The organism is Mucilaginibacter sp. L3T2-6 (genome assembly GCF_030519355.1).
GTDB lineage: Bacteria > Bacteroidota > Bacteroidia > Sphingobacteriales > Sphingobacteriaceae > Mucilaginibacter.
In genome coordinates, this window is the sequence record NZ_JAUMKC010000002.1 from 1 (window position 1) to 230,686 (window position 230,686).

Genomic DNA, 230,686 nt, shown 5'->3' on the forward strand with positions numbered 1-230,686 from the left:
ACAGTTACAACAACAATAATTATATTTTTGAATTAATAAGTCTATAAAACACCAGTCCTAATTAAGGGAGGGTTACAGATTACGATGAGCTGACGGAGGTTTGGGAAGCATCAGTTAGGGCCACGCATCATTTTGTAACCGAAGAAGATATTTTATATTTCAGAACGCTGGTCAGTAGTTATTTTGATGCTGTAGACCTTTATCTCATAAGGGACGGTGATAAAATAACAGGCTTTTTAGGTGTTGCCGATTACGAGGTGCAGATGCTGTTCCTACATCCCGGTTTCCGCGGTAAGGGGCTGGGTAAATTGCTGATGCAGTATGCCATAGCAGAGCATCAGGTAAAAAAGGTTGAAGTAAACGAACAAAACCACCAGGCTTTAGGCTTTTACCAGCACCTTGGATTTAAGGTTGTGGCAAGGCGCGATACCGATTACAGCGGTAGACCGTATCCGATCCTGACGATGGTGCTTGATTAACCCGGCCGCTGATTGCAATTAAAAAGGCCCGTGAAATAAACCACGGACCTTTAAGGCGTTGTTTAAATAGTGAAAATTTTATTTCTTAAATAAACCTGCTTTCAGGTTCTGGCCAAAAGAACCTTCTTTCAGCTGCAGGTAATTCCTCTTTGCCTGGTTCTTTTCAATCTCAATTTTACCGTTTACCTGAATGTTGTCTGTTCTCAGGAAACTGTTACCAGCCGGGCCGTTAATGCCGCCCGTATCGCTGCCATATTCAGTTAAATTGGTATTGCCCGTAAATATGCAGTCGTGGGCCGAATAATGATGCCGGCTTTTGTCGCTTATCCAGGCTGTGTGGCTATCGGCTATTATATTGTGATGGAATTCAAAATCGTCAGCTGTATTCCCCGTTGTCCAAACACCGCTGTAATTGCCGTTATATACCAGGCAATAACGCATTGCATTACGATAGCTGGTTCCGCCCTCTGCATCCCAAAACACAACTGAGTTTTGACAATTAAAGAAAACGCAATGATCTACTACCAAACCATGACCATTCGCTATCACGGCAACACGTATAGCTGATATATCGGCATTCCCGGAAAACAAACATTGCGTTACCACCAGGTCATCCAGGGTTTTACCGTCGCGCCATATGGGATAATATCGGCGGTTATGTTTGCCGTCTATATAATAATAGGCAGGGCTTCCGATAAATCTCAGACCCTCAATGGTGACATGGCTGGTTTCTATTTGCAGCCCTTTTGATTCGTCGCCGTCTTTGGGCGTTTTTATTCCCTGGATAACCGACGCTATAATCGGCATATCTTGCGGGCTCCAATCCGGATCATCCGGCATTATCTCTGCTTTAATAACCAGGCGGCTCTCCAAGCTATATTTGTTATTGGTAAAGAGCACGGTCTCTGTCAGCGGATATACGCCACCTGCGAGTATTACGGTATCCGCACCTTTCGTATAGCTTGAATTTACACGCCTGCCTGCTTCTGCAATTGTTTTTAAAGGCTGTGCCTGCGTACCGGGGTTCGCATCATTACCGGCTTGTGCGTTGATATGAAATTGCCCGGCTAACGATATCAAAGGAGATACTGCTGCAAGCAGGAAAAGAATTGTTTTTTTCACGGCTAAATTTTTCAGCGAAATTAATTGCGGGTTCACACAAGAAATGGTCGTTTTAAAAACAAAGCGGTCGTTTACAGGCTATCACGGTATTGTTGTGCCGTTGAACCGGTAAGCTTTTTAAAAAAACGGTTGAAATTGGATGGGTCTGAAAAATTAAACTCGTAAGCTATCTCTTTTACCGACCTGTCGGCCCGGAGCTGTTTCTTTATTTCGGAGACCAGCTTGTTGTGTATCATTTGCTGGCAGGTTAGCCCGCTATATTGCCGGCAAATTTTATTGAGTTGAACTGGGCTGATCTTTAGCTTTTGGGTGTAATCCGTTATGCGGTGGTGACTCATAAATTCGTTCTCGACAAGTGACCGGAACCTAAAGAACACCGGGTGTATATATGTATCGCTTTGTAAATGGTGGCAGTGTGTATAATAACGGTTAAGCACTACAAGTAACTGGTATAAAATAGCCCTTACCATGTGCCCGCTGTCGTTTTGTAAATGACGGAACTCTTTTTCAACGCCTTGTACAAGTTTCAGAACTTCAGTAAAAGCCGGCGCATCCATTTTTATACCGGTTGGCCGCGTATACTGGTGAAAGTACTGGAAACGATAGAGCAATAATTCGTCTTTAAAAAAAAGATTAAGGAAGTCCTTTTCAAAAAACAATACGTACCCCTCAACAGGCCCGGTTGCATTCCACCGCCTAACCTGTCCCGGTGAAGTAAATATAACCGTTCCGGGTTCAATGGTTATCGCAGTTTCGTCGAGATAAAAAAAGCCTTTGCCCTGCTCAATAAAAGCGATGTCGTAAAAACTTAATTGATGAGGGGTGTCGTCTCTTATAAAATTCGGCAACGATTCGATGCGGCCAATATCCAGCAGCAGTTCCATGCCATATTTACGAGAGAGAAAATGGTAGTTTTGAGTCTCCTGCTCAGTCGCCTCTTTTAAAGGATTTTTTTTGGAACGGCTGGATGGCATATATATCGGCTTAAATGGAGAATAAAATTACAAATTTCATATGCGGGAACCGGCAGCCATTCTTACTCTTTTACATACAATGGATAATCTAATTTCGCTTCCCTGCTTTTTCCTAAGTCTATCTCTGTTGTAAAAAACTTCCGGCCGGCATTAGTATTACCTGAAAGCGCTCCATCCATCGGCTGCGCGATAAAGCCATTGCCGCCCCATTGAAAGTTATTGGCGCCGATACCGGATTTATTTGAGCTGAGACAATAAGCGCCGGAAATAACGGCCAGCGTTTGCCCGCACCGCACCCACTGTGAAACTGAACCTGCGCCGGTCGCCCGCGGACAGACAAGAAGATCAACCCCCTGCTTGCCGTATTGCCGGGCGTATTGGGTAAACCACATCTCGGTACAAAGCAGTGCGCCAATTTTAAAACCGTCCAGCTGTAAGGGTTCAAACGGCTTGTCTTCTTCGGCATCATACCAGGTTGCTTCCCAAAAGTGCGGCTCTTCGGGGAAATAGCATTTGGTGTGCAATTTGGTATGTCCAACGCCTTTTTGATAAACAAATGCCGTATTGTAGCACTTGGCGCTCGCAACAACCGGCCGGGTATAAACAATATATCTGGCGCTTAGCTCATTCAGCCGGCCGATCCATTGTTCGTGCTTCTTTACGCTTCGGATTTTTGCAGCATCGTTAACCGCTTTTTCCGACGCGATCCATTGACAAAACGGAAGTTCGGGCAGCAAAAGCAAATCGGGTTGATGGGTATTCAGGTGGGTTTTCAAATCCGCCCAGTCGCCTGTAAAATCCTGCTCGTTATCGCTGAGCTCGCACACGGTTAGTTTCATGTTGTTGTGTTTATTGAATCAGAAATACGAGTCAAGAACCAGCATAAGGGGAATATCAGCAATTTGTAAGATCGGTACAACCACAAGTACATCTGCTTCATTCCCGACCCTCTATCGAATTATTAGCTGCTCCATATAACCGCCGATCTGGTTTCGTCGGTCTACCAAAAGCATTTCAAGTATCCAATGGCGGTCATTGCCCTGCGGGTCTTTCAGGAACATTTCCTGGTGATTATCGGGGTGGATATCCAATCCCAGGTTCCCCGGCCCCAATTGCTCGTGAGGGTAGGGGCCTACAATATGCCCGCCTATTTCTCCGCCATACTCATAGCCATATTGCCGGGCCAGGTTACACAGGTAGCTAAAAAACTGCGCCCCGGTAAGGCTGGTCTGTTGGTTATACCAGGCATTGGCTTCTTCCCACGCCGCTTCTGATGCAGCTTTTACTACATGTTTGTTAGGGTCATCGCCTATGATGTAGGTCCGGGCGTAGTCCGCTTCATATCCGTCGAATACAGGGCCGAAGTCTAAAATCACAATGTCGTCGTCTTTGATAATTACATCCGGTGGCTCGGCGCTGTACGGGCACATAGTGTTCACGCCTGCGCGAACAATTTTTTTGTGCCAGAAAGTTTGTATGCCAAACACGTCATGTGCTACCTTAACTACCTCATCATTCAGTTGCTTTTCTGTTTTGCCGGGGACAATGAGCCCGCCGTCATACACCGTATGGAACAGTTCTGCGGCCTTCTGCTCAGCCGCCAATAATTTTTGCCTGGTATCGTTCATAAATTTAGGTTTTTAATATCGGTTTAATGTTGTAACTGCGGGTTTAAATGCAAACTGCAGGCGAGCTCTTTGATCTTATCTAACAGCAGTTGCAGGTTTTCAATTGTTGTGAACGGATTCATGATAGAAGTGCGAAGGTAAAACTGGCCTTTAACCGATGTACTTACAATATAAAATTTACCCTCTGCGATAAGCTGTTGTAAAACTTGCTTGTTTATTGCGGTGGTCAACTCTCCGCAGCGGTATCTAAAACAAACGATATTAGCCTGCGGTTCGCTGGCTAACTCGAAGCCGTCACGGTTTTTGACCAGGGATGCAAATTCTCTGGCAAGGCCGAAAAGACAATCGATGTTTTGCCGGTACAACTCATCGCCGTAGTGCCGCATAATGGCGTAGGTATGCAAAATGGTGGCGGGTTTTGTACATTCAAACGTGTACTTGCCGCTGTTGAACCATTCGTATTCCTGCTCATCCTGGTACAGGTACAGCGCTTCCTGCGAGAAAGTGTGTGCTGAATGGCGTTGATGTTTAAACAATACGGCGGTGGATAGCGATGGAGCCATCATCATCTTATGAAAATCGAGAACGATTGAATCGGCATTATCTGCCCCGTTTAGCAGATGTTTGTGTTTATCCGAAAAGATGGCAGGCGCGCCATGTGCGCCGTCTATATGAAACCATATTTGGTGCTGTTGGGCAAAATCAGCAATAGCTTGCAGATCATCAAAAGCTCCGGTTGAGGTAGAGCAGGAGCAGCCAATTATGCAGAATATCTTTAACCCGGCAGCAACTGCATTTTGATAGCAGATTTCCAAAGCCTCTGTCCGCATCTGGAATTTTTCGTTAACAGGTACCTTAATGATACCGTTTTTGCCGAGCCCCATAATGCGGGCTGCGCGGTCGATAGAGAAATGGGCCTCTGCGGACACCATGATGGCTAACTTTTCGCTGTCGTTTGCGCCATCTTCCCACACGTTAGATACCGAGGCGCGGGCAGCAAGCAAGGCAGTAAGGTTACCCAATGTACCGCCGGATGTAACAATGCCTGAGGCATCATCGCCCAAACCAAATTTCGAGGTGAGGTGCGAGATAACAATTTTTTCGATGGCATTACCGGCCATCCCCATCTCGTAAACTGCCATGCCGTTGTTCATATAGCTCATTACCGCCGCGGTTAACACAGTAAGCGGCAACGGAACCGAAACCTGGTGCGCCAGATAGCCGGGATTATGCAGGTTAACCGAATTATTGATAACGTTTTTAAAAAGCGTGTCGGGCGATTCAATAAAGGGTTTATTAAAATCGTCTTTCCAGTAGTCCAACTGGCGTTCGGGCGATTTATGGTTGATAGCATCACACCCTTCTATCTCGTGCGATTGACCCAACTGACCGGCTAATAAATCAATTATCCTATGCCCGCTGTTGCGGAAATCGGTGGCATCGTAGGCCCTTTTTAACAAATCCTCCATTTATGTTTATTGGTTTACCCGGCAAAGAAAACGCATATAACTAATAATAAAAAATACTTAATTTGCATGTATTTATAACAAAATATACATAAATGGATATTCAAACGCTGAAAAACTTTATCAGGCTGGCCGATACGCTGCATTTTACAAGGGCCTCGGAGCAGGTATTTATGGCGCAGCCCGCATTGAGCAGGCAGATAAAGCAACTGGAGCAGTCCATAGGCGCGGAATTATTTAAAAGAAACAAACGCAATGTGTCGCTTACAAAAGCTGGTCTTTATTTTAAGCAGGCTGCCCAGCAAACCATCGAGCAGTTGAATTACGCCATCAACCGCACTAAGCAAATACATAATGGCGAGGCCGGCGAGATAAAAATCGGCTATACGCACTCAGTGGTACAAACCATTTTGCCGGGCATAATAAAAGAAATTCATACGCGGTTTCCAGCGGTGAAAACCATACTCCGTGAGATGAACAATACAGACCAATACAACGACCTGGCCGAACAAAAACTCGATATCGGCTTTGTTACCAACCCAATAGTGCCCGAAAACCTTAAAAGCAGTATTTTTTTTGAGGATGTTTTCGTAGTGGTGCTGCCTGAAAACCATTACCTGTTGCAACCCGGCGCATGGAACTTTGCGGCCCTGGCTAACGAGACATTTATCCTGCCCCACCATATCGACGGCAGCGATTATGTACATACGGTCGAGTCGATTTGCTTTGATGCAGGTTTCCTGCCTAACGTGGTACATCATACTGCGTCGGTGAATTCCGCATTCAAATTGGTAGAGGCCGGTCTGGGCGTTACTATAGAACCTAAACGATCCTTATCAGGCCAAAACCTGGCGATAAAATATGTGGAACTGGATAAGATACCTCAAAAAGCGCTGTCAGCCATTTTATGGAATGAGAATACGGAAATTGAGCTAAACCCTGTTTTACAACTGGTAAAAAAGGCGATCAATTTATAATATTTTATTTTCTGCGGAAGCCGTTGTAAAAACAGCCTTCATTTTATTTAAACCAGTCTTTTGTTGATAATTTCAATACACTTAGTGTTTATTTAACACGTGTAAAGTATCGTCAATAATTAAACATTTTCCGCTTTATTTTGTCATTTAGCTATTAATTAGGTTAAATTCGCCGACCGATTATATCTAAAAATCTATGTATATTATACACTAAGCCTATGGAGAATTTTATGACTTTGGGCCAGTTTATTATTGAAAAACAAGCTGATTTCCCCTACGCAAAAGGCGAACTGTCTCGCCTGCTGCGTGATATTGGCATAGCAGCCAAAATTGTTAACCGTGAAGTAAATAAGGCCGGACTGATGGATATTTTAGGCAATGCCGGTAACACCAACGTACAGGGCGAAAGCCAGCAAAAATTGGATGTGTATGCCAATGAGCAATTTATATCAGCCCTTAAAAGCGGTGGCGAATGCTGCATTGTTGCCTCTGAAGAAAATGAAGATATCATCCGCCTGGACACGGATGTTTCAAAAAATGCTAAATACATCGTGGCAATCGACCCGCTTGATGGTTCTTCCAATATCGATGTAAACGTTCCTGTAGGCACGATATTTTCAATTTACCGGCGGCGCTCTGTTGAGGGCCGGGCAACATTGGATGATGTTTTGCAGAATGGCACCCAGCAGGTTGCAGCGGGTTATGTAATTTACGGGTCGTCAACCATGCTGGTTTACACTACAGGCAAAGGCGTAAACGGCTTTACACTCGATCCTTCGATAGGCGAATTCTGCCTGTCGCACCCACAGATGCAAATACCGCAGAGCGGGCTTATTTATTCAATAAACGAGGGCAATTATGTGCATTTTCCGCAAGGGGTGAAGCGTTACATTAAATATTGCCAGGTAGAGGACAAAGCAACAAACCGTCCGTATTCTTCGCGATACATAGGGTCTATGGTGGCAGATATACATCGTAATTTAATTAAAGGTGGTATATTTATTTATCCGGTAACAGCCTCGGCGCCTAATGGTAAGCTGCGGTTGGTGTATGAGTGTAACCCAATGGCCTTTTTGGTCGAGCAGGCGGGAGGGAGAGCTACCAACGGCGCTACCCGCATACTGGATATAGATGTGAAGGAACTCCACCAGCGATCACCCATATTTATCGGGTCGGAGCAAATGGTGAGGCAAGCCGAAAGCTTTATGGCAGAAGAACTTGCTGCTGAGATTAAGGAGAAGGAAGCTGTAAATACTTTTTAAGAGATCAGTCCACTGCAATTAGTTTATGGCAAGCATTCATCCATTTCGCGCAATAAGACCAAATTCCATTTACGCAGACCACCTGGTGTTTACCACCATGCAGGCAGAGTCTGTAGCCGGCGACCTGAATAAAAGCGGGTCTTTGCCACCCCTGAAAACTTTGCTCGAGACAGCGGCGAGACAACGGCCGGAAACGCCGGAGTCGCAGGCCGAAGCTTTCGAAGAAATTAACCAGACACTGCAAAACCTGCTTGGTAAAAACAGGTTGTGGCAGGAGGAGAAGGCCGGTATTTATGTGTACGAGATCGCTTATAAAACTTACAGGCAAACCGGTATCTGGGCGATGACCGATTTGGCAGACTACACGAATGGTGATATTAAAACGCATGAGCTAACCTTTGATGACAATGTGCGCCGTCAAAAAAACTACCGGGAGCACGTAGGCCTGGAGGGTAATCCGGTTTTACTTACCTACGAGCCAAGTGTTGCCATCAACCGGATCATCGCCGAATCGCGCGAAAAGTACAAGAAAGCCAGCCTGGGCAATCGCGAAGGTTTTCACAGGGTTTGGAAGATCGAGGACGGCCGGGTAATACGGAAATTAGTTGATATATTTAAAAATATAGGTTCGGTGTATGTGGCTGACGGCCATCACCGTTTAAAATCTGCCGGCATACTGGCGGAAGAACAGCGTGCTGCCGGCCTGCCCGTCTATGATAAAATTTCAACACTTTATATGGCCAGCGACCAGTTGCGCATGGAAGAATATGACCGTGTTATTAAGCCTGAAGCAACAATCGATAAAGACTTCTTAATGGACACCGTGCTTGAGAATTTTTATGCCGACAGGATAAGGGGCAATAAACCGGTTGAGCCTATTGAACAGGGACAGATCGGTATGTACGCTTTCGGGCGGTGGTTCAATCTAATACCGAGGGAGAAACCGCGGGGGACGCTTGCGGAGCGCCTCGATGTTTCTATCCTTCAAAAGCAAATATTGGCGCCTGTTTTTGGGATCACTAACCCGGGAACGGACGTGCGGTTAAAATGTATAGGCGGCAGCAAAGCTATCGAGGAAATACAAATAATGCTTGAATCCAATCCCGGATATTTTGCGTTTACGCTTTGCCCGATGACGGTTGAGCAATTGCTTGACGTTGCCGATGCCAGTGAGATACTGCCACCAAAATCAACCTGGATAACGCCCAAGGTGCCTTATGGTATTTTGATGTATAACCACCGCTACCCCGTTATTTAACCCGGTGTGCACCCCGTCTTTTTCTTGCCTTGAAACCGTTATTTAACCCGTTGAAATAAAAAATATTTCCCGTAAGTTTAACCAATTTTAATTTGATACGTTAAACGAAATAAAATCCACATTATCGGTAATATTTTTACCGCATATTAATTGTTAACTAAACCTTATTGTCTTGCATCCTGATAGCGACGAAACAGCATTGTTAAGAAAAAGCGTTGATGAACAACTTTTTCGTTTATTGGTGGCCAACATAAAAGATTATGCCATATTCATGACGGATCCTAACGGTTACATCATGAGCTGGAACCAGGGCGCCGCCAATATTAAGGGTTATGCAGAGGATGAGATAACCGGTAAGCATTTTTCTGTTTTTTATACAAATAGCGATAACGAAAGGAACGAGCCCCGGAATAATTTAAATATGGCGTTAAAGCATGGTTCCTATGAGACCGAGGGCTGGCGGGTGCGTAAGGATGGCTCCTCATTCTGGGCTAACGTAGTGTTCACAACCCTGTATAATGACACTGGTCACCTCATCGGCTTTGCTAAAATTACGCGTGATATAACAGAGCGTAAACAAAAGGAAGACGAAAAACAGCTTTTAAATACTGAACTGGAGCGCCGCGTTACTGAAAACACGAAGAAAATTATTACCAACGAGCTTAAATTCAGGAAATTGATTGAGAATAGTTATGAAGGTATAACGCTTTTTGACAAGGACCTGAACGTTACCTACCGCAGTCCCTCATCACAGGGAATAACAGGATATAGCGATGTCGCCAGGAGCGATTGCGAGATTTTGGATCTTGTTCACCCGGCTGATAAGAAGCTGGTAAGGCAGTTATTCCGCGAACTGCTTAACCTGCCTGCCGTGCCAAAAATGTTAACATTTCGCACCCGCCATCAAAAAGGTCATTATATATGGATAGAGTGCATTTTTACCAATATGCTGGCTGATAAGAGTATTGCATCCATCGTGTGTAATTTTCGTGACGTAACCGGCCGCAAACATGCCGAGGAAGAAATAAGGAAAAAGACTGCACAGGTAGAAAATATCCTGGAAAGCATTTCTGATGGGTTCATCGCCCTGGATAAAAGCTTCCGGTATGTTTATGCCAATAAAAAAACCGGCGAAATGCTGGGCTGCGATCCCGAGTCGCTTATTGGTTGCAGGGTATGGGATGTATTCCCTGATGCTGTGGATTCTGCAACATACAATGCTTTTAATAAAGCCTTTGAAACTCAGGAATACGTCTGTCATGAAGATTATTATGAACCTTTGAATCTTTGGCAGGAGAACCATATTTACCCATCCCCTTCAGGCTTGTCGGTTTTCATCAGAAATATTACCGAAAAGAAGATTGCCGGGATAGAACGTGAAAAAATAACTGCTGATCTTGTGCGGCGTAACAGAGACCTGGAGCAGTTTACCTATATCGTATCGCATAACCTGCGGTCGCCGGTGGCGAATATAAAGGGGCTTTCGGATTTGCTTAGCTATTCGGAGCCGGGCGACGATGACACCCAAACTAAAATAGCGTTGGCGAGTTCCATCAGCAAGCTTGATAATATTATTTTCGACTTAAACCAGATACTCCAAACCGGGAAGCAGGGTAATGATAAATACGAATCAGTTTCATTGCCGGTATTGATAAAGGAAATTACTGCGGAGCTGCAAACAATGATCCGAAACAACAATGCAGCCATTAATTACGATTTTGATGCCGTAAATGAAGTTTATACGCTTAAGGGGTTTTTATACAGCATATTCCATAATTTGGTGGTAAACAGCATTAAGTATCGCCGGTTGGAGGTTGACCCTGTTATCGACGTCAGAACTGCCTGTGAAAAGGACAAAATCATCATCACATTTGCCGACAATGGCAAGGGAATCGATCTCGCCCGCCATGATAAATTATTGTTCGGCCTTTACAAACGTTTTGACTATAGTGTAGACGGCAAAGGAATGGGTTTGTTTATGGTAAAAATGCAGATAGAAAGCCTGGGCGGTACTATAAATGTTGAAAGTGAACTGGATAAAGGGACGGTATTTATAATCGAATTGCCGGTGGCTGCAGGTAAAGAGTGATAAAAACACTTGCCGGGGGGCTGTAACAGTAATTAGCTTTCGGGGCTTCCTGTGGATTGTTCCCGGAGCCCGTCGGAATCTAAGTTGCCGGGCTTCATAAACGAATACCCGACAAAACACCCATGGTGTGAAAGCGATACCGGTATCGGAAAATCTGCAGCGGCACTTAATAGAACCGGGCAGCCGTTATTATTTTTTTCAACCCTGAAATTATTACCACACTCTTTTTTTATCCGCTCCAATAAAAATGATCGTACTCCGGCAGATTGGGCCTCACTGTCATCACTGCCGATTTTTTTAACGCCCCATAAGAGGTTATTAAAATCATCGCCGGAATTTGCAACGGTGTGGATAAGTTCACTATACAGAACCGAACAAGCATGGAGGGTGTTATCCGCAAATTTTATGGTCGATTGGATATGGCTGATCTCCTTAAAACCTTTACCCTCGTGAATAGGGTAGTTAAAAGGGGATAGCGAACAATTATGAGGCAAACGCAGGTTCACAACTTCAAATTTTACCGGGGTAAAAAGCAGGCGGGGTTCGCTGCGCTGCAGGAATTTGTAGGCCGACTCCTTTACCGACCATAACAACCATACGAAAATTTCAAAAGGGATTCGGGCTAAACTAAACTTGTTATACAGGGGGATTTCTGCTTCAGAAAGTATTTTGGAGTAAAATTTATATTGATTTGTGCGGGTAATGTCAATTGCAGCTAATGAAACAACATCATTACCCGCGCTTATCATGCTTTTTCATTCATTTTTTCGCTGATCACGTCGATACAGGTACCAACGTTTACCATTTTATCAGCTGAATCATAGTCGATTTCTATATCGTATTTAGCTTCAGCATCTATAATAATATCAACCAAATTAGCTGAATTGATTTTTAAATCTTTGATGAGGTCGGTTTGTTCGTCAATATTGGCCAGCTGATCTTTGTTGACCGTATAAGGCGATATAACCTTTTTTAACTCATTCAGAATTTCCGTTCTTGTCATTTTAATTGTTGTATTTACTAAGTATCAGGCAAGAGTTAACGTCGCCGAAGCCAAAGTTCGCTTTAGCTACAATGTTAACTTCTTTTTTTAACATTTCTACAGGTAGTTTATCTAAACTTACCAGGTTTAATATTTCAGGATTCGGGTCATCCAGGTTTATATTAGGATGCACAAATCCGTGTTCAATCTGCAATATCGATGCCACAGTTTCGATAGAACCTGCTGCACTTAACGCATGGCCTATCATTGACTTTAGCGAATTGGTTAGAGGAAAATCCCCGCCTTTACGGCCTAGCGCCTGGCACCAGTTCTGTATCTCCTGTTTATCGGCATTGGTGGCGGTTAAATGCCCGCTTATCAGATCTATCTCGTCGCCGGTGATACCCGCCATATTCATCGATTCTGTTACACAGCGGATTACCCCGGCTGAATTTGCTGCCGTCATGGTACCGCCCTGGCGTTGCCCGCCTGAATTGGTATTTCCGCCTAAAATTTCGGCATAAACACGTGCACCGCGTTCGAGGGCGAAATCCAGTTCCTCTAAAATCAAAGCGCCTGCACCAGAGCCTGGTACAAAACCGCCTGCAGTACTGCTCAGCGGCCTCGATGCCTTTTCCGGCTCATCATTGAACTTGCGCGACAATACCCGCATAGAGTCGAACGAACCGTAAACGTAGGTATCCACATGTTCAGCGCTGCCAACCAGCATGCGTTGCGCATAACCATCTTTTATGGCTTCGTAGCCCATCAAAATGGCCTGCGTTCCCGTTGCGCATGCTGCGGAATTGGTGATGACCTTGTTGCCCAGGCCTAACCTCCCTGATATGTAAGAGGTAACCCCGCTGTTCATGGCCTGCTCAACCACGCGCGACCCAAGTTTCCTGGCTTCCTTGTTATCAACTTTTGCTATCACATTTTTCATGGCTTCGGTATCAGCAATGCTGTTTCCGAATACACAGCCGGTTTCCCAGCGGGGCTGATCTGTGTCGTAGGGCATGCCCGAATCAGCCCAGGCATCCAGCGCGGCGGCTAAACCGTAACCGATGTTGGTGCCTTTGAGCCCATGAAAGGTTACTTCCGAGATATAATTTTTCAGGCTTTCCCATTCGAAAGCAGGCATACCGGCAACCTGGCAACTGAAATTCAGTTCGCGGTAATGCGGTATAAACCTGATGCCGGATATACCGTTTTGTATGGCATTCAAAAAAGCCGGGATGCCAATGCCGTTCGGCGCAACTACGCCCATCCCGGTAACTACAACCCGTTTTTTCATTTTTTTAGTTCGATATGTTTGATGATGCCCGAAAACATTCCCCGTGCTACTACCTCTTGTTCACTGTCAAGCATCTCGACATAACATTTCAGCTTGCCGAAACGAAAATATTGTTTTTTGGAAACCACTGTAACTTTCTGCCCCGGCAATACCATCTTAAAAAAAGAGACCTCGGTTGAAGTAAGCAGCGGATACAAGTCAGTATCGTCATCAAAATTCAAGTCGCTTTCTTTCAGCATTAAAAATATTCCCATCACAACCAAGCCTATTTGCGCCATAATTTCGGTGATAATAACGCCGGGTGTTACCGGGTTGCCTGCAAAATGATCTTCATAAAAAAACGAATCCTGTTTCAGGGTGTATTCCCCCCGCACCTCGTTTTCACTCAGCAACGAAATATTATCAACAAAACGAAAAGACGATTTATATGGTAAATGGTTTAATATGTGGTTGTTCATGTATCTGCAAAAATAAGTTACCGGCAGTGCTCGCCGCCATCAACGTGTATTAATGCGCCGTTTATCCAAAAGGCGTCATTCGTACACAGCAGGTAGATAACACCGGCAACGTCATCTGGTTTTGTCATTCTTCCCAAAGGATTTCTTTTGGCGCCCATTTTCAATAACTTATCGCTTCCCGGGATCATTTTTAACGATGGCGTTTCAGTTACGCCAGCTTGTATAATATTGGTCTTCAGGCCGTAAGGAGCAAATTCCACAGCCATATATTTGGCCAAGCTTTCAAGAGAGGATTTGGCAATGGAGACTGCCGCATAGCCATCCCAGTATTTGTGCGCACCCTCGCTGGTAAGGCCGATAATGCGGCTATCTGCACTTAATAACCCGGCATCCAGCAGTTCTCTCGTCCAATCTAATAAGCTGGTCGACATAGCGTAGGTGGTAAGTTTTATGTCATCGACAGATAATGTGCTGTGGTCGTTCCCGTCATCCTGTACGATCAATGGCTTTAAATTCCCCCGGGCAATGCTGTGCAGCAGGAGTTTTACATTCCCTTTTCCGGAAATCGTGGCAAAATCCTTTATGAAAGACGCTCTCGATTCACCATCAAGTGCATTGATATTGTAAGTAAGAATTTGGGTTGATGTCGCTTCGGCAATTTGCGCAAGATTTTGTTTAAGGGCTTTCTCCGATGATTTGTTTTCGCGGTAGATAACAGCTATGTTCATGCCGTGCGCGGCAAGCTTTTGCGCGGCCGCGTAGCCGAATCCGCTCGATCCGCCTAAAATAACCGCCCATAAGCCTTTAAATTGTAGATGTTTATCCATTAAGCTCCATTAAACCTTTACAATTTTGCCCGGTCTTTATTTTAAAAGTGCGGGCTCCCCCTTAAAATTGCAGCCCCAAAGTACGTGAAAATACATTAAATATACTGTATTTGTAACAGATAATATAACAATTGGTGCATTATGCTGTTTAAGGCGGTAACCTTGCAATTGAGTTTGCCGGACGCGAATATTTAATTATGTTTGATAGCTATGAAAATCATGAATAAAGGGCGGATACTGCTCGTTTTCCTGTTAATTGCCGGCTTTGCTAAAGCTACCAGGGCGCAGCAGTTTGAAAAATCAATTTTTTACAAGGTGATGGACACCGGTGACCTGGCCGCCATTGATGCCCAGATTGATATTGTAAAAGCATCTTCACAAAAATATAAAGATGGTTATGAAGGTGCTTTACTGATGCGCAAGGCAGATAAACTGGCTGTTCCTTTACAAAAACTTAAGTATTTTAAACAAGGCCGCATTAAGTTCGAAACAGCTTTAATGGCCGACCCCGATAACACCGAATATCATTTTTTACGGCTGGCTATACAGGAGCACGCCCCTAAAATCGTAAAATATCACAGCGATATCGAAAAGGATAAAGCGATTGTGAAAAAGAATTTCAAAGACCAGCCGCAATCGGTGCAACATGCCATTTTAGACTATTGCAAAAACTCAAAAGTGCTGCACGCCGAAGATTTTCAATAGTGACGGCAGATATTTCTAACTTAGCGCCGCAAATGAACAAAAAGGTACTGGCCATTTATTACACGCAATCAGGGCAGATGGGTGAGATCGTTGACACGTTTACCTCGCCGCTGGTTGACGCCGGTTTCGATGTTGAAAAAGTGCTGATCAAGCTGGTCTCAGGCTATGAATTCCCCTGGACGGGAAAGCGCTTTTTTTCCGTAATGCCTTCGTGTGTATTGGGCATTCCTGAACCCCTGCAGCCGCTGGAACTCAAAGAACAAAAATACGACCTGGTGATCATCGGTTACCAGCCCTGGTTTCTATCGCCAAGTATTCCGGCAAATTCACTTTTGCACGACGAAGGTTTCAGGGATGTTATAAAAGACACGCCGGTGATAACCATCAGTGCCGGGCGCAATATGTGGATTAACTCTTACGTTCGTGTACGTAATATGCTTAAAGAGGCGGGCGCGCGATTGGTTGGTAATGTGGCTTTGCTGGATAAACATCCAAACCCTATAAGTTTCGTCACCATTTTTTACTGGATGCTAACCGGTAAAAAAGACCGTTATTTAAATATATTCCCGAGGCCGGGCGTGTCGGAGCAGGATATTGCTGCGACCGTTGAATATGGCAGGACGGTGGCGCGGCACTTGCAAAACAATGATTGGGGCACGCTGCAGGATGAATTGATAGAACAAAAAGCCGTCGAGATAAACTACAAGCTTATGTTTATAGAAGCCCGGGCCAAACCGATTTTTATGGCATGGGCAAAAATTATTGCTAAGCGTAAAAACCGTACGCCGTGGCTGTCGGCGTTTAAATATTATCTTTTTGTCGCTTTATTTTTAGGTGCGCCGGTTTTACTAACGCTCGACGCAATATTTTTAAAACCTTTTTCGGCAAAACGCATTAATCGTAATAAATTAAAATACTTACAGGTAATCAATTAACATCACGCTAAACATGTCTGATACAAAAGTTTATATCAACCGCACCTCTCATTACTTTCCAAATGAGCCCGTTTCGAACGACGAGATGGAGCAATATCTGGGGTACATTGATAATAAGCCATCGAAATCAAAAAAGATAGTTCTTCGCAACAATGGCATCACCAACAGGTACTATGCACTCAACAAAGAACACAAATCAACCCATACAAATGCCCAGATGACCGCGGAAGCCATCAGGGCGTTATTCGACAATGATCCCGCTGAGCTGACAAGCGTGGAACTGCTGTCATGCGGTACTTCGTCACCTGACCAGATGATGCCGAGCCATGGCGTAATGACCCACGGCTGGATACCCGAGATAGGAGGGATAGAGGTAGTTTCGCCTGCCGGAGTTTGCTGTGCGGGCATGCATGCACTTAAGTTTGCTTACTTAGCCATTAAATCAGGCGAGGTGCATAAAGCTGTCGCAACCGGTTCAGAGCGTTTCTCGGGCCTTCTCGTGTCAGAGGTATTTGAAGAGGAAGCGCAAAAACTGAAGGAGATGGAAGAAAACCCTTACATCGCTTTCCAGAAAGACTTTTTGCGCTGGATGCTGAGTGATGGCGCGTCTGCTTTTTTAATGACCGACAAACCGAACGAAGATGGCCTGTCATTACGCGTTGAATGGATAGAAGGAGTAAGCTACGCCAACGAGATGGATACCTGCATGTACATGGGTGGCGAAAAACAGCCGGACGGCTCCCTGAAAGGCTTTATGGACTACACGCCGGAGGAGATAATGAACAAGTCGATCTTCAGTGTAAAGCAGGATATCAGCTTGCTGAGCGACAATATTGTTCCGCTCGGCGGGAAAAAAATTAAAGAGATATTCGAGAAGAAAGGCCTCGGCGTGAATGATATCGACTACTTTTTACCGCACATCAGCAGTAATTTCTTCAAGAGCAAGATTTATGATATGATAGAGATATATGGCGGCGGCATCCCTTACGAAAAATGGTTTATCAACCTGTACACCGTGGGCAACGTGGGCGCTGCATCTATCTATCTGATGATTGACGAGCTGTTTAAAAGCGGCCGCCTGAAAAAGGGTGAAAAAATACTTTGTCTGGTGCCTGAGAGTGCCCGGTTTTCGTATATGTATGCCATGCTTACGGTTGTTTAATTGAACTTAACCGATGAAGAAGGACGAAGTGCCACAGGATTTGAGTTCGCTTGGTAAGATAACCAAAGAAGTTTGTTATGCCACCGATAGCGACGGTAAATACACCACAACCTTAAGCAGCGGCTGGGATGTGAAAATCACCGCACTTGATACCGCATGGGACGATATTGCCAAACGTATAGCAGCGGCAAAGCAACAGGTGCTGGAAGGCAAGGCAAGCCCGGTTTTATTCTTCATGGAATACCGCCTGATGGACATTGGTATCTTAGCGGGGTACACCGGCTTTTGGCAGTGGCAGGTAAAAAGGCATTTAAAGCCAGAAGTTTTTAGAACGTTATCTAACAATAAACTACAAAAATACGCCGGGGCGTTTAATATCACAGTGGAAGACCTTAAAACCATGACTGTGCATGAGGATTGATTTTGAACATCGTCAGGCTGCACATTGCGAATCGGGCGTTACCAGGAACTTATTATATGCTGCATCAGGCGGCAAAATAACCGAGCCACTGGCCTTCGGCATTGGGGCCGGGCTGTTTTTTGCGTATATTCCTTTTATTAAAGTAAATAAAGGCCCGGCGATAGCTTTTCGTACTTTTCCGGGGTATATATTTAAGCGTACGTGCAAGTCGCTGAATATACCGGTCATCAGCAAAAAATTCAGCTCAAAAGAAAAAGCACAGGCTTACCTGGATGCGAGACTGGAAGAGGGAACACCTGTGGGCTGCCAGGTAGGGGTATATTACCTGCCGTATTTCCCCCGGGAATACCGTTTCCATTTTAATGCCCACAACCTGGTAGTGTACGGCAGGGAAGATGATACTTATCTGGTAAGTGACCCCATCATGGAAGGCACGAACACCATGAGCAGCTACGAGTTGGAGCGGGTGCGTTTTGCTAAAGGCGCATTGGCCCCTAACGGGCACATCTATTATCCGAAACAAAACGTACAGATAACCGACGACCGGCTGCGTGAGGCTATTAAAGGCGGCATCAAAAAGAATGTTTTTAACATGCTGTACATACCCGGCAGCTTCGCCGGGGTGAGCGGCATCAGGACTACCGGCGAAAAAATAAAAAAATGGCGCGATAAGCTTGGGCTTGAAAAAGCCGGCCTGTACCTGGCGCAAATGGTGCGCATGCAGGAAGAGATCGGCACCGGTGGCGGCGGCTTTCGCTATATTTACGCTGCATTTTTACAGGAAGCGGATGTTTACCTGCCGGGCAACCAATTAACCCGGATATCAGGTATATTTACTAAGGCCGGCGATATGTGGCGCACGGCAGCAGTCCACGCGGCCGGCATTTATAAAGGCCGTATCGGCAGCCAGGACGATTTTAATGTGATGGGCGATTACCTGCTGGAAATTGCCGCACTGGAAAAAGCAGCTTTTGAAACATTAAAGAAAATTAAATGGCAGTAAGCGTTCCGTTAGCGGTAGACGTTGAGGATATGAGTTTCCGGTACCCCGGCAACGACGTGGTGGCTTTCTCGCACTTTAACCTGCAGATACCTAAAGGCGGGCGCTTTGGTTTGTTTGGCCCTAATGGCGCCGGTAAAACTACCCTGATGAGCCTGATGACCGGTTTACTCACCCCGGCAGAGGGCAGTATAAAGATATTAGGCCAGGATGCGCAATCTAAAAGCGTTCGGAAGCTATTTGGCTTTGTGCCGCAGGATTTTTCTTTCTATCATGAGCTATCTCCCGTTGAAAACCTGCATTTTTTTGGGGCCTGGGCGGGATTGAGTAAAATCAAAATCAGGCAGCGTGCAGATGAACTGCTTGAAATATTAGGTCTTACTGATGTACGGGACAAACCGGTAAACAAATTTTCGGGCGGAATGAAGCGCAGGGTTAACCTGGCTATCGGTGTGATCCATGAGCCCGGACTGCTGTTCCTGGATGAGCCTACCGTAGGGGTGGATGTGCAAACGCGACATGCCATAATCAACTATTTAATGAATATTAATGAGGCCGGCACAACGCTGGTGTATACCTCGCACCAGTTAAGCGAAGCTGAAGGCCTTTGCCAGCAGGTCGCCCTGATGGAAACCGGCAAAATTTGTGCACAAGGCGATTTGGATATTTTGTTCAAAGAACACAACTCGGCAAGTCTGGAAGAACTGTTTTTAGATTTAACCGGAAAAGATTACCGCGACTGATGCAAAAGCTTTGGGCCACCATAATAAAAGATATTAAAATCCTGCTGCGCGATGGAGTCGGGCTGTTGCTGATGTTTGTAATGCCGATTATCCTGGTGATAGTAGTAACCAATATACAAAACAGCACTTTCCAGGCGGTTAATAAAAACAGGCTGCCCTTGCTTGTTTGCAATAGGGATACAGGTGAATCAAGCAAACAGCTTATTGAAGCCATCGATAAACTGGGATTGCTAAAAGTCTCCTTGTTATCAAAAAACGCAACCCGTGCCCAAATAGGAGACGCCATGAAGGATAAAGATGCCCAGCTGGCAATACTTATCCCGGCAAGTTTTTCGGCCAATACAAAGGCAAAGGCAAAAAATGCATCAAACAAAGCGTTAAAAAGCTTCGGCTTGCAGGGCGACTCCGTTAAGAACGTTGTTATAAAAGCAGAATCGCTTACACTTTATTTTAACCCGGTAATACAAGAGTCGTTACGCTTTTCGGTACAGGGGGCCTTGCAGAGCGCGTTGCAATTGGTCGAGAGCCGCCAAACCCTCCGTACCTTATATTTCGCCATAAACGAGAAACAGCTTTCCGCAAGTCTCGAAAACGAGATGCTGAGTAATCAAACCAGATTGAACGCTGTCCCTGTGTTAAAAGATGGCAGCAGAGCCGTCCCCAACGCTTCCCAGCACAACGTACCGGCATGGACAATATTTGCCATGTTTTTTGTTATTATGTCGCTCAGCGGCAGCGTAGTGCGCGAAAAAGTAAACGGTAGTTTTATCAGGTTGAAAACACTGCCTACCAATTATATGGTTGGTTTACTATCCAAGCAGATTACCTACCTGGTGGTTACTTTGGTGCAGGCGGCAGTAATATTTTCAATTGGAATCTGGCTATTCCCGATTATCGGCATACCGGCCCTTAATTTGCCATCCGATTTGACAGCATTATTTTTTGTGACGCTGGTAACCGGCTGGTGTGCGGTAACATATTCCATTGCTGTGGGTGTTTTTGCGCAGACGCAGGAGCAGGCTAACGGGTTCGGGGCTGTTTCCATCGTTATACTTTCGGCCGTCGGCGGCCTGATGGTGCCCAGCTTTGCCATGCAGGGCGCTATCAAAACAACTTCCGCTTTATCGCCGTTACATTGGTCGCTGGAGGCCTATTACGACCTTTTTCTGCGCGGCGGAAATTTAAGCGATGTTGTCGCAAACATTATACCCTTACTTGTTATTACGCTAATACTTCAGCTTGTTATTTTTTTAGGGCTGAAACGAAAGAATTTAATATAATTGCCTCATGGAGACAACCGAACTGAAAGAGCAGCTGAAGCGCCAGATTATACAATTTTTAAACTTAACAGACCTTACCCCAGCCGATATTAAAGACGATGAACCGCTGTTTGGCGATGGCCTGGGTTTGGATTCTATTGATTCCCTGGAATTAATCGTGTTGATGAAAAAAGAATACGGCATCGATATCCGCGACCCCCGCGAAGGCCGCAAAGTATTAGTAGATGTGGCAACGATGGCAGAGTATATACAAGCGCATTCTGCGAAGTAACACCGGGTTGATAAAAGGATCGTGAGTACGGGGAACGAAGCAACTTCTGCACATGGCACGTCAATTGTCTATCATATTTTGTGGTGACGCTAATCCTGAATTTGGGTCGCCACTAAATAAAGTTTCATCATCATTCCGCCCAGAGATTGTTTCGTTTCCCGCAATGTCGGGGGACTATTAGACGTGGTTAAAGGTTCCCTGAAACTTAAAGCAAACCCTGTCTCCTTCGCTCAATTTGGCGGTTACAGCCATCGCGCCATCGCCAAGCTTATAGCTGATCTCCAAATAAACTGTATGGCTTGCCCCGGGTTCTATCATCCCGGCAAACTTTAAATTATCACCTTTTTTTAGCTGAACCTTATACCCGAGCGTATCAATTAATACATCTTTCACCACTTGCAGCATGCAGGCCCCCGGAATAACCGGTTGTCCCGGAAAATGTCCTTCGAAGATCTGGCTGTCAGCATTTATAGATAATACGGCTTTGATAACGTTATCGGTATGTTCAATACTTTCAACCTTAAAAATTTGTTCGCTTGCTGTCATAAGAGCGGGACTAAACAGCCGAAACCAGCATCAGTGAATAATATTTATTTTGGTAATGATTGAGCAGCAGGACTTTTTTGGGTGCATTGATTTTTACATCATCCTCAAGAATCGCGTCAGGCACTATGCCTTTTTTTACAATATTAGCAGCCAGCCAGAGAGAAAATACTGAAGCCACTGAATATTCACCCGAAAGATGTTTGTAATTGGCAGTAACATTGTTTTTGAACAAGGACGCGTTCAGCCAGGCATAAATCTCGTCATTTTTAATATCGCCGTTTTTTCCTGTGATCACCAGGTCGATATCCTTAACTGTAAGCGAATGTTTTTGCAGGAAAGCGGTGATGCGTCTTTCAATGTCCTGGTTATCTGTTGGCTTGTAAAAGGTAGTTAGCCCGGTTAGTTCGGCCAGGTTATCGGGCGATTCTTTATCGGTCAGCAGGAAAAAACCTGCGCCTTCGCCACCAATCGTCCCCTTTTCGGGTGTGGCAAACAACGACAGGTTGGAAACCGGTTTGCGCCTGTAAAAGCCCAGGCGGGTAAGGACGGTAAAACTTGTGTCGACCATCTCCTCGGTACCGCCTACCAATATGTTATCGGCCTCCTGCTCCTGGAGCAGCATCACTGCATCAAAAAGCGCGCTCTCAAACGAAATCCCCTTATGTACAAAAGTGCTGTTATAGGCGTGGCATTTCAGCATCAGGGCAACCTGTGCCGCAACGGTGTTGTGGGTTGATTGAATGAATGCAGTAGGCGGGAGCAATTCTTCCTCTTGCTCGATAATACGCGTTAAGAAAGTGACCGTATCTTCCATACACCCGAATGCAGTGCCGGTGATAATGGCGCCTGGCATTTCAACGTCCCCATTGTTCAGGCATTCTTTTGCAGCAGCTACGCCCATTTTAATCACATGGCTCATGCGCCGTATTTGCTTGGGGTCGATGAACTCTTTGTAATCAGGTTCAATGGCAGGCAGGCGCGTAGAGTTATACTCAACAATGTCTGTAAGGATGTCTCCCGTACCAAAGGTTCTTTGAGCGGAGATGCAGGCCGATGAGCGTATGTAAACTTTCATATCAGACTGCTGAAAATATTAATGATGTGCAATTACCGCCGAAGCCAAAGGAATTAGACATTACGTGTTTAATGTGCTTTCCTTTTTGAAATTTGGTCTCAGGTTCAAATGGCACTTCGTGCATTTGAGTTTTAAAGCGCAGGTTCGGATAAATAATGCCATGCTTTATAGCCAGCACGGAAAATACCGCCTCTACGCCGCCACTGGCTCCAAGCGTATGCCCGGTAAATGATTTGGTAGAGCTCATCGGCGGAAAATCCGGCTGAAAAAGACGTTTTACAGCTGTGCCTTCGGCGCTGTCGTTATTGGGCGTACCGGTGCCATGCAGGTTAATATAATCTATATCCGATGGTTTTAGACCACTTTTTTTTAATGCCTTTTTCATGGCGAGATATGAGCCTGTACCATCGGGTGATGATGCTGTTTGATGATAGGCATCGTTGCTGTTATTATATCCGCTTAGTTTGCAGTAAACAGGTTTTTTAAGTGTTTTCGCTACCTGTTCAGACACCAAGACTACATAACCCGCGCCTTCTCCAAGATTAAGGCCTTCCCGGTGCTCGTCAAACGGTTTGCACAGGTCTTTGTCCAAAATCATCAGCGTATTGAAGCCGTTCAGGGTAAATTTAGTCAGTGCGTCAGCCCCGCCTGCCACCACTACATCCAATATATCATTTTTGATGAGCCTGGCCCCGTAAAATATCGCGTTGGCAGACGATGAGCAGGCTGTACTGATAGTGGTCATAAAATCGCTGATACCCAGTTGGTCAGCTACAATTTCGGTCATGCTGCCGCACTCATGGTCAAATACGTTTCTAAGCTTGCCTTTGCTGTTATCTGCTAAAAAATCTACAAAAAACTCCTCGCTCTTATCCATTCCGCCAACGGTGTTTGCAGATACAAAGCCGGTGCGTAATTCATTAAAACCAGGTATGCCGGCGTCCGCGACGGCCTCTTTTGCAGACACAAGGCTAAGCAACGCCGTGCGGCTGTTATGAGTTGAAAGGCCGGTTCGGGCTATCAATTCCTCATCGGTTAGCTTAACCTCGGCAACCGGCCGGTCATGCTGGTGGATACTGTCAAACAGCGTTATGTCAGCCATGCCGGCCTCCCCGCGCTCAAATGCAGCAAGGTGTCCGGCAACATTTGTTCCGATACCCGAAATAACACCTACTCCCGCTATGTAAACTGACTGCTCCATTAACCTAAAATCCTATCCAAATTATCTGCCGAAAATACTACAGATTCTTTACTTTTTTTCTTTTCAACCAAAAACAAACCAGCTTTATAATCCTGCTCCAAAACATCCGCCCAGCCGCAAATACAGGCCTGCAGAATATCGTTATCCAGCAAATAAATAACTTGCTGCGCTACAAAACCAGCATCAAATGTTTCTTGTATAAAAAAGGCATGTTCTCCTTTAAAATTATGCCTGATACAAATTTCGCCGATAACGATGTTTGGTAAGGTATATACGAAAACGGCCGGACTCGGGACTTCCTTAATTGTACCCGTATATTTAATATCATTGTCCAGGCTCGAATTGGCATTAGCTATTATCATGCCCAATCCCTCCGGCTGGTAGGCTGGCTTGTCCAAACTGCCTTCGAGCAATACTTCCGCAGTCAGCCAGCCCAGTTTGCTTAAATTATCCATTTTATAAAATTTAGGATAATTAAACTGAAAATGCTGATAAACCGACAACAAAAAGCCGGCAACATCCGCACCGGGATTCTCAAACAGCTTCACGCCGTTTTTAACCACAGTATTGTTGCTGATGACGCAGGAGGATGTTATGTGTTTTTCTGTTGTCAATACCCTCTTAACTTATTACTTAATAAACTTTGTCATTGCGAGCGAGGAACGAGCGCGGCAACCTCATCGTTATGTATTGTAGAGGATGTTTAGCGACCGTTGCTTCATAACTCGCAATCGCAAATTTGCTAATCTTATTTTACTACCACTATTGCCCCGTTACATCCCCCAAACCCCGAAGCCGTTTTTAAAAAATTAGTTGCTGCGATGGGCGTAAGCTCTGCACAAACATTTACTTCACTGCTTACCCCCAATTCGTTAAACCCCGGTGTCGGTATCATCAATCCTTCTTTTAGCGACTGCATAGAAACCACCGCTTCAATCAACCCGGCTGCACCTAATGTATGCCCGTAATAACCTTTTAAGCTATTTAACGGTGTTGATTGCAAACCGGCCAGCCGGACGGCGTTGGCCTCCATCTCATCATTGTATGGAGTTGCTGTACCATGGGCTGATATAAAATCAATATCTCCCGGAATTAATCCAGCATTCTGAATAGCTTTTTTTATCGCATACGATAACTCTTCCCCTGTACGTGAGGGCCCTGAAATATGGTTGGCATCGTTGCTTATTGAGCCCCCTTTAACCTTTAATTGCCCTTTAAATTTTTTATTGACCGACAAGACCACCGTTGCTGCGCCTTCACCTAAATTTAGGCCGTCGCGCGATGCTTCAAACGGCCTGCAAACTGACGGACTAAGCGCCTGGAAGGATTGAAAGCCCGATACAACAAATCTTGAAATCACATCCGCCCCGCAAACAACCGCATTTTCATATTGCCCTGTATGCAACAAACGTGTGCCGGTAATTATCGCCATAACACCCGATATACAAGCGTTGGATACAACTATGGGTGGAATCTGGAAACCGAAATAATCAGCGACTAATTTGGCAGATGTGGTCATTGATACCCGTTTGTACAAATCCGGGCCGTTCTTCCCGGTCTCCAGTAAACTTATATTTCCTTTTGTGCTGGAAATAATTAATGCGGTATTCTTAGTTATGTCAATATCGCTATTTTGTATCGCATCACTTATAGATGCAATAAGCAGCTGCTCAAATTTGGTGTAAACGGTAAGGTTAAATTGCTTTTTATCCTCAAATAATGATGAATAGACTGGGGTTTCGGATAGATTAACATCGTTATGCAATTTCACCGATGAAACTCCGTTTTTAAGCTGCAAAAAGTTCTCCTCTGTGGTTTTGCCAAGCGGTGAATATATATTATCTGCAACTATAAAAACATCTGACCTCATCGTTCTGCTCAAATTTCCGCCATGTTTTTATTGCCCAACAAACACCTTCATCTCACACCTGGCGAGCAAAACGTCGTTCCGCCAAACCTGGCCTGTAAGCATGGTAACGTTAAAAACCTGGTTATCTATCGTTATTTCTGTAGTAATTTCATCCTCAGCAACCGGCAAACTGAAAACCTCAAAATCCTTAATCGCACCGATATAGCCGGTCTCAACAGGTCGGTTTTCCTTTTGCGCCATATAGCCCGCGCGCAGGGCCGCAGTTTGCGCTATATTTTCCATCAATCCCGCTTCCTGAAGTATGCCGTCCTTTACAAAAACATTATCCGGGCTTATTACAAAGCTGCTGCGTGTAACCGTCTCATCAGCATACAGCAATCTTCCCACCATTACAAAGGGTTGCTTTTGGGGGATTAACGGAATAATATCATCAATTGGCTGCATATCAGGTGTATAATCCGCCGTTAATGGATAGCACCTGTCCGGTAATGTAAGCAGCTTCTGGCGATGCAAAAAATGCAACTGCAGCAGCCACTTCCCCGGGCTGACCGAAACGCCGCGCAGGTATCAGCATTTTTAATTCTTTTTCATCAAGCCCTTCTGTCATATCGGTTTTAATAAAACCGGGTGCAAGTGCGTTAACCGTAATCCCTTGCCGGGCTATTTCCTGCGCTAATGCCTTGGTAGCGCCGATGACGCCCGCCTTGGCGGCCGAATAATTTGTCTGACCCGCAAGGCCTTTTATGCCGGAAAGTGATACGATATTGATGATCCGGCCGTATTTGCGCGTCATCATGCCATTTAAAACCACGCGCGTAACATAAAAGAAACTATCCAGGTTGGTCTTTAACACATTGTCCCATTGCTCATCGGCCATCCACGCCAGCAAGCTGTCGTCGCGGATGCCCGCATTGTTTACCAGCACCTCGATGTATTTATCCGGGTTGGCTTCTATCCAACGTTCCAAAGCTTGTTTTAGCGCTTCTTTGTCAGAAATATCAAACTGCAGCAGCTCGCCGGTACCGCCGTTTTCAACTATTTGCGCAAGCGTCTTACTGGCTTCTTCGGTATTACTTCTGTAGTTTATCAGCACGTAATAACCCTGTGCAGCAAGCTTCAGGCAGATTGCCCTGCCGATTCCCCTTGAGCCGCCGGTCACCAATGCGCATTTCATTTGTTAAAAGTGGTTATATGGTCAGCACTTTCCAAAAAATCCTTGATGCGGGCCAAATCTTTATATTTAGGCGCATCTTCTACAAATTTCGGGAATATCTGTCTGACCTTGTCGTAAACCGAACGCGAAGCCGATGATAATTTGTCTTTGCATTCCAGGTAATCAATCGCTTGTAAAATGGTCATCAGGTGGATGCCCAATACCTCGAATGAGTTATCAATAACCCGTTTGGTCATCAGCGCTGCATTACAGCCCATGCTCACAATATCCTGGTTGTCGTTGTTGTTCGGAATGCTGTGGACGTACATCGGGAACGACAATGTCTGGTTCTCAGCCGTGGTGGATGTTGCAGTAAACTGCATGCCCTGCATACCAAAGTTAAATCCAAGCACACCAAGGTTTACAAACGGCGGCAGTTTTTGGTTCAGCTTGGCATTCAGCAGGTAATTTAATTGCCGCTCGGCCAGCATAGAAACACGCGTCATAGCGATTTTTAGCTTATCCATTTCCAGCGACACATAGTCGCCGTGGAAGTTACCGCCGTGAAAAATATTATGATTTTCGTGGTCGATAACCGGGTTATCATTAACCGAATTAAGTTCGTTAACCACCGTGTTTTCTACCTGTGCAATAGTGTCATAAATGGGCCCCAGTATCTGGGTTACGCAGCGCAGGGAGTAGTATTCCTGCACTTTGTCCTCAAATACTTCCTGGTCAAGGTTATCGGGATTATACAAGTGTTCTGAGCGGTCGCGAATCAGCTTGCTGTCCTTCAGGATATCGCGCATCATGGCGGCAACGGTATTCTGACCGCCGTGCCGTTTCACTACGTTCAGCTCGTGAGAGTAGTGGTCGTCATAAGCTTCTACTATCTCATTGATCATCGCGGAAAATAATACCGACCAGTTCAGCAACTTCTTTGCCTGGATGATATTGATCATACCTATCCCGGTCATAGCCGAAGTTCCGTTCAAAATAGCCAGCCCTTCGCGGATATGGATGGAAAGCGGCTTGATACCCAGTTTATTGAACACATCTATGGTTGGCTGTACTTCGCCCTGGTAAATTACTTCCCCTTCGCCAATTAGAACCAGTCCCAGGTGGGCTAATTGCACCAGGTCGCCGCTGGCGCCTACGCCGCCGTGTTCATATACGCAGGGGGCAACGTCTTTGTTGATCAGTTCCTTCAGCAGCTCAACCGTTTCAGCGTGAACACCGCTGTAGCCCTGCATAAAGCTGTTCAGGCGGGCAATCATCAGCGCTTTGGATAGTTGTGCTGTCATCAGCTTTCCGCTGCCGGATGAATGGCTTCTGATCAGGTTATATTGCAGTTGCAGCACATTTTCCTCGTTTACCTTATATTGTGCCATCGGCCCGAAGCCCGTATTGATGCCATAAATAAGTTTATTGGAAGAAAATTGCTTAAGAAATTCAAAGTTGGTGTTGATTTTTTGCAAGGCCGCTTCGTCCAGTGCAACCTCTTTATTTTTAAATATCAGTTCAGAAAAATCATTCAGAGTAAGCGGACTATGTCCAACAGCTATCATGGGCGAAAATTATATGTTCTATCAGTGTAGTAATAAACCGCTAAAGTATAAAATATATGTAAAACGGTTTAATTAAACTGCAATAACGGCGGGAATGTTTTAGGTAATTGTAAGTAAAATTATCCTGTAAAAGAGATCAAGCCTCTTCCTTACACAAAATGCAGATGGGCAAAACCGGCTTGGCCCGTAACAAAAATGGCCTCCAAAACGGGCAAAACCCGTTTAGCCCATAATTAAAAAAGGGGTAAAAACAGGCAAAGCCCATTTAGCCCGTAACGAAAATGGCCCTTTTAACGGGCTAAAACCATTATGCCCGTTCAGTCTGAAAACTTCGTTTTTGTACTGATTTCAAAGAATATGGTCGAATTTGAATGATTTTTAGCACTTGAAACCGATAAAAAACTTTTGAAAACTTGCGGCAGTGCTTTCTGCGGGGGGCAGCCCTGTCTTACATTCATACTGCACCGGCGTCGTTGGTCGGAATTTGCAATCCTCGACCCAATTTTTGTGGATTTGTAATCCACGAAAATTAATACTTGTGTACGGGGATTACAAATCCCCGGTATTTACAGCCTAGGATTATAAATCCGACTAACTGAAGGTACCACTTCAGCGGGTTCACGAGGAAGATCCGGTTTGATAAAAGCAACAAGGCGGGCTCTTCAAATTTACGAAATCTTTATGATCAAAGTGCTGACAACATTTTGACAGCAGTAAATAAAGCTCAAATCAATCATGTCATTTTGACGAGGAACGAGAAGAGCGTCGTTGGCCGGGATTTGCAATCCGTCGTTGGTCGGGATTTTCAATCCTCGACCCCGATTTTTGTCCGTCGTTGGTCGGGATTTGCAATCCTCGACCCCAATTTTTGTGGATTTGCAATCCCCGAAAATCAAATACTCGTGTACGAGGATTACAAATCCCCGGTATTTACAGCCCAGGATTATAAATCCGGACTAACGAATACTCTATCCTCTCTTATCAATAAACTTTATTGCCTTCCTGCTGGCCTCGTTAAATTGTATCTTCTGTATCTCTTCCGGACCGATATATTTTACATGCGGACTAACCCTTAGCTTAGCCTGCAAATAAGCCCTGATGCGGTGGTCGCATTCTTCAGTAAAGGCAGCCGGTACGAGGTAAAGCGAAACTTCATCCATGCCGATATCGTTAGAAGATACCTCGATCACAAAATCCAGGATCTCCTCCATCTCATTCAATAAATCAAATAAGGCGGGCGGGTAAAGTGTCGTCCCCTTGAATTTTATCATCTGCTTTTTGCGCCCCATAACTGACGAAAGGCGCAGGCTGGTACGTCCGCAGGCGCAGGGCTCCTCAAAATAGCAGCAAATGTCGCCGGTTTTATAACGCAGTAAGGGCATGCCTTCAACACCCAGCGTGGTAATCGTCACTTCGCCTGGCGTACCCGGCTCAACTTGCTGGTTGTTTTCATCCAGCAACTCAACAATAACCAAATCGGGCTGGTAGTGTCCGCCGTTGCCTTCTCCGCATTCGGTAAATGCGGTCTGCATCTCGGTTGAGGCATAGGTGGAATAAAGCTTAATGTCCCAGCTTTCAGTAATTTTTCTGCCAAGTATATTCAGCGAAAAATCGTTGTTGCGGATATTTTCGCCGATACAAATTGCTTTTTTTACAGATGTGCTATTGATATCGATACCTGTGTCCTGCGCATATTTTATCAGTTTTAAAATAAAAGAGGGCACGGCAACTATGGCCGTAGGCTTTAAGCGCTGTATAGTTTCCCATTGAAGTGAGGGAACTCCGGGCCCCAGCCGGATGATGCCGGCGCCAATTTTACGGATGCCAAGATAATAGGCAATGCCGGCCATAAATTGCCTGTCCAGCGTCAGCATCAATTGGTATGTATCCGCAGGTGAGCCATCGGCACATAAAAATGAACTGTATTCGTTATATGCCAACCGGTTAAGGTCGTTTTCAGTCAGGGCGATTGTAACCGGCCTGCCGAGCGTGCCTGATGTAGACGTATATTCAACTACTTTCTCCCGTGGTACGCACAAAAAATCATCATTCCGCTGCTGCAGGTCGTCCTTGATTGTTGGCGGGATAAGGGCCAGGTCGGCAACCGTTTTAATAGCGGTAATATCAATATCGTGCTTCTTGAAATGTTCCCGGTAAAAAGGGGAATGCTGATTAAGATAGGCTAACAGGTTATGCAGTTTTTGTTCCTGCATTAATGTTATTTCGTGTGGCTGCTGATGTATAATTTCGTTAGTAGCTGACATTTACAATTTATTACCGGATGATTGAACCCGGACAAGCCAATAATGTTTTACTGCCTGGTGTTCAATTTTACTGCATCAAATCTAGCAAAAATAGGGCTATTTACGCGTTCGGGTTGAGTAAGGCTTATCGTCAACACGCGCCGGCCAGGCTCAATTTGTTTGTTTTGCGGTACAAACATCTGCAAGCGCCAATTGTAACGTATATCAGCATGATGATTAAAAAGCTACTGTTAACCGCCGGAATATTTTTTATAACACTTAGTGTTAAAGCCCAGCCGGTCAGGTATAAAAACATGGTATTCGAATATATAAAAACCACGATCGATTTAAGTTACGATGCTGCCGACCCTGCCGGTAAAAACAAAGCCCGCCGCTTTGATTTATATCAACCCGCAGGCGATACAGCGCTTAGCCGCCCGTTAATAATCTGGATGCATGGCGGAGGCTTTAAATTTGGCTCAAAGGATGATAAAAGCAATCAAATCTGGGGCAGATTCTTTGCACAGCGCGGTTATGTAGTTGCAACCATTAACTATACGCTAAGCAGGAAATTGCCATTTCTACACTTCGACGAACTGAAGCGCAGTTGTTATAACGGTGTTTTGGACGCAAAGCGGGCTATCGGATTTTTTAAACAGCACAGTCATGCGTATCATATCGACCCATCAAAAATTATATTGGCCGGTAACTCGGCAGGAGGGATGATAGCTTTACAGGCAGCATTCAGCACTAATGCGGAGCTTGCCAGGTTCGCGGGTGTTGCCGATGAATATCCGGACGATCAACAACTGCTTAAAGTAGCCGGTGTTATTAATTTCTGGGGCGCGATATTTAACCTGGACTGGCTGAAAAATTGTCTGCAGCTTCCTTTGGTGAGTGTATACGGCAGCACCGACAGCATTGTAGCGCCCACTCATAAAGGCCCGCCGCTTTACGGCGCAGCAGACATTTTTAAAATGGCTACAGCGCTCGGCATACCCAATGACGTTAAAGTTTTTGAGGGGTATTCGCATGAGTTGCATAAACGTTTTAACCCGGTATTTTCCGGCGGAAAAGATACGCAGGCCCGATGGCTGGAAGCTGCACAGTTTGCAGCTGATTTCTTGTATAAGCAGGTTATAAAGTAAAGCTTCAAAACATATTGCTATATTTAACGTTGTGAAACAAACAATAAACCACTAACCCGTTACCAATGAAATATTTAAAGATTTTGGTTTTAGCTGCGGTATTTATTATGTGTATGCAGTTCGCACATGCAAAACCGCTTACGGCGATAGTTCCGCCGGCATACCTGCAGGTACGCAGACCGCCGCCACCGCCGCCGCGCCCCCCACTACCCTGGAAAAGGCATCATCGCCGCGTAAGACATCACCGGGCAAAAATTCATATTCGTTTGCCCAAGCCGCCGCCGCATCCGCCCGGCCCGCTTCCGCCGCCTCCGCCGCATCCATAAAGGTATAAAGCCCTTCAGCAACACTGAGGGGCTTTTACTTGTAATAATGAAGTGTTTTTATATATGATATTGCTTCAACTGTTGGGTAATGATTTGAATCTATTTTTTCAGCATAAATTTCAGCACATTGCCCGGCCGCAGCTGATCGCCCTCGTTCGAAATGTAGAGATTACCGTCCCTGTCAAACGCGATACCTTCAGGTTGCCCAAATATTGCCGGATCCAGCCGGTACACTGTTTTTACATCCCAGTTTGAACCCGCAATCACCAACAATTTATTCACCGATGAAAGAATATACCACTCGCCCGTTTTTGGATTTTTTGCCAGGGCCGACGGATGGAACGCTATTTTCTTTGCACCCAATAATTGTTCAATTTTTTTTACGTCGATAGTGTTTTGGCCCGCATCGGAAAGCGTGCCGTCGGCCGCCAGTTTAAGGGTAAATATTGTAGTGGTTTTGCTCGTTTTTTCGATGCTGCAATGTTTGCAAAGGGCGTAAATCGAACCGTCATTATCGCCATACAACCCCTCATATTCACCGCCAGGGAGCAAATCCTTTTGCTTGACGGCGTCCACCTCTGAATTTTTGAGCCCAGTCAGCGGAAATGTGTACAATTTACCATCGCTGCGCAGCATAACCACCTGTTGGTTGCTGATGGCTACGTCTTCATAATCGCCATGGCCGGCAAATCGTATCGTTTTAAGGTTATTACTGCCGGGTTTAAAATAGAACAACACGCCCTCCTCGTCTTGTTCAGCATATAGCACATTCGGGTCTCCCTGGTTAAAAGCGATACCCGATATTTCGGTCAGTGCGTCGGGCATATTGTATTTAACCGGCTTGTTCAAATCGTAACCGGCAGGTGAGGGGCTTTTTCTTTTTTGCTGACCGGTGCAGTGGATACAAAAAAGGCAGATACATGATATAATATAAAGGTATATCGGCTTAAACAGATTTTTCATATCAGATATACCTTTAATATTGCAGTTTTGTTTATTGCAGATGTAAACAGGCTTACCGGGTGACACAGATGTCTGTCGTTTTCAGCTTTAATCAAACACCTGCGTCATCAGTATCATCCGTTAATATCTGCGATCTATTTTTGCATCACCATCACGCCATTCAAAAGCAGGGTGCTGCCGCCATCGGCTTCAATGTTATAAACATGCTGAACGCCGCCGGCGTGTTCTGTTTTACTTAACACGGTGTAAGTTTCATACTTGCCGTTCTGCTCATTCAAACATAAAACCTGCTCGCCAATATTAATCTCGCCTATTTTTAGCCTTCCCTGTTGGGTAAGCATGGGGTGATTAGGCGTAGCTTTAAGCACCTTGGCATCAAGGCTGACGTTTAATCCGGCATCGCTGTTCTTTTCTTTGGCCGATACCAGTACAAGCTCAGTTACTGCATAGTTCTTAGCGGTATGTACAGCAAGCTCTTTCACTTTTATTACTGATGGTTTGTTGGTAACCGGGTCAACCGTAATCACCTCGTCGCCGCTTTTAACATCTTTAATCATTTTTTTAGCGCCATTGGCCATAGTTACCTCGTCGTCGCCGGTAAAGCAGATGTCGTTACCATAGGTAGCCGCTTCTTCCTTCATGTCTTTACCGTTGTTCAGCAATTTATATTGCTGAAAAGCCATTTCTTTTGACAGCACATAAGAAAGCTTCAGGATGAAATTTTTCTCCGCTTTATTAATGTCATCAATATCCTGGAAATATTTTGCCCAAACCCTGGCATCTGCCGTAAAGTCGGGCACAAGGCACTGGTATCGTTTGCCAGTCTCGTTGGTATAAAATACCATCAAACCAATTTCTTGCAGCCCTTCTTTGGCTATCAGCTTGTACAGGTCTACGCGCTTTTTTAAGCCATCCGCGCCGGTAATAAAGTACGGTTTACGGTTCTCGTACCGGTCGAGCACGTATTTGTTGTCAAACTTCACATAAGTATCGTTATCCAGGTTGGCGATTGAGTAGGTAAGCGCCTTATCGTACTCCTCCATGGTCAACGGGCGTGGATTCGTGGAGGTTTGCCCCTGTACGGATAAGGCTGTTATAAATATTGCTAATGTTATGAATAGTTTACGCATAATGGTAGGTTGTATTAAACATCCATATAGCGATGGGTTTTAGCCCATCGCTATGGTTGCAATAATAATCGCTTTTGTTTTTTTATGATAATTCTTTAAATGCCGCGGCGAAAGCCTCCATCTCATCCATACGGCCAATACTTACGCGGCACCAATCAGCCCCATTCAGTTTCCAGTTACGTACGCCGACGCCGCGCTTAAACATCTCGTTCACAAATTTATTGCCCTCCATCTTCAGCGGGAACATCACAAAGTTGGCGGATGAAGGGATATAGTCATACCCTTCCTTTTTCAGGGTAGCATACAAATGCTCGCGCGAAGCGATGGTTTTCTGTAAGGCATCCTTCATGTAGTCGGTTTCCTGGTATGCGGCAATTGCTGCTGCCATAGTAGTTGCCGACAAGTTGAAGGCGCCAGGCGTATAAATGGATAACATTTTGATAGTTTTGGGTTGAGCCACTATATACCCGCAGCGCAGACCGGCAAAGCCATACAGTTTGGAAAAAGTACGAGCGACAATAATATTCTGACCGGCTTTGATGCAGCCAATACAAGTTGTGCCCTGCGGATCGGGCAGGTAATCTATATAGGCTTCGTCAACAAAAACCATCGTCTTTTTGGATACACGCTCGCAAAAATCTTTCAGCTTTTGGGTGTCTACAACGGTTGCCGTTGGGTTGTTAGGGTTGCAGATGTACACCAGGCCGGTATTATCGTCAACCTTAGCTTCCATTGCATCCAGGTCGAGCTTATAATCTTTGGTTAGGGGCACCTTTATCCAGTTGCCGCCATGCTCTTTGGCTGCCGATGGCAGGTCTTCGTAAGAAGGGTCGCCGGTAATAATATTTTTACCGCCTTTACTGAAATGCATGGCGGCAGCATGCAGCAACGGTGTTGAACCGGAGTTAAGCATAATGTTGGTCTGGCTGATGCCCTCGTATTTAGCTATTTTACCTGCCAGAACCCCCATCTGCATAAAAGCATACTGATAACTGGTATCCAGCGAGTCGGTTATAGCCTTTTTTGCCGCTGCCGATGGCCCAAATGGGTTTTCGTTGGCCAGCAAACGTGCCTTCATTGCAGGCGGGGCTTGCAGCAGTACCGTTTCGTCGGTGGCAGGTTTAGGGTTAATCCCCTGTTTTTTAATTACCGGCATCGCAGCCAGCTTATTGAGAGTTCCGGATGCAAGGGCCAGTCCCCCGGCCATCAATGCACTGGATTTGATCCAGTTCCGTCGGTTTAATGAATTTGCCATGATAGTGAATTTTTTATGAGTATGTGTAGCCAGTTTCTATTTATCAGTTTTGGCCGGATATTGAATTCTTTGATCGGTTAAGCGCCCGTGTACAGCAGCAACCACACTCCTTGCCGACTCAAAAGCTCCCGCCATCCAGGCATTCAGATAGGTAAGGTGTTCACCGCAAAAATAAACCTGCTTGTCAGGCTTCAGTAACACCGGGTATTGTGTTTTGCGCGTTTCGTTAGTATAAACTGCCCATCCGCCTAAATTATACTGAGTTTTGTGCCAGCTAACCGAAAATGAGTTTTCAAATTCGGTATCGTATTGCGGATGTATCAGCCGGCCCTTTTGCAGCGCCAGCTTCTCGCGGCCGGCATAGCTTAACTCGCCAACTTTTTGGGCTTTCTCGTTAAAATTGTAATAACCCAGCAGGATGCCTTTTTTGCCAAGGTAATCGTACGATGGGTAAAATATCTGCGTCAGCTCGTTGTTGGTATGGGTGATGCCGCCATAAATATGCTCATCTTCCTCCCAAAACCTTCTTTTAAATTGTAAGCCGATTTTACCTGTTTGCATATAGCTGATGTAGTCGATAGCCCGGCTCACATCGCCCGAAAAGTTATTACTAACATTACTCAATACCGGCAAAGGCAGTGTGCAAATACAAATATCGCCTTGTATGGCATGCTCGCCCTGTGCGTCTTTGTAGGTAACTTTTACCCCGTTGTCTATATTTACAATGTTGGTTACCTCGGCGCCCAGCCTTAAGCTTTGAGCCACCTTCTTCTGCAATGCAAATGCTATCTGATCCATGCCGCCAATGGCCTGGAACATGGTCATCTGCAGCTCATAGGTGTACTCTGCCACGTTATAAAAATCGGGGTCCATTAAGCCTGATTGTATCATATCGGCCAGCTTATGCGGATTGGCAATCTTGCCGGGCCGGTCGCCTGCTCCCGGCGACTCGATATAACCACGCCTTGCCGATGCTTTATATAACTTGTCCGGGTCGAGCCCGCCTTCAGCCATCAGGTATTCAATAACTTTTTCCGAATCTTCTTTAGTTAAGCCGGTATCCAGCGTCCCGTGGTCAATGCTTTTGGCCAGCAGTTCAGCCATGTATCCGCGTGTGTCGTTGTGTATTTCACGCACACGGATTTTTTTGTTGGATAATGCACCTTTACCTTCAGCGAAATAATAAGTGCTTTCGTTAACATTATTATATACCTGCAGCGGTATACCAAGTTCTTTGCAATAGTGTAGGGTAAGCTGATGATTGTGCGGTATACGGGATGGCCCGGCATTAAAATATTGGCCGTCGTCAAAATGGGCAGTTAAAGTAGCTTTGCCGGTTTCAGTATTAGTGCTTCCCTTTCGCACGCTCCAGCACCGGCCTCCGGCGCGGTTACGCGCTTCGAGTATGGTGCAGTTGTAACCGAGCTTATTCAGTTCGTAGGCGCAGGTCATTCCTGCAAGGCCGCCGCCTAAAATGATGATCTTTTTGCCGTTGCCTCTGCCCTTAAGATCAAAGGCATGTGCGGGGGCGGCTTTCAGCATCCCAAGCGCCAGCATGGCAGGGTATGCCCCTCCGGCCAGCATGGCCCCCTTACTTAAAAAACTACGGCGGGTTATCGTTTCCAATTTAATAGTGATAAAAATATGGTCGTTGTTACTGGTTTAAATTTATGGTATTTTTAATATATAGTCAATTTGGTTGGGATATTTTTCATACCGTGAGTTGTTATTTATCCTTTTGTAAATAAATATTATGGAAATGAGATAATATTTGGTGATTGTGGGTTAGAATTTTGCTGTTCGTGTAAAAGTGTGTTTTGTACTTTTATACAACAAATAATTAACCATCCTGACTTCCAGCTTTTATGGCGACTATTTATTCAAAATTTAAAGGGCGTAAAACGAGTGCCGCACTACTTACTGCGGCCGTTTATTTTATACTGACCTGTACAGCCTTCGGGCAAAAGTCCGGTCAAAAATGGCATTTCGGTATCTCAGCCGACCCTGCTGCTAAAAAAGCGCACGTAACACTGGAACTAAGCGGCAAACTGCCGGATACAGTCGTATTCAAAATGCCGGTTTGGACTACCGGCTATTACCAGTTTATGAACTTTGGTAAAAATGTATCTGATTTTATTGCCACAGATGAAAGTGGGAATGAGCTCGGGTTTAAGCATACTGACCAAAATACATGGAAGGTGGCAGCAAATCACAAAGCGGTAAAGCTTAAGTATGATGTTGAGTGTACCCGGAATTTTGTTGGGGGCAACTATATCGATACAGCGCATGCTTATTTTTCTCCGGCCGGTTTATTTATGTACCAGGATAAAAATATCATACAGCCGGTTTCGATCACCGTAAACAAATATCCGGGCTGGACAAGGATAGCCGCCGGTCTTGACGTTGCCGGCAGCGACTCGACACAATATACAGCGCCCGATTTTGATGTGCTGTATGATGCGCCTATTCTGATGGGCAAGCTGGAAAAATTGCCCGGCTTTACTGTAAAAGGCATCCCGCATGATTTTATTGGTTACAAAATGGCAATTGCTGATAAGCAGGGCTTTATGGACGACATTAAAAAAATTGTAGAAAATGGTTCAGCTATAATTGGCGAAATACCTTACAAGCATTACGTGTTTTTGGGGCTTGGCCCCGGGGGCGGTGGTATTGAGCACCTTACTTCGGCTTCTGTTGCTTTTACAGGTAATGGGCTTGACAAGCAGGCGGGAAAAATGAGGCTGTACAGCTTCCTGGCCCACGAGTATTTCCACACCTATAACGTAAAGCGCATCCGGCCGATTGAGCTTGGTCCGTTTGACTATGAGCACGGCAGCAAAACCGAAATGCTCTGGGTGTCTGAAGGGTTTACGGTTTATTATGAATACATGATCATACGCCGCGCAGGGCTTACCAATGCGCAGGAACTGATCGGCCAGTTACGTGGCAACCTGCTCAATTACGAGAAAAAACCAGGTCATTTGTTTCAGTCGGCAACGCAGGCCAGTTTGGAGACCTGGAGCGACGGCCCGAATGGCAGGGTAGCTGATGAATTTAACAAAACCATATCTTATTATGACAAAGGCCCTGTGCTCGGCCTGATGCTTGATCTTAAAATACGCCACGAAACCCAAAACAAGGAAAGCCTGGACGACGTGATGCGTACACTATATTACACCTATTTCAAAAAACTGAAACGCGGCTTTACCCCGCAGGAGTTTAGAAAAGTATGCGAGGAAACGGCAGGTGTTAAGTTAGATGAGCTGTTTGAATACGCCTCGACTGTAAAAGAGATTAATTATCATCCATATTTTGCTTATGCAGGCCTTGATATAGATGATGCCTGGAAGAAACTGCCCGGCGCATGGAGCGGCATTACCGCCAAAACACAGAAAGATTCGTTGTTTATCACCGCGGTTGAATACGATTCACCGGCCTGGAAAAGCGGCATCAGGGTAAGAAATAAAATTATCAGTATCGACGGACAGCCTGCAACACTTGCCGCATTGCAGGCGCTGTCAACAACAAAAAAAGACGGAGATGCAGTGGAACTTGAGGTTGAACAAAAAGGCAACCTTAAGAAAGTAAAGGTCATCTTTGGTACCGAAAACTCACGCAGTTTTGAAATTAAGCAAATGCCCGGTCCGGATGCTTTACAAACAGCTATTTATAAAAGCGTTTTTGACCCTAAATAAAGCAACCGGCCTGTCATTGATCCCGCCGGCAAACTCATACCAGCGGGATTATTTTGTAGCTAAGAAGCTGTCTAAAGATATAAATATACCGGTTTAGCCCCACCCAAACCCTCCCCGGAAGGGAGGGCTTAAAATATCACCAAGCTAAAGCCTCCCCAACCGTGGGAGATTTAGAGGGGGCTAATGCCCTGTAATAATTATTGGCAACCGTTTTGAGGCAGTTTCTAAGGGAATCTTGCCAACCGGTCATTTTGTAACGTTTTCAGTCTTATCAAACTTATATTCGCAATTTATTGGTTAACTAACGAAATATCGCCAAAAAGATATCAAACGTTTATTCTTAAATGTTTGATAATCAGTTTCTTGTAAATGGGGCAAAATTATTGTCTTTCATAGTCGTCATTTAATTAATTAATCGTTCAAATTATTCAACTATGGAAGATCTGGTATATTTTATCACGAGGGCGGTAATTTTCATATGCATATCACTTATCGGTTATGTCATCGCCGTACCCGAAAAGAAAGTGACAGACGAATCGGATACCTGGTAATGATAAATATTCGGTGTAAAGCTTATTTTTGGCGGTTATCATAAATAACCAGCCGGATTTCTTTATTTTGGTGTCAGTTACTTTCGATTGAATATCTGCCTTACTTATGTTGTTAATTTCAAAAAATACCGGTAGTAGCAAGCTTATCATTAAGCAAATGCTGGTTATTTTATTTATTGCTGCCTGTTCATCCGTATTTGCGCAAACCAGGGTTGGTTCTGATAGCATAAAGGTAGCGGTTGAACCTGCTTACGACAGCGTAGGCCACTTTCACCGGGTATTGCTTGGCGAGAGCTACCGTAAGTTATGGGCCGAACCGGTAACACTTAAAATATTTAGGCTGAATAAAGAAAAAGGCGGGTTGAAAATTGAACAGAGAGGCGGCGGAATGCAGACAAAGTCGCTGCGTCTGAAAGATCCAAACGGGCAGGAATGGGTGTTGCGTACTATCCAGAAATATCCTGAAAAGGTATTGCCCCCAAATCTGAGGAAGACCATAGCCAAAGATATCATACAAGACCAGATATCAGCCGAACATCCTTTCTCGGCATTGGTCGTGCCGCCGCTGGCGCAGGCGCTCGGTATACCACATGCGCACCCGCAAATAGTTTACGTGCCCGACGATCCTGCCTTTGGGAAATACCGGAAAGATTTTGCGAACCAGGTTTTTCTTTTCGAGGAGCGGGAGCCGCTTGATGCCGATAAAACGGATAATACCGAAAAGGTAGAAAAAAAGATACAGGAAGACAATGATACCCACGCTAATCAGGCCCTTTTTTTAAGAGCGCGCCTGCTTGATTTTCTGCTGGGCGACTGGGACCGCCACGAAGACCAGTGGCGCTGGGAGAAAAAGACGGACAGCCTGGGCGGAACAGTTTATGAACCCGTTCCGCGCGACAGAGACCAGGTGTTTTATGGCACATCAGGTGTTTTGCCATGGCTGGTATCAAGGCATTTATTGATGTCGAAGTTTCAGAGTTTCCAGGACCATATCCGTTCTATAAACCGGTGGAATTTAAACGGCCGGAATGTTGACCGGTATTTTTTAAATAGCCTGAGTGAGCAGGACTGGGAAATGCAGATAAAATATGTGCAAGGCAAGTTAACCGACCAGCTTATAACTGAAGCCATGAAGAAAATGCCGCCAAACATCTACCGTTTGTGCGGCCGGGAACTCACGCGGAAATTGATAGGCCGGCGCAATATATTAATGCAGCAGGCAATAAAATATTACCGCTTTATATCGCAGATAGTCGAGATCCCGGGATCAGATAAAAAAGAGCAATTTGACCTCAGTTATGCAAACGATGGCAGGATAACGCTGCAGATCAATAAAATTAAAAAAGACGGCGGGCTCGACCAGGTACTTTATAACCGTACGTTCGACCCGGGGATAACGAATGAAATAAGGCTTTATGGCCTCGCAGGGGAAGATAAATTTATTGTGCATGGCAGTGCTCATTCGACTATCACTGTGCGTATGATTGGCGGTGATGATGAGGATATCTTCGCATTTGATAAGGACGTTGACAGCAAAAACAACCGTTACATATACGACCGGAAAGACCAGAAAAATAGCCTGCCGCTCAATTCGCAGGCGCATTTTCGTTTATCTGCCGATACCGGTGTAAATAAGTTTGATAAAAAGGACTTTAAATATAATTTCCTGCAGCCGCTGGTACTGGGTAGCTATAACAGCGATTATGGCGTGCAACTGATGACAGACTTCATCTACCAAAAGCAAGGCTTCAGGAAGGATCCTTATGCCTTTAGGCAGAGTTTATTGGTCAATTACGGTTTTGGCGCCAGTTCGCTGCTGCTGAATTACACCGGCGAGTTTAAACAGGTATTTGGTAAGAGCGACTTGCTGGTTAATATCTTATCCAAAGGACCAAATTACCAGAGCTACTTTTTCGGCCTCGGCAATAACACGCAATATATAAATGAGGGTAGCTATAAGCGGACATACTATCGCAACGTTTATAATTTTTTAAATGCGGACGTGCGGATCCGGCATGTGTATAATGATTGGACGGTAAGCGGAGGGGTGGTTGCCCAGTATTATAATGGTGATAAGGAGAGCAATAATAACCGTTTCCTGAATGATTATGCCGCATCGCATCCTGATGAAAAAGTTTTCGCTACCGGGGCAAACGTTGGGCTGGTTGCCGGTCTTAGTCTCGACAGCCGCAGCAAAGGTATTATCCCGCATGACGGTATCTTGTGGAATACAACGTTAACCGGCTTAAAGAGTCTTAATTCCAACTCACATACGTATGGCCAGGTAGTTACCGATTTTACATTTTTTGTAAACCCCGACCGGGATTCAGTATTTATTGTCAGTAACCGCACCGGCGGTGGTACAACTATAGGCAATGCGTCATTTTATCAGCAACTGCAGTTAGGCGGTATCAACAGCCTGCGCGGATTTTATACCGGAAGGTTTACCGGCAAAAGTATGGTTTATAATAACCTTGAGCTGCGCCTTAAACTTTTTGATTATACGTCCTACATCGTTCCCGGAACGCTCGGTTTGGTTGCATTTAACGATGTTGGCAGGGTATGGTCGCCGGGCGAATCGTCAAATCAGTGGCATGATGGCTATGGCGGTGGATTTTACCTCATCCCGGCACAACTGATATTGGTGCAGGCTGTTGTAGGCTTTTCAAATGAAGGCGCTTACCCATATATCTCGGCCGGGTTTAAGTTTTAGAAAACAGACGGATACTACGTATGCTGACAATAAAACTATTTCTATAGTTTTATTTTAATAATGCTTACCTTTAAAATTATAAACCCAGCCCTCATGAAAGCTATCCTTTGTTTCATCGTTATTACTTTCAGTTTTTCTGGTTCGTCTGCAGCAATTGCGCAATCGCTGGGTAAGCCTGTAGTTGCCCCTCAAACTGCGCTGAAAAACATGGCTGCATTTATGAACTATTATAATGCTCATTTATATCTTTCAGAGGATTTTACCGCTTACGATACTAAGGGGCATACCATCAGTAAAGGCGAACTTTTAAAGGCGACCGCCACCGGCGACTACCTCCCGCTGCAGCTTGCTGCAAAAAGTAATAAGCTTTCATACATGCTCTATAAGTTGGGCAAAGATACCGATGATGATGTGCGGCGTATGCTTAAGCAAACGGGTCTCACCTTTTATGGCTGCTACCAAATGGAAGGTAAACCGTTCCCGGCTTTTCACTATGTAGATTTAAACGGTAATATCTACACATCAGAAAATACCAAGGGGAAAATTATAGTATTAAAGGCGTGGTTTATTTCGTGTAAGCCCTGTGTGGCGGAAATGCCTGAACTGAATAAGCTTACGGAACAGTACAAAAACCGGAAAGATATAGTGTTCATCAGCATCGCCTGGGATTCAAAAAAAGCATTGGAGGCATTTGAAAAACGTATTGGCTTTAAATATGCCATAGTTCCTGTTAAAGCATCATATATCGAAAAAGATTTACATGGAACAGGCTACCCGATTCATTGGGTTATCAATAAAAAAGGTAATGTAGTAAAAATGACTTATGATGCGGCTGAAATGATTCAGGTACTGCGGAAGGAGGCTGCATGACCTTAATGGTTCATAAAAGTCAAGGACTAATTAGCCGGGATTAGTGCTCCACCCCAACCATGCTCAATTGCTTATACAAACCCTCGTAATCAAAGGTTTTTTCAATCGGCTCATTCTGGTTATGTAATACGCCAATGCGTAATGCCTTCAGGCCCGAAATACCCTGCAGGTCTTCCACGTCAAATTCTTCAATCTTCGACGCAAGGATACCACTGTCCTGCAACAGGTTCACGTATTTCATATACTCCTGCAGTTCTTCAGCTTTGGAGAAGATGATGGTGATCTTATTCTGTTGGGTAATGCGCTCCTTTGTACCTTTTATACAGGCCTTGTCAATTCGCTTCTTGATCACCTCGTAACGGATATTATAAGCGCCGTCGATATCAAAATGCTTTTCATCCATACGGAAACGTATGGAAATAGGCGTGCTGAATACCAGGATCAGCGAGGTAACGCCGAGCTTGTTCGGTAGCGTTTTCTTAAGGCGGTACTCTTCAATTTCCATCTCGCACAATACCAGTAATTGCCAGAAACGCAGGCGCTCCAGGTGAGTTGTATCAAACTCGTGCTGCGGCGTAATGGAGTTGCCGATATACAGGTTATGTTCAACGCCGTCAGTTTTAAAACGCTCGTAATAGTGCGGCAGGTAGGCCTGAATTTCGGTTTGGCGGTTATCCAGAACAGAGGTTAGTTTTTCGTTGATCAATGCCAGCGTGGTTTCATAATTATGCCGGTGGGTATAAAAATCGCCGGTCATTTTATCGGTATGCTTAAAATAGTCGTCAACCAGCGCGCAGGTTTCTTTGCTAAAATATTTATTCTCCCGCAATACAGGGTGAACATTTATTTCAAGATAAGTCTGAATATGCTGCTCTGTATCGGCTTTAACGCCGGTTGCCAGCTCATTAGCAAAATCATGCAGGTCGAGTAATTTCTGTTCCGCATTCTTTATGCTGTTGGTTTGCTGCATGTGCTCCATAAGTTCAATAAGCTTTCCCACCTGGGCGCTTAAATCTTTGGTGACACTGTCATTGCGTGTTACTGATGAGTCCTTTATGTCTATTTGACCATATAAAGGGTAAACATCATGAAATATAATCTCTTTGGGTGTGTAATCTTTACCTGCGTTATGGCTGTAAATATATTTCAGGGCTTCGTCCCTAAACCGCCAGTTAACGCTGGGATGCAGCGAAGTATAATTTTTTTGTATAACCGCCTGTATCCGGTTTTGCAGTTCTGTAACCTTCCGGCTGATGGTATCTGCAATAAATGGCATTACAATTTCCAGCTTCCGGGCGTTTACACTGTTAAGCTCGCGGTCGCGGTACGATACCAGTTCCAGCAGCCCCAAAAGGCTATCGTTTTTTACAACAGGTGCAAGTATGAAGCTCCGGATATCTTTGGCTTCAAAATGCTTTAATAATTTGCTATCCGGATTTAAAGTAACAAATTCAGATACTTTCGATACGATAATTGCGGAGCGCTTCCTGAGCAGGCTGTTATATGAATCTGGTTTCAGTTCCTGCCTGCAATCACATTCTGAGCGGCTATCCAGGATAAAGCTCTTGATTTTTTGACCAAGCGATATATTGGTAAACTTATCGTTTTCAGCGTCAAAAGCTGTAAAGCCTATTTCAAGATCGGGTATTTTAAAAATTGAGCGGAAAATTTCCTCCAGGTTTTCCTGTAACTCTAAAGGATTGGCGTGACCCAGGAGATTGCTCTTCAGACTCGAAACTGCATTCTCAACCGTAGCATCAATCAATGTCATTATTCCAAAGCCCTTCAATATCCAGCTATTGGGCGGAAACTTTTCTTTCCATAACTCCAGGTTATCATAGTTATCTATTAAAAGGTCTATGTCTTCCCGGGTAAGCATTTTTGACTTTGGGGTGGGCAGTATCTCTAAAAAGTCAGCGTTGTATAAAATACGGTAGTGCCTTATAATCCCCTTAGCATCCGGAATGTCGTAAAATAAAGGCTTGCCGAAATCAAGGTGGGTGCCATAAAAAACATTCAGGATAATGCTGCAGCTCATTATATAAAACTGGTGCTCATCAAAATCCCGGATATTAAATTCAAAAGAGGTGCCTGCGGCATTTAATATGTTTTGGAAACGCCGGGTATAGTTGAAAGTAAGGCCAAGGTAGGGAATGCTGACAGCCTTTATTTCATTTAATGTGAGTGCAGCCGGGAATATATCTGCCAGCAGACCGGCTATTACAGCTTCGTTATCCGCTATTTGCGAAATACTCTGAATGCCGTCCCTTAACTCCGGAAAAGGTTTTATTTCTTCAAGCAGTTGCCGGGCCTTTTCGCTGTCAGGTCCCGCATTTTTTATTGCAACGTCTTCCAGCCGCTGTATTATTTTATGAAAACAGAGGTTTATCTGGAATGGATTGTCAGAAAATTGCGGAAACAGCATAAGCGAAAGTTATTGATGCAAATTTACCATATGTTTTGCCTTTTAACTAGTTACGTAAAAGAGATGACGCACGAATGAGTCCAAAATTACATTAAAGATACCTTTTGTTTATAATAATTTAACGAACAGGCAATTAGTTTTATTTTTTAGCATTTACCGGCTTGCTGTACCTGCAGATAATTCGCCTAAACAAATCACTTTGTTAACAGTTATATAACGATTGTCAGTACAGGGTTTTATTAGATTTTAATAAGTATTGATAATATAGCCTGGAGTGTTTTTGCCGATAGATTCCTTATTTTTACCGTTGCAAAGCAAAATGGCAATTATAATCAACCACAAAACAAGCTAATTTGCATTAATCTTTCGGCATAACTATGAATTATCAGCATTTACTGGAGCAGGGACAAGAGTATGTATTAAGTTTCTACAAAAGCCACGATACATCGAGCCTGCTGTACCATAACCGCGAACATACCGAAGACGTTGCCGGGGCGGTTATCAAAATTGCCAATCATTACCAGCTTGCCGACGATGATTTTTTTGTAGTGATGGCCGCGGCCTGGTTTCATGACCTTGGATACATGGTGGATGTAAAGGTGCATGAGGAAAAAGGAGCAGAACTGGCTATGGCATTTTTTGGGGAGAAGCAGCTTGATAAAAAACATCTGGATGCCATTAAAAGCTGTATTATGGCCACCAGGATGCCGCAAATGCCCGCTAACCTTTTAGAGCAGATTATTTGCGACGCCGACCTGTTTCACTTGGGCACCGGCGATTTTAAAGAAAAAGACAAGTTGCTTTTTAAGGAGGTACGGCTGCTGCACAATGCAGATATCAGCAAAGCGCATTGGCTTGAAAAATCAATAGCATTTGTTGAAAACCATACTTACCACACCGATTATTGCCGCTTATTACTAAATGACGGTAAGCAGCAAAATATTAAGTATTTAAAAAAACGGCTGGAAAAAGAGCAAAAGAAGAGTGAGAAAGAAAAAAATAAGGAAGATAAGGCTTTGGCACATCCATCTGGCGATATAAAGTACGGGGCGACGATAATTGAGGAATATCATGCACCCAAGACTGAAGAATCGAAATCAGAAAAAAAGAAAAAGGAGAAGGAAAAGCCTGAGAAGGGCATTGAAACAATGTTCAGGATCAGTTCCAGCAATCATCAGCGCCTGAGCGATATGGCTGATAATAAGGCGCATATAATGATAACGGTTAATTCCATTATTCTTTCGGCAATTATCAGCTTGCTGCTTCGCCGGTTAAGCGAATATGGCTACCTGGTTTGGCCCACCTTTATTTTACTTGCCGTTAGCCTGCTGGCCATGACGTTTTCTATCCTTTCGACACGCCCGTCAATCCCCGCCGGTAATTTTACCCGCGAGGATGTAGATAACAAAAAGGTAAACCTGCTTTTTTTTGGGAATTTTTACAAATCTGCCCTCGATGACTATAATTATGGTATGCAAAAGATGATGGAGGACAGGGACTTTTTATATGGTAGCCTCATCCGCGATGTATACGCGCAGGGCGTGGTGCTTGGCCGCAAATACCGGTTACTGCGTATCGCATACAACATATTCATGTTCGGGCTTATTGGGTCTGTAATTGCCTTTGCAATCGCTTCTGCATTTTTTGGCAGTGTGCCAACAGAAATACCTGCTAAATAATGGAGGAAAGGCGTTTTTTTAACCGCGATTTAAGCTGGCTTACATTTAATGAACGTGTGATGGAGGAAGCGGCCAATAGCGCCGTACCGCTGTTGGAGCGCATTAAATTTCTGAGTATCTTTTCTTCAAACCTTGATGAATTTTATCGTGTGCGGATGCCGGTGTTGCGTGCGCTCCAAAAAATCGGTGAAAAAGACAGTAACGAAATAAATGCTTACGAACGCCGGGGTATTTTAGATACCGCCAAAAGTATGATCATTGCCCAGCAGGAACGCTTTGGGCAAATATTGAGGGAGCAGTTAATCCCGGCGCTGGATACTGAAAACGTCGTGTTGCTTTATCACCGGCCTTTCCCGGATGGGATCACAAAAGCTGCGGAAGGTTATTTCCTGTCCGAAATACTGGCCTTTATGCAGCCGGTTATGCTGGACGGCGAGCATTTCTTTTTCCCCGAAAATAATAAGCTGTACTTTGTTGTCGATTTAATTGAGGCCGACGGTAGCCCGCAGGTTGCGCTCCTTAATATACCATCAGATGAGTTGCCCCGCTTTTTTACGGTAAAGGATAATGACCGGACATACATCGCTTTCCTGGATGATATTATCCGGATTAATCTTGACAAGATATTCCCGGCCGTCGAAATAAAGGGCTGCTACAGCATAAAAATAACACGCGATGCCGAGCTCGACCTGGCTGATGAATACTCCGGCGATTTATCTGATGAAATAGAGAAGCAGCTAAAGAAACGCGACTTCGGCCTGGCGACACGTTTTTTGTACGATGCAGAGATACCTTTGCGGATGCTGCAAGTGCTAACACAGGAACTTTGTCTTCAAAATGCCAGCGCTACGCAAGGAGGCAAATATCATAATTTAAAGGATTTTTTTTCCCTGCCCGTTAACGATGTCAGGCTGCAATACAATGAGTGGAAGCCATCAGTCCGTGATGACTTTTTTGATAAGGGGCGCGATATGATCATTCATACGCCGTATCAGAGCTACAACTCCGTATTGCGCTTTTTTAATGAGGCGGCGATTAACCCCAACGTAGAGGAGATCTATATTACGCTTTACCGCGTGGCCAGCGATTCGCGGATTGTAAATGCATTAATAAGCGCTGCCAGGAATGGTAAATATGTGCAGGTAATGGTTGAACTGAAAGCCCGGTTTGATGAAGCCAATAATTTAAAATGGGCGAAAAAGATGAAGGAGGCGGGGATAAAGATCGTCTACAGTGTTAGGCAGCTAAAGGTACATGCCAAAATAGCTATTGTAAAAACCAGGCAAGGCGACAGGATGGCGTACGCAGGGCTGTTGGCAACAGGTAATTTTAATGAATCGACTGCAAAATTCTATACCGACCATATTTTATTCACCACTAACAGAGGCTTGCTGCGCGAAATGGAGCTGGTTTTCATGTTCCTGGGCAAACGCGAAAAGCCGTCGGAAAAAAGGCGCCTGGAGTTTAAACATTTGCTTGTAGCTCAGTTTAATTTGCAGTCTAAGTTTATTGAACTGATTGACCGGGAGATTGAAAATGCAACAGCAGGCAAGCCCGCCGGTATGATAATAAAAGTAAATAACCTGGAGGAGCGTGTACTGATCAATAAATTGTATGAAGCCTCACAAGCGGGAGTGAAAACCGATTTGATTGTACGAAGTATATGCTGTCTCATTCCCGGCGTAAAGGGCATGAGTGAAAATATAACCATAAGGCGCATTGTTGACCGCTACCTGGAGCACGGGCGGGTCTTTGTCTTCAATAATGGCGGTAATCCGGAAGTATTCCTCGGTTCCTCTGATTGGATGAACCGGAATATTTATCACCGCATCGAGGTTTGTTTTCCGGTGTACGATGAGACGATAAAAAAGGAGATTATAGATATGATCAACATCCAGCTGGCCGATAATGTGCAGGCAGTTATATTGGATGAAAACTTGAGAAACCTTCCGGTAACCCACGCCAGGCCCGCTGTGCAGGCACAATTGGAAATATACAAGTTATTGGCCGCGGCGCTTCCCGAATAAAGTCTGAACAAGCTGTTCTTTATTCGCAAAATGAAGTTTTTGGAGTTAGCTTAAATCACGGTGCTGCTCTTCCTGCCGAAAAATATTTCAATTGTATAATATCATTGGGTACTTGCTTACTATTCCATGCGGAGTGAATGGTTAAGGCTGCGCCAACAGCCGAAGCCTGGGCCATCGAAGCCGCGAAGACCTCGAGATCGCTAAATTCAGCTGCCAGCAGGTTCATAAACACATTGTTTTTGCTGAAGCCACCGTCTACAAATATTCTTTTTACCGGCGTATTTTTTAGAACCAATTGTGTAGAAGCAGCCTGCAGATTCACTAAATCGAGCACTAACTGGTGGTAGGCCTCCGTATCATTTTTAAAGCCCGCCAAATCCCTGGTCGCAAAAACAGATTCTTTTTGAAAATTATCTTCATAACGTGCCTGCGTTTGACTCTTTTTAATTTTTTTAACGACGTCCGGATTGTAGTTGATGTTACGAAACCTTATGGCGTCTACATCAAAATGTTCGGCGATTCGTTTTACCTGCTGCTCATATTCATTTCCCGAAAATAACCGGGATGCTTTAACCGGCTGTCCTTTATATTGCAAAAAGCTCAGGCAGTCTTTCTTTAGTTCATCCAGTGTTAAACTATGATGGTTGAAGGGATTAAGGCTGATGCACCAGGTGCCGGTAGAAATCAGTACAAACGGCTCGTTGAAATTTACCAGGTAGGGGATAAGGGCAGCAGAGCTGTCATGCAGGCCACAGCCTATTTTATAACTTGTACCGGGAAATAGCGGCGGCGACACTTTATTGGCAGGCACAATTGGCGGCAGTTTAAGAGCTACGCCTTCGCGTTGTATCCATTCGTGGTACCGGTTGTGTTCAAAATCCCACATGGCGGTGTGGCAGCCGATGCTGGTCAGATCTGAATAATATACACCGGTAAGCAAAAAGCTTAAGTATTGCGGCAAATGCAATGCGTACTTCACCCGGCTGAATATTTCAGGCTGTTCAATTTTCAAGCGGTACAACTGCAGTCCCGAATTTAAACTCCCCAACACAGGCGATGCGGTTTGCAGGCTAAAGCTCTCTTCCCCGCCGTATTTATTGTAAAACTTTTCGCTAAGCTCAACGGGATAGGGTTTTAAGTAGTTATATAACGGTGCTGCCGGCTTGCCGTCTTCACCCGCATATACAAAGCTGGCCCCGTATGATGAGAAATTGACGGCCTTGATATTGAACTCCTTAAGCCGGAAAACCTCACTCAGTGAATCGAATACCGACAAGCGCAGGCTCTCCAGGTTTTCGCAGGGAAAACCATCTTCATCAACCGTTTCGATAAAACGCGCAGACTTTTCGAAAACTATCTGGTAGTTCTCATCAAATAAAAAAAGCTTCTTGTTGGTTTTACCAACGTCAAATACAACTATTACCGGTCTGGCACTCATAAAACTTACGAAAATTTCATTATCTGTTTGTACAATATCCGTAGAACGATATCGTAGATTAAGATTATTTTTTTCCCTTCGCTGCGCGTAAAGAGGGCGAGCTGCAGTTTCCCTTAACTTAACATTTTTCTACGGCGCATTTCATTATCTACAACCCCGTCGCTACCGTCTTTGATCCCCGCTCCTTAATCAAATTTTCTCTCACCTTCAGCTGCCTGTAAACATTTATTGGATTCAGCGCGCCGCCACTCCGCAGACTTGCCTCTGCAACCAGCGGACGAACATCCGTACGGTATGCCTGCTGCAATATTTCCTGTGCCAGGGTAACATCATTTTCCTGTTGCGCCGCTTTTAAGGCTTTGCGGTCTACAATTAAAGCCTGCGCATAAGCCAGCTTTATGGCCTGGACGGATTGCAGCAGATCTTCAATCGGATCTTTTACATTATGCGAGGCATCGATCATCCAGCCAATATCGGTAGCATGTGTCATACCGCGTGCATCCATCCCTTCAACCAGCTCATTAAATATAAGGAACAACTGGTATGGGTTTATACTGCCGACCGTCAGGTCGTCATCGCCATATTTTGAATCATTAAAATGGAAACCGGCCAGCTTGCCTTCCATCAGCAATAACGAAACGATTTGCTCAATATTGGTATTGGGCAGATGGTGGCCAAGGTCCACAAGTGTTGAAGCTTTGCTGCCGAGCTTATTGGCTAGCAGCAGCGACTGTCCCCAGTCGCCGATAGTAGTAGAGTAAAAATTCGGCTCGAAGGGTTTATATTCTATCCACATTTTCCAATCATCAGGCAACGCGGCGTAAATTTCCTGCAGGCTTTCGAGTGTGTTTTGAAACGCCTGCCTGAAGTTAAGCTGGCCGGGGAAATTAGAACCATCCGATAACCAAACTGATAAAGCCTTTGAATTCAGCTGAACACCATATTTAATCACTTCAATATTATGTTCGATGGCCTGCTTGCGTACAGCCTTATCCACATGATGCAGCGAACCGAATTTATAGCTAAGTTTTTGATTGGGCTGGTCCTGAAAGGTATTAGAGTTTACGGCATCAAAGTGCAGTCCCTTTTGCGCCGCCAATGCTTTTATTGACGCCGCATTTTCCGGAATATCCCAGGGGATATGGAGCGAAATAGAATTGCCCGATCTATTCAGCGCCTGTATAACCCCCACATCTTCAATTTTTTCCTCTAAGCTACGCGGTTCGCCCCCGCCGGAAAACCTGCCAAACCGTGTACCGCCTGTTCCAAGCGCCCAACTTGGGATAGCCACGTTAAAAGCTTGCAGATTGTTCATCACCTTATCAAATGCTGGTATATCAGGTGCTAAAAAATGAAGTTTACGTTGGTGAGCGGCGAGTTCAGGTTGATTGAGCTCGTCAATTCTATGTTGTTCAACGTTCATAATAAAAGTCTCTTGGTTTACGAGCCTAATATAGGGATTTGCGGAATTTGAACTATCCCTTACTGTTTCTGTAGTTGGTGGGGAATTGAAATGAGGCTATCGGGGAATTTAGTTGGGGATAAATAACCGCGGCGATATTTGCAGAGTACAGCGAACGCCCGTAACAAATGATGTTGATAACAATTGAGTTATAAACAATTTTACAGTTATCAGTAACGAATTATTTATTTAAAAGAAAATAATTTTCTCGTAAATTATATTATTAGCTAATTGAGAAGTATTTCCACTAGTTGTAGTGCTGCCATCTGTTAGGTCAGTATTAAATCAGGATAAACATGGTATGATTATGGCATCTTGCTTTTCAATTACAGACCGGTTGTAAAGTTGTTCGTCTTTTTGATTTGATAAATAAAATGAGCGGGGCGGGATTGGTTTTATGGTAACACTTTATTACGATTACTTATGAGTACAAGATTCAGGGCTTTGTATTTGCTGATTGCATTTTTAGGTTTAGGCCTGCTGGGCTACCTGGCGGTAACCACTTACCCCTACATTAATTTCGGGCATATCTTGCTGGCAACGAGCGGCGATATGGTGTTTTTTTACCTTGCGTACAAAACATACCCGGCATAATTTCTACACTTTCCGGCCTACTAATCTTACTGCCGGAGTGTACAAATTGCGATAAAGATATTATCAGCATATTTCATTAATCAACTTTAATCTCTCACAATGGCATAGCTTAACCGGTATGCCATTTATGTTTTTAGGCAGGCGCCTGAGGGGCTTATAATGCCGCCATTGCTTTGACGCTTTTGCAAGGCCGCTGCCTGGGTCAAAATCACTTTTTTAATAATTTTTAGTCCCCAATTACTTAGCTCAGGCCAGCTATAATGCTACTTTTAACAAATTTTAACATTTAACCTTAACATTTTTGTCGCAAAAAATTCCGTATCTGTTTAAGTTTGCCTACCAAAATTAAAAATCATTTAATGGAAGATATAAATAGTAACAATGGGCATTCTTCTGTGGATGCAGTAACAGGCAGTTCGTTATACTCGGTTGACATGAGGGCACTGAACGAGATGATCCAAAAGGAAAGCGCTTTTATCGATATCCTGAAAATGGAGTTGGATAAGGTGATTGTGGGGCAGAAATATATGGTTGACCGTTTGTTAATAGGTTTGCTGGCAGATGGTCATATACTATTGGAAGGCGTGCCGGGGTTAGCTAAAACACTCGCCATTAATACTTTGTCGAAAGCGATACAGGCAGATTTTAGCCGTATCCAATTTACGCCCGACCTGTTGCCTGCGGATTTATTAGGCACCATGATCTACAACCAGAAGAAGGAAGAGTTTATTGTACGTAAAGGCCCTCTGTTCTCTAACTTTATATTGGCGGATGAGATTAACCGCGCCCCGGCAAAGGTCCAGAGCGCATTGCTCGAAGCCATGCAGGAGCGCCAGGTTACCATTGGCGACAATACTTTCCAGCTTCCCAGCCCTTTCCTGGTTTTGGCGACACAAAATCCGATAGAGCAGGAGGGAACCTATCCGCTGCCCGAAGCGCAGGTAGACCGTTTTATGCTGAAGGTGGTTATCGGTTATCCAAATAAGGAAGAAGAAAAACGCATCATTCGCTCTAACATCGCCCCGCAGGGAATGACCAAACCGAACCCGGTTATCAAGCCTGAAGACATCATCCGGGCACGCAAAGCGGTGAAGGACGTATATATGGACGAAAAGATCGAGCAATATATCGTCGACATTGTTTTCGCAACACGTTATCCTGAGCAATATAAACTGGCTAATTATAAAAACCTCATCGGTTTCGGCGCATCGCCAAGGGCCAGTATCAACCTGGCGCTGGCTGCAAAGGCTTATGCGTTTATAAAACGCAGAGGCTACGTGATTCCCGAAGACGTCCGGGCGATCAGCCACGATGTGTTGCGCCACAGGATAGGTCTCACCTACGAAGCCGAAGCCGAAAACATGACCTCAGAAAATATTATTACAGGTATTTTAAATGCGGTAGAAGTACCGTAGGGAATAAGTTGGCAGTTGTCAGCAGACAATCTGCAGCCGTAGCATAAATTTTTGACTGTTACAATTTAAAGAATTAATTTTCAAAGTCTCTCCTTTAGGGGAGATATAGAGGGACATATGGCTAAAGACACCAAAGAGCTGTTAAAGAAAGTCCGGAAGATTGAGATAAAGACCCGGGGGCTGAGCAATCACCTATTTTCGGGCGAATATCACTCTGCTTTCAAGGGGCGCGGTATGGCCTTTAGCGAGGTGCGCGAATATCAGCTGGGTGACGAGATCCGCACTATTGACTGGAATGTTACCGCGCGCTTCAATCACCCTTACGTAAAGGTGTTTGACGAGGAGCGCGAGTTGACCGTTATGCTGCTGATGGATGTGAGCGGCTCGGGAAATTTCGGCACACAGTCGCAATTGAAGCAGGAACTGGCTACAGAGCTTTGTGCGGTGCTGGCGTTTTCGGCGATACAGAATAATGATAAAGTAGGGGTGATATTTTTTAGCGATAAGATCGAAAAATTCATTCCGCCCAAAAAAGGCAGGAGCCATATCCTGATGATTATCCGCGAACTGATTGATTTTACGCCGGATAATAAAGGCACAGATGTCGCCGGCGCACTGAAATATTTTACAAGCGTTATCAAAAAGAAATGCACTGCATTCATCATTTCTGATTTTATGAGCCCGGCTTTTGAAAATGAACTTAAAATCGCAAACAAGAAGCATGATATCATCGCGCTGCGCCTTTACGATAAGCACGAGGAGGAGTTCCCCGACCTTGGCCTTATCCCTGTAAAGGACGAAGAGACTGGTATGGTTACCTGGGTAAATACCAGCGATAAAAGCATTCGCAATGCCTTTAAAGCGAACGCTATAAACCGTAATGCAGCATTGAAAGATGTGTTTAGCCGCACGGGGGTGGATACCGGGGATATCGGCACACATCAGTCCTATGTTAAACCTTTAATGACATTATTTAAAAAACGGGGAAAGAAGAGATAATGAAGAGTAATCGTTTTTATAATTTCCTGGTTTTTATACTTCTGCTAAGCGGATCCACTATCAATGCATCCGCCCAAAATATAACCGCCGATGCCAAACTGGACAGCCTGACCATCCGCATAGGCGACCAAACCAAGCTGCGCCTGATTGTTCATCAGCCCGCTAAGGAAAAAGTTAACTTCCCGAACCTGGCCGATACCATCAGCGGCAAGGTGCCGATTGTGAGCAGCCGGATGGATACCATTGTTGAAAAGGACAATAAAGGCCGGATCACAGTAATAAAAAGTTATACAATTACTTCGTTCGACCAGGGAACTTATACTATACCATCTTATAATATTGGCTCATCAGCGGGCGTGCTTACTACGCCTCAATTAACGCTGATGGTACAAACCGTAAAAGTAGATACCACCAAGGCAATTTACGACATCAAACAACCCATAGCGGTTAGTTATACTTTTTTTGACTGGTTAAAGGATCACAAATGGTGGATATTGCTTGGGCTGGTTGTTATCGGAGGTGGCATTTACCTGTACCTTTATTTAAAGAAACGGCCCAAAGCGACAGATGAGGTTAAAGTAATTGAACCAGCCGTGCCGGCACATGTTATAGCCCTCACCAAACTACAGCAATTGCGCGAACGCAAGCTTTGGCAGCAAGAAGCCGTAAAGGAATACTACAGTGAGCTAACTGACATTTTGCGCGAGTATCTGGAAAGACGCTACGACATAAAAACCCATGAGCGGACTACTGAGGAAATTATCGCGTCGTTAAAACACATGGCTATCTCCAACGAGTACCGGATTAAGCTGAATGAGGTTTTAACATTGGCAGATCTGGTGAAGTTTGCCAAAGCTAAACCACTGCCGGTCGATAATGAGCTGAGCATGGAAAACGCCATTGCCTTTGTGCATAAAACGCAGGAGACGGCGCAATTGCAGCCGCAGGCGGCGGAAGGAGGTGCGGAGCATGTTTAAAGGAATTGAATTTGCGCACCCGGGTTTTTTCTGGCTGTTTGTACTCATCCCGGTGATTGCCGGCTGGTACATCTGGCGCGAAAGAAAGCTGTATGGTTATTTGTCGCTATCGGCGGTAAAAGGGTTTGCCGTACCGAAAAAAAGTTTGTTGCCGGTGTTTCGCCATTCGGGTATTGTATTACGCTGCCTGGCGTTGTCTGCATTAATAGTCGCCATTGCCCGCCCGCAATCGTCGTTAAGCTGGCAGAATAGCACGACCGAAGGTATCGATATTGTAATTGCCTCGGATATATCGGGCAGTATGCTGGCCGAGGATTTTACGCCCAACCGTATGGAGGCGGGTAAGAATATCGCTATAGACTTTATAAAGAACCGTCCCAATGACCGTATTGGCCTGGTGATTTTCAGCGGCGAAAGCTTTACACAGTGCCCGCTTACCATTGACCATGATGTTTTGATCAATCTGTTTAAAGACATTAAAAATGGCATGATCGACGATGGTACCGCTATAGGCATGGGTTTGGCTACTGCCGTTAACCGTTTGAAGGAGAGCGATGCCAAGAGTAAAGTAATTATATTACTTACCGACGGCTCAAACAACACCGGCTCCATACCGCCGATAACCGCTGCCGAGATAGCCAAACAGTTTGGCATCAGGGTTTACACCGTGGGTTTGGGAACACGCGGAATGGCGCCATATCCGGTTCAAACACCGATGGGCATACAATATCAGCGGGTCCCGGTAGATGTTGATGAAGGTACGCTGACTAAAATTGCTGAAACCACCGGCGGGAAGTACTTTCGGGCTACCAACAACCAAACGCTGAAAAATATTTACGAGCAGATAGACAAACTGGAAAAAGCTAAAATTGATGTAACCCAGTATCATAAAAAAACGGAATTGTTTTTCCCGTTTGCATTGATTGCCCTGGGATTTTTATTACTGGAATTTGTATTGAAAAATACAGTGTTTAAGGGGGCTTTAACATAATATGCTACGTTTTGCACATACAGAATATTTATGGGGATTGCTTTTAATCCCGGCGTTCATCCTGCTCTTTATCGTAGTAAGCAGATGGAAGACAAAGGCTGTAAAGTCGCTTGGAGACAGGGGCGTAGTGAACCAGATGATACCGGATGTATCGTTTTCGCGTCCCTGGCTTAAGTTTATCTTATTTACTATTGCGTTTGGGTTGCTTGTTATCGGCGCTGCTGACCCGCAACTTGGATCGCGCATGGAGGAGGAAAAACGCAAAAGTGCCGACTTAATGATACTGCTTGACGTATCGAACAGTATGCTTTCGCAGGATTTAGCGCCAAACCGTTTGGAAAGCGCCAAGCGTGCGTTGGCCCAGCTGATCGATAACCTGCATGGCGACCGTATTGGCCTGATAGTTTTTGCCGGTGATGCTTACGTGCAGATGCCCGTAACCACAGATTATTCGGCGGCTAAGCTGTTTTTAAATACCATCAACACCAATATGGTGCCTACACAAGGTACGGCAATCGGCGCGGCGATAGATTTGGGCATAAAGTCGTTTGATTTTAAGAATGGCACCGGCAAGGCTATGATCATTATTACAGATGGTGAAAACCACGAGGACGATGCCGTTGCCGCAGCTAAAGATGCCGCAGATAAAGATGTCAGCGTGCATGTGATCGGTGTTGGTTCGCCGGGTGGGGCGCCCATTCCAATTTATCAAAACGGAAAACAAGTTGGCTTTCACACAGATAGCGCCGGCCACACCATCATGAGTAAGCTGGACGAGAACATGGGTAAGGAAATTGCCGCAGCCGGCAACGGCGCTTATGTGCGTGCCACCAATGCCAACAGCGGGCTGGGCATTGTAATGTCGCAGATAGATAAGATCCAGCGTAAAACCGTTGACACCAAAAGCTTTAAGGACTTTGAGGACAGGTTCCAGTTTCTACTCGCAATAGCATTTTTACTGCTGGTGATAGAGTTTTTTATATCGAACCGCAAGAGCCAGCGTTTAAGTAATTTGAAATTATTTGAGGTGAAGAAGATATGAGGCAGCTGATTATTTGCTTATTATTTTTGATACAGGCTTCGTTGCTGATGGCGCAGGAGGATAAAAACCTGGTGCATAAAGGCAACCAGCTTTATGAGCAAAAAAAATATACCGAAGCCGAGGCGAAATACCGTAAGGCGGCCCGACTGAATAAAAACTCGCCGGGCAGTTTTAACCTCGGCGATGCGCTATATAAGCAAAAGAAATTTGAAGAAGCCGGGCAGCAGTTTAACCAGCTGGCAACTTCGGGCGATAAAAAAATGGCGGCGCAGGCTTACCATAACCTGGGTAATTCGTACCTGGAAAACAAAAAACTGGAGGAGAGTATAGAAGCTTATAAAAAGGCTTTACTAAACAACCCGAAAGATGACCAGACCCGCTATAACCTTGCATATGCCCAGGAAAAGCTGAAAGAGCAGCAAAAGCAGAACAAGGACAACAAAAACAATAAGGATAAAAAGAACAATAAAGACGATAAGAAGGATAACAAGGACGACAAGAAGAACGACAAAAACAAGGATAACAAGAACCAGGATAAAAACCAGGACAAGAAGGACGATAAAAAAGATCAGAACAAAAACGGACAGGACAAAAAGGACAATAAAGACCAACAACAACAGCCAAACAAAATATCAAAAGAAGATGCCCAACGTATGCTCGACGCTCTGAACAATGACGAAAAGCAGACCCAGGATAAACTAAAAAATAAGAAACTAAAAGGTGCAAGAATGCACATAGAGAAGGATTGGTAGGTGTTGGTTGGAAAAGTTGTAAGCGTTGCAGTGATTTTAAAGGTTAGGCTCCAATCTGTCACTTCTGCAACTTCTGCAACTACTATAACCTCTGCAACTAAAAATAATGAAACCCAAGTACTCCATATTGATTTTATTACTGTTTTGGACAGGCGCCCTGCTGGCCCAGGAGGTGAAGTTTACTGCCCAGGCAAGCAAAACCACGGTAGGTACAGGCGAACAGTTCCAGGTTGACTTTACGGTGAATGGCAATGCAAGCGATTTTAATCCGCCGGCATTCAGCGCCTTTCAGGTATTGTCCGGACCTAACCAGTCGACCAGCATGGAGTCGATTAATGGCAATACAACCGTTACGGCCTCTCTAAGTTATATTTTAATGGCGGTGAAGGAGGGCGAGTTTACAATAGGCCCTGCTACCTGTGTGGTAAATGGGAAAAAATATACCACCGGCAGCCTGAAAATTAAGGTGGTTAAGGGAAGACCGGTGCCCCAGGGCGCTGCTCAGCAAGCTGGAAGCGAGGGGACAATCGAGACGGCATCGGGTGATATCGCCAAAAATATATTCTTAAAAGCGGTGGTTGATAAGACAGATGTTTACCAGGGTCAGCAACTCACTGTAAACTTCAGACTGTACACCCGCATTGGCATTGATGACAGCCGGGTAGATAAGGTGCCTGATTTAACCGGGTTTTGGAATGAGGATATTAACAAGCCCCAGCAGCAACAGCAGGTGCAGTGGAAGGTGGAGACCTACAAGGGCCAGAAATATAATACTGCCGACATCAAGCAGACCATCCTGTTTCCCGAACACAGTGGTAACATTACTATCGATCCCTTCCAGATGACCTTTTTGGTGCGGCAGCCGGTGCAATCGCGCGATATCATGGACCAGTTTTTCGGCGGCTCATTTAAGCAGGTAAAGTATGTGGCTAAGAGCACCCCTGTCGTTATTCATGTAAAACCCTTGCCGGAAACAGGCAAGCCGGACAGCTTTACCGGTGCGGTAGGCACTTTCAACATAGAAACATCTGTAGACAGAAAAGAACTTAAGGCTAACGAGACCTTGAATTATAAGGTGAGGATTACGGGTGCAGGGAATATCAAATTATTGAATACAATTAACGTGAATTTTCCGGCTGATTTTGAGAAATACGACCCCAAAATTACCGATTCCACCACCGAAAGGCTGAGTGGCGTTTCGGGCAGCCGCTTTTATAATTACCTGCTGATACCGCGCCACGAAGGGGAATACACCATCGATCCGGTAAAATTCTCCTACTTTAATCCGGCTACTAACCGGTATTATACAGTTGCATCCAAAGCATTCAAAATTAAGGTGAATAAAGGTGTAGCTGAAAGTAACGTTACTGCGCTTGCAGGCGAGAATAAGCAGGATATTAAAATGCTGGATAAGGATATCCGTTATATAAAAACTAATGACACGGGTCTTGCTAAAAACGGCGACGGTTTTTTTGGTTCTATACCGTTTTACCTGCTGCTGTTACTGGGGCCGGTTGCATGTATTGCAGCGTTTAATTACCGCAACCGGATGATGAAGTTTAATAGCGATATCGTAGCCGTAAAAAATAGGCGTGCAAGTAGAATAGCCGCCAAACACATGGCCAACGCGCAAAAACAGTTACAGGCTAATAACACTGCCTTATTTTACGAAGACGTGTTTAAAGGAATGTATGGCTATTTAAGCGATAAGCTGAACATCCCCTATGCCAACCTTAACAGGGAGAACATCGCCACAACATTAAATGCAAGGTTGCCAGATGAAGTCCTGGTAAACCGGGTGTTGGAAACGCTGGACCTATGCGAGATGGCCCGTTTTGCACCGGTAACGCATATTACCAAAGAGGAAGTGTTTGAAAAGGCTAAAGGGATCATCAGCGATATTGAAAATAAAATTTAATACGATGAAGAGGATATTGTACATATTATTGGCTGTTGTTATCCCTTCGCTGTCATTCGGCGCCGACCAGGTACAGGCGCTTTTTGCTGCTGGTAATGCCAGCTATAATAAAGGGCAGTACAAGGAAGCACTGGACAGCTATAAAAAAGTTGTTGATGAAGGCTATGAATCTGCATCATTGTATTTTAACATGGGCAATGCCAGCTATAAAAACGGCGACATACCTTCGGCCTTGCTTTATTACGGCAAGGCGCACAAGCTTTCGCCCGGCGATGAGGATATCAATTTCAATATCAAATACGTCAATCTTAAAACCACAGATAAAATAGACGAGGCCCCTGAGTTTTTTATCACCAGGTGGTGGCGCGATTTTATCCTGGCAATATCAGCAAATGCGCTGGGTTGGATCAGCGTTCTGTTGGTGCTGGGCGGTTCAGGCTTGCTGATTTGGTATTTCTTTACTACGTCGGTTTCTATAAAGAAAACATCCTTCTATGCAGCGATGTCATCCTTCATCCTTGGATTAATTGCCATATTTATGGCTGGTATGCAAGTGAGTTATTTTAGTAATCACCGGGAGGCCATAGTTTTCAGCAGTACGGTTAATGTCAACAGCGGCCCGGTTGAAAAGGCCAAAACCTTGTTTGTTATCCACGAAGGCACCAGGCTTGATATTTTGGATGAGAGCAACGACTGGATTAAAATAAAGCTTGCCAATGGTAGCGAGGGTTGGGTAAAGGCAACCGATGTGAAGGAGATATAGAAAAATAGCATTTCTATGGCAGGGCGTATTCTATACGCCCACGAGGGTCGCCATTTATGGTAAGTAATCGCTTTGTTAAGGCGTATGCAACGCACCTTAGCACCCGTTTCCACCCGGCGCTTTAATAAGCAGCCAGGATAATAACGTTTACCTTTTACCTTTAACCTTAAACCTTTCGCCTTTTACCTTTCAGCTTTCACCTCCATTTACTTATTTTAGCCCCTTAATGGAAGAAAAAAATAATAAGAAAACCATCTGGGCATGGTGCATGTTCGATTGGGCTAATCAATCTTATAATATGGTGATCATCTCCACCATATTTCCCGCCTATTTTGTTGCAATAACCGCTAACCCCAAAAACGGGAATATGGTTAACTTTTTCGGGCATCAGTATGTAAATACCGTATTATCAACCTATATTCTCGCATTTTCGTACCTGGTTGTGGTGGCATTATTGCCGATATTAACTTCGATCGCCGATTACCGCGGGGCCAAGAAGTCATATCTTCAGTTATTTACATGGATGGGTAGCCTGGCCTGCGCCGGTTTGTTTTTTTTACAGCAGGGAAAACCACTGGAAACGCCTTTAATATGCTATGCGTTGGCGTCGATAGGCTATTGCGGAGGATTTGTGTTTTATAACTCCTACCTGCCGCAGATCGCCACGGTCGACCAGCAGGATGCAGTAAGCGCAAAAGGTTTTATATATGGCTTTATCGGCAGTGTTGTAGTGCAGGTGCTTTGCCTTATTCCCATTGAATTCCCGAAAACATTTGGAGTGACGGATGATATGGCTGCACGCATTTCTTTTCTGATTGTATTTATCTGGTGGATAGGATTTGCTATAATTCCCTTCCTGAAATTACCCAAGGGTGTTCCGAACGCCGGCTCGCATAATTACAACGTTTTTACCGGCGGGTTTAAAGAGCTGGCGAAAGTATTCAATAAAGTAAGGCAAATGCCGTTATTAAAACGATTTTTAGGGGCCTTTTTCTTTTATTCGGTAGGCGTGCAAACCATTATGCTGGTGGCCGCCAACTTTGCCGCTAAGGAGCTGCATATGAATGATGATTCGCTGATCCCCATTATCCTGGTAATACAATTACTGGCCGTAGTTGGCGCTTTGATCACCTCTAAATCATCGGAAAAATATGGTAACGTTAAAACGCTGATAGGCCTGGTGGCGATTTGGACGGTGATATGCTGCTGCGTGTATTTCGTAACAACGGTTAAGCAGTTTTATGTCGCCGCCGTTGTCGTAGGTCTGGTGATGGGTGGTGTACAGTCGCTGTCACGTTCTACTTATTCCAAATACCTGCCGCCAAATATCCCGGATACCGCTTCTTTTTTCAGCTTTTACGATGTGACGGAAAAGCTATCGATAGTTGTCGGCCTGTTTGCCTTTGCATTTGTTGAGGCGCAGACCCATGAGATGCGCAACTCAGCGCTGACGCTGGATTGCTTCTTTGCACTTGGCTTGTTTTTGCTGATTGTATTGTTGCTGGCAGAAAAGAAAAGGCCAATGGCTGACATAGAAGTGCCGGTGTGAGAAAGTAATTTGCCTGAATAAAACTAAGTTTGAATAGAGCCCATGGAACAAACCGCATCATACTGGATAAATCAACTTCAATTGCAGCCTCATCCCGAGGGCGGATTTTATAAGGAAGTTTTCCGGTCGGAAACTGAAGTGATGCGGCCACCCTCGCTGCTTACAAAAAGAGCTTGTACTTCCATCTACTATCTTTTGGAAGGTGAAGATTTCTCGGGGTTTCATCGTATCGCTTCAGACGAGATCTGGTATTTTCATAAAGGCGCGCCGCTGCATATCCATGTAATTGATGAAAACGAAGAGCATTTAACGCTTGAACTTTCTGACGAATCAACTGGCAACCTGTCGGTGGTAGTTAGGGCAGGACTATGGTTTGCTGCCGAAATTCCTTCAAAAAGTAGCTTTACCCTGGTAAGCTGCGCAGTGGCGCCCGGTTTTGAATTCACCGAATTTGAAATGGCGGTGAAGGAACAACTGACAGTGCTTTATCCGCAGCACGCTGATCTTTTCGCCAAATTGACCCGACAAGACCCTATGAAATAACATATTAATTTTTTAGCTTTAATTATTGCTTCCCTGTAAGCAATCAGCCCCTTTCACGACAAAATCTCCGGAAATTATAAATCACATAAACCAAAACTATGAAAAGAGTATCATTATTGCTGACCATGCTGGCAATGTTTGCCTGCACAGCCCTTCGTGCACAATTTACACCGTCGCAGCTTGTTGATGAGTTTACCCGTGCAAAAACCTACACTAAAGCTTATTTGGACGCTATGCCCGAAGACGGCTATGCATTAAAACCCACACCTGAAATGCGCACTTTTGCCCAGCAAATGCTGCACCTGGCGGATGGAGGCTACTTTTTAACCGGCATTGCTACAGGAAAACCAAGCCCGATGGGTAAAGATTATTCGGCTGAAAAGACCGTGGCTCAAACTAAGGAAGCTACAACCAAAGCTGTGATGGATAGCTACGATTATGTGATTGCTACGCTGAAAGCCATGTCGCCTGAACAACTACAGGAAAAAGTTAAATTCGATAAATATGAATTGAGCAGGTTTGAAATGTTTGGAAAAGCATTTGAGCACCAAACACACCACCGGGGGCAAACCACCGTTTATATCCGCCTGAAAGGGTTGACCCCGCCGAATGAGATGTTATTTTAAAATCTTGAATTTTTAGAAGACTTCTTAGTTTCTATAAAAGTGTACACTCTTCTATACACTGCGCACAGCACAATAAACAGCGCTTTTACCCTAAAAACGCGCTTTAAATCATTTAAAGCGTGTTTTTTTATAATTATGAAGCGCTTAAACGGTATTTGCATGACTTTACTGTGACTATGGCACAATGTTGGCAATATGGCAAACAACTAAAAAACAGAAACTATGAAAACTTCAGCTAAAACCACCGTAATACTTAAATCAATCGACCTTGAATTAAAAGCATTATTGCAACAGGATTTAGAACGTTTTAAAGCCCAGCACAGTAAACAGGCTGCCATCAAACAGGCTGCCTGATCATCATACATCCATCTACCTATGCGAAAAGAGTTCCTGCGGAGCTCTTTCTTCGTTTATAGCCAGCACATATTCGGGGAACTTACGTTGATAATTTTTGCTAATTTAGTTCAACCTTAACAGCAATTATTTTGAAAAATATACTCCTTCCCGTAATGCTTGCCATTGGAAATATGGCTATGGCGCAAACAAAACTGGTGGCCGTACAACAATACCGCGACTCAGTGGTTGTTTTTAATCTTGATAATAATATCAAAATTGCTCAGGCGGGAATCCCATTTAAATCCCACGAAATTACCTACGACCCGGCTACTAAAAAATGTTTTATAAGCAATTTCGGTTTGGAGGACTATGACCTGAAGATCGGCAAGACTGGTAACACCGTAACTACCTTCGACCCGTTTAAAGGAAAGGTTACCGGGTATATTTATACAGGCGGAGATACCTCTGCACATAACGGGCCGCATGGTATTAAAATCAGGCCACAGCATGGTGAGCTTTTTGTAAATACTGAGATCGGCGGCGATACCATGCGGGTTTTCAGCACAGGGAATTACAAGTTAAAGCGCCTTTTTACCTTACCCAAAGGCACGCACAATTTCTGGTTTACGGCTAAGGGCGATACGCTATGGCTAATGTCTGGTCAAAACGGAGTTTATCGTATTGACCCCGGATCCGGCGCAGTATTGCAACATGCCGGTCTGCCTACGCCGGTACGCGGGTTGCTGGTTGCCAAAAAATGGCTGGTAGCGTCCTGCAAAAATGAAATCTTCCTGCTTTCGAAAACTGATTTGTCCGTCATCAGGCATTTCAGTAACCTGCAGCTTAAAGCCGGTCTGATACTTTACTCCAATATAACTGAAGATCAGAAATACATCCTGGCCCCTGCACCGTTTGATAGCGTTGTACTGGTAATAGATTCCTCAACGGGCAATGTTGTACACCGCATAGAAACCGGCGATACGCCTATAAACGTGCAGGTAAACGGCTCAAAAGCCTATGTTTCCCACGCCAAAGACTATATGGCAACTATAGATTTAAATAACTTTACATCCTCAAAAAACTTAAAGGCGTACGGAACAAATGGACTGCTGGTTATTAAATGATCTTGTTTAGCCACAGAAACGCAGAGGGAAGATGCGGTGAACACGGAGATCTATCTTAAGATATAATTTTATTGAAGTGACAGGCTCAGCGTCCTCTTTATCTCTGTGGTTAAAAACAAGTAAAATGTTTTTAAATAGCAAAAGCAGGCTGGCCTTGCGCTATACCTGCTTTTATCGTTTAATTGACTACTAACTGACAGTTTAAATAATACTGTTAATTGATTTCAAATATACTTAAAAATATATTTTTAATATAATTAATATATTAAAAGTTAAATTTACATCGTGGATATAATGCGAGACTGAAAACTGAATATCAACACTATCCATATACCTGTCACAATGTTTAAATATTAGGCTGTGACGTTACCATTTTTAGTAATTTCGAAAAGCCATATTTATAACCATCCCCTCAATCAGCTTTACGATGTTCAAAAAGGGAATTATCATTTTCATACTGTCAATAGTTACAACCCTTAAGTTAACCGCTCAGATGGCGGCTGCACCAGATCAATTCGTGGTAAGAGGGTTTCACATCGATCTGCGCGTGCAGGTAATGACTATGGACGCCCTAAAAGCCTTTGCACTGAAATTGAGCAAGGAAGGCATAAACACTATCATAATGGAATGGGAGGCCACTTTTCCGTTTCAAAAGCATCCGCTTATCCCTAACAGGTACGCATACACCAAAGAAGAGGTGATCTCATTTATAAAGTATTGCGCTGATTTAAAGATAGATGTAATACCTCTGCAGCAAAGCTTTGGCCATGTTGAATACATTTTGAGGCATGACCGTTATAAAGGCCTTCGCGAAGACCAGAAAGACTTCTCGCAGGTTTGCCCGCTGCAAACGGATTTGGATAAGGCGTTATTCACTGATTTATATACCGAACTAGCGGCAATGCATCCTTCGAAATATATCCACATCGGAGGCGATGAAACCTATTTGCTTGGCCATGATGCGCGCTGCCAGGCAAAGGTGGCAAAAGAAGGGAAGTCAAAACTTTATATCGATTACATAAAAACACTTTGCGACATTGTTATCAAACTTGGTAAAACGCCGGTGCTTTGGGCTGATATTGCTTTAAAATATCCCGAAGCCATCAAGCTACTGCCCAAAGGAACAATATTTATCGACTGGAATTATGGCTGGAATATGAACAATTTCGGCGACCATCAAAAGCTGATGGAAAGCGGATACGAGATTTGGGGCTCACCTGCAATACGCTCCTCGCCGGATAATTACTTTTTAACTGAATGGGAAAAGCACTTCAAAAATATCCGTGACTTTGTGCCGGCCGCGGCCAAAATGGGATACAAGGGCATCGTAATGACCTCCTGGTCTACATCCGGGCAATATTCAGCTGTTTTTGAATCAGAGGATCAACTGGCGGAGGAATATGCTATCAGGCATGTATATCCGTTAAGTGGCTTCAACATGCTGGTTGATGCATATACGGAAAGCATTAATACTAATAAACCGCTGGATATAGATGATTTTATTGCGAGGTATTGTAAAACGCATTACGGTTTCGACGGTGAGCAGTCGGCAAAATTTTGGCGGGCTTTAACGACTACCCCTTACGAGGTGAGACATGGTAAAGTACTTTCAAAAACGCCGTTAACCCTGAAGCAGGTAGTGGATAGCACACGACTGGCGCTTGAAACCTTATATAAGTTAAGTCCGGCAGGCAATAAGCAAGAGTTTGAGCATTACAGGCTGATGACCGGTATACGGTTAAATTACCTGCAATTTGAAGAAATAGTGCAACGTATCAATTCGCCGGATTTTACAGCGGATATGGTGCCCGGAGTTTTACAGGAACTGAAGGATTTACTGATGACCGACGATGTGCTGAGCATGCACTTTACCGAGCAAAATAAAGGCTTTTTGAATCCCTCCGAACTTGAAACTGAAAACAATATAAGAAGCTTCAGGATACGTTTACTGTATGACCGTTTATCGAGAAAGAGATAATGCAGCAGCTGAAGATAGTTAACGGGCAGGTGATCACACCGGGCAGAATCATACAGGGCGGTTCTGTATTGCTGAAGGATGGGACTATAGCGGGCATAAGTGAACACAATATTGATGCACCGGATGCGGGGGTGATCGACGCAGCTGGCAAATATGTATCTCCAGGTTTTATAGACCTTCACGTTCATGGCGGAGGCGGCCATGATTTTATGGATAACTCCATAGACGCTTTTCTGGAGATAGCCCGCACGCATGCCAGCTATGGTACGACGGCGATGTCGCCTACTACCTTGAGCAGCAGTAAAGCCGATTTGCTGGAAACGCTCCGTGTTTATGAACTGGCTAATAAGCAAAACATCAGCGGTGCACAATTTATTGGTATGCACCTGGAAGGGCCGTATTTCGCGCCTAACCAATGTGGTGCACAGGACCCACGCTACATCCGCAACCCCGACCCCGAGGAATATAAAGAAATACTGGCATCCACCACGGCTATTAAACGCTGGAGCGCAGCACCTGAATTGAAAGTTGCTATTGAATTCGGAAGATACATAACTGATAAAGGAATTTTAGCCGCCATTGCACATACTGATGCTGTTTACGACGAAGCCCTGGATGCTTTTGAAAACGGTTACACATTAGCTACCCACTTGTATTCAGGAATGCTGGGCGTAACCCGGCGTAATGCCTATCGCTATGCGGGTGTGGTGGAAGCGGCCTATTTAATTGAAAGAATGGATGTGGAAATTATAGCTGATGGCATACATCTGCCGCCGCCACTGCTAAAACTGGTTTATAAAATAAAAGGCGCAAAAAGAACGGCTTTAATAACCGATGCTATGCGCGCTGCCGCTATGCCGCCCGGTGCAAGCGTGCTTGGCGGCCTGAAAAACGGCTTAAAAGTAATTGTTGAAGACGGTGTAGCCAAACTGCCAGACCGCAGCGCCTTTGCCGGAAGCGTAGCTACATTTGATTTGCTCGTGCGTAATATGATAAACCTCGCGGGCGTGCCCTTGACGGATGTTATCGAAATGGCGACATTAACCCCGGCCAGGATAATGAATATTGCGGACAGGAAGGGCTCACTCGAAGCCGGTAAAGATGCCGATGTCGTAATATTTGATGATAACATCAACGTTGAAAAAACGATAGTAAACGGAAGGCTTATCTATGAAAAGTAAAGAATTGGACGGTTTGCCCCGCAGAAACGAGATGCATCGCGTTTATGATAAGCTTAACATTCAGATATATGAAACCCGCCGCCAGATGGGCGTGGCTGCTACGCAAATTGTTAGTCAAAAAATAGCTGAGCTACTTGGTACCCAACCTTTTGTAAACGTCATCTTTGCCGCTGCACCGTCGCAAAATGAATTCCTGGAGGCTTTGGTTCAAACTAAGCCGATCGATTGGTCGCGGATAAATGCGTTCCATATGGATGAATATATAGGTTTACCGCCTGGAGATAGCCGGGCTTTTGCCTCTTTTCTGAAAAGCAAAATTTTCAGCCGTCTGCCGTTTCGCACGGTTAATTATATTGAGGGGATTGCAGAAGATATTGAAAAAGAATGTAAACGATACGCCGGCTTGCTGGCTAAGAATCCGCCGGATATCGTATGTATGGGTATTGGCGAAAATGGCCACATCGCCTTTAACGATCCGCCGGTTGCCGATTTTGCCGACCCTTTGATGGTGAAAAAGGTTGAACTGGACGCGGAATGCCGTCAGCAGCAGGTAAACGATAAATGTTTTGATGCTTTTGGGGATGTACCAACGCATGCCGTTACGCTGACTGTTCCGGCGCTGTTATCCGGAAAATACATATACTGCATAGTGCCGGGCGAGAAAAAAGCCAACGCCGTATTTAATGCCCTGAACGGAGAAATAAGCGAACGATGCCCGGCAAGTATTTTACGAAGGCATGAACATGCCATTTTGTTTTTGGATAAGGACAGTGCGGGAAGGTTATAATTAGCCGGAAAGTCCGTGTAAGGTCAGCCGGAACAGTAAATTATTAATAGCCAAACATTCGATATCAGGGAACACAAAGACTAAAATGCAAACATTTGATAATGAGTTTTTTGCGAAATGTTCGGGGTGTTCCGTGCAGGAAAACGGAACGCCAAATTCGGAATTGCAAAACAATACGGCGATTAGTCTATAGTGTATAAAAAACACAATAACTTTGGAATAATGCATTGATTTGCGCTATATTGTCCGCCAAACCGAGAGAAATATAGAACCTATGGCCCGCTCTCCCAATTGCAGGCATATTAACATGAAAAACTTTTTAAACAAGGATTTTTTACTGGAAACCCCGACCGCACAACGCTTGTATCATGAATATGCCGCCGGGTTGCCGATAATTGATTACCATTGCCATTTGCCGCCCGACCAAATTGCCGGGGACATTAACTTTCAAAATCTGACGCAAATCTGGCTTAATGGAGACCATTATAAGTGGCGGGCAATGCGTGCAAACGGAGTAGGCGAGGAGTACATAACAGGTAACAAGAGCGATTGGGAAAAATTTGAAAAGTGGGCGGCAACCGTTCCTTATACGCTGCGGAACCCATTATACCATTGGACACACCTGGAGCTTCAGCGTTATTTTGGCATCCACGAATTGTTATCGCCAGCCACAGCAAGGAAAATATATGACGAGTGTAATGAGAAATTACAATCGCCGGAGTATAGCGTCAGGAATCTGATCAAAAATAAAAACGTCGAAGTGGTTTGCACTACAGATGATCCGCTGGATAGCCTCGCTCATCATGAAAAAATAAAGGCAGATGGTTACAAGGTAAAAGTTCTGCCTGCATTCCGTCCTGATAAGGCGATGGAGGCGGGCAATGTAAATGCCTTATATACCTATATCAGCAAGCTGGAAACCATAAGCGGCAACGCCATTTCCGACTTCAACGATTACCTGGCTGAGCTAAAGAAACGGCATGATTTTTTCGCTGTACACGGTTGCAGTGTATCCGACCATGGACTGGAACATTTATATGCCGAGAAATATACCGATGATGAGGTTCGCGCGATCTTTACTAAAATACGCAAGGAGCAGGTGCTGACGCCGCAGGAGGTTGGGCAATTTAAATCTGCTATGCTGTATCATTTCGCGGTTTGGGATAGTGAAAAAGGATGGGTGCAACAGTATCACCTGGGAGCCTTGCGAAACAATAATACCCGTGCCCTTAGCCAGGCGGGCCCTGATACCGGTTACGATTCTATGGGCGACTTCAGCCAGGGAAGGACCATGTCCCGGTTTTTTAACAGGCTTGAGTCAGAAAATAAGCTTGCCAGAACCATATTGTACAATCTTAACCCGGCCGACAATGAGCTGTTTGCAACCATGACTGGCAATTTTAACGATGGAGCGATACCCGGGAAAATGCAGTTCGGCTCGGCATGGTGGTTTCTTGACCAAAAGGATGGAATGACCAAGCAGCTGAATGCCCTCTCGAACATGGGGTTATTAAGCCGTATGGTGGGCATGCTGACCGACTCGCGCAGCTTTTTATCCTACCCAAGGCACGAGTATTTCAGGCGCATATTGTGCAACCTGTTCGGTAATGATATAGAAAACGGCGAATTGCCCAATGATATGGATTGGACAGGTAAAGTGGTGCAGGACATCTGTTATTACAATGCAAAAAACTACTTTCAATTCGATAAAGCCAAATGAGCGCCACCATCCACCATCAACCCGGGAAAATATTGTCGTTTGGCGAATTGTTGCTGCGGATAACGCCTGATGCCGGCGGCCGATGGCTGAATGAAAACCAACTGCCTTTTTACGTTGGCGGCGCAGAGCTGAATGTGGCGACTGCGCTAGCCTTATGGGAACTGCCTTCCAGGTACTTTACCGCTTTACCAAACAATAGCTTATCGGTACAAATTATAAAATATCTTAGCGCTAAGGGTATCGACACAAGCCCTGTTTCTTTTGGTGATGGCAGGCTTGGGCTATATTTTCTGACCAGCGGACAGGACCTGAAACATGATGCACTGGTTTACGATCGTTCAGACTCTGCATTCTCGAACCTGAAACCCGGCATGATCGATTGGGATGAGGTACTGGAAGGTGTAACCTGGTTTCATTTCAGTGCAATTTGCCCGGCTATCAATCAAAATGTTGCTAATGTTTGTGAAGAAGTTTTGCGGGCCGCATCGGCAAAAGGAATTACAATTTCTGTAGATTTAAATTATCGTTCAAAATTGTGGAAATACGGTAAATCGCCCCGGGAAGTGATGCCGGATTTGACGAAATATTGCGATTTGATAATGGGAAATGTGTGGGCCGCCGAAACCATGCTGGGCATACCGGTGGCGCCGAATATCCATGAATCGGGGCAGCAGAGCATATATTTAAAAGAAGCGTTACACTCTTCGGAAAATATTATGCTGCAATTTCCCAAATGTAAGGCTGTCGCTAACACGTTCAGGTTTGATGCATCGTCAGAAATTAATTATTATACCACGTTATATACCGGCGGAAAATTTTACAATTCGCGTACCTGGCAAACTACGTCGGTTATAGACAAGGTAGGAAGCGGCGATTGTTTTATGGCGGGCATTATATATGGTTTCTACAGAGGCTGGGAGCCGGCGGAAACCCTTGAGTTTGCCACCGCAGCGGCATTTGAGCAGTTGTTTGTAAAAAGCGATGCGACAGATAAGACAGTGGCAGATATACAAAGCAAGCTGCGCGAAATTTAAATAATTGACTATTACTATATCATGAAAATAAAAAAAGCTGTGTTGAGCAGTATATTGTCTCAAGGTATGCTGCCGCTGTTTTTTTACGAGGATGCCGTGGTAAGCCTTGAAATAGTACGCACCCTGTATACTGCCGGTATACGGGCAATTGAATATACCAACCGTGGTAAGGAGGCTCTGGACAATTTTAAGGCTATAAAAAAGGTAGTTAACCGCGAAATGCCTGAACTTTATTTTGGAATTGGGACGGTGAAAAACGTTTCGGACGCCGAGGCTTTTATCGATATAGGCGCCGATTTTATCGTAGCCCCCATTGTTAACCCGGAGGTGGGTAAGGTTGCTCACAAGCATAAGTTATTGTGGATACCAGGATGTATGACTCCGACTGAAATTTATTTAGCCCAGAAAAACGGGGCCGATTTGATAAAGATTTTCCCCGCAAATGTTGTCGGCCCTGGTTTTATCAGCTCAATAAGAGAATTATTCCCCGGTCAGTTATTTATGCCAACCGGAGGTGTGGAATTAGAGGCGAAAAATATCAGTGGCTGGTTTCACGCGGGAGCCTGTGCCGTGGGTATGGGCAGCAAGCTGATCAGCAAAAAAATAATGGACAAACGGCAATACGACCAGTTGCATGCTGATACCCTTAAAGCGGTTGAGCTGGTAAAAGCTGCCATGTGATAAACCAACCTCAATTATTTAATGAGCCCAGGCTAATACTATGGCTGAACAGTAGTCTCGCTGGTTCTTGACGCACACTCGCCACCAGTAATGAAAAGACGGTGGTATAATCTTCAATTAAGATTTATGAAAACATTAGTTTGCACCACACCAGGTCATTTTGAATATCAGGAAGCTGATAAGCCAATCCTGCAAAAGGGATATTCCATAATTAAGATTAAACGTGTGGGCATCTGCGGTACCGATCTGCATGCCTTCGAGGGCACACAGCCCTATTTTGAATATCCGCGGATATTGGGCCATGAACTGGCCGGCGAGCTGATTGATTTTGACGATGCCCCAGGTTTTGCAGAGGGTGACCGGGTAACTATCATCCCATATTTCAATTGCGGAAGCTGTGTCGCTTGTCGTAACGGCAAACCGAATTGCTGTGTTAATATAAAGGTATTTGGCGTGCACATTGATGGAGGAATGGCTGAGTATATTTCAGTTCCCTCGTCCAGCCTTGTAAAAGGTGAGGACTTAAGCTATGACGAACTGGCATTGATTGAGCCGCTGGCGATTGGCGCGCATGGTGTGCGGAGGGCCGGGGTGCAGAAAGGTGAATTTGTGTTAGTAATAGGCGCGGGGCCGATTGGGCTTGGTGCTATAGAGCTTGCCCGTACCACGGGCGCTAAAGTGATTGCTATGGATGTAAATGCAGGCAGGTTATTGCACTGCCAGCACCATATGCGCATAGAACATACTGTGAATGCCGCTACAGAAAATTCAGTAGAACGGATAAAGCAAATAACTGGCGGTGATATGCCAACTGTCGTGATTGACGCAACCGGCAGTCAAAAAGCCATCAACAATGGTTTTCAGTACATGGCCCATGGCGGCAGGTATGTGCTGATCGGCCTACAGAAAGGTGATATAACTTTTAGTCACCCCGAATTTCACAAACGCGAAGCCACATTGATGAGCAGCCGCAATGCTACCCGCGAAGATTTTGAATATGTAATTCATTGCCTGAATAACGGGCACATTAATCCTAAAAACTACATTACCCATAAAGTTGGGTTTGATGAGGTTGCCAATAAATTTGAAAGCTGGCTGAAACCGGAGACAGGGGTGATCAAGGCGATGGTAACAATGGACTAAGACTGGTTCAAAGCGGGCTCCCCTGCCGGTGGCTTATTCTTTCCAGAAAGCCAAGTACGATTTTGTTAAACTCATCCGGGTGCTCTAAATTGGGCATGTGGCCGGCATCTTCAATTATTACCAGCTTACTGCCCTGAACATTTTGCTGTATCTCTTGGGCTTTGGCTACCGGCGTAAATTCATCCTGGCGACCGACAATAATCAGGGCAGGAATATCAATATCAGGCAATACCTTGTGCAGGTAATCTATGCGCTCGCAGCGGGCGCGCATGGCAGTAGCTGCAGCGGCAGGAGAGGTGTGGAGCATCATATTCATCACAAGCTCTGCAACTGCAGGCATTGATTGCACATGGTCGGCTTTAATCATTTTGTGGATAGACTCATTGGCGTAACCACCCATACCTTCGCTTTCCATGCGTTCGGCAGCAGCATACCGGGCTTGTTTGGCTTCAGGTGTATCCAGGCTGGCAAATGTGTCGCAAAAAATCAGGCTTTTTACCCTATGCGGCGCCTGGCGGAATATCTCCATAATAAACTGCCCGCCCTGTGATAGCCCGGCAACATGAAAATTTTGTATTTTCAGTTCATCCATCAATGCAAGCGCGTCGGTAGCATAGTCTTCAAAACGCGTGATGCCGGAAGACGGAAGGCTGCTTTTACCATAGCCCCTTAAATCAGGGGCGACAACCTTATAATACCGGGAAAATACAGCTATCTGCGGGTTCCACATCGTGTGGTCGAATGGATGTCCATGCATTAGCAGTACGGCTTCGCCTTCGCCGCTTACTTCGTAATATAGCTGGATATTATTTGCTGTTACAACTGGCATGAGAAGATGTTTTGAACGAGCAAACTTACAAAGTCCCAAAGACTTTGTAAGTTTAATTATGGTTTAAGAATGGTTAAACTTTCTTTGGAGGCAAGTCGAACGCTACGGCATTATGCTCAAAATGCCCTTTGTGCGATCCATCGCAAAACGGCTTATTAGCCGAGCGGCCGCAGCGGCAGATAGATACTACCGTACGGCCCTGTAAGCCATATTGATTACCCTGTGCATCTACAATCTCGAAGTCGCCGTCAACTTTTACTGAGCCGTTGCTGTTTATTGTAAGTCTGGTTTTTTCCATAAATATTTCAATTTTCTGCGAAGGTAATTAACGTTTGTTGGTCTGCCTTAAGCAGATGCTTATATAGACGGATTCTAATTAATAGCTATTCACAATTTTTTTTAATTTTTTACGTCACAATATCGTTTGAAATGCGTCTAATATACATGAAAAAGGCTTTTTTTCGCCTCATCAATACTTGAACCTTATAACCAATTACACATTTACCTAAAGTTAGTCATGAATTACCCCGGTCATACTATCCAGCAAGACACTGTTGACGAAGCCAGCGTGAAGGCTATTCAACACCAATTAAATAAAAAAGGCTGCGGCCCTGTTAAGATAAGCGGCGATTATAATACAGATACCTTTAACGCGGTAATGCTCTTTCAAACCCGTTTTAACGATGTTTACGGACGCCCACTGGACGCAGACGGCATTGTTGGCCCCATTACCTGGGCTGTATTATTCGGCGCAAAAAGTAATAAGGCAATAATAAACGCGCCCAATAAACTTTTAAGAACAGTATTGGAAATTGCTGCTGCCGAAATCGGCGTAACTGATACAAAAAGTGGTACTAATCCAATCGATAAGTATTTAGATGCATCCGCGGCAGCTAAAGGCAAGCCCTGGTCCATGGCTTTTGTTTATTGGTGTTTTGAGGAGGCCTGTACGAAACTTAAAGTTGCCAACCCGGTTTTTAAAACAGGCGACGTGCTGTCGGGATGGCGCAAATCGCGCGGCAAGATACTTACCTGTCACGACGCTAAGGTGAATACTTCGCTGGTATTACCCGGCCAGGTTTTTATCATCGCCACCGGCGGCGGACAAGGGCATGCCGGCTTTGTTGAACGGAATGAAAACGGGTTGCTTACTACTATCGAAGGGAATATCTGTATCGACAGTGCGGACGGCTCTATCGGCGTTTTCAGGCGCACCGGAAGGTTTATCGATTCTATTAATACCGGTTTTATACAGTTTGAGTGAAGGGGAGCAGAGCCAATGGACAAGAGCCAGAGATCGGGGCAAGAAAGCCCGGGTTTCTAACCTGAGTCTTGGCGGCTGATCCTATTTTACAAGCACTTCCCGCAGCACCCGCCACACGTTGTTACCCACAATCCTGGCTCCCCCGGCTGTTGGATGTATACCATCCTTCTGATTCAGCTTAGGCACGCCGCCCACATCCTTTAACAGAAAGGGCATAAAGGTCATGTTATTTTTTGACGCCAGCTGAGGAAATACATCCTTGAAACTGTTGGCGTAAGTAGCGCCCATGTTTGGCGGTACCTGCATGCCCAATAGCACTAATTTAGCATTTGGGTACTTCGCTTTGACAGCATCTACAATATCCTGCAGATTTTTTGCGGTCTCGGTGGCCGGTATGCCGCGCAAGCCATCATTGGCGCCAAGCTCCAATACAAAAACGTCTATTTTTTGCCTTAATATCCAGCCGATGCGGGCTTTGCCGCCAGCTGTAGTTTCACCGCTGACACCGGCGTTGACCATCTTATATGGCAGTTTAGCAGAATCAATTTTATTTTGTACTACGCCGGGGTAAGCTTGTGACGGATCATCAAGGCCATAGCCGGCGGTAAGGCTGTCGCCAAAAAATAGAATTGTTTTTTCTGTGGTATTCGAATCGGTTTTAGTGGTATTCGCAGTAGTATCACCCGCAGGTTGCGTCTTTTTGCCGCCACAAGCGGCAAGTACCAATATTAATAATGTAATGCTTGATATTTTTAATTTATGCATTTCTTTAACCTTTCACCTTAATCCTTTCTAATTTCCCCTCAATATTTCCAGCGGCGGCCTGTTCAATACCCCGCGGCTGTTTAATAATCCGATAACCACTGTCAATACCGAAATAATTACAAACAATACAATTGCCGGCAATACATCGATATTAAAAGGGATCTCAAAACTAAACCGGGCTAATAACCAACTCCCGCCTGCTGCAATCACAATGCCGGTTAATGCAGAAAGCATGCCTAAAAATAGGTATTCAAGTGCAGTAATGGTAAATATTTGTTTGCGGCTTGCGCCAAGCGTGCGTAACAGCACGCTTTCCTGTATACGCTGGTATTTGCTGATACGGACGGATGCGATCAGTACCACAACGCCGGTAATAATGCTGAAAGCGCTCATAAAGCGGATGACATAACCGATTTTATCCAGCAGACCGTCGATAACGTTCAACACCAACCCTAAATCGATAATAGATACATTGGGAAACTGGCGTACAACCGCCTGCTGGTACCGGGCAGATACTTTTGCTGACGGCACATGCGTAAGCAGTACATGAAACTGCGGCGCATCTTCAAGCACACCAGTAGGGAATACAATCTGAAAGTTGGTTTGTATTTTGTTCCAGTTTACCTGGCGCACACTGCTGACAATGGCAGGCATTTGAACACCCTGCACGTTAAATACAAGGTGGTCGCCTACGTGCACATTATTACGCCTTGAAAAGTTGTCTTCAATAGAGACGGGTATTTCTTTGGCGTCGCCTGCTTTACCCACCCAATTGCCTTTAAGTAATTTCTCTGTAGCGCTTAATGAATCGCGGTAGGTAACGCGATATTCCCAGGTAAAGGCGCGGACGGGGATTTTTATAGAAGTATCTTTTTTAACATCAGCCTCGGTTTTGCCATTGATCTTTATAAGGCGCACGGCTACTATCGGCACCTGCTGTATAACGGGAAGGTGCTGCTGTTTGGTTAACTCTGCTAGGCCTTTTTGCTGACTTGTTTGAATATCGAATAAAATCATATTCGACTGGTTGCCGCTTGACGACAGCTTCACCTGCGCCATTAAAATATTCTGGATAAAAAACAGCGTGCAAATAAAAGCAGTGCTTAAACCGATCGATGTAATCAAAATAATGGTTTGATTATTTGGCCGGTAGAGGTTAGCAAAGCCCTGGCGGAACAAATAGCCCCAGGTGCTTTTGATAAATGCCCGCATCAGCCGCATGAGCAGCCATGCTGTAAAGGCCAATATTAAAAATGCTATGGCGATGCCAATAGTAAAAAACACGCTGGCCATCCAGCTATCCAGTTGAAAATACGTAAACGTAATAATGAAGCCTATGATCAGCAGATAAACCAGCCAGCGTAAAGGGTCGCGCACCAGGTTTACTTCGTCGTAATTAATGCGCAGGGTATTCAACGGCGATATATTGCGGATGGAGATGAGCGGCAGTAACGCAAACAGCACGGAGATAATAATGCCCAGTAACACGCCCTGGCCAATAGCCAGCCACGAAATATCTGTCGATATCATTAGCGGCAGGAAATCCTTCATCACCATTGGCAGTACGTTTTGTATAACAGTACCCAGCGCGGCGCCGATAACCGAACCTATAATTCCGATACCAATAATTTGTATCAGGTAGATCAAAAAGGCTTCAGACGCTTTTACGCCTAAACAGCGCATAATCGCAATAGAGGCAATCTTTTCGCGGATATAAATATGGATAGCGCTCGCTACGCCCACGCATCCCAGCAATAAGGCGATGAAACCAACCAACGAGAGGAACCGGGTTAAATCCCCAAAGGAGCGGCCGGTGCTTTCTTTGCGGCTCTCAATGGTTTCGATGTTCATTTCGGCCTTGTCAAGTTTGGGTTCGATTGATTTTACCAGTTTGAGTACATTAACCGATTTATCGAGTTTGTAATAGTAGCTATAATTAATGCGGCTGCCCTTTTTTTGCAAGCCGGTTTGTTCTAAATATTGCAGCGGGATATATACAACGGGGGCAACGCCGGAAGATATGCCGGTTTGCCCCGGTGCTTTGTCCAGTATGCCTGCCACCAGGAACGTAACCTCGCCCACCTTTACCGAATCGTTTACATGCACGTTAAATTGCAGAGCGAGTACTTTATCTACCAATGCTGCTTTTCTGCTTCGGAAGGATTGTCCGGCTTGTACTGGCTCTGTTTCCAGGCTGCCATAGTACGGATATTGTCCTTTTAGGGCACGAACCTGTACCAGCCTTGTCCCTTTGCTCACCGGAAAATACACCATTGAAGGGAAACTGCGTTCTTCGGATTTTGAGCCGCCTAAAGAATCAAGCAACGGCTTAATTGAAGCATCGGGCGGGTGGCTGCCCTGTACCATTAAATCTGCACCGATCAGCGTTGCAGCCTGCGAATCCACATCTTTTTGAAGATTATATCTGAAAGAGTAAATAGCAACCAAAGCCGCTATACCAAATATAATTGCGGAAATAAAAAGCAGCAACCTCGACCGGTTTTTACGGCTGTCGCGGCGGGCCATGTCAAACAGCCAGCGAACGCTTAATTTGCGTTTGGTTATTAGGGGCGTGTTTTCCATGGTTAACTGTTAACGGTTAAATCATCACCAACCAGTTTACCGCCTTTTATCCGGAGTATACGCTGGGTTTTAGCAGCAAGTTCCAGGTCGTGGGTTACCACAACCAATGTGGTACCGGCTTCCTTATTCAGGTCGAATAATAATTTTACGACTTTTTCGCTGGTCTCTGCATCAAGGTTACCGGTAGGCTCGTCGGCAAATAAAATCTGCGGTGCATTTGAAAAGGCGCGTGCCAGCGAAACACGCTGTTGCTCGCCGCCGGATAGCTGCGTTGGGTAATGGTGCCCACGATCAGCCAGGCCAACTTTATCCAGCAAATCCAGAGCCCTTGCACGGATATTCTTCTCTCCCCGCAGCTCGAGGGGAACCATTATATTCTCCAAGGCTGTTAATGTTGGAAGCAGCTGGAAGTTTTGAAAAATAAAGCCGATATATTGATTGCGTACCTGCGCCAGCTGATCTTCAGATAACTTACCTAAGTTGATATTATTTAACTCGACGCTCCCGGCACTCGCCCTGTCAAGCCCGGCGCAAAGGCCAAGCAGAGTGGTTTTACCACTGCCGGACGGCCCAACGATGGCGTTTGTGGAGCCGGCGGCTACCGAAAAGTTTATGTTATCAAGCACGGTTAGGGTTTTACCGGCGCTGCTATAGGTTTTTGTGAGATTTGATACGTTGAGTATGTTTTCCACGGATTGATCTTTCCTGTAAGATAAATAATTACAGCCATTGTTACTACTTAACAGCAAACCATGACATTTGGATTAGAAATCAAAAAAATAGCCATCGCAAATCCGCAATGGCTACCAAAAATAATCACTTAAAACTATTCCGGAACTGATGTATTCAATTTCAAATCTAACCTCAGAATAATCCAAACAAGTCCCTGGTATATGCCGTCTCATAGCGATAGTATTTGTCGCCAACCTCATGGCCAAGGTCTTTGAATACAAATAATTTCTTTTTCGATTTGATATTGTTAAACACCGCATACGAATTATTGGGCGGTACAAATGGATCGAGCAGGCCGATACCCATTATTACAGGACAGTTTATCAGGCCGGCAAAGTTCTTGGTATCGTAATATGCCAGGTTATTCAGTACTTTTCCGAAAGTAAGGTCGGGTATAACGGTCGTGTATTTTTTCATATGCATTATCGGCCACTCCACAGCACCGTTGTTCATGTTGCCTACGTCACTTAAAAAAGGATTTTGAGGGGCACAAATGGTGACGCGTTTATCGAGCGCGGCTGTTGTAATCGCCAAGTAACCGCCCATACTGCCGCCGGTAACTGCTACCCGGTTGTGGCTTAGTTCAGGTCGCGAGAAAACAAAATCAACTACCCGGAGGCAATCCATAATAACGCCGCGCATAATGTATTTATCTTTATCTTCCAGGCCATCTACAATATAGTCTTCCCTGCGAATGTCGAAATTCTTTTTACTCAACCCTTGCCCGCGCGGATCAAGGCTTACGAACGCCATGTCATATTCTTTGCCGAGCAGTGGCTTATTCGTTGCCTGGTAACCGGGCAGCATGATCAGTACCGGGAAGGTCTGGTGTTTTTGACGATGATCCGGCTCCGTTAACCAGGCATAAACCGTTTTATGGCCAAGAGATTTCATCTCGATTAGAAATACTTTTCTGCCTTCTTTTGCCAGCTCCGGTTTTTCAGTTATTTTATATTCTGGCTTTACTTTGGCCAATTGTGCTTTCGTATTCTCCCAGAACTTGTCAAAGTCTCCGGGCTTTTCATATTGCGAACGTATTTCATCAGGGCGGATACCGAACACGCGACGGGTAGTATCATCGTAATCGCTCACGTTGATCATGAAATTAACCTTATAAAAGCCGCTTTTCATTTCGGGCAGGTTAAAATCAAAATTGCTGACACTGCCTTTTGCAACGTTAACGCTAATGGAGTCGGAACGGAGGAGTTTATTAAACTGATCAGTAATAATATAAGATATTTTGCCTGATTGTGTTTTATTGTAAGTGTTTTTAACCTGGAACGTGTACGACGCTGTTTTGTCGAAAATAGCGTCCTTGCTATGGGGTGTCAATATGGTACTTACTTCGCCGGTTTCATTGCTATCCTGATCATCGCTCACATTATTGGCGATAACTGGCCTGGTATTTTGTGCAAGTGTCCTATTGCCACCAGCAACAAAATACAACACCGCAAAACTTGTAACTAAGATGTAGAATTTTTTCATACCCACACTAATAAGGGCAACATTGGTGCCAGCGGCGGGAATATTCCCTGTTTGCTGATAACGCGCTCTTTCGGCGGAAAAGCTGCGTGGAATTTGCTCTTTATTTCAAATATTGACTAATAGTTTGGGTAGATATTTCCACACTTAATTTAGCGCAGCATTTTGCTTTTTATCAGGTCTTTAACTGTGTTCTCCCATTCTTCTTTCAGGATGCTTAAAACTATTGAATCCCGCCGGCCGCCTTCCTGCAATGGCATATTGTTGCGTAATATGCCTTCAGGTACACAGCCAATGCTTTTCATAGCAGCAATACTGCGCTCATTCCTCGCATCGGCCCTGAATTCAACCCGCAAGGCGTTCAGTGTTTCAAAGGCAAATTGAAGCATTAAGAATTTGCAATGTTTATTTAGTCCGGTGCCTCTGAATCGCTCGCCGTACCAGGTGTAACCCAGCTGAACTGTTTGCCAGTTTGGTAAAATATCATAAAACCGGGTACTTCCGGCATAGCATTGCGATAGCTTGTCATAAACTATAAATGCATAATCTTTACCTGCAGCCCGGTTGTCCAGCGCATCTTTAATATATTGCCGCATGCCATCCTCACCTCGCGCACTGCGGTATGAATATATCCAGGTATCCGGTTCGTTAAGGGCGTAGGGCAACAGGTTTTTATAGTCGCTTTCTAATAATGGTCTTAGTAATACGCGTTCATTTTCCAGTACATAGCCGGCGTTTAAATCGTAATTCAGGGTCATTTGGTAAATCATTATTTGGTAAGGTAATAGAATTTAAACAGGTTGGCTTCATGCTCTTTCATCAGGTCCTCACCGGTTTTAACGGCTCCGGCAACCATCTCGTCCAGGTGATGAAGCCGTGTACGATGATTGGTGATAGCGGCACGGATGGCATATTTCCCATTTAATACGGTGTAAGACGGGGCTGCGATACCGGCCTCGTGCATGCGCATCAGCAATTCCTTGTTCAACAAGTTTAATTGTTCATTATCGAGGTTCCCGGGATTAAATCGAAAACATACTATATTCATTGTCACAGGTGTAAGCAGCTCAAGTTTTGAATCTTGCTGAATCTGTTCGCCCAGGTAAAGTGCCTGGTTAATATTCTGAGCGATCATTTGTTTATACTTATCGATACCATGCTCTTTCAGGCTCATCCAAACCTTTAGGGCCTTAAAGCTGCGGGAAAGTTCCATGCCATAATTGGATGTTGTTTCGGGCCCGGCAGCCAGACCGCGTTCGTGTGCCAGCAGGTAGCTTACCGCATTGGCGAAAGCAGAACGGTGCGCAGCAGCATCCTTAAATAATACGCAGGCAACTTCATATTGCACATACATCCATTTATGCAGGTCGTAGGCCACGCTATCGGCCTGTTCAACGGCTTTTAATTTTTGCTGATAAGCCGGAACCAGCTTAGCCAGCGCGCCAAACGCCCCGTCGATGTGAAACCATAAATTTTCTTTCCGCGCGATTTGTAATAATTCATCCAGCGGGTCGATAGCGCCGGTGTTTACTGTGCCCGCATTGCCAATGATACAAAAGGGAAGGAAACCATTAGCTTTATCTTCGGCAATTTTCTCTTTTAGTGCGACTATATCTATCTCAAAACTTTCCTTTACCGGTATCTTTCTGAGCTGATCACTGCCGATGCCGATAACTTCTGCAGCCTTGCCGAGGCAATTGTGCGTTTCGGCACTGCAATAAGCGGTTAGCTTACCGGCAGCAGCATATACGCCCGCATATTTGGCATTGGCAACCATGGTATTGCGTGCAACTATAAGCGCTGTAATATTAGCAATGGAGGCGCCGCTTACGAGTATACCGCTGCCTTCATCCGGATAGTTTATTATCTGCTTGCACCAATTTACCACCTGTGTATCAACATACATAGCGCTTTGGTCGGCAATGGTGTTGTTGTTATTCATCACACCACATAGTAAATCGGCAAATGCGCCCATTGCTGTGCCCGTGCCCTGCACCCAGGCAAAATGTTTAGGGTGAATATTACCACCCGGATAGGGCATGATATTTTTTTTAAACTCCTCGTACACCTGGAAAATATCAGAGCCGTTTTGCGGCAGCGGTTTTTTAAACTCGTCCTTAACGGTTTGCGGTATAGGCGTCCATACCGGGCGGTCATTAATGTTTGAAAGATAGTCTACCATGTCGTCTATGATCTGGTAGCCTAAAGATCTGATAGTGTTCCAGTCCTTGGGATCAAGGCCTGTTTCAGGTTGTGTATTGATTGAGTTCATATCGTTATTTATAAAGCAAAAATGAGTGATTATTTTTAAATAAAACAGATTCAGATTTGTTATTTTTGTGCATAACAGATTGTGGTTCTATTTATCAGATAGCAAAGAATGCAATCCTGCAGATAATTATTAACCCGATTATTGCTAAAATTAGAATGCGTGAGCCGATAGCCCCAACCACCAGTCGCGACGATGACTTTTTATACATGCAAATCGCCGACAGGCTGAGCAGCCAAATACAGAAGCAAATATTAAAAACAGGCGAAAGGCTGCCATCGGTACGCTCGTTAAGCCAGGAGCAAGGTATCAGCCTGAGCACTGCATATAAAGCCTACGTGCAACTTGAAATTAAGGGCTTAATTGAGGCAAGACCAAAATCGGGTTATTATGTGCGTTATACACCCGCAAAATCGTTCAGCCAGCCCGGTATGAACGTGGAGGTTGCCGATTCTAAAAAGCTAAGCCTGGATGAACTGGTGGCTACGGTTTACCGCACGTTTTCGCCGGATGGTTTAATCAAATTGTCCATGGCTGGGCCGGGGTTAAGTTTGCTGCCGCAAGCCAAGCTTAATAAATCTATGATGGAGGCTATCCGCTTGAGCAACAATAGCTGCGTAAGCTATGATGAACCCCAAGGTAATTTTAATCTTCGAAAGCATATCGCCAGGCATGCCTTTAACTGGGGCGGGAATATCTCTCCCGACGACGTAGTGACCACGCAGGGCTGTATGGAGGCGTTGGTGCTGTGTCTTCGTGCTGTAACAAATCCCGGCGATACAGTGGCTATTGAGAGCCCGGCATATTTCGGCATCTTTACAACCGTTCAAAGTCTTGGTCTGAACATATTAGAAATACCCACAGACCCGGTTGATGGTGTTGACCTTGATTTTTTATCCGTTTCTTTGACGCGAAATCACATCAAAGCCTGCCTTTTTGTACCATCCTTTAGTAATCCGTTGGGTTATTGCATGAGCAACGAGCGTAAGAAAGCCATGGTTGAATTACTGGCCGCTTACCAGGTACCGTTGATAGAAGATGATATTTATGGGGAGATGTACTTCGGGAAAACAAGGCCGCGCACCTGCAAAAGCTATGATAGGGAGGGCCTGGTAATGCTTTGCTCATCAGTATCAAAAACGCTTGCACCGGGTTACCGGGTAGGATGGTGCATACCAGGCCGGTTTAAGGCGCAGATTATCAACTTAAAGCTAATGTACACACTCTCGTCAGCCTCACCGACGCAAGCCGCTATCGGTCATTTTTTTGAGACCGGACGTTATGATTTACACATGCGTAACCTGCGAAAAGCTCTCCACACGCAATGCATGCGTTACACGCAAGCCATAGCGGAATATTTTCCAAAAAACGTAAAAGTAAGCCGGCCACAGGGCGGTTTTGTATTGTGGATTGAACTGGATAAAAGCATTGATGCCTTTGACATTTATAAAAAGGCCATGACCTATAATATCAGCATTTCGCCCGGACAGATTTATAGTACCGATAGCCGGTTTACCAATTTTATAAGAATAAGCTTCGGTATCCCTTTTGATGATGAGATTGATAAGTGCCTGAAAATACTGGGAGGATTGGCAGGCGGGTAAGAGAGCAGAAGGCCAGGATTCAAAAACCATGTTAATAGTCAATCCCTCCTGTCCTTACTTTCGGTTCTGACCCCTTGATTCTATTTTTCAACACAACCATCTTAAAGATTATTTCGTAAAAAGGAGAATATGATTCAGTCGTCGCTTACACATCGTTTAAAAGACCAGCATCGTACTATTACGTCTATCATAATGCCGCTTAACGACAGGCAGATACAACAGCATATAATTAAAGGAAAGTGGAGTATCCATGAGCAGATCGCCCATCTTGCTAAATACCAGCCCGTGTTTATCGACCGTATTCGTAAAATACTGATGATGGATAATCCTGAATTTGAAAGATATGATGCTGACCGCGACGATGGTTTCGAGATATATTGCGCCTTTACAACTTTCGAGCTGCTAAAAAAAATCAACCACGACCGCGAAATCATATACAATCTGGTAACCAAGTTACCCCCGGACAAGCTTGACCGTACCGGCGTTCATCCCAAATTCGGTAAATTAGCCATCGTCGATTGGACGGAATTCTTCCTGCTGCATGAGGCTCATCACCTTTTCGCAATTTTCCAGATGACGCACACGGTAAGGCAATTTCAGCCATCGCGTTAAAATGTTGCCGCAGGTTAATCGTCTAATGGTTAAATAACATTACATTGCTATTTTTGCAATCCATTATTACCGAGACTAACCACTTCCTCCATGCCAGACGTTAAACCGAAGCAGCCCAGCGTTTTTAGTTTGCTAAAGCCGTACTCAGGGTTGGTATTTATGCTGATTGCCTTTGCCATCTTCAGCAACAGCGCAAACTTGTGGCTGCCAAAAATTATCGCCCATGGCATTGATGACTATATCCGAAGTATGATGCGGCACGCGGGCTTTAACAGCTCGCCCGTAATTATCAAATTTTCGGCTGCAGTGGTATTCATATTTATTTGCTCATTCCTGCAAAGCATTATACAAACTTATACCTCAGAAAAGGTGGCCCGGGACCTGCGCACGCGCCTGTCCGACAAAATATCGCGTCAGAGCTATGCTTTTGTGGAAGATGCAAACCCGGCTAAATTGTTAACCAATCTTACTGCCGATGTTGATTCTATAAAGCTATTTGTATCCCAGGCGCTGGCATCCATCATTTCGTCGGCGTTTATTATCATTGGCGCCAGTATTTTACTGCTTACCATTAACTGGAAACTGGCCTTATGCGTAATTGCTATCATCCCTATTATTGGCGGCACGTTTTTTTATGTGCTTAAACGCGTGCGGGCTTTATTTATGAAAGCCCGTGAGGTTATCGACTGGCTTAACAAAGTTATTAATGAAAGCATCCTGGGCGCCGCACTGATACGTGTTATCAATTCGCAACAACTGGAATTCGATAAATTTTTGCAAGCCAATACCCGGGCAAAAGATTTCGGCATGTCGATTTTGCGGCTATTTGCAGGATTAATACCGGTAATTACCTTTTCGGCCAACATTGCAATGCTGAGCATTTTAGCTTTGGGCGGCCATTTTGTTATCAACGGCGCCATGACCCTGGGGGATTTTGGCGCTTTTAACAGTTACCTGGCTCAGCTGATATTCCCTATCCTGGTCATCGGCTTCATGAGCAACGTTATAGCTGCTGCAACTGCATCGTATGCAAGAATAAACAACGTGCTAAATGCCCCTGATCATATTGAAACCGGCACGATAACCGATACTATAGCAGGTAATATTCAATTGAAGGACGTATCACTTTTGTATGGCCAAAAACCAGTTTTGAAAGATATATCTATCGATATCAGGGCGGGTTCAAAGATTGCCATACTGGGGCCGACGGCTGCCGGCAAAACGCAATTGCTTTATTTGCTTACCGGGCTTATTAAACCAACAGCAGGTACTATTCTGTTTGATGGAAAAACCATCGATGAATATAACAGTGAGGCGTTTCATAGCCAGGTGGGATTTGTTTTCCAGGATAGCATTATCTTTAATATGAGCATACGCGAAAACATTGCCTTCAGCGATACGGTGACGGACGAATCGCTCCAAAAGGCAATTGCTACCGCCGAACTGCATGAGTTTGTGGATAGTCTTCCGGATAAGTTAAGCACTGTGGTCTCTGAACGGGGTTCAAGTTTGTCTGGCGGGCAGAAGCAACGTATCATGCTGGCAAGAGCACTGGCAATTAACCCGAAGGTTTTATTGCTGGATGATTTTACTGCACGTGTAGATACCAATACCGAAAAAAAGATACTGGCTAACGTTCATGATAATTATCCCGGATTGACGCTGCTTTCGGTAACGCAAAAGATAGCTTCGGTTGAAGATTATGACCAGATTATTTTATTGATGGAGGGCGAAATAATTGCATCAGGCAAGCATAAAGACCTGATGAAAACAAGCCCCGAATACATACAGATATATAACTCGCAACAAAGCACCAGCAACTATGAACTACAATCTAAATGACCTCCAGGCAAAAGCGCCGAGAAGCTCGACCTGGTCGTCGCTTAAAAAATTGCTGGAGTTGATTTCACACGAAAAGCGGAACTTATGGCTGGCATTAACAGCTATTTTAATAACATCCGGTATAAACCTCTGCGGGCCGCTGATTATAGGCGAAACAATTGATAAGTATATTTTCGTTGCGCATAAAAACTACCAAGGGGTATTAGTAAACTGCGGCATACTGTTTTGCCTGTACCTGGTATCCTTCGCGTCGAGCTATGTGCAAACTTTAGTAATGGGCGGGGTAGGGCAGCGCATGCTGTTTACATTGCGCAACGCAATTTTTAATAAGCTGCAGATATTGCCCGTGGGCTTTTTTAATCAAAACAAGGCCGGCGATCTGATATCCCGTGTAAATAACGATACCGACAAGCTGAACCAATTTTTTTCGCAACAGCTGATGCAGTTTATCGGAAGCATTGCCACCATGACGGGCGCAGGGATATTTTTATTGTCGGTAAATATCAAGCTTGGCTCAGCAACATTGATACCTGCCGTGTTAATTTTGCTTTTTACCAGCATTACCTCGGCATGGGTAAAAACCAAAAATGCCAAAAATCTTAAAAGCGTTGGCGGAATGAGTGCCGAAATACAGGAAAGCCTCAATAATTTCAGGGTAATTATTGCTTTTAATCGCCGCGACTATTTTCGCAAACGCTTTGATGAAGCCAACCGCGAAAATTATAAAACTGCTATAGCCGCGGGTGTAGCTAATAACTCCTACGTTCCGGTATATGCTTTATTGTCGAGTTTCGCACAGATAATCGTGTTTGCCTATGGTATTTACCTGTTTTCGAAGGGCGAAATAGGGATTGGCCTTGTAACGGTGAGTTTTGTATCCTACGCAAATAATTTCTACAATCCATTGCGTCAGCTGGCTGCATTATGGACCGGTTTTCAAACCGCAATGGCGGGCTGGGACAGGATTGCACACATACTTGCCTTAAATACCGATTTGCTTAGTTTACCGGAAACGGCGCCTGAGGATAATGCACCCTTGCTGGAATTCAGGAATGTGTATTTTGGTTATACGGATGACAAGGAGATATTGCATAATATAAATTTTAAACTGGAACAGGGAAAAACTTATGCATTAGTAGGCCCTACCGGTGGCGGTAAGACAACTACGGCGTCGTTGATCGCGCGCTTATACGATCCCCGAAAGGGTGCAGTACTACTGAATGGCGCTGATATCCGCAGTTTTGACCCGGTTGAAGGAACCAGGAAAATAGGTTTTATTTTGCAGGAGCCCTTTTTATTTACAGGTACTGTTCGCGAAAATATATTGTATGGTAACGAGCTTTATGTAAGCCATACTAACGAACAACTGGAACAGGTAATACGTGAGGCTAACCTCGGTACTCTGCTGGCCAGCTTTGAAAACGGACTGGACACTAAGGTAACTTCGGGCGGCGACAGCATAAGCCTCGGCCAAAAACAGCTGGTGGCCTTTATGCGCGCTGTGTTACGCAAACCCGAGCTGCTTATACTTGATGAGGCCACCGCTAACATTGATACGATAACTGAAAAATTACTGGGCGACATTTTAAATAAGCTGCCGGAAACGACTACACGTGTTATTATTGCCCACAGGCTTAATACGATCGAAAACGCAGACGAAATCTTTTTCGTCAACTCCGGCGAGGTTACCCGCGCAGGCTCATTAGATGATGCAATGAGGATGTTGTTGAAAGGGAAGAGAACAAGTTAGCAGTTGGCGGTAAGCAGTTTGCAGTAGTTAGCTATGCTATTATTTACTGCCAACTGCTAACTTCAAACTGCCAACTTATTTCCAACATCTCCGAAAAAATCCCTACACTTGTAAATAAACTTATAACCTATTATGCAGAGATATATTGGTCAGAAACGAATATTAGTCGCTACAGATTGTATAATATTCGGGTTTGACGGATGGAACCTAAAATTATTGCTGGTACAGCGCAATATCGAACCGGAAAAAAATAAATGGAGCCTGATGGGCGGTTTCATACAACCTTCAGAAAGCCCGGACGATGCCGCCAACCGCGTATTGGAACTGCGTACCGGTCTAAAAAACGTTTACATGGAACAATTTCATGTATTCGGCAAGCCCGACCGCGACCCGGTAGAACGTACACTTTCCATAGCCTATTTCGCTCTTATCGACATTCATCAATATGAACAACAAATCAGTGATGAGTATCATGCCGAATGGTTTTTACTAAACGAGATGCCCGACCTTATTTTCGATCACGCGGAAATGGTTAAACTGGCCCAGCGCCAATTACGTTACAAAGCTGCACTGCATCCAATATTATTTCAGCTATTGCCCGAGAAGTTTACTATTCCTCAGTTACAGGCGCTTTATGAAGGCGTTTACGATACTACGTTCGACGACCGTAACTTTAGCCGTAAGCTATTATCAACAGGTCTTTTAGTTAAGCTAAACGAAAAAGATAAGCTATCATCGAAAAAAGGAGCGTTTTATTACCAACTCGACCAATCGCATTATGCCGAAAATTTTGAGCGGTTTTTGAATTTAGTGCCGAATCCGGATAAGTTTTTTTAAGATCAGGACTCCGGCGAAGAATGACTTATTAAAGAGACGGTTTATCAAAGAACAACCCGCCTTACTCGTCATTATCTTTGAAACTATTAATCAGGCAACTCCATAACATATTTTAAACGTAATCCTCTAATTCAAAGGATATGGTTAATTAAAAATTAAAATAATATGCATACAAGGCGTGGTAAGAAAAGCTATATTCGTACATTGATATATTTACTGCAGCGGCTTGATTTGAACCTGCTCGCAGGTTCAGCCAACTGATAAAACAATAACTTTATTTTAAGTGAGTTGGTAGCAATTACGGAGTAATCACAAGGGGCATTACTTAATGAAAAGAATTTTATACTTATTGTTCGTTTTTATTGCTTGCTTACAATTGGTATGGGCCCAGCAAAAGCCGCAGTACACGCAATATGTATTTAATAATTTCCTGCTAAACCCGGCTGTAGCGGGGATCGAAAACTATACCGACGTTAAGGCCGGATATCGAAGCCAATGGACCGGTTTGCAGGGCGCACCCGTAACCAGCTATCTGACAGTAAACGCTCCGTTGGGCCAGGAATTTTTAAATGGGGATGCAACGGCATTTCCGGCAAATGGCGGCATAAATCCATCAAGCAGGCTGTATACGCAAAATTACATGGCCGCTGAACCCCATCATGGCATTGGCGCATCAATTGTGAGCGACCAGGCAGGTCCGATCAATCAAACAACTTTCGATTTAAGCTACGCCTATCACCTGGGCCTTGCAGCAAATTTAAACCTGGCAGTTGGCGCTTCGGCGGGCTTCAACCATATCAGCCTGAACACTGCACTCATAACGCTTGAAAATCCCCTCGATCCTGCTATAAGCAATGGTAATAACAGCCAGTGGAAACCTGACCTGGCAATTGGCGCCTGGCTGTATTCGTCTAATTATTATGTGGGGGCTTCCGTACAGCAGCTGATACCACAAAATCTTTACTTCAGCACAGACCGTTCATACAATCAAAGCAAAACCGTTCCTCAATATTTTTTAACAGCCGGTGTGAAGGTATTCATGACGGATGAGATCACATTCCTTCCTTCGTTCTTAATAAAAGTGATCCGTCCTTTACCGGTAACTTATGATTTAAATGGCAAGTTTTCTTTCAGTGATAAGTTCTGGTTTGGCGGCTCATATCGTCACGGCGATTCATTCGGCGTCCTGGCCGGCATCAACGTTAGTTCATTTGTAAATGTCGGCTATTCTTACGACATCACTACGTCGGCATTGAATACTGTCAGCAACGGCACCCACGAAATTGTAATAGGCATTCTACTTAACAACAGGTATAAGGTTACCTGTCCGCAGCACCAGTTTTGAAATTGCAGTAGCAGGTAAGACTTTTACTGCCAATTGTCCACTGAAAACTGCCAACTTTTCTTAAAGTTCCTTCCTCAACCTTGCAACAGGTATATTCATCTGTTCGCGGTATTTAGCTACTGTACGCCGTGCTATATTGTACCCGGCATCTTTCAGTATCTCCGTAAGTTTTTCATCGGCCAGCGGATGACGCTTGTCTTCTTTGCCAATATGTTCTTCCAGTATTTTCTTAACCTCTTTATTGGATACTTCTTCACCGCTTTCGGTCTGGATCGCCTCCGAGAAGAAGGACTTAAGCAGGAACGTGCCAAACTCAGTTTGAACATACTTTGAATTGGCCACGCGGGATACGGTGGAAATATCCATATTGATCCTGTCGGCAATATCTTTTAAGATCATTGGCTTCAGGTTTTTATCATCGCCGGTAAGGAAAAACTCATACTGATACTGCATGATAGCGTTCATGGTTTTTAGCAGGGTTTGCTGGCGCTGCTTGATGGCATCGATAAACCACTTTGCTGAATCGAGCTTTTGCTTAACAAACTGCACCGCTTCTTTCAGTTTTTTGTCCTTTTGCGACGCCTTATCATAATGTTCAAACATCTCCTGGTATGAGCGGCTTACCTTTAGTTCGGGGGCGTTTTTTGAATTCAGCGTCAATATCAGTATGCCATCATTATTCGTGATATGGAAATCAGGAATAACCTGCATTTGCTTGGTGTTTATCTCGTTTGAGTCGCCAGGCTTGGGGTTAAGCTTCAGAATTTCATTTACAACCGCCTTTAATTCAGACGAAGACATGTTCAGCGATTTTTCGAGCTTATCGTAATGTTTACGGGTAAATTCATCCAGGTAATGCTCCACCACCAGTATGGCTTTTTTTACAATTGGGTCTGCTTCTTTTTTTCGCAGTTGTATCAGCAGGCATTCCTGCAGGGTACGCGCACCCACTCCGGGAGGATCAAAGCCCTGTATTACCTTCAGCATATCCTCAACCTCTTCATCTTCTGCAAAAACGTTCTGCGAAAAGGCAAGATCGTCGGTAAGCGAAGGGATTGGACGGCGCAGGTATCCATCGTCATCCAGGCTGCCTATTATCTGTTTACCTATCATAAAATCTTTGTCTGACAGGGGTAACAGGTCTAATTGCTGCTGGAGGCTTTCGAAAAATGAACTTTGGACGGCTATCGGTATTTCCTTTCGGTCATCCTCATCGTCTCCGTTTTGATCATACCTCGATCCATACTCGTTTACGTTATCTTCCTGTAAATAATCGTCGATATTAAATTCATCCAGCTCGCCTTTTTCCTCATCCCCGCTGTAATTATCATCTTCAGGGTCGCGGTCAGGATATTGCTCTTCAGGCTCATTTAAATTAGTGAGGCTTAAATCTTCAAGTGCCGGGTTTTCCTCCAGTTCTTCCTTAATGCGGGTATCTAACGACACGGTGGGCACCTGCAGCAACTTTATAAATTGTATCTGCTGCGGCGAGAGCTTCTGTAATAGTTTCTGTTGAAGATTTTGTTTAAGCATAAATTAGATCAGGGTCAAAAATACATCAATTACATTTAACTTTAAAATAAGTTGATGCAGGCGGCGACCAAGTTGTAAAAGCCAAAAGCAGGTTAATTGTTTGGCGCCAGCCAAAAAAACTTAAACGATTAATTTGCTGTTCAGGTTTTATCGTTATCTTTATTATAAACAAAACAGAAACTTATGGCGATAGTAAAAGAATTCAGAGACTTTGCGATGCGGGGCAATGTTGTTGACCTGGCAGTAGGTGTCATCATCGGCGCTGCTTTCGGTAAGATAGTTGACTCAGTTGTTAACGACCTGATCATGCCGGTTGTGGGGATTGCTTTTAAAGCAGATTTTAGTAACTTATATGTCCCCTTGTCTTCCAAGGTGCCAGAGGGGCTTGCATTGGCGGATGCCAGGAAACTGGGGCCTGTATTTGCCTGGGGAAATTTTGTTACCGTAGTACTTAATTTCGTCATCCTCGCGTTTATCGTATTTTTGCTGGTAAAAGGCATCAATTCATTAAAGAAGAAGGAAGAAGCTGCACCTGCCGCACCAGCAGCGCCTTCAAAAGAAGAAGTGTTGCTTACTGAAATAAGAGACCTGCTGGCCGCCGGAAAAAGATAGCCCCCGGTATCACCCCGGCTAAACGTATTCGCATACAGGCAAACGGTATAATCTGTTTGCCTTTTGTTTTATTCACAGTATTTAACTGCCTGACACGGGGGGAGACGATGGTTTGGTATTTCTGTATGTTCTTATAATATTTTAAAAAGTTTTGGGAAGCTTCGGATCCGTTAAAATAATATAATCGCCCTTTGGGCTGAATTTATTCCAATCCGGATTGTCAAAACTATCATCGGCATAAGCAGCAATATTTAAAATCCTGATACCGGGCGCATATTTTTTAAGCTGCGCAGCCGTGCCGAGTTGCGCCTCGCTGTGGAAACCGCCGTTTACCTGGAATATCTTAAAGCCCGGATGCGCTTTGAAGGTTTTAGCAATATTATAGGCCATTGTGGCATCCCACAGGTTCTGCGCCTGGTAAACTTTCGATGAACTTACCGCAGCGTGACCGCCCATCACCTCCACAAAGTTGTCGTAGTATTTACCGGTCGCTGTATCAATAGGCAGCGGCGGCAAAAAAGCCTTACTGCTTGCGTCGAGCTGTTGGAGACTGGCGAGGCCTAACCTGTTAGTCATGTTAACATACCGCGCAGGCGCGTTTGCTGCTGTCACCGGTATGTGTTTTGCTTTTGCAAGTTCAATCATTGGGCGGTAGTCTTTATAATTTTTCCAGGCCCTGGCTTCTGTGGTGAAGTTTTTCTCACGGATAAAGCCAGCCAGGTATTCATTTAAGGGTATCTGGCAATCTGTTTCAAACATTTCCATAGATAAAGCCAGCTTACCCGGGTACTTTTCTGAAAGTATTTGGAATATGGCATGTTCAAGATAGTGCCCGGTCGAGTCGTTATGTTCCTCACCAAAGAACAGCACATCAGCTTTGCCAAGATCGTCAGCAATCTCGCCGATGGTCACCATTTTTTGTTTTGATGAGCTGTAAATCTTATAATGAGAGGCCATGGGGGCCTGCGATAAGGCGCAAAATGGCAATAGAAACAAGATGATAGTCCAGGTTTTCATTTTGTTGATTGGTCAGTTAAATTCAAGTCAGATTTCGTTTTAAACGCTTAGGTAATCTTTCCTGCAATATATCAAACCGTTCCGACTTAGTCAACTCCGTTACCTGACGAAACAAAAACAAAACATTATTTGAACAATCACAAATAATCACTACATTTGCGCTCTTGTTTTTAAAAACGACGAATAGAATAATATAGCCATGAAAAGAACGTTTCAGCCCTCACAAAGGAAAAGAAGAAATAAGCACGGTTTCCGTGAGCGCATGTCATCTGCTAACGGCAGGAGAGTATTAGCAGCAAGAAGAGCTAAAGGCAGAAAGAGATTGACAGTTTCTGACGAGCGTCGTCATAAAGCATAAGCTGGTTGCTTTCTCCGGATAGGAGCCCGGACCGGTTATATTCGTAAATTTTCGGTTCAGCATCAGCAATGTATACTTTTACAAAAGAAGAACGGTTATGTAATAAAAAGCTCATTGAGCGGCTTTATCATAATGGTTCTTCTTTTTTATGTTACCCTTTCAAAATATCGTGGGTGCTAACCGGAGCGCCTCAGAGTTTCCCCGTACAAGTTTTATTTTCGGTTGCAAAGAAACGGTACAAGCGCGCCGTAGACCGTAACTTATTGAAACGCCGCATGCGCGAGGCATACAGGCTGAATAAACAAGGCCATTTATATGATTTGTTAAATAACAGCGAAAAGCACATTGCGCTTTCGATAGCTTTTATCGGGAAAGAAATTGCTGATTACGATTTTATTGAAAAAAAAATGTTAAAGCTGCTGGCCCAGCTTTGCGCCGAAATTGAAAAATGAGATTTATCAGTAACATATTAAAGCTGATAATAGGCTCTTTATTCGTAGTCCTGATAAAAATTTACCAGTATTTCATATCGCCTGTTACAGGCGCATCGTGCAGGTACACGCCCACCTGTTCGCAATATGGCGTGGAAGCTATAAAAAAGTACGGCCCTTTTAAGGGCGGATGGTTAACTTTGAAACGTATTGCCAGCTGCAATCCCTGGGGAGGGCACGGGCATGACCCGGTTCCTTAAATAAGTCTTAAGTCGGCAGTCTATAGTCCAAAGTTTTTCCTTTGTTGACTCGAGACTTTAGACTTTAGACTCAAGACTAAAAAAATGATTCTACAAATAGAAACAGCTACTTCAAGTTGCTCTGTTGCATTGGCAAAAGACGGAGTGATCCTCGCGTCGAAAGAAGCCAACGGGCGTAACCTCCACGCCGAAATGCTTACGTTATTTATTGATGAAATCATTACTAACGCAGAATTAAAATATAACGATGTCAGCGCTGTCGCGGTTAGCTGCGGCCCTGGTTCATATACCGGTCTCCGTATTGGCGTGTCAACTGCAAAGGGGTTATGTTTTGCGCTGGATAAACCGCTTATTGCCGTTGAAACACTTGAATCTATGGCTGGCGGTGTTATGGCGATGAACGAGTATAAAAACAATCCGGAACTGCTGTTGTGCCCGATGATTGATGCCCGCAGGATGGAAGTTTATACCGCCCTGTTTGCGATGAACGGAGAAAGGATTGCGCCAACTTCGGCATCTATCATAGATGGAAATAGTTTTGCAGATATTCTGAATCAAAAGCAAGTGTTATTTTTTGGCGATGGCGCAGAGAAGTGTTACAATGTGTTAAAAAACAATTCCAACGCTGTTTACCTGCCTGACTTTAAAAATTCTGCATCGCATTTAACACAGAAGGCCCTGGCTAAATTTAACAATAAGGAATTTGAAGATGTGGCTTATTTTGAGCCTTATTACCTGAAGGATTTTATTGCCGGCAAGAAAGCAGTTTAATTAAACTCTCTCAACTCCGTGCCGCCGATAATTGCGGGCGATGCTACTTAATACTTAAATGCTTTCTACTGGTCTGTCTTAAATAACCTTCCCCAGAACCTGCCTAAGAAGCCTTTTTCGCCCATGGGGATCGTGCTGGAATTCATAGGATGTTCTATTACAGGTCCAAGCCTGAACGCGAGGCCTAAGAAGAAGTCGGCGCCGGTATAGCTGAGGTTTGAATATTGGTCGGTTGGACTATGGCTCACAGCCGCTTTTGCTAATCTTGCCGATTGCATAAGCCGGTCGCTTCCTATATAAAACTCAAAGTTGGGCGTCTTGTACATAAATTGGCCGCCAACATTAAACAGCTTCATGTCATCATACGTAGTCGTTAGCGTTAAAACATAGCTTTTGTATTGAACGGGGTTTACCAGTGCGCCGATGAACCCCGGGTAAAACAATTCTTTAGAAGCTATGAGTGTTGGTGAGTATTTGAAATTTTTATTATCGTCAATCCAAAACTGTTTATTTACGCTTAGTTCTGCACGTCCGTTGATTGGGGTAGTAAACGAGGTTGTCACCTCGTTACTTCTTAATATTTTATTGACGCCATTATAAACACTGTCCTCGCGCGATTTGGTTGATAATCCGCTTATAGTTCTGACATCAGCAAAGTTGCTGACTATTGAGCGCTTACTCCAGTGTATAAATCCAAGGTCCTTAATATTTCCCTGGATGATAAAGCCGTCCTCTGTACGATAGCTGGCGCCCAGACTTATTGCTGCACCCGGATTTCGGAATGTTGGCAGAAAATCGCGGGCTATGAAGTGGCCTGGAATATAACTGGATTGATAAACGCCGGCCAAACCTAAAATTGCCGAGTCGTTGGGCTTATCAAAAACTATTTGCGAGTTTGTAACATTTACCTTCTCTGATATCACACCCAGCAGAAAGCTCAATTTTGCCCCTAACGTAAAATGATTATTGATTTTTTCTTTATAGGTGAAGCCGAACTGGTTATAGCTTTGATAGCTAAAGGTGTTATTAAAGATGCCTGCATAAGCGTTCCCCGTGAATCCTTGCGGACCGTTTAGTAATAAGGCTGTTTCGTCGGAGAAAATGCTTCGGCTTTCCATCTTGTTTTGTACCGAAAAACCAAGTTCGGTATCCCCGTTAAAGCTCGAAAACATTTTAAACATAATGAGGTACACATTTGCATTGCCATTAAAATGATTAAAACGCCCCTGATTAAGCAGTAGCAGGCTATTATCGTATTTGTTTAAAAAAGCGCGGCTTTTTAACGTAGCCTGTGCATCGCCTGTTATAAAAAAGTTTGCGTTAAAATTGGGAAAAAGCAGATTAGTAGCATATTTCTTGCTAGAATCGGGAATAAAGGCCTTTTGAGCGGGGTTCTCAAACGAATCGTAAAGCGTGCCCGTATTGTATTGGGAAAATTGCTGAGCGAAAATTTTGGCTGAGAACGAAAACAGGAAAAAAACAAGTAGAACTCTCTTCATATAGCTCGCGATGCCGTGGCTTTATTGACGTTTTAAAGATAAAACTCCAAATTCACTATTAAAAATAATATACAATTTAACGGAAATGAAAATGTATTGTTTTATGCTGCCAGGGCTATTTCTGTTTATTTGCCGTTGTATCAGAGTTTAGTTTCAAACAAAAGTTAGTATAAAAGTTATTGTCAACAGCGCTCAATTGTACCGATGCGCCGTAGAAATCGCCCCATCCCGGCTTTAGTGATTTTACATCATCATATATACCAGGAGCCATATCTCTTTCCAGAACAGGTAATGCATTTTTGAAATGGAAGAAAAACGAGACGTTGCTTTGGGCGGCCAGCAGCTCGTCAAATTGATTAAACTGTTCGTTTTTGCTGAGGAACTTGCGGTTAATGTAAATATCGTAATAACTGGCCAGTTCGTTACTGCTATTGGCGAATATCAGGTAATTGTCGATGATCATGAAATACGGCCGTTTGAAATTATTAAAAGCATCGCCCAGTAAAAACGAGGGTAGCTTTTCGTAACTCAGCTGCCCAGTATTCTCATCGCTCATAATGCTCATAGCAGTCAATAATACTTTTAGCCTTGAGCCATCTTTTACCGATACAATCCCAAATTTTTCAAAATAGCGCGTAGTCACAATAGCAAATTCGTTTCCAAGCAGTCCGTCGAAATCGTTTTTTATCTTTACGCCGGTCTCTGCTTTTATTTTGCTGAAAAGGTCGTCTCTTTCTCCGTCAAGGTTATTATTGTTTTGTTGCTTAATAAGGTCAGCGGCGAATTTCTGCGGGTTAGACACAGAAAAACTTGTGCAATAAGCAGTAGTAGACGGAAACATTTCCTTAAGGTGATTTGGCACCGGTTGTTGGCCCGTAAAAATACTCAGGTAGCTTTGCCGTTCATTTTTTTTAACAGATGTTGATCCGTTAAACATAATGGCGTCTGTACGATAGTTAAGGCTCAGCGCTGCCAACGCCGGAAACATCCTGAAATTTTTGAAGATATCAGTGTTCTTATTTTTGAAAAGTTCCTCAAACAACGGATTCAGCTGGTTATAATTCACATAGAAGTTAGCCAGAGAATTGTTGTTCTGCTGATCGGAAAGTAAAACAAAGCGTTCACCACCCGGCGTATTTTTATGGGAGGCACTTTGGTTTGCCAACTCCTCGGAAAAGCTTCCTGAAAAAACATTGTTACCCTTATTGATAAGATAAAACCGTTTTTTGAGCGCACTTATATATATATTATAACCGGATTTTCCAGCGGCACGCATTGGCGTAACCACCAGCCCGCTATTTTTTTGTTTCAACAGGTCGTCAAATACTTCAGGTTCGAACCCGTTGGCGGGAGACATAGTAAGTAAAAGACTTATACCTTCTGTTTTTGATGGATGCAAGGAAATAAACACGTCCTGACCATTAAAATACTTACCCAGCACCCGGTTTTGAAGCAGTGCCTGACGAAGGGTGTCTAATTGCCCCAGCTTTTCCGCTCCTATAAAAGCCGCGAACAGCTTATTGTCTTTAAAAATATCGTAAAAGCTTTTATCGTTGTTAAATTCGAATATCAGCGGGGCATCGTCAGGAATGGCGCTCAAAACCAGGCTAGTGCGGCTGCCAGGCGGATTTAAATTTTTAAAATAAACAACCGTGACATAAGCAGTAGCCGCCAATAAAATTAGGGTAATAATAATATGCTTTTTCATTGCGCCTTGCTGTACAAAGGTAGGTGATAGTAGTTGTAAAAGTTGTAATTGTTATAGTAGTTATTAACACTACTATTACCGTTCCAACAATTACAACCAATCCAACCAAATCACTACCTTAGCCCTTTGATGAATATGAAGAAGAAAATATTAATAACAGCCGCCATATTCGGAGCATTGGCAGTCATCACGGGCGCTTTTGGTGCACATGGTCTGTCTGCAAAATTAAAGCCGCAGGATATGCAGGTTTGGAATACGGCAGTACAATACCAGTTCTATCATGTGTTTGCGCTTATTGGCTTGTCTGCTCTTAGCCGGTATCAAACAAGGCTGATTAATGATTGCTATTACCTGTTTTCATTCGGAATCATTTTGTTTTCAGGCTCGCTGTATTTACTGGCAACCCGTGAATTAACTGAATTGAGCTGGATTAAGGCTATCGGCCCCGTAACGCCCCTTGGCGGGGTGCTGTTTATAGGCGGATGGATTACTATGGCGATAGCGGCCACAAAAAATAAATAAATTGGATGTTGGAGTTTGCCGAAGCACAGATTACCGAGCGGGAAACACTTTTTGTTGAAGTGATATTGCCTTTGGCTATCGCTAAAAACTATACCTACCGGGTTCCGTATGAAATGAACGACTCGGTTGTTGTTGGCAAAAGGGCGGTGGTACAGTTCGGTAAAAGCAAGCTCTACACTGCGGTTATCGCATCGATAAGCAAGCTTGCGCCCGAAAAATACGAAGCCAAGTATCTGCTTGAGATTCTTGACGAACACCCGGTAGTAACTACCGATCAGCTTCGCTTCTGGCAGTGGATGTCGGAATACTATATGTGCACACTGGGCGAGGTAATGAATGCGGCACTGCCATCGGCATTAAAACTGGCCAGCGAAACGAAAATTGTTCTTAATAAAGGTTTTGAATTCGACAGAACCCAGCTGCATGATAAGGAATTTTTAATTGTTGAGGCACTTGATATTCAGCCGGAGCTTACCATAAGCGACATCGCTAAATTACTTGGACAGAAAACGGTAATGCCAGTCCTGAAACTTCTGTTCGAGAAGAATATCATAAATATCTCTGAAGAAGTTAGCGAGCGTTATAAGCCCCGTACACGCAGTTTTATTACACTGAATGCTGTCTATCAAAATTCTGATAATTTAAGGGACCTGCTTGGTATCCTGGAGAAACGCGCACCCAAACAGGCCGACGCCGTGCTGGCCTACCTGAAACTGGCCCGTCATCAAAAAAGTATCCCGAAAACCGAACTTATTGAGGAAAGCGGGGCGGGAGCGGTAAGTATTAAGTCGCTTGAGGAAAAAGAAGTTTTCATCATTGAGGAAAAGAATGTAAGCCGATTATTTTTTGAGCAACAAGAACTTTACAGCAATTTTGAACTGAGCGATCAGCAGAACCTGGCGTTTGCTTCTGTCCGGCAGCAATTTGAGCAGATGGATGTGGTATTATTGCATGGGGTAACCTCATCCGGTAAAACACAGATATACATCAGGCTGATAGAAGAAATAATCAATTCGGGAAGGCAGGTGCTGTACCTTTTGCCCGAAATTGCACTTACCACGCATATTATCGAACGTTTGCGTGTTTACTTCGGGGCAAGCATTGGTATCTATCATTCAAGGTTTAATGATAATGAGCGTGTTGAGGTTTGGCAAAAAATACTCAACAACGAATATAAGGTAGTGCTCGGCGCAAGATCAGCGGTTTTCCTCCCTTTTGACAATCTGGGATTAATTATAGTTGATGAAGAACACGAAACCTCTTATAAGCAATTCGATCCGGCGCCCCGGTATAATGCCCGCGATGCAGCTATCTTCCTGGCCAATATGCAAAAAGGGAAAGTATTGCTTGGCTCTGCAACACCATCTTTCGAAAGTTACTATAATGCCCGTACCCACAAATATGGCCTCGTACAATTATCTGAAAGATACGGCGGGGTGAATTTGCCCGAAATTGAAGTGGTGAGCATAGCAACGGAAACAAAGCAAAAAACCATACAGTCGCATTTTACCAGCGTTTTGATGAACGACATCAATGCCGCGCTTGAAAAGAAAGAGCAGGTAATATTGTTTCAGAACAGGCGCGGGTATGCGCCTTTGCTTATTTGCAAAATATGTGCCTACACACCTAAGTGCATTAATTGCGATGTGAGCCTAACCTACCACAAAAGCAGCGGCAAATTACATTGTCATTATTGCGGATATAAGGAGGATGCGCCGAATATATGTCCTGCCTGCGGATCAACCCACCTGGAATATAAAGGCTTTGGCACTGAGAAAATTGAGGACGAACTTCAGCTGATATTACCCGATGCCCGCCTGGCCCGCATGGATCTGGATACGACACGTTCCCGCAATTCATTGCAAAATATCCTGAATGACCTGGAGGAGAAGAAAATAGACATATTGGTGGGTACCCAAATGGTTGCCAAAGGGCTGGATTTTTCGGACGTGACCGTTATCGGTATCATTAATGCCGATAGTCTGCTAAAGTTTCCGGACTACCGCGCCAATGAACGCAGCTTTCAAATGCTTTCGCAAGTGAGCGGAAGAGCCGGTCGACGCGGAAAGCAGGGCAAAGTAGTAATACAAACCTACGACCCTTTCCACCGCGTTATTAAGCAGGTGATTGAGAACAACTACCTCGATTTGTACCTTACTGAAATGGAGGAGAGGCGAAGCTTTAAATATCCGCCATTTTACCGCATTATTAACCTGGATGTTAAGCACAAAGATCCTGAAGTTGTAAATAACCAGGCCAATTACCTCGCTAATGAACTGCGTAAGCAATTTGATGACCGCGTTATCGGCCCCGAATCGCCATTGGTCAGCCGCATCCGGAATTATTATATCAAATCCATCATGCTTAAATTTGAAAAGGATGGTGTTTCCATTAATAAAGCCAAAGCGATCATTCGCGATGTAATTACACAGTTTCAAACTACCAAGCTAAGCAAGGGCAGCATTGTACAACCGGATGTTGACCCCTATTGATTTTATATATGAAACAGCACGATTATAAAGCAATCATCACCTGGACCGGGAATACAGGCAATGGCACTGCTGATTATCGCGGATATGAACGCAGCCATGAAATAAGTATTCCGGGTAAGCCCATAATCCCCGCGTCTTCCGACCCTTCTTTTCGCGGCGATAAATCAAGGTATAATCCGGAAGAAATGCTGGTGGCCTCACTATCATCCTGCCATATGCTCTGGTATTTGCATTTATGCAGTGTGGCTGGTGTGGTTGTTCTTGAATATTCAGACGAGGCAACAGGAATAATGACGGAAACGGCCGATGGTGGCGGTTATTTTAAAGAAGTTACGCTGCGGCCTAAAGTGACCTTGGCCGATAACACAATGATTGCAAAGGCAAATGAGTTGCACCACGAGGCGAATAAGAAATGCTTTATTGCTAATTCGGTTAATTTTCCCGTTCTGCATCGGCCGGTTTGCTTAGCCGGTAAATAAAAATGCTGGTTGTGACATAGGCGTCAAACAAGATTGAGACAAGCCGGAAAAAATATTTGCCGATAAATCAGGCAGATGACGGGCAAGTTAATTTTGACTACGGCCAAGTCGGAAATACTAATTAACTTAGCCTGGAAATGGCTCATAAGTACATAGATAATTACCGCGAACAGGGCGCCCGAAAGAAACTGGTTGAAGAATTACGTAAAAAAGGAATTGAAGACGAAAACGTACTGAAAGCCATTGGTACAGTAAGACGCCATTATTTTTTCGACGAAACTTTCTGGAACCAGGCTTATAAGGATATTGCCTTCCCGATAGGCGAGGGCCAAACCATATCTCAACCTTATACCGTGGCCTATCAAAGCCAGCTGCTTCACGTAAAAAAAGGCGACAAAGTGCTTGAGATAGGTACGGGCAGCGGCTATCAAACCTGTATATTGCTGGAACTTGGGGCTAAAGTTTACACCATTGAGCGCCAGGAGAAGTTATACAACCTTACCCGGCAGGTTTTGCCTCACATCGGCTATAAGGCTAACTTTTTTGTGGGCGATGGTTCCATCGGTATAGCCAAACATGCCCCATATGATAAAATTATTGTAACTGCCGGCGCGCCAACCGTACCGGATGTACTTTTAAAACAGCTCAATATCGGCGGCATACTGGTAATACCTGTTGGCGATGAAAAAACCCAAAAAATGGTAACCGTATTAAAAGTTGGCGAGAACGATTATGAGAAGATTGTTTTGGATACCTTCAGGTTTGTGCCGCTGGTAGGAGATAAGGCCTGGTAACAGCCCTCTATCCCCTAAGAGGGGAACGAAAGCGGGATAATTATGCTAACCGAAGCTTCCCTTTAGGGGGCTGGGGGTCTTACCGTTTCATCGCCCTGTCCATTTCAACCTTTGTGTCGCGCTCTTTCATGGTTTCGCGTTTGTCAAAAGTCTTTTTACCCTGGGCAAGCGCTATTTCCAGTTTCGCAAAACCGCGTTCGCTGATGAACAGAGCTAACGGAACTATTGTTAATCCTTTTTCTTCGCTGCGTACGCGAAGCTTTTTCAGTTCTTTTTTGGTGAGCAATAGCACACGGTCACGTTTGGCTTCATGATTGTAGAATGAACCAAAGCTGTATTCCGAAATATGCAGGTTACGTACATACAGCTGATTATTGATGAATGAACAAAAAGCATCATTGATGTTAGCCTTACCATCGCGGATGGATTTTATTTCAGTCCCCAGCAATTGTATGCCCGCAACGTATTTGTCAAGTATATGGTACTCAAAATAGGCCTTCTTGTTCTTAATATAAATATTCTGGTCCATCACCTGTTCCTGTTTAGCCTGCAAATATGCAAATTATTTTGCTTGCGACTTAACAACCAGCACGGGCACATTTACCATATGGCGAACGGAATTTACTGTTGTACCAAAAATTAAATCCTTCAAAGCCTTATGGCCATGCGAACCCATTACAATAAAGTCGATGTCGTTATCATTTACATATTTGGCAATTTCACTGGCTGCGCTGCCAAAGCCTATATGGGGTTTGGCTTTGTACCCAAGATCAGTTAATGTGGTTACATAAGTCTGCAGGTTGTCAACATCGCTTTGGGTTTCGTGGTCCATCACCTGTCCGCCGTAGTATCGGGCGCCTGCTGTCTCCACAACGTGCACCAGCGTATAGCGGGCCTTTTTACCGCCCTGCATAATGGCATTGCGAATGCACTCTGTATCATTCTTCGAAAAATCAATGGTAACTGCGATATCGTGATAACTAACCGGTTCCAGGGCAGTGATTTTTGAAGCAAGGCCGTGCGGTACACGTGCAGGCTCGTCATTATGCTTAAATAAGATCGGCCTGAAAAATACGTAGATTAAAAGCAAGCCTATGCCTGCCGCAATTGGTGTTACGAATATGTAAATCCAAACTGCCGAGTGCGGTGCGCCGCTTATCCAGTCGTTAATCTGGTCTATTACCAATTTCACATTTAGGGCCACGATTAAAATGGTGCTTGCCCAGGCAACTATTTTTGTTTTAAGGCTGATAGCGAACCTACCCATCCGCTTACGATTGGATGTAAAATGTACCAGCGGGATCACAGCAAAGCCTAGCTGAAGGCTCAAGACCACCTGGCTTAATATGATCAGGCTGCCGAGGCCCTTTTCACCAAAGTATATAATGGTAAACACGGCAGGCACAATTGCCAGTACCCGTGTGAGCAACCGGCGCAGCCACGGCTCAATACGCAAATTTATATGTCCCTCCATAATTATCTGACCTGCCAGTGTACCTGTAATAGTTGAGCTTTGGCCGGAGGCGATAAGTGCGATAGCAAAAAGGGTAGGGGCCACCTTCCCGAAAATATGTTCCAGCAACTTGTAAGCATCCTGAATTTCGGCAACCTCGAAATAACCATTCTTGAAAAATGCAGCAGATGCAAGTATCAGGATAGCTGCATTAACAAAAAATGCCAGGTTAAGCGCTATTGCTGTGTCAAACAGGTTAAATTTAATAGCCGATTTTATACCCTCATCAGAGCGGCTTATTCGCCGGGTCTGTACCAATGACGAATGAAGATATAAATTATGCGGCATAACCGTTGCGCCAATGATACCAATAGCTATATACAGCATGTTTTGACTCACCTTATCGCCCTTGAACAAGTTGGTTGGTATAAAGCCTTTAGCAATTTCAGCAACATCGGGCCCGGCAATAAACATCTCCAGTAAAAAAGATATTCCGATAATAAAGATCATCGACATGATGAATGCTTCCAATTTACGCATGCCTCTATTCATCAGGAACAGCATCAATACTGTGTCAGTAATAGTTAGTGATACGCCCCACAGCAACGGCAGGCGGAACAGCAATTGCAGGCCAATGGCCATACCGATTATTTCAGCCAGGTCGCAGGCGATGATTGCTATCTGAGCCAGTATGTAAAGGCAAAAGTTGACGAAACGCGGATAGGCATTTTTTGAGGCCTGGGCCAGATCGAGACCACGTACAATCCCAAGCCTTGCGGCTAATGATTGCAGCAGGAGGGCGATCAGATTCGAGGTAAATAATACCCAGATCAATTTATAACCGAACGCACTGCCACCGGCAATGTCTGTTGCCCAGTTGCCAGGGTCCATATAACCCACGCTTACCAGGTACGCTGGCCCGATGAAAGCGAGTACGCGTTTCCACCCGGTACGGTTTTCAGGATTGATCGAACTATGAACATTGGCTAATGAATTTTCGTTTCTGTTGCTCATAAGATTATCAGTAAATTATTAGCTACTTCCCGGCTTATTTGTATTGTCTTGTCATCTAATTGTAATACCATCGAATGGTCAAACTCGATGATCTCGGTAATTCTGATTTTTTTTCCAATGGTAAGTCCTTGTTTATCCAGGTACTGTAAAAACGCAGCCGAATGGTCGCGCACGCCACTTATAACACCGTTTATATCAATCCCGGCGCTTGAAACAGGCTTTAGGTCATGTGCTTTGAACTTGCCGTTGCAGTCGGGTATGGGGTCGCCATGCGGGTCGTATTTCGGGAATCCCATAAATTTATCCAGGCGGTCTATCAGTTCATTCGACGATATATGTTCCATTTCTTCGGCCATCTCATGCACCTCGTCCCATTTAAAATTAAGTTTTTCAACCAGGAAGAACTCCCACAGGCGATGCTTGCGGATAATGTTGATGGCAATTTTCTCGCCCGATGAGGTAAGCGTTACGCCCTGGTACGGCGTATAGTTGATAAGCTCCTTTTCTGCCAGCTTTTTTAGCATGTCGGTTACCGATGAGGCTTTTGTATTCAACAACGCTGCAAGCTGGTTGGTGCTAACGCTCTCATTATTTAACCCCAGGTGATAGATAGATTTAAGATAGTTCTCTTCTGCTAATGTATTCATTTAAGCAAATCTAATAAAAAATTTAGACACATCTAAAAAAATATTAAAAAGAATATATTTCGGCTAAAACTATTTTTCAAAAAATTTAATTTTGTTGAAGCAGGAAAATTATATATTTGCTCTTCAGATATGGCTACTGAATTAGACAAAACAGATTTGCAAATATTGCGGATATTGCAAGAGAACGGAAGGATTACAAACCTGCAGCTTTCAAACGAGATAGGGCTGTCGCCCGCTCCAACTTTGGAGCGTGTACGCAAACTGGAAAACGCTGAATATATTAAAAGTTATCACGCCCTGGTGGATGAGGAGAAACTAGGGTTAGGTATAAAAACCTTTATACAGATATCACTGGATTTTCACCAGAAAAATACTATCCAGACCTTTTTGGACGAAATACAAACGATTAAGGAAATTACCGAGTGCCATCACGTTACCGGCCAGTGCGATTTTCTGCTGAAGGTATATGTTCGTGATATCAAATCTTACGAGCAGCTTATTATGGAAAAGATCAGCCGCATAACAGTGGTTAAAACTTTTCAAACCATGATGATCATGTCTACCAGCAAAAAGGAGCCGATCGTACCGCTGGAATATTAGTTTGAAGATGTATTGAGTTGAAAATATCAATTGTTAATCCCCAAATCAGCACATCATCAAATCAATGTATTTGCCAGTCAATCGGGGTTCTGCCTTCTTTCTCAAGGTAGGCATTTGTTCTTGAAAACGGTTTGGAGCCAAAGAAACCCCTGTCTGCAGAGAATGGTGATGGATGAGGTGATTTAATGATATGATGCTTTGTCGTATCGATCAATTCTGCTTTTGCTTGCGCAAACGCTCCCCAAAGTATAAATACCAGACCTTCTCTTTCATCGGATAACTTTTTAATGACCGTATCGGTGAATTGCTCCCATCCGCGTTTTTGATGTGACCCGGGCGTATTGGCACGTACGGTAAGACTGGCGTTTAGTAACAGTACGCCTTGCTTTGCCCATTCAGTTAAATCGCCATGATTGGGTATGGTAAAGCCGGGGATATCTGTAACCAGCTCCTTATAAATGTTTCTTAATGAGGGTGGCGGCGTAATACCTTTTTGTACCGAAAACGATAAGCCATGTGCCTGGCGTTCGCCATGGTATGGGTCCTGCCCAAGGATAACTACTTTTACGTCATCAAACGGCGTAGTATTGAATGCATTGAAAATATCGCCGTTTTTAGGATAGACCGTGTGTCCGTCTCCCTGTTCTTTTTTTAAAAAATTTCTTAGTTCAGCCATGTAAGGTTTTTCAAATTCATCCTGTAAAACCTTAAGCCATCCGGCCTCCATATTTACCGCCATAAATATTTATATAGATGTTGATTTAGCGTACAAATTAACGGATATTTGCAACCTGATTTATAGAATATAAAAAGATGTCGAATATAATAAGGCTGATCATAGCCTGCGTAGTAATGGCGGGTGCAGTTGCACTATGTGTATTTGGTTTTTGGGGCTGGGGCATACTGGTGTTGTTTTTGGGAGGCTTTGTGCTGTTAAGCTATTTCTTTAACGAGAACATGCTTATAGCGCAATGGTTTTTGCGTAAGGAAAAATTGGAAAAATCTGAAGAGTGGCTCGCTAAAATTACAGATTACGAAAAACAACTGAACAAAAGACAATGGGGCTATTACAATCTGCTGATTGGATTGATTGAATCGCGCAAGGCGCCATTGAAATCAGAAAAATATTTCAAAAAAGCGCTTTCCCTTGGCATGAGCATGTCGCACAATGTAGCGCTTGCAAAAATAAGCCTGGCGGGTGTATCAATGATGAAGCATGACAAAGTGGGCGCCAAACGTTACCTGGATGAAGCGGCCAAGGATGATAAAAACAAGCTTCTGGCAGATCAGATAAAAATGATGAAAGGCCAGATGGGTCAGATGGATAAACAACAGGTAGTTAGGCGCGGCTATCGGCAGTTTTAACCAACCCAGTCTGTTACATGATATTCAGGCGTTCCGCAAACCGGAACGCCTTTTTACTTTTCCTCGATAGAGCTGTAATATTCCGGCTCCGACGAATGATTTACATGCGGAGCATAGTACCTGTCAGGCATGCCGTGGCTTACTTCTTCGGATGGATTAGCCACCTCAACCATTTTCAATAAGCTCCTGATAAACGATAAATTAAAATTGCTCCTGTTTAATTTAATCAGGTATTCGCTCTCGGTTATTTCTAATATAGAGTTAGTCATGATTTTGCATATTTTGTAGCATTGTAAAAGTAATTAACATATCAAATGCCAAAGTTTATTGCAAATTATGCTTTTATTAAAGAATTGTTAATAACGTTTGTTAACTAAAGGTTATTAAGCTAAATTAAAATTACAATTATGTAACTGTGTATCTGCAGTCCTTAACTGTCTTTTTTTTGTCATCGATAATGTCAATTTTCAGTCCCTGTTTGCGGCGAAATGCCCCGTATATGCTACACTCCGAACCCTTATGCAGCAATATCACCACGTTGATTTTTTTTATATTTACCTGCCCTTAGTACGAACCAGTTTTCTGAATTGAACGCGATGAAATTTTTATTCATGCTCTTTGCGGCTATGCTGATAGCCCCTTTCACTTATGCCCAGCTATCCACATCGAAATTATTTGGCAACCATATGGTACTGCAGCGAAATCATCCGGTACCGGTTTGGGGCCACAGCGACAAAAAAGCCAAGGTTACCGTCATCCTTAATGGTCAGGTAGTTTCGGCCAAAGCTGACGAGGCCGGTAACTGGAATGTCACGCTCCAGCCTATGAAAGAAGGCGGCCCGTATATGATGAATGTATCTTCGGGTAAAGAGATTTTATCCTACACCGATGTCATGGTGGGGGAGGTGTGGCTTTGCTCGGGCCAATCGAATATGGAATTCCAGTTGAAGAATGCGATGGGTTATATGCCTGAGCAGAAAGTTGCAGCAAATATGCCGGTACGTCAATTTCATGTTCCCAATAAGGTAAGCCTCACTCCTGAAAAAGATTTGAGCGGAGGCGAGTGGATAACTGCCTCATCAGGCACCGTTGGTGACTTTACCGCCGTAGGTTATTTTTATGCCAAACAACTTGCTCAGAATCTGCATGTGACTGTCGGACTGATCAATAGCAGCTGGGGAGGCACCGAAGCAGAGGATTGGATAAGCCATGAGGCGCTGGCTACTGACCCTGAACTAGCCTCCATTGCGGCGACATTGCCAAAAAATGCTGATGAATTGAATAAACGCAGTGACAAACGTTTGAAGGATTGGGCCTATAAAAACGGCGCCGTTACAAATTTTACAGCTGGTGACCTTGCTGCCAGGCCGGCGAATTTTTTTGATAACTGGCAGCATGGTAATGCGCCAGGCTCGTGGGAATGGATCGGAAAACTGTACTCATACCGCGGTACCGGTTTCATGCAGCGCACAGTTGGTCTGGACAGTGCTTATTCCTCTGTCAGTTCAATTATCTCGCTTGGCTCTACCGACGCGGATATGGCGGTTCATGTGAATGGCAAACAACTAAGCAAATCGCCTGCGGGGCCTGTCACGCAATATAATGTTCCGCCAGGCACCTGGAAGGGAGGTTTGAACAGCTTATTAATCAACTTGCAATCGGCCCAAAAAAACACATCCTGGTTCGGTACCGGACTTGCCGGAACGGGCGTAAATGATTTAAATATCCGCTTTGCCGACACGACCATTAACCTGGCTGACAACAACTGGCGGGTAATGCCGGATTTGAGCAAACCCTATCATTTCGATTTTTTGCCGAATAACACCGCGTCCGACTTATATAATAGTATGATAAATCCTGTTGTGCCCTATGCCATAGCAGGCGTTATATGGTATCAGGGCGAATCTAACGCAGAAAGGGCCTATCAATACCGCACCATTTTCCCATTACTGATTAATGACTGGCGCGCCAAATGGAAAGAGCAATTACCTTTCCTGTTTGTTCAGCTCGCAACATTCGGCACATCCCAAAACAGCAATTTCGGAAGTAACTGGGCCGAATTACGCGAGGCGCAGCAAATGGCCCTGCAATTGCCGAATACCGGCATGGCGGTAACCACAGATATAGGCGATCCGCTTAATATACATCCGCGGGACAAAGCCGACGTTGGGTACCGGCTCGCTGCCGTTTCGTTAAGCCAGGTTTATAAATTGCCCGGTTTTTTCCAAAGCCCGCTGTTTGTCTCGGCCGACTTTACCAACGGGGCAGCTGTAATTAGCTTCAGTCATGCGGAAAACGGCTTAATGGCGAAGGACAACTATGGGTATGTCAAAGGCTTTGAACTTGCCGGTGCCGATCATAAGTTTTACTATGCTGCGGCTGTAATTGTGGATGGCAACAAAGTCAGGGTTTCGAGCCCTAAAGTGCCAAAGCCGGTGGCCGTGCGCTACGGGTGGACAGATGCACCAATTGATGCCAATTTATTTAATATACAAGGCTTCCCGGTTAGCCCCTTCAGGTCTGACAACTGGAACGGGTTAACGTTCGGGCATAAGTTCGACTAAATAAGATGCGGCCCTTTAAATACTTGTCCCTCCGCTTTTAAGGTTTAGGACTTTTTTCTACTTTCGGGCTTTACTGATTTTCGCATTTTCCGGATCCAAATGGACAACATCGAACAATATATAGAGGCGCTTATTTTTGCATCGGAACAAAGCATTCGTACTGAGGAGATCATCTATTGTCTTCAATCTGCGTTCGGGCAGGATTTTAGTACAGAAGAGATACAATCGCATCTGGATAATATCGGTAACAAATATAAGGCGGACCGGTTTGCCATCGAACTTGTTAAAATCAGTAACGGTTACCAGTTCCTTACAAAAAAAGCTTATCACCAAATTATCAGTTTGTTGCAGGCACAGCGGTCAAAAAAGAAACTAAGCCAGGCTGCTTTAGAAACACTGGCGATCATCGCCTACAAACAGCCTGTAACCAAACCAGACATAGAGCAGATACGTGGTGTAAACTGCGACTATTCCATCCAAAAATTATTGGAAAAAGAGCTGATTTCCATAGCTGGTAAATCCGACGCCATCGGGAAACCTATACTTTATGGTACCAGTCCGTTGTTTATGGATTATTTCGGAATAAACGATATAAATGAGTTGCCGCAAATGAAAGATTTCGCAAATAATTCGATTTCGATAGGCGAACAGTCCGAATAATTTGACAATATTCTCAAGCACAGCCGGTAAATATTTTTTTTGAAATTGATGTTTTTAATGAAAATCATTTTGATTATTTTTACTAAGAAATAATTACGGCTGCGTGCTTTGCGTGCATTAACAATGAAAAAAGTTTTACTATAAAATTCATGGCAATGGGAACTCCAAAAAAACCTGTAACAAAGAAAGTTGAAAACACGGGCGAGGATGAAGATGATGACGATAGCATGCTTGATCAACAACCCAGGAAAAAGGTAGATGATGACGACGATGATTTTGACGGCCCTTTAGACGATTTGGGGTTTGAGAGTTACGGCGATGATGATGATGATGACGACGATTATTAATCTCTGAAATAAAGATCTACTTAAAGCATCCCGGCTTGGCTGCGGATGCTTTTTTATTGTCTAACCCCGTCAAAATTTATAATGATTATAACCGAAGTAAAGGATAAGGCGACCCGGAAAGCATTTTTAGACGTAGCACGAATAATTTATAGGAACGACGATGTTTGGGTTTGCCCGCTGGACAACGATATAGAGGCCGTATTTGACCCGGCCAAAAATAATTTTCATAACGATGGAAAATGCACCCGGTGGATTCTGACCAATGATAATGGGGAGCTTATCGGCCGTATAGCGGCTTTTATAAATAATAAAAAGGCCTACAATTATGAACAGCCTACCGGCGGTGTCGGCTTTTTTGAATGTATTAATGATGAAAAGGCAGCTTTTTTATTGTTTGATACTGCAAAAAAATGGCTTGCCGGAAATGGCATGCAGGCTATGGACGGCCCCATAAATTTTGGCGAGAATGATAATTTTTGGGGATTGCTTGTTGAGGGCTTTATACCCCCGTCCTACGGGATGAATTATAACCCGCCGTATTACCAGGCTCTTTTTGAAGATTACGGTTTTAAAACGCTGTATGCACAGATCACTAATCATTTAGATATACTCAAGCCATTTCCCCAGCGCTTTTACAAAATAGCCAAATGGGTTACCCAAAAGCCCGGTTATGAATTTAAACACCTTAAAGTATCTGAGCTCCAAAAATTCGCGGCGGACTTTATGGAAATTTATAACGATGCCTGGAAGGACTTTGAGAATTTTGTGCCGATTACACAGGCTACCATTGCCGAAAGTTTTAAAAAAATGAAGGCTATAATGGACGAGAACCTGATCTGGTTTGCCTATGTAAACAATGAGCCTGCCGCATTCATGATTATTTTGCCAGACGCTAACCCGATGATAAAACCGCTAAATGGAAAGCTTAATCTTATCGGAAAGCTTAAATTTTTATACTATAAGTGGAAGGGGGTTAACAGGATGCGGGCAATAGTTATGGGCACCAAGCAAAAGTTTCAGAACCATGGTATCGAGTCTGGGCTTTTTATTACGCTGGGCGAATATGTATTGCCGTTAAATCAATATACCGAGCTTGAATTATCGTGGGTGGGCGATTTTAACGAAAAAATGATCGCTATGCACAATGCTATGGGAGCTGTTTTTGCTAAAAAGCATTTAACTATGCGCTATATTTTCGATCAGCATTAATCCCCGGCGGATCAGCAGGTCACTTAATGATTTGAAAGCGAATTTGCTTCCAATTCCTCAAATTTCGTTTCAAGTCGCGAAAATTCCTATTTTTCGCTTCAGGCGGTTATTTTGTTGTGCCTCAATTCTTCGAACAATTCGATGACCTTTTTTTGCAGATCGATTACCTCAGTTTCGCGGTCCATCAGTTTTTTGTTGATAGTTTCCAGCTCGTTGATAACTTTCTGATCCTGCTCAGCATCTGTAAAGGTTAGCAGTTGAACTACGGACATCTCGAATAATGCGGCAATTTGCTCAAGCCGTGACAGATTGATGTCGGTAATACCGGTTTCAATTTTTGAAAAGGCAGGTATGGAAATATCTAATCTTTTAGCAACATCCTCCTGGCTCCATCCCTTTTGATGACGTAGTAACCGAATTTTTTTTCCGAGTGTCTTCATTTAGAGTTAAAGGTTAAAAGTTTTCGCGATAGTTAACAAAGTTACAATATTATCCAATATCTACCTAATTATCAAGTATTTTAAATAATATTTTATTTCCAAAAGAACTTAAGTTACCCTCCGCAAAAATCTACTATATTGATAATTATTATTTATAGCTAATATCGTTATTTTATATGACGTTCCGCTTCAAATAAAGCATATTTTTTATTTTAATAATAATACCGGTACTGCTGAACTTTCGAGCAACTGCTGCGAAATACTGGTGTGTAACAACGACTGTAAGAAGCTGTATTTATGCGGCAGCGCTATCACCATTTGCGCATCATGATCATGGGCAAAACCCAGTATGCCGTTTATAATATTGGAGTTATTAATAAAAAAATATCTTGGATGATATGCCTTTAGTGCATCAAACAGTGCGGTTTTTTCCGCCATTTTTTCCGCATCGCCGGCTTCCCCGTTGGCCTTACTGTCAATATTAACCACAAGCGGATTAAATTTACGGCGTTTCAGCAGGTTTATAAACGAGCCAAGAGGGGCTGCGTCGGTAACTTTCTCAAAATCGCACGCAACCACCACATTTTTTATATCTTCAATGTCGTACTTCGGCGGCACAACAACTACCGGCACCGGGCAAGCCTTGGCAATACGAATAACGTGGCTGCCTACACGGGCGTCGTCACGGCTGCTGTTCCCCTTGCTGCCCATTATCACCAGGTCGGCATGTTTTGCGGATACGTTTTCAACTACGGCCCGCAGCAAATGAGACCGGTTTAAATGGGTGCTTATTTTTACCCCTTCGCGAACTTTTTTCTCCAGCTTTTTCTTAAGGTTTTCGAGATTTCTCACCCGTTCGGCGGCATTTTCTTCTATCTGTTCTTCGGTAACCTGCACCATGTCTGCACTTGGCAGCATAGTTTCGTAAACTGACACATAATACGCATTTAAGAGGACAATGTGCTCAACTTCAGTCTGGTGCGTTAAAGCGGCAGCAAAGTCGGCGGCATGATTGCCCGCCGCTGAAAAATCTATCGGAACGAGATATGTCTTCATTTTAACGTAGAGCCGGTTGTTTCGAGTGTTTGACAGCCCCTGTTTTCTTCTTACTAATATACGAAAAAATACTTAACACTTTACATTACGTTAATGTAATTAACATAACTATTGTAATTGTTTATAACACAGCATCCCTTATATCATTCGCTTAATGAACTTTGCGGCAACCCAGTCCTTATCTTTTTTATGGCTCAAATAGGTAAGGCCGTTTTTGCCAGCTTCTTCAGTTATGATTTCCAGGTCAGGAGATTCATAAAACCCGCTGAAATAGATTTCGCCAAGTGGTTTTAGTACTGCGCAGTAGCGGTGCATCTGATCCAGCAGGATGTTCCGGTTGATATTCGCCAATATGGTATCAAATGTTTCATCAGGAATGGCTTCTTTTGAGCCGCAAATTGCGGTGATGTTAGCGATGCCATTCAGCTGGGCATTTTCTATGGTGCTCTCATAACAAACCGGGTCGTAATCAATTGCTGTTATTTCCTTTGCGCCCAGTTTCGAGGCCATTATGGCCAGGATACCTGTCCCGCAACCCATATCCAGCACCTTTTTACCTTTAAAGTCGTTGTCCAGCATCAGTTGCAGCATCATGGATGTGGTTTGATGATGCCCCGTACCGAAAGCCATTTTAGGATCAATCACTATCTCGTATGGGAATTCTGGCTTCGATTGATGAAAGGTGGCCCGAACATGTATCTGGCTGCCGATGGTAATCGGCTCAAAGTTGCTTTCCCATACCTCATTCCAGTTCTTTTGGGGTATCTCGGCAATTGTATAACTAAATTCAAACAAATCACTATAGCCGGCGAGAGCTTTATCAAGGGTTTTCTGATCAAAATCATCAGAGGGAATATAAGCTTTAAAACCGCCTTCAACTTCCTCGAAGGTATCAAAGCCGATCTCTCCCAATGTATCAATCAGCAAGTCCTGCTGGTAGTCTTCGGCAGGATTGGTAGTAAAAAGTATTTCTGTGTAATTCATTTTAAGATATGAGGTTGCCGCTTTTTTAGTCCACCAGGTACATTGTAAGCAAATTTACGGTCCAGTAAATTATCTGCACCAGTAAGAAAAATTCGGTTAATCCAATTAGATGGCTTGTTCCGGTGGCTTTGTCCCATATGGCGTAAGCAATTCCCAGTGAAAAGGTAAGACAGATAAAAAACAGGTCGACAATCAGGTTTACCCGGTCGGCAGCAGTTTTTCGCCGCAGCATGCGCCAAACAGGGTTTATTATCAGCAGTTGTGTGAGTACTGCTACCAGGTACATCAGCGGTAAAGTATAACGATAAAAAACAGTGAGACTAGTTATTTCTCCCAAGCCAATCTCCTTTAATTTGGAAACGATATTAAAGAAGTTGCGATTGATTGCAACCGAAAAAACCAAAAAACCAATAAATGGCGCGAAGAATATTTTCAGCAGTTTTTTCATAGGAGAGTCGGGAAGTCAGTAGAGTCCGAAAAGTCAGTAAAGGGAAAAGGCTTTAATTTTAAAATCTTCCTTTCTTTCGGACTCTACTGACTTTCCGGCTTTTCGGACTTAATTGAACACTTTTACGATATCGATAAAATCGCGCGATTTCAGGGATGCGCCGCCGATGAGGCCGCCATCAATATCGGCCTGGGCGAAAAGCTCAGGGGCATTTTTAGGGTTGCAGCTGCCGCCGTATAATATGGTGGTGTTATCGGCAACCTGCTGATTGTATTTCGCTGCGATCTCCTTGCGGATAAAAGCATGAATTTCCTGCGCCTGCTCCGAAGTTGCAGTTACGCCGGTACCTATAGCCCAAACAGGCTCATAGGCAATTACCAGCTTACTGAACTGTGCTTCGTCCAAATGGAAAATGCCTTCAACCAACTGGCTTTTTATAACATCAAAATGCTGGTTAGCTTCGCGTTCCTGCAAGGTCTCGCCAATACAGAAGATAGGGGTGAGGTCGTTTTTTAAAGCGGTATCTGTTTTTTTGGCCAACAATTCGTTGGTTTCACCAAAATATTGGCGGCGCTCAGAGTGGCCCAGGATCACATATTCAGCACCCACTGATTTGATCATTTTAGCCGAAACTTCGCCGGTGTAAGCCCCTGACTCGTTCTGATGTGCATTTTGTGCGCCAACACTTACGTTATGGTAGCCTTTGGCTAGCTGTACCAGGCTATGCAAATGGATGAACGGGCTGCAGATAATCGCTTGCTGCTTACCGGTAGCCTCGTCTTTAAACATATTTATAATTTCAGAAAACAGGCTTAGTCCCTCGTTATAGTCAAGATTCATTTTCCAGTTTCCGGCTACGATTTTTTTTCTCATTTTGTTAGTTTTAGTTGTAGTGGTTGTAAATGTTGTAGTTGGTTTTTGGTTATAGTAGTTGTAAGTGTTGCGGTGGTTGAAGTTTTGTTTTTATTTAATTCTTACAACCATTACAACTTCTACAAACTCTTCAATCCAATCAAAATCTCCTGTGTGCCTCCGTAAGGTCAAATACCGTTTGTAATATGTGTTTCTCGTTATCGTCGAAAGTGCGGTGCGGCCGCCGGGCAAATACGCGTTCGGCTGTATCGAACATTTTCTTGAGGGAATACACCTCGTAACCCTGCGCGCCGCCCCATGAAAAGTCAGGCACAAAATTACGCGGGAAACCGGCTCCAAAAATGTTTGCACTTACACCAACTATGGTACCCGTATTAAACATGGTATTGATAGCGCACTTGGAATGGTCGGCCATAATTAAGCCGCAAAACTGCAGGCCTGTTTTACGGAACCGCTGGGTGTTATAATCCCAAAGCTTTACATCATCGTAATTATTTTTCAGGTTCGAGTTGTTGCTATCGGCGCCTATGTTGCACCATTCTCCTAATACTGAATTGCCCAGGTAGCCCTCGTGGCCTTTTGACGAGTAGCCCCAGATGACTGCATTATTCAGTTCGCCGCCAACCCTTGAATAAGGGCCGACCGTAGTAGCTCCATATATTTTGGCCCCCATCTTCACCTGGGAATGCTCGCAAATAGCGAACGCTCCGCGAATGTGTGTGCCTTCCCAAACTTCGGTATGGGCTGCCAGGTAAATCGGGCCGTTGATTGTACTGAATGATGAGCACTCTGCTGTTGCTCCTTCTTCAGCAAAAAAATCATTGCCAATAATGGTATTCGTCGAACTGATTTCAGCGCTGGTACGGCCTTTGGTAAGCAGGGTGAAATCCTTACGCAGCTCTATGTCGTTTTTCCTGAAAATATCTTCAGGGAAACGGATGATTACGGGTGTAGTTTCTAAAGTAGTTACCGATGAAAAACCGGCTTTTGGATCAAAGTCTGCTGCTTCTGCGGCTGATAATTTTACAGCGATCAGTTGGTCGCCATATTTAAGGGCCTCACCGTTTCGCAATTTGTCAATGGCTTCCAGCAGGTATTCATCCGGGCAAACGGCGCCGTAAATAAATATATTGTCTTGTCCAGTTTTAAGCGGGAATTTTACCTCCAGCCACGACTGTGTTAAAAATGATGCAGGCTGATTCAAGTGCCTTGTCCATTTTTCGGCGATGGTGAGTATGCCTATGCGTAAATCGGCAACGGGCCGGGTAAATGTTAAAGGCAGAAGTGTTTGATGTGCGTTATCGTCGAATAAGATAATTGCCATGCTGCAAAAATAAAAAAAGTCCCCCGACGAACCGGGAGACCTGTAAATATTTTATAGAAAAAGCCAAATTACTTTTTGTTGTAACGGCTGCGGAATTTATCGATACGGCCCGCGGTGTCAACCAGTTTCATTTTACCGGTGTAAAAAGGGTGCGAGGTATGTGAAATTTCTAATTTAATCAGCGGGTAATCATTGCCATCTTCCCATTTTATGGTTTCACGGCTTTCGATGCATGATTTGGTTAAGAAAGCATAGTCGTTAGACATGTCTTTAAAAACAACTAACCTATAGTTTGATGGATGCAGATCTTTTTTCATTGCGTTATTACTTCTTTCTAATAAAAGAGGTGCAAATGTAGTAATAATTATTTAATAAGGAAACGTAATTTTAAAATAGTATGATCTGAAAAGTTGTTTAAATTCTGTTGCCTGATTTTGCGAGTTGTGCTTAAGCCATAGATTTTTCAGCCCACTGGACAAGCGCAGCAATGTCCGGGTGAGTCCGGCGCTATGCAGGTGAGCGTCATGTATGACGAACTACATATAACCGCTATCTGTCCTCCGCCTGGACTCACCCCGCCATCGCTTCGCCCGGCGACCCTCTCTTCGCTGCGCGGAAAGAGGGGAAGCTGCAATTTTTTAAAACGATGATATTCCAGGTTACCATATTCGGCAGGTAATAGATAGTACAGTCAGATATCATTTTTTTCAGCCCTCTTTACCGCCTGCGGAAGAGAGGGCAGGACAAGCGAAGCGATGTCCGGGTGAGTCCGGCGCATGCAGGTGAGTGCCATGCACGACTGATTGTGCATAACCGCCGCTTGTCCTCCGCCTGGACTCACCCCGCCATCGCTTCGCCCGGCGACCCTCTCTTCGCTGCGCGGATAGAGGGTGAGCTTCAACTTTTCAATCCGATGATATTCCGGTTGCCATATTTCACTAGATTGATGGTACAGTTAGGGACAAATTTTTTCAGCCCTCTTTACCGCTTGCGGAAGAGAGGGCAGGACAAGCGCAGCAATGTCCGGGTGAGTCCGGCGCTATGCAGGTGAGCGCCATGTATGGCTAATTGCGCGGAAAGAGGGTAAGCTGCAATTTTTCAATCCGATGATATTCGAGTTGCCATATTTCGGCAGGTAATTGATGGTATAGTTAGGTTTTTTTCAGCCCTCTTTACCGCTTGCGGAAGAGAGGGCAGGACGAGCGCAGCAATGTCCGGGTGAGTCGGGCGCCATGCAGGTGAGCGTCATGTATGATTATTGGCATAACCGCTATCTGTCCTCCGCCTGGACTCACCCCGCCATCGCTTCGCCCGGCGACCCTCTCTTCGCTGCGCGGAAAGAGGGTAAGCTGCAATTTTTCAATCCGATGATATTCCGGTTGCCATATTCAGCAAGTAATAGATAGTCCAGTCAGGGATGCAATTTTTTCAGCCCTCTTTACCGCTTGCGGAAGAGAGGGCAGGACAAGCGAAGCAATGTCCGGGTGAGTCCGGCGCTATGCAGGCGAGCGCCCTGTATGATTAATTGTCCATAACCGCCGCTTGTCCTCCGCCTGGACTCACCCCGCCATCGCTTCGCCCGGCGACCCTCTCTTCGCTTCGCGGAAAGAGGGTGAGCTACAATTTTTCAATCCGATGATATTCCGGTTGCCATATTTCACTAGATTGATGGTATAGTTAAGGACAAATTTTTTTAGCCCTCTTTACCGCTTGCGGAAGAGAGGGCAGGACGAGCGCAGCAATGTCCGGGTGAGTCCGGCGCTATGCAGGTGAGCGTCATGTATGATTATTGTGCATAACCGCTATCTGTCCTCCGCCCGGACTCACCCCGCCATCGGTTCGCCCGGCGACCCTCTCTTCGCTTCGCGGAAAGAGGGTAAGAATAATATGGATTGCAGTTTAACCATTAATTCTCCGAAAGCACTCGGTAAATAGTGTTTAGAACATCCTGGGTATCGTTAATTATATGTTCGTTTTTAAATCTTAGTATTCTTAAGCCCAATGCCTGTAATACCTGGTCCCTGTTTTTATCATACTCCTTTTTGAAATTATGAATAGGTCCGTCTGCTTCAATCACTAGTTTGGCTTTATGGCAGTAAAAGTCAGGAATGTAGTAAAGTCGTCTTCCAAATAAAGAGTCCACACAAACCGGATATTGTCTAAGAAATTTGTGGTCGAATAACTTGCGGTTTCGTAAATGGAACCATAAAATCTTTTCAGCTGGCGTTTCAAGTTGCCTTAATTCACGGCATAGATTAACAATTGATGGCATGGTTAAAGATATCATTTTTTTCAGTCCTCTTTACCGCTTGCGGAAGAGAGGGCAGGACAAGCGCAGCAATGTCCGGGTGAGTCCGGCGCATGCAGGTGAGTGCCATGCACGACTGATTGTGCATAACCGCCGCTTGTCCTCCGCCTGGACTCACCCCGCCATCGCTTCGCCCGGCGACCCTCTCTTCGCTGCGCGGAAAGAGGGTAAGCTGCAATTTTTTAATACGATGATATTCCGGTTGCCATATTTCGGCAGGTAATTGATGGTATGGTTAGGTTTTTTTCAGCCCTCTTTACCGCTTGCGGAAGAGAGGGCAGGACGAGCGCAGCAATGTCCGGGTGAGTCCGGCGCTATGCAGGTGAGCGCCGTGTATGGCTAATTGCCATATTTCGGCAGGTAATTGAAGTTATAGTTAGGTTTTTTTCAGCCCTCTTTACCGCTTGCGGAAGAGAGGGCAGGACAAGCGCAGCGATGTCCGGGTGAGTCCGGCGCTATGCAGGTGAGCGCCATGCATGATAAAAACTAAAGGTTTACAGGTACTTTACACTTTTTAAGGTGTAACCCTGTATTAAATACCTGATAATCAGTTTATTAAATGGTTTCATAGTGTTCAAGACTGTAAAGGTATTTTTTTACTAAAAAAATTAGCTAAACTTCATTTATTTCTTTATTTTTACATTTATAATAAAGAAATATATGGAAAATGAGATTATTACAGCAGATTACGCCGCCAGCAAAAAGAAGGTTGATGATGTATTAGCGTTGCAGAAGATAACCGCTGATGACTTGAGCAGCCTTACCAGGATGGAGCGCGACTACCTTTCTGAAACAATTACCGACAGTCTGAATAGCCTAAAAGGTGAGGAAAAAGACAATTTTCTTTGTAAGGTCGACGCAATTATTGCTCCAGCCTCCAAAAACCAATTCTGGGAACACAACCATCACCTGATAAGCGAAGCCATCAGCAGGCTAATGCGTCAGTACGGGTATATGCCTTCAAATAATGCCATTGCGAGGGAAACCGGTCTCAGTCGGCCAACTATTGTAAAACACCTGAAGGAGTATAAAACCAGTCCGGAGTTTGCGGCCGAAACGGAGCGGTTCAGGTTTATGACACCTAAACTGCTGGCCGCTGTTTACAAACGGGGCTGCGAGGGCGATATGAGGGCTGCCAAACTTTATTTTGAAATGACAGGCTCGCTAATAAAACAGCGCGCCGGTAACATCGTAAACAGCCAGAATAATTTTTTGCAGATAAACAACACCATATTGAGCGCGGAAACACTTCAAAAGCTGAGCTCTGAACAGCTAAACCAAATTGAACATATGATTAGGGAAATTGGGGATGCCCGGTAGCGAAACCGCGGTTTACTTGTATTCCGTTGCTCCAATATCAAAAGCATTACCTGCCGGACGCGTAGTATGATAATAATCAAACGTTACCCCGTATGAGGATGCGTCTTTGCCTGCGTCAATCAGCGGCGAAGATGGCAACAGGCGAAAATCACCGGCGCCATAATCAGCAAACTTGCAGGTGGTAATAGCTTTATTAACGTAGTTGTTTAACGAGGTCAGTTTAACGTCTGTGCTTTTTCTGAATACGGCTATGCCTGCCGTGTTGACGATGACATTGTTGATCACGGTATTCATGGGGATAGTTTCGGAGTTCAGCTTAATGCCGTTTGACACCGTGGTGATTATTGTGTTATTGATAAACCGGAAATCCGGGCCGGGCGTATATCTCGAGTCGGCGAAGATGCCATTATCCCCCGAATTGAGGACGATGTTGTTAAACACCAGGTTATCGCCAAGGCCAAGAACGATTATGCCATTGCCCGGCGCATTTTTTACCAGGTTGTTGTAGCATTTGCCGCCGGTACCTTCGCCTACCTGTATACCATTGTTCTGTCCGGGGCCAAAAGGAGAAATGCCCGGATATTTAACCGTATTGCCGTAAATCTCGCAGCCCGAAACTGCACTGCCCACCTGTATGCCTTCGCAGCCGGTGGAGTCGGTAAGGTTGTTGTATATTTTTGCATTTACCACATCACCCGGTAAAACCTTGCCGCAGGAGGCTGAAACGCCATCTGCATAAAAAGAATTGCCCACATAAAAGCCTTCGCCGCCGGTATTGTGTACGTAGTTATGGTGCAACAGAACGTTTTTCATGGTAAAATGACCGCGCTGTGTGGCTATCTCGCAGGTTGGGTCGGTTTTGGCCATCATACCGGCAAAACCGCTGTTGCGCACCTCTACGTTCTGAATTTCAAAGTCTGAGCTGAGGTCATCCAGGGTCATGCCGATATTGCCGCCATCAACCACAAAACCATATTTAATACCTGTAGCACCGTCGCCATTTACTTTAAAATATTGGCAGTTGGATGTTTTAAACGTGTAACCGGCGGTTTTAGCGGCGGTTAATACCACCTGTCCGCCCTTGTTAGTAATGATGATGGGTTTATCGGCTGTGCCTTTAAGATTTTTAAACAGTAGCGCGCCGCGTTTTCCGGCAGGGATACATATAACAGAACCCGGCGGTAATTTGGCGCCATCAACCTGCCATTCCGCAGGCTTCACTGTATACGTACAAGCTAAAGTTGGTTTGGTGGTATCCGTTGGGTTAGTGGGTTGAGTAGCGGATGTCGTATCGCCTGCCGGGTTGCCAATCTCCATCCTCGCGGCTTTTTTGGAACAGGATGTAAATGATAATAGGAGCATGATCAATACCAATCCGTTTATCACTTTTTTCCAGTTCATCATTCTTAAATTGTTGGTCGCGAAAAGCCGCTTTAAACTGTTATACGCTTTTTTTTACGCATTGTTGTCCAATACCTAAAGGAGGCTTAAATAGATTTTTAAATTTCCCGGATCATCGTTTATCGCCTGAATCCCGATTTTTTAGGTTTTCAGATCACCTGGGTTAACCCGCTACAATCCGTCAATCGTTTAATCCCCGGCATCCTGGTTTAGATAATAGCGTTAGGGATAGAAGCGGATACCAGCCTGTGGCTAAGGCCTGTGCAGTATGAGCGGATAGCCCGGCCGCAGGCAACGCCCGTATTTTAATGAAGTAATGTTAGCCTTCAGACAGATATCTTTTCCATGCTTTGGCTATTTCTTTAAAATCACTCGTTGGCAGAGTAAAATCAGGTGTTTTATTAGCTAAATCAGAATAAAATTCAGCATAATCCTGATTAATTTTCACTTCTATTGAGCTTTCAGAGGTAATATATCTCTGTTCTTCTCGTCCACTCAAAACATCATATATATCTTAGTATGAGTTATCAACGATGTCCGGCGTAGGGTAATCAGTCATGAATTGATCGGATATTGGATTGCCTGACTCAAGCGATTTATGACATTTATCAAATATTGGTTTCAAGTAAAATTTCACGGTATGTTTTCCGATGGCCTTTCATACTATCTCCTGGCACAACTCCACCAGCACCCCATTTGCACTCTTAGGATGCACAAAACAAACCAGCTTATTATCAGCTCCCTTTTTCGGCTCTTCATTTAATAAAACAAAGCCTTCTGCTTTCAAACGGGCCATTTCGGCATGGATGTCATCCACATCGAAAGCGATATGATGTATGCCTTCTCCCTTTTTTGTGATGAATTTAGCGATCGGGCTATCCGGGTTGGTGGCTTCGAGTAACTCAATTTTATTAGGACCGTTTTGCAGAAAGGCGGTTTTAACGCCTTCGCTAGCTACTTCTTCAATTTTATAAATCGCAGTACTAAGCAGTTTCTGGTAAATATTCCCTGCTGCTTCCAGGCTGTTTACCGCTATGCCGATGTGCTCGATCTTATTCATGTCCAAATATTGTAAATTAATGCGGTTTGAATTTCAGGTTGGCGTTATTTTGAATGATTTTAAATAAAAGTTTCCCTATCTTTGTAGTCGTTAATTTTATTGACTTATGAATCTTCCGATATATTTAGATAACAACGCCACAACCCCGATGGATCCGCGGGTGCTGGAAGCTATGCTGCCTTATTTCACTTCGAAATTCGGCAACGCTGCAAGCCGCAATCACGCTTTCGGCTGGGTGGCCGAAGAAGCTGTTGATTATGCACGCGAGCAGGTAGCCAAATTGATTGGCGCAAGCGAAAAAGAAATTATCTTCACATCGGGTGCTACTGAATCAGACAACCTGGCTATCAAAGGCGTGTTTGAAATGTACAAAGAGAAAGGTAACCACATCATCACTACGGTTACCGAACATAAAGCAGTACTTGACGCTTGTAAGCACGTTGAAAAACTTGGCGGTAAGGTTACTTACCTCCCTGTTAAAGAAGACGGACTTATCGACCTGGCAGAACTTGAAGCTGCTATGACCCCCGAGACCATCCTGGTATCGGTTATGTATGGTAATAACGAGATTGGCGTTATACAGCCCATTAAAGAAATTTCGGCAATTGCCCACAAGCACGGCGCATTGTTTATGACGGATGCTGTACAGGCGGTTGGTAAAATACCGGTTGATGTAAACCGCGACGGCATTGATTTGCTGGCGCTGTCGGCGCACAAAATATATGGCCCTAAAGGTGTTGGCGCTTTATACGTACGCCGTAAAGGTCCGCGTGTTAAAGTTACTGCCCAGATGGACGGCGGCGGCCACGAGCGCGGCATGCGTTCAGGTACCTTAAATGTACCAGGTATCGTTGGCTTGGGTAAAGCCTGCGAGTTATGCGCACAGGAAATGGAAAGCGAAGCAAAACGCTTATCAGCTTTGCGCGATAAATTACAAGCAGCGTTAACAGTGTTGGAAGAAAGCTATGTAAACGGCAATATTGAACACCGCTTACCGCATGTGGCAAACATTTCTTTCAAATATGTAGAAGGTGAAGGATTAATGATGGCGATGAAGGATTTGGCGGTATCATCAGGTTCGGCTTGTACTTCGGCCTCTTTGGAGCCATCTTACGTGCTGAAGGCTTTAGGTTTGTCTGACGACTTGGCGCATTCTTCTATCCGTTTTGGCTTAGGCCGGTTCACTACCGAAGAGGAAGTAGACTACGCTATAGAAGTAACCAAAAAGGCAGTAACCCACCTGCGTGAGCTTTCTCCGCTATGGGAAATGTTTAAAGAGGGTATCGACCTGAACTCGATAGAGTGGGCGGAGCATTAATTGATTTCGGAGGCCGGATTTTCGATTTCGGATTTAATGATCCGGAAGAGAAATGAAGAATTAGGATATTAGAAAATAAAAAACGGACAATAATAACAACGGGAAATTGGAAATTCGAAAATCAAATAAATCCGGGATCGAAAATCCGAAATCCAAAATTTTAAAAATATGGCTTATTCAGATAAAGTAATCGACCACTACACCAACCCCCGCAATGTTGGCACTTTGGATAAAAGCAGCGACAAAGTAGGCACAGGTTTGGTTGGTGCACCTGAGTGCGGCGACGTTATGCGCCTGCAGATACAGGTTGATGACAACAACATGATTACCGATGCCAAATTCAAAACATTTGGCTGTGGCTCGGCAATTGCTTCGTCATCGTTAGCTACAGAATGGCTTAAAGGCAAAAGCATCGACGATGCCATGAAGATCGACAACATGGACATCGTTGAAGAACTGGCTTTACCGCCGGTAAAAATTCACTGTTCGGTACTGGCAGAGGATGCTATCAAAGCAGCCATTAATGATTATCGCGTAAAAAACGGCATGGCGCCGATTGAAAGCGAAAAGGTGCATCATTAATTGATGGTGAATAGAGATTAGTTGATCAGAGGATAGTTAAGCAGACGTTAGCCGGGTGCTGTTAGTCTCCATTTAACTAATCACCAATCAACCTATCGACTAATCACCTAATTGACTAACACATGGTAACTATAACAGATAAGGCAAAAGGCAAAATAGACCACCTGATGCAGGATGCAGGGCTTGACGAGAGCTACTTTCTGCGCGTGTCTGTGCAGGGCGGCGGATGTTCGGGCTTGTCGTATAACCTTGATTTTGATAACGAGATAAAAAAGGGCGACCAGTTTTTTGAAGACCGCGGTATTAAGATTGCCCTTGATATGAAATCGTTCCTTTACCTGGCCGGCACCGAGCTTGATTTCTCGGACGGGCTGAATGGTAAGGGATTTAACTTCCATAACCCCAACGCAAGCAGGACTTGCGGCTGCGGGGAAAGTTTTTCAGTATAATTTTAGGCGGATTTAACCGACTGGTGGATGACTTCACCGATTGATATAAGAGCCGGCTTAAGTTAAGCCGGTTTTTTTTGTATGCTACTGCTGCTCCTGCCTGCCACCGTCGCCGCCTGTGGCTGTGTCTCCACAGCCACTTCCCTGAATATCATGGGTCCCCATTTACCACCCAAACGCTTCTATGTAATGTGTTAACCAATCAAACTTCTTATCACTAAGTTCATAAAAAGAACATGAGGAGTAATAATATTCATTAGGATCTTTTACTAAATTCCAGTGATCTTGCAATGGATTATAATGGGTATAATCCAGTTTTCGTTCCAGTATCTTTCAGTTGAACAAATACGTTGATTGTGCCTTCTTTTGCCAAAACTGGTAGTCCCTGGTATCATCGTCTGCCTTGAAACGATTTAACAACGGGCTATCCATTTTTTTTAGTTCCGATAAAAACTTGTGCCCGGTAAATTTCATAAAGCTGGCTTGAGGCATTTCCTTACCGTTCTTTTCTATCGCTTCCCAGATTATATGGATATGATTTGGCATGATAACGAAACCGTAAACTTTGAGTTTCTTCTTTTCAACAAGATAGATAAGGCTATCCAGCACAATGTGTTTGAATTTATCGCTTTCTAATAGCGGAGCCCAATGCAATATGGCTACGGTATAGAAATAGATGGTATTTAATTCCATAGTTAAATATAGTAGAATCACCGGATACCATTGGCATCGGGTTGAATGCGGAGCTTGAGATAGCTTTACTGGAATCATCGTACACCACTAAGGCTGTCAGGCTGTGGAGACACAGCCAACGGTAAACACTAAAATCAGTGGCTGTGTCTCCACAGCCACCATTTAGCCTGATCCTCACACCATCCCATTCCCAGTGCGGCATTACCTCCGGAACATCCTGCTGCACATCCCAGTGCTCATCAACTTGACAATACCGATAAATCTTAAAATCATTTAATCTCATCAAAATCGGTGTAATCACGTTCTAATCGGCGAAATCATTCAATAATTCTTATATTTTTGTTAGCATTATAAACTAACCCCTTAATGAATATTTCAAAAGAGCTGTCGACGGTACCGAGCTTTATTCGCAATATTGTTAAAAATATCCACCCGGATACACACACCTTTATGACTCATAAAGTGGGCGATAACTGGGTGGCGATCAGCTACGCACAGGCACTTGAAAAAATCGACGCGATATCAGCCTGGTTTTTGTCGATCGGTATACAAAAAGGCGACAGGCTGGCATTGATCATCGAGAACGGGCCTGACTATGTTTATTACGACCAGGCGCTGCAGCAGATCGGCGCGGTAAATACCTCAATCTACCCCACGTTGTCAGAAACAGAGATTGAATACATTCTGAATGACTCAGGTGCAAGGACGATCCTGGTTGGAAATCCATTCCTGCTAAGAAAGATCGTCAGGGTCGCTAATAACTGCCCGGCCTTAATGCGTGTTATTCCTGCGTTTGAAGATTTTGAGAAATCATTGGGTAAAGCCAGCCTGAATGCCGGAGTGATTGGATTTGAGGAGGTGATTGAAGAAGGGCTGAGACTGGTTGACAGCTATGCCTCAAAAATTAACGGCTGCCGCGAAGCTATCCTGCCATCCGACTTGTCTTGCCTGATTTATACTTCCGGCACTACCGGTACGCCAAAAGGTGTCATGCTAACGCACCATAATCTTTGCGAGAACGTAAGGGTAAGCCTGATACAGATCCCGGTGATCGAAAAAGACGAGGTGTTTTTATCCTTTCTGCCCCTGTCTCATGTGTTTGAGCGCACGGCTACCTATCATATTTGCCTTGCGGCAGGCTGCCAGATATCCTTTGCCCAAAGCCTTGACCTGCTGGCAAAAAATATGGGGGAGGTGAGGCCAACCGTGATGAACTGTGTTCCCCGCCTGCTGGAGCGCATACACGACCGCGCCATGAAGAACGGCACCGCGGATGGTGGCATGAAAGCCAAGATATTTTTATGGGCGCTGAAGGTTGGGCGTGAGTACCGCGTGATTAAAGAATCAGGCAAAGCACCAGGCTTTATCCTTAGCCAAAAGCAAAAGCTGGCAGATAAGCTGGTATTCAGCAAAATAAAGGAAAGAACAGGCGGCAGGCTTAAATTTATGATATCGGGCGGCGGCGCGCTGCCCAAAAATATAGGAGAGTTTTTTGGCGACCTGGGTATAAAAATATTGGAAGGTTTCGGACTGACGGAGACCTCGCCCGTAATGACCGTTACTGAAAACGACAGGCAGGTGTACGGCACCACCGGTCGCGTTATACCGGGCATCGAAATTGGTATACAGAATGTAGATACCAAAGAAATTTACACCATTCAAACCCACGAAAGTTTTAGGCCTGAATATCAATCAGAAGAGGGTGAGATAATTGTACGCGGCCATTGTGTAATGAAAGGCTACTGGAACAAACCGGAAGAGACCGCTGCTGTTATTGATGAAGATAACTGGTTACACACCGGCGACATCGGCCGCTTTTTCAAAGGCAACCTGCAGATAACCGACAGGCTTAAAAATATGCTGGTGAATGCTTACGGTAAAAACATTTACCCAACGCCGGTTGAAAATACCTACCTGAAAAGCCCCAAAATAGAGCAGATATTTTTGATAGGGGATAAGCGCGAATACATCACCGCTATCATAGTCCCCTCGAAAGAAACCTTGCAGGAGGAATTTAAGCTGGATAATGAATTTTTTGAAAAGCCGGATGTATTTATTGCAGATAAAAATATTATCGATTGGATAGGTCAGGACATAAAAAAATACTCAAACGAACTGGCAAAATTCGAGCGCATCAAAAATTTCATCGTAAAACGCAAACCATTTAGCATTGAAGACGGCGAAATAACCCCGACCATGAAGGCTAAACGCAAGGTGATCGAAAAAAAATATGCGAAGCAGATCGACGAGTTGTATTTGCAGGAAACCGAAGCGGATTAACGTGTTAATTTGAAGATGCAGCGATTTGAAAATTTGAAGGTTGTTATGCAATTCATTAACTGATATTTACCATCATTTCCAAATTATCACATCTTCAAATCAAAATTGTGTTACACCAAATTTTTAAAGTAAGTCAATATCCCGGTTTATTGGAAAATGAACCCAATTCATTTTTCGATAAACTGCTTAACCTTCTCAAAACCTACGGCATACTTTTCCTTGCCCTGATAGCCATATCGCCAACCATACTGATGGTGGATTACTTTGTGGTGCATGTGCTGCATTATAAAACTATATCCGGGGCTCAAAAACATGGCATGAGCCAGTTTTTACATAAAATGGGCTATTGGAAGGCGCTGGTTTATATCTGCCTTATCGGGCCGCTAATCGAAGAAACTGTTTTCAGGCTGCCGCTATCTTTAAAGAAAAAACACATTGCACTGGGCTTTGCAGCTGCGGCATTTTTATTTTCCAGCTTTTTTCTGAAGGACATAAAATCACCTTTGCTAAACTTGTCTGCGCGGCTTTTGCTCGGCGGACTGGTGTATGTAATCTGCTTTTTCACAGCGCCGAAAGGTTTATCGGTCGTCGGCCACCGCTTCCGTAAACATCTTATTGTGTTGTCGATGCTTTTGTTCGGTCTGATGCATATCGGCAACTATAATCCGGTACAGTGGCCGGTAATTTGGATTTACCCGGCATACGTGCTGCCGCAGATCTTGATGGGATGGGCGATAACTTATGTCCGTTTCAGGGATGGTTTCTGGTGGGGCTTTGCATTGCACTGCATGATCAACTCCGTATCGATGGCGCTATCATTCGGACATATTTAGCTTCCGCGAACAGTTGGATTACTCTTACAAAAAATCAAGTATATCCCTGATATTGGTTACGCTTCTGAACTTTTCATCTTCGATAGTGTGCTCGATATGCTCATGTGCCCAGGTAATATGATAAGGGATGTGCGTGCCATGTCCGCCCACATTCAGGATAGGCAAAATATCGCTTTTTAAAGAGTTGCCCACCATCATCAGCTCTTCGGGTTGAATATCCAGGTGACGGATCAGCTTGATGTAATTCGCGTCGTCCTTTTCCGACATGATTTCGATATGGTGAAAATAGTGGCTGAGGCCTGATTTTTTTAATTTTCTTTCCTGGTCAAGCAGGTCGCCTTTTGTGGCAACCACCAGGCGGTATTTTGGCTTTAGTGCAATAAGCACTTCCTCGACGCCGTCAAGCAGTTCAATGGGTTCGTTCAGCATTTTTTTGCCCAGGTCGATAATGCGTTCAACTATTTCGGTGCTTATCCGATGATTGGTGATGCGCATGGCTGTTTCGATCATCGAAAGCACGAACCCCTTGATACCATAACCATAAAGGCTAAGATTACCTATCTCTGTTTTCAGTAACTCCTGCTCCAGTTCGTGCTGCGACGCATACCCGCGTAGCAATTCATAAAACTGTTCTTCGGTGTGCCTGTAATAAGGTTCATTAACCCATAGTGTATCATCGGCATCAAAGGCAATTACTTTTAAATTCATACCGGCAAAGATAGGTAATTAGCGATTGCTGGAAGTGGCTGAGTGCGGTATAGCGTTATGTGGTTATGACGGTCAAAAATTCTTCGGCACTTATTATTTTTACCCTGGGAAAAGGCATGTTTTTAACAATGTTAAAATGACCGCCGTTTGTTACAAGATAATCGGCATTTCCCGCAATAGCTAAATCGAAGAATTTGTTATCGTCTGGGTCTGCCTTTATTGCTTCCCAGGAATAATAAACGTGCTGATAGATCACATCTTTTGATTCGACAAGGATTTCAGTAACAATTTTTGCCACGCCGGGAGCCGAGTTGATCTGAATGATTTCTTCATATTCATAAGCCACTTCATCTGACAGAAGAAGTTGATAGGGCGAAGTCTGCTATTCTTTCCAATGGCGCTTACTAATACATTTGAGTCCAAAACTACCAGCATCAGGACTTTTTATTTTTGCTCCTGAAATGTTGCTCACTTAGTTTGTCGTAATATTCTTTAGTGATATTATTTTCAGACGCCCATTTTTCTATCGACTCATCTAATTGCGTAGCCAACAACTTAACCGCGAGTTGTCTTATTTGGTTAAATGAAGATTGAGGCAATGGATTTTTAAATAAACGCAGCATAAGTAGTTGCTGTTCATTTAAGTTGGATGTCAATTCATTTGCTTCCATATACAAATATAAACAATTCGCTTATTACATTAGTCAATCCCGGCAATCTCATTCCTTCTCTCAAATCTCAAATCGCCCTTCTCCTTTCGCCTCAAAAACGCTATTTTTGCGCCTTTAAATCAGCATATGAGCACTGCCCTATCCGAACAGGAAATTATACGCCGCGAATCGTTACAGCAATTGCGCGCTTTAGGAATAAACCCTTATCCCGCAGAAGAATATAAAGTAAACGCCTTTGCGCAGGATATACACGACAACTTTGTACGTTTCCCCGACCATTATAAAAAAGTAACCCTTGCCGGCCGTATCATGACGCGGCGCATTATGGGCAATGCCTCTTTTGCCGAATTACAGGATTCTACCGGCAGGATACAGGTTTACCTGAAAAGGGATGAGATTTGCCCCGGTGAGGACAAAACGATGTACAACACCGTATTTAAAAAGCTGATGGATATTGGCGATTATATTGGCGTCAAAGGTTTTGTGTTTATTACTCAAACCGGCGAAGTATCCGTACATGTTCAGGAGCTGGTATTACTTGCAAAGTCGTTAAAACCGCTGCCGGTTGTTAAACGCGACGAAGACGGCCAGGTTCATGATGCCTTTACCGACCCGGAATTGCGTTACAGGATGCGCTATGTCGATTTAACCGTTAACCCCGAATACAAGCAGATATTCCTGAAACGATCAAAGGTGATCAGCAGCATGCGCGAGTACTTCAACAAGCAGGGCTGGCTGGAAGTGGAGACCCCGATCTTGCAGCCTGTGCATGGCGGTGCAGCAGCACGTCCTTTCAATACACACCACAATACGCTGGATATGCCTTTATACCTGCGTATAGCCAACGAGCTGTATTTAAAACGCCTGATAGTTGCCGGTTTTGATGGCGTTTATGAGTTTGGCAAGATGTTCCGCAACGAGGGCATGGACCGAACCCATAACCCGGAATTTACCAGCATGGAAATCTATGTAGCCTATAAGGATTACAACTGGATGATGGCAATGGTAGAGGAATGTTTGGAAATTGTGGCACGTACGGTAACCGGCATCCCAGTGGTGCAGGTTGGCGCTAACGAAATAAATTTTGCCGGTCCTTACGAGAAATTGTCGATGTATGATTCAATTAAGAAATACACAGGCATCGACGTTTCTGAAATGGACGAGGCTGCCTTGCGTGACACTTGCAAAGAGCTTGGTATTGAAACCACGGAAGCGATGGGCAAGGGCAAGCTGATTGATGAGATATTCAGCGCAAAAGTGGAGGCTAACCTGATTCAGCCAACCTACATTACCGATTACCCGATCGAAATGACGCCGCTTGCCAAAAAACACCGCAGCAAGCCGGGCCTGGTTGAACGTTTCGAGTTATTTGTAAACGGTAAAGAGATCGCCAATGCCTATTCTGAACTAAACGATGCTATCGACCAGCGCGAACGCCTGGAAGAGCAGCTGATTTTAGCCGGTCGTGGCGACGATGAAGCTATGGCAATGGACGACGACTTTTTGCGCGCGCTTGAATACGGTATGCCGCCAACATCGGGCCTTGGTATCGGCATCGACCGTTTGGTGATGCTGATGACTAACCAGAGCACCATACAGGAAGTATTGTTCTTCCCGCAAATGCGCCCTGAAAAGAAAGCTAAAACAGTTACGATTGATGATTTTATTCATATCGGCGTGCCGGCAGAATGGGTGCCCGTATTAAACAAAATGGGCATCAATAATTTAGAAGAACTAAAAGCCGCCAACCCTAACAAGGTATTTAACGACCTCGGCGGCATGCGTAAAAAAATGAAGCTGGACATTGCTATGCCATCAAAAGAATTGGTGATGGCTTGGTTTGCATAAACCCTGCAGAGACGCAATGCTTTGCGTCTGCTGCATTATATCATAAAAACAGGAAGTGGCGCGAATTTCGCGCCACTTCCTGTTTTTAGTAATTTATCACCTGTTCCTCAATAGCTGCAGGTATTTCGCGCCACTCATACTTCTGAGTGCGCAGCTGCGGTTCAAAACCGGCTTCTTTAATGGATTCCTGTATGCCTTTGGCTGTAAAACGGTGCGGTGCCCCTGCGGCAGATACCACATTTTCCTCTATCATTATAGAGCCGAAATCATTGGCGCCGGCATGCAGGCAAAGCTGTGCAACCTGTTTGCCGACAGTCAGCCACGAGGCTTGTATGTTTTTAACGTTTGGCAGCATGATGCGGCTAAGCGCTATCATGCGGATATATTCATCGCCGGTTACATTATTGGTAATACCGCGCAGCCTCCGTAAAAGCGTACCGTCGTCCTGGAACGGCCACGGAATAAAGGCAATAAAGCCATAATGACCTTCCGGTTTTTCCGACTGCACTTCACGGATCCAAACCAGGTGCTCAAAACGCTCTTCAATCGTTTCTATATGGCCGAACATCATGGTTGCTGAAGTTGGCAAATTAAGCTGATGAGCAGCGCGCATTACATCCAGCCATTCCTTGCCACCGCACTTACCTTTGCTGATCAGGCGGCGCACACGGTCGTTTAATATTTCAGCTCCGGCGCCGGGCAATGAATCCAGCCCTGCTGCTTTTAACTCGCGAAGCACATCTATGTGGCTCATGCCTTCCAGTTTGGCAATATGTGCAATCTCCGGCGGCCCTAAGGAATGCAGCTTCAGCGTGGGGTAGAGCTCCTTCAGTTGCTTAAAGGTATCAGCATAAAATTTAAGACCCAGGTCCGGGTGGTGGCCGCCCTGCAATAAAAGCTGGTCGCCGCCGTAGCGGAAAGTTTCCTCTATCTTTTGCTTGTAGGTTTCAATGTCAGTAATGTATGCCTCCTCGTGGCCGGGGCGACGGAAAAAATTACAGAACTTGCAGTTGGCAATACAAACGTTAGTAGTATTAACGTTGCGGTCAATCTGCCAGGTAACCTTGCCGTGCGGCACCTGCATCTTACGCAGCTCGTTGGCCGTGTACATCAAATCAGCGGTTGAGGCGTTGTGGTACAGGTAAACGCCTTCATCTATACTCAGAAAATCAAACTGCAGGGCGCGTTGCAACAAATCGGCTGTGTTCATGCACAAATATAATGAAGAAGGAGATTAAAGGTGAAAGCTAAAGGGCGAAAGCGATCGGAATTAGAAAGTTTTACAGGCAATAAACATTATGGTTAGCTAATAACCTGACAAGCAAAAAACAACTACTTTACCAGCGATACATTTCAAGGCTAATTTACCACGTTCCCCTTGTCCAATCTCAAAACCTTCGTCACGCTATCCGGAATTTCATGCTGATAGTGCGTAACGTATATCAGCGTCACTTTACTTAAACCACAGATGGTATCAACAATAGTTTTAAAATGATGCTGCTGGTGATCATCCAGGCCCTGGCACGGTTCGTCGAATATCAGTAGGTCAGGATTTTTGATGAGGGCGCGGGCGAGCAGGCAAAGTCTTTGTGCACTGGCCGGAATGTTTTTCAGCAAAGTTCTGGCATATTTATCTATTTCCAAAGCCTTCATCCAGCGCAAGGCGGTATCTGCCTTTGCTTTTTGTGACGGCCGGAACAGTCCCAGCGTATCATAATAGCCAGACTCAATTACCTGTAAGCAACTGTTATCCGTCGGAAAATACTGATGCAATTCGGGGGATACAAAGCCGATCTTGCTCTTGATGTCCCAGATGCTTTCGCCCGTGCCGCGCTTTTTATCAAACAAAATAATATCGTTGGCATAGGCCTGCGGGTTGTCGGCGTTGATCAGGCTTAGCAAGGTTGATTTACCTGCACCATTAGGGCCCAGCAACGCCCATCGCTCTCCCGGTAAAATTTGCCAGTTTATTTTATTGAGGATGATTTTATCGCCATACCTGATGAACACATCGTTCATTTTTACGATGTATTCAAAATCCGGCTTGTCTGAATTATTATTCAGCAGTGCCTGCAGTTCTGCATTATCCACTATATCCGGACTGTTGTCCAACACCAATTCAGGCTTAAATTCAGCACGGGTATACGTCTGGGCCACCGCTCCGCTGTTTAAACAGGCAATATGAGTTATGGCATCCGGTATTTCATGAGACGATGTGGCCATGATCACGCTGATACCGGAGCCGGTAATTTCGTCAATTATCAAATTAAAATGTTGCCTTGTATGAACGTCTAAGCCGGTTAGCGGGCTATCCAGCAACAATAACGCCGGGTTTTTTAGCAGCGCTGCCGCCAGCATCAGGCGTTTGGTTTCGCCGTTGGATAGTTTAATGATCTGTTTGTTTAGCAATTCACCAAGATTTAGCAACCCGGCCGTTTTGTCAAATGTCCAGTAGGTATTGTCCGGAGATACAGCTGTAATGGTGTGCAGGTATTCTTCAACAACCAGCGCATCTTCTGAATCGGATGAATTGTAGCGCTGCTGGTAGTAAAAATCCGTAGTGTTCGAAAGGTTTCTGAAATGGTGCCGGGGCTCAACCAGAGCAACGCGTTTTTGCCAACTCGGCAGGCCATCGCTGTTTGCCGGTGCTTCATCAAAGAGATGGTATGCTATATTGCCCCCGGTAATATTAAACCGGCCGGCTATAGTGTGCAGCAGTGCGCTTTTGCCCGAGCCGCTTTTGCCAACCAGAGCCCAGCTTTCGCCCTTACTTACTGAAAAAGTAAGATTAGTAAAAAGCGTATGAGTTAAATACCGTACAGTGGCGTTATTAATCGAGAGCAGATGTGTATCCATTTGCCGGTAAAAATAGCTGATCTGCTTTAATACGGGCTAACAAATTTAAATAACGGACACCGGCACTAAACAAAACAAAAAACGCCCGGTTAAAACTAACCAGGCGCCTTTATCATTGCTGAAAAGAAAATTATTTTGCTTTTTTAGCAGTATCAGCCATTTTTTTAGCAGTATCAGCCATTTTCTTAGCAGTATCAGCCATTTTCTGAGCAGTATCAGCAGTCATTTTAGCTGAGTCCATTTTAGCTGAGTCAGCTTTAGCAGCTGAATCTGCAGAGCTAGCACCGCTTTTACCTTTGCAAGCTGCGAAAGAAACTGCGATAACTAAGGCTAAAGCGCCCATTTTGAATGAATTTTTCATGTTAATTTTCTTTTAAGTGATTAAATAGTTTCCACTTAATACCACAAATAAGAAAAGGTAACCCATGATTTAAAAAAAAAATTACAGATTACCTTTTGCTGTCAAAAACTAAAAAATCAACAGAAAAAAAAGAAATTATTTTTTGGTTGTATCTTTCTTAGTGGTGTCAACTTTGGTAGTATCAATAACCTTAGTGCTGTCAATTACTTTAGTAGTATCAACAACTTTAGTAGTCGTATCTGAATCGGCTGAGCCAGCTGAACCTTTACCTTTACAAGCAGCAAAAGAAACTGCAACAACAACGGCTAAAGCGCCCATTTTGATTGAATTTTTCATTTTCATCTTTTATATTTTTTGTTAGTGATTATATCCTTAATACGCTTTTTGATGAAAGGTAACCCAGTAATTTAAAAATAAATATAATTTTATATATCAAAAGTTAATTCTGTTTTATTTATAGTTACTTTTTATCGATATATATAACCTGGGAGATATAATTGGACGCAGGCCTTACTGCAGAATTTTTAGTGTATTTTATAGCCAGCCGGTATATTAGCTGACGGTTAATGGCCTGGGGGTTAAATTTTTTATGTATAATTTACCAGAATATTTCACGTAAATAATTCCGTAATTGCCATCCATACCGGTAAATCGATTGAATCAACTATTTTTACCGGAAAATCAGTAGAATTTTTTTTATCATTATTGGGTTACAATTTAGCGTAAACAGTATTAAGAGGTGAGTAACGAGACAAATAGCGGAGTACCAACGGATAGCGAAGTTATCCTCGGTATCCTTAACAATTCGGAAAGTGTATTAAAAAGGCTGTATATAGCTTATTTTCCGATGGTTTTACAATTGGTAATTAACAACAATGGCGACAGCGACGATGCTAAAGACATTTACCAGGAAGCCATCATAGTTCTTTATAATAAGGTTAAAACAGGAGATTTTGAGCTCAGCAGTAAGCTTAAAACCTATATCTATTCCATCTGCCGCAGGCTTTGGTTAAAAAGGCTTTCGCAAATGAACAGGTATGGAGGCGATATCAAAGACTTCCAGGAGTACCTGGTAGTTGATGATGAAAGCGAAAAAAATAATGAGCGCGATATCCAGTTTAATAAAATGGGCAGTGCGCTGCAGCAGTTGGGCGAGCCCTGTAAAACGATAATCGAGCATTTTTACATCAACAACAAATCGATGCAGGAGATTTGTGACGAATTTGGGTACACCAATGCAGATAATGCCAAAACCCAGAAATATAAGTGCCTGCAAAGGCTGAAGAAATTGTTTTTTCAGCAAAAATAAAGGAGAGAAGCGATGAGCGAGAATAACCAGTTAACAGAAACTATTGAACGTTATCTTAATGGCGAGATGACCCGGGCGGAGCGTGCAAGTTTTGAGAAGCTGCGGAGCGAGGATGCTGAAGTAAACGCACAGGTAGCTGAGCACAGGCATTTTACCAACCTGATCAAACAATACGGCGAGCGGCTGGAGCTTGAAAAACGCCTTGATGCTATTCACGATGAGATTGACGTACATGCACTGGAAGATGAAATGATGATCCATCCGTCATGGGTGGTAAGAATGTGGCGAAATCATCATTCAAAAATATCTGTAGCTGCCTCTATAGCAATTTTTGCAGTGCTGTCTACTTTGTTTTTTACCGGGTATCTCAGCAATCGTGAACTGAATTACAGTCAGTTGAAGGGCGAGATCAATCAGATTAAAAATAAAACAGCCCAATTAAATACACAGGTAAACCAGCTGGCGCCTAATACGCCGCGCTCAGCAGTAATGAACCCCGGGAATTTCCGCGGCACCGGCTTCGCAATTTCATCAAATGGGTATATAGTTACCGACAATCATGTTATTCAGCGGGCAGATTCTGTTTATGTGCAGAGCAACGACGGTAAATCATACAAAACAAAAGTGGTTTACACCGAGCCGCAAAATGACATTGCTATATTGGAAATTGTCGATCCTTCATTCAAGGCTTTACCGGCGTTACCTTACACTTTTAAAAAGGGTGAAACGGATTTGGGCGAAAATGTATTTACCATAGGTTATCCGAAAGACAATATAGTTTTAGGTTCAGGTTTGTTAACCTCGGCCACCGGGTACCGTGGCGATACTACGCAATACCAGATATCGGCTCTGCTTGATTATGGACACAGCGGCGGACCGTTGTTAGACAGTAAGGGTAATATTGTCGGCATAATCAATGGCAAGCAAACCCGCGTTGAAGGTGCGGCATTTGCTGTGAAGACCAGCTACCTGCTAAAGGCTATAAAAGATATACCTTCAGACTCGCTGAGCAAGCCGATAAACATAAACGGAAAAAATATTTTGGCAGGTCTCGGCCGTACCCAGCAGATAAAGAAATTAGAGAATTACGTATTTATGGTTAGGGTTTATAACCAGTAACGATCCCCAAAAAACTATCCATATAGTTCAGGGCGCTTTGACACAAATCATAGCGCCCCTGTTTTTTTAGCGCCCTTGTCCCCAAAAGTTGTAATTATAAAGCCGCTAATTTGTTTGATTTTTCATCCGCACAATTGCATATTCACGCATTCGCACATCAATACATCCCCGTTTTTTTTAGTGCCCCTTGTCCCCCAAATTGGTAATTATAAAGCCGCTAATTTGTTTGATTTTTTCATCCGCACATTTGCATATTCACGCATTCGCACATCAATACATCCCTGTTTTTTTAGCGCCCTTGGTCCCCCAAAGTGGTAATTATACAGCCACTAATTCGATTGATTTTTTCATCCGCACATTTGCATATTCACCCATCTGCACATCAATACATCCCTGTTTTTTTAGCGCCCTTGGTCCCCCAAAGTGGTAATTATACAGCCGCTAATCCGTTTGATTTTTCATCCGCACATTTGCATATTCACGCATCCGCACATCAATACATCCCTATTTTTTTAGCGCCCTTGTCCCCCAAAGTGGTAATTATACAGCCGCTAATTCGATTGATTTTTTCATCGGGACATTTGCATATTCGCCCATCCGCACATCAAATCATCATCTATCCACTTCGCCTAAAACAAAGTCGATGGAGCCAACGATGGCAATCAAGTCTGCAATCATCACCCCTTTGCTTATTTCGGGAAGTACCGAAAGGTTGTGAAAACTGGGTGCGCGGCATTTTACGCGGGTGGGTATTTCTGACCGGCCGTCAGTCATAAAATAAAATCCGAGCTCGCCTTTGGCGCCTTCACAGCGCACATAATAGTCCTGGGCCTTCGGAGTAATTTTTCGCGGCATTTTAGCACGAGGGTCAAAATCAGGCGTGCGCTTTAATTCTTTTTGCAGGCGTGAAAGGCATTGTTCAATTATCTTCAACGATTGCTCAATCTCATCTACACGCACTTTGTACCGGTCCCAGCAATCGCCGGTACTCCCCATTTCGCCTTTACCGGCAGGTATTTCAAATTCAAGTTCGGGATAAACAGAATAGCCGTCAATGCGCCGCAAATCCCATTTAAGGCCTGACCCGCGCAGCATTGGCCCGCTGCACCCGTAATTAATCGCAACATCAAGTGGTAATACCCCAACGTTTGCAGTGCGGCTAATGAATACCTGGTTATCGGTTAGCAACTGATTAAGCTCAACCATCTTAGGCTTAAAATAAGCTACAAACTCGCTGCAGCGTTCTTCAAACCCAACAGGCAGGTCATAAAATAAGCCGCCTACCCATATATAGTTATAAAGCATGCGGGAGCCAGAAGCCCATTCCAGCATGCCCATAATATGCTCCCTGTCGCGGAAACACCAGAGGAATGGTGTAAAAGCCCCGATATCAATGCCGTAAGTGCCGATAGCTATCAGGTGCGACGCAATACGGTTAAGTTCACAAACCAAAACCCTGATATACTCCACCCGTTTCGGAATACCCTTATCAATGCCCATCATCCGCTCAACGCCCATCACAAACGCATGGCTGTTGTTCATCGAGGCCAAATAGTCGAGCCTGTCTGTAAAAGGAATGGTTTGCTGGTAGGTTAGCGACTCGGCATGCTTTTCAAAACAACGGTGCAGGTAGCCTATATGGGGGATAACTTCCTTTACAATTTCACCGTCGGTAATTAACTCTAAACGCAATACACCGTGCGTAGAGGGGTGTTGCGGCCCCATATTAAGCACCATATCCTCGGTAGCTGCCTCGGCTATCTTCCTGTAGTAGTTATTTAAAGCGGCGTCGTATTTCGGCTGAGTCAAGTTAATTCGAATTTCGTATTTGTTTGCGGTCAAATTTAATAAAATCCTATCCAATTGGTCGGCATTAGGTAAATCAGCTACAATAAAAAACGCCCGCAGTTACTTAAGCTGCGGGCGACTGATAAACTATAATTACTCATCCCGAATGGAACTTTCGGGTTTAAATTAAGTTACTGGTTTTTAATAACAGGGCAGGCCGGTTTTTTAACCATGCTGATCTGCCACGTGTATCATCTTATAACTGTACCTAAAGGCATGAACTGTTAAATTGCTTTATTTACCGTTGGACGGTGCAATTATTGGCAATGACAGTTTATACGGGGCCGGGCAAGGAAAAGTTTGAAGCTGGTAGAATTAACTAAGCTGATCGAATTGTTTACGGATTAAATTTAACCGGCTAAATCCTTAATCAATTTTTATGCCTTTATAGTATTCAGCTGTTTTGTAGTCTTTGCGGAGAGGGAAGCCTTCCCAATCGTCGGGTAACAAGATGCGGCGGAGGTCGGGATGGTTCTCGAAGAAAATACCCGCAAGGTCGTAGGCCTCGCGTTCGTGCCAGTCGGCCGTGCGGTAAATGTGGCTTATGCTTGGAAATGCAGGCAGGTTATCCGCGCTGCGGTCATTCTCTATGCTTATCTTTAATGTAAGCTGTGTTTTATACGGAATGGAGGCCAGGTGATAAACCACGCCAAACCGGTTCGCCTCTACGCCATAGTCGACCCCTGTTAAGCTGCTCAGGAAATCGAAATAGGTTTGAGGATTATCGCGCAACTCCAGGCACACGTCGGCAATGCGGCCGGCTGCTATAAGTAAGGCAGGCTGAAGTCCGCCGGTTTCGTCACCTATGATTACTTCGTCACCGAATTTATCCAGCAATAGCTGTTTGATTTCCTCAAAACTCATGGCGCCAGGCGTACTTTTTTCCAGTTTTTGTTATCAATTTTTTTATAAACAATACGGTCGTGCAACCGGCTGGTGCGGCCCTGCCAGAACTCTATCATTCTCGGCTTTACTATATATCCGCCCCAGAATGAAGGCTTGGGAACCTCTTTATCGTCGTATTCAGCCGCCAGGTCATTCCATTTTTTCTCGAGTATTTCACGGCCGGCAATTTCCTGGCTTTGCGGCGAAGCCAATGCGCCTACCTGGCTGCTTTTTGGGCGGGAGTGAAAATATTTCTCCGATTGTTCCTTGCTTACCTTTTCCAATACGCCTTCAATGCGCACCTGTCTCTCAAGCGACGGCCAGAAGAAGGTAAGCGCGCAAACCGGATTTTTAGCTATTTCTTTTCCTTTACGGCTGAGGTAATTGGTATAAAACACAAATCCATCCGGGTAAATTCCTTTCAGCAAAACGATCCTGGCCGACGGCCGGCCGTCGGATGTTGCGGTCGCCAGGTTCATAGCATTAAACTCTGGTTCCTTAGCAGCTTCCGCTTCGGCAAACCATGCCTCAAATTGTTTTATGGGATCGGCCTTGGTATTATTTTCCGATAGCGAGCTGGCGGTATAATCCGCCCGAAGATTTTCTATTTTTTGCTGGTCCATTGATGCGAAGGTACGGTTTTTAAGGACATTAAGGGTTAGAGATCAGACCTTAGTTTAAAAGGTTACACAAGAAAAACCTTCCGCAGCCGTTTATAAGTACCGCTAAAAAATTTCATTTCAATTTCAGTAAATGAACATATTTTTAGGATACTTGTTATATTAAACAAAAATTAACCCGCATGCTAAGTTCTATTTCGGCTGCCGCAGGGCGCCTGTTGATATCTGAACCTTTTATGATGGACCCTAACTTTAAGCGGTCTGTTATTTTATTGACGGAATATTCTGAAGCGGGCGCTATGGGTTTTATACTGAACCACGCAAGCGAATACATGCTCGGCGACCTGCTGCCTGACCTTTCTTATTCCGAGATCCCGGTATTTATAGGCGGCCCGGTTTCCGGCAATACCCTGCATTTTATACATCGCTGCCCCGAAAAGATTGAGGACGGCGTTGAAATAGCCGACGGGATTTTTTGGGGAGGGGACTTTGAAACTGTTAAAGAGTTGATCACCAGCTATTCTCTCAATGCTGACGAGATACGTTTCTTTACAGGTTATTCCGGCTGGACGCCCCAGCAATTGGACAACGAGATAAAGGAAGACAGCTGGATAGTGGCCAACCAGCTGAATCCGGATACCATTTTCTCGCCGAATGATGAGAATAGCCTTTGGCGCGAAGTAGTTATTGGTTTAGGGCAGCGTTATGCGCATATTGCCAATTTTCCGGAAAATCCTTCGTTGAATTAAAACTGGCCAAGTGAGTGCTCAAGTGAACCAACTGATCGCTGGTCTCTGATTAACTGTCTCTATTTCTCCATTTCCTTTGCAGACTCTTCAACCTTTTTCTTTAAATCTTCCTTAAAAGCTATAAGGTTATTTACAATTTGCTCGTCGGCGGTAGAAATTATCTGCGCAGCCAAAATACCTGCGTTTTTTGCGGCGTTAAGCGCTACAGTTGCAACGGGAATACCGTTCGGCATTTGGAGGATAGATAAGATAGAATCCCACCCATCGATGGAATTACTTGATTTTACAGGAACGCCAATTACCGGCAAATGCGTTAAAGATGCTACCATGCCTGGCAAATGCGCAGCACCGCCGGCTCCTGCGATGATAACCTTTAAGCCACGGCCGGCCGCCTCACGGGCGTAGGTAAACATACGGTCGGGCGTGCGATGGGCTGATACCACCGTTATTTCGTATGCAACACCTAATTCTTTTAAAACATCGGCAGCATCCTGCATTACATTCAGGTCTGACTTGCTGCCCATTATTATGCCAACTTTTGGATTACTCATCTTTATATCTTTTTGTCAACCTCGCCGCAATACTTATCGGTGGTGTAAGACGACGAAATTGCTTCGCTATCGCTATCCATGACAAGATTTATATTTATTTAACTAATTACCTTCAACGTTTGCTGCACAAACCTGGCCTTTTCAATCGCCTTTTCCCTGTCTGCATCAACAATAGTTACATGCCCCATCTTTCGGAAAGGCTTGGTAAGCGCCTTGCCGTATAAATGTATATACACACCGTGGCATTTCAGTACTTTTTCAATGCCCTCGTAAACGGCAGGGCCCTCGTACCCGGCTTCGCCAAGCACATTCACCATAATGGCATTGTTCAGGCAGGCGGTATCGCCCAATGGCTGGTTGAATATCGCCCTTAAATGCTGTTCAAATTGCGAGACCACGTTGCCCTCAATACTTTGATGACCGCTGTTATGCGGTCGGGGCGCAAGCTCGTTCACCAATATTTTGCCATTCTTGTCCAAAAACATCTCAACCGCCAGCAAACCAACAATCTTTAAATCCTGTGCAATTTTAGTGGCTATCTGTGCCGCGTCCTGCTGTATTTCAAAAGGCAATGTTGATGGCGATATCAAAAACTCCACCAGGTTGGCCTGGGGGTTAAATTCCATTTCAACCAGGGGAAAGGTTTTTATTTCGCCGCTCTCGTTGCGGGCTACAATAACAGCTATTTCTTTTTCAAAATCAATCCAGCGCTCAATTAAACTTGGCTCCCTGAATGCGCCGTCGAGATAACTTTCATCAATTACTTTATATACGCCTTTGCCATCGTAGCCGTCTTTTCTTAATTTTTGAATATACGGGAATGGGATGTGGCTTTCCTTCAACTGCTGAGCCGATGATATAACCTGGAAGTCTGCAGTGGGAATATTATTCTCTTTAAAGAATTGCTTTTGCGTGCCTTTGTCCTGTATCAGCCTGATAATACGGGGCTGCGGATAAACCAGCACGCCTTCGCGTTCAAGCTGTTCCAAAGCGTCCACGTTCACTTTCTCAATTTCGATGGTGAGCATGTCCACCTTTTTACCGAAATTATAAACGGTTTCATAATCACCGAGTGATCCCACAATGAATTCATCGCATAGTTTGCGGCATGGGGCTTCCCGGTCGGGGTCGAGCACCTTAATGGTAACGTTATAATTTATGGCCTGTTGAATCAGCATGCGGCCTAACTGTCCGCCGCCTAAAATTCCGAGTTTAAGGTCTCCGTAAAATGCTTTCATTGTTGGTGGTGCAAGTTTAGCCTAAATCTTTTAAAAAGGCATTAAAGGTTAGGGTTACTTTTTCGCCATTTTGATAATTTGCTGTAAAACACAGCGTGAACTACAAAAAATATCCCGCCTATCATTAAGTAAGCAACAATGTCTTTATGGCTAAGCGGCATGGTCAGGGCAGTTAGCACAAACGCTAATGGTCCGGCAAAATACAGGAACAGGCGTACCGGAGCTTTTTCCCACATCGAGGGATATGACAGGATCATCGAAGGTGATGCCATCATCACCAGTATTCCGTTTAAAAAAAGAGCCGCAATACAAATTTTGGGGAGCGCTTCGCTGAAGTTTCCGGTTTGGTTAATAGCGTGCATGATACTAAGACCGGCGATAGATACCAGTACAGAAAAAAGATAGGTTTTAAAAAGATTGATCAGTATTGCTTTACCCATGATTGAACAAAATAAAAACAAATTTCATGATTTTTGTTCAGCTATTAAGGCCCGGAGTTAAAATATTGCTGTTTGATTGCAGGCAGTTATAACGAATCTGAACCCATAGATCGCGTCCAGGTCTGCTAATAATGCGTAAAAAGCTATATTTGCGCCAGTTTTACCTTAAGGTTCTTTATAATGAAAACTAAAATAGCCGTAGCCAACGGCGATGGCATAGGGCCGGAGATAATGCAGGCCGTTCTTAAAATTTTTGAAGCTGCTGATGTTCCCCTGGAATATGAGTTTGTCGAAATGGGCAAGTCATTTTTTGACGCGGGCCATTCAACCGGAATGACGCCGGCAGCAAAAGAAACGATCGAAAATTTGGGTATCCTGTTTAAAGGGCCTATGGAAACCCCAAAAGGCAAAGGCGTTAAGAGTATTAACGTAACCGCCCGCAAGGTTTGGAATACGTACGCAAATCAGCGCGATTTCCGCACACTTAATGGCGTGCAAACCGTTTTCTCAAAAGCGGGGATACCGATTAACCTCACCATCATCCGCGAAAATATAGAAGATACGTATGGTGGCATCGAACACCTGTTAACGTATGATGTTGCCGTAGGCCGCAGGATCATAACCCGGCCGGGTTCGGCCCAGGTAATCCGCTATGCCTTCGAAATGGCACGCCGCAAGGGCTATACAAAACTGGCCTGTGCGCATAAGGCCAATATCATGAAACTGACCGATGGTATGTTTTTGGAGACCTTCCAGGAAATTGCAAAAGAATACCCGGACATTCAATCGTCAGATATCATCGTGGATGACCTTTGTATGAAGCTGGTAACCCAGCCGCAAAACTTCCAGGCTATTGTGCTCACTAACCTGCAGGGCGATATCGTTTCTGATTTATGCGCCGGACTGGTTGGCGGGCTTGGTTTTGCGCCGTCGGCCAATATTGGTGATAATATATCTATTTTCGAAGCTGTGCACGGTACCGCGCCTGATATTATGGGTAAAGGAATTGCTAACCCAACCGCTCTGCTGCTATCAGGTATACTGATGCTGCGATATATGGGTTTAACTGCCAGCGCTGCCAAAATTGAAAATGCATTGCTTTACACATTGGAACAGGGGGTACATACCGGCGACTTTGGTGATAAAGCCACAGCATCAGTAAATACTAGTGGTTTTGCCGATGCTGTAATTGGCAACCTGGGAAAAAAGCCCGCTAACGGGCAGGTTGAAGGGCAACCGGATATCGAAGTCAGCGCCACTCATAATCATCTCGAGAAAAATAAGCTTACCGCTACCACAGGTGTCAAAGAAGAAATGGTAGGGGTAGACGTTTTTGTTGAAACTGGTGATTTGCAGCCCGCTGAACTGGCCGAACTTGCCAAAAAGCGGCTGACCGAAAACTTTAACCTGGTAATGATATCTAACCGGGGCACCCAGGTTTGGCCCACAGGCTCAATCTATACAGAATTAGTTAACGAGTACCGCGTGCGTTTTGAAAAGAAACCGGGTACGACCGTTACCCAAAAAGAACTGCTGCATATTGCTGCTGATTTTTCGGAAGATGCCAAGGTATGCTCCGTTGAATTTTTGATGAAGTTCGGTGATAAGATAGGCTACACGCTGGCACAGGGACAGTAGGGGAGGCCGGAGTCTGTAGTCTAAAGCGGCAGAGAGAGATTTTAACAACTGTTAAAATCTCTCTCTTTTTATAGCTGCGGATTGCTAATTTTAAAGCATGGATGACCAGATAATTGTTGAGATACCCTCTTTTATTCAAGGTAAAGCAGCAAAAAGGCTAACGTTCACTAATAAAGGCCTGAAAATCGAAAAACTTAATAGCTTTGACCCGGAAGTCTTTATTGCTGCCGAAAAGATAGCTGCTTTCAGATTCGGTGTTTCGGCAATGCGCGGCTATGCATTTATTATTGGCCGCAGACATTTCATCGAACTCAAAGACTTGGACGGTAACGTTTATAAAATCCAGTTCACAAGCTATTACGGTATCAGGCGTGATGTATATACCAAGGTATGGTCTGAGATCATTACGCAGTTATGGAATTATTATTTTAGGGGGATATGCAGCGGGCAATTCCAGCTCTATAAAAAATTACAGGTATTTGATTTTGCCGGTATCGAATTTTTATACGACGGCGTCAGATGGGACAAAAAGAATAAGCTGTTGTGGCACGAACTTGCTCTAAGCCGGTACAGAACGTATTTTACAATTCATCATCACGAAAACCCGAAACAATATAAAAGCTTTAGCTTTGCGAGTGATTGGAATGCTTTACTATTGCAGGAACTGCTAATGCAAATAATAACTTTGATAAAAGATGCTGAATAAATTATTTCGTTCGGTTTCTGTCAGCCACCAATGCGACGGGCAATCCAATACATATGATCAGGATTCCCATTCCGATGAGTATTGGCGCTAAATGTTTAAATGGCGCGGGCCCGATCTTACTCAGCGGAACAACCACCAGGTTCATAAAAAACCATGTTACTATGCCATAGGCGCAGGCTATAATGTATTTATTGCGAAATATCCTGTAAAACAACGGATAAGCGAAATAAAACACCGTAGTAAATCCTGTCGCTATGAGGTAGTGGAATGTCAATCCCCATAAAACCATATCAGAACCCGACTGAAATGCAGCTTTGCCGAATACGCCGCTGGCAATATATTGAAAAATTACCGCCGGTGGCACTTTATGCGACCAGATGATGGCGGCAATGGCATCAAGCGTGCCGGCAACCAGGCCGGTTAAAAATATTTTCAGAAAAACAGGTTTGCGGCGAGGAGTAGTAGCTATCGACATTGTTACAAAACTGGCGTTAATCTAAGGCAATTTTATTTGCTAAAAACATGTTGAATTATTTATTTACGGCTTGTTTTTCCATATTAAAAGAAAAATAAACACGTTGTTTAAGGCTATATTCATTATATTATCAAAATAGTTTTTTTAATTTCTTTAAAACTATAAAGTGTAATTAATGGTTATTTAGTCTCTTGTTAACGGCACGGTTCCATTTTTTTGGATGTGAAGCGCCATTACAAAGAAGGAAACTATTTCTAATTAAACATATATTAAAACATGAAAAAATCAATTGTATTTGTTGCCGCTGTAGTAATAGGATTAATGTCAACCAATGTATTTGCCCAAACCACGCCGGCCACCCCTAAGCCGGCAACACCTCCCGCGCAACCAACAACCACTCCGGCACAACAGCCTGCTGCCACAACTGCGCCGGCAGCTGCTGATTCGGTTAAAAACGTTGAGGCTACCTTAGCTAACGTGGCCGATTTAACCAGCCTGGTTGGAGCTATAAAGGCCGCTAAAGTTGATTCAGCTTTAATGGGCCCTGGTCCTTTCACTGTATTTGCTCCTGACAACGCTGCATTTAGCGCCATCCCCAAAGAAAAACTGGACAGCCTGATGAAAGACCCCGTTAAGCTTGCTAAACTGGTAAATGCCCACGTAATTGCAGGTAAATACGACAAAGCCGGAATTATTAAGGCCTTAACTAATGCACAGAGAACTGCTGTTTTGAAAACCGTAGACGGACAAACGATAACCATATCTGTGGTTGATAAAAAATTGCAGTTAAAAGATGCTGACGGCAATACTGCTCAGGTAACTTCGTTTGATACACCCGCCACCAATGGCGTGATCCATGGCATCAACGGCGTTCTGATGTATAAGTAAGCTTATAAATAAATCTTTTAAAAATAAAGCCCGGTCTGGAAACAAGCCGGGCTTTGTTGATTAATAACGATATTGACGGCCGCGGAGCTGTATTTTGTTATAATACCGGGGCGTCACAATTTTTTTGGCCGGGTTACTTAACATGCGCGCCTGTTCCTAACCCAGGCGGATTGTTCTTTATTAATAGTTTCAGTCACATTTACCCTTTCTCCTCCCAAAAGCTTCTCCATTACGATGGCAGCAACCAGCGCCTCATTATTGGTTTGATTCGCCAGGGAGCCGGGCGAAAAATACTTCTTTACAAAATGGGTATCAAAATTGCCCGACGTGAAAGCCTCATGCTGCATTACAAATTTTCCAAACCCTAATGTGGTGGTTATGCCTGTGATACGATATTCATCTATCGCGCGTATCATTCGTTCAATAGCCTCCGTTCTGTCCTTGCCATAGGTTACCAGCTTGGCTATCATCGGATCGTAATAGATAGGAATTTCCATGCCCTGCTCAAAGCCGTCATCTACTCGTACCCCGGGGCCTTTTGGGGTAATGTAGGTTTGCAGTGTACCGATGTCAGGCAAAAAGTTGTTGTCCGGGTCTTCTGCATAAACGCGGAGTTCAATGGCATGGCCGCTGATTTTAAGATCTTCCTGTTTAAAACTTATAGCCTCGCCCCGGGCGATCTTTATTTGCTCCTTTACCAGGTCGACGCCGCTGATCAATTCCGTAACCGGGTGTTCTACCTGCAGGCGGGTGTTCATTTCCAGGAAGTAAAAGTTTAGTTTTTCATCCATGATGAACTCCACAGTTCCTGCGCCGGTATAGTTTACAGAACGCGCTACATCTACGGCGCATTTACCCATCTTTTCGCGTATTTCAGGCGTCAGTACCGACGATGGCGCTTCTTCTATTACTTTCTGATGGCGGCGCTGTACCGAGCAATCCCGCTCAAACAAATGAACGATGTTGCCATGTGTATCGCCTAAAACCTGAATCTCGATATGCCGCGGAGATGAAACATAACGCTCTATAAATACAGAGCCATCACCAAAGGCGGAGAGCGCTTCTGAAACAGCCAGTTGCATTTGTTCTTCAAAATCAGCTGCGCTTTCAACTATACGCATGCCCTTGCCGCCGCCGCCCGCAGCTGCCTTTATCAGGATGGGAAAACCGACTTCTACCGCACGTTGCTTTGCTTCGTTAACATCAGTTATGGCCTCCTCGGTGCCGGGTACCATCGGTATATCGTATTTTAAGGCTGCCGCTTTTGCCGAAAGTTTATTGCCCATAATTTCCATGGCTTCCGGCGACGGGCCTATTAATACCAGGCCCGCGTCCCTTACCTGTCGTGCGAAGGACGCATTCTCGCTCAGGAAACCGTAACCGGGATGTATGCCCTCTGCTCCGGTTTTGCGGCAGGCGTCAATAATTTTTTCGCTCACCAGGTATGATTGGCTGGATGGGGCTCCGCCTATATGCACAGCTTCATCAGCATAACGTACATGCAGGGCATTGCGATCGGCATCGGAATAGACAGCAACGGTTTTAATACCCATTTCGCGCGCGGAGCGCATTACCCTTAATGCAATTTCGCCCCGGTTAGCAACAAGAATTTTATTCATATTTCCAAATGTAGCATTTTGTTTAAAATAGAAGCAGTGCGCAACCGGCAGGCAAAGATATTACAGGAACGATTTTTCAGAAACGTCGCCGGGCCAGGCAGTCTGTCAAAAAAAATAAGATTAACGTAACCTTGCGGATGCTGTTGCCGTAAAAGCGTCAAACAACAGGAAATTCCCTTTAATATGAATATATTATTAATCTTCGTAACAATGCTTATGATACTCGGCGCAACTTTGTTCGTTGGAGTGTTGTTTTTTAGCTATCTGAAATACCTGAAGAAGACCCGTTATCCTAACTGGAAATTCCCTGATTACATCAGCGTGGGCTACGCCGAATACCTGTACAATAAATTCATCAGGAAGAACATTAAAAAGTTTACTGAAGAACGCCCGAAAGCGAAGGCCGAGACTAAGTAAGCTTAACTATATCGCCCTAATTATTCATATAATAAAACCTCCTCAAATCGGCCAGATTGACGGAGGTTTAAATATTCAACACATTTTCATATAAACAAAAACGCCCCTGGCAATTTGTCAAGGGCGTTTTCGCTGTTTATTTATGATCGCCTGCCGGTGGATTTCCTGGCGGCGGGTTTTGCTGCCTCTGACCACCCGGACCTTTCCTCTCCGGCATTTTAACTTCCGGATGCGAATCTCCCCTGTGGCATGTGTAACAGTTTACACCGCTGGTCATTACGAAGCCGGTCGAATCTTTTTTAGCGTCGAAATATTTCTGATTTATTTTGTTCATCATCTTGAACATTTCGCGGGCCATCTTTTTCTCGGGCTTGGCATCGCTCGGAAAATCCATTTTCTTTTCAGCCTCATTGCGCACGTGGCAAAAATCACAACGTACACCTAACGACGCCGACCAACCATGCATCACTTTGTCCAACTGCTCGTGTGTGATTTTTTTAGGCAGAACCTTGAGGTTTTTAAAGCCGGGTTCATCGGCTTTCATAGATGTAAGCGCAACAATGGTTACCACAGATGATAACCCAAGTGTTACCAGGATTTTTTTATTGATCATTGTTTTGTCATGATTAAGTCATCTAAGTTAAATCATTAATTTGAATGTTCAAACAAATAAACGCATTAGTTTAAAAATTACCACCTGGCAACGGATATTCCTGAATTAAGTCAGGTTGTTCAGCTACGGGCAGAAATGATCGTATTTTAATTAAAAACAAATCAGAATAAAAACAACGGCATTTAAACCAAGTATTGCATGCAGAATAAGGCCGGCAGCGTGTGCCCGGCTAAGGAACCTGACTTAATGTTAATTTTTGTTAAATAAATTTGGAAGTTTACGATGTAATCGTAGATTTACGAAATAATCGTAATGTTATGGAGAAATTATCGAAACAAGAGGAAGAGGCAATGCTTGCGGTATGGCAATTCGGCCCGGGCTTCATTAAAGACTTTTTAGAGCTGCTGGCGGAGCCCAAACCGCCTTATACTACGCTGGCTTCTACCATTAAAAACCTGGAGCGCAAGGGTTTTATTAAAAGCGAGAAAATGGGTAATTCCTTCCGTTATGCACCGTCAATACAGGAAGAAGAGTATAAGAAAAAATTTATGAGCGGGTTTGTAAGCGATTATTTTCAAAATTCCTACAAAAACCTGGTTACGTTTTTCGCTAATGAAAATAAGATCAGTGCCAAGGAGCTGAAAGAGATTCTTAACCTTATTGAGAACCCTAAATCAAAATAATCATGCCCGCCTTATTTGTTTTCCTGCTGAAAGTAAATGTAGCCCTTCTGCTGTTTTGCGCGGGGTATTACCTGGTGCTGCGACACCTTACATTTTATACCTTAAACCGTATTTACCTGGTAGCTGCGATATTATTTGCGACAGTATATCCCAAAATCAACCTGTCAGAATTTTTGCAGCATCACGACCAGATAGCAAAACCGGTACAGGTAATAGCATTTAACTGGCAAGCGCCTGCAAATGCACTTGCCGAAACCAAACACGACTATTGGTTTTGGGCAGGGATAGTGCTGTGGACGGGTGCGGCATTGCTTGGCATCAGGCTTTTAATACAGTTTTATTCCTTGTTTAAACTATACCGCAGATCAACAGCAGGCAAAATACATAACCATGATGTAAGGATTATTGATGGTAACGCAGGACCGTTTTCCTTTTGGAAAAGCATTTTCATCAACCCGGCAAACCACGATGCATCTGATTTGCCCGCTATCCTGCAGCATGAGCAGATACACGTCAGCGAGCTGCATACGCTTGATGTGTTACTGGCAGAACTGAGCACAGTTTTCTACTGGTTTAACCCGGGGGTGTGGCTGATGAAAAAAGCCGTGCGCGAAAACATTGAATTTATAACCGACCGAAAAATCTTGAAAAACGGTACCGATAGCAAGCAGTACCAGTACAGTTTGGTAAACGTGAGCTTCGCTGCCGCTCCCCAGGGGATAGTAAATCATTTTAATATATCAACCATTAAAAAAAGAATTATCATGATGAATGCAAAACGATCTTCAAAATACAACCTCACCCGGTACGCATTTCTGGTGCCGGCCGTGGTTGCCCTGCTGCTGGTTTTCAGTATATCAAAAGCAGCTTTAGTTAAGAAAACAGTTCCCGCTGTCAAAACTTTCTCAACTGCCGGCAGCAAAGCAGCAGAGAAGGGTATGGTATCGGTAACAGCGACGGTAAACAAAACGAGCGCGCCTGTAATAGAAATACTTAAGGCCACGTTTGTTCCCTCAAAAATTAACACGGCTGCTAAAGATACCATCAGAAAGGGCGGCTTCTTTTTAAGCACGTCCGGTAAGTCAGACTCATTAAATTATGTGATTAATGGTGTAAAATCTACGAAAGCAGATTTGATGAAGCTTGATGCCAAAAATATTGAAAGCGTACATGTAATGACGGGCGACCAGGCATCAAGGGTGATTGACAACCTTAACAAGGGCCAGGGCGCCATATTTATATATACCAGGGATTCGGAATCAGGCAAAAGATTTAAAGAGAAAGCTGATAAATTATTGGGTAATCAATACACGGTTTCAGGAACAACCCGCAGCACGGACGGCGATAGCAATCAGGTTACCCTAAACGGAGTGAAAGTAGCAGCGGCCGCCGGAACAACTACAGGTATGAACAGCGACGGCGTAATAGTGCTTGGAACCCAGTCAAAACCTGCAAAAGTTCAAACATATAACTTGTCAGCTTCAGGCGGTTCACAAGCGATAGTAGTGCAGGGCAAGCCGGCTAAAACATTACAGTTAAATGGCTCACAAATTTATGTAAGGTCCAGGAACGATACCTCACATAAAGGACAGACTATTACGTTATTCAGTGATACCACAGTTCTTCATAAGCTAAATGGCACCGTAATGGCTTATACTGTAAAACCCGATTTAAGGTTTAATACAAACTCGTGGTACTCAACCCAAAATGACCGGTTTAGCCTTGACCATATTTCCGACAAACTGATCATTATTAACGGTAATATCGCCTCAGAAAAAGACTTGAAAAAAGTTTCCGCTTTCGATATTGACAAAGTTGTAGTTAAAACCGATGAAGAAACCAAAGAGCTTTATGGCGATAAGGCAAAGAAAGGCGTTGTTTTTATAGTTACCAAAAAGAAGAAATAGTTGATTAGGCTGAATGCATTTTGTTGAAGGTTGCAAGGTTAGAAAGCAGAAATGCTGTAATTGGAATATTTACCGCCATTCAACTTGATCAACCAATCATAGGGTCAGTAATAATCATTTAACGTGGGTTCGATATAAGTAAAATAAGCATATAACTGCGGTTCAATTCATAAACATTTATGCAGTTCAAGTCCTCTCCTTTGGAGAGGATTTAGGTGAGGCTAATACAAAGCTTAAAGATTTCTGCCCTTATATCAAACTCACGTTATTCTATATTTTTAACGCAATCAACATAATCAACCCTTAACTGGCTTCGGCCAGTTTTTCGTTTTCAAGGATATTGAGCAATGCTTTTTCGGCGACGTTTAGTTCTGCTGCGTTAACATCCTTTTCCTGGTCGATATCTTTAATGTATTTGAAGATGGCGCCTTCCTCGTAACTTTTTATCACGGTAGGATGGACGTAATATTTTTTGCAAACGGTACGGGTATTGCCCAGGTTCAAGGCCACCTCGTCTAAAACGCTTACTATTTTTCTGCGGCACTCGGTAACAGTCTCAAACTCGCCGGCCTGTTTAAATGCATACAGAGCGCTCACGCTGCCGGCCCAGGTGCGGAAATCCTTCGCCGTAAAGTCTTCCCCCGTTATCTCTTTCAGGTAAGTGTTAACATCTCCGGATCCTACAGTACACCGGCTCCCATCAGCATTATAATATTGAAACAGTTCTTTGCCCGGTATCTCACGGCACTGCTTTACCAGTCTCGCCAGTTTCCGGCTCTGCAAGGCCACTTTATGATAAACGCCTTTTTTACCCTTGAACTCAAAATTGATGGTCGAGCCTTCGATTTTAACATGGCGGTTCATCAGTGTGGTCAGGCCAAACGAGCCGTAAAGTTTTTTATACGATTCGTTGCCAACCCTGATGCTGGTTAATTCCATCAGGCGAACCACTAACGCCACAATTTTATCATGATCGAAGTTGTGGCGGGCTAAGTCCTTATCCACCTGCCGCCTGATCGCGGGCAAGTGAGCGGCAAACATTTGCATTCGATGATACTTCGACTGGTTCCGGATTTTATTCCATTCGGGATGATAGCGGTATTGTTTACGCCCGGCGGCATCGGTACCCGTAAACTGCAGGTGCCCGTTCTCATAGGGCGAAATCCAAACGTTGGTATAAGCCGGAGGAATAACCAGCCTGTTAAAACGGCTGATTAAATCTTTATCTTTCACTAAGGCTCCATCTTTATCATAATAGCTCCAGCCCTTGCCCGATTTTTTCCGGGTATATCCCGGTGTCGAATCAGCGGCATAACGGAGGCCTACTGCTTTTGCCGTAATTTTTGGGTCACGGCCTATTTTTTCAAGTTTGGTGAGCAATCGGTTCATTGTCTGAATAACAAGCCCTGTGCATTTAAGTTTTTTGTTTGACGATTTCATCAACTGGAAGATAGGCGATTATATCTGCGATTTATTTTTTACTGTGCATTGACCATTCTTCATGATTAATCCCCCAACTTTACTTTTCACAAACATCAAAACTTATGAAATACAATTTTTTAGGGAACACCGGCCTGGTGGTATCTGAATTATGCTTCGGTACCATGACTTTTTCAGGGAAAGGCGGATTCTGGGGAGCAATCGGTACACAACAGCAGGACGAAGTAAATGCCCTGATGAAGGTTGTGGTTGATTCAGGAATTAACTTCATCGATACAGCGAACGTTTACTCCTACGGGGAATCAGAAAAGCTCCTCGGACAATCAATAATCGACCTGGGCTTAAATCGTAACGACCTGGTAATTGCTACCAAGGTGCGCGGTAGAATGAGCGAAGGCATTAATAACGTTGGTTTGTCGCGTTACCATATTTTTCATTCGGTAGACGAAAGCCTGAAGCGCCTGCAGATGGATCATATCGATGTTTTATATGTTCACGGCGTAGACCCGCACACACCTGTCGAAGAAATAATGCGTTCGTTGAACGACATCGTCCTGACCGGAAAGGTGCGTTACATAGCAGTGTGTAATTGGCCTGCGTGGCTGGTAATGAAAGCCCTTGGAATTGCCGAAAAGCATGGCTGGAATAAGTTTGTTGGTCTGCAATATTATTTTTCGCTGGCTGGCCGCGATATCGAGCGTGAAATTTTACCGCTGGCAGCTGATCAGAACCTGGCTGTTATGCCGTGGAGCCCGCTGGCAGGAGGGTTTTTAGGCGGAAAGTATAACCGCGATTCTGAAAAAGCCGAAGGCAGCCGCCGCAGTGCGTTCGACTTCCCTCCGGTAAACAAGGAAAGAACTTACGATATTATTGATGTGATTGCCGAAGTAGGCAAGCAGCATAAGGTGTCGGTGGCCGAGGTAGCATTGGCCTGGGTGCGCCAGCAAAAAGGGATAACCAGCACCATTATCGGCGCCAAAAATGTTGACCAACTGAATGCGAATGTGAAGTCAGTCGACCTGCAATTAACCGCTGAAGATCTGGAAAAAATTGACAAGGTAAGCGCCCTGCCAAAAGAATACCCGGGATGGATGGTTGAAAGACAATCTGCAGACAGAGCGTTAAAATAGTTGGGAGTCTTAAGTCTATAGTCGTAAGTCGGGAGATAAAATCTTTTGACTTACGACTATAGACTCAGGGCTTTAAGAAAAGCTTTTAAGAACCCCGGAAACATACTCCACCTGCTCCGGATGAACATCTAAATGCAGCACAAAGCGGATCCGGTGTGTATCCGTCGCATTAGCCTTTATACCTTTTTCAGCCAGTTTTTGCAGAAATGCGTTTGCAGGTTCCACCGTGTCAAATAAAATTAAGTTGGTTTCAGGCGTAAGCACCGAAGACACTTGACGGCATTTCGAAAGTTCACCTGCTAATATCTGCGCATGTGCATGGTCAATTTTCAGTCGTTCCACATGGTGGTCAAGCGCATAGCTGCCTGCCGCGGCCAGGAAACCTGCCTGCCGCATCCCTCCGCCAAGCACCTTGCGAACACGGCGGGCATATTTGATAGTGTCATGATCGGAAAGAAATACAGAGCCGACCGGCGCGCCCAGTCCTTTGGACAGGCAAACAGAAATACCGTCGAAATACTTGCCGTAGTCTATTGCCTTATCGCCGGTATGGATAAGGGCGTTAAATATACGGGCGCCGTCCAGATGAAGCTTTAGGCCTTTACGCCGGCATAACGCAGCAACAGGCTTTATCTGTTCGAGCGAATAACAGCTTCCGCCGCCTTTGTTTACCGTATTTTCTAAAACTACCAGGCTGGTACGCGGGTAATGCACATTTTCTGCATTAATCTCAGGCTCGATCATTTCCGGGGTGATGATTCCCCGGTAGCCGTTCAGTAGGCGCGTTGAAACCGCTGAGTTAAAGGCAATTCCCCCGCCTTCGTAACGGTAAATATGAGCGGTTTGGTCGGCAATCAATTCGTCAAGCGGCTGGGTAAAACATTTAATAGCTATCTGGTTCGTCATCGTACCCGACGGACAGAAAATACCGGCTTCCATGCCGAACATCGCTGCCGCTTTTTGTTCCAGCTCGTTTACTGATTCATCCTCTCCGAAAACGTCATCGCCAATTTTAGCGTTAAACATGGCTTCCAGCATGCCTGCTGTAGGTTTAGTAACGGTATCGCTTCTCAGGTCAACAATCATCATATTAAATAGAGTAAAATTGCGTTATTTGTATATCAAGTTATGCGCTCAATTTTAATCATTTTATTTTTTATGCTGACGTTTGTATCAGCAAAATCGCAATCGGGCAAATGGTACCCGGGCCATTTTACAGATGTTAAGGGTAATACCGAATCAGGTATGCTACGCGTAAATCCTTCCGCAAAAGGCCCTGTTAAGGATGAAGGGTTTATCGAATTCAAAGAAAACAATAAATCAAACTCTTTTAAACTTAGTGCAAGCGAGATACGGTCGTTTGTAATCGGCCGGGACAGCTTTGTGGTTGCCCACCCGCCATTTAACGAGCAATGGGCAAAAAATGAGTTCGATTTTGTAAAGGTCGCAGTCGACGAATATGTTAAAGTTTATATGGCAGGTGTTGGCAAAGGCGGCGGCAAACGGGGCGGTCCCGGTTTTGGAATTTCACCCGGTTTGGGTATTGGTACAGGCGGTTACGGCAGTGGCGTTGGCGTGGGTGTCGGGGGGACTATTCCTATTTTCGGAGGCGGCGGAGGCGGCAGCGAAGCCGATCAAAAAGTAGCTTATTATTACGGCAGTAATACTGCCGATATGAAGCGGCTTACCAACGAAAACTTTGAAGATGTAATGAGCGATATTATGGGCGATGAGCCCGAGGTGGTTGATAAGATCCATGCAAAAGTGTACATGCTCGCCAATATCGACAGGCTTATTTCTTACTTTAACCAGGTTAAAGCCGGTAAAAAGCCAAAACCAGAAAAGTAATAGTGCGTTCCTTTCGGAACATGCCGCCGACGGCAGCTTCATAACGGGCAATGCCATGACGGATTGACGCCCATTTCAGACTTTTAGTTTGAGATTTTTTTTCCTGAAGCGGTTACATCCATCGATGCAGGCACAGAACTGTGTCTGCTAATTCACTTTTGTCAGAATAAATTTCCCTGAATCAACAGGTGCCGCAGCATTTTTCCATTTGCCGCGCAATTCGCCGGTGTTTTTATCTACCACGGCAATAGTCGTTTCCCTTATGCCAATATTTGATGTTATACCATACACACAGGTAAAATCACATTTCAGGGTATCGTTATTTAACGTCCACGTGCCGGGTGCAAGGTGCTGTTGTCCGGCGCCTTTCGAGTCAGTTACCATGGTGCCGTCGGGTTTTATGATGAGGCTGAAATACTGTTCGCCCCAGCCGGGTTGATCGTCAACAGTATATGACCCTACCCACAGGCCTTTAATGGTTGGCAATGTTTTGGTATCGGCCAGCGCGCCTTTCTTACAGCTTATCTGAAATAATATGATTGCAAAGGAGAATACAATCAGTACAATGGCACTCATCAGGAGTTTTTTCATAATGGTTATTTTTAGGGGTGATTAATAACTAACTATACTTCAATTAGTTGAGTTAAATATTATAAAAATATCGGGAATATCAAATAATAAATAATGTTTAAACAAAAGCAATAGGATCGCTCGTTAATCCTTTTTCATTAAATGCTTTGCGCTATTACAAAGCCGCTGGCCCATGCCCATTGAAAGTTGTATCCGCCCAGCCAGCCGGTAACATCAACACATTCGCCGCCAAAATACAGGCCGGGAACCTTTTTTACTTCAAGCGTTTTTGACGAGAGTTCGTCTGTAGATACACCGCCGCGCATTACCTCGGCTTTGTCATATCCCTTGTCTCCTGCGGGTTTGACTTTAAAATGGTGGATAAGCTGTGAGAGGTTCTCTATATCAGCTTTGCTAAGCGATGCGAGGTTTTTATCTGCGGGCAGGCGATCGCCCAAGGCTTCGGCAAATTTGCGGGTAAATAACCCGGCGAGGTAGGCCAGCAGCATTTTTTTGCCATTAGCTTCTCGCTCGTTTGCTATCAGATCCGCTATGTTCTGATTAGGCAACAGGTCGATATTGATAAATTCTCCCGGCCGCCAATAGGTGGAAATCTGTAAAATAGCCGGCCCGCTCAATCCCCAATGGGTGAAGAGTATATTTTCTTCAAAGCTTATCCGGTCGTTCCAAACGCGGCAAAAAATGCTGTTTCCGGATAGCAGCTCATACCAGGGCTGGTCTTTCCCGGTAATGGTCAAAGGAACCAGCGCAGGTGCTGTCTCCGTTATTTTAAGGCCGAATTTGCGGGCGGTTCTCAATCCAAAATCGCTGGCCCCCATTTTCGGTATAGGCAAACCGCCGGAGGCTATCACCACTTTACCGGAAAGCAGTGTTTCCCGTCTGCCGTTGTTCTCGATTGTAACAGCAAACTTATCATCGGATCTTTCGATATTTTCTACCGGGGCGTTGCACCATATCTCCTGCCCCAGGTCGTTACACAAAGACGTAAACACCTTTACAATATCCCTGGCATTATCAGTCACCGGAAAAAGCTGACCAAGGGTTTTCTCTTTACCGGTTATACCATATGTTTCAAAAAAGCCGATGGTATCCTCTACTGTCCATTGAGATAAGGTAGATTTACAGAAATGCTCGTTACCCGAAATAAACTGCTGTGCAGAGGCGTAGAGATTGGTGTAATTACAGCGTCCGCCGCCGCTTATTAAAATTTTTGCGCCAACTTTATCATTCTTTTCCAGGATAAGTGTACGCTTGCCTAAAAAGCCGGCTTGCACAGCGCACATTAGTCCGCAGGCGCCTCCGCCAATAATTATAGCGTCAAAATCTGTTTGTTTTGTTAAATTTGCTGTCATGGGCGAAGTGTCGCAAATATCAGAATTTGGCAAGATACTTATCTTTCTGATCACAGGAATAATAATGGTATGCTTTGCTTTTTTTATCAACCGCACGCTTGCGCCGCATAAGCCCAATCCCGAAAAGCTTACATCGTATGAGTGCGGAGAGGAGGTTACCGGTAACGCCTGGCTGCCTTTCAATTCGCGGTTTTATGTGATTGCGATCATCTTTCTGCTGTTTGATGTGGAGATGGTATTTATATTCCCCTGGGCCATCGTTTTCGGCAGTCACGAAATAGGCAATTTTGAACCTCGCTGGGGAGTGCTCACACTGATAGAGATGTTTGTATTTTTGGGGATACTGGTGCTTGGGTTGGCTTATGTTTGGATAAAAGGCGATCTGAATTGGATAAAACCAAAGCCGGTAATGCCGGTAACCAATACTTCGGTACCAAAATCGCTGTACGATAAACTTAACGAAGAACAGAATAGCTACAAAGTAAAAACCTTTAACGCAGAACCTGAAGCTACACCGGCGCCTTCAACAGCTACAGGTAATACACCCCCAGCCGTGGCAAAAAAACCTATGTTTAAACCAACGTTTAAAAGACCGGACAATGAGCAGTAATTCAACAAATGAAGACGGAGGTGTAATTGTCACCAAAATGAACGACCTGCTCAATTGGGCACGCTTATCGTCCTTATGGCCCTTAAGCTTTGGAATTGCCTGCTGCGCGATAGAGTTCATGGGCGCTTTTGCATCAACCTACGACCTCGACCGGTACGGCGTTTTTCCGCGTCCGTCGGCGCGTCAGGCCGACGTTATCATTATAGCGGGTACCGTTACCTTCAAAATGGCAGAGCGCATTAAACGCTTGTATGAGCAAATGCCCGAACCTAAATATGTAATCTCTATGGGTTCATGCTCTAATTGCGGTGGTCCCTACTGGCAGCATGGCTACCACGTGGTAAAAGGTGTTGACAGGGTGATTCCGGTTGATGTTTATGTACAGGGCTGTCCCCCAAGGCCGGAAGCGCTGATCGGTGCGATACTGGAATTGCAGAAGAAGATTGAAGGAGAGACGTTGGTTGGCGTGTAGAAGGCCAAATGGCTTTTTCTTTTGTCATGACAAAAAACATTTAAGTCTGAACAGTTAGTTTTAAGTAAACACGGTCAACTAACCACATCGATCATATCATGAAAATCATCCTTTTCAGGGGGCGCCCTGCATCTGGCAAAACAACCATCTCAAAAGCATTGAGCTTACAGCTGGGTCTTCCCGTTATTCATAAGGACGATATTTATGATAGCCTTGTTCCATTCATAGCAGACCATGCAGCCCGTAATAAAGCAGCGCATGATATTTTGTATGCCATGCTGGAAAGTAATGCCCACGCTGATAGTACTATCATTCTTGACTTTCCTTTTCAAAATGCGGCCGATTTTTCGGTAATCGAGTCGTGGTGCGCACACCACCAGGCGACTTTAAAGTCGGTATTAGTAACCTGCACGAATGAAAGTTTGTGGCGCGAGCGATTAATATTACGGTCACAGCACCCTTTACCCAATCAGATGATCTATGATTTCGACGAATTAAAAAGGCGCTATGGCAGTATGCATGTCGAGCCTCATTCCTCAGAATTACTGGTAGATTCTGCGTTACCGCTGGATGGCAATATCCAGCATGTTATCGATTATATCTGAATACCTGTTATTGTCCGGTTGTAAGTTAAATTTATTGTCGTAAATTCCCTTGCGATAACCTGACTATAACAATGGAGACCGAATACCCGTCACTGAGCACCCGGCTGCAATCAATTTTTATCGACATGATTTTTTTGATTGCATTCATGATTGCCATTTCATCTTTATTAGATCATTTCCCAAGCGCGCCGGGCTGGATACGAGCTGTAGCTTTTATTGCAATTTTCGCTATTTATGAGCCGGCTTGTTTAGCTTTCGGCTGTACGGTAGGTAACTACATTAAAGGGATACGGGTTAAAAAGTTTACCGACACTGGTAGCAGGATTAATATTTTACAGGCTTTTATACGATATGTCGTAAAACTTAGTCTCGGTTGGATTTCGTTTCTTACCATTCATTCAAATCCTGAACGAAGAGCTATTCATGACATGGCTTCAGGAAGTGTGATGGTTTATTATAAATAGATTGAATAGAAGTTTCGAGCACGATTTTCGATATTAAAACAGGAATTTTTATAACGGAAATCAGGACGACAAAAGAAATGCAAATGAAAAGTAAAATCGTTTTGGTATTTATACTTGCTGTTATAGGCTTTCGCGTAGCAATAGCTCAACCCACCAACGCTAAACTTTCCATCTTCCCGGCCGGTACCATCCTTTACGGAAACATCCCTTATGCCAATGATACCCTAAAGAAACATTTGTTAGATATTTACCTGCCGCCGCTAAAAAAGTCAAAATATCCGCTTATCGTATGGGTACATGGCGGGGCCTGGATGCTGAATGATAAATATGCCGACATGGGCTATATGACGCAAACTTTAAAAGCCTTTGCAGACAGCGGTTATGCCGTCGCCTCGATAGACTATCGCTGGAGCACCACCGTGGCCTTCCCGGCACAGGTACAGGACTGTAACCAGGCTGTTCAATTTTTATTTGATAATGCCGCGAAATATAACCTTGACAGGGGCAGGATTGCGCTGATCGGTTTTTCAGCCGGAGGGCATTTGGCTTCGTTACTGTCATTATCAAATAACAACGGTATCAAATCATTTTATATTGACGGTAAAAAGACGCGGTTTAAAATAAGATTATGTCTCGACTTTTATGGCCCTTCGGATTTTAATATGCTGACCGGTGATGAAGCCGTTGATCCTAAGTCACCTGTAAGCCTTTTACTGGGCGCTGCAGTCACCGCGAGGCCTGACCTGGCCAAAACAGCGAGTCCGGCTACTTACATTGATAAAAACGACCCGCCATTTCTGATTGTTCAAGGCGAAAAGGACGAATCCGTGAATCCGGAACAGTCTAAATCCTTAAGTGAAAAATTAACAAAGGCGGGTGTGAAAAATGAATTGATAATCGTTCCCGGAGCCCCGCATTACGGGGTAATGTTTGATGCAGAAAATATCAGGAAGAGGATATTTACTTACCTGGATCGGTATTTGAAATAAAATACTACAGGTAGCTGCCATTTTCTAATCAGACTAAGTTCAGCAACTCATCAATTAGCGCCGCCTGCGCCGGGTTCAATTTTATTTTAGCATCATCAGGATTAAACCATGCCGCCCTGTCAATCTCAGGGAAGGATTGCATCCGGCCGGATTTTGGCGGCCATTCTATTTCAAACAAATTGCTGATTATGGTTTCATGATCGATGTCGCCTTCAACTGCCCACGCATGGACATATTTACCGCTTTTTAGCTTTACCGGCTTTAACTTAATAAAATCACCTTCAACGGCCTGGCCAGTCTCTTCCTCAAATTCGCGTTTGGCTGCGGCCAGGGGCTCTTCATCATTCGTGAAAACTCCCTTGGGGATCGACCAGGCCCCTGCATCTTTATTCTTATAAAATGGCCCGCCGGGATGCACGAGAAAGACCTGTAATTCTCCATGCGTTTTTCGGTACAATAATATGCCAGCGCTTTGATTTGACATTTGTAAGATTTATTGGCAAGTTAACAAACCTGATAACTTTAATGATTAAATTTGATAATAAAGTAGCATCACCAACATGGCAGACAATAAATGGTCCAGCTTTAAAATAGCCGGAGACTTTGATACAGATATCAGGAGCCTTTACGAAGCCTGGGCAACCACCGAAGGAGTAGAAAGATGGTTTTTGCGCAAAGCCAATTTTTATACAGTAGCAGGGCGAATAAGGGAGCCAGAGGAATTTATCCTCACTGAGGATACGTATGAATGGTATTGGCACGGTTGGGGTGACGATGCGATGGAGAAAGGCCAGATACTGGAAGCTAATGGTACCGACACTATCAAATTTACTTTTAGCGGCGGCAGTGTCGTTACCGTTTACATTCACAGCCGCAATGGAATTTCTGTTGTGGACCTTACCCAGGAAAACATCCCGGAAGAGCCCGATCTTTCAAAAAATTTATACGTTCAGTGTCAGTTAGGATGGACTTTTTATTTGGCCAACCTTAAATCGGTTATTGAAGGCGGCCTGGATTTACGCAACAAGCGGGTGGACTTACCAAGCATTTTTAAATAGGAGACCAGGCCTCATCCTGAAAGGAAAAAACAATGCTGCGAATAAACAATCTGCTGACACTAAAAAGGGAAGTAATATCTACATTTGCGCTAACCACGCTCCTCCTTTAGGGGGCTGGGGGTTATGTTTACAGGAATAATAGAAACTTTAGGAACAGTTACCAATCTGCAACGCGAGCAGGGCAATCTGCATATTACTGTTGAGTCGTCAATAGCTGCTGAATTGAAGATAGATCAGTCTGTGGCCCATAATGGGGTATGCTTAACGGTTATTGCTTTGGCCGACGGACATCACACCGTTACTGCTATTGAGGAAACATTGAATAAAACCAATCTCGGTAAACTGTCTGTTGGAGATCTGGTAAACCTGGAGCGCTGCATGCAAATGAACGCCCGGCTGGATGGCCATATTGTTCAGGGCCATGTTGACCAAACCGCTACATGCATTGCTTTTAAGGAGTTGGACGGCAGTTGGGAATACACTTTTGAATATGACGCTGAACCAGGTAATGTAACAGTTGAAAAGGGTTCGATCTGTGTAAACGGCATTAGTCTTACGGTAGTTAATTCTCACAATAACAGTTTTTCGGTAGCTATCATACCTTATACTTTCGAGCATACCAATTTACAGCATGTAAATGTTGGATCCGTTGTAAACCTCGAGTTTGATATTATCGGCAAATACGTTGCCCGGTTAATGCAGCGTTAATTATTGCTAAGTTGCTCGATTCGGCTTTTTGTGTAGGTAATATAAGCCTGTTGTTTGGCAGACGGTCTGGATGCCAGGTATTTCCTGTAGTAGGCAAGCGCCTTTTTCTTATCTTTTAATTTAGAATCATAAAGGCTGGCTAACAGATAGTAGAGCGTTGGCGATTCGCTGAATTGCAGCGCCTTTTGATAGGCCAATGCAGCCTTTTTGTGCTGCAGCAATTTTTCATGACTGTCTGCAATTTCGCCATAATAGGTAGCAATATTTGGTGAAATACCCTCAGATATCGATTTATCGAGCATTTCGATACATAACCGCTGGTCGTTTAATCCTTTATAACAAAGTGCTGCATAATAATAGGTATATTCATTTTGATTGCTGCCATCTATCAGGGCAAACGATTCCGCGCCGCAAGAGTAGTTTTTCAGGTTATAATATGAAATGCCAAGCTTGTTTAGTATTTCGCCGTTAACTATACCCAGGGCCATTAATTTATTGCAGTCCTCAACGGTTTCAGTCCATTTCTTTTGTGCATAATTCAATTTCATCAGGCTCAGCAGTAGTACAACATTTTCCGGGTCGTTTGCAGTGGCTGTGTTCAGCACTTTTAAAGCCTCATCAAACCGTTTTAACGAAGTATAGTAATCGCCCAATTCGCTGGCTACATCAGCATCTAAAGGATTTAAGCTGTTGGCCTTTGCAAAAAACTTAACGGCGTTTATGGTATCGTGCCGGCTTGCTGCAATGTTGCCAAGGTGGCTGTATACCGAAATATTGGTGGTATCGCGCGCAAGATACATCGTATAATACATTTCTGCTTTTGATGCATTGCCGCGCCTAATATTGATGCCAGCCATATTATATAGTACCGTTTGATTGGTGGTATCAAGCTGAAAAGCCCGTTGATAATATCCCTCAGCATCAGGCAGTTTATTAGCCAGCTGCGCCACATAACCCAACCTCGATAATATTTTAATATCCTGTACCGGCTCAGGGAAGGTTTTACGCAGGTATTCCAATGCATCGGTATAACGCTGGCTTTGAAAATAATCCATTAATTGAGCGTCGTCAATTTTACCTGATTGCTGGCCAATAGCAGTAAATGCTGTAAATAAGAAAAGAAGGGATACGCAAATGCTTTTCATGAAACTAATTTATTAGTTATTTATATTAAATCCAAATTTCAAACAAATAACATGTAATCGGAGTTGTATTAATGAAACAAAAACACATCACTATGGATAAGTTAAAGAAGTTTGGGCTGATGGAGAAGATCGTCCATGAGCTTGAAGATTTGAAGAACAGCCAGCAGGCTATCATACAAAAACTGACGAAAATTGAGGTTGACAATATTGAGCTTGGCGATAAGCGTCTTGAAAAAGACCTGCCTGACATGCACCAGCGCGTATCAGAAAACCTGGATACCATAGCTGCAATACTGGAAGATTTCGCAAATCAAACAGATCAATTTAACAGTCAGAACAACATAGCCGCCCTGCGCGAACAGGAAGCACTAAAATAGGCGAAGGCTTAAAAAGGATGAAGGCGAAAGGTTGATTGATCTTTCGCCTTTTTGTTTTTGTGCTGCCAGAATACTACGAACCTGCAGGCGCCGCCGGTACTAAAGAAGTATAGCATTAGCTTTTAGACAATGATAATTATCGATTGCAGTCAGGTGTAACGACCGGGGGAAATACATATCCTGCAATTATCTCTAACAGTAAAACCTTTCAGCTTTAACCTTTCGCCTTTCACCTCTCCCCGTTATTGATATTGTATATAAACGGGCGCCGGCTTTAACTGTAATACTTCTTTAGGGGTTAGCATGTGGTGTGGCGGATTTTTGATATCATTTTTATAAAAAAGCTTAAAACCGGTAAACTGTACCGGCTCATCGGCAATAAAGTATTTATAGCTGTCTTTTTTAAGCTGCGGGCCGCCCCAGCCGTCCATATCCATTACAAACTGAACCTCAGGATGCAATTTAATATTTTTATAGTTAGTCACCATGTGGCGGGTAAAGCGGTGCAGGATAAAAATTTTGGGCGGCAGGTTATATTTTTTCACCAGGCCTGCGAGGTATTTGGTGGCATAGTTAACATCTTCTGCATCAAACGTGCCGATGCGCTTGCCGGGTACGCTGCCATCCTTCATCGCAAACTCAGGGTCGATGCCAAGGTGGACATTCGGCATTTTCAGATATTTCTCCAGTAAGGGGATTTCGCGCTCAAGGCTGCTATGGCCTATTTGCATATCCAGAAATACCAGGGCGTTGATAGATGCCGCCATGTGCAACACGCTGTCAATCTGCTTAAAAGGCATGCGCAGGCTGTAAAATTTATTATTGCCCGGATAACCTTGTGCAGTAACGCAGATGTAATGCAATGCGGGAATTACCTGTATACCGGTATCCGCTTTTTGCCAGTTTTTAACTTCTTCCTGCAGTTTTTTCAGCATCACTTTTGGCGGATACTCACCTAAAACCCCCATGTTTTTTGAGTACATGTTACCGTAAAAGGCCACTATACGGTGGAAAGGCAAAATAGCGCCCGGCAGGGGATAGTCTTTTGTTTTTACAGGCCATTTTTTATTCCCGTTAGCAATTTTAAGCATCAGCGAATCGTACAAAGCCGTATCGATAGGCTTAAGCGTTGTGTCGCGAAAGTTAATTTTTGTGGCAGATACTTTGCTGAAGCATAGCAATAACGCCGCGGCCATCAGCAGGCAAAGGAATTTGTTGTTTTTCAAAGCAGATAGTTTTAGTTAGACGCGCAAATGTAAGTAATGCCAACGATTTTACCTTCAGCTTTAGCTTTCACCTTTACCCGATGCTTTTCCCTTTCATAGCAGTACTGATCGCCTCATCCATTAACCGCTCCGCAAATGGCCGGGTAAATTCGTTTAGCTCATCAATAGCCTTATGAATTGCATCTTTATCGCCGCCATTTAATGTGTTTTTTAACACACCGATAAGCTTAAGTGTTTCAGCCGTTTCACTTTCGCTGATGAAGCTGCTGTTATTTTTAAGGAAACGCTCAACAGTATAAACCATTTGCTCGCCTTCGGTGCGGGCTTCAATTACCATACGCTGGCTTACATCATCTTTGGCGTGGGTAATGCTGTCCAACAGCATTTGCTCTACCTGGTCGTCGGTTATGCCGTAGGTGGGTTTTACGTCGATTTCCTGTTTCACGCCGGAACGCAATTCAATAGCTTGTATCTTTAAAATGCCATCAGCATTTAATAAGAAGTTAATATCAACCTTAGGGAAACCGGCCGGCATGGATGGAATACCTTTCAGGTTAAACTCGGCCAGCTTGCGGTTTTCTTTCACCAAATCACGTTCTCCCTGGTACACGGCAATTTTCATGTTTACCTGTCCGTCAACTGAGGTTGTATATTGTCTGCCCGCTTTGGTGGGCACCTTTGAGTTTCGCGGGATGATCACGTCCATTAATCCGCCCATCGTTTCGATACCAAGCGAGAGTGGGGTAACATCCAGCAGCAAGATATCACTGCGATTTCCCGCCAAAACATCCGCCTGTATAGCGGCGCCAAGAGCTACCACCTCATCCGGGTTTACCTCATCGTGTACCGGGCGGCCAAAAAACTCAGCCACCATCTTTTTTACCAGGGCAGTGCGGGTTGAACCGCCTACCATAATCACTTCATCTATTTGTGATTGGTCGACTTTGGCATCTTTAAGCGCATTCTGGCAGCAGGCGATAGTTTGCTGCACTTTGGCCAATATCAATTCCTCAAAGGAGGAACGGTCAAGTGTGCACCATATTTCGCCGATCTTTTCATTGAAAAGGCTTTGGTATGCAAATGCTTTTTTAGCCTCTTCGGCTTTTAAACGCAATTGCTGCGAAAGACTGGTGTCAGCCAATACTTCTGCTTTATTCAGTTGGTTCTTTTCAATCCAGTAGTCGACTATGGCGCGATCGAAATCATCGCCGCCTAAAAAGGTATCGCCGTTAGTGGCCAGCACCTCAAAAATGCCGTTTTGTATTTGCAGGATCGACACATCGAATGTACCGCCTCCAAGGTCATAAACGGCAATGGTTTTCGTTTCTTCCGGGTTTAAGCCTATTCCATAAGCCAGGCTGGCGGCTGTCGGTTCGTTTACTATGCGCAGCACATCTAAGCCGGCCAGTTTACCGGCGTCTCGGGTAGCCTGGCGTTGCGAATCGTTAAAATAAGCGGGTACGGTTATCACCGCGCGGTTGACCGGCGTCTTTAAAGCATGCTCAGCGCGGGCCTTTAGTTCCTTTAATATCAAAGCCGATAGCTCGATAGGTGTATAAAAAGTATCGCCTACTTTTATTTTTACCAGGCTTTCGGTGTTGTCGTCGATAACTTTATAACTGAAAAAGTCTTTGTAATTCTCAATATCGTTGTATGACCTGCCGAGCAGTCGCTTAACCGAAAAAACAGTGTTTTGCGGATCAGTTATTAAATATTCTTTTGCTTCATTACCTACACTGATCTCGCCCGCCGGACCGAAATGCACTACCGAAGGAACCAATACGCCCTTGCCTGCATCGTTGATGACCTGCGGGTTTTTATCGGGATTGATAAAAGCCACCAGCGAATTGGTAGTGCCCAGGTCGATCCCAACAATTATCTCTTCCTTTTGCAGTGAACCTGTTGCCAGGTTGATAGAAACTTTAGCCATTACTTTGTGTTAACAGCCGCAAATGTACTTAGTTTTAGGGGATGGTATGTCATAGTAATTTCGGATTTCGGATGTCCGGTTTCGGAATCGGTCTGAACCCGGATTTTTAGAATTACCGGATTGCGGGAATGCTTTGCTGGTAACTGATTCTGAAAATTCCTGAATTCTATAAATTCAGGTCCGGACAACTTACAAATTGCTTACTTTCACACCTGATGAAAATCTGTCTCAGAATATCTCTTTTATTGCTACTAACCACTGCTGGTACCACTATTACAAAAGCACAAACCTTCGGCGGTAATCCGCCATCCATCAAATGGAACCAGGTGAATACACCCGCAGCAAAAGTGATATTCCCAACAGGATTGGATTCTGTAGCCAGGCGGGTGGCAAATATAGTTGAGCAAATGAATGCGGCAACACTGCCCACCATTGGTTATAAGCAAAGGCAAGTGAGCATTTTATTGCAAAACCAAACCACCATATCCAATGCTTACGTTGGCCTGGCGCCTTTTCGCAGCGAGTTTTACCTGACACCTGAGCAAAACAGCTTTAATATCGGCAGCCTGCCCTGGAACGAACAACTGGCGATACACGAATTCCGGCATGTGCAGCAATACAATAACTTTAATGTAGGCCTGTCGCATGCGCTGAAACTGGTTTTTGGCGAAGGCGGCCAGGCGCTTGGCAATGCCCTGAGTGTACCTGATTGGTTTTTTGAGGGCGATGCCGTTTTTAATGAGACACATGTAAGCGAGCAGGGCAGAGGCAGGTTGCCTTATTTCTTTAATGGCTTTCGTGCATTGTGGGCTGCAGATAAAAATTACAGCTACATGAAGGTCAGAAACGGTTCCTATCGTGATTATACTCCTGATTGGTACCCTTTGGGTTATATGCTGGTGGCATACGGACGGGATAAGTATGGTGATGATTTCTGGAAAAATGTAACCCATGATGCAGCCGCTTACAAAGGTGGTTTTTATCCGCTGCAACGGGCAATTAAAAAATACTCCGGAAAGACTTTTAAAACATTCCGGAACGATGCCCTGAGTCATTTTAAGCAGCAGTTTAGCGCTGATCTGGCTAATCAGTCATTGGATGACGAGTTGATCATGCCGAAGCACTTTATCGGCGACAGGGAATTTCCGTCGTTTGTAAATGATAGCACGATGATTTATTCCAAAAGCACCTATGACGACAGGCCTGTTTTCGCCATAAAAACCAACGGTTTTGAAAAGATCATAAGCGTGAGGGATGTTTCAATAGATAATTATTTTGCCTATCATAATGGCAAAATTATTTACAGCGCTTATCGCAGCGATGCAAGGTGGGGCTACAGGAATTACAGCGAACTGGTTTTGCTGGATGTAAAGACAGGCAAGGAGCAAAAGCTAACCCGTAAGACAAAATATTTTTCACCGGCGTTCAGTGATGACGGAAGAACAATCGTAACTGTTGAAGAAGCAACCAGCGGTAAAAGCGATCTGCATTTATTGAGCGCAGTTAACGGACAACTGATTGCTGTGGTGCCTGGTAAAAACCACCTTTATTATACGTATCCAAAGTTTTATGGAAAGGATAAGCTGTTAGCCGCGGTGAGGAATATCCGGGGCCAGATGTCGCTGGCGCTCATTAATATCAAAACGGGCGATGCCAGGTACCTTTTACCATTTGGTTATCAGCCGATTGCCTTTCCCGCTCTAAAAGGCGATACCGTGTATTTTTCTGCAACGTCCGGCATCAACGAGCAGTTGTTTAAACTTTCCATAAAAGATGGCAAGCTTTATGAATATGGAAACGATAAATACCCCGGCCCGGCCAGTAAATACCAGGTGACGGTGTCAGATAATAAGATTGCATTCTCGCGTTTTGGTGCCGCAGGTTACTATTTGCAGCAGGTTGATAAGAAGAAGGTAGATTGGATGCCTGTTGCCGGAGACAGGTTGCCCGGAGCACTGCCTGATTTGGGCATCGGCGCCTTAAAAAAGGATTCATCAACAGGCATTCTTGCATCTGTTAAAACAGAAGATTTACCGGTAACCAAATACCCGAAACTGTACCATCCGTTTAATTTTCATAGCCTTACCCCTAATTTCAGCGATCCGAATTACCAGCTGTCCCTTTCCGGAGAGAATGTGCTGAATACATTACAAACAGATATATCTTTTAACTATAACCGCGATGAGGGCTACAAGCAGTTTGGCTTTGATGCCGTTTACGGCGCTTTATTCCCGTACGTTACTGCCGGCGCTGATTATACTGCCGACAGGAAAGGCTACTATAAAGGCAGCAATATTTTCTGGAACGAAACGCAAGTACACGCGGGCTTACAGGTTCCATTAAATCTTTCATCGGGCAAACATCTCACCAGTTTGCAGTTTGGCAGCGGGTTAGTTTATTCCAATACCAGCTTTCAGCAGGCATACAGGAGTTTGTTTAACGACCGGTCTTATGTTTATAACAGCAGCTTTATATCGTTCAGCAACAGCGTTCAGCAGGCGCGCAAAAACATCTATCCTATGTTTGCGCAGCGCATAACGTTGTCTTACAAATCAGCCATTACGGGGTTAACCGCTAATCAATTCCTGGTATCCGGGTCACTGTATTTTCCGGGACTGGTTGCCAATCATAGTTTTATTCTAAGCGCTGCCCATCAGCAAAAAGATAAAAATAACGTTATCAGCTTCTCGAATAACTTTCCCTTTTCACGCGGGTACGAGGCTGAAAATTTGCATGACATGAACAAGCTTGGCGCAAGTTATCATTTCCCGGTAGCCTACCCGGACTGGGGCTTTGCCAACACTTTTTACCTGCTCCGCGTTCGCGGCAATGCTTTTTATGACTATACCCGCGCCACGGATTATTTTCCCAGTGGTGCGCGGTTCAAAGGAACCTTTCGCTCAACCGGCGGCGAAATTTATTTCGACACTAAATTCTTTAATACAGCCGCTATCAGCTTCGGCTTCAGGTACAGCTATTTAATTGACGAGGATGTTTTTGGCGGAACAGGAAGAAACAGGTTCGAGCTGATTGTTCCTGTGACGATATTCTGATAATGTATGGTTGATAGGTCGCGGCCGTTCCGGTTTTAGGTGCATTATTTTTTGTACCGTTGGCGGTTTAATCACAGCCAATTTGCAGGAAGTTGTTTGTAAAGAAAGATTTACTGTTACTTAAACCTTCTGATGGTATTCAAACACTAATTTTGCATTTGGAAATTATGAAACCTATGGAAAAGTATGTCTATCTAAGCGTATCAGATGGTACAGAAATGGCCGCTTATACCGCAATTCCTCAAAATGCTGCCGGCAAAACTAACCGGGGATTAATAGTATTACAGGAAGCTTTTGGCGTTAACCATCATATCCGCGATGTGGCCGACCGCTTTGCCGCCCGGGGATTCGTTGTTATTGCTCCTGAAATGTACCACCGTACAGCTCCTCCGTATTTTGAAGGAGATTATAGCGATTTTGACAGTGTAAAGTCACATTCATCGGCAATGACGATAGAGAATAACGAAATTGATATACGCGCGGCGTTTCATTGGTTAAGCCGGCACGAACTGGTAGACCCTTCGCAAATCTTCAGCGTGGGTTATTGTATGGGTGGGCGGATGTCATTTCTGGCCAATACCATCCTTCCCTTAAAAGCTGCGGTGAGCTATTATGCAGGTTATATCAAGTCAGTTGCCGACAGGGCTAAAAATGTACACGGCCGGCACCTTTTCTTTTGGGGCGGACAGGATAAACACATCGGGCCAGATCAGATTGATGCAATAACCACTGCTATGGATGAGGCCGGAAAGGAATACATCAATGTAAAATTCTCCCACGCCGACCATGGTTTCAATTCTGATGACCGCGCCGCATATAACGAAAAAGCCGCTAAAGAAGCCTGGGCAATGGTAATGGAGTTTTTTAGTTAGTACATAGCCGACAGCCTATAGTTCATGGCCGTTGCGTTTATGGTGTATTGATTCTTGCTTCTTAATTCTTGACTCTATTTGGTATCTTTGGGCAATGAAAAAGTTGTCAGTTTTGTTGCTGGTTGTAGTATGCCTTGCAGGTTGTTCGCATGGTAAATATAAGCAGGCCGCTATCGAGTATCTTAAAGCCAGGCTCCCGGACCCTGCTTCGCTCGATACGGTTAAGTTTTTAAAGCCTGACAGCCTGTATACAACTTTTCATGATACCGACGACTACAGGGCTTTAATGAAAGGACTGAATACTTTTGAGATCAATGGAGATTCGGTACAGGCGGCACAAACCAGGGCTGCAATAGCACAAAAGGAGAAGAGTTATAAACATAAAGTTACCGGCTGGGATGTTTTGCTGATTTATAAGGCAAAAAACAATAAAGGACAATTACAGCTGGATACCTGCCGGTTTACGTTTGAGTCGACGCTGACAATCGTAAAGGATCTGAACGGCGTAAACCTGGCCGGCGCCAAAAACTAATACCCGGTATTTAGGTGTTATCCTCAGGCAGTGTTATTCTGAAAATAGAGCCAACGCCTACTTCACTTTCTACCTCGATCTTGCCATTGTGCTTTTCTATGATCTGCTTAACAATACTTAAGCCCAGGCCGGTAGATTGTTCGCCCTTCAGGCCCGTGCGGCCTGCTTTTGAGAATGGCGTAAAGATAATTGGCAGCATTTCTTTTGGTATCCCAAGGCCGCGATCTTTTATTTCGATGATAATGTTCTGATTTCTTTTACTTAGCAACACCTCTATCTTACTGTTTTCTTTTGAGAATTTCAAGGCATTGCCGATAAGGTTATCCAGCACACGTGTAAACTTTTCATGATTGATCTGTGCATATGCCGGACTTACTGAACTAATTAATTCGATGGTATTTTGGGCTTCTTTTTGTATGCTCCAGGTGTCAATATTTTGTTTTACGATTTCGTTCAAGTCGCTTTTAACGGTCACAAATTTTCCTGAATTATCATTGCGTGCTGATTCAAGCAGGTCGTCGATAATGGTACGTGCGCGGATACAAGAGGCCTTCATCAGGTTAAGCGTCTCCTGGGTATCAGCGTCAACGCTTTCCATTTCCATCATCATTGCCAGGGTTTCAACAGCAGCGATGGGGTTGCGCAGGTCGTGAGCTACGGTACCCAATAGCTGACTTTTAAACTCGCTGCCCCGTTCAATCTCCTCGTTCTTTTCCCGTATTTCGTTCATCTGCATCCAGAAATTGGCCTTGTACGAAAAGAAGTATCGCGATATCCAGTAGAAGCCTCCTAAAAGTATTATCGACACCAACTGGTTATAAATCATTTCTGTCGGGTCGGTGTGCGCATGTATCAGCATAGAGGTAAACATCAACTCGATGGAAATCAGTAAAATGATGGTTTCGTAATATTCAAAAACGCAGAGTACGCTGATGGTCACCAGCGAGATCAGGTAAAGGGTGAGCGCATTGCGCGGGTTCCCGGTTGAAATAAAACTGGAAAACATCCCGCACATGATCAAATACAGCGAAAATGCAAAAACAAACAACGACATTATGGCAGTAGCTTTCTTGTTTTTCTTGAATTCTTCTACCAAAAAGTTGCTGATAATGTAGAAAATAAAAGCCGAACCTATGAATACCCAGTTGGCGATATTAAACTCCGGGAAATTCTCGGCGCGTGTAAGGCTTATCGGAAAAATAAGATATAAAACCCTGATAATAACGTTTAATACTAAAAAAATAATGCTCCCTACACGCACTGCAGCAAGATTCTGGCTGGTGTAATAGTCGCGATAAGCATTGCGGTACTTACCGGGCAGATTTTTGAAAAGATGTTTATTCAACGTTTGGTTTGACTAGTCAGGCTACGCAAAAATATAATTTTTTAATTAATATGTTGTTTATAAACAGCAGATTACAGATTGATGACAATACAGCAGGTGAAATTATTTTCAGCAGTCATTTTAGCAGGTTGCAGCATGTGGCAAGCGATTTGATGAATAGTGACTGAACCCGGATTTTTAGAATTTACTAATGCAGGATTCGCGTCTGCGATCCATTCAGCTAATTCCTGAATTCAAAAAATCGGTTCAGACAAAGGAAAAACGAAAAACATGAATTTTAACAATTTTACCATAAAGGCTCAGGAAGCCGTGCAGAAGGCTTCTGAAATTGCCGTAGGAAATCAGCAGCAGGCAATTGAAACGGCACACCTTTTAAAAGGTTTGCTGCTTGTTGATGAGAACGTTATATCATACCTGTTAAAAAAATTAAACGTAAACATTAACCGCCTTAATGAAACGCTTGACGAACAAATCAAATCGTTTCCGAAAGTTAGCGGCAGCAACGTTTATTTATCGTCGAACGCAAATTCTGCTTTGCAGAAGGCAACTTCTTACCTGAAAGAATTTAAAGACGAATTTGTTTCGGTGGAACACATGCTGCTGGGCATTTTATCGGTAAACGATAAAACAAGCTCCGCATTAAAAGATTACGGCGTAAATGACAAAGACCTTAAAAAGGCTATTATAAGCCTGCGCGGGGATAATAAAGTTACCGATCAAAACGCTGAAGCAACCTATAATGCCTTAAACAAGTATGCCCGTAACCTGAATGAATATGCCGAATCGGGCAAGCTTGATCCGGTTATTGGCCGTGATGAAGAAATCAGGAGGGTTATCCAGATCTTATCGCGCCGTACCAAAAACAACCCGATATTAGTTGGTGAGCCGGGTGTGGGTAAAACTGCAATTGCTGAAGGTATTGCATTCCGTATCATTAAAGGCGATGTGCCTGAAAGCCTGAAGTCGCAGACAGTGTATTCGCTTGATATGGGTGCGTTAATAGCGGGCGCTAAATATAAAGGCGAATTTGAGGAACGTTTAAAGGCCGTAATTAAGGAAGTTACTCAGGCCGAGGGCGAGATCATCCTGTTTATTGATGAGATACACACCCTGGTAGGCGCCGGTGGCGGAGAAGGAGCAATGGATGCGGCGAATATATTAAAACCTGCATTGGCGCGCGGCGAACTGAGGGCGATAGGCGCAACCACGCTGAACGAATACCAGAAATATTTTGAAAAAGATAAAGCGCTTGAGCGCCGTTTCCAGATGGTGCTGGTGGATGAGCCCGATACCGCTGATGCCATATCGATTCTGCGCGGTTTGAAAGAACGCTATGAAACCCACCACAAGGTGCGTATTAAAGACGAGGCTATTATTGCCGCTGTAGAGATGTCGCAGCGCTATATATCCGACAGGTTTTTACCGGATAAGGCAATCGACCTGATGGATGAGGCTGCTTCAAAGCTCCGCCTTGAGATGGACTCGGTACCCGAAGTTGTGGATGAACTGGAGCGCCGCATTATGCAGCTGGAGATTGAGCGGGAAGCTATTAAACGCGAACATGACGATAAAAAAGTAAAGGAATTGAGCGAGGAAATAGCCAACCTTTCTGCCGAGCGCGATTCACTGCGCGCTAAATGGCAGAGCGAAAAAGATATTGTAGACGGCATCAACCTGAAAGTTGAGCAAATAGAAAATTATAAACTGGAAGCTGAGCAGGCGGAGCGCGCCGGCGATTATGGAAAAGTTGCTGAGTTACGTTACGGCACAATTGTAAAAGCTCAGCAGGAAGTGGAAGATTTGAAAAAGGCGCTGCTTGAAAACCAGAGCGATAGCCGTATGCTGAAAGAGGAAGTTACTGCCGATGACATCGCCGGCGTAGTTTCCCGCTGGACCGGCATCCCTGTTTCCAAGATGATACAAAGCGAACGCGAGAAATTGTTGCACCTGGAAGAAGAGCTGCATAAACGTGTGGCAGGGCAGGAAGAAGCGATCGAGGCGATAAGTGATGCCATCCGCCGCAGCCGTGCAGGCTTGCAGGATAAGCGCAAGCCTATTGGGTCGTTTATATTCCTTGGCACAACCGGCGTAGGTAAAACCGAGCTGGCAAAGGCGCTTGCCGAATACCTGTTTAATGATGAAGGCGCTTTGGTGAGGATTGATATGAGCGAGTACCAGGAACGCCACGCTGTCTCCAGGCTGATTGGTGCGCCTCCGGGATACGTAGGCTATGATGAAGGCGGTCAGTTAACCGAAGCCGTTCGCCGCAAGCCTTACAGCGTTATTTTACTGGACGAAATTGAGAAAGCCCATCCGGATGTATTTAATATCCTGCTGCAGGTGCTGGATGATGGCCGCCTGACCGATAACAAAGGCCGCGTGGTGAACTTTAAAAATACCATCGTGATCATGACCTCGAATATCGGCTCGAACCTGATACAGGAAAATTTCCAGAACTTCGAAGAAAGCGATAAAGAAGTGGTGATGGCTAAAACCAAAAACCAGCTGTTTGAGTTATTGAAACAAACTATCCGTCCGGAGTTTTTGAACAGGATTGATGAAATCATCATGTTCACTCCGCTTAGCCGCGATGAAATAACTGAAATCGTTAAACTCCAGTTCAACCAGGTTAAGCAAACGCTGGCAGATATGGGCATCACCATAGATGCTTCTGAGGAAGCACTGGACTGGCTGGCCCAGTTAGGCTACGATCCGCAATTTGGTGCAAGGCCATTGAAGCGCGTTATTCAGAAAAAAATCCTGAACGAGCTTTCGAAGCAGATACTGGCCGGTAAGGTGGACAAGGACAGCCGGATCCGCCTGGATATGTTCGACAACCAGTTTGTATTTCTGAATGAAGATTTGTTAGAATCCGCAAGTCAGAAAAGCCAGTAAACTCCGAAAGAACTAAAGGAATTAATAAGCTCCACCATATAGTGCAAGAGCCTTTGTTAACCGCGAAGGCTCTTGCGGTTTAAAGTCATCCGGTGAATGCTTTTGGCTTAAAATTTGTTTTTGATTTTTGACGAATTTGGTAACTTTAATTACCCAAATAAACCTAAAAATCAAACCGTTATGAAAGGACATGTTGTTAAGAAGGAGATCGCAATCAACGCGCAGCCTTCCGCGGTATGGGATGCCCTTACCGACCCTGAAAAAACAAAAAAGTATTTTTTTAACTGTAAAGTGGTTTCATCTTGGAAGGAGGGAACGCCCATCACTTTTAAGGGCAAGATGTTTTGGTTTATTCCTGTCGAAATGAAGGGTAGAATATTAAAAATTGAGCCTGAAAAGGTTCTGCAATATAACCTGAAAAATACACATGACGGATCGGCAACCGTATCAACTGTTACCGATATGCTCACTTATAAAGACGGCGTAACCACACTATCAATTACCGACGATGTTGGCGATGGCCCTGGCGCCGAAAAGAGGTTTGAAAAATCTGAGAAGGGGTGGGATAAAGTTTTGCATGGCCTGAAGGATCTGGTGGAGCATACAAAAGGTGCGGATGTATAAACTCCCGCCGGTGTAAACCCATTGTGTTTGTTAATGCTTGAATATCAGTATGTTTCGTTAAGTGCTGATTGAAAGTGTAAACCCTATATGTAAACCTATAAGCAACGTATTGATTATCAGTGGTTTGTAAATGAGTAAATACTTAATTAATTGTTAATCAATATGTTCCTGAATTTTCGGGGTGTTCCGCGTGTAAAAACGGAACGCCCTAATTAAACATTTCCTGTGGTCTGCTAAGAAATTTCTGCCTATGTTTAGCCCTGCATTTACTATTGTACAGGGTATGGCAAAAATCAAACTCATCGGTGTCGCGGTAATCACGCTGTGCATCGCCTTCTTACAATTATCAGCGCAGGATAAACCTGTTTACAAAGACAACTCAAAACCCATCGATGCAAGAGTTAAAGACCTTGTCTCGCGGCTCACCCTTGAAGAAAAAGTTTCGCTGCTCGGTTACAACAGCAAAGCCGTTCCTCGTTTAAGCATACCCGCTTATAACTGGTGGAACGAGGCCTTACACGGCGTGGCACGTGCCGGTGAAGCTACAATCTTTGCGCAGGCCATAGGTATGGCAGCCACCTTTAACAACGATTTATTAAAAGAGGTATCAACTGCAATTTCAACCGAAGCCCGGGCAAAATATAACCTGGCCACGGCACAGGACAGGCACTTGCAATATATGGGCCTTACTTTCTGGACACCCAACATCAACATTTTCCGCGACCCGCGCTGGGGCCGGGGACAGGAAACTTATGGGGAAGATCCGTATTTAACCGCAACCATGGGTACCGCATTTGTAAAAGGGTTGCAGGGCGACGATCCTGATCATTTAAAAGCATCAGCCACTGCCAAACATTTTGCGGTTCATAGCGGTCCGGAGGCCACCCGGGATTATTTTGATGCCGTTGTAGACGAAAAAGACCTGCGGGAAACCTACCTGTATGCTTTCCATGCCCTGGTAAGTGGCGGAGTGGAATCGGTGATGAGCGCTTATAACAAGGTGAATGGCACGCCAAACTCGATCAATAAAATGCTGCTGACAGACATCCTGCGAAAGGAATGGGGATTTAAAGGGCATGTGGTTACAGATTGCGGTGCATTGGACGACGTGTTCAGCACCCATAAGTCTTTGCCAGGCCCGGTAGAAACAGCAGCGGCGGCGATTAAAGCCGGTATAGATCTGGATTGTTCCACAGTTTTGCAAAATGACGCGCTGAAGGCTGTCAGGCAGGGCTTACTTACCGAAAAAGAGATCGATAACGCTTTGTCAGCACTATTACGAACCCAAATGAAGCTTGGGTTTTACGACGCTGCGGCTGTTTCTCCTTATTATAAATATGGTGCTGATAGCGTTCATAACGCGGCCCATATCGCACTGGCCCGCAAGGCAGCCCAACAAAGTATGGTGCTGCTGAAAAATGACAATAATGTTTTGCCATTGGCTAAAAGTAAATACTCCAGCATTATGGTGCTGGGGCCCAATGCAGCCTCGCTGGATGCGATGATTGCTAATTACCATGGTACCAGCAGTAAAGTTGTAAATTTTGTGGAAGGAATAACGAGTGCCGTGGGCCCGGCAACAAGGGTAGAGTATGACCTGGGATGCGATTATAAAGACACCACTCATTTCGGTGGTATCTGGGCTGCAGGCAATGCCGACGCTACAATTGCAGTGATCGGCCTTTCGCCGGTGCTGGAGGGCGAGGCCGGAGATGCCTTTTTATCGGAAACCGGGGGCGACCGTAAGAATTTAAGCCTGCCTGCCAGTGAGATAGCTTTTATGAAAGCCTTAAGAAAATCTGTAAAAAATAAGCCGTTAATTGCCGTGATAACCGCAGGCAGCGATGTTGATGCAGATGCCATCGCCCCATACGCTGATGCAATACTATTGGCCTGGTACCCCGGCGAACAGGGTGGCAATGCGCTGGCCGATGTTATTTTTGGTGATGTATCTCCGTCGGGCCATTTGCCACTAACATTTTATAAAGCATTGAGCAATGTACCTGATTATAAAGATTACAGCATGAAGGGCCGCACTTATCGCTATTATACAGGCCCGGTACAGTATCCTTTCGGGTTTGGACTGAGCTATACTACCTTTGCATACCAGGCTAATGGAAATTTAAAGTCAAAGTATAATTCCGCTGATACCGTCAGCGTTACTGTCAGGGTAAAAAATACAGGCAAGGCAGACGGCGATGAAGTTGTCCAGGCTTATATCCAGTACCCTGAAATTGACAGAATGCCGGTGAAAGAGCTCAAGGCTTTCAAAAGAACATCAGTTTCTCAGGGCGCTGAACAATCGGTAACCCTGAGAATACCTGTAAAAGAACTTCAGAAATGGGATATGAAAACTCATAGTTGGAAGATTTATCCCGGCAGCTATAAACTGGTGCTCGGCAGTAACTCACAGGATGCAAAAGTAACGTTGCCATTTACGGTTGCCCAATAACCCCTGATCTCTGGTTTCGATAACATGTACAGCAAAGACGAGGCGTCGCAACTTAAGCAGGAATTCTGGACGGCTTTCGGGCAGTACATGTCGCCGGTACTTTCTGCCGAAGGCTCGCGCGTTAATTGGGTCAACTATAAAACCGGCCTCAAACATGTTTATTTTCGCATGCAGGCGGATAAGCATAGGGCGACGATCGCCATTGAGCTTGCACATCCGGATGCTGGCATACAGGAACTATTTTTTGAGCAATTCAAAGAACTGAAAAATATCCTCAATGCCGCCGTTGGCGAGGCATGGGAATGGCAGCTACATATGACCGATGATTACGGCAAGACCACCAGCCGCATCTATACAAAAATGGACGGAGTAAGCATTTTTAATAAAGCGGACTGGCCTGCGCTGATATCTTTTTTTAAGCCCCGCATAATCGCATTAGATGATTTTTGGAGTGATGCTAAGTACGCGTTTGACGCGCTGAAGTAACCTTTGAGCTTCAAATAATTTTTACTAAATTTGTTAGTATGAAGCGATCGGGAAGTGCGGATTTACCTTTACATTATGGCTATGTGCCGGTCTGGCTGGCGGAACGGATGGCCAGGCTTGGCTTGGCAGTGGTCGAAAATATAGTGTTGGATTATGGCCGTGATGAGGTACTGCGCCGCTTAAGCGATCCGTTCTGGTTTCAAAGCCTGGGCGCTGTGATGGGTATGGACTGGCATTCATCGGGCATCACCACATCGGTGATGGGGGCATTAAAGCGTTCCGTCAACCCACATAGCAAAGAGCTCGGGATTTATATATGCGGCGGTAAGGGCAGCCATTCCCGCCGCACGCCGGATGAACTGATCAAAGTCGGCGATTTGACCGGCCTCGACGGTAACTACCTGGTAAAATGCAGCAAGCTAAGCGCAAAGGTGGATAATACCGCTATACAGGACGGCTTCCAGCTTTATACCCACAATTTTATTTTAGGCACCAGCGGACAATGGGCCGTTGTGCAACAGGGGATGAGCCCGCAATCGAAAACCGCCAGGCGCTATCACTGGCATTCTGAACAGTTAAGCTCTTTTGTTAACGACCCGCACACGTTCATCTACGGGCAAAATACCGGGAATATCCTGAATATGGTGGATAAGGAGGCTGAAAGTTCCCAAACCGGTATCATGCAAATTACAGCCGAACACCCGGAACACATGCTGAAAGAAATCAGCAAACTCACCATGCCATCCCATCATGACGTTAGAGCTAAGGACGTAGATTTAAAAAGATTAGGCGCTGTGCTTTGGTTGGCGCACGAAAAGCAGCCGAAGGATTTTGAAGGTCTGCTGCAGTTGCAGGGGCTTGGCCCGCGAACTTTACAATCCCTGGCGCTGGTAAGCGAGGTTATACATGGCACGCCTTCGCGGTTTAAAGACCCTGCGCGCTTTTCATTTGCGCATGGAGGCAAGGACGGTCATCCTTTCCCGGTGCCTGCCAAAGTTTATGACGAAACCATCGGCGTGTTGCAAACAGCTATCCATAAATCAAAACTGGGCAATAACGAAAAGAATGATGCGATTAAAAGGCTTACCGAAGTAGCCCAGCGTGCCGAAAAGGATTTTACACCTAATGCCAATTTTGATAAGGTGATAGAGCAGGAGCGGAAGAATTCCTGGCGATACGGTGGCCGGACTGTTTTTGGCAGGGCAAAACCGCCGGTACATCAGCAATTGAAGCTGTTTTAAATTAAACAAACTTGTCATTGCTGTAAAGAACGAAGCAACCTAATCGCCTTACATTGCCCGCATACATAGCGGACTATACAAAACGACGAGGTTGCCGCGCTCGCCCCTCGCTCCCAATGACATGTGTGAATGCCGAATGCGAATATGACACTAAATTAATTTGCTTTTTTTGTATTTATTTATAATTTTGAAAGACTGAATGCGTTTGATAAATTATTATCATTAATACTGAGCACCATGAGAGGGAATATACTGATAGATTTTTTAGTAAGAAATGGTTTCCTGCCAAATAATAAAAAGCCTGTTTTAGCTCCAATACCTGTTAAAGCAAAGCCGCAAGGCCCCGCCCGGAAAGGCAAATAACTTCTGGTAATAAAATAATCTTTTTCTGTTTTTATTGTAGCATTGCTGAAACGGTATCCCAAATGTCGTTGGCAATTCCTTCGGGACTCTGATCGCCATTTGCGACAAATACCTTCTCTTCGCCTTTAAACACGTCTATCAATTCCAGGTATTTATTTCGTACCAGACGCAGGTTATCGAGCGTTTCGTACAATTCAATAGAAGTGCGGCCTTTGTTAAGGCGCTCTATGCTTATTTCCGGCGAGATATCGATATAAATATTTAAGTCGGGCCGGAGCAAACCGGCAGCAAGCGAGTTGGCCTGTATTACCCAGTTCTGGTCGATGTGCGGGCTTTGGTAAGCGTATGAAGAAAAATAGTACCGATCTGTGATTACCGTATAACCATCTTCCAGCATTTTCAGCATTCCGTCTGTTTTATTTAAAATGTGGTGCAGGCGGTCGGCTACAAAAAGCGCGGCAATGGTACGATGGTCGCCGTCAATGCGGTGATTGAAGATATCTCTGATCATTTTCCCCGGAGGAGCATCCGTTGGTTCGCAGGTAGTGTAGACCTTATGACCGTTCGCTTCGAGCCTGTCTTTCAGCAAACGTACCTGAGTGCTTTTTCCGCTGCCATCAATACCTTCAAAGGCTATAAAAAGATTTTTCTTCATCAGCCAAATATAGAAATATTGCAGTCGCTACTTTAAGGATATGCAGATTTTGTTCGCCGAGTCGAGCTGCATTTTAATAGCAGGTAGGTTTTCTGAAGCAATCTTTTTTATTTTTTCGTCAGAATTAGCGCTGGCCGTGGTATACAGTTTCACCACCTCTTCATGATCATTAACGATCATTTGCAAATACGCTTTGTCAAACGCCGGCCCCGATTTTTTTGAAAGGTCTTTAATCATGTCCGCATGGGCATTGCTGATAGCACCGGAATTAGCCATTTTTTTATCGGCTTCAAGCTGTCTTAATGCACTATCCAATTTGGTATGGCTTTCAATAAGCATCTTGGCTAAACCTATAACCTTGTGATTGTTGGAGTTTGTTATAGCCAGGCCTGAAGCCTTAATGTCGCTCATGCTGCTTTCAATGCCACTTCTTATAAACTGCTCGCCTTCCTGTTCATCGTTAATGTCGTTGTAATTTTTGCCCTTTCTGTCATGACAGCTTGCGGCAAAAACAAGAAATAAAAACGCAACAGAAAGATATAGCAGATTCTTCATCGGAGAAATTAAGTTTATACGTAAATGTAACAACTTAACCCCCATCTGGTTTGTGAAAGAGATCAAACCTGCTGAAACGGTCAAAAAACGCTTAATCCGGTTGCCTTAAGTTTATGCGAGATTTCGCCCTGCGTTTACAATGCCATAAACTGTTCTGATCACCAGTTTGTTGTAAATCTTGGTGAGCTCTTCATCATTGCAAGTGTTTAAGCATTGCAGTGCGTAGTGCTGCATGATCACCAGCGGTAAAACAATTTTTTCGCGTATAGCGATAGATTTACGCTCAACAGGATATTCCTCCATTAGCTTTTTATTGCCGGTAAGCTCAAGCAGCATGGCTTTGGTTAGCTCATACTCGTCATGCAGCTTTTTCCAGAAAGCGCCAAATTTTTCATCGTCTGCCAGGTATGCGGTAACTCTGAAATCTGATTTTGACATAGACATCTCGCAGTTATCAAGCATCGTTTTGAAAAAGCCCGATTTTCTATAGAGGTCTTTAATTTCCTCCCAATGGCCGTTTTCTTTCATCTTATTTAAGGCAGTGCCCACGCCAAAAAAACCAGGAATGCTTTGTTTAAGCTGGCTCCAGGAGGTAACAAAGCTGATGGCCCTCAAATCTTCCAGGCGCAACGCAGCATCGGCATTGCGCTTGGTTGGCCGGCTGCTGATGTTGATATGCGAGAGCAGCTTAATAGGGCTGAATTTTTCAAGATATTCTACAAATAACGGATGCTGCCTCAGATCGAGAAACATCTTGTAGCTTTCATCTGCCATTTTCGTAATCAGTTCTTTATGGCGGCTGTCAAGCAAATCGTTACGATTTGGATGTAGTGCAGACACTACGCCGGCGTTAATTAACTGCTCCATGTTAAAACGCGCTGTCTCCACCGAACCATATTGAGAACTTACTGTTTGCCCCTGGATGGTAAGCTGTATATGCCGGTTGGCTATCTCTTCGCCCATTGAAGCATAGAACTTGTGCGTTTTACCACCCCCACGGGCAGGGGGGCCGCCACGGCCGTCAAAAAATGCAAGATCGATGTTATGTTTGCGGGCCATGGCTGTAAGCTCGACCTTTGCCTGGTATATCGACCAGTTGGCCATCAGGTAGCCGCCATCTTTAGTGCTGTCGCTGAAACCCAGCATAATGGTTTGCTGGCCGCCACGTCTTTTAAGATGTTCTTTATAAAACGGATGAGTATACAGGCTTTCCATCACACCCGCCGCATGCTTCAGGTCATTCACGGTCTCAAACAAAGGCATAAAGTCGACGCTAAGTTTTTCCTTATCCCATCCGCTCCAAAGAAACAAGTCCATCAACTGCAATATATCCGACGCCTGCTGGCAATTGCTGATGATAAACCGCTGGCAGGCTTTCTCACCGTTGGTAAATTGTATGTCCTTCATCAGCCGTATGGTGTTCAGCGTATCGCAAATCAACTTGTCTGCACTGTCGGGGCAATAAAAATCAACCTGGTTAAATGTTAGTCTTTTAAGTTTTTCGTATTCTTCAAGTTTATCGTACTCTCCGGGTATTCCTGTTTCAGAAGGCTTACTGTCGGTAACGAATTTAAAAACCCTCCGCAGAACACGACTGTCCTGCCGTATATCCAACGTAGCGAAATAGCAGCCGAACAACCTCACTTTTCGCGTCAGATCATCAACTATATTGATGAACAAACTGTCATGATCAGCCACAAGGGTCTGTTTCATCGATTTTAGCAAACCCAAAATTTCGGGCGCAACATTCCGGGGCTCCTGCTCAGCGTAAGCATTTCCGTAAATCAACTGCTCTAATTTAGCCATCGGCTCTTCAACGCCACGAAAAGTTATGCGGCGCTTCAATACCCTGAAATCGCGGTAATAGGCCCTGAAAAGTCGCTGGCGAAGGAATTTTGCGACTTCCTTTGTACTTTCTGTCGATACGTTAGGGTTACCGTCCCTGTCTCCGCCCGGCCAGAAGCCAAGTTCCAGTAACTGACTGATGCGGCTGTTATCCAACTCAAACTCGTCTTCCAACTTCGTTTCTATAGCAGAGATTGCATGATAGAAAATATTTTCTAGAAACCAGGCCAGGTTAATGGCCTCATCTACCGGGGTGGGCGATGTTTTATTAAAGAAAGGTGTTTTACCCAATTGCTGCAATAAAACATCTATGGTGTTAATATCATTCGTTTTTAACGCTTCAATCAGGTCGGTCATGATACCGAGAACAGAACCGGGGTAAAATTGGGTAGGGTGGGCGGTCAATACCAGCCTTAGCGAAAATTCATCCAGCTTTTTACCGATATTTACGCGCTGCTGTTCATTCAGCGATGCTTGCTGCATCAGGCTTTGCATGGTGCCGGTTTCGTCTTCACGGCCGATCTTGCTGAATGATGAATCTTCAATGGCATCAAACAAAACTACCTGCCGTTCGATATACTGTATAAAACGGAACATGCGGTTGATCTGCTCGCGATGTTCGATACCGGGGACATATTTTTGAAAAAAAGATTCGATAATAACCGAGGGGGGCAGCTTTTTATTCACCTCCTTATCGCAATGTGAGCTGAAGAAAGGCAGCAAGATACCGGTGTCTTTCACCTGGTAAAATGGCAGCGTTTGAAAAAGGCTGTTATATAATTCAAAGCGGGTTACAACTTCGTTATTAAAAGCTGTCTCTCTTTGGCTCAATTTTAAGGTTGATGGCATATTGCTACAGGAAATTAATGCGGATTAAAATCGGTTATTCAACAAATAAAGCTGATAAAGGTTCAACCTTGTTTCCGTGGAAGAATTTCAATATCGGCGCTTAAAATTAGTAATTGCTGATTAATTAATAATAGTGTGCTGTTATTTATGCGATTTTTGTTAAAATAAGGTCGTTATATTTAATTTCTGTAAATTTGAATGCTGAAATACCGCCAAAAAAAACATTTATGAAAATCGATGCCAGGGAAATTAAAAGCTTTTTTTACAGCCAGTATTTTTCTGATGGTATCCGCATGACCTTCGGCATCCTGTTCCCATCGCTTTTGCTGATGCAGTTTAACCGTTTCGATATGGGCATAACCATGTCGCTCGGTGCGCTGTGTATATGTACAATCGATAGTCCGGGGCCGCTATATCATAAACGCAATGGTATGGCCATAGGTAACTTGTGCATGTTTGTAGTAGCGATAATAACTGGCTTTGCGCGGCTGAATGTGTTTACATTAGGTGTTGAGATCACGCTGCTGTCCTTCTTCTTTTCCATGTTTATCGTTTACGGCAACAGGGCGTCGTCTATAGGCACCTGTGCGCTGCTGATCATGATATTCATGATGGACAAAGAAGCAAAGCCCAATGAAGTGCTACCGTTAAGCCTTATCGTTTTAGCCGGCGGCATTTGGTATCTGTTGTTCAGTCTGTTGTTTTTTGGAATAAGGCCATATCGTGCAGCACAGCAAACCCTGGGCGAGAGCATTGCCGATATAGCAAAATTCATCAGGATCAAGGCTGGTTTTTATCTTTCGGATACGGACATAGAGGAAAATTACCGCAAACTGGTATCGCAGCAAATAAAGGTTAGTCAGCATCAGGACGCTGTGCGTGAAATTTTGTTTAAGAGCCGGGTTATGGTGAAGGAATCCACCAACCCCAGCCGGGTGCTGGTACTTACCTTTATAGACCTGGTTGATATGTATGAGCAAATTATGGCCACACATTACGATTATGGCTATATCCGCGATAAATTCGGCGCTACCGGCGTATTAAAGCAGATTGCCGACCTGCTTAACCAAATGGGAGATGAGCTGGATAATATAGCTTATATGGTACTCTCAAACACCAGGAACAAATACAGGCCTGATTTTCAAACTGACCTCGAAAAGCTGAAATTACGTATTGACGAGATAGGGGCCAGCGAGCAAGGAGCCAGCAATTTCGCCCTAAGAAAGATATTAGTGAACCTGCGCGACTTAAACGAGCGCATAAGGAGTATTTACGGATACTACAGCTCTAAGTCATCCGAGGCGCTGTTAGATAAGACACCTGATTACGAGTATTCCAAGTTTGTAACCAGGCAGGATTATGCAGCGCACATATTTTCAGATAACCTGTCGTTTAACTCCGGCACATTTAAACATGCGCTTCGGGTGTCGCTGGTTTGCCTTATCGGCTTTGTTACCGCTAAATTTATTGCACTTGGCCATCATAGCTATTGGGTATTGCTCACCATCATCGTTATTTTAAAACCCGGGTTCAGCTTGTCTAAGCAGCGTAATTATCAGCGCCTGGTGGGCACAATAATTGGCGGCATAGCAGGTATAATCATCTTGATATACATACCTAATAAGGATGTTCAGTTTGGCTTGCTGTTAGTATTAATGATAGGCACTTATAGTTTCCTGCGTTTAAACTATGTTGTAAGTGTATTGTTTATGACACCGTACGTGCTTATTCTTTTCAAGTTCCTCGGCGTTGGGCTTGTGGTTCAGGAGCGTATAATCGATACGATTATTGGGTCAACCATAGCATTTATCGCGAGCTATCTTATTTTTCCGAGCTGGGAATTTGAGCAGATACAGCACAACCTGGCCGACGTTATCAATGCCAATGCCTGCTATTTGAATAAGATAGCCGAAAGCGTATCGGGCCGGGAAGTAAGTGCAATGGAATATAAATTGGCCAGGAAAGACGTATATGTAAAGTCGGCTAATCTTTCAGCCGCTTTTGAACGGATGACGTCAGAGCCGAAAAGCAAGCAGCGTAAAGTAAAGGATGTGCACAAGTTTGTGGTGCTTAATCATATCCTGTCGTCATACATCGCAACTATAGCGTCATCGGTCTCCTCACGCGCCATCCATAGGTCTGCTGCAGATAATCTGAAACTGATCAGAAAGAGCCTTGCAGTGTTGAACGACGTGAATAAAAAACTTGGCGGGAACCCGGCAGAAACTTCTTCGTCCAAATCCCTTAATACTGAAATCGTTCAGAATGCCACTTCATCGGACGATTTGCTGTTGAAGGAGCAGCTTGGGTTTATTAATAAGATAAGCTATGATATCGCCAGGGTGACAGATAGTATAGTATCTTAATTGCTCGTGATATTTTTAGTTAATGCAGCGGTTCTGCTGACCGTAACTTGTGATAAAATATGTTGTGAGTATTCAGCTTATCGAGCAGAATACATATAACAGCGAAGCTGGTTCATTCCATTCGTGCAACTAAATGCGGAAAGCTCCCCGCAGCAAAACGCAATTTACAACAATTCCGTCGCCAAATTAGCCAGCTCGCTTCTTTCCCCTTTTTGCAAGGTAATATGCGCATAGAGCGGATGTCCCTTTGCTTTATCGATCAGGTAGGAGAGGCCATTGCTTTCTGCATCCAGGTAAGGCGTATCTATCTGGTAAATATCGCCGGTAAAAACAAACTTGCTGTTCTCGCCCGCGCGTGAAATGATGGTTTTTACTTCATGCGGCGTAAGGTTTTGCGCCTCATCTACAATGAAAAATATCTTGGCAAGCGTGCGCCCGCGAATAAAAGCCAGCGGCGTGATAGATATTTTTTCATTCGCCACCAGCTCATCAATTTTGGCCTGCATCTTCTCATCGTCGCCAAACTGGTCTTTAATAAATTTCAGGTTATCCCATATGGGCGCCATATACGGGTCAATTTTCGATTTTACATCGCCGGGTAAAAAGCCAATATCCTTATTACTCAACGGAACGATCGGGCGGGTGACAAAAATCTGCCGGTAATGCTTACGCTGTTCCAAGGCACTCGCCAGGGCCAGCAGCGTCTTACCTGTACCGGCGTTCCCCTGAATAGTGACCAGCTTTATATCCGGGTGGAGCAAGGCATGTATCGCAAAAGATTGCTCTATATTGCGCGGCGAAATATTAAATACAGGCTGTTCGGTTATTTTTTCAAGCTGATTGGTTTGCGAATTATAAAAACCCGGAGTTGTTCCTTTTTTCCCGTTCAGTACATAAAAGTGATTGATATTATGCTGCTGAAGGGCAAAATCTTCGGCTGATAAGCTTTCTGCTTTATTTAATTGACTGATAAGCCTCTCGGGAACCTTATGTAAGGTAGTTTCGCCGGTATAAAGCTCATCCAGGTTTTTAATCTTGCCGGTTTCATAATCCTCGGCGTGCAGGTTCAGCGCTTTAGCCTTTAAGCGAAGGCATATATCCTTTGACACGAGCACCACCTTTTTATCAGGATTCTCTTCCTGAACGCCCAGCGCCGCATTCAAAATCCGGTTATCGGTTTTATCGGAGCCGTAAACTGCGGTGGCATCAACTGTCCCCCCTGTAGCGTCCATAATTACTTTGAAATTGCCTTTGCTGCTTTTTCCGTTGATGGGGCGCCATTCATTAATGAGGTGTTTCCGGGAAATGTCGTCCATTAGCCTGATAAAGCTGCGGGCCTCGAAATTGCGGGTATCGTTTCCGCTTTTCATATTATCCAGCTCTTCAAGTACCTGTATAGGAATGGCCACATCATGTTCCTGGAAATTTTCGAAGGCGTTATGGTCGTATAAGATAACCGAGGTATCTAAGACAAATATTTTTGGCCTGCCATTGCTCTTAGTTTTGCCGTCCTTATTCATGTGGCGCTAAATTAGCCATTTTGAAAATGTGGGAGAAAAGGATTTTGCACATCGCGGCAAAAATCCAGTAAAAACGAAAACGGAGGCGTCCTCTTGCGATTCTGTCTCCGTTTCCAAACTCTGCGCCCAACCGTAGTTGCCCGCAAAGCATCAAGTTTTGTGTATATCGACCGACTGCTATTCTGTTACCCTTGCAGGTATTGATCCTTTCAGTTCACCAGCGGTTACATGTTTTCCTCCGTAAAGAATCACATTCCATTCTGGTACTCTTTTTAATTATCCTTCTTTTTGCGCGGCTCACGCCGTTTCTTTTTCCGGTAATTTCAGCAACTTCCCATGTTCTTTAGCTTCCCCGGAGGGTCGCCCGATGCATGTTCATTTCCTGAAGAGTTGTCAAAGTACGTCGTTCTTGATAGTTCTAAGATAGCAGGAGGGATAACATCTGTCAAGATAATTTTAATAGTTTTTCTTAACATGTTTTTAACAATTTTATACCATAGCCATATCTGTTGTAAATAGCTAATTACAGCCTTATTTAAAGTTTTTCAAGGTTTATTAACATTCTGGTTATTAACATATATAAGCTAAAAACGAGTTTTTCTTTTAAACGAAAATTCTTAAAAATGCGATTTCGCGGGTTTTTTCAAAAAAAATCAGTAACAATTTTGTGAGAAATATCCGGAATTTATGGTTATACACATCGCCGGTGTGATACAACTTTTTAAATTAATTTAATCACTTGTAAATGCTAAACATTTGCTTTAAATATGTAGCACAATCAATAACCCACCATTAAAACCAATTCATGAAACGCAGCTATTACATCGTAGCACTTATACTGCTAACGTTTTTTGTTATCTCGTTTATCACCAATATCATCGGCCCGTTGTCTCCCGCGTTTATCAGTGATTTTAAATTGAGCGATTTTATGGCAGGTGTATTGCCGTTTGCTTTTTTTATTGCCTATGGCGTAATGTCAATACCATCAAGTATGCTGGTGCAAAAGTATAACGAAAAGACAATTATGGTTACCGCTTTTGTTGTGGCGTTTTTAGGTTCACTGCTCTTGGCTGCCCAGCCGAATTACCTCACAGCTATATTATCGTTATTTTTAATCGGCTGCGGAATGGCTATGTTGCAGGTGGTCATTAATCCGTTACTTCGCACAGCCGGGGGCGAAGAAAACTACGCATTTACATCAGTGCTCGCTCAATTAATATTCGGCGGCGCATCATTTTTAAGCCCGCTGGTATATTCATATATGGTATTAAACCTCGGGAGTAAAAATCACAGCGGCATATTTTCTGTCCTGTCGCCATTGGTGCCCGCCGGAATGCCATGGATATCGCTTTACTGGCTTTTTGTAGTCATTTGCCTTTTGATGGCAGTACTGATGCTGGTTTCCCGTTTTCCAAAAGTAGAGCTGGCCGAGGATGAAAAGGCTGGCGCATGGGAAACCCATGTAATGCTGTTTAAAAGGCCGGTGGTTATTCTATATTTTATTGCCTTGTTCTGCTACGTAGGTACCGAACAGGGAGTTTCCTATTGGATGTCGGAGTTCTTAAAACGTTACCATCATGTCGACCCGGAGGTAACGGGGGCTAAGGCTGTGGCCTGGTTTTGGGGCCTGATGACTGCCGGCGGTGTATTGGGCCTGTTCTTGCTGAAATTGATGGACAGCCGCAGGTTGCTGGTTGTTTTCACCATTTTCGCTTTAATATTTTTATCGCTTGGATTGTTTGGTAGTGCTGAAGTTTCCTTGTACTCGTTTTCCATCGTCGGTTTTTTCATGTCGGTAATGTACCCGATTATATTCTCGTTGGCGCTTAGTTCTGTCGATGAACATCATGGGTCATTTGCCGGCATATTGGTTACGGGCATAATTGGAGGGGCCGTTGTTCAAATACTGATTGGCGGCCTGGGTAACTTAATCGGGCTGCGCGCTGGTATGTGTTTCCTCTACCTCACATTCGGTTATATGCTTGCTATTGGCTTTTGGGCAAAGCCACTGATCACTAACAAAACTATTTTTGATAAAAAAGAATAACCTTGCTAAATGATTAACGAAAAAGTAATAGGTATTGATTTAGGCGCGACAAACATCCGCGGCGCTGTGGTTAGCAACGGTACACTTTCTGAAATCATATCCCGCCGCATACATACCAAGGGCACGGTAGAGCAGGTGCTGAAAGATGTTTATTTTGTTGCAGACAAACTGATAGATAAAGATGTAAAAGCTATCGGCATTGGCGTGCCCAGCGTCGTCGATGTTGAAAAAGGGATTGTTTATGACGTTGTACATATTCCCTCATGGAAAGAGGTGCATTTAAAAGAGATACTGGAAAAAAAATACCAAATACCCGTATTCGTAAACAACGATGCTAATTGTTTTGCCCTCGGCGAACTTTACTTTGGAAAAGGAAAAGGCGCAAAAAACATGATCGGGCTTACTATTGGAACCGGTTTGGGCGCGGGCATTATTATTAGCGGGCAGCTGTATGCCGGCCCAAACTGCGGGGCGGGGGAGTTCGGCTGCGTAGATTACCTGGATAATAATTACGAATTTTATTGCAGCGGCTCTTTCTTTAATAACGTATACGGACTGGATGGCCAACAGGTGTACAAAGAAGCGCAGCGAGACGATGCCCGTTCATTGCAGCTTTACGCCGAAATGGGAACTCATCTTGGTAATGCCATCAAACTCATTATGTACACCTATGATCCTGATCTCATCATTTTAGGAGGCTCAGTGCAATCAGCATACGATTATTTTGAAAAATCGATGTGGGAGCGTATCCGCACATTGGTTTATCCAAAAAGCGTGGCGCGATTAAAAATTGAACGTTCGGAGTTAGCGAATAGCGGGATTTTGGGCGCAGCAGGTTTGTATTTCAACCAGCTGTAAAACAAAAAACTTCCGAAGTTTTTAAAATCTTCGGAAGCCTGGCGTATTCTTTTTTCCGGACTCAACGGGTATAATTCGGAGATTCCTTAGTTATTGTAATATCGTGTGGATGGCTTTCTTTCATGCCCGCCGCGGTAATCCGTACAAATTTTGCTTTTTGAAGATCTTCGATGGTTGCTGCGCCGCAGTAATGCATCCCTGCGCGGAGGCCACCTACGTATTGATAAACCACTTCAGAAAGGTTGCCTTTATATGGAACACGGCCAACAATGCCTTCGGGTACCAATTTGGTAACAACATCCGTTTCATCCTGGAAATAACGATCTTTCGAACCTTTATCCATCGCATCAACCGAGCCCATGCCGCGGTATGATTTAAATTTGCGGCCTTCGTATATAATGGTTTCACCCGGCGATTCTTCAACCCCGGCAAACAGCGAACCTGCCATGATTGAGCTTGCACCGGCTGCAATGGCTTTTACAATGTCCCCGGTTTGTTTGATGCCGCCATCGGCAATAACCGGGACATCGCGGCCCCGCAACGCTTTTGCACATTCATAAACAGCAAACAACTGCGGCACACCCACACCGGCAACAATACGGGTAGTACATATAGAGCCGGGGCCGATCCCCACTTTAACTGCATCCGCACCGGCATCAGCCAGTGCTATCGCGGCTTCGCCGGTTGCTATGTTACCGGCAATTACCTGTAATTCGGGATATAAAGCCTTTACACTTTTTACCATGTCAATAACTCCCTTCGAATGGCCATGCGCTGTATCTACGGTAATCACGTCGACACCTGCGGCAACGAGCGCCTTTACGCGATCGATGTTATCGGCAGCTACTCCAACAGCTGCACCTACCCGCAAGCGCCCGAACTCATCTTTACAAGCCCTTGGGTAATTTTTAAACTTCTGGATATCCTTATAAGTGATAAGTCCGCGCAGGATGCCGTGCGAATCTACCACCGGAAGCTTTTCGATTTTATGGTTCTGCAATATTTCCTCAGCTTGCAGCAGGTTGGTTCCCTGCGGCGCAGTAATCAGGTTGGTTTTGGTCATTACATCGCTTACCGGCAGGTGCATTTCTTTTTGAAAACGCAGGTCGCGGTTGGTGAGGATGCCCTTTAGCCTATGCTCACCGTCAACAATCGGTATTCCGCCGATTCGATATTCGCCCATAATTTTTACTGCATCAGCAACAGTCGAGGACTCATGCAGGGTCACAGGGTCCTGTATCATGCCGCTCTCGGAGCGCTTTACTTTGCGCACTTCATCGGCCTGGTCGCGAATGCTCATGTTTTTGTGCAGAATACCAATGCCGCCAGCCTGCGCAATAGCAATCGCCAAAGAGGATTCAGTAACCGTATCCATTGCAGCAGACATGATGGGAATATTCAGCCTGATCTTTTTGGTGAGCCAGGTGCTGGTGTCAACATCGCGCGGTAAAACTTCAGAATAGGCGGGGAGGAGCAAAACATCGTCGTAAGTTAAACCTTCGGCGACAAATTTTTCAGGGTCTAATTGCATAGCAAATAATGGGTTTGGAGTTATTATTTGCCGGGCAAAGCTAACAAAATATTTTGGATTTCGGTTGTTCGATTTCGGATTTGTAGTGTTGAGAGAAGAAAATTGCTTGACAATGACAGCCTAATTCCGGAGAATTTGCGCTACTTTCTACAGGCACGCCTTACATTTTTTAATTCCGAAATCAATAATCTGGTTAGGAAATTCTTCAATATTTTCCCACTATCACCTTATAAAACCCATCAAAATCCAGGTATTGATTTGCTAGTTCCATTAATCGTTCTGCACTTACGGTTTTCACTGCTTCTGTGTACCGGTCATAATAATCGTATCCTAAACCGGAAAAATGCAAATTTTTGAATTTGTCTGCATGTGAAAATACATTTTCAAGACTGCCCAGCAACGAACCCATCATATAGTTTCGCACCAGCGAAAGCTCATCTTCAGGGATAAGTTCAGTTTTTAGCAGGTTGATTTCTTTTTCAATCTCGCTTACTGCTGCTTTGCAAACATCGGCGCCTACTTCTGTGGCAATAAATAACGCCCCCGAATGTTTTAACGAGCTCATGCCGGATCCAATGCCATAGGTGTAGCCTTTATCTTCACGAATATTGGCCATCAGCCTCGAACCGAAATAGCCACCCAAAACGGTATTTAATACCTGCAGAAAGGGAAAATCGGTATGTGTACGGTTAATGGTGGGCATTCCCATCCTGATTGCGGATTGCAGCGCTTCCGGTTTTTCAGTAAAGAAGAACCGGTCACTCGATGATGTTATTCCCGGCTGACTTGTATCAGGCCGTATCGTCGAATTTTTCCAGTCGCTATCGAAAGTGTTGGTAATCAAGTCAAGTATTTGCGGTTCAACCTTCCCTGAAACAATGATGGTGCAATTGGTAGGCTGGTACATTTGTTTAAAATGCATCAGCATATCTTCGCGGTTCAGGGTTTTGTAGGTCTCTGCGTCAGCACCCAGGCCGTACAGGGTATCGCCATAAATGGCCTTATTAAAGTTGCGGCGGGCAACGTAATCGTTCTTCTGCATGCTCACCTGCAGCTTTTGCTGCTGGTTACGGATGTAGGTCTCCAGCTCCTTCTCCGGGAAAACGGAATCAGTAATAATATCCTTCAATACCGGCAATGTATGTTGCAAATGCTTATTCAAACTGTAAAGCGTAACGGTAGAGTTATCATAGCCATAGTCAACCTGCAAAAAGGCGCCGTAAAAGTCTACTTTATCGGCAATTTGCGCCTGGGTTAAACTATGGGTGCCTTCGGTAAGCATGGTGTTTACCGCTATGTTCAGCAGTGGCTTTTCAGGATTAAAGCGCTGGTTGCCGAAAATCCATTCCACACGAACCAGTTCCTGATCGCCGGAGTTGAAGCAATACACATTGCAGCCGTTGTTCAGTTCCCTGTGCTCGGGTCTGAGCAGGTTTATATTTGCCACCTCCTTAAATTCCGGGGCTGTTTTTCTATCCAATGTCATAGTGTAATATTTATAGCAGTTGTAAGAGTTGAAGTGTTTGTAAAAGCTGAGCATGCATTAATAGCCACAACATTTACAACATCTACAACAACTTCAGCTTTTCTCGGCTAAATAAATAAGCGTCGATGAATTATTTTTCCTGAATAAGTTATTAGCCAGATCTTTAATTTGTGCGGCAGTAACTTTCAGGTATTTTTCGGTTTCGTGATTTAACAGGTCGGCGTCGCCCAATAACTCGAACTGAGCAAGGTTCATAGCTTTATCCAGAAGTGACATTTCAGAAAATATCATCGTAGATTCTGTTTTGTTTTGAACCTTAGTTAGTTCATCAGCCGGTATTTCTACCGCTTTTATCTTCTCAAGCTCTTCCCAGATCGCAGCCTCGGCGGTTTCAACGCTAATGCCTTCCAGCGGTTTGCCTTCGCATACAAACATGCCTTTATCCAGGCTGCCGGTCATGTAGGCATGCACCTCGCTGAACAGCTGTTTTTCTTTTACGAGCGTGCGATATAAGCGCGATGAGTTGCCACGCGATAAAATATCCGACAGTAATTCGGCCGGATAAAAACTCTCGTCCAGCCTGCTCCCCATCTGGAAGGCGATATAGATATCATTAAGCGGAACTTTAGCGGTAACAGTTTGGCGGCGCTCGTCGTGCTGTTCAGGCTCCTGAGGCAGGCTCCGGTAATATTTTTCGCCCGCGGGTATTGGCGCAAACCATTTCTCCGCCAATAATTTTACCTGTTCAAAGGTGATATCGCCGCCTGCTACCATTATGGCATTTTGCGGGTTGTAGTGTTTTTTAAAAAAGGCCTTTACGTCTTCAATTTGCGCATCCTCGATGTGCTTGATTTCCTTGCCGATCGTAGCCCAGCGATATGGATGGTTTTTATAAACCATCGGCCGCAGTTTCAACCAAACGTCGCCATAAGGCTGGTTCAGGTAGCGTTGCTTAAACTCTTCTATAACCACATTGCGCTGCACTTCGAGGCTTTTCTCGCTGAAAGCCAGGCTTAACATGCGGTCGCTTTCGAGCCAGAAAGCAGTTTCGATATTTGCTGAGGGCAGTGTGATATAATAGTTGGTGATATCGTTACTGGTAAAAGCGTTGTTTTCTCCTCCTACACGCTGCAGTGGCTCATCATAGGTTGGTATATTTGCCGAGCCGCCAAACATCAGGTGCTCAAATAAGTGCGCAAATCCGGTCTGTTCAGGGTTTTCGTCTCGGGCGCCAACATCGTAAAGTATATTTAAAACAGCCATAGGCGTGGTATGATCTTCATGAACAATTACGCGTAAGCCATTATCAAGAGTGAATCGGTTGAATTTAACCATTTGTGAATTTTCAATTAACGGAAAGCAAATGTAGAACTTTATGTTGAATGCTTGTAACGGTGAAATGTTTGAATGTTGTAAATTATATCTGGCAATACATCCTTCTATAAGTAACTTCACAATCAGCTAATGACTAAGCAGCAACTCATAGACGAACTGAAGACCACGCTTGTGAAAACGAAAGTAGACAAGCTGAACAAACTCGTAAAAAAGGAGGGTTTTAACCTGCGTGATTTAATTGATGTTACCTTTAACGCGGATAAAAACATTGCCTTTCGTGCAGCATGGCTATTAGAAAACGTTTTCCTGAAGAATCCTGTATTTTACTTACCGGAACTTGACTATCTGCTGAAACGCTTTCCCGATGTACATTATCCCAGTTGTCAGCGGCATTATGCAAAAATAGCCATGCACATAACTAGTCCCAAAGTTCATCCCGTTATAAGACAAAAGTTGGAGGCTGCAGATATGGAGCCCGTTGTCGAAAAATGTTTCGATTGGCTGATAGACCCAAAAGTATTGATAGCTGTAAAGGTATTCGCTGCTGAAGCATTGTTTAATCTTCGCAGCCGTTACGACTGGATTACAGACGAACTTACCAACCAACTGGAATTTTTGATGCGCAATGGCTCCCCAGCTATCAAAACCCGCGGCAAAAAGTTGCTGGCGAAATTAAAATAGAAATTAAGAGTAGCGGTAGCAGTAAAGACAACTGCTGCTGGCTACTGCTACTGCCACTATTTCCATTGTACTTTTCGATTATTTGTCTTTCAGTACAGCATCCGCCTCCGGTTTATCCGAGCGATTTAAATTATCGCTAACCTGGTCATGGTTTAATTTGGCTTGAATGGCTGAAGAGCTGTTATTGGCATAGGTGCCGAATGCGTTTACCAGTACGCCTTTTAAATTATACTTCTTCGAAGTAACTGCATACACAATCGACATATCGGACGGGTTGCTGGGTCCCTCAAAGCGATAAAATTCGTCAATTTCAATATCGTCGGCCGTCATATGGATGTCTTTATCTTTGGCGTCGATGGTATCGCCTTCAAGACTAAGATTTTCCGTATATCCTCTTTTCATTAAATCGTTAGTGGCTTCCACTAAATTATTATATGTTTTCATAGTGATTTCTTAAATAAATTATAAAGTTTACAGCAGGTGCTTAGCTATCGCATATAACCATAAAAAATGGTAGTTGTTTTGTTGAATGTTTAGATGATGAGTGTTAAAATAAACAGCGTTATAACACATTATAAACCATTTATTCAAAAATTATTACATTCGTAAACCAATATAATCTATCTTTTACGTGAAAAAATTAAGCTTGCTTTTATGCCTCTCTGCTGTCGCTTCATTTGCATTTGCACAGCCTGCCCCTAAACCATACGGGCCGTTGCCATCCAAACGGCAACTTAACTGGCAGGAAACAGAGATGTATTGTTTGATACACTACGGGCCGGACACCTATACGGATAAAGAATGGGGTTACGGTGATGAAGACCCAAAACTGTTTAACCCTACCCGTTTTGACGCGATGCAGATTGTCGGCGCTGCTAAAGCCGGCGGATTTAAAGGGATTGTAGTGGTTGCCAAGCATCACGACGGCTTTTGTTTATGGCCAACTCAAACAACTGAACACAACATTTCAAAAAGTCCCTACAAAAATGGTAAGGGTGATATACTTCAGGAATACCGCGACGCCTGTAATAAATTAGGCATGAAGATGGGCGTTTATTGCTCGCCGTGGGACCGTAACAGTGCACTCTACGGCAAGCCGGAATACGTTACACAGGTTTTTCGCAAGCAACTGGAAGAGTTGTATAGTCACTACGGCCCGATATTTATTTCGTGGTTTGATGGGGCCAATGGCGGCGATGGATACTATGGCGGCGCCCGGGAGGTTAGAAAGATTGATCGCTCTACCTATTACGGCTGGAAGGATACCTGGGCTATCCCGCGCAGGATGCAGCCCGGTGCAGTCTTGTTTGGCGATGTTGGCCCGGATGTGCGCTGGGTAGGCAACGAGGCTGGCCATGCCGGTGAAACCTGCTGGGCGACTTATACGCCGCATGCGCCTGATGCCGGAAAAGAGCCCGGTAATGGTTACGTTAAAGACTATGAAGGCACCGAAGGCCACCGCGATGGCAAATACTGGATACCTGCTGAGTGCGACGTGCCTTTCCGCCCGGGATGGTTTTATCATGCATCCCAGGATGGTAAGGCTAAAACCGCAGATTCTCTAATGAATCTTTATTACGTGAGCGTAGGCCGTGGCGCTTGCCTTGATCTGGGCCTGGAACCTGACAGGCGCGGCATGCTGAATGATGACGACGTAGCTAAGCTAAAGGAATTTGGAACACGGCTTAGACAGACCTTTGCTGTAAACCTTGCCAAAAATGCAACATTGAAAGCTAGTAATACCAGGGGCGGCAACCAACTGAAATTTGGAGCAAAAAACCTGCTGGATAACGACCGGTACAGCTACTGGGCTACTGACGATAAAGTAACTACGCCTGAATTAGTACTCGACTTGCATAAGCAGAAAGAATTCAACGTTATCCGCCTCCGTGAAAACATAAAACTTGGTCAGCGTATTGATGCTGTAGCTGTCGATGCATGGCACGACGGCAAATGGCAGCAAGTAGCAACTGCCACCAGCATAGGCGGTAACAGGCTGATTCGCTTGCCTGAAAATGTTAAAACCAGCAAGGTTAGATTGCGCATTACCAAAGCGGCAGTGTGTATAGCGTTAAGTGACTTTGGATTATATAAAGAAATAGGTTCGACACAGCAAATTACAGAAGCCCGGCATGTAGCCACCGAATTGTATGATACCACAAAGAAGCCTGAATTAATATCTAAAACATTCGCATTTACAGAGGGCGCGTCAGTAGATAAAAAGGGCAACGTGTTTTTTACCGATCAGCCCAATAATAAAATTTGGGAATACAGTGTGGACGGTAAGTTGACGATGTGGATGGACAATACCGGGCGATCAAATGGAACCTACTTTGACAAAAAGGGCAACCTGGTAACCTGTGCCGATGAACACGACCAGATATGGTCTATCGCTCCAGACCAGAAAGTTACCGTTTTACTCACCGATTATAATGGTAAGCTGATGAACGGCCCGAACGATATCTGGATAGATAACAAAGGCGGCATTTATATGACTGACCCATATTACCAACGCGATTATTGGACAAGGAAGAAGCCTGATCTTGACGGCCAGCGCGTATATTACCTGCCTAAAGACTCAAAGCAGCCTATATTGATGGATGCCAGCCTGAAACAGCCCAATGGCATTGTGGGTACGCCGGACGGCGAATACCTTTTCGTAGCTGACATTGGCGATAACAAAACATACAAATTCGCAATTGAAAAAGACGGAACGCTCAGCAACCGGCAGCTTTTCTGCAATCAGGGCGGTGATGGCGTCACACTCGATGAGCGCGGTAATTTATACATTGCTGGTAACGGTGTTACTATTTACAATCCACAGGGGCAAAAAATAGGTCATATCGATGTCCCGGAACCGTGGACAGCCAATCTTTGTTTTGGCGGAAAAAATAAAGACGTGCTTTTTATGACGGCCTCAAAAGCGCTGTATAAGCTAAAGATGAATGTAAGAGGAGTGGAGTAGAGGAAATCGGATTCCGAAATCAGATTTCTGAATTTTAATGCTGAAATTAAAATAACGTCTTCGCAGGAAGCCGCCTGGCGTCTCCCTGCAGGCGCACTGTGAATAATTACGTTTCGCATTGTTAATTTCGATGCGTTGAATTTTGGTTAACTCACCATTATCGTTTTGCAGTTACGCCAATTAGCCTAAATAAATGTCGTCCTTTTTTTAAATTTGAAACAATTGCCCTCCCGTTAAGTTGAAATCCGTGGCTAATACCAAACGCGAAAATTTAGTCGAAGCCCTTACTGATACTCAAAAGGTCTGGGACATCATTGTAGTCGGTGGTGGTGCTACGGGTTTGGGCACTGCCCTGGATGCCGCGTCGCGTGGTTATCAAACCTTGCTGCTGGAGCAGGCCGACTTTGCAAAGGGCACCTCAAGCCGGAGCACTAAATTGGTTCATGGCGGGGTACGCTATCTGGCGCAGGGTAATATTGGTTTGGTGCGGGAGGCCTTGTATGAACGCGGGCTGCTGTTAAAAAATGCCGCGCACCTGGTAAAAAATGAATCCTTTATTATTCCCGGTTATTCCTGGTGGAGCGGCACATTTTACACGATCGGGCTTACTTTATATGATTTATTGGCTGGTAAGCTAAGCTTTGGCCGGTCGAAGCATATCTCAAGACGAGAGACCCTCGCCAGGCTTCCCGCTCTCCGGCAGCAAGGATTACGTGGTGGCGTAGTCTATCACGACGGGCAGTTTGACGATTCCCGGCTTGCCATAAATCTCGCGCAAACATGCCTGGAACACGGTGCTACTGTATTAAATTATTTCCCTGTTATTAATTTGATAAAGGAAAACGGGAAAATTAAAGGTGTAATTGCCGGGGATAAGGAGTCGGGTAAGATGTATAACATCAAAGCCGGAGCGGTTATAAATGCCACCGGGGTGTTTGTTGACGATCTGCTTCAGAAAGATGAGCCCGGGACTAAGCCGTCAATCACGCCAAGTCAGGGTATTCACATAGTACTTGATCGATCATTCATGCCGGGAGAGGATGCGCTGATGATTCCTAAAACCGACGATGGCAGGGTGCTTTTTGCTTTGCCGTGGCATAACCGGCTTCTGGTAGGCACCACTGACACACCGCTCAACGAACCCCGGCTTGAGCCTTTGGCCTTAGAAGGAGAGGTTGACTTTGTAATGCGTACTATAGGTAAATATTTGACGAGGGCGCCATTGCGGCAGGATGTATTAAGCGTATTTGCTGGTTTGCGCCCGCTGGCTGCACCGCAGGAGAGAACAACCAAAACAAAAGAGATTTCGCGCAGCCATAAGTTGATGGTTTCTGCGTCCGGCCTGATCACTGTAACAGGCGGTAAATGGACTACCTACCGGAAGATGGCCGAGGATACGATGGATAAAGCTATTGAAACCGCCGGGTTTCAACCTCGCGTTAGCATAACGAAAGATTTGTATATCCATGGCAATACGGCAGAAGTTGACCGCAACAGTCATTTATATGTTTACGGAAGCGACCGGGAAGCGGTAATTGCATTGGGTAAAGAGAACCCGGAATGGGTGCAAAAGCTGCATCCCCAATTTGAATATTTACAGGCTGAAGTAATATGGGCGGTAAGGAATGAAATGGCGCGTACTGTGGAGGACGTGCTTGCACGCCGGGTAAGGATGCTGTTTCTGGATGCGCGGGCGGCGATTGAAGCGGCGCCTTTGGTCGCGAATTTAATGGCAGGAGAACTCGGGAAAAATGAACTCTGGGAGAAGCAGCAGGTTATTGATTTTAATATCGTTGCCGGGGGATATCTGCTGCAGGGCTGAGGATATATTTAAAATCATCCTCGCTCTTGATTTTCTCGTTTGTCCCGGCGCTTTGATAGTTCTTTTTAATTTGTAATTTAACGCAACCAATTAATAGCTCGTGACGGGCGCTTCTGCCATGAACTATGAACCATAAATTATGAACTCCGACCAGTACATTTTAGCTCTTGACCAGGGCACGACCAGTTCCCGCGCCATTATCTTCGATCATAGCGGGCAGATACAATCCATAGCGCAAAAGGAATTTACACAAATATTCCCGCAGCCTGGTTGGGTAGAGCACGATCCCAACGAAATCTGGTCCACCCAGGCCGGAGTAGCGGCCGAGGCTGTAGCTAAGTTAGGTATCAGCGGAAAAAATATTAAGGCTATAGGCATCACCAACCAGCGTGAAACCACTGTAGTTTGGAACCGCGAAACCGGTCAGCCTGTTTGCAATGCTATCGTTTGGCAGGACAGGCGCACATCCGCCTATTGCGATCAACTAAAAAGGGATGGTTATACCGGCACTATCCGCTCAAAAACCGGGCTGATTATCGATTCTTACTTTTCTGCCTCTAAAATAAACTGGATACTAAATAATGTTGAGGGCGCCCGGAAATTAGCTGATGCCGGGAAACTGGCCTTTGGCACCGTTGATTCCTGGCTGGTTTATAAATTTACCCGTGGAAGGGTGCATGTGACCGATGTAACCAATGCCAGCCGAACCATGCTTTACAATATCCGCACGCAGCAATGGGATGATGAGCTCCTGAGGATATTTGATATTCCTGCAAGTATGCTGTCTGAAGTAAAACAGTCCAGCGAGGTTTATGGCGAGACAGATACTACTATTTTTGCCTCAGCGGTGCCGATAGCAGGCATAGCCGGCGACCAGCAGTCCGCCTTATTTGGCCAGATGTGTACAGAAAAAGGAATGGTGAAAAATACCTATGGCACCGGTTGCTTTATGCTGATGAACATAGGTGATAAGTTTGTGGAATCGAAAAACAATCTGCTGACTACCATAGCCTGGAAGATAAATGGCCGTATAGAATATGCTTTTGAGGGAAGTATTTTTATTGGCGGGGCAATAGTACAATGGCTGCGCGATGGGTTGGGTATCATCAAATCTTCCGCCGAAGTAGAGCAACTGGCGTTACAGGTAAACGATACTGGCGGCGTATACTTTGTACCCGCTTTCGCAGGCCTCGGCGCTCCTTATTGGGACCCTGAGGCGCGCGGGACCATTGTTGGGATAACGCGTGGCACAACAGCAGGACATATTGCCCGGGCAGCCATTGAGGCCATTGCCTATCAAACGGTGGATGTCTTAAAAGCTATGGAAGCGGATTGCGGCCTGCCAATTAAGGAATTGCGTGTGGATGGCGGCGCAACAGCAAATAATTTGCTGATGCAGTTCCAGGCTGACGTGCTGGGTTGCAGAGTTATCAGACCACATGTGGTGGAAACTACAGCTTTAGGAGCGGCTTACCTTGCGGGCCTTGCCGTAGGTTACTGGAACAGCGTTGAGGAAATACAACGGCAATGGCAATCCGAAAGGGAATTTTTACCTGCCGGAGACGCCGGTATACAGCAGGCAATGGCCGGATGGAAAAGGGCAGTTGCCGCGGCACAAAGCTGGTCGGGCAAGTCTTGAGTCTGTTATCGATAGTCCCAGGCCGAAAAGATTTGGGACTTTCGCTAACTGGCTCCCGGACTTAAGACTTTAGACTCAAGACTGATTAAAACCCCAAACAATATGTCACCATTTATAGCCGAGTTGATCGGCACCATGTTAATTATATTATTAGGCAACGGCGTTGTTGCCAATGTTTTGTTGAATGATACCAAAGGCAATAATGGCGGCTGGATGGTTATTACCACAGCCTGGGGGCTGGCCGTTTTCGTAGGGGTGGTTGTTGCGGGGCCTTATAGCGGGGCGCATTTAAATCCGGCGGTTACTGTAGGGTTAGCTATTGCCGGCAAGTTTGCCTGGGCAAGGGTTCCGAATTTTATAGCTGCCCAAATGCTGGGAGCATTCTTAGGGGCAATTTTGGTATGGGTGATGTATTACGACCACTTCAGGAAAACAAACAAGCCCGAAGCTATTCTGGCATGCTTTTGCACGGGTCCCGCCATTCGCAATTACATTTCAAATATCATGAGCGAAATCATCGGCGCATTTGTGCTGGTATTTGTGGTGTTTTATATTTCTAACGGACAAATTATCGACACGAAAACGCCAATTGGCCTGGGTTCGGTAGGAGCACTGCCGGTTGCATTTCTGGTATGGGTTATCGGCCTTTCTCTTGGCGGTACTACCGGTTACGCTATTAACCCCGCAAGGGACCTTGGCCCCCGGATAATTCATTGCCTGATGCCCATTAAGAACAAAGGCACAAGCGACTGGCGTTACGCCTGGATACCTGTTATCGGGCCTGTAATTGGCGCGACTGTAGCGGCAATGTTATATATTTATTTAAGAGGATAACTTTTTTATTTACATCTCGCCAATATTGCTTTTATATTATTTTAATATAATTTAGCAATATGAAGTTGACCGCGTTAAGGCCTGTGCTTTACACCAAACAGGTAAAATTTACCGTTGAGTTTTATATCGAAATACTTGGCTTCACCTGTAACGGTTATACCGAGGATTGGACGTGGGCCAGCCTCTCGCGAGATGCGGTGGAAATAATGGTTGCCTACCCTAACGCTCATGTTCCCTTTGGCGGCCCTAACTTTACCGGGTCAATCTATATCACTGTTGACAATGTTGACGAAATGTGGGAGCAACTGAAAGTGATTACCCAGAATTGCTATGAGCTGGAAACTTTTGATTATGGTATGCGCGAGTTTGCCATTTATGATAATAATGGTTATTTAATACAATTTGGTCAACCAGTGCAGGACTAAAAAATAACAACACAACCCATTATTCAACCCTATAAGCTACAACTGATTTGCCAAGGAAAGTCGGGACATAAACCGTTCTTGCTGATGCATCATAACCGATATCGGCAGTGCGGTTGTTGCTGTTATGGGTGTCAAGAATAAGCTGTTTGCTGCCGTCTTTTTTCACATAATATAAATAACCCAGCCATTCGGTCACCAGGAAATCGCCGTTGCCGGTTGGTTCTATACCGTCACCGCCATGCTCTAACGCACAGATTTTAACCGGCTTTTTGCCGCCCTCCGATACGTACATGCCGTCCCCCGTGAGTATGTACAGCTTGTCACCAATAGCTTTTAATCCGTTAGCTGATTTCAGGCTGTTAAGGTATAATGTGGCCTTATTATTCTGTACTTTAAAAACACAGTTCTTTTTGGTATCAGAAACATACACCACGCCTTTTTCATCCACAGTAATATCATTCAGGTTTTCAGCATCTTTAATAGCTAATTTGCGTACTATTTTTCCTTTGCTGATACTGATCTCTACCACTTCATCCAGGTCGGCCACGTAAAGTATGTCGCCATATATGCCGAGTCCTTTTGGCGCGTTCAGGCCAGTTATCCAATTTTGACTAATAATCTTTCCGGTTTTCGTCAGTTTACCAACACCGCCTTTGCCATCTCGTGTCCATGCTCCGCCGTCAATCAGGGAAACATACAGCACATCTTTTGCGGATAAAACCGATTCGGGGATGTTGAGCACGGTATCTGTCGACCATAATTTTTTTAAACTATGTTGTGCATTAACGTTCATCGCTATCGCGATAAATAGCAGCGGTAAAATGTTGCGAATAAGTTTCATGTTCTTCTGGGTTAATGTTGAATTAAAGTTACTGCATCGGGGCGAAAGTTACAATCTGACTTATCAGGCGGGGCCCTTTTTGGTGAAACTGGCTAAGCGTATTTCTTTCGATAATCTGCCGGAGAAAGGTCGGTGAATTTTTTAAAGACCTTTCTGAATGCGTCTGCATCATTATAACCGGTTTCATAAGTGATCTCGTTAACAGTTTTTTTTCCTGCTTCCAGTTGTTTTTTTGCGAATTCGACCTTTACGCGCTGGATGTATTCGGTGATGGAATTGCCGGTGCACTTTTTAAATTTACGCTCAAAAGTTCTGCGCCCGATTGAAAGCTGTTCGCAGATTTTATCAACAGAAAATGCTGCGCCGGGGGTATTCTCGATATACTCCTGTGCTTTTAATATTAATTCGTCGCCATGGCGTTTTTGGCCCATAAAAATTACAAAAGGGTTTTGACTCTTCCGTTCAATGTCTATTTCAAACATCTTGGAAGCCAGAATCGAAATGTCCTTTCCTAAATGCTTTTCAAGTATATATAGCAGCAGATTAAGATAAGAGTAGCCGCCTCCACAGGTATAAATGCCTTTCTCATCGGTAATAATTGAATCATCGATAATTTTTACCGCCGGAAACATGGCTTTAAATTCATTTTTTGCGGCCCAATGCACTGCGCATTTGCGGTCGTTAAGCAAACCGGTAGATGCCAGGTAGAATGAACCGACACACAGGCAAACAATTTCGGCCCCGCTGTGATACTGGGAGATTAGCCAATCGGTATATTTTTCATTCTTAGCGATAGCCTTTTGGAAATCCCCGCATAGCAGCGGGATAACGATCACATCCGTTTTGATGATTTCCTCTATGGTTTTATCAGCCCGGATAGTATAAAGCCCGTTACCCAACTCAATCTTCTGATCCAGACCGATAATCTCCACATTATAAAATGGCGCCCTGCCCTGATAACGCATAAAATCATTTACGCGGTTAAATAGCTGGTGACTGCTGTCGATGCTGGTGAGCGTGGCATCGCTGAGGGATAATATCGAAATATGTTTCATACTGCCGGATTGGTTCTCACAAAAATGGTAAATAGGTATGTCGCAATCAACGGGTAATATTGACGTTTTCGACACTCACGGGGAGGAATCCGTCAAACTACCTTTGCTTCGTAAACCAAACTTAATAAAATGAAATCGATAGAAGTAATTATGCTGCCCATTACGGACGCGGAAAGATCAAAGGAATTTTATCAGAAACTTGGCTTCCAGTTAATAATCGAAGCACCAGATGGTCACGGCGGAACCTGGACACAGATGGGTTTACCCGGCAGTGAGACATCCATTTCATTAGCCAAATTTCACGCCGTTATTTGCACAACGGATGATATTGCTAAAGACGCCGAAGAAATTAGGGCCAAAGGAATTGATGTAGGCAATATAGATGACACCCCCTGGGGTAAATTTGCCTGGGTAAAAGATCCGGACGGCAATGGGTTGTGCCTGCATCAGAAATAACATTTCATTCAGCTTTGGCAACTTTTCGTTGTCAAAGCTTTTCCACCACCACCTGACATCATATTTACCTCTTGAAATTTTGAAATAAAATATTGTTTTATACATTTGCGTAATTGATTACGTAGTTTATTACTTATGAATATATATGAAAAAGCCGGCAAGATGGCATTGGGCAGCCGGCTAAGAAGGTTAGGGGAGTTATTTGCCGAACAATCTGCCCAGATATATCCAGCTTACGGTATCGAAATTCAACCGAAATGGTTTCCAGTTTACTACGCATTGTCGAACGGCGGAGAGAAATCCATCACCGAAATCGCTGTGGAAATAGGTCATTCGCACCCGTCGGTGAGCACTATCGTAAAAGAAATGATGAAAAAAGGGCTGGTTGTTTCTGCCACCGTAAAAGGCGATGGCAGAAAGAATTTTGTTAAGCTGAGCGAAATCGGTCTAAGTATCAATGAAAAAATAGAAGTGCAATATGCTGATGTGAATGCCGCCGTTGAAAGTGCGTTTGCAGAAACTCAATACAATTTATGGAAAGCAATTGAGGAATGGGAGTTTTTGCTTGAACAGAAAAGCCTGGTAAAAAGGGTGGAAGAGCAGCGGAAACTGCGTGAAAGCAAAGATGTGGAGATTGTGCCTTATCAGCCTGAACATAAACATGCCTTTAAGCAATTAAACGTCGATTGGATAACGCAATACTTCAAGATGGAAGATTTTGATTACAAATACCTCGACCATCCCCAGGAAAATATACTGAATAAAGGCGGATATATTTTTATGGCGATATATAAAAACGAACCGGTTGGAACCTGTGCGATAGTAAAAATGGACGATGCTACCTATGAGCTGGCTAAAATGGGTGTTGCACCGCATGCTAAAGGTAAAGGTATCGGTTATCTTTTAGGGTGCGCCTGTGCAGATAAAGCAAAGCGATTGGGTGCAACTAAGCTTTACCTGGAAAGCAATACATTGTTAAAACCCGCCATTAGCTTGTACCAAAAGCTCGGTTTCAAAAAAATTGCCGGGCCTCCGTCGCCCTATGAGCGAAGCAATATTCAAATGGAATTAGAATTATAAGTATGCACGAAAACAAAATAGTTATCATCATTCGCGATGATTTGAAGACCTGGCAAAAGCTGAATGTAACGGCGTTTTTAGCAGGTGCGGTGGCCATTGAGTTTCCGGAATTGCATGGCAGGCCTTTAACTACAGCTTCAGGAAACACCTACCTGCCATTTTTTAAACAGCCGGTACTGGTTTATAAGGCCAATGACACCGGCCAGATGCAGCGTGTTTTTAAAAGGGCAAAAGAGCGGGAACTAAAAATCGGAATATATCCGTCGCAGCTATTTAATATGATGAATGAGCAGGATAATATTGACGAAACTGGCAGGCACACAGACGATGAATTGGATTTGGTAGGCTTAGCAATTTATGGCGAAAATAAAATAGTTAATAAAGCAATTGATGGCTTGAAGTTTCATGATTGAGTATTACACTCACTGCTTCCTTTGCGCCTTTTCCCAAACAGCGCTTTGTTTTTTGGTAAAATAGCGGATGATCCCCATCATGACCGCATAATTCATCACGCAAAAATAGTAAGGAACAAATAAAGCCTTTACTCGTATGTGCCGCTTTTCCATAATAAAGCCCAGGAAAGCAAGTATGTAAAATGCTATCTGTGCTATAAACAGGCTGTCGTATAAGGGCGTATTTGACAAGAATGCATTGAGCACAAATATCAAAATAAGCAGGAATGGAGTGACCGTCCATCGCAAAACACGGTGACTGATATATTGAAAGGATAATACCGGGTATTTAAGTGGGTTGAACAGCGGCTTTAACCGCAGGATGGATTGTATACCGCCCGCTGCGATCCTTATTTTTCGTTTTAACTCTTCCGACACGTTCTCGGAGGCGTTTTCGATAGCGTATGCATCCGGCTCGTAAACTATGCGGTAGCCTTTAGCAGCTATCAGCATCGAAATCATAAAATCATCCAGTACGGTATCAGCAGGTACGTCCTGGTAAAGCGAACGGCGTACGCTAAATAGTTCACCAGCAGCACCCACAACCGAGTACAACTCTGAATCCCATTTTTTAAGCGCCGATTCATATTTCCAATAAAATCCTTCTCCGGCGGCGCTGGCGTCGGCGCTTTCATCTATCTGCACACGTTTTTCACCGGCAACACAGCCTACCGTTTTATCGGCGTAATGCCTGCAAATGTTCATGATGGCATCTGCATTTAAAAAGGTATTGGCATCTGTAAAAACAGCTATTTCGGTATGCACATGTTCCATAGCACGATGCACGGCGGCAATTTTGCCCGCGCGCTGCGGCTGATGCAGCAATTGCACCTGCGGATATTTTGAAATGATGTCCGGTGTACTATCTGACGAACCGTCAGTTACGAATAATAACTTTAGTTTCCCGGCGGGATAATTAAGGGCAAGGCAATTTGCGATTTTAGCCTCCATGTAGCTTTCTTCATTGTAAGCAGCCACAGCTAAAGTACATTCCGGCAATGTTTCTGCGTCAGCAGCCGGAATAACTGGCCGGCCTTTCAACGCTCTTTTAACCCGGATTAGAAAATACAGCACGATACCGTAGCCGGCAAAGGTGTAAAATACAACGAAGAAGCTGAGCCAGAAGACGATTATCATTTTATTGAATTGATTGGATAGCCCAGGTTGCTGCTGTTTTTGCTATGGGTAATATTCCACCATACGGCCTTAAGCAGCATCGGTATAAAACCCGGGTTTTTGGCCTTTATATACGCCAATATATTGCGCGGGGTTACCAGTAAAATAAAATAGATGCAGAAAATAATTTTTTGGAAGAGCGCTGCATTTCTGCGGATAAAAAGGATGCGGTTGCGATTCATAAAATACTCTTTTAGCTTACTTTTTTTCCCAACCGACACCGATTCTTTGTGAAATATAACAGCTTCTGTACAAACCCAGGCCTCGTATCCGGCGCGTTTGATGTGCTCGCACCAGTCTACTTCCTCGTAATACAGGAAAAAGTTCTCGCTCATCAGCCCTGCCTTTTCAATTGCTTCTCTTCGCACCATCATAGCGGCGCCATGGCAATAGGCGGTAGGGGCGATGATGTTATTGTATTGTCCATTATCCTGCTCCCGCAAACCAATGCAGCTATTACGGCAGGTGTAATAATTCATCGGTGTATAGCCTGCGTATTGAATTAAGGCCTTATCCGAATAATATTTAATCATCGGAGAGATCATGCCGATAACCGGATTAGCATCCATTACAGCGGTTAGCTTATCTACCAATCCTTCGGTGAATTCAGTATCATTGTTAACAAAAAAAAGATAGTCGCCGATTGCTTCCTTTACACCGAGATTGTTGCCACCGGCAAAGCCAAGGTTTTTCTCAGAACGGATAAATTTAACATCGGGATACTTTAACTGCCAGTTGTCGATAGAAATGACTGTGCTGCCGTTGTCAACTACAATCACTTCGATGTTGTCGCGCCGCGGAAGGGTTTGCAGCAACTCCGCAGTTATTTTAGGCTGATTAAAATTAACGGTAATAACAGATACTTTCATCCCTGTAAGCAGCATTATTGTTTGGCTGCCCTGTTGAGGCATTCCTGCAATACAACAGCAAATTCCTTATCATTAGGCGGGGCAAATATGGTGTTGTGCTCGCCCGGTATATCGTGAACGTTAACGCCTTTAAGCGCGAATTTCTTCCAGCCCATAAACTCATAATCGTCCATGTAAAAGGTGCGTTTTTTCGCTCTGAACAAGTCGACGGTAATATCCAGCGGTTTTTGGAAATAGTTTCGTTTTGCTTTTGCACTGGCTTCGTCTATTTCGTTGTCATAGGCAAAAAAGCCGGTTTGTTTTTCGGTTTTCCCGGTCAGCTTCCACCACATTCTTATTATCCGGCGGCGTATCAACTCGTTTTTATATTCAAAAGTTCGTTTAGGATCTTCGGCCAGCAACGCAAAGCTGTTGAACAGTTTCATGAAGAACAGCCTGAAACGATTAAAATAACGTTTTACAGGCGGGTCAAAAATATCGGTTTGCTTGGCGTAGGTATCAAACACCGCTAATAATTTTACCTCTTTACCCATAGCCATCATCTGGCGGGCCATTTCGTAGGCGATTGTACCGCCGAGCGAGTAACCGGCCAGGGCGTAAGGCCCGTCAGGGTTTTGTGCTAATATTTCCGAGATATAATTGGCGGCGATCTCCTCCATTACATCCAGTGGTTCATCAATGCCATTAAGACCGCGCGCCTGCAGACCGTATACGGGCTGATCGTCGTCCATATTCATTGCCAACGCGTTAAACAGCAACACATTCAGGCCGGCTCCATGTACAATATACAAAGGCATCTTGGACCCGGTTGGCTTAATATGCACTAGCGAATCCCAGGTAATAGACTTTGAATCCATGTTCAGCACCAACGATAACTTTTCGATGGTAGAATGCTCGAACAATGTAGCCAGCGGCAGACGTTTTCCTGTCAGTTTCTCAATGCGTGCCATTATCTGCACAGCTACCAGCGAGCGCCCGCCAAGCTCAAAAAAATTATCGTAAATGCTGATTTTTTCAAGGCCCATCAACTCCTGCCATATTTCTGCAATCTGGCCTTCCAATTCTGTACGGGGGGCAACGTATTCGCCGCGGCGGGTAATAACGTTGTAATCTGGTTTTGGCAGCGCCTTACGGTCTATTTTCCCGTTTGGAGTAATGGGGATCGATTCCATCTGCACAAAGTCATCCGGCACCATATATTCAGGCAACACAGCAAGCATTGCCTCCTGCCACCCTGGTATTTTTTCTTTAAACTGTTCAGCGGTGGCCGCTTCAGCAAGTACCACGTACGCTACAAGCCGTGGATCTCCGGGCGTATCTTCGCGTGCAATTACTACCGCCTGTCTTATAGTTTCGTCCTTTACCAGCGCGTGCTCTATTTCCTCCAGTTCAATGCGGTAACCGCGTACCTTTACCTGGTGATCCATACGGCCCAGGCAAACAATCTCGCCGTCCTCTTTATACTTGCCAAGATCGCCGGTGCGATACATTTTATCGCCTGCGGTGCCGGAATAGTGATTATCGATGAAACGCTCATTGGTTAGTTCTGCCCGGTTAAGATAACCTGCTGCAACCCCATCGCCACCGATGATGATTTCACCTACCTCGCCATCCGGTAAAATATTTATATGTTCATCTACAATGTAAACCTGTGTATTGGCGATAGGCTTACCTATAGTTATATTTTCGTCGCTGCTTATCAATTTAATGGTCGACCAGATAGTTGTTTCAGTCGGGCCATACATGTTCCACAGCTCTTTTACCCGGGGTATTAATTTACCTGCCAGGTCTTTAGGCAAAGCTTCGCCTCCACAAAGAATCTTTAACGGCAATTTACTTTCCCAACCCGCTTCCAGCATCATGCGCCAGGTGTAAGGCGTTGCCTGCATAAAAGTAATACCTTCGTTTCGTACAATATCGTAAAGCAGGCGGCCATCTTTTGCCGTATCTGAGTCGGTAAGGGTTATTTCCGCGCCTGTAATAAGCGGCAGATAAAGCTCCAAACCGAAAATATCAAAAGAGATAGTAGTAACCGTTAGTATCTTGTCTTCGGCCGTCATACCCGGCTCTTTTTGCATACTCAGCAGAAAATTTACCAGGTTATAATGCCTTATTTGCACGCCTTTTGGTTTGCCGGTTGACCCCGATGTATAAAGCACATAGGCCAAATTATCACCACCGATTTTAACAGTCGGCTCCTCCGGGCTAAAACTGCTGAATTTGGTGAGCGCATCTTCTATCAATAGCTCTTCAGCCTGCGTATTAAAATGGTTGTGGTATCTTTCTGAGGTTAAGAGTATTTTCGCAGATGAATCCTCCAGCATAAATTCTATCCTGTCCTTAGGGTACTCAGGGTCGAGCGGCACATACGCAGCGCCTGATTTTAGGATCGCGAGGATGGATATGATCATTTCCGGCGAGCGGTCAAGCGCCAGGCCAACAATATCGCCGGGTTTTATGCCGTTGCCGATAAGAATTTTGGCAAGCTGATTAGAGCTTTCGTATAATTCGGCGTAGGTAATATGAAGCCCCTGGAACTTAATTGCGATTTTCCCGGCATACTTCTTTGCACATTCGTTTAGCAAATATACAAGCGCCTTGTCTTTGGGATAATTTGCAATAGTGTCATTTCGGCTGTGAATACTCTTTGTATCTGCAGGGGCACTCATTTTTCGTTATTCTATTTCTGTTTAAATATATGATATTACTTTTTAAGCAACCTAAATATTGCAATTGGGAGTAATTATTTAACCGTTTGCGTATGAGGCGTATGTATAAATTTTTTATTCGCTCCCTTCAGCTTAAATAATAAAAGCAGCATCGTAAAAAATATAACCGGGATCCGCATCAATGCACCAAAAAAGTCTTTATTATAAAAACTTGTTGGAATGGCAACTAGTATGCCAGTATAACAGCAAGCTGTAGCAATCAGCCACAAATGCCAATCAGGCCCTATGCCCGGCAGCAGCAGAGACACTAAGAGCATAAATGGCATCAGTCCCAGCATCAATACGCGGGGCAATATCGACAGTTGATACACCTCGTTCAAATAGTCGAATTTGCCTTTTAAAAGAGCTGAAAAAGCGGTACGCCCATATTTTCCTAACAGGCTGAATTGCGCCGAAAGCCAGCGGCGGCGCTGCTTTTTAAATACTTCCTTGTTAGCTACTTTCTCATCATATATCAGCGCTGCATCCGAGTAGGCGACAGTAATTTTGTCGTTGGTAAGCAATAGACCCATTTCTTTATCGAAGCCGCCTACCGCGTCGATGCGCATCATTACATCCGTAAATGTCTTATAATTCAATGCCATGCCGGAACCGATAATGGCGGCTGAAAGATTAAACACCCGCTGCGATTTGCGGAATATGTGGTTATTTACTTCCTCGCTTATCGCATCAAGTATCGCCACAGATGTGTTGGTATTCATTGCTACGCGATGCCCCTGAACCACCTTTTCGCCCGCTTGCAGGTAATCATTAATGTGGTATAGAAAATCCGGCGCGGCAATATTGTCGATATCAAACACAATCGCCGCATCAAAACCCGGAACTGTATTTTCTATTGCCTTATGCAATGCCTTTGACTTGGTGCTGCTTTCAAAAACAACTTCCAGCACCTGCAGTGGCATTTGCTTTAATTTCATCACCGTTTCTGGCTGAAGCGAATCGGCAATAACGCAGACATGGAACATGTCTTTAGGATAATCAAGCGTTAGGGCAGCCGCCGCGGAATTTAAGATGATCGCGTCCTCCTTATAGGAACATATATAGATAACAAATTTTGACAGATTTTTGCTGCGGGGCGGTACTTTAACCGGTACAAGCTTACCCAATACAGAAAATACGAAAAGGTAAATGCTGTATATGCTTAAGTACACGAAAATTATATCTGTAATAACTGATAAAATGAATCTGACTATTTCCATACGTTTGCCATTATACGTAAGTGTTAACGAAAACGGTTAGGTTTTAACGTGTTTTTTTAAACTAAATCAGCAAGCCCGCTCTTTTGCGGTCAAGATTGCTTTTCAGCAGGTCTTTTATTTCGGCTATACGATGCCCCCAGGTATTGTCGGCGGCCACTTCCAGTCTTTTTTGTTGCAATTCATCTGTATCGCTCAGGGCTGTTTCAATTGCTGCTGAAAATTCTGTTGCGTTACTGCAATAAGCCACCGTATCATGCGTAAAGTCTCTTAAATCAGGGTTGAAATCGGTTGAAACAACTGGCCGGCCCGAACCTAAGTATTCAAAAAGCTTCAACGGGAAAATATCGCTGCTTACCTCGTCTTTTTTAAAAGGAATAATGGCCACGTCAAAGCCTTTAAGCACAGCGGGCATCTCACTGTAAGGTACAGGCCCCGTTAAGTGAAGGTTGGGCGCTTTGTACTCTTCTTCTTTGATGTAATAGCGATCGATAGGGCCTACCATCACAAAGCTTTTATCGCGGTTAGCAGCAAAAAGCTCCTGCATCATGTCATAGTCAATCCTGCGCTCAATCGCTCCGAAATAACCGATAACCGGCTTTTTAATATCTTTTATAATTGCAGATACAGCCAAATCCGGATCGAGCGCTTTTGAGCTATGACTTATGTTGGCGGCATTAGGTATAAAATAGGAATTCTTGTTCAACAAGGCCTTTTTGTTGCGCAGCTCTTTGCTGGTACTGATAACCATATCCACATTTTGAACAAGAATATCTTCAGACACCAGGCCATGTTTAAGCTGGTATGGCTCTATCAGCGGGTCTACGCAATGATAAACACTCAAAGCCGGGTTTAGCATTTTATGGACGGTCGGCAGTGTAAAGTTGTAGGAGTTGATGAAGATGTAGTCGGTTATGTTTAACCGCTCAGTTACTTTCTTTATCCTGGTCCCAACTATCAACTCATTAAACTTTAGCATCATCCGGTAAAATTTACCCTCGGGCAATGCATTGATGGATGGCAGGGGAGGGGAAATAACAACTTTTAGATTCGGTATTTCCGTATCGATGATACAATTATCAGCCGAAAAAAAATGTGGCTGCCGCCGTTTAAACTCAGGTGTATTTTTAAATTTCGCATAGTCCCGCCAGGTGTAGGGGCGGTCTACAAAGTAGACGAAATTATCCTTCGCCAGATGCTTGGCCATGGTATAATTGGTCGATTCCAGTTTACCGTCAAACTGCATCTGCGAAAGGATCACGATGTTTTGGTTTTTTAAGCTCATGTATAAAATAGGGGTATTTAATTTACAAAGCTACAAGTATCAGGCGTTCTTGCGGCGGTATTTGGCAAGTAACTCTGCGGCAAGTAAACGGCTTTCCGAAAATCCCGTCTTCATAATGCCCCAAAGCGTAAAACTAAGATGTTTGCGTAACGCCCAATAGCCATAAACTACACCAGCCAGAAATGTTAGTATAGATGACAAGGCCACACCATACAAACTGTGAAAGATAGCTATCCCGGCAAAATCTCCTGCTATATTTACAACCAGCATAATCAGCACCTTAGTCATGTTGATGTGTGGTTTATTCAGCATATCCAGTGTGATGCCAAAAAAACGATCCACGGGCATAAACAGCGCATAACACATAAAAATCCGGAAGATGTTCGACGCATTAGTGTGGGCATACTGATGTCCTCCCAAAATATCAATGACCAGATCAGCAAAAATAAAGGAGCCAAGTGTTACAGGCAATATCAGCATGGTTAGTATCCCGGCGTATTTCTTCAGAATATAGTTAAGGTGATTTGTGTCATCGCGGTTAACCGCTGCCGACATGGCCGGTAAAGCAGTAGCTACGAAGCTTCTTAGCGGAATTTCAATAACTTCCATCAGGCGCTGCGGCAGGTAATAAATGGCAACCACCGCCGGGTTGGAAAACATGAACTTAATAATATAAGTGTCAGACCCCCGTAGCATGTATGAGCCCACTGATGTGCCAACACTATACTTGCCAAAATTGGCCAGCTGGTTAACGCACTCACTGGTCTTAAATTTAATGGTGTTTATTTTGGCCCATCCGTTTACTATAGAAAACAAGCTGGTAACTATAGCTGTTGAGCAGTACGCTATAATAATAATGGAAAAGCTGATCTTATGGATAGCAATCAGGAAAATGATTAGTGCCAGGAAGCAACCCTGCCATATCAGCTGAAGGATAAATATCCGGTCAAAGCGTTCTTCCGCCTGTAATATCCAAAGGGCTACGCTTGAAGGCAGGGTACTGAAAAATATAATAGCGAACCATTTGGATGCCAATACGATAGTTGGATCACCCCGGTAAAACAGCAATACGATGATGCTTACCATGCCAAGCGAAGCAGTGAGCATAAAGCCGATATACCATGTTGAGCCGGCTACCACTTTTGTACGCTCTTCATCAGCACCGGAATAATACTTTACCAGCGAAGTTTGCAGAAAACCGCTTCTGAACAAGTTGGCCAGCGTAAAGGTTGTTAAAAACAATACCCAGTTACTCATGTCTTTCGGACTGAGATAGCGGGCAAGCAGACCTACGGTTACCATGCCTACAACCGGCATTACGGCATTGCTTGCTAACGAGAGCGTATGTTTGTTGATTAACTTCTTGGTAACAGACATTATACTTTATCCCAGGTATTTGTTTCGAAGTTGTATTTTTTGATAACACGGGCAGGATTACCTACTGCGACAGAAAACTGGGGTATATCTTTTGTCACTACGCTGCCGGCGCCAATCACAGCGTGTTTGCCGATGGTAACGCCGGCGGTTATGGTGCAGTTTGCACCGATCCAAACGTTATCTTCTATAGTTATTTGCCTGGTTACCACTTTTTGTATACGCGGCGGAAGAGTAACGTCTTCATATCCGTGGTTAAGGCCCGATATCACAATACTTTGGGCTAACATTACATAATTGCCCAATTTAACCGGCCCGATGATAACATTGCTCAGGCCGATACCGCAATTATTGCCGATAACAACATCGCCTACACCGTTGTTAATAGTTGCAAAATCCTCAACTATACAGTTGGATCCTATCTCAAACTTGTTAAAAGGAAAAATATCCATACGGCTGCTGAACCTGATGGTGGTATTTTTGCCTCTTTTATGAATAAAAGGAGTTACAAACCAGCGCACCCATCGCCTCGGCCTGGCCTGGCCATGAGGTATAATCATCCAGTGCACAAATTTCTTGAGCCGCGGGTTCGACTTGATAGTTGACAGTAATGACATTAAATTGGTTTAATTCAGTGCCGGAATCATCCGGGCTGAAATTCGTTTTTCTGTTTATCTAACCGCATCGTAACATTTATTATAGCCATTGCCAAATAAAATAAGATGTTGGTGGGGTATTGTACGAATGCCTGTTGCGGATAGTTACCAATATCGAGCGCGAAAATTGTTAAAACCATCGCCATGCAGAAGGTTTTTAGCTCTGGGTCCTTAATAATGTAGTAATATTTTATGCCCCGTTGCAGGATGACAAAGTTGAATGCACAAAAAAGCAGCAAACCAATCCAGCCCATTTCAACTGCCACACGCACGTAGCCGCTATCGGGTGGGAACTTTGAAAGAAACGACCCCGGCGAAAAACGTTGTCCCCAAACGCCTACCGAGCCCAGGCCGCCGCCCATCGGATGGGAAAGGATGTAGGGCTTAATGCGCCGTTGATTTTCTGCACGGACGTTGAATGACGCATCTTTGGACGGGTTAAATGCCGATTGGAACCGCGCCAGTGCCGGATTTGAAGTAGGCACCTTTATCAGGAAGCCTAAAAACAAACCGCCTGCTATAGCGAAAAGCATCACCTTACGGTTAAATTTCAGTATGGCCAGCATACCAAGCGCTGCAGGTAAAAGTACATAGGCCGCCCGGGTACCCGAGTATAACATTACCGTTAAATAAAAGCACATCAGGCATACCAAAATTACTTTTTTCCAGGGCTTGATATTTGTAAACAGCATTGATAAGCAAAGTATCGAGGCCAGCACCATATTGTAGGCAAAAACCACCGGGTCTGAAAATATTCCGAACTTGCGCATATGCCCGGCAATAAAAAGCAGTTGTAAACGCAAAGGCTCGGCATTTAACCAACGGTTTTCGAATGAAAAGAATCCGATTTTTTCCTGAACAAATGCGGCGGCGCCCGATATAAATTCCAAAATCAGCAGGAGCTTAAATAGCGTTTTTATAAAGCCTTTCGAGCGTATCTGAAATACAAATACGAAGTAAAGCAGCATAAGGAACGCTACTGTGCGTACTGTGTAAATCCAGGCCAACACAGAAGAAGCGGCAGGATTAATTACCTCCAGCATGTTATAGCCGAGCCATATCAGAATAAAATAACTGATAGGGTCATTAAAATAGCTCCAGTCCTTTTCATTTTTTTGTTTGACAAAAAAGCCAAGTATCAGGAGGTAAGTCATCAAGTCCATGAGTACGCCAATGGGCGCATCAGGAGGAACCAGGCCTAAGATGCCCTGGTAGTTGATGAAAAAGGACAGTAGTATAAATAGCACGATACCGACCCGCGGATAGGCAACTGCCGCATACAGGATTGGTGCGCCAACGGTAAAACCGATAATAAGCAGCCCCATCACCATGCCCTGGCGTGCTATAAGGTAGCTTACGCAAAGGGCAATAAACAGAAGAAAAACCAGCACCATTGGTTTTGAAAACTTGTAAAGCACAAGGTTTTCCAAGATCGTTTTTTTTGGCGCTATGTCTCTTATCCTGTCATCCTGCATAAACACGAAACTTTAAAGAAAAAGGATCTTTACTGCCCACACAAATACACTGATAAAAGCTGCGGTAACCGCAGCATAGTAACATAAGCGCTCTAAGCGGGGTAAGTGTTTAATGGGGTCGTCCGTTACCGTTTGCTTTGGTTCAAGCTTCATGTTCGATAATCAAATAAATAATGCGGGTTTAAAATTGGTTCCTGCTCTTTTTTGATTGTGCTATAAAAGTAGCTTTATTCAGTACCCAGCCCGCAAATTTTCCGTTCAACGCCCGCAGGTAATTAATGTGGTCTTTGTGCGAATTTTTTATGTTTTTGTTAGCTTCAAAAACAGCTACGGTTTTATTGGCGAACAATATCCATTCCTTAGCTTTATTAAGTGCATTCAACGGCGGCAAATCAACTATAATGATATCGTAGCGCTGCTTTAATTGGTTGATGACGGCCTGTATTTCGGGCTCGTTATTAATCTCGAGTAAAGTAATATCGTTTCCCTGGTTACCCATCACCACAATTTTTGCATTATCGGTTTGAACGTATGATGTTGAACGGAAATAGTCTTCAACAAAAAGTGCCGGTTGTATAGCCCGTGTAATGGCAGGGTTATTAAAGTTACCGTCAATCAGTAATACTTTTTTGTTTATCGAGCTATAAGCATAAGCAAGGCTAATTGAAACCATTGTTTTGCCTTCTCCCACACCAATGCTTGTTACAGCCAGTACTTTCTCACCTTTTAGCTCCTGGTCAATCTCAAACCTTACCGAACGCAGCAACTCTTTAAACTGCTGCATTTTATTGCGATTCTCTACATCCCAGAGCTTGCGTAATTCGGGTACCTGGCCCTTTATCATGTTCAGCGTGCCAAGCATTGGTAAATTGGTACGTGACACCAGTACCGCCGGTTCCCCAACACTATCGTCCAGGTAAAACATAACGAACAGGGTAAGCAGGCAGATCATCAAAACCGCTATACCGCTTAACGCTATTAAAAATATTTTTTTAGATGGCTGAGCCACGTCCGGCGTTGCCGGTTGAACCTGCGATAGTTTTATGGAGAATTTCGACTGTACGTTGGCAGCATTATAGCGGTTCAATACGTCCAGGTATTCTTTACTGGCTATATCAATATCGAACTCATAGGTTTTAACCGTAGCATCAAACGGCACCAGTCTTGCAAACTTTGCATTCAGGTCGGCCAATTCACGGTTTATCGATTTTTCGCTGTACTTGGCCAAATCCCGTGTTACCTCCAGGTTTTGTGCCTGCACCACAAGCGCATCTTTTCCGATGCGGGGGTCGACTATATATTTATCTGATGAAGCATGCAGTTTTTTTACCAATTCATCTTGCAGTGAATCAACCACAGGCTTCAGTTTTGGGTTAAAGCCGCTATGAACGTATTCATCATTAGCGGCGACCAACTGTTGGTTAACACTGGCTATCTCGGTGTTATTCTGATTAACCGATGCCTCGATATATTTGCGGCTTTGAGGGTCGAATTTGGCAAGAACACCTTGTAAGGCCCCCTCGTTCGCAGCCAGATTGCGTTGGTTTTCGAGCTTTTTATCGGTGTAGGCTAATATCTGCGCAAATATAGTTTTCGACTGATCCTCCAGGTTAAGAATTCCGTTTTTTATCTTGTATTGCTGTAGTTCATCTTTTTTAGCATCAAGCGCGGCCTTTTTTTGCTCCAGCAGGTTGGCAAGGAAGTCCACTGCGTTTGATTCATTCTTTTTAATATTAACGGAATAGTACTCTAAAAACTCTTTTGCAAGCGTGTTTACCACAAAAGCCGACAGCTGTGGATTTTCTGAGGTAAAAGTTATCGTTATAAAATCGCTCTCCTCTTCACGCGAGACATCCAGGCTTTTTCTGAGCGAACGCTCATCATAATGAAATGACATCAGCAGCTGATTCAAGCCGTTCTCGTCTTTGTTATATAATGAAAGCGGCTCACCGGTTACCAGTTTGGTCCGGTAAACTTTGAGTGCGTGGTCTATTGCAGCCTGGCTCAGGCCCTTAAAATCGCGACCAACCCTGCGAAAGGGGGTAGCGCTGCTTAAATCATGGATAGCGAGTTGATAGGAGACCTGGTCTATCAGCTTTTTTAGCTTAATAATTTCTATCAGGTTGCTGAATTCACGCGTAATCTGGTCACCCTGGGCATTGGGTGTGTTGTCTTTGTCGAGTATGTGAGTTGATGCATCAACTATACCTGTAGCAATTTGCGTTTGCGACTTATACTCGTCAGGAAGGTTTTTTACAAGGAAATACGATGCTACTACTGCCGCAATGACGACAATAGCGATTATAAGCAGGTATTTTCGTAAAAGTTTAAAGTAGCCCGATAATTCCATTAACCTATTTAATGCTTTCCAACTTATCCCCTATAAGCTCTTCAAGGCTGGTTTTAGCGTTAAAAACATTTAACTCGCCCTGAATCCTGAACGACGTTTGATTGTACAGGTTGTTTAATGCAGCATTGTACACGTCAAAAGTAGTCTCACCCTTTTCAAAAGTATATTTAAGGTTTTTTACGGCGGTTTCGGCGTTGGTTACAGCGGTAACCTTATTTCTTAAATCGGCCTGGGCTGCTATATAAGCAAAATATGCGCGCTTTATATTGGCTTCCAGGGTTAAAAAATATTCCTTTTGCTGGGCCTCGGCCACTTTTACAGCCAGCCGTGCGTTGTGGATAGTGTAAGGCCGTTCAAACAACGAACCAAGGCTAACAGAAGCCACTAACTGGTAACCCTTAAAAACGGTGGGGTGTGTAATGTCTATAGATGACTGCGGGCTGTAAATATAAGATGCGCTGAAAGCCTCCAGCCAGCCAAAATTAGACTGGTGAAAAGTGCTGCGGGCAATTTCAACCTGCCGTTGCTTTACCTGTACTTCAGGGTAATTTTTCTTGGCAGCTGCTATTAACTTTTCAAGGTACTGGTAGGATAAATCCTTAAAAAGACTCTCCTGTTGGGCGTGTACATTACCGGCTAAAATTGAAATAAATACAGATAAACAAGCGATCCTTAATTTATTATACATTTTTTTTACACTTTTTCTTTTTGAAAAACTGCCGGTACCGTTCTGATAAGGATTTTCCAATCGAGCCAAAAAGAATAGTTCTGTGCGTAAAAATTATCTAATTTTTTCCTTTCACGTTCAGACATATCCGCTTTGCCTCTTTTGGTTATCTGCCATAAACCTGTTAAACCAGCAGGCCCCAAAAAACGCATAGACCACTCGTTTGATGTCAGCATTTCTGCTTCATAAACAGGTAATGGCCTGTTACCAACCAGCGACATATCTCCCAGCAAAATATTGAAAAGTTGAGGGAGCTCGTCGAGGCTCGAATTTCGTAAAAATTTGCCGAGTTTGGTAACGCGCGGATCGTCTTTAATTTTAACAAATGCCGCTTTTGTGCCCCCATCCTCATTTGCATACTGATTTTGTGTGGATAACTCAACCAACATTTTGTCTGCGTCGGTGCGCATCGACCGGAATTTGTAAAAATCGAAGGTTTTATAACCGGTACCAACACGCTTGCTTTTGTAGATTACCGGCCCTTTTGAACCCAATTTGATAGCAATAACTATCAAAAGCATAATTGGCGACAAGCATAAAATCATTAAGCCAGAAATGACGAGGTCCATCAACCTCTTGCCCACCGGCATGTGATATTGAATGTCAACTTCTTTTGAAATTTCGGCAAGTTTAGGTTTTATCAGCTTAAACTTCACAAGAAAGTTCAACCGCTCGCGAAGGTCGCTCAGCGGGAATGGGTAAATATAAAAATCATGCACCTTCAGCTGGGTTGCGCGTTGTTTCAGATCCTTATCGTTTGATAACGAAAGTAACACAATAATCAAACCATTAAAGAGGAAATTCCCTTTAAGACGCTCAATCAATTCAAAGCATTCGCCGTTTTGGTCAACCTCAATCAGGATGATCTCCGGAAGTGTTAAAATAGACTGGTTGCCCAGGTATTCCTCCAATTGGGTAAGACTGCTATTGTATGAAATTTGAAAGAAAGGGTCTAGCTCAGTCGATACCAGATCTTTTAGATCCGACCCGGCGTAAGCTATCTTGGTGTGTGAGCCTGCATTCTCATTCCATTCAGTTGCTATGGGATTCGTCATAAATGCTGATTACTTGATTGATTGCTGATTTTAAGGATGCAGGGTTAAAAGGTTTGGGCATATAGCCGTCAACCTGGAATGGCATGTTGGCAACCTGTTCGTCCAAATCATGCGCTGCCGAAAGCATAATAATAGGGATATCACGGAAAAGGCCGCTTATTTTTACGTTTTTAATGAAAGATTGCCCATCAAAATAAGGCATTTGAAGGTCTGAGATAATCAATTCAGGCACATTGCCATCCTCGAGCCAACTGAAAGCATCAATCCCATTATTCCTTACCACTATTTCGTAATCTTTTGAAAGAATGAAATTTAAGAGCTTCAAAATACTCAGATCATCGTCAACAATCAGTAACCTCTTTTTCATGTGCTAATAATTTATCACCAATTTGACCTGATTACGTAATTTTTAAAGAAAAGGTTTAGCAAAACAACTAATTATCACCTTAAATTTTTAACCAAAGTTTTAATCCGGTATAGCGGATACAATAGCTTCATCTTTACTTGTCAAGTTATAAAAATACCTATTCAACAAATATTACAGCCAGGCAGTTATAAACATTTAATCAATAACTATCAACGTAGGGATACCGGTATTATTTCCTGTGAATAAAGGCTAGCCATTTTGTTTAGAAGGTTGGTGTATTGCTGGCTGCGTCGAAACTAAAGAATTGCAAAGTGCCTGGCAAAGGGTTAGTTGCTACGCTGGCCGCATATTTTTCGTTGATGATGAAGCTGCTGATCTGCCAATCGTTATCAGATGCGATAATGCCTGGTTGTACCGAATGCGGCCCCTCCAGGCCGGGAAGTAACCTGAGGTCGCAATCGAGGCCCTGGGCAGTGGCCTTGGTTATCGCCTCCTTACGCGTCCATAAGACAAAGAAGCGATTGATGTGGTCTGCCTCGTTGATGTAGCTAACTTCCTCAAGGCTAAAGTTATCAGCCAGCACTTCGCTGTAGCCAAAGTCCCGGTTAATGAACTCAACATCGGCTCCAATGGCTTCATCAGATACCGCCAACAGGATATTTTCTGCCGAATGCGAAAGATTATAATGTAAATTAAGCCCGGCCGGATTTTTAATATGTGGCTTTTTGTTTTTACCGGCCTCAAATATCATTGCAGAAGGTTCTAATCCAAGGTATCCTGCCAGTATTGTTCTTAGAGCCCAGCGGCTTATTAAAAACCGGTTACGGTCGTTTTGACGGTAGAAGCGATTGGCGCGGTCTTTCTCATCTACAGGTAGTATAGCAAGCCGGCTTCCGGGAACAGGCAATAAAGGATTGATGCTGATGCTCCAAATATCAGCACTTTTGTTTATATGAAATGGACATATTGACGGCTCCAGCCAGGTTACGTCCATTAAAAATTTGTTGATTACCTTTGTCGGCTTCATGAATGATGATGGTGCAATTTACTTTTTTGCAGCATCATCCAGGCATTTTTGCAGCACCTGCGCAAATTTTTTATCATTAGGGGCCTTAAAAATGGTGTTGTGTTCGCCGGGAATAGGATGGATGTTCACGCCTTTCAGTGCATAGGGTTTCCAGCCAAGATATTCAAAGTCATCCATGTAGAAGGTTTTGGTTTCTGCACGGAATACTTCTACCGCAATATCATATGGCTTTAACTGATAACGCCTTTCAGCCAGGTTGTTCATCTCATCTATCTTATTAGAATAGCCGAAGAACCCTTCCTGTTTTTGCTCTTTACCATATCTCAGCCTCCACCAGATACGTTTAGCACGGCGATTGAGCGCCGTTTTTTTGTCGGCGAAGGTCTCTTTGATACCTCCCTGAGACGACAAAGCATATTTGATTTTGTCTTTAAAAAACCGGGCACGTTTAGCCATTTTGATTAAATACGGATCGTGGTGTGGCGAGCGGTATGCATAAGTATCAAACATTGCGAGCACTTTTACTTCCTTACCCATGGCTTCAAGTTGCCTGGCCATTTCGTAAGCAATTATACCGCCGAATGAATAACCCGCCAAAGCATAAGGCCCGGCTGGGTTTTGCTTCATGATGGAATCGATATAATGCGCGGCGATCTCTTCAATGCTGCCCAGTGGTTCTTCTACGCCATCGAGGCCTTTGGCCT

General features: G+C 44.3%; 214 protein-coding genes and 1 pseudogene (1 of these 215 cut by a window edge). 110 read left to right on the plus strand and 105 right to left on the minus strand.

Annotation, left to right across the window (positions count from 1 at the left end; all coding sequences use genetic code 11):
• Positions 1-167: 167 nt before the first annotated feature.
• Complete coding sequence (locus tag Q3W13_RS02305; protein WP_302861642.1) at positions 168-479, plus strand: GNAT family N-acetyltransferase; 312 nt, start codon at positions 168-170, stop codon at positions 477-479.
• 78 nt (positions 480-557) lie between these two features.
• On the opposite strand, the gene Q3W13_RS02310 is transcribed toward Q3W13_RS02305, so the two are convergent.
• The 5 genes from Q3W13_RS02310 to Q3W13_RS02330 form a co-directional block, all read right to left on the minus strand.
• Positions 558-1,601, minus strand: coding sequence for a hypothetical protein (locus Q3W13_RS02310; protein ID WP_302861029.1), 1,044 nt, complete (start codon positions 1,599-1,601; stop codon positions 558-560).
• A gap of 71 nt (positions 1,602-1,672) precedes the next feature.
• Positions 1,673-2,575 carry an AraC family transcriptional regulator gene (locus tag Q3W13_RS02315; protein WP_302861030.1) on the minus strand — a complete coding sequence of 301 codons (903 nt, stop codon included), beginning with the start codon at positions 2,573-2,575 and terminating at the stop codon, positions 1,673-1,675.
• Between the two features lie 62 nt (positions 2,576-2,637).
• Positions 2,638-3,414, minus strand: a complete 777-nt coding sequence (locus Q3W13_RS02320; protein ID WP_302861032.1) for a carbon-nitrogen hydrolase family protein — start codon at positions 3,412-3,414, stop codon at positions 2,638-2,640.
• Positions 3,415-3,525: 111 nt separating this feature from the next.
• Entirely contained in the window at positions 3,526-4,203 is a 678-nt protein-coding gene (locus Q3W13_RS02325; protein WP_302861034.1) for a M24 family metallopeptidase, read from the minus strand.
• Positions 4,204-4,226: 23 nt separating this feature from the next.
• A complete protein-coding gene (locus tag Q3W13_RS02330) occupies positions 4,227-5,672 on the minus strand; it encodes an aminotransferase class I/II-fold pyridoxal phosphate-dependent enzyme (RefSeq protein WP_302861035.1) in 1,446 nt (481 codons plus the stop codon).
• A gap of 92 nt (positions 5,673-5,764) precedes the next feature.
• Between Q3W13_RS02330 and Q3W13_RS02335 the strand changes: the two genes are divergently transcribed.
• The 4 genes from Q3W13_RS02335 (at position 5,765) to Q3W13_RS02350 (ending at position 11,255) form a co-directional block, all read left to right on the plus strand.
• Positions 5,765-6,646, plus strand: a complete 882-nt coding sequence (locus Q3W13_RS02335; protein ID WP_302861038.1) for a LysR family transcriptional regulator — start codon at positions 5,765-5,767, stop codon at positions 6,644-6,646.
• A 218-nt stretch (positions 6,647-6,864) separates the two neighbouring features.
• Positions 6,865-7,908 carry a class 1 fructose-bisphosphatase gene (gene fbp, locus Q3W13_RS02340; RefSeq protein ID WP_302861040.1) on the plus strand — a complete coding sequence of 348 codons (1,044 nt, stop codon included), beginning with the start codon at positions 6,865-6,867 and terminating at the stop codon, positions 7,906-7,908.
• Positions 7,909-7,933: 25 nt separating this feature from the next.
• Positions 7,934-9,166: a DUF1015 family protein gene (locus Q3W13_RS02345; RefSeq protein ID WP_302861041.1), complete on the plus strand. Its 1,233-nt coding sequence runs from the start codon at positions 7,934-7,936 to the stop codon at positions 9,164-9,166.
• Between the two features lie 172 nt (positions 9,167-9,338).
• Complete coding sequence (locus Q3W13_RS02350) at positions 9,339-11,255, plus strand: PAS domain-containing sensor histidine kinase (RefSeq protein WP_302861042.1); 1,917 nt, start codon at positions 9,339-9,341, stop codon at positions 11,253-11,255.
• A 32-nt stretch (positions 11,256-11,287) separates the two neighbouring features.
• Here Q3W13_RS02350 and Q3W13_RS02355 read toward each other — a convergent pair whose 3' ends face one another.
• Genes Q3W13_RS02355 through Q3W13_RS02375 form a run of 5 tightly spaced genes read right to left on the minus strand, consistent with a single transcriptional unit; the run spans position 11,288 to position 14,816 of the window.
• Positions 11,288-12,004: a 4'-phosphopantetheinyl transferase superfamily protein gene (locus Q3W13_RS02355; protein ID WP_302861044.1), complete on the minus strand. Its 717-nt coding sequence runs from the start codon at positions 12,002-12,004 to the stop codon at positions 11,288-11,290.
• A complete protein-coding gene (locus Q3W13_RS02360) occupies positions 12,001-12,258 on the minus strand; it encodes an acyl carrier protein (protein ID WP_302861046.1) in 258 nt (85 codons plus the stop codon). Before Q3W13_RS02360 ends, Q3W13_RS02355 begins: the two co-directional genes overlap by 4 nt.
• A 1-nt stretch (position 12,259) precedes the next feature.
• On the minus strand, positions 12,260-13,531 hold the full coding sequence (locus tag Q3W13_RS02365; RefSeq protein ID WP_302861047.1) for a beta-ketoacyl synthase: 1,272 nt from the start codon (positions 13,529-13,531) through the stop codon (positions 12,260-12,262).
• Positions 13,528-13,989: a 3-hydroxyacyl-ACP dehydratase FabZ family protein gene (locus Q3W13_RS02370; RefSeq protein WP_302861048.1), complete on the minus strand. Its 462-nt coding sequence runs from the start codon at positions 13,987-13,989 to the stop codon at positions 13,528-13,530. The genes Q3W13_RS02365 and Q3W13_RS02370 overlap by 4 nt, the downstream gene beginning before the upstream one ends.
• A 17-nt stretch (positions 13,990-14,006) precedes the next feature.
• Positions 14,007-14,816, minus strand: a complete 810-nt coding sequence (locus Q3W13_RS02375) for an SDR family oxidoreductase (protein WP_302861049.1) — start codon at positions 14,814-14,816, stop codon at positions 14,007-14,009.
• Positions 14,817-15,026: 210 nt separating this feature from the next.
• Between Q3W13_RS02375 and Q3W13_RS02380 the strand changes: the two genes are divergently transcribed.
• The 8 genes from Q3W13_RS02380 to Q3W13_RS02415 are packed head-to-tail and all read left to right on the plus strand — an operon-like array spanning position 15,027 to position 21,333.
• Positions 15,027-15,521: a hypothetical protein gene (locus Q3W13_RS02380; RefSeq protein WP_302861050.1), complete on the plus strand. Its 495-nt coding sequence runs from the start codon at positions 15,027-15,029 to the stop codon at positions 15,519-15,521.
• Between the two features lie 32 nt (positions 15,522-15,553).
• Entirely contained in the window at positions 15,554-16,456 is a 903-nt protein-coding gene (locus Q3W13_RS02385) for a hypothetical protein (RefSeq protein ID WP_302861052.1), read from the plus strand.
• A gap of 13 nt (positions 16,457-16,469) precedes the next feature.
• Complete coding sequence (locus tag Q3W13_RS02390) at positions 16,470-17,618, plus strand: beta-ketoacyl-ACP synthase III (RefSeq protein ID WP_302861053.1); 1,149 nt, start codon at positions 16,470-16,472, stop codon at positions 17,616-17,618.
• A 13-nt stretch (positions 17,619-17,631) separates the two neighbouring features.
• Positions 17,632-18,039, plus strand: coding sequence for a hypothetical protein (locus tag Q3W13_RS02395; RefSeq protein ID WP_302861054.1), 408 nt, complete (start codon positions 17,632-17,634; stop codon positions 18,037-18,039).
• Positions 18,029-19,042, plus strand: coding sequence for a BtrH N-terminal domain-containing protein (locus Q3W13_RS02400; RefSeq protein WP_302861056.1), 1,014 nt, complete (start codon positions 18,029-18,031; stop codon positions 19,040-19,042). The genes Q3W13_RS02395 and Q3W13_RS02400 overlap by 11 nt, the downstream gene beginning before the upstream one ends.
• The gene (locus Q3W13_RS02405) at positions 19,033-19,782 is read left to right on the plus strand and encodes an ABC transporter ATP-binding protein (protein ID WP_302861057.1); all 750 of its coding nucleotides are present in this window, start codon (positions 19,033-19,035) and stop codon (positions 19,780-19,782) included. Before Q3W13_RS02400 ends, Q3W13_RS02405 begins: the two co-directional genes overlap by 10 nt.
• Positions 19,782-21,062: an ABC transporter permease gene (locus tag Q3W13_RS02410; RefSeq protein WP_302861059.1), complete on the plus strand. Its 1,281-nt coding sequence runs from the start codon at positions 19,782-19,784 to the stop codon at positions 21,060-21,062. The genes Q3W13_RS02405 and Q3W13_RS02410 overlap by 1 nt, the downstream gene beginning before the upstream one ends.
• A 7-nt stretch (positions 21,063-21,069) precedes the next feature.
• Positions 21,070-21,333 carry a phosphopantetheine-binding protein gene (locus Q3W13_RS02415; RefSeq protein ID WP_302861061.1) on the plus strand — a complete coding sequence of 88 codons (264 nt, stop codon included), beginning with the start codon at positions 21,070-21,072 and terminating at the stop codon, positions 21,331-21,333.
• Between the two features lie 177 nt (positions 21,334-21,510).
• On the opposite strand, the gene Q3W13_RS02420 is transcribed toward Q3W13_RS02415, so the two are convergent.
• From Q3W13_RS02420 to Q3W13_RS02460, 9 genes are all read right to left on the minus strand, one after another.
• Complete coding sequence (locus Q3W13_RS02420; protein WP_302861063.1) at positions 21,511-21,879, minus strand: hypothetical protein; 369 nt, start codon at positions 21,877-21,879, stop codon at positions 21,511-21,513.
• Positions 21,880-21,889: 10 nt separating this feature from the next.
• Positions 21,890-22,954: a beta-ketoacyl synthase chain length factor gene (locus tag Q3W13_RS02425; RefSeq protein ID WP_302861064.1), complete on the minus strand. Its 1,065-nt coding sequence runs from the start codon at positions 22,952-22,954 to the stop codon at positions 21,890-21,892.
• A 1-nt stretch (position 22,955) separates the two neighbouring features.
• Positions 22,956-24,155 carry a beta-ketoacyl-[acyl-carrier-protein] synthase family protein gene (locus tag Q3W13_RS02430; RefSeq protein ID WP_302861066.1) on the minus strand — a complete coding sequence of 400 codons (1,200 nt, stop codon included), beginning with the start codon at positions 24,153-24,155 and terminating at the stop codon, positions 22,956-22,958.
• A complete protein-coding gene (locus tag Q3W13_RS02435; protein WP_302861067.1) occupies positions 24,155-24,769 on the minus strand; it encodes a hypothetical protein in 615 nt (204 codons plus the stop codon). Before Q3W13_RS02435 ends, Q3W13_RS02430 begins: the two co-directional genes overlap by 1 nt.
• A gap of 134 nt (positions 24,770-24,903) precedes the next feature.
• On the minus strand, positions 24,904-26,025 hold the full coding sequence (locus tag Q3W13_RS02440; protein WP_302861068.1) for a beta-ketoacyl synthase N-terminal-like domain-containing protein: 1,122 nt from the start codon (positions 26,023-26,025) through the stop codon (positions 24,904-24,906).
• 27 nt (positions 26,026-26,052) lie between these two features.
• A complete protein-coding gene (locus Q3W13_RS02445) occupies positions 26,053-26,469 on the minus strand; it encodes a 3-hydroxyacyl-ACP dehydratase (protein ID WP_302861069.1) in 417 nt (138 codons plus the stop codon).
• 1 nt (position 26,470) lies between these two features.
• Positions 26,471-27,199 carry a 3-oxoacyl-ACP reductase FabG gene (fabG, locus tag Q3W13_RS02450; protein WP_302861070.1) on the minus strand — a complete coding sequence of 243 codons (729 nt, stop codon included), beginning with the start codon at positions 27,197-27,199 and terminating at the stop codon, positions 26,471-26,473.
• A complete protein-coding gene (gene hutH, locus Q3W13_RS02455) occupies positions 27,196-28,746 on the minus strand; it encodes a histidine ammonia-lyase (RefSeq protein WP_302861071.1) in 1,551 nt (516 codons plus the stop codon). Before hutH ends, fabG begins: the two co-directional genes overlap by 4 nt.
• Positions 28,747-29,714: 968 nt before the next feature.
• Complete coding sequence (locus Q3W13_RS02460) at positions 29,715-31,010, minus strand: phenylacetate--CoA ligase family protein (RefSeq protein WP_302861072.1); 1,296 nt, start codon at positions 31,008-31,010, stop codon at positions 29,715-29,717.
• A 209-nt stretch (positions 31,011-31,219) separates the two neighbouring features.
• On the opposite strand from Q3W13_RS02460, the gene Q3W13_RS02465 reads away from it, so the two are divergent.
• Together Q3W13_RS02465 and Q3W13_RS02470 are read left to right on the plus strand one after the other, a co-directional pair.
• Positions 31,220-32,137, plus strand: coding sequence for an alpha/beta hydrolase (locus Q3W13_RS02465; protein WP_302861073.1), 918 nt, complete (start codon positions 31,220-31,222; stop codon positions 32,135-32,137).
• A gap of 109 nt (positions 32,138-32,246) precedes the next feature.
• Positions 32,247-32,471, plus strand: a complete 225-nt coding sequence (locus Q3W13_RS02470) for a hypothetical protein (protein ID WP_302861075.1) — start codon at positions 32,247-32,249, stop codon at positions 32,469-32,471.
• 91 nt (positions 32,472-32,562) lie between these two features.
• Here the strand turns inward: Q3W13_RS02470 and Q3W13_RS02475 are convergent, their stop codons facing one another.
• The 4 genes from Q3W13_RS02475 to Q3W13_RS02490 form a co-directional block, all read right to left on the minus strand.
• Positions 32,563-33,426, minus strand: a complete 864-nt coding sequence (locus Q3W13_RS02475) for an SdiA-regulated domain-containing protein (protein WP_302861076.1) — start codon at positions 33,424-33,426, stop codon at positions 32,563-32,565.
• A 134-nt stretch (positions 33,427-33,560) separates the two neighbouring features.
• Positions 33,561-34,556 carry a Hint domain-containing protein gene (locus tag Q3W13_RS02480; protein WP_302861078.1) on the minus strand — a complete coding sequence of 332 codons (996 nt, stop codon included), beginning with the start codon at positions 34,554-34,556 and terminating at the stop codon, positions 33,561-33,563.
• An 82-nt stretch (positions 34,557-34,638) separates the two neighbouring features.
• Positions 34,639-35,811 (minus strand): histidinol-phosphate transaminase, encoded by a 1,173-nt coding sequence (locus Q3W13_RS02485; RefSeq protein ID WP_302861079.1) that lies wholly within the window; start codon positions 35,809-35,811, stop codon positions 34,639-34,641.
• A gap of 36 nt (positions 35,812-35,847) precedes the next feature.
• Entirely contained in the window at positions 35,848-37,437 is a 1,590-nt protein-coding gene (locus tag Q3W13_RS02490) for a flavin monoamine oxidase family protein (RefSeq protein ID WP_302861080.1), read from the minus strand.
• A 239-nt stretch (positions 37,438-37,676) separates the two neighbouring features.
• Here Q3W13_RS02490 and Q3W13_RS02495 point away from each other — a divergent pair, with 239 nt between their 5' ends.
• The 3 genes from Q3W13_RS02495 to Q3W13_RS02505 all read left to right on the plus strand — a co-directional run bounded on the left by Q3W13_RS02495 (position 37,677) and on the right by Q3W13_RS02505 (position 43,640).
• Complete coding sequence (locus Q3W13_RS02495) at positions 37,677-39,506, plus strand: M61 family metallopeptidase (RefSeq protein ID WP_302861082.1); 1,830 nt, start codon at positions 37,677-37,679, stop codon at positions 39,504-39,506.
• Between the two features lie 708 nt (positions 39,507-40,214).
• Positions 40,215-42,770 carry a BamA/TamA family outer membrane protein gene (locus tag Q3W13_RS02500; protein WP_302861084.1) on the plus strand — a complete coding sequence of 852 codons (2,556 nt, stop codon included), beginning with the start codon at positions 40,215-40,217 and terminating at the stop codon, positions 42,768-42,770.
• Positions 42,771-42,863: 93 nt separating this feature from the next.
• Complete coding sequence (locus Q3W13_RS02505; RefSeq protein ID WP_302861086.1) at positions 42,864-43,640, plus strand: TlpA disulfide reductase family protein; 777 nt, start codon at positions 42,864-42,866, stop codon at positions 43,638-43,640.
• Positions 43,641-43,680: 40 nt separating this feature from the next.
• On the opposite strand, the gene Q3W13_RS02510 is transcribed toward Q3W13_RS02505, so the two are convergent.
• Positions 43,681-46,065 (minus strand): GAF domain-containing protein, encoded by a 2,385-nt coding sequence (locus tag Q3W13_RS02510; protein WP_302861088.1) that lies wholly within the window; start codon positions 46,063-46,065, stop codon positions 43,681-43,683.
• Between the two features lie 377 nt (positions 46,066-46,442).
• On the opposite strand from Q3W13_RS02510, the gene Q3W13_RS02515 reads away from it, so the two are divergent.
• Positions 46,443-47,744, plus strand: coding sequence for a Pycsar system effector family protein (locus tag Q3W13_RS02515; RefSeq protein ID WP_302861090.1), 1,302 nt, complete (start codon positions 46,443-46,445; stop codon positions 47,742-47,744).
• Positions 47,744-49,771 (plus strand): polyphosphate kinase 1, encoded by a 2,028-nt coding sequence (gene ppk1, locus Q3W13_RS02520; RefSeq protein ID WP_302861092.1) that lies wholly within the window; start codon positions 47,744-47,746, stop codon positions 49,769-49,771. The genes Q3W13_RS02515 and ppk1 overlap by 1 nt, the downstream gene beginning before the upstream one ends.
• A 55-nt stretch (positions 49,772-49,826) precedes the next feature.
• Here ppk1 and Q3W13_RS02525 read toward each other — a convergent pair whose 3' ends face one another.
• On the minus strand, positions 49,827-51,209 hold the full coding sequence (locus Q3W13_RS02525; protein ID WP_302861094.1) for an FGGY-family carbohydrate kinase: 1,383 nt from the start codon (positions 51,207-51,209) through the stop codon (positions 49,827-49,829).
• A gap of 148 nt (positions 51,210-51,357) precedes the next feature.
• A complete protein-coding gene (locus Q3W13_RS02530; RefSeq protein WP_302861095.1) occupies positions 51,358-52,632 on the minus strand; it encodes a TIM barrel protein in 1,275 nt (424 codons plus the stop codon).
• A gap of 462 nt (positions 52,633-53,094) precedes the next feature.
• Here Q3W13_RS02530 and Q3W13_RS02535 point away from each other — a divergent pair, with 462 nt between their 5' ends.
• The 21 genes from Q3W13_RS02535 to Q3W13_RS02635 all read left to right on the plus strand — a co-directional run bounded on the left by Q3W13_RS02535 (position 53,095) and on the right by Q3W13_RS02635 (position 74,824).
• A complete protein-coding gene (locus tag Q3W13_RS02535; RefSeq protein WP_302861097.1) occupies positions 53,095-53,265 on the plus strand; it encodes a hypothetical protein in 171 nt (56 codons plus the stop codon).
• A gap of 491 nt (positions 53,266-53,756) precedes the next feature.
• The gene (locus Q3W13_RS02540) at positions 53,757-54,680 is read left to right on the plus strand and encodes an AAA family ATPase (protein ID WP_368077620.1); all 924 of its coding nucleotides are present in this window, start codon (positions 53,757-53,759) and stop codon (positions 54,678-54,680) included.
• 117 nt (positions 54,681-54,797) lie between these two features.
• Complete coding sequence (locus tag Q3W13_RS02545) at positions 54,798-55,679, plus strand: DUF58 domain-containing protein (protein ID WP_302861100.1); 882 nt, start codon at positions 54,798-54,800, stop codon at positions 55,677-55,679.
• Positions 55,679-56,656 carry a hypothetical protein gene (locus Q3W13_RS02550; protein ID WP_302861102.1) on the plus strand — a complete coding sequence of 326 codons (978 nt, stop codon included), beginning with the start codon at positions 55,679-55,681 and terminating at the stop codon, positions 56,654-56,656. The genes Q3W13_RS02545 and Q3W13_RS02550 overlap by 1 nt, the downstream gene beginning before the upstream one ends.
• Entirely contained in the window at positions 56,649-57,647 is a 999-nt protein-coding gene (locus Q3W13_RS02555; RefSeq protein ID WP_302861104.1) for a VWA domain-containing protein, read from the plus strand. Before Q3W13_RS02550 ends, Q3W13_RS02555 begins: the two co-directional genes overlap by 8 nt.
• A 1-nt stretch (position 57,648) precedes the next feature.
• Positions 57,649-58,689 carry a VWA domain-containing protein gene (locus tag Q3W13_RS02560; RefSeq protein ID WP_302861106.1) on the plus strand — a complete coding sequence of 347 codons (1,041 nt, stop codon included), beginning with the start codon at positions 57,649-57,651 and terminating at the stop codon, positions 58,687-58,689.
• Positions 58,686-59,441: a tetratricopeptide repeat protein gene (locus Q3W13_RS02565; RefSeq protein ID WP_302861108.1), complete on the plus strand. Its 756-nt coding sequence runs from the start codon at positions 58,686-58,688 to the stop codon at positions 59,439-59,441. Before Q3W13_RS02560 ends, Q3W13_RS02565 begins: the two co-directional genes overlap by 4 nt.
• Before the next feature lie 106 nt (positions 59,442-59,547).
• Entirely contained in the window at positions 59,548-61,359 is a 1,812-nt protein-coding gene (locus tag Q3W13_RS02570) for a BatD family protein (protein WP_302861109.1), read from the plus strand.
• A 4-nt stretch (positions 61,360-61,363) separates the two neighbouring features.
• Complete coding sequence (locus Q3W13_RS02575; RefSeq protein ID WP_302861111.1) at positions 61,364-62,122, plus strand: tetratricopeptide repeat protein; 759 nt, start codon at positions 61,364-61,366, stop codon at positions 62,120-62,122.
• Positions 62,123-62,348: 226 nt separating this feature from the next.
• Complete coding sequence (locus Q3W13_RS02580; protein ID WP_302861113.1) at positions 62,349-63,671, plus strand: MFS transporter; 1,323 nt, start codon at positions 62,349-62,351, stop codon at positions 63,669-63,671.
• A gap of 42 nt (positions 63,672-63,713) precedes the next feature.
• On the plus strand, positions 63,714-64,214 hold the full coding sequence (locus tag Q3W13_RS02585) for a cupin domain-containing protein (protein WP_302861114.1): 501 nt from the start codon (positions 63,714-63,716) through the stop codon (positions 64,212-64,214).
• 98 nt (positions 64,215-64,312) lie between these two features.
• On the plus strand, positions 64,313-64,840 hold the full coding sequence (locus tag Q3W13_RS02590) for a DinB family protein (RefSeq protein ID WP_302861115.1): 528 nt from the start codon (positions 64,313-64,315) through the stop codon (positions 64,838-64,840).
• Positions 64,841-65,062: 222 nt separating this feature from the next.
• The gene (locus tag Q3W13_RS02595; RefSeq protein ID WP_302861116.1) at positions 65,063-65,194 is read left to right on the plus strand and encodes a hypothetical protein; all 132 of its coding nucleotides are present in this window, start codon (positions 65,063-65,065) and stop codon (positions 65,192-65,194) included.
• Positions 65,195-65,325: 131 nt separating this feature from the next.
• On the plus strand, positions 65,326-66,300 hold the full coding sequence (locus Q3W13_RS02600; RefSeq protein WP_302861118.1) for a YncE family protein: 975 nt from the start codon (positions 65,326-65,328) through the stop codon (positions 66,298-66,300).
• Between the two features lie 427 nt (positions 66,301-66,727).
• The gene (locus Q3W13_RS02605) at positions 66,728-68,278 is read left to right on the plus strand and encodes a beta-N-acetylhexosaminidase (RefSeq protein ID WP_302861120.1); all 1,551 of its coding nucleotides are present in this window, start codon (positions 66,728-66,730) and stop codon (positions 68,276-68,278) included.
• On the plus strand, positions 68,278-69,459 hold the full coding sequence (gene nagA / locus Q3W13_RS02610) for an N-acetylglucosamine-6-phosphate deacetylase (protein WP_302861122.1): 1,182 nt from the start codon (positions 68,278-68,280) through the stop codon (positions 69,457-69,459). Before Q3W13_RS02605 ends, nagA begins: the two co-directional genes overlap by 1 nt.
• Positions 69,449-70,246, plus strand: a complete 798-nt coding sequence (locus tag Q3W13_RS02615) for a glucosamine-6-phosphate deaminase (RefSeq protein ID WP_302861123.1) — start codon at positions 69,449-69,451, stop codon at positions 70,244-70,246. The genes nagA and Q3W13_RS02615 overlap by 11 nt, the downstream gene beginning before the upstream one ends.
• 307 nt (positions 70,247-70,553) lie before the next feature.
• Positions 70,554-71,966 carry a glucuronate isomerase gene (uxaC, locus tag Q3W13_RS02620; protein WP_302861124.1) on the plus strand — a complete coding sequence of 471 codons (1,413 nt, stop codon included), beginning with the start codon at positions 70,554-70,556 and terminating at the stop codon, positions 71,964-71,966.
• The gene (locus tag Q3W13_RS02625) at positions 71,963-73,000 is read left to right on the plus strand and encodes a sugar kinase (protein WP_302861125.1); all 1,038 of its coding nucleotides are present in this window, start codon (positions 71,963-71,965) and stop codon (positions 72,998-73,000) included. Before uxaC ends, Q3W13_RS02625 begins: the two co-directional genes overlap by 4 nt.
• A 21-nt stretch (positions 73,001-73,021) precedes the next feature.
• Positions 73,022-73,681 (plus strand): bifunctional 4-hydroxy-2-oxoglutarate aldolase/2-dehydro-3-deoxy-phosphogluconate aldolase, encoded by a 660-nt coding sequence (locus tag Q3W13_RS02630; protein ID WP_302861126.1) that lies wholly within the window; start codon positions 73,022-73,024, stop codon positions 73,679-73,681.
• Between the two features lie 126 nt (positions 73,682-73,807).
• On the plus strand, positions 73,808-74,824 hold the full coding sequence (locus Q3W13_RS02635) for a zinc-binding alcohol dehydrogenase family protein (RefSeq protein WP_302861127.1): 1,017 nt from the start codon (positions 73,808-73,810) through the stop codon (positions 74,822-74,824).
• Positions 74,825-74,831: 7 nt separating this feature from the next.
• Here Q3W13_RS02635 and Q3W13_RS02640 read toward each other — a convergent pair whose 3' ends face one another.
• On the minus strand, positions 74,832-75,653 hold the full coding sequence (locus tag Q3W13_RS02640) for an alpha/beta fold hydrolase (protein ID WP_302861129.1): 822 nt from the start codon (positions 75,651-75,653) through the stop codon (positions 74,832-74,834).
• 73 nt (positions 75,654-75,726) lie between these two features.
• Positions 75,727-75,951 carry a CDGSH iron-sulfur domain-containing protein gene (locus Q3W13_RS02645; RefSeq protein WP_302861132.1) on the minus strand — a complete coding sequence of 75 codons (225 nt, stop codon included), beginning with the start codon at positions 75,949-75,951 and terminating at the stop codon, positions 75,727-75,729.
• A gap of 219 nt (positions 75,952-76,170) precedes the next feature.
• Between Q3W13_RS02645 and Q3W13_RS02650 the strand changes: the two genes are divergently transcribed.
• Positions 76,171-76,917, plus strand: coding sequence for a peptidoglycan-binding protein (locus Q3W13_RS02650; RefSeq protein ID WP_302861133.1), 747 nt, complete (start codon positions 76,171-76,173; stop codon positions 76,915-76,917).
• An 81-nt stretch (positions 76,918-76,998) separates the two neighbouring features.
• Here the strand turns inward: Q3W13_RS02650 and Q3W13_RS02655 are convergent, their stop codons facing one another.
• The 6 genes from Q3W13_RS02655 to Q3W13_RS02680 all read right to left on the minus strand — a co-directional run bounded on the left by Q3W13_RS02655 (position 76,999) and on the right by Q3W13_RS02680 (position 84,751).
• Positions 76,999-77,682, minus strand: coding sequence for an arylesterase (locus Q3W13_RS02655; protein ID WP_302861135.1), 684 nt, complete (start codon positions 77,680-77,682; stop codon positions 76,999-77,001).
• A gap of 27 nt (positions 77,683-77,709) precedes the next feature.
• The gene (locus tag Q3W13_RS02660; protein ID WP_302861138.1) at positions 77,710-80,265 is read right to left on the minus strand and encodes an ABC transporter permease; all 2,556 of its coding nucleotides are present in this window, start codon (positions 80,263-80,265) and stop codon (positions 77,710-77,712) included.
• A gap of 2 nt (positions 80,266-80,267) precedes the next feature.
• The gene (locus Q3W13_RS02665; protein WP_302861140.1) at positions 80,268-80,957 is read right to left on the minus strand and encodes an ABC transporter ATP-binding protein; all 690 of its coding nucleotides are present in this window, start codon (positions 80,955-80,957) and stop codon (positions 80,268-80,270) included.
• Positions 80,958-81,129: 172 nt separating this feature from the next.
• Complete coding sequence (locus Q3W13_RS02670) at positions 81,130-82,482, minus strand: acetylxylan esterase (protein ID WP_302861142.1); 1,353 nt, start codon at positions 82,480-82,482, stop codon at positions 81,130-81,132.
• 149 nt (positions 82,483-82,631) lie between these two features.
• On the minus strand, positions 82,632-83,237 hold the full coding sequence (locus Q3W13_RS02675) for a GNAT family N-acetyltransferase (protein WP_302861143.1): 606 nt from the start codon (positions 83,235-83,237) through the stop codon (positions 82,632-82,634).
• An 11-nt stretch (positions 83,238-83,248) separates the two neighbouring features.
• A complete protein-coding gene (locus Q3W13_RS02680; protein ID WP_302861144.1) occupies positions 83,249-84,751 on the minus strand; it encodes a pyridoxal-dependent decarboxylase in 1,503 nt (500 codons plus the stop codon).
• 155 nt (positions 84,752-84,906) lie between these two features.
• On the opposite strand from Q3W13_RS02680, the gene Q3W13_RS02685 reads away from it, so the two are divergent.
• From Q3W13_RS02685 to Q3W13_RS02710, 6 genes are all read left to right on the plus strand, one after another.
• A complete protein-coding gene (locus Q3W13_RS02685; RefSeq protein ID WP_302861146.1) occupies positions 84,907-86,352 on the plus strand; it encodes a PLP-dependent aminotransferase family protein in 1,446 nt (481 codons plus the stop codon).
• A 129-nt stretch (positions 86,353-86,481) separates the two neighbouring features.
• Positions 86,482-86,964 (plus strand): DinB family protein, encoded by a 483-nt coding sequence (locus tag Q3W13_RS02690; protein ID WP_302861148.1) that lies wholly within the window; start codon positions 86,482-86,484, stop codon positions 86,962-86,964.
• 90 nt (positions 86,965-87,054) lie between these two features.
• A complete protein-coding gene (locus tag Q3W13_RS02695; RefSeq protein ID WP_302861149.1) occupies positions 87,055-88,806 on the plus strand; it encodes an ABC transporter ATP-binding protein in 1,752 nt (583 codons plus the stop codon).
• Complete coding sequence (locus Q3W13_RS02700) at positions 88,787-90,556, plus strand: ABC transporter ATP-binding protein (protein ID WP_302861150.1); 1,770 nt, start codon at positions 88,787-88,789, stop codon at positions 90,554-90,556. Before Q3W13_RS02695 ends, Q3W13_RS02700 begins: the two co-directional genes overlap by 20 nt.
• A gap of 132 nt (positions 90,557-90,688) precedes the next feature.
• Positions 90,689-91,393 carry an NUDIX domain-containing protein gene (locus Q3W13_RS02705; RefSeq protein ID WP_302861153.1) on the plus strand — a complete coding sequence of 235 codons (705 nt, stop codon included), beginning with the start codon at positions 90,689-90,691 and terminating at the stop codon, positions 91,391-91,393.
• 328 nt (positions 91,394-91,721) lie between these two features.
• Positions 91,722-92,738, plus strand: a complete 1,017-nt coding sequence (locus Q3W13_RS02710) for a type IX secretion system membrane protein PorP/SprF (protein ID WP_302861154.1) — start codon at positions 91,722-91,724, stop codon at positions 92,736-92,738.
• 60 nt (positions 92,739-92,798) lie between these two features.
• On the opposite strand, the gene rpoN is transcribed toward Q3W13_RS02710, so the two are convergent.
• The gene (gene rpoN / locus Q3W13_RS02715) at positions 92,799-94,271 is read right to left on the minus strand and encodes an RNA polymerase factor sigma-54 (protein ID WP_302861155.1); all 1,473 of its coding nucleotides are present in this window, start codon (positions 94,269-94,271) and stop codon (positions 92,799-92,801) included.
• Between the two features lie 183 nt (positions 94,272-94,454).
• Between rpoN and mscL the strand changes: the two genes are divergently transcribed.
• Positions 94,455-94,883: a large conductance mechanosensitive channel protein MscL gene (gene mscL, locus Q3W13_RS02720; protein WP_302861156.1), complete on the plus strand. Its 429-nt coding sequence runs from the start codon at positions 94,455-94,457 to the stop codon at positions 94,881-94,883.
• 141 nt (positions 94,884-95,024) lie between these two features.
• Here the strand turns inward: mscL and Q3W13_RS02725 are convergent, their stop codons facing one another.
• Entirely contained in the window at positions 95,025-95,900 is an 876-nt protein-coding gene (locus Q3W13_RS02725) for a ChaN family lipoprotein (protein ID WP_302861157.1), read from the minus strand.
• Positions 95,901-96,099: 199 nt separating this feature from the next.
• Here Q3W13_RS02725 and rpmH point away from each other — a divergent pair, with 199 nt between their 5' ends.
• From rpmH to tsaB, 4 genes are all read left to right on the plus strand, one after another.
• A complete protein-coding gene (gene rpmH / locus Q3W13_RS02730) occupies positions 96,100-96,258 on the plus strand; it encodes a 50S ribosomal protein L34 (RefSeq protein WP_146380590.1) in 159 nt (52 codons plus the stop codon).
• A gap of 68 nt (positions 96,259-96,326) precedes the next feature.
• The gene (locus tag Q3W13_RS02735) at positions 96,327-96,710 is read left to right on the plus strand and encodes a ribonuclease P protein component (RefSeq protein ID WP_302861158.1); all 384 of its coding nucleotides are present in this window, start codon (positions 96,327-96,329) and stop codon (positions 96,708-96,710) included.
• Positions 96,707-96,949 (plus strand): membrane protein insertion efficiency factor YidD, encoded by a 243-nt coding sequence (yidD, locus tag Q3W13_RS02740; RefSeq protein ID WP_302861159.1) that lies wholly within the window; start codon positions 96,707-96,709, stop codon positions 96,947-96,949. Before Q3W13_RS02735 ends, yidD begins: the two co-directional genes overlap by 4 nt.
• Before the next feature lie 84 nt (positions 96,950-97,033).
• Positions 97,034-97,720, plus strand: coding sequence for a tRNA (adenosine(37)-N6)-threonylcarbamoyltransferase complex dimerization subunit type 1 TsaB (gene tsaB / locus Q3W13_RS02745; RefSeq protein WP_302861160.1), 687 nt, complete (start codon positions 97,034-97,036; stop codon positions 97,718-97,720).
• Between the two features lie 65 nt (positions 97,721-97,785).
• Here tsaB and Q3W13_RS02750 read toward each other — a convergent pair whose 3' ends face one another.
• Positions 97,786-99,219: a DUF5723 family protein gene (locus Q3W13_RS02750; protein WP_302861161.1), complete on the minus strand. Its 1,434-nt coding sequence runs from the start codon at positions 99,217-99,219 to the stop codon at positions 97,786-97,788.
• A gap of 115 nt (positions 99,220-99,334) precedes the next feature.
• Positions 99,335-100,927 carry a hypothetical protein gene (locus tag Q3W13_RS02755; protein ID WP_302861162.1) on the minus strand — a complete coding sequence of 531 codons (1,593 nt, stop codon included), beginning with the start codon at positions 100,925-100,927 and terminating at the stop codon, positions 99,335-99,337.
• Positions 100,928-101,062: 135 nt separating this feature from the next.
• Between Q3W13_RS02755 and Q3W13_RS02760 the strand changes: the two genes are divergently transcribed.
• The 4 genes from Q3W13_RS02760 (at position 101,063) to Q3W13_RS02775 (ending at position 105,214) form a co-directional block, all read left to right on the plus strand.
• Complete coding sequence (locus Q3W13_RS02760; RefSeq protein ID WP_302861163.1) at positions 101,063-101,449, plus strand: DUF423 domain-containing protein; 387 nt, start codon at positions 101,063-101,065, stop codon at positions 101,447-101,449.
• A gap of 5 nt (positions 101,450-101,454) precedes the next feature.
• On the plus strand, positions 101,455-103,941 hold the full coding sequence (gene priA / locus Q3W13_RS02765; protein WP_302861164.1) for a primosomal protein N': 2,487 nt from the start codon (positions 101,455-101,457) through the stop codon (positions 103,939-103,941).
• A gap of 8 nt (positions 103,942-103,949) precedes the next feature.
• Positions 103,950-104,420 carry an OsmC family protein gene (locus Q3W13_RS02770; protein ID WP_302861165.1) on the plus strand — a complete coding sequence of 157 codons (471 nt, stop codon included), beginning with the start codon at positions 103,950-103,952 and terminating at the stop codon, positions 104,418-104,420.
• Positions 104,421-104,557: 137 nt separating this feature from the next.
• The gene (locus Q3W13_RS02775) at positions 104,558-105,214 is read left to right on the plus strand and encodes a protein-L-isoaspartate(D-aspartate) O-methyltransferase (RefSeq protein WP_302861166.1); all 657 of its coding nucleotides are present in this window, start codon (positions 104,558-104,560) and stop codon (positions 105,212-105,214) included.
• Positions 105,215-105,293: 79 nt separating this feature from the next.
• On the opposite strand, the gene smpB is transcribed toward Q3W13_RS02775, so the two are convergent.
• The 3 genes from smpB to Q3W13_RS02790 are packed head-to-tail and all read right to left on the minus strand — an operon-like array spanning position 105,294 to position 108,328.
• Complete coding sequence (smpB, locus tag Q3W13_RS02780; RefSeq protein ID WP_302861167.1) at positions 105,294-105,767, minus strand: SsrA-binding protein SmpB; 474 nt, start codon at positions 105,765-105,767, stop codon at positions 105,294-105,296.
• A 9-nt stretch (positions 105,768-105,776) separates the two neighbouring features.
• Positions 105,777-107,681 carry an Nramp family divalent metal transporter gene (locus Q3W13_RS02785; protein WP_302861168.1) on the minus strand — a complete coding sequence of 635 codons (1,905 nt, stop codon included), beginning with the start codon at positions 107,679-107,681 and terminating at the stop codon, positions 105,777-105,779.
• Positions 107,678-108,328: a metal-dependent transcriptional regulator gene (locus Q3W13_RS02790; RefSeq protein ID WP_302861169.1), complete on the minus strand. Its 651-nt coding sequence runs from the start codon at positions 108,326-108,328 to the stop codon at positions 107,678-107,680. The genes Q3W13_RS02785 and Q3W13_RS02790 overlap by 4 nt, the downstream gene beginning before the upstream one ends.
• A gap of 129 nt (positions 108,329-108,457) precedes the next feature.
• On the opposite strand from Q3W13_RS02790, the gene Q3W13_RS02795 reads away from it, so the two are divergent.
• On the plus strand, positions 108,458-108,928 hold the full coding sequence (locus tag Q3W13_RS02795) for an Lrp/AsnC family transcriptional regulator (RefSeq protein WP_302861170.1): 471 nt from the start codon (positions 108,458-108,460) through the stop codon (positions 108,926-108,928).
• Positions 108,929-108,989: 61 nt separating this feature from the next.
• On the opposite strand, the gene ung is transcribed toward Q3W13_RS02795, so the two are convergent.
• Positions 108,990-109,667 (minus strand): uracil-DNA glycosylase, encoded by a 678-nt coding sequence (gene ung, locus Q3W13_RS02800; RefSeq protein ID WP_302861171.1) that lies wholly within the window; start codon positions 109,665-109,667, stop codon positions 108,990-108,992.
• Positions 109,668-109,741: 74 nt separating this feature from the next.
• On the opposite strand from ung, the gene Q3W13_RS02805 reads away from it, so the two are divergent.
• Positions 109,742-110,293 carry a DUF2892 domain-containing protein gene (locus Q3W13_RS02805; protein WP_302861172.1) on the plus strand — a complete coding sequence of 184 codons (552 nt, stop codon included), beginning with the start codon at positions 109,742-109,744 and terminating at the stop codon, positions 110,291-110,293.
• A gap of 53 nt (positions 110,294-110,346) precedes the next feature.
• Here Q3W13_RS02805 and Q3W13_RS02810 read toward each other — a convergent pair whose 3' ends face one another.
• On the minus strand, positions 110,347-110,562 hold the full coding sequence (locus tag Q3W13_RS02810; RefSeq protein WP_302861173.1) for a hypothetical protein: 216 nt from the start codon (positions 110,560-110,562) through the stop codon (positions 110,347-110,349).
• Between the two features lie 327 nt (positions 110,563-110,889).
• Between Q3W13_RS02810 and Q3W13_RS02815 the strand changes: the two genes are divergently transcribed.
• The 4 genes from Q3W13_RS02815 (at position 110,890) to Q3W13_RS02830 (ending at position 115,073) form a co-directional block, all read left to right on the plus strand.
• Positions 110,890-112,857 carry a sialate O-acetylesterase gene (locus Q3W13_RS02815; protein ID WP_302861174.1) on the plus strand — a complete coding sequence of 656 codons (1,968 nt, stop codon included), beginning with the start codon at positions 110,890-110,892 and terminating at the stop codon, positions 112,855-112,857.
• Positions 112,858-112,956: 99 nt separating this feature from the next.
• Positions 112,957-113,517 carry an SMC-Scp complex subunit ScpB gene (gene scpB / locus Q3W13_RS02820; protein ID WP_302861175.1) on the plus strand — a complete coding sequence of 187 codons (561 nt, stop codon included), beginning with the start codon at positions 112,957-112,959 and terminating at the stop codon, positions 113,515-113,517.
• A gap of 155 nt (positions 113,518-113,672) precedes the next feature.
• The gene (locus Q3W13_RS02825) at positions 113,673-113,864 is read left to right on the plus strand and encodes a hypothetical protein (protein WP_302861176.1); all 192 of its coding nucleotides are present in this window, start codon (positions 113,673-113,675) and stop codon (positions 113,862-113,864) included.
• Between the two features lie 81 nt (positions 113,865-113,945).
• Complete coding sequence (locus tag Q3W13_RS02830; protein WP_302861177.1) at positions 113,946-115,073, plus strand: GNAT family N-acetyltransferase; 1,128 nt, start codon at positions 113,946-113,948, stop codon at positions 115,071-115,073.
• 98 nt (positions 115,074-115,171) lie between these two features.
• Here Q3W13_RS02830 and Q3W13_RS02835 read toward each other — a convergent pair whose 3' ends face one another.
• The 9 genes from Q3W13_RS02835 to Q3W13_RS02875 all read right to left on the minus strand — a co-directional run bounded on the left by Q3W13_RS02835 (position 115,172) and on the right by Q3W13_RS02875 (position 122,485).
• On the minus strand, positions 115,172-115,513 hold the full coding sequence (locus tag Q3W13_RS02835; RefSeq protein ID WP_252789506.1) for a helix-turn-helix domain-containing protein: 342 nt from the start codon (positions 115,511-115,513) through the stop codon (positions 115,172-115,174).
• 207 nt (positions 115,514-115,720) lie between these two features.
• Positions 115,721-116,569, minus strand: a complete 849-nt coding sequence (locus tag Q3W13_RS02840; protein ID WP_302861178.1) for a universal stress protein — start codon at positions 116,567-116,569, stop codon at positions 115,721-115,723.
• Between the two features lie 138 nt (positions 116,570-116,707).
• On the minus strand, positions 116,708-117,553 hold the full coding sequence (prmA, locus tag Q3W13_RS02845) for a 50S ribosomal protein L11 methyltransferase (RefSeq protein ID WP_302861179.1): 846 nt from the start codon (positions 117,551-117,553) through the stop codon (positions 116,708-116,710).
• Between the two features lie 25 nt (positions 117,554-117,578).
• Positions 117,579-118,001, minus strand: a complete 423-nt coding sequence (locus Q3W13_RS02850; protein ID WP_302861180.1) for a hypothetical protein — start codon at positions 117,999-118,001, stop codon at positions 117,579-117,581.
• 108 nt (positions 118,002-118,109) lie between these two features.
• Complete coding sequence (gene tpiA, locus Q3W13_RS02855) at positions 118,110-118,874, minus strand: triose-phosphate isomerase (protein WP_302861181.1); 765 nt, start codon at positions 118,872-118,874, stop codon at positions 118,110-118,112.
• Positions 118,875-119,013: 139 nt separating this feature from the next.
• Complete coding sequence (locus tag Q3W13_RS02860; protein ID WP_302861182.1) at positions 119,014-120,198, minus strand: putative sugar nucleotidyl transferase; 1,185 nt, start codon at positions 120,196-120,198, stop codon at positions 119,014-119,016.
• A 68-nt stretch (positions 120,199-120,266) separates the two neighbouring features.
• Positions 120,267-120,515 carry a type B 50S ribosomal protein L31 gene (locus Q3W13_RS02865; RefSeq protein WP_302861183.1) on the minus strand — a complete coding sequence of 83 codons (249 nt, stop codon included), beginning with the start codon at positions 120,513-120,515 and terminating at the stop codon, positions 120,267-120,269.
• A gap of 253 nt (positions 120,516-120,768) precedes the next feature.
• Positions 120,769-120,900, minus strand: coding sequence for a hypothetical protein (locus tag Q3W13_RS02870; RefSeq protein WP_302861184.1), 132 nt, complete (start codon positions 120,898-120,900; stop codon positions 120,769-120,771).
• A gap of 1,204 nt (positions 120,901-122,104) precedes the next feature.
• Positions 122,105-122,485 (minus strand): endonuclease domain-containing protein, encoded by a 381-nt coding sequence (locus Q3W13_RS02875; protein WP_368077616.1) that lies wholly within the window; start codon positions 122,483-122,485, stop codon positions 122,105-122,107.
• Between Q3W13_RS02875 and Q3W13_RS02880 the strand changes: the two genes are divergently transcribed.
• Both Q3W13_RS02880 and Q3W13_RS02885 read left to right on the plus strand, forming a co-directional pair.
• On the plus strand, positions 122,469-122,729 hold the full coding sequence (locus Q3W13_RS02880; protein WP_302861186.1) for a hypothetical protein: 261 nt from the start codon (positions 122,469-122,471) through the stop codon (positions 122,727-122,729). The two genes, Q3W13_RS02875 and Q3W13_RS02880, sit on opposite strands and share 17 nt — an antisense overlap.
• 437 nt (positions 122,730-123,166) lie before the next feature.
• Complete coding sequence (locus Q3W13_RS02885; protein ID WP_302861187.1) at positions 123,167-123,826, plus strand: hypothetical protein; 660 nt, start codon at positions 123,167-123,169, stop codon at positions 123,824-123,826.
• Between the two features lie 12 nt (positions 123,827-123,838).
• Here Q3W13_RS02885 and Q3W13_RS02890 read toward each other — a convergent pair whose 3' ends face one another.
• From Q3W13_RS02890 to mce, 3 genes are all read right to left on the minus strand, one after another.
• Positions 123,839-125,230, minus strand: coding sequence for a right-handed parallel beta-helix repeat-containing protein (locus Q3W13_RS02890; RefSeq protein ID WP_302861188.1), 1,392 nt, complete (start codon positions 125,228-125,230; stop codon positions 123,839-123,841).
• 316 nt (positions 125,231-125,546) lie between these two features.
• A complete protein-coding gene (locus Q3W13_RS02895; RefSeq protein ID WP_302861189.1) occupies positions 125,547-125,726 on the minus strand; it encodes a hypothetical protein in 180 nt (59 codons plus the stop codon).
• A 159-nt stretch (positions 125,727-125,885) separates the two neighbouring features.
• Positions 125,886-126,287 carry a methylmalonyl-CoA epimerase gene (mce, locus tag Q3W13_RS02900; protein ID WP_302861190.1) on the minus strand — a complete coding sequence of 134 codons (402 nt, stop codon included), beginning with the start codon at positions 126,285-126,287 and terminating at the stop codon, positions 125,886-125,888.
• 106 nt (positions 126,288-126,393) lie between these two features.
• On the opposite strand from mce, the gene Q3W13_RS02905 reads away from it, so the two are divergent.
• The 3 genes from Q3W13_RS02905 (at position 126,394) to Q3W13_RS02915 (ending at position 128,636) form a co-directional block, all read left to right on the plus strand.
• Positions 126,394-127,605, plus strand: a complete 1,212-nt coding sequence (locus Q3W13_RS02905) for an IscS subfamily cysteine desulfurase (RefSeq protein ID WP_302861191.1) — start codon at positions 126,394-126,396, stop codon at positions 127,603-127,605.
• Between the two features lie 168 nt (positions 127,606-127,773).
• Positions 127,774-128,187 carry a Fe-S cluster assembly scaffold IscU gene (gene iscU, locus Q3W13_RS02910; RefSeq protein ID WP_302861192.1) on the plus strand — a complete coding sequence of 138 codons (414 nt, stop codon included), beginning with the start codon at positions 127,774-127,776 and terminating at the stop codon, positions 128,185-128,187.
• 122 nt (positions 128,188-128,309) lie between these two features.
• A complete protein-coding gene (locus Q3W13_RS02915; RefSeq protein WP_302861193.1) occupies positions 128,310-128,636 on the plus strand; it encodes an iron-sulfur cluster assembly accessory protein in 327 nt (108 codons plus the stop codon).
• Between the two features lie 333 nt (positions 128,637-128,969).
• Here the strand turns inward: Q3W13_RS02915 and Q3W13_RS02920 are convergent, their stop codons facing one another.
• On the minus strand, positions 128,970-129,329 hold the full coding sequence (locus tag Q3W13_RS02920; RefSeq protein WP_302861194.1) for a transposase: 360 nt from the start codon (positions 129,327-129,329) through the stop codon (positions 128,970-128,972).
• A 366-nt stretch (positions 129,330-129,695) separates the two neighbouring features.
• Between Q3W13_RS02920 and Q3W13_RS02925 the strand changes: the two genes are divergently transcribed.
• Positions 129,696-131,609 carry a long-chain fatty acid--CoA ligase gene (locus Q3W13_RS02925; RefSeq protein ID WP_302861195.1) on the plus strand — a complete coding sequence of 638 codons (1,914 nt, stop codon included), beginning with the start codon at positions 129,696-129,698 and terminating at the stop codon, positions 131,607-131,609.
• A 107-nt stretch (positions 131,610-131,716) separates the two neighbouring features.
• Entirely contained in the window at positions 131,717-132,442 is a 726-nt protein-coding gene (locus Q3W13_RS02930) for a CPBP family glutamic-type intramembrane protease (RefSeq protein ID WP_302861196.1), read from the plus strand.
• Between the two features lie 24 nt (positions 132,443-132,466).
• Here Q3W13_RS02930 and Q3W13_RS02935 read toward each other — a convergent pair whose 3' ends face one another.
• From Q3W13_RS02935 to Q3W13_RS02945, 3 genes and pseudogenes are all read right to left on the minus strand, one after another.
• Positions 132,467-133,150 carry an HAD family hydrolase gene (locus tag Q3W13_RS02935; protein ID WP_302861197.1) on the minus strand — a complete coding sequence of 228 codons (684 nt, stop codon included), beginning with the start codon at positions 133,148-133,150 and terminating at the stop codon, positions 132,467-132,469.
• A 55-nt stretch (positions 133,151-133,205) separates the two neighbouring features.
• Positions 133,206-133,511 (minus strand): annotated as a pseudogene (locus Q3W13_RS02940) (putative toxin-antitoxin system toxin component, PIN family); the annotation flags it as partial.
• Positions 133,512-133,584: 73 nt separating this feature from the next.
• The gene (locus tag Q3W13_RS02945; RefSeq protein ID WP_302861200.1) at positions 133,585-133,773 is read right to left on the minus strand and encodes a hypothetical protein; all 189 of its coding nucleotides are present in this window, start codon (positions 133,771-133,773) and stop codon (positions 133,585-133,587) included.
• A 174-nt stretch (positions 133,774-133,947) separates the two neighbouring features.
• Between Q3W13_RS02945 and lysS the strand changes: the two genes are divergently transcribed.
• The gene (gene lysS / locus Q3W13_RS02950; RefSeq protein ID WP_302861201.1) at positions 133,948-135,669 is read left to right on the plus strand and encodes a lysine--tRNA ligase; all 1,722 of its coding nucleotides are present in this window, start codon (positions 133,948-133,950) and stop codon (positions 135,667-135,669) included.
• A gap of 85 nt (positions 135,670-135,754) precedes the next feature.
• Here lysS and mqnC read toward each other — a convergent pair whose 3' ends face one another.
• The 4 genes from mqnC to Q3W13_RS02970 all read right to left on the minus strand — a co-directional run bounded on the left by mqnC (position 135,755) and on the right by Q3W13_RS02970 (position 139,222).
• Positions 135,755-136,879, minus strand: a complete 1,125-nt coding sequence (gene mqnC / locus Q3W13_RS02955; RefSeq protein WP_302861203.1) for a cyclic dehypoxanthinyl futalosine synthase — start codon at positions 136,877-136,879, stop codon at positions 135,755-135,757.
• Between the two features lie 149 nt (positions 136,880-137,028).
• A complete protein-coding gene (locus Q3W13_RS02960) occupies positions 137,029-138,525 on the minus strand; it encodes an ATP-binding cassette domain-containing protein (RefSeq protein WP_302861205.1) in 1,497 nt (498 codons plus the stop codon).
• Between the two features lie 130 nt (positions 138,526-138,655).
• On the minus strand, positions 138,656-138,886 hold the full coding sequence (locus Q3W13_RS02965) for a hypothetical protein (protein ID WP_302861207.1): 231 nt from the start codon (positions 138,884-138,886) through the stop codon (positions 138,656-138,658).
• A 135-nt stretch (positions 138,887-139,021) separates the two neighbouring features.
• The gene (locus tag Q3W13_RS02970) at positions 139,022-139,222 is read right to left on the minus strand and encodes a hypothetical protein (RefSeq protein ID WP_302861209.1); all 201 of its coding nucleotides are present in this window, start codon (positions 139,220-139,222) and stop codon (positions 139,022-139,024) included.
• Positions 139,223-139,625: 403 nt separating this feature from the next.
• Here Q3W13_RS02970 and Q3W13_RS02975 point away from each other — a divergent pair, with 403 nt between their 5' ends.
• Complete coding sequence (locus Q3W13_RS02975; RefSeq protein ID WP_302861210.1) at positions 139,626-140,195, plus strand: RNA polymerase sigma factor; 570 nt, start codon at positions 139,626-139,628, stop codon at positions 140,193-140,195.
• A 12-nt stretch (positions 140,196-140,207) separates the two neighbouring features.
• Positions 140,208-141,314, plus strand: coding sequence for a S1C family serine protease (locus Q3W13_RS02980; protein WP_302861211.1), 1,107 nt, complete (start codon positions 140,208-140,210; stop codon positions 141,312-141,314).
• Between the two features lie 612 nt (positions 141,315-141,926).
• On the opposite strand, the gene Q3W13_RS02985 is transcribed toward Q3W13_RS02980, so the two are convergent.
• The 3 genes from Q3W13_RS02985 to pdxH form a co-directional block, all read right to left on the minus strand.
• Positions 141,927-143,051: an NADH-quinone oxidoreductase subunit D gene (locus Q3W13_RS02985; RefSeq protein WP_302861643.1), complete on the minus strand. Its 1,125-nt coding sequence runs from the start codon at positions 143,049-143,051 to the stop codon at positions 141,927-141,929.
• A 477-nt stretch (positions 143,052-143,528) separates the two neighbouring features.
• On the minus strand, positions 143,529-144,026 hold the full coding sequence (locus Q3W13_RS02990; RefSeq protein ID WP_302861212.1) for an NADH-quinone oxidoreductase subunit C: 498 nt from the start codon (positions 144,024-144,026) through the stop codon (positions 143,529-143,531).
• Positions 144,023-144,670 carry a pyridoxamine 5'-phosphate oxidase gene (pdxH, locus tag Q3W13_RS02995; RefSeq protein WP_302861213.1) on the minus strand — a complete coding sequence of 216 codons (648 nt, stop codon included), beginning with the start codon at positions 144,668-144,670 and terminating at the stop codon, positions 144,023-144,025. Before pdxH ends, Q3W13_RS02990 begins: the two co-directional genes overlap by 4 nt.
• Before the next feature lie 179 nt (positions 144,671-144,849).
• Between pdxH and Q3W13_RS03000 the strand changes: the two genes are divergently transcribed.
• On the plus strand, positions 144,850-145,416 hold the full coding sequence (locus Q3W13_RS03000; RefSeq protein WP_302861215.1) for a YqgE/AlgH family protein: 567 nt from the start codon (positions 144,850-144,852) through the stop codon (positions 145,414-145,416).
• Positions 145,417-145,475: 59 nt separating this feature from the next.
• Here the strand turns inward: Q3W13_RS03000 and purE are convergent, their stop codons facing one another.
• From purE to Q3W13_RS03015, 3 genes are all read right to left on the minus strand, one after another.
• Positions 145,476-145,967: a 5-(carboxyamino)imidazole ribonucleotide mutase gene (gene purE / locus Q3W13_RS03005; protein ID WP_302861217.1), complete on the minus strand. Its 492-nt coding sequence runs from the start codon at positions 145,965-145,967 to the stop codon at positions 145,476-145,478.
• A gap of 98 nt (positions 145,968-146,065) precedes the next feature.
• Positions 146,066-147,205, minus strand: coding sequence for a 5-(carboxyamino)imidazole ribonucleotide synthase (locus Q3W13_RS03010; RefSeq protein ID WP_302861218.1), 1,140 nt, complete (start codon positions 147,203-147,205; stop codon positions 146,066-146,068).
• 41 nt (positions 147,206-147,246) lie between these two features.
• Entirely contained in the window at positions 147,247-147,645 is a 399-nt protein-coding gene (locus tag Q3W13_RS03015) for a hypothetical protein (protein WP_302861220.1), read from the minus strand.
• Between the two features lie 180 nt (positions 147,646-147,825).
• Here Q3W13_RS03015 and Q3W13_RS03020 point away from each other — a divergent pair, with 180 nt between their 5' ends.
• Both Q3W13_RS03020 and Q3W13_RS03025 read left to right on the plus strand, forming a co-directional pair.
• Complete coding sequence (locus Q3W13_RS03020) at positions 147,826-149,283, plus strand: NADP-dependent isocitrate dehydrogenase (protein WP_302861221.1); 1,458 nt, start codon at positions 147,826-147,828, stop codon at positions 149,281-149,283.
• Positions 149,284-149,380: 97 nt separating this feature from the next.
• Positions 149,381-149,989, plus strand: coding sequence for a hypothetical protein (locus tag Q3W13_RS03025; protein WP_302861222.1), 609 nt, complete (start codon positions 149,381-149,383; stop codon positions 149,987-149,989).
• Between the two features lies 1 nt (position 149,990).
• Here the strand turns inward: Q3W13_RS03025 and Q3W13_RS03030 are convergent, their stop codons facing one another.
• Entirely contained in the window at positions 149,991-150,464 is a 474-nt protein-coding gene (locus tag Q3W13_RS03030) for a hypothetical protein (RefSeq protein ID WP_302861224.1), read from the minus strand.
• A 276-nt stretch (positions 150,465-150,740) separates the two neighbouring features.
• On the opposite strand from Q3W13_RS03030, the gene Q3W13_RS03035 reads away from it, so the two are divergent.
• Positions 150,741-151,352 (plus strand): fasciclin domain-containing protein, encoded by a 612-nt coding sequence (locus Q3W13_RS03035; RefSeq protein WP_302861225.1) that lies wholly within the window; start codon positions 150,741-150,743, stop codon positions 151,350-151,352.
• A 137-nt stretch (positions 151,353-151,489) separates the two neighbouring features.
• Here Q3W13_RS03035 and accC read toward each other — a convergent pair whose 3' ends face one another.
• Positions 151,490-152,971, minus strand: a complete 1,482-nt coding sequence (accC, locus tag Q3W13_RS03040; protein ID WP_302861226.1) for an acetyl-CoA carboxylase biotin carboxylase subunit — start codon at positions 152,969-152,971, stop codon at positions 151,490-151,492.
• 183 nt (positions 152,972-153,154) lie between these two features.
• Here accC and Q3W13_RS03045 point away from each other — a divergent pair, with 183 nt between their 5' ends.
• Entirely contained in the window at positions 153,155-153,388 is a 234-nt protein-coding gene (locus tag Q3W13_RS03045) for a hypothetical protein (protein WP_302861228.1), read from the plus strand.
• A 136-nt stretch (positions 153,389-153,524) separates the two neighbouring features.
• Here Q3W13_RS03045 and Q3W13_RS03050 read toward each other — a convergent pair whose 3' ends face one another.
• Entirely contained in the window at positions 153,525-154,001 is a 477-nt protein-coding gene (locus Q3W13_RS03050; protein ID WP_302861229.1) for a c-type cytochrome, read from the minus strand.
• Between the two features lie 317 nt (positions 154,002-154,318).
• Here Q3W13_RS03050 and Q3W13_RS03055 point away from each other — a divergent pair, with 317 nt between their 5' ends.
• Both Q3W13_RS03055 and Q3W13_RS03060 read left to right on the plus strand, forming a co-directional pair.
• Positions 154,319-154,684 (plus strand): BlaI/MecI/CopY family transcriptional regulator, encoded by a 366-nt coding sequence (locus Q3W13_RS03055; protein WP_302861230.1) that lies wholly within the window; start codon positions 154,319-154,321, stop codon positions 154,682-154,684.
• Between the two features lie 2 nt (positions 154,685-154,686).
• Entirely contained in the window at positions 154,687-156,591 is a 1,905-nt protein-coding gene (locus Q3W13_RS03060; RefSeq protein WP_302861231.1) for a M56 family metallopeptidase, read from the plus strand.
• Between the two features lie 303 nt (positions 156,592-156,894).
• Here the strand turns inward: Q3W13_RS03060 and Q3W13_RS03065 are convergent, their stop codons facing one another.
• The gene (locus Q3W13_RS03065) at positions 156,895-157,980 is read right to left on the minus strand and encodes a DNA topoisomerase IB (RefSeq protein WP_302861233.1); all 1,086 of its coding nucleotides are present in this window, start codon (positions 157,978-157,980) and stop codon (positions 156,895-156,897) included.
• Between the two features lie 155 nt (positions 157,981-158,135).
• Here Q3W13_RS03065 and Q3W13_RS03070 point away from each other — a divergent pair, with 155 nt between their 5' ends.
• The gene (locus Q3W13_RS03070; RefSeq protein ID WP_302861234.1) at positions 158,136-159,161 is read left to right on the plus strand and encodes an aldo/keto reductase; all 1,026 of its coding nucleotides are present in this window, start codon (positions 158,136-158,138) and stop codon (positions 159,159-159,161) included.
• A gap of 72 nt (positions 159,162-159,233) precedes the next feature.
• Here Q3W13_RS03070 and Q3W13_RS03075 read toward each other — a convergent pair whose 3' ends face one another.
• Entirely contained in the window at positions 159,234-160,250 is a 1,017-nt protein-coding gene (locus tag Q3W13_RS03075; RefSeq protein ID WP_317567067.1) for a GntG family PLP-dependent aldolase, read from the minus strand.
• Between the two features lie 69 nt (positions 160,251-160,319).
• Between Q3W13_RS03075 and Q3W13_RS03080 the strand changes: the two genes are divergently transcribed.
• Positions 160,320-161,009 carry a hypothetical protein gene (locus Q3W13_RS03080; RefSeq protein WP_302861236.1) on the plus strand — a complete coding sequence of 230 codons (690 nt, stop codon included), beginning with the start codon at positions 160,320-160,322 and terminating at the stop codon, positions 161,007-161,009.
• Between the two features lie 147 nt (positions 161,010-161,156).
• Here the strand turns inward: Q3W13_RS03080 and Q3W13_RS03085 are convergent, their stop codons facing one another.
• Together Q3W13_RS03085 and Q3W13_RS03090 are read right to left on the minus strand one after the other, a co-directional pair.
• Complete coding sequence (locus Q3W13_RS03085) at positions 161,157-161,600, minus strand: hypothetical protein (protein WP_302861238.1); 444 nt, start codon at positions 161,598-161,600, stop codon at positions 161,157-161,159.
• Positions 161,601-161,737: 137 nt separating this feature from the next.
• Positions 161,738-162,952, minus strand: a complete 1,215-nt coding sequence (locus Q3W13_RS03090) for an NAD(P)/FAD-dependent oxidoreductase (RefSeq protein ID WP_302861240.1) — start codon at positions 162,950-162,952, stop codon at positions 161,738-161,740.
• Between Q3W13_RS03090 and Q3W13_RS03095 the strand changes: the two genes are divergently transcribed.
• The 5 genes from Q3W13_RS03095 (at position 162,951) to Q3W13_RS03115 (ending at position 166,092) form a co-directional block, all read left to right on the plus strand.
• Positions 162,951-163,562, plus strand: coding sequence for an NADH-quinone oxidoreductase subunit A (locus Q3W13_RS03095; protein ID WP_302861241.1), 612 nt, complete (start codon positions 162,951-162,953; stop codon positions 163,560-163,562). The two genes, Q3W13_RS03090 and Q3W13_RS03095, sit on opposite strands and share 2 nt — an antisense overlap.
• On the plus strand, positions 163,552-164,034 hold the full coding sequence (locus Q3W13_RS03100) for an NADH-quinone oxidoreductase subunit B (protein WP_302861242.1): 483 nt from the start codon (positions 163,552-163,554) through the stop codon (positions 164,032-164,034). Before Q3W13_RS03095 ends, Q3W13_RS03100 begins: the two co-directional genes overlap by 11 nt.
• A 98-nt stretch (positions 164,035-164,132) precedes the next feature.
• On the plus strand, positions 164,133-164,639 hold the full coding sequence (locus Q3W13_RS03105) for an AAA family ATPase (RefSeq protein WP_302861243.1): 507 nt from the start codon (positions 164,133-164,135) through the stop codon (positions 164,637-164,639).
• Between the two features lie 71 nt (positions 164,640-164,710).
• The gene (locus tag Q3W13_RS03110) at positions 164,711-165,103 is read left to right on the plus strand and encodes an RDD family protein (RefSeq protein ID WP_302861244.1); all 393 of its coding nucleotides are present in this window, start codon (positions 164,711-164,713) and stop codon (positions 165,101-165,103) included.
• Positions 165,104-165,186: 83 nt separating this feature from the next.
• Positions 165,187-166,092 (plus strand): alpha/beta hydrolase, encoded by a 906-nt coding sequence (locus Q3W13_RS03115; protein ID WP_302861245.1) that lies wholly within the window; start codon positions 165,187-165,189, stop codon positions 166,090-166,092.
• 28 nt (positions 166,093-166,120) lie between these two features.
• Here the strand turns inward: Q3W13_RS03115 and Q3W13_RS03120 are convergent, their stop codons facing one another.
• On the minus strand, positions 166,121-166,576 hold the full coding sequence (locus tag Q3W13_RS03120; protein WP_302861246.1) for an NUDIX domain-containing protein: 456 nt from the start codon (positions 166,574-166,576) through the stop codon (positions 166,121-166,123).
• Positions 166,577-166,652: 76 nt separating this feature from the next.
• On the opposite strand from Q3W13_RS03120, the gene Q3W13_RS03125 reads away from it, so the two are divergent.
• Positions 166,653-167,150, plus strand: a complete 498-nt coding sequence (locus Q3W13_RS03125; protein WP_302861248.1) for an SRPBCC domain-containing protein — start codon at positions 166,653-166,655, stop codon at positions 167,148-167,150.
• 123 nt (positions 167,151-167,273) lie between these two features.
• Positions 167,274-167,858, plus strand: coding sequence for a riboflavin synthase (locus Q3W13_RS03130; RefSeq protein ID WP_302861251.1), 585 nt, complete (start codon positions 167,274-167,276; stop codon positions 167,856-167,858).
• Here the strand turns inward: Q3W13_RS03130 and Q3W13_RS03135 are convergent.
• Positions 167,855-169,003 (minus strand): tetratricopeptide repeat protein, encoded by a 1,149-nt coding sequence (locus tag Q3W13_RS03135; protein WP_302861253.1) that lies wholly within the window; start codon positions 169,001-169,003, stop codon positions 167,855-167,857. The genes Q3W13_RS03130 and Q3W13_RS03135 overlap by 4 nt on opposite strands.
• Before the next feature lie 92 nt (positions 169,004-169,095).
• Between Q3W13_RS03135 and Q3W13_RS03140 the strand changes: the two genes are divergently transcribed.
• Positions 169,096-169,380 (plus strand): hypothetical protein, encoded by a 285-nt coding sequence (locus tag Q3W13_RS03140; RefSeq protein WP_302861649.1) that lies wholly within the window; start codon positions 169,096-169,098, stop codon positions 169,378-169,380.
• 242 nt (positions 169,381-169,622) lie between these two features.
• Here the strand turns inward: Q3W13_RS03140 and Q3W13_RS03145 are convergent, their stop codons facing one another.
• A complete protein-coding gene (locus Q3W13_RS03145; RefSeq protein ID WP_302861255.1) occupies positions 169,623-170,606 on the minus strand; it encodes a hypothetical protein in 984 nt (327 codons plus the stop codon).
• 73 nt (positions 170,607-170,679) lie between these two features.
• The gene (gene hscA, locus Q3W13_RS03150) at positions 170,680-172,536 is read right to left on the minus strand and encodes a Fe-S protein assembly chaperone HscA (RefSeq protein WP_302861256.1); all 1,857 of its coding nucleotides are present in this window, start codon (positions 172,534-172,536) and stop codon (positions 170,680-170,682) included.
• 215 nt (positions 172,537-172,751) lie between these two features.
• Here hscA and Q3W13_RS03155 point away from each other — a divergent pair, with 215 nt between their 5' ends.
• From Q3W13_RS03155 to Q3W13_RS03165, 3 genes are all read left to right on the plus strand, one after another.
• Positions 172,752-175,589 carry a hypothetical protein gene (locus Q3W13_RS03155; RefSeq protein WP_302861258.1) on the plus strand — a complete coding sequence of 946 codons (2,838 nt, stop codon included), beginning with the start codon at positions 172,752-172,754 and terminating at the stop codon, positions 175,587-175,589.
• 176 nt (positions 175,590-175,765) lie between these two features.
• Positions 175,766-176,461: a dienelactone hydrolase family protein gene (locus tag Q3W13_RS03160; RefSeq protein ID WP_302861260.1), complete on the plus strand. Its 696-nt coding sequence runs from the start codon at positions 175,766-175,768 to the stop codon at positions 176,459-176,461.
• 94 nt (positions 176,462-176,555) lie between these two features.
• Entirely contained in the window at positions 176,556-176,993 is a 438-nt protein-coding gene (locus tag Q3W13_RS03165; RefSeq protein ID WP_302861262.1) for a hypothetical protein, read from the plus strand.
• Between the two features lie 10 nt (positions 176,994-177,003).
• On the opposite strand, the gene Q3W13_RS03170 is transcribed toward Q3W13_RS03165, so the two are convergent.
• Entirely contained in the window at positions 177,004-178,338 is a 1,335-nt protein-coding gene (locus tag Q3W13_RS03170; protein ID WP_302861263.1) for a sensor histidine kinase KdpD, read from the minus strand.
• Positions 178,339-178,608: 270 nt separating this feature from the next.
• Here Q3W13_RS03170 and clpB point away from each other — a divergent pair, with 270 nt between their 5' ends.
• The 5 genes from clpB to Q3W13_RS03195 all read left to right on the plus strand — a co-directional run bounded on the left by clpB (position 178,609) and on the right by Q3W13_RS03195 (position 186,036).
• A complete protein-coding gene (gene clpB / locus Q3W13_RS03175) occupies positions 178,609-181,233 on the plus strand; it encodes an ATP-dependent chaperone ClpB (protein ID WP_302861265.1) in 2,625 nt (874 codons plus the stop codon).
• 180 nt (positions 181,234-181,413) lie between these two features.
• Positions 181,414-181,857: an SRPBCC domain-containing protein gene (locus Q3W13_RS03180; protein ID WP_302861268.1), complete on the plus strand. Its 444-nt coding sequence runs from the start codon at positions 181,414-181,416 to the stop codon at positions 181,855-181,857.
• A gap of 283 nt (positions 181,858-182,140) precedes the next feature.
• On the plus strand, positions 182,141-184,309 hold the full coding sequence (locus Q3W13_RS03185) for a glycoside hydrolase family 3 N-terminal domain-containing protein (protein WP_302861270.1): 2,169 nt from the start codon (positions 182,141-182,143) through the stop codon (positions 184,307-184,309).
• A 24-nt stretch (positions 184,310-184,333) separates the two neighbouring features.
• Positions 184,334-184,795, plus strand: a complete 462-nt coding sequence (locus Q3W13_RS03190; RefSeq protein ID WP_302861272.1) for a DUF4268 domain-containing protein — start codon at positions 184,334-184,336, stop codon at positions 184,793-184,795.
• A gap of 38 nt (positions 184,796-184,833) precedes the next feature.
• Positions 184,834-186,036: a DUF763 domain-containing protein gene (locus Q3W13_RS03195; RefSeq protein WP_302861273.1), complete on the plus strand. Its 1,203-nt coding sequence runs from the start codon at positions 184,834-184,836 to the stop codon at positions 186,034-186,036.
• A 394-nt stretch (positions 186,037-186,430) separates the two neighbouring features.
• Here the strand turns inward: Q3W13_RS03195 and tmk are convergent, their stop codons facing one another.
• From tmk to Q3W13_RS03210, 3 genes are all read right to left on the minus strand, one after another.
• Complete coding sequence (tmk, locus tag Q3W13_RS03200; RefSeq protein ID WP_302861274.1) at positions 186,431-187,054, minus strand: dTMP kinase; 624 nt, start codon at positions 187,052-187,054, stop codon at positions 186,431-186,433.
• A 27-nt stretch (positions 187,055-187,081) separates the two neighbouring features.
• Positions 187,082-187,609 (minus strand): DUF4142 domain-containing protein, encoded by a 528-nt coding sequence (locus Q3W13_RS03205; protein ID WP_302861276.1) that lies wholly within the window; start codon positions 187,607-187,609, stop codon positions 187,082-187,084.
• 111 nt (positions 187,610-187,720) lie between these two features.
• Positions 187,721-190,303 carry a phosphoenolpyruvate carboxylase gene (locus Q3W13_RS03210; RefSeq protein ID WP_302861277.1) on the minus strand — a complete coding sequence of 861 codons (2,583 nt, stop codon included), beginning with the start codon at positions 190,301-190,303 and terminating at the stop codon, positions 187,721-187,723.
• 227 nt (positions 190,304-190,530) lie between these two features.
• Here Q3W13_RS03210 and Q3W13_RS03215 point away from each other — a divergent pair, with 227 nt between their 5' ends.
• Positions 190,531-192,669, plus strand: a complete 2,139-nt coding sequence (locus Q3W13_RS03215; protein ID WP_302861280.1) for an FUSC family membrane protein — start codon at positions 190,531-190,533, stop codon at positions 192,667-192,669.
• Positions 192,670-192,833: 164 nt separating this feature from the next.
• Here Q3W13_RS03215 and Q3W13_RS03220 read toward each other — a convergent pair whose 3' ends face one another.
• A complete protein-coding gene (locus Q3W13_RS03220; RefSeq protein ID WP_302861281.1) occupies positions 192,834-194,189 on the minus strand; it encodes a PhoH family protein in 1,356 nt (451 codons plus the stop codon).
• Positions 194,190-194,994: 805 nt separating this feature from the next.
• Here Q3W13_RS03220 and Q3W13_RS03225 point away from each other — a divergent pair.
• Both Q3W13_RS03225 and Q3W13_RS03230 read left to right on the plus strand, forming a co-directional pair.
• On the plus strand, positions 194,995-196,236 hold the full coding sequence (locus Q3W13_RS03225; protein ID WP_302861282.1) for a sugar MFS transporter: 1,242 nt from the start codon (positions 194,995-194,997) through the stop codon (positions 196,234-196,236).
• A 9-nt stretch (positions 196,237-196,245) separates the two neighbouring features.
• Positions 196,246-197,094, plus strand: coding sequence for an ROK family protein (locus Q3W13_RS03230; protein ID WP_302861284.1), 849 nt, complete (start codon positions 196,246-196,248; stop codon positions 197,092-197,094).
• Between the two features lie 61 nt (positions 197,095-197,155).
• Here the strand turns inward: Q3W13_RS03230 and guaB are convergent, their stop codons facing one another.
• The 3 genes from guaB to Q3W13_RS03245 all read right to left on the minus strand — a co-directional run bounded on the left by guaB (position 197,156) and on the right by Q3W13_RS03245 (position 201,446).
• The gene (gene guaB, locus Q3W13_RS03235; RefSeq protein WP_302861286.1) at positions 197,156-198,625 is read right to left on the minus strand and encodes an IMP dehydrogenase; all 1,470 of its coding nucleotides are present in this window, start codon (positions 198,623-198,625) and stop codon (positions 197,156-197,158) included.
• Between the two features lie 205 nt (positions 198,626-198,830).
• On the minus strand, positions 198,831-200,111 hold the full coding sequence (locus Q3W13_RS03240) for a pitrilysin family protein (protein ID WP_302861287.1): 1,281 nt from the start codon (positions 200,109-200,111) through the stop codon (positions 198,831-198,833).
• A 93-nt stretch (positions 200,112-200,204) separates the two neighbouring features.
• Positions 200,205-201,446 (minus strand): pitrilysin family protein, encoded by a 1,242-nt coding sequence (locus Q3W13_RS03245; RefSeq protein ID WP_302861290.1) that lies wholly within the window; start codon positions 201,444-201,446, stop codon positions 200,205-200,207.
• A gap of 129 nt (positions 201,447-201,575) precedes the next feature.
• Here Q3W13_RS03245 and Q3W13_RS03250 point away from each other — a divergent pair, with 129 nt between their 5' ends.
• A complete protein-coding gene (locus tag Q3W13_RS03250; protein ID WP_302861292.1) occupies positions 201,576-202,127 on the plus strand; it encodes a hypothetical protein in 552 nt (183 codons plus the stop codon).
• Between the two features lie 78 nt (positions 202,128-202,205).
• Here the strand turns inward: Q3W13_RS03250 and Q3W13_RS03255 are convergent, their stop codons facing one another.
• Positions 202,206-202,571 carry a phosphoribosylpyrophosphate synthetase gene (locus Q3W13_RS03255; RefSeq protein ID WP_302861293.1) on the minus strand — a complete coding sequence of 122 codons (366 nt, stop codon included), beginning with the start codon at positions 202,569-202,571 and terminating at the stop codon, positions 202,206-202,208.
• A gap of 187 nt (positions 202,572-202,758) precedes the next feature.
• Here Q3W13_RS03255 and Q3W13_RS03260 point away from each other — a divergent pair, with 187 nt between their 5' ends.
• The 5 genes from Q3W13_RS03260 to Q3W13_RS03280 all read left to right on the plus strand — a co-directional run bounded on the left by Q3W13_RS03260 (position 202,759) and on the right by Q3W13_RS03280 (position 209,812).
• Positions 202,759-205,092, plus strand: a complete 2,334-nt coding sequence (locus tag Q3W13_RS03260) for an SMP-30/gluconolactonase/LRE family protein (RefSeq protein WP_302861294.1) — start codon at positions 202,759-202,761, stop codon at positions 205,090-205,092.
• 247 nt (positions 205,093-205,339) lie between these two features.
• Positions 205,340-206,914, plus strand: a complete 1,575-nt coding sequence (locus tag Q3W13_RS03265; RefSeq protein WP_302861295.1) for a glycerol-3-phosphate dehydrogenase/oxidase — start codon at positions 205,340-205,342, stop codon at positions 206,912-206,914.
• 139 nt (positions 206,915-207,053) lie between these two features.
• Positions 207,054-208,553 carry a glycerol kinase GlpK gene (glpK, locus tag Q3W13_RS03270; RefSeq protein WP_302861297.1) on the plus strand — a complete coding sequence of 500 codons (1,500 nt, stop codon included), beginning with the start codon at positions 207,054-207,056 and terminating at the stop codon, positions 208,551-208,553.
• 84 nt (positions 208,554-208,637) lie between these two features.
• On the plus strand, positions 208,638-209,387 hold the full coding sequence (locus tag Q3W13_RS03275) for an MIP/aquaporin family protein (protein WP_302861651.1): 750 nt from the start codon (positions 208,638-208,640) through the stop codon (positions 209,385-209,387).
• Positions 209,388-209,446: 59 nt separating this feature from the next.
• Complete coding sequence (locus Q3W13_RS03280; RefSeq protein WP_302861298.1) at positions 209,447-209,812, plus strand: VOC family protein; 366 nt, start codon at positions 209,447-209,449, stop codon at positions 209,810-209,812.
• 19 nt (positions 209,813-209,831) lie between these two features.
• Here the strand turns inward: Q3W13_RS03280 and Q3W13_RS03285 are convergent, their stop codons facing one another.
• Both Q3W13_RS03285 and Q3W13_RS03290 read right to left on the minus strand, forming a co-directional pair.
• Positions 209,832-210,653 (minus strand): ATP-binding protein, encoded by an 822-nt coding sequence (locus tag Q3W13_RS03285; protein ID WP_302861300.1) that lies wholly within the window; start codon positions 210,651-210,653, stop codon positions 209,832-209,834.
• A gap of 92 nt (positions 210,654-210,745) precedes the next feature.
• Entirely contained in the window at positions 210,746-211,708 is a 963-nt protein-coding gene (locus tag Q3W13_RS03290) for a GlxA family transcriptional regulator (RefSeq protein ID WP_302861301.1), read from the minus strand.
• A 129-nt stretch (positions 211,709-211,837) separates the two neighbouring features.
• Between Q3W13_RS03290 and Q3W13_RS03295 the strand changes: the two genes are divergently transcribed.
• The 3 genes from Q3W13_RS03295 (at position 211,838) to Q3W13_RS03305 (ending at position 213,657) form a co-directional block, all read left to right on the plus strand.
• Positions 211,838-212,164: a VOC family protein gene (locus Q3W13_RS03295; protein WP_302861302.1), complete on the plus strand. Its 327-nt coding sequence runs from the start codon at positions 211,838-211,840 to the stop codon at positions 212,162-212,164.
• 135 nt (positions 212,165-212,299) lie between these two features.
• Positions 212,300-213,244: a bifunctional helix-turn-helix transcriptional regulator/GNAT family N-acetyltransferase gene (locus Q3W13_RS03300; protein ID WP_302861303.1), complete on the plus strand. Its 945-nt coding sequence runs from the start codon at positions 212,300-212,302 to the stop codon at positions 213,242-213,244.
• A 2-nt stretch (positions 213,245-213,246) separates the two neighbouring features.
• Positions 213,247-213,657: a DUF2000 domain-containing protein gene (locus tag Q3W13_RS03305; RefSeq protein ID WP_302861304.1), complete on the plus strand. Its 411-nt coding sequence runs from the start codon at positions 213,247-213,249 to the stop codon at positions 213,655-213,657.
• Between the two features lie 9 nt (positions 213,658-213,666).
• Here Q3W13_RS03305 and Q3W13_RS03310 read toward each other — a convergent pair whose 3' ends face one another.
• The 14 genes from Q3W13_RS03310 to Q3W13_RS03375 form a co-directional block, all read right to left on the minus strand.
• Positions 213,667-214,833 (minus strand): glycosyltransferase family 2 protein, encoded by a 1,167-nt coding sequence (locus Q3W13_RS03310; RefSeq protein WP_302861305.1) that lies wholly within the window; start codon positions 214,831-214,833, stop codon positions 213,667-213,669.
• On the minus strand, positions 214,830-215,741 hold the full coding sequence (locus tag Q3W13_RS03315; protein WP_302861308.1) for a glycosyltransferase family 2 protein: 912 nt from the start codon (positions 215,739-215,741) through the stop codon (positions 214,830-214,832). Before Q3W13_RS03315 ends, Q3W13_RS03310 begins: the two co-directional genes overlap by 4 nt.
• Before the next feature lie 14 nt (positions 215,742-215,755).
• Positions 215,756-218,410: an amino acid adenylation domain-containing protein gene (locus Q3W13_RS03320; protein WP_302861310.1), complete on the minus strand. Its 2,655-nt coding sequence runs from the start codon at positions 218,408-218,410 to the stop codon at positions 215,756-215,758.
• Between the two features lie 74 nt (positions 218,411-218,484).
• Positions 218,485-219,669 carry a glycosyltransferase family 2 protein gene (locus Q3W13_RS03325; protein ID WP_302861312.1) on the minus strand — a complete coding sequence of 395 codons (1,185 nt, stop codon included), beginning with the start codon at positions 219,667-219,669 and terminating at the stop codon, positions 218,485-218,487.
• A gap of 61 nt (positions 219,670-219,730) precedes the next feature.
• Entirely contained in the window at positions 219,731-220,951 is a 1,221-nt protein-coding gene (locus tag Q3W13_RS03330; protein ID WP_302861313.1) for a glycosyltransferase, read from the minus strand.
• 39 nt (positions 220,952-220,990) lie between these two features.
• A complete protein-coding gene (locus tag Q3W13_RS03335; RefSeq protein WP_302861314.1) occupies positions 220,991-222,328 on the minus strand; it encodes a lipopolysaccharide biosynthesis protein in 1,338 nt (445 codons plus the stop codon).
• The gene (locus Q3W13_RS03340) at positions 222,328-222,942 is read right to left on the minus strand and encodes a DapH/DapD/GlmU-related protein (protein ID WP_302861316.1); all 615 of its coding nucleotides are present in this window, start codon (positions 222,940-222,942) and stop codon (positions 222,328-222,330) included. Before Q3W13_RS03340 ends, Q3W13_RS03335 begins: the two co-directional genes overlap by 1 nt.
• A gap of 26 nt (positions 222,943-222,968) precedes the next feature.
• A complete protein-coding gene (locus Q3W13_RS03345; protein ID WP_302861319.1) occupies positions 222,969-224,456 on the minus strand; it encodes an O-antigen ligase in 1,488 nt (495 codons plus the stop codon).
• A 181-nt stretch (positions 224,457-224,637) separates the two neighbouring features.
• Positions 224,638-226,806, minus strand: a complete 2,169-nt coding sequence (locus Q3W13_RS03350; RefSeq protein ID WP_302861320.1) for an AAA family ATPase — start codon at positions 226,804-226,806, stop codon at positions 224,638-224,640.
• A gap of 4 nt (positions 226,807-226,810) precedes the next feature.
• Positions 226,811-227,494: a TolC family protein gene (locus Q3W13_RS03355; protein WP_302861322.1), complete on the minus strand. Its 684-nt coding sequence runs from the start codon at positions 227,492-227,494 to the stop codon at positions 226,811-226,813.
• 5 nt (positions 227,495-227,499) lie between these two features.
• Positions 227,500-228,588 (minus strand): sugar transferase, encoded by a 1,089-nt coding sequence (locus tag Q3W13_RS03360; RefSeq protein ID WP_302861324.1) that lies wholly within the window; start codon positions 228,586-228,588, stop codon positions 227,500-227,502.
• Positions 228,566-228,955: a PleD family two-component system response regulator gene (locus Q3W13_RS03365; protein WP_302861325.1), complete on the minus strand. Its 390-nt coding sequence runs from the start codon at positions 228,953-228,955 to the stop codon at positions 228,566-228,568. Before Q3W13_RS03365 ends, Q3W13_RS03360 begins: the two co-directional genes overlap by 23 nt.
• Before the next feature lie 262 nt (positions 228,956-229,217).
• Complete coding sequence (locus Q3W13_RS03370; protein WP_302861326.1) at positions 229,218-229,949, minus strand: 4'-phosphopantetheinyl transferase superfamily protein; 732 nt, start codon at positions 229,947-229,949, stop codon at positions 229,218-229,220.
• A 51-nt stretch (positions 229,950-230,000) separates the two neighbouring features.
• Positions 230,001-230,686, minus strand: partial view of a non-ribosomal peptide synthetase gene (locus Q3W13_RS03375; RefSeq protein ID WP_302861327.1) — the 3' portion only. 3,322 nt of this gene lie beyond the right edge of the window; the window shows 686 of its 4,008 coding nt (coding positions 3,323-4,008); its start codon lies off the right edge, out of view — the gene reads right to left on this strand; the stop codon is at positions 230,001-230,003.

Bases quoted from the DNA above. Each gene is read 5' to 3' on its own strand.
- Q3W13_RS02360 (WP_302861046.1), bottom strand. From the start codon at position 12,258: ATGACAAGAACGGAAATTCTGAATGAGTTAAAAAAGGTTATATCGCCT.
- fbp (WP_302861040.1), top strand. From the start codon at position 6,865: ATGGAGAATTTTATGACTTTGGGCCAGTTTATTATTGAAAAACAAGCT.
- Q3W13_RS02530 (WP_302861095.1), bottom strand. From the start codon at position 52,632: ATGAACGTTGAACAACATAGAATTGACGAGCTCAATCAACCTGAACTC.
- Q3W13_RS02825 (WP_302861176.1), top strand. From the start codon at position 113,673: ATGGGAACTCCAAAAAAACCTGTAACAAAGAAAGTTGAAAACACGGGC.
- pdxH (WP_302861213.1), bottom strand. From the start codon at position 144,670: ATGGACCAGCAAAAAATAGAAAATCTTCGGGCGGATTATACCGCCAGC.
- Q3W13_RS02430 (WP_302861066.1), bottom strand. From the start codon at position 24,155: ATGGAGCAGTCAGTTTACATAGCGGGAGTAGGTGTTATTTCGGGTATC.
- Q3W13_RS02555 (WP_302861104.1), top strand. From the start codon at position 56,649: ATGTTTAAAGGAATTGAATTTGCGCACCCGGGTTTTTTCTGGCTGTTT.
- Q3W13_RS02885 (WP_302861187.1), top strand. From the start codon at position 123,167: ATGGAAAATGAGATTATTACAGCAGATTACGCCGCCAGCAAAAAGAAG.
- ppk1 (WP_302861092.1), top strand. From the start codon at position 47,744: ATGGAGGAAAGGCGTTTTTTTAACCGCGATTTAAGCTGGCTTACATTT.
- Q3W13_RS03250 (WP_302861292.1), top strand. From the start codon at position 201,576: ATGACTAAGCAGCAACTCATAGACGAACTGAAGACCACGCTTGTGAAA.
- tsaB (WP_302861160.1), top strand. From the start codon at position 97,034: ATGATTCTACAAATAGAAACAGCTACTTCAAGTTGCTCTGTTGCATTG.
- mce (WP_302861190.1), bottom strand. From the start codon at position 126,287: ATGAATAAGATCGAGCACATCGGCATAGCGGTAAACAGCCTGGAAGCA.
- Q3W13_RS02965 (WP_302861207.1), bottom strand. From the start codon at position 138,886: ATGAAAAATTCATTCAAAATGGGCGCTTTAGCCTTAGTTATCGCAGTT.
- Q3W13_RS02880 (WP_302861186.1), top strand. From the start codon at position 122,469: ATGGTTAAAGATATCATTTTTTTCAGTCCTCTTTACCGCTTGCGGAAG.
- Q3W13_RS03055 (WP_302861230.1), top strand. From the start codon at position 154,319: ATGGAGAAATTATCGAAACAAGAGGAAGAGGCAATGCTTGCGGTATGG.
- Q3W13_RS02625 (WP_302861125.1), top strand. From the start codon at position 71,963: ATGAGCGCCACCATCCACCATCAACCCGGGAAAATATTGTCGTTTGGC.
- Q3W13_RS03280 (WP_302861298.1), top strand. From the start codon at position 209,447: ATGAAGTTGACCGCGTTAAGGCCTGTGCTTTACACCAAACAGGTAAAA.
- Q3W13_RS03105 (WP_302861243.1), top strand. From the start codon at position 164,133: ATGAAAATCATCCTTTTCAGGGGGCGCCCTGCATCTGGCAAAACAACC.
- Q3W13_RS03325 (WP_302861312.1), bottom strand. From the start codon at position 219,669: ATGGAAATAGTCAGATTCATTTTATCAGTTATTACAGATATAATTTTC.
- Q3W13_RS03035 (WP_302861225.1), top strand. From the start codon at position 150,741: ATGAAAAAATCAATTGTATTTGTTGCCGCTGTAGTAATAGGATTAATG.
- Q3W13_RS03255 (WP_302861293.1), bottom strand. From the start codon at position 202,571: ATGAAAACATATAATAATTTAGTGGAAGCCACTAACGATTTAATGAAA.
- Q3W13_RS02400 (WP_302861056.1), top strand. From the start codon at position 18,029: ATGAGGATTGATTTTGAACATCGTCAGGCTGCACATTGCGAATCGGGC.
- Q3W13_RS02390 (WP_302861053.1), top strand. From the start codon at position 16,470: ATGTCTGATACAAAAGTTTATATCAACCGCACCTCTCATTACTTTCCA.
- Q3W13_RS03080 (WP_302861236.1), top strand. From the start codon at position 160,320: ATGCTGACGTTTGTATCAGCAAAATCGCAATCGGGCAAATGGTACCCG.
- Q3W13_RS03010 (WP_302861218.1), bottom strand. From the start codon at position 147,205: ATGAAAGCATTTTACGGAGACCTTAAACTCGGAATTTTAGGCGGCGGA.
- Q3W13_RS02395 (WP_302861054.1), top strand. From the start codon at position 17,632: ATGAAGAAGGACGAAGTGCCACAGGATTTGAGTTCGCTTGGTAAGATA.
- Q3W13_RS03225 (WP_302861282.1), top strand. From the start codon at position 194,995: ATGAAACGCAGCTATTACATCGTAGCACTTATACTGCTAACGTTTTTT.
- Q3W13_RS02790 (WP_302861169.1), bottom strand. From the start codon at position 108,328: ATGAATACATTAGCAGAAGAGAACTATCTTAAATCTATCTATCACCTG.
- Q3W13_RS02980 (WP_302861211.1), top strand. From the start codon at position 140,208: ATGAGCGAGAATAACCAGTTAACAGAAACTATTGAACGTTATCTTAAT.
- Q3W13_RS02370 (WP_302861048.1), bottom strand. From the start codon at position 13,989: ATGAACAACCACATATTAAACCATTTACCATATAAATCGTCTTTTCGT.
- rpoN (WP_302861155.1), bottom strand. From the start codon at position 94,271: ATGCTTAAACAAAATCTTCAACAGAAACTATTACAGAAGCTCTCGCCG.
- Q3W13_RS03050 (WP_302861229.1), bottom strand. From the start codon at position 154,001: ATGATCAATAAAAAAATCCTGGTAACACTTGGGTTATCATCTGTGGTA.
- Q3W13_RS03130 (WP_302861251.1), top strand. From the start codon at position 167,274: ATGTTTACAGGAATAATAGAAACTTTAGGAACAGTTACCAATCTGCAA.
- Q3W13_RS03045 (WP_302861228.1), top strand. From the start codon at position 153,155: ATGAATATATTATTAATCTTCGTAACAATGCTTATGATACTCGGCGCA.
- Q3W13_RS02685 (WP_302861146.1), top strand. From the start codon at position 84,907: ATGCGTGAGCCGATAGCCCCAACCACCAGTCGCGACGATGACTTTTTA.
- Q3W13_RS02595 (WP_302861116.1), top strand. From the start codon at position 65,063: ATGAAAACTTCAGCTAAAACCACCGTAATACTTAAATCAATCGACCTT.
- Q3W13_RS02890 (WP_302861188.1), bottom strand. From the start codon at position 125,230: ATGATGAACTGGAAAAAAGTGATAAACGGATTGGTATTGATCATGCTC.
- glpK (WP_302861297.1), top strand. From the start codon at position 207,054: ATGAACTCCGACCAGTACATTTTAGCTCTTGACCAGGGCACGACCAGT.
- Q3W13_RS02575 (WP_302861111.1), top strand. From the start codon at position 61,364: ATGAAGAGGATATTGTACATATTATTGGCTGTTGTTATCCCTTCGCTG.
- Q3W13_RS03300 (WP_302861303.1), top strand. From the start codon at position 212,300: ATGAATATATATGAAAAAGCCGGCAAGATGGCATTGGGCAGCCGGCTA.
- Q3W13_RS03155 (WP_302861258.1), top strand. From the start codon at position 172,752: ATGAAAATCTGTCTCAGAATATCTCTTTTATTGCTACTAACCACTGCT.
- Q3W13_RS02570 (WP_302861109.1), top strand. From the start codon at position 59,548: ATGAAACCCAAGTACTCCATATTGATTTTATTACTGTTTTGGACAGGC.
- Q3W13_RS02660 (WP_302861138.1), bottom strand. From the start codon at position 80,265: ATGGAAAACACGCCCCTAATAACCAAACGCAAATTAAGCGTTCGCTGG.
- Q3W13_RS03295 (WP_302861302.1), top strand. From the start codon at position 211,838: ATGAAATCGATAGAAGTAATTATGCTGCCCATTACGGACGCGGAAAGA.
- Q3W13_RS02630 (WP_302861126.1), top strand. From the start codon at position 73,022: ATGAAAATAAAAAAAGCTGTGTTGAGCAGTATATTGTCTCAAGGTATG.
- Q3W13_RS02835 (WP_252789506.1), bottom strand. From the start codon at position 115,513: ATGAAGACACTCGGAAAAAAAATTCGGTTACTACGTCATCAAAAGGGA.
- Q3W13_RS02580 (WP_302861113.1), top strand. From the start codon at position 62,349: ATGGAAGAAAAAAATAATAAGAAAACCATCTGGGCATGGTGCATGTTC.
- Q3W13_RS02750 (WP_302861161.1), bottom strand. From the start codon at position 99,219: ATGAAGAGAGTTCTACTTGTTTTTTTCCTGTTTTCGTTCTCAGCCAAA.
- tmk (WP_302861274.1), bottom strand. From the start codon at position 187,054: ATGAAGAAAAATCTTTTTATAGCCTTTGAAGGTATTGATGGCAGCGGA.
- Q3W13_RS02560 (WP_302861106.1), top strand. From the start codon at position 57,649: ATGCTACGTTTTGCACATACAGAATATTTATGGGGATTGCTTTTAATC.
- Q3W13_RS02675 (WP_302861143.1), bottom strand. From the start codon at position 83,237: ATGACCCTGAATTACGATTTAAACGCCGGCTATGTACTGGAAAATGAA.
- Q3W13_RS03195 (WP_302861273.1), top strand. From the start codon at position 184,834: ATGAAGCGATCGGGAAGTGCGGATTTACCTTTACATTATGGCTATGTG.
- mqnC (WP_302861203.1), bottom strand. From the start codon at position 136,879: ATGAACACAGCCGATTTGTTGCAACGCGCCCTGCAGTTTGATTTTCTG.
- Q3W13_RS03310 (WP_302861305.1), bottom strand. From the start codon at position 214,833: ATGATAATCGTCTTCTGGCTCAGCTTCTTCGTTGTATTTTACACCTTT.
- Q3W13_RS02805 (WP_302861172.1), top strand. From the start codon at position 109,742: ATGTCGAATATAATAAGGCTGATCATAGCCTGCGTAGTAATGGCGGGT.
- accC (WP_302861226.1), bottom strand. From the start codon at position 152,971: ATGAATAAAATTCTTGTTGCTAACCGGGGCGAAATTGCATTAAGGGTA.
- Q3W13_RS03360 (WP_302861324.1), bottom strand. From the start codon at position 228,588: ATGACGAATCCCATAGCAACTGAATGGAATGAGAATGCAGGCTCACAC.
- Q3W13_RS03245 (WP_302861290.1), bottom strand. From the start codon at position 201,446: ATGGTTAAATTCAACCGATTCACTCTTGATAATGGCTTACGCGTAATT.
- Q3W13_RS03215 (WP_302861280.1), top strand. From the start codon at position 190,531: ATGAAAATCGATGCCAGGGAAATTAAAAGCTTTTTTTACAGCCAGTAT.
- Q3W13_RS02920 (WP_302861194.1), bottom strand. From the start codon at position 129,329: ATGGAATTAAATACCATCTATTTCTATACCGTAGCCATATTGCATTGG.
- Q3W13_RS02775 (WP_302861166.1), top strand. From the start codon at position 104,558: ATGGCTCATAAGTACATAGATAATTACCGCGAACAGGGCGCCCGAAAG.
- Q3W13_RS03335 (WP_302861314.1), bottom strand. From the start codon at position 222,328: ATGTCTGTTACCAAGAAGTTAATCAACAAACATACGCTCTCGTTAGCA.
- Q3W13_RS03020 (WP_302861221.1), top strand. From the start codon at position 147,826: ATGAAAACTAAAATAGCCGTAGCCAACGGCGATGGCATAGGGCCGGAG.
- Q3W13_RS02460 (WP_302861072.1), bottom strand. From the start codon at position 31,010: ATGTCAGCTACTAACGAAATTATACATCAGCAGCCACACGAAATAACA.
- Q3W13_RS03180 (WP_302861268.1), top strand. From the start codon at position 181,414: ATGAAAGGACATGTTGTTAAGAAGGAGATCGCAATCAACGCGCAGCCT.
- Q3W13_RS02960 (WP_302861205.1), bottom strand. From the start codon at position 138,525: ATGGATACACATCTGCTCTCGATTAATAACGCCACTGTACGGTATTTA.
- Q3W13_RS02405 (WP_302861057.1), top strand. From the start codon at position 19,033: ATGGCAGTAAGCGTTCCGTTAGCGGTAGACGTTGAGGATATGAGTTTC.
- Q3W13_RS02770 (WP_302861165.1), top strand. From the start codon at position 103,950: ATGAAACAGCACGATTATAAAGCAATCATCACCTGGACCGGGAATACA.
- Q3W13_RS03135 (WP_302861253.1), bottom strand. From the start codon at position 169,003: ATGAAAAGCATTTGCGTATCCCTTCTTTTCTTATTTACAGCATTTACT.
- Q3W13_RS02510 (WP_302861088.1), bottom strand. From the start codon at position 46,065: ATGCTGTTTCCGCAATTTTCTGACAATCCATTCCAGATAAACCTCTGT.
- Q3W13_RS02505 (WP_302861086.1), top strand. From the start codon at position 42,864: ATGAAAGCTATCCTTTGTTTCATCGTTATTACTTTCAGTTTTTCTGGT.
- Q3W13_RS02375 (WP_302861049.1), bottom strand. From the start codon at position 14,816: ATGGATAAACATCTACAATTTAAAGGCTTATGGGCGGTTATTTTAGGC.
- Q3W13_RS02355 (WP_302861044.1), bottom strand. From the start codon at position 12,004: ATGATAAGCGCGGGTAATGATGTTGTTTCATTAGCTGCAATTGACATT.
- Q3W13_RS02635 (WP_302861127.1), top strand. From the start codon at position 73,808: ATGAAAACATTAGTTTGCACCACACCAGGTCATTTTGAATATCAGGAA.
- Q3W13_RS02710 (WP_302861154.1), top strand. From the start codon at position 91,722: ATGAAAAGAATTTTATACTTATTGTTCGTTTTTATTGCTTGCTTACAA.
- Q3W13_RS02540 (WP_368077620.1), top strand. From the start codon at position 53,757: ATGGAGTTGGATAAGGTGATTGTGGGGCAGAAATATATGGTTGACCGT.
- Q3W13_RS03085 (WP_302861238.1), bottom strand. From the start codon at position 161,600: ATGAAAAAACTCCTGATGAGTGCCATTGTACTGATTGTATTCTCCTTT.
- Q3W13_RS02615 (WP_302861123.1), top strand. From the start codon at position 69,449: ATGAAAAGTAAAGAATTGGACGGTTTGCCCCGCAGAAACGAGATGCAT.
- iscU (WP_302861192.1), top strand. From the start codon at position 127,774: ATGGCTTATTCAGATAAAGTAATCGACCACTACACCAACCCCCGCAAT.
- Q3W13_RS02755 (WP_302861162.1), bottom strand. From the start codon at position 100,927: ATGAAAAAGCATATTATTATTACCCTAATTTTATTGGCGGCTACTGCT.
- Q3W13_RS02680 (WP_302861144.1), bottom strand. From the start codon at position 84,751: ATGAACTCAATCAATACACAACCTGAAACAGGCCTTGATCCCAAGGAC.
- Q3W13_RS03015 (WP_302861220.1), bottom strand. From the start codon at position 147,645: ATGGGTAAAGCAATACTGATCAATCTTTTTAAAACCTATCTTTTTTCT.
- tpiA (WP_302861181.1), bottom strand. From the start codon at position 118,874: ATGAGAAAAAAAATCGTAGCCGGAAACTGGAAAATGAATCTTGACTAT.
- Q3W13_RS03185 (WP_302861270.1), top strand. From the start codon at position 182,141: ATGGCAAAAATCAAACTCATCGGTGTCGCGGTAATCACGCTGTGCATC.
- Q3W13_RS02875 (WP_368077616.1), bottom strand. From the start codon at position 122,485: ATGATATCTTTAACCATGCCATCAATTGTTAATCTATGCCGTGAATTA.
- Q3W13_RS02850 (WP_302861180.1), bottom strand. From the start codon at position 118,001: ATGAAAAAACTGCTGAAAATATTCTTCGCGCCATTTATTGGTTTTTTG.
- Q3W13_RS03110 (WP_302861244.1), top strand. From the start codon at position 164,711: ATGGAGACCGAATACCCGTCACTGAGCACCCGGCTGCAATCAATTTTT.
- Q3W13_RS03095 (WP_302861241.1), top strand. From the start codon at position 162,951: ATGGGCGAAGTGTCGCAAATATCAGAATTTGGCAAGATACTTATCTTT.
- Q3W13_RS03340 (WP_302861316.1), bottom strand. From the start codon at position 222,942: ATGTCATTACTGTCAACTATCAAGTCGAACCCGCGGCTCAAGAAATTT.
- Q3W13_RS03065 (WP_302861233.1), bottom strand. From the start codon at position 157,980: ATGAACCGATTGCTCACCAAACTTGAAAAAATAGGCCGTGACCCAAAA.
- Q3W13_RS03115 (WP_302861245.1), top strand. From the start codon at position 165,187: ATGAAAAGTAAAATCGTTTTGGTATTTATACTTGCTGTTATAGGCTTT.
- Q3W13_RS03100 (WP_302861242.1), top strand. From the start codon at position 163,552: ATGAGCAGTAATTCAACAAATGAAGACGGAGGTGTAATTGTCACCAAA.
- Q3W13_RS03000 (WP_302861215.1), top strand. From the start codon at position 144,850: ATGCTAAGTTCTATTTCGGCTGCCGCAGGGCGCCTGTTGATATCTGAA.
- priA (WP_302861164.1), top strand. From the start codon at position 101,455: ATGTTGGAGTTTGCCGAAGCACAGATTACCGAGCGGGAAACACTTTTT.
- Q3W13_RS03365 (WP_302861325.1), bottom strand. From the start codon at position 228,955: ATGAAAAAGAGGTTACTGATTGTTGACGATGATCTGAGTATTTTGAAG.
- Q3W13_RS02500 (WP_302861084.1), top strand. From the start codon at position 40,215: ATGCTGGTTATTTTATTTATTGCTGCCTGTTCATCCGTATTTGCGCAA.
- Q3W13_RS02425 (WP_302861064.1), bottom strand. From the start codon at position 22,954: ATGAAAGTTTACATACGCTCATCGGCCTGCATCTCCGCTCAAAGAACC.
- Q3W13_RS03355 (WP_302861322.1), bottom strand. From the start codon at position 227,494: ATGTATAATAAATTAAGGATCGCTTGTTTATCTGTATTTATTTCAATT.
- Q3W13_RS03350 (WP_302861320.1), bottom strand. From the start codon at position 226,806: ATGGAATTATCGGGCTACTTTAAACTTTTACGAAAATACCTGCTTATA.
- Q3W13_RS03285 (WP_302861300.1), bottom strand. From the start codon at position 210,653: ATGAAACTTATTCGCAACATTTTACCGCTGCTATTTATCGCGATAGCG.
- Q3W13_RS02840 (WP_302861178.1), bottom strand. From the start codon at position 116,569: ATGAAGACATATCTCGTTCCGATAGATTTTTCAGCGGCGGGCAATCAT.
- Q3W13_RS02795 (WP_302861170.1), top strand. From the start codon at position 108,458: ATGGCTACTGAATTAGACAAAACAGATTTGCAAATATTGCGGATATTG.
- Q3W13_RS03330 (WP_302861313.1), bottom strand. From the start codon at position 220,951: ATGAGCTTAAAAAACCAAAACATCGTGATCCTTTCGCAGATGCAGTTT.
- Q3W13_RS02330 (WP_302861035.1), bottom strand. From the start codon at position 5,672: ATGGAGGATTTGTTAAAAAGGGCCTACGATGCCACCGATTTCCGCAAC.
- Q3W13_RS03160 (WP_302861260.1), top strand. From the start codon at position 175,766: ATGGAAAAGTATGTCTATCTAAGCGTATCAGATGGTACAGAAATGGCC.
- Q3W13_RS03070 (WP_302861234.1), top strand. From the start codon at position 158,136: ATGAAATACAATTTTTTAGGGAACACCGGCCTGGTGGTATCTGAATTA.
- Q3W13_RS02905 (WP_302861191.1), top strand. From the start codon at position 126,394: ATGAATCTTCCGATATATTTAGATAACAACGCCACAACCCCGATGGAT.
- Q3W13_RS03240 (WP_302861287.1), bottom strand. From the start codon at position 200,111: ATGACATTGGATAGAAAAACAGCCCCGGAATTTAAGGAGGTGGCAAAT.
- Q3W13_RS03210 (WP_302861277.1), bottom strand. From the start codon at position 190,303: ATGCCATCAACCTTAAAATTGAGCCAAAGAGAGACAGCTTTTAATAAC.
- Q3W13_RS03220 (WP_302861281.1), bottom strand. From the start codon at position 194,189: ATGAATAAGGACGGCAAAACTAAGAGCAATGGCAGGCCAAAAATATTT.
- scpB (WP_302861175.1), top strand. From the start codon at position 112,957: ATGGACAACATCGAACAATATATAGAGGCGCTTATTTTTGCATCGGAA.
- Q3W13_RS02865 (WP_302861183.1), bottom strand. From the start codon at position 120,515: ATGAAAAAAGATCTGCATCCATCAAACTATAGGTTAGTTGTTTTTAAA.
- hscA (WP_302861256.1), bottom strand. From the start codon at position 172,536: ATGGCTAAAGTTTCTATCAACCTGGCAACAGGTTCACTGCAAAAGGAA.
- Q3W13_RS02605 (WP_302861120.1), top strand. From the start codon at position 66,728: ATGTTCAAAAAGGGAATTATCATTTTCATACTGTCAATAGTTACAACC.
- Q3W13_RS02380 (WP_302861050.1), top strand. From the start codon at position 15,027: ATGAAAATCATGAATAAAGGGCGGATACTGCTCGTTTTCCTGTTAATT.
- Q3W13_RS02550 (WP_302861102.1), top strand. From the start codon at position 55,679: ATGAAGAGTAATCGTTTTTATAATTTCCTGGTTTTTATACTTCTGCTA.
- Q3W13_RS02410 (WP_302861059.1), top strand. From the start codon at position 19,782: ATGCAAAAGCTTTGGGCCACCATAATAAAAGATATTAAAATCCTGCTG.
- Q3W13_RS02525 (WP_302861094.1), bottom strand. From the start codon at position 51,209: ATGAGTGCCAGACCGGTAATAGTTGTATTTGACGTTGGTAAAACCAAC.
- Q3W13_RS02915 (WP_302861193.1), top strand. From the start codon at position 128,310: ATGGTAACTATAACAGATAAGGCAAAAGGCAAAATAGACCACCTGATG.
- Q3W13_RS02545 (WP_302861100.1), top strand. From the start codon at position 54,798: ATGGCTAAAGACACCAAAGAGCTGTTAAAGAAAGTCCGGAAGATTGAG.
- Q3W13_RS02830 (WP_302861177.1), top strand. From the start codon at position 113,946: ATGATTATAACCGAAGTAAAGGATAAGGCGACCCGGAAAGCATTTTTA.
- Q3W13_RS02705 (WP_302861153.1), top strand. From the start codon at position 90,689: ATGCAGAGATATATTGGTCAGAAACGAATATTAGTCGCTACAGATTGT.
- Q3W13_RS02565 (WP_302861108.1), top strand. From the start codon at position 58,686: ATGAGGCAGCTGATTATTTGCTTATTATTTTTGATACAGGCTTCGTTG.
- clpB (WP_302861265.1), top strand. From the start codon at position 178,609: ATGAATTTTAACAATTTTACCATAAAGGCTCAGGAAGCCGTGCAGAAG.
- Q3W13_RS03315 (WP_302861308.1), bottom strand. From the start codon at position 215,741: ATGAAAGTATCTGTTATTACCGTTAATTTTAATCAGCCTAAAATAACT.
- Q3W13_RS02870 (WP_302861184.1), bottom strand. From the start codon at position 120,900: ATGATATCTGACTGTACTATCTATTACCTGCCGAATATGGTAACCTGG.
- Q3W13_RS03290 (WP_302861301.1), bottom strand. From the start codon at position 211,708: ATGAAACATATTTCGATATTATCCCTCAGCGATGCCACGCTCACCAGC.
- Q3W13_RS03205 (WP_302861276.1), bottom strand. From the start codon at position 187,609: ATGAAGAATCTGCTATATCTTTCTGTTGCGTTTTTATTTCTTGTTTTT.
- lysS (WP_302861201.1), top strand. From the start codon at position 133,948: ATGAGCACTGCCCTATCCGAACAGGAAATTATACGCCGCGAATCGTTA.
- Q3W13_RS02365 (WP_302861047.1), bottom strand. From the start codon at position 13,531: ATGAAAAAACGGGTTGTAGTTACCGGGATGGGCGTAGTTGCGCCGAAC.
- Q3W13_RS03120 (WP_302861246.1), bottom strand. From the start codon at position 166,576: ATGTCAAATCAAAGCGCTGGCATATTATTGTACCGAAAAACGCATGGA.
- Q3W13_RS02640 (WP_302861129.1), bottom strand. From the start codon at position 75,653: ATGCCAGTTGTAACAGCAAATAATATCCAGCTATATTACGAAGTAAGC.
- Q3W13_RS03140 (WP_302861649.1), top strand. From the start codon at position 169,096: ATGGATAAGTTAAAGAAGTTTGGGCTGATGGAGAAGATCGTCCATGAG.
- Q3W13_RS02690 (WP_302861148.1), top strand. From the start codon at position 86,482: ATGATTCAGTCGTCGCTTACACATCGTTTAAAAGACCAGCATCGTACT.
- Q3W13_RS02970 (WP_302861209.1), bottom strand. From the start codon at position 139,222: ATGAAAAATTCAATCAAAATGGGCGCTTTAGCCGTTGTTGTTGCAGTT.
- Q3W13_RS02735 (WP_302861158.1), top strand. From the start codon at position 96,327: ATGTATACTTTTACAAAAGAAGAACGGTTATGTAATAAAAAGCTCATT.
- Q3W13_RS03090 (WP_302861240.1), bottom strand. From the start codon at position 162,952: ATGACAGCAAATTTAACAAAACAAACAGATTTTGACGCTATAATTATT.
- Q3W13_RS03030 (WP_302861224.1), bottom strand. From the start codon at position 150,464: ATGTCGATAGCTACTACTCCTCGCCGCAAACCTGTTTTTCTGAAAATA.
- Q3W13_RS03320 (WP_302861310.1), bottom strand. From the start codon at position 218,410: ATGAGTGCCCCTGCAGATACAAAGAGTATTCACAGCCGAAATGACACT.
- Q3W13_RS03025 (WP_302861222.1), top strand. From the start codon at position 149,381: ATGGATGACCAGATAATTGTTGAGATACCCTCTTTTATTCAAGGTAAA.
- Q3W13_RS02655 (WP_302861135.1), bottom strand. From the start codon at position 77,682: ATGCATAAATTAAAAATATCAAGCATTACATTATTAATATTGGTACTT.
- Q3W13_RS02945 (WP_302861200.1), bottom strand. From the start codon at position 133,773: ATGCTGCGTTTATTTAAAAATCCATTGCCTCAATCTTCATTTAACCAA.
- Q3W13_RS02725 (WP_302861157.1), bottom strand. From the start codon at position 95,900: ATGAAAACCTGGACTATCATCTTGTTTCTATTGCCATTTTGCGCCTTA.
- uxaC (WP_302861124.1), top strand. From the start codon at position 70,554: ATGAAAAACTTTTTAAACAAGGATTTTTTACTGGAAACCCCGACCGCA.
- Q3W13_RS02760 (WP_302861163.1), top strand. From the start codon at position 101,063: ATGAAGAAGAAAATATTAATAACAGCCGCCATATTCGGAGCATTGGCA.
- Q3W13_RS02445 (WP_302861069.1), bottom strand. From the start codon at position 26,469: ATGCAGCCAATTGATGATATTATTCCGTTAATCCCCCAAAAGCAACCC.
- Q3W13_RS02695 (WP_302861149.1), top strand. From the start codon at position 87,055: ATGCCAGACGTTAAACCGAAGCAGCCCAGCGTTTTTAGTTTGCTAAAG.
- Q3W13_RS02465 (WP_302861073.1), top strand. From the start codon at position 31,220: ATGATGATTAAAAAGCTACTGTTAACCGCCGGAATATTTTTTATAACA.
- Q3W13_RS02475 (WP_302861076.1), bottom strand. From the start codon at position 33,426: ATGAAAAATCTGTTTAAGCCGATATACCTTTATATTATATCATGTATC.
- hutH (WP_302861071.1), bottom strand. From the start codon at position 28,746: ATGATAGCTGTTGGACATAGTCCGCTTACTCTGAATGATTTTTCTGAA.
- Q3W13_RS02700 (WP_302861150.1), top strand. From the start codon at position 88,787: ATGAACTACAATCTAAATGACCTCCAGGCAAAAGCGCCGAGAAGCTCG.
- Q3W13_RS02315 (WP_302861030.1), bottom strand. From the start codon at position 2,575: ATGCCATCCAGCCGTTCCAAAAAAAATCCTTTAAAAGAGGCGACTGAG.
- Q3W13_RS02335 (WP_302861038.1), top strand. From the start codon at position 5,765: ATGGATATTCAAACGCTGAAAAACTTTATCAGGCTGGCCGATACGCTG.
- prmA (WP_302861179.1), bottom strand. From the start codon at position 117,553: ATGAATTACACAGAAATACTTTTTACTACCAATCCTGCCGAAGACTAC.
- fabG (WP_302861070.1), bottom strand. From the start codon at position 27,199: ATGAAATGCGCATTGGTGACCGGCGGCTCAAGGGGAATCGGCAGGGCA.
- Q3W13_RS02645 (WP_302861132.1), bottom strand. From the start codon at position 75,951: ATGGAAAAAACCAGACTTACAATAAACAGCAACGGCTCAGTAAAAGTT.
- Q3W13_RS02925 (WP_302861195.1), top strand. From the start codon at position 129,696: ATGAATATTTCAAAAGAGCTGTCGACGGTACCGAGCTTTATTCGCAAT.
- Q3W13_RS02345 (WP_302861041.1), top strand. From the start codon at position 7,934: ATGGCAAGCATTCATCCATTTCGCGCAATAAGACCAAATTCCATTTAC.
- Q3W13_RS02650 (WP_302861133.1), top strand. From the start codon at position 76,171: ATGAATTACCCCGGTCATACTATCCAGCAAGACACTGTTGACGAAGCC.
- Q3W13_RS02785 (WP_302861168.1), bottom strand. From the start codon at position 107,681: ATGAGCAACAGAAACGAAAATTCATTAGCCAATGTTCATAGTTCGATC.
- Q3W13_RS03125 (WP_302861248.1), top strand. From the start codon at position 166,653: ATGGCAGACAATAAATGGTCCAGCTTTAAAATAGCCGGAGACTTTGAT.
- Q3W13_RS02415 (WP_302861061.1), top strand. From the start codon at position 21,070: ATGGAGACAACCGAACTGAAAGAGCAGCTGAAGCGCCAGATTATACAA.
- Q3W13_RS03060 (WP_302861231.1), top strand. From the start codon at position 154,687: ATGCCCGCCTTATTTGTTTTCCTGCTGAAAGTAAATGTAGCCCTTCTG.
- Q3W13_RS02990 (WP_302861212.1), bottom strand. From the start codon at position 144,026: ATGAGTTTTGAGGAAATCAAACAGCTATTGCTGGATAAATTCGGTGAC.
- Q3W13_RS02515 (WP_302861090.1), top strand. From the start codon at position 46,443: ATGAATTATCAGCATTTACTGGAGCAGGGACAAGAGTATGTATTAAGT.
- Q3W13_RS02670 (WP_302861142.1), bottom strand. From the start codon at position 82,482: ATGAAAAAATTCTACATCTTAGTTACAAGTTTTGCGGTGTTGTATTTT.
- yidD (WP_302861159.1), top strand. From the start codon at position 96,707: ATGAGATTTATCAGTAACATATTAAAGCTGATAATAGGCTCTTTATTC.
- Q3W13_RS02420 (WP_302861063.1), bottom strand. From the start codon at position 21,879: ATGACAGCAAGCGAACAAATTTTTAAGGTTGAAAGTATTGAACATACC.
- Q3W13_RS02815 (WP_302861174.1), top strand. From the start codon at position 110,890: ATGAAATTTTTATTCATGCTCTTTGCGGCTATGCTGATAGCCCCTTTC.
- Q3W13_RS03075 (WP_317567067.1), bottom strand. From the start codon at position 160,250: ATGATGATTGTTGACCTGAGAAGCGATACCGTTACTAAACCTACAGCA.
- Q3W13_RS02440 (WP_302861068.1), bottom strand. From the start codon at position 26,025: ATGAGGTCAGATGTTTTTATAGTTGCAGATAATATATATTCACCGCTT.
- Q3W13_RS03190 (WP_302861272.1), top strand. From the start codon at position 184,334: ATGTACAGCAAAGACGAGGCGTCGCAACTTAAGCAGGAATTCTGGACG.
- purE (WP_302861217.1), bottom strand. From the start codon at position 145,967: ATGAGTAATCCAAAAGTTGGCATAATAATGGGCAGCAAGTCAGACCTG.
- guaB (WP_302861286.1), bottom strand. From the start codon at position 198,625: ATGCAATTAGACCCTGAAAAATTTGTCGCCGAAGGTTTAACTTACGAC.
- Q3W13_RS02495 (WP_302861082.1), top strand. From the start codon at position 37,677: ATGGCGACTATTTATTCAAAATTTAAAGGGCGTAAAACGAGTGCCGCA.
- nagA (WP_302861122.1), top strand. From the start codon at position 68,278: ATGCAGCAGCTGAAGATAGTTAACGGGCAGGTGATCACACCGGGCAGA.
- Q3W13_RS02480 (WP_302861078.1), bottom strand. From the start codon at position 34,556: ATGCGTAAACTATTCATAACATTAGCAATATTTATAACAGCCTTATCC.
- Q3W13_RS02935 (WP_302861197.1), bottom strand. From the start codon at position 133,150: ATGAATTTAAAAGTAATTGCCTTTGATGCCGATGATACACTATGGGTT.
- Q3W13_RS02485 (WP_302861079.1), bottom strand. From the start codon at position 35,811: ATGGCAAATTCATTAAACCGACGGAACTGGATCAAATCCAGTGCATTG.
- Q3W13_RS02535 (WP_302861097.1), top strand. From the start codon at position 53,095: ATGAGTACAAGATTCAGGGCTTTGTATTTGCTGATTGCATTTTTAGGT.
- Q3W13_RS02860 (WP_302861182.1), bottom strand. From the start codon at position 120,198: ATGGCAATTATCTTATTCGACGATAACGCACATCAAACACTTCTGCCT.
- Q3W13_RS02585 (WP_302861114.1), top strand. From the start codon at position 63,714: ATGGAACAAACCGCATCATACTGGATAAATCAACTTCAATTGCAGCCT.
- Q3W13_RS03165 (WP_302861262.1), top strand. From the start codon at position 176,556: ATGAAAAAGTTGTCAGTTTTGTTGCTGGTTGTAGTATGCCTTGCAGGT.
- Q3W13_RS03230 (WP_302861284.1), top strand. From the start codon at position 196,246: ATGATTAACGAAAAAGTAATAGGTATTGATTTAGGCGCGACAAACATC.
- Q3W13_RS02590 (WP_302861115.1), top strand. From the start codon at position 64,313: ATGAAAAGAGTATCATTATTGCTGACCATGCTGGCAATGTTTGCCTGC.
- Q3W13_RS03345 (WP_302861319.1), bottom strand. From the start codon at position 224,456: ATGCAGGATGACAGGATAAGAGACATAGCGCCAAAAAAAACGATCTTG.
- Q3W13_RS02325 (WP_302861034.1), bottom strand. From the start codon at position 4,203: ATGAACGATACCAGGCAAAAATTATTGGCGGCTGAGCAGAAGGCCGCA.
- Q3W13_RS02385 (WP_302861052.1), top strand. From the start codon at position 15,554: ATGAACAAAAAGGTACTGGCCATTTATTACACGCAATCAGGGCAGATG.
- Q3W13_RS02320 (WP_302861032.1), bottom strand. From the start codon at position 3,414: ATGAAACTAACCGTGTGCGAGCTCAGCGATAACGAGCAGGATTTTACA.
- Q3W13_RS02985 (WP_302861643.1), bottom strand. From the start codon at position 143,051: ATGGTGCTTAATATGGGGCCGCAACACCCCTCTACGCACGGTGTATTG.
- ung (WP_302861171.1), bottom strand. From the start codon at position 109,667: ATGGCGGTAAATATGGAGGCCGGATGGCTTAAGGTTTTACAGGATGAA.
- Q3W13_RS03370 (WP_302861326.1), bottom strand. From the start codon at position 229,949: ATGGACGTAACCTGGCTGGAGCCGTCAATATGTCCATTTCATATAAAC.
- Q3W13_RS02810 (WP_302861173.1), bottom strand. From the start codon at position 110,562: ATGACTAACTCTATATTAGAAATAACCGAGAGCGAATACCTGATTAAA.
- rpmH (WP_146380590.1), top strand. From the start codon at position 96,100: ATGAAAAGAACGTTTCAGCCCTCACAAAGGAAAAGAAGAAATAAGCAC.
- mscL (WP_302861156.1), top strand. From the start codon at position 94,455: ATGGCGATAGTAAAAGAATTCAGAGACTTTGCGATGCGGGGCAATGTT.
- Q3W13_RS03305 (WP_302861304.1), top strand. From the start codon at position 213,247: ATGCACGAAAACAAAATAGTTATCATCATTCGCGATGATTTGAAGACC.